This is a genomic window from Clostridium paraputrificum (assembly GCF_900447045.1).
Lineage (GTDB): Bacteria > Bacillota > Clostridia > Clostridiales > Clostridiaceae > Clostridium > Clostridium paraputrificum.
In genome coordinates this window covers 1-230686 of record NZ_UAWH01000015.1, presented here as the reverse complement: position 1 = coordinate 230686, position 230686 = coordinate 1, and the positions used below count along the sequence as shown (strand labels likewise).

The following is a 230686-nucleotide window of genomic DNA, read 5'->3' as shown; positions in this document are numbered from 1 at the left end:
GCATAGTTATAAAATAATGCTGAATTATTGTCAGGGTCATTCTTAAACTTAATTGTAAAGGCAACTCCAACTAATACTATTGCTATTCCAAGTCTCCAATCTAAGAAGAACGCACCTATACCTACTACAAAAAGATAAGTAGTCCATGTACCCTTTACCTTTTGTAATTTTAGCTTATATGTGTTACTTTCCAAAATTATATCCCCCAATCCCTTTTAAACTTACTATAAGTATACAGTAATATGAACTATTACTCAAATGCCGAAGAAAAAGTATTTCCTACTCTTTTAAATGCAATTTCTTTATAGGTTTTTTTATTATTAATATCTATAATAGTTTTATAAATATTTGGACATCCTTCCTCTCTCCAGCGCTTCATATATTTTGCATCAGCTTCAGTTCTATAATAATACTTTTCGTCATAATCATCAGAAAACTCCAAGAAAAAGTCTAATGAATCCTTATGTATTTCATACTCCTTAGAATCTAACTTATTTATAATTGGTAGAAAAAATCTTATTGGAACCTTATAGTTATACTCTCCCTTTAGAGATGTACCTTCCATTAAAGCTCTCTTAATAAATGACTTATCCTTTAAATCTTCTTCTGTAACCCTTAGTTTTAAAATTGGTTCATTTCTTTTATTCTTTTCTAATTTTATTTCTATCATTTGTGCCACCTTCTATTTAAAGTCATACTATGCATTTTACAAGAAAGTATATTATTTTACAAGATGAGTATCCTAAGATTATGAGGTGGGAATATGAATATTAGTACTGATTATAATAAAAATGTAAACTATTTAAAAGATGAAATAGGTTTTGGTAAGTCTTTTGATGTTTTATATAGAGAATTAAATCTTAAGGGAAGGCGTGTTAGCTTGTTCTTCTTAGATGGATTTGTTAAGGATGAATCACTTCAGTCCTTAATACAAAGCTTTTGTGTATATAAAGAAGATAATATAGCAAAAGCAAAAACTGCAGAAGAAATTATTACAACATGTATTAGTGCTATAGAAGTTTCAGAGGAAGAGGATTTTGGAAATATAATTAAAGCTCTCCTTTCTGGTCAAACTGCAATGTTTGTAGAAAATTTAGATAAGTGTATAATGATTGATCTTAGAACTTATCCTGCTAGAGGACCAGAAGAACCAGATAAGGAAAAGGTTTTACGGGGAGCTAGAGATGGTTTTGTTGAAACTATAGTATTTAATAGTGCACTAATAAGAAGAAGGATAAGAGATCCAAAACTAAGATTTGAGATGGTTTCTGTTGGAAGAGAATCTAAAACAGATGTAGCAATTGCCTTTATAGAAGATAGAACTAAACCAGAAGCATTAGAAACTGTAAAAAAACAATTAGCTGAAATTGAAGTTGATGCATTAACTTTAGGAGATCAGAGTTTAATAGAATGCATTAGTAAAAAGACTTGGTATAATCCACTTCCTAAAGTTAGGTATACAGAAAGACCTGATGTTACTGCAGCTCATATATTAGAAGGTAAGATTGCTCTTCTAGTTGATAACAATCCTTCAGCTATGCTTCTTCCTACTAGTGTATTTGATTTCTTAGAGGATGTTGATGATTATTATTCGCCTATATTAACAGGAAATTATTTAAGGTTTCTTAGAAATGCTATTTTACTTATGACTTTATTTATTACTCCAATATATTTATTAATTACAGAATATCCTGATACTTTACCAGAATATCATAGATTTTTACTTCCAACTGCCCCATACCATATACCGATATTTTGGCAATTCTTATTACTGGAATTTGCAATTGATGGGTTAAGGCTTGCATCATTAAACACTCCAAACTCTTTAGGCATGTCCTTATCTGTTGTTGGTGCGTTAATTTTAGGGGATTTTACAATAAAGACTGGATGGTTTTTACCTCAAACTATACTTTATATGGCAATAGTTGCTTTAGCTACATTTACTCAGCAATCTGTTGAACTAGGGTTTGCAATAAAGTTCTTTAGGATATTGCTATTAATATTAACTTCACTATTAGGATTAAAGGGACTTATTGGTGGATTTATACTTGGTATTATATTACTTGCCACAACTAGAACATTTACAGGTGAGCCATATCTTTATCCCCTTATACCTTTTAACGGAAGAGCGTTAATGCATTTATTGTTTAGAACTAGCATTAAAAGTAAGAAAAGAAAGATTTAAGATAATTAAGATAAAAGAGAGAAAAGAGATAAGAAGGATAATATTAACAAGGAAGAGTAGTTGCTTTTGAAATTTCTCTTCCTTGTTGGTTTATATGCCATAGGGGATTATATATTTTTTAAACTATAACTTCTCCTATTAATCTCATTAAGTTTAATAATTCTTCTGATTAATTGTTATTATAGGAAACACATACAATATCATTTAATCTTAGTTGGTTTGTAAAATTAAAAATAACTCAGCTCCCTGAGCTGAGTTATTACAAAATCTCTTTTAATCTATTAACTATTTTATATTAATTAATTTCTAATTCAACTGGACAGTGATCTGATCCAAAGATATCTGTATGAATCTTAGCACCGACTAATCTATCCTTTAATGATTCTGATGTTACAAAGTAGTCAATTCTCCATCCTGCATTCTTTTCTCTTGCCTTAAATCTATATGACCACCAAGAATATATTCCTTCTTGATTTGGATAGAAGAATCTAAATGTATCGATAAATCCTGAACTTAACAACTCAGTAAACTTATTTCTTTCTTCATCAGTAAATCCAGCATTTTTTCTATTAGTTTTAGGATTTTTTAAGTCGATTTCTTTATGCGCAACATTTAAGTCACCACAAACTATTACTGGTTTATTTTTTTCTAATGATTTTAAATATGCTCTAAATGCATCTTCCCAAGTCATTCTATACTCAAGTCTAGCTAATTCAGTTTGAGAATTAGGAGTATATACTGTAATTACATAATAATCAGGGAATTCTAGAGTTATAACTCTTCCTTCTTTATCATGCTCTTCTATGCCAATTCCATAAGCTACACTTAAAGGTTCTTCTTTAGTAAATATTGCAGTACCTGAATAACCTTTCTTTTCTGCATAGTTCCAATATTGATAATATCCATGTAAATCTAAATCTATTTGACCAGCTTGTAACTTAGTTTCTTGAAGACAGAATATATCTGCATCTAATTCATTAAATATATCTAGGAACCCTTTACCAACAACAGCTCTTAAACCGTTAACGTTCCATGAAATCATTTTTTTCATTTGTCTACCTCCATTAGTTTTATATTCTAAAAAGAGTATAACATAAAGATTGTTAATGGTTAATATTAAAAGTATTAATAGTCTTTTATAATATTTACTATTAAACTTAATTTCATCCTACAACCACAGATGATATTTTAAAATGAAATGCTTGTTCAGCTTTATAAAATATAAAACTCTAGCAGCTAACTCACAAATATTTTTTATAAATAAATATATAAAGATATAAAGATATAAAGATATAAAGATATAAAGATATATTTATGCTATTATATTTTCTCATATACATTAAGTGGATCCATTGTTCAATTTCCTAAAGCAAAACAAAAAAGAAACACCAGCAAAAAGCGGCGTTTCCTTGTTATTACTTTTAGTTTTTAAATGAATGTATTGGTGCAGGTATTCTTCCACCTCTTTTAATGAAGTCTTCTGAAGAATTAGAGTTTACCTTCATTACTGGAGCAGTGCCTAGAAGTCCTCCAAACTCAACCATATCTCCAACTTCACATCCTGGAGCAGGAATTATTCTAACAGCTGTTGTTTTATTATTAATAACACCAATGGCTGCTTCATCAGCTATCATAGCAGCTATTGTAGATGATGGAGTATCTCCTGGAACTGCAATCATATCTAATCCAACTGAACATACACATGTCATAGCTTCAAGCTTTTCTAGGTTTAGTGAACCATTAACAACTGCATCTATCATACCTGCATCTTCAGATACTGGTATGAAAGCACCGCTTAATCCACCAACATGACTACATGCCATAACTCCTCCCTTTTTAACTGCATCATTAAGCATTGCAAGGGCAGCTGTAGTACCATGAGTACCTACAGTTTCAAGTCCCATCTCTTCTAATATATGAGCAACAGAGTCACCAATAGCTGGAGTAGGTGCTAAAGAAAGATCAACTATTCCAAAAGGAACATTTAATCTCTTAGAAGCTTCCTGTGCTACTAGCTCTCCCATTCTTGTTATTTTAAATGCTGTTTTCTTAATTGTTTCTGCAAGTACATCAAAGGATTCTCCTCTAACCTTTTCAATTGCTCTTTGAACAACTCCAGGACCACTTACACCAACATTTATAACCTTATCTGCTTCTCCAATACCATGGAAAGCACCAGCCATAAATGGATTATCCTCAACTGCATTAGCAAATACAACTAATTTAGCACATCCAAATCCCTTAGTTTCCTTAGTAAGCTCTGCTGCTTCCTTTATTACATCTCCCATGTCCCTTACTGCATCCATATTGATACCACACTTTGATGAACCAACATTAACAGAAGAACACACCTTCTTTGTAAGGGCTAAAGCTTCTGGAATCGACTTAATTAAAATTCTATCACCTTTAGTATATCCCTTTTGAACAAGTGCAGAGAATCCACCTATAAAATCTATACCTAGAGTTTCTGCTGCTTTATCTAAAGTTTTTGCAAACTCAACATAGTTTTCCTCATCAGTAGCTCCTGCAATGATTGAAATAGGAGTAACTGAAACTCTTTTATTAACTATTGGAATGCCAAACTCTTCTTCTATTTGGTTTGCTACCTTTACTAAATCCTTGGCAGAAGAGACTATTTTGTTATATATCTTTTCCATAGCTTTATTCCCATCTGGATCAATACAGTCCAATAAAGATATACCCATAGTTATTGTTCTAATATCTAGTTTTTCCTCTTCTATCATCTTTATTGTTTCTAAAATATTTTGAGAATTAATATTTGTATTCATTATGTAGCCCCCTAATTATAGTGTATGCATTGAATTAAAGATCTCTTCTCTTTGTATCTTTACATCAACCTTTAGTTCTTCACCCTTTTTTAGAAGACTTTTTCTTACTTCATCAAAGGAAGCATTTGCATTAGATCCATCTAAAATCATTATCATTGTAAAATACCCATCCATTATTGTTTGAGTAACATTTAAAATATTCATATTACACTTTTGTAATTCACAGCTAATTCCTGCTATAATTCCTACCTGATCTTTACCTATTACTGTTAGTATTGATTTCATATAATCAGCTCCTAAATTCTATAATAATTCTTTTCTAAGTTCTGCAGGTGTCTTTGATGAAAGATATCCAAATGGGACATCAAATACTGTTAAAGCACCCTTCTTACCTTCTTTAGCCATCTTAGCTATGGCTCTAGCATATGCAACTAAAACACTTGAAGTAAATTCTGGATTACTTCCTAGGTCTAGTGAAAACTCAATTCTTTGCTTAGTTCCTTCTCCAGTTTCCCCTGTTCTTATAACAAATCCACCATGTGGCATACCTGAGTGTTCTCTTTTAAGCTCTTCTTCAGTTATAAAGTGAACAGTTGTATCATAATCAGAGAAGTAATTTGGCATATTCTTTATTTCTTCCTCAATTTTTGTTTTATCTGCTCCTTCTTCTGCAACAACAAAACATTCCCTTAAATGTTTTTCTCTAGTTGTAAGGTCTGGATTTTCGCCACTTCTTACCCTTTCTAGGGCAGCTTCTATTGGAATTGTATATTGTATTCCATTTTTAACGCCTTGGATTCTTCTAATTGCATCTGAATGGCCTTGACTTACACCTTTTCCCCAGAAGGTATAATCCTTACCATTAGGCAAAACAGCATTACCTAGAAGTCTATTTAATGAGAATAACCCTGGATCCCACCCTACAGATATTATGCTTAAATTCCCTGAAGCAGTACTAACTTCATTCATCTTCTCAAAATAAGATGGTATTTTAGCATGTGTATCAAAGCTATCTACAGTATTGAACATTTCGGCAACCATTGGTCCCTGTTCTACTAAATCTGTTGCAGAACCACCACAAAGTATCATTACATCAATCCTATCTTTAAAATCACCAATTTTAGAGATATGAACCATTAAATTATCATTTTCTGATACTTTACTAACTTCTCTTCTTGTAAAAATTGCTTCAAGTTCTATATCTTTATTCTGATTTATAGCCTTTCTAACACCCTTTCCTAGATTTCCATATCCAACTATTCCTACTCTTATTTTGTTCTCCATTTTAACAGCCCCTTTAAAAATTTGTTTATTTGTGCTTATTTTACCATAATTTAAGGTTATTATAAATCATTTGAAATATAAATTGTTGAATTTAATAAATATATAATTGTAAAGTTTTACAAACTAAAAAAGAGAAATTGAATGCTTTTCAACTTCTCTTTTATAAACATATACTTATTGGAACTACAATTATAGAAACGCCTTCACATTTTAATCTTGGCATTTTAGGCATTAATATACCATTGCTAGTTAATTGATCACAAAAAGGGCAACAGTTATTTAAAAAATGCTCATAATAATCATGTTGTGCAGTTTTTCTTAGAAGGCTTATGCATTTACCATTAGGCGCAACATTTATAACCTTACCATATACTGTACAAGGACAATCAACCTTATCATAAATATAGGAACTATTGTTCATAAAGAAATTATTATTAACATTAAGAACAACTGGAGTATCTCCACATTGTAATATTAAATCTTGAGTTGAATTTTTATTAAGAATTTCACTTAAATGACTAAGTAGATGATTCATATTTTTAAAATTCAGATTTCCATTAAGTCCCTTAGATATCATTTTATCAAGATTGTCACTGCCAAAACAATCAAAAATAGTTAATACAGAATCAAGATAAGAATTAATTGATTCCGAGGTTAAATTACCATGAATTTGTATGTAATCTCCTGGAAATACATCTCCTTCATTTATTGTTGTATCATAAAATGATTTTAATCTATTTGAAGATTTCAATTGAGTTATAAGCTCTCCATGAAGATTAAATGTGGTAAATACACGCTTTAACTCTTCTTCTCTTCTAACAAACTCTCTATTTTCAATTCCAGCATTATTAGTACGAGTGTTTTCGCAATGTTCTGCAGAAGTTATATTACTTCCTTTAAATCCTTCTCTTTCATCATTACTTGTTCTATCTTCATCAAAACAATGGTCTCTTAAATCAATTCCTGCTCTTCCTGATAGAGTTAAATCCTGAATAATTCTTGATGTTCTAATTTCTATATATCCGTTAAGTACGAATGAGGACATATTACGAACAAGGTCCTCATCTAAATACATTAAAAGTGCTAAGTCTAATAAATCATCCATTCATTCACGTCCTCAAAGGATTGTTTCATATTAGTCTATTAATATTAATATAATTTTATGCCATTCTTGTCCTTTTTAGAAACATATGGATTATCATTATAATAAAATCTATATAAGAAATCTTTTGCTTCTTCTGCATAATCTATTCCTATTCTCTTACTTTTTATTATATATCCCGTTTTTTCTTCTTCTACTTGAAATAGAGCTTTTAACTCATCATCAAGATCACAAATAAATAAATCCCCTTCAAATAATAATCTATTATTTAACCTTTTATCGATATTAAGAGCCATGCAAAGCTTTGAAGGTCCCGATGTTAAATTCAATTTTTGCTTTTTATCCAATTCACTAAAATTCTTTTTATATCTCATATTAGCTATGTAATCTAATCCTATTAAAGGCTCAATAGCACGTATTAATACACCTTGAGGTTCTCCTTCTCTCTCTGTTATTGCATTTAAGCAGTTATACATTCCATATATTCTGTAGACATAGGAAGTGCCTGCTCTTCCATACATAGGTAATACCCTTTCAGTCTTTCTACCACCATATACATGAGCTGCTTTATCATTAACTCCAGTATATGCTTCTGTTTCAACTATTTTTCCTCCTACTAATTGATCATTTATATTATGGATTAAATATTTTCCTAGTAAATCTACAGCGACATCTAAGGTTTTTCTTCCATAAAATTTTTCATTTAAAATAATCATAATGCCACCTCCACTAAGATATAGTATAACCTAAAGCATAAAAAGAAACTCAAGTTAAAACTCGAGTTTCTCTAATAATATCTATTTTTTTGTCATTCTTTTATACTTTCTTGCTTTCATCATTAAATCCATCATATCTTCTCCCATTTCCATAAGAAGATTTGCTTTTCTAGCAGCCTTTTTCATCATAGATTTCATATTTTTTTTAGCTTTCATAACTAAGACCTCCTACAAATTATTTTTGTAAATTTATTTACAATAATAGTTTGTACCAAAACCTTATATATAACCTATGATTTTAATGGATTTAAATTATAAAGTTAAATTAAAAAACAGAATATATCCATTTATAAAAAATAATATAATACTTGCAATTAAATAAATAAGCTTCTTAGATGCTTCTGTAGCTTCACTTTTTCGTAAAAAAGATAACAAAACCATTACTAATGGTATTATTAATACTCCTATATATTTACTAATAGAAGAATCTATTTCTCCTTGAGTGTTTATATGTATTCCCATTTCTTTAGGTAGAAAAAATAAAGCAACAATATTAATTAATAAAGTAAGACCTATTATTCCATAATTTATTTTCTTTTGTAGACTTTCATTTAATAAAAAGTTCATTATAAACACCTCCCTTATTTGATACTATTATTCTACTACAACTATAACAGAATGTAAATGATTTATATAGTTTTATAAAGTATTAATTACCTTATACAATTTGTTTTATAGGTTCGAAAAAGGTATAATAATATTATTACGTTTACGATAGGGTGAGAAAGATATGGTTAAAAGAGTACAAATGAGTAAAAAATTAGCTAAGGAGATTACTTCTTGGAAATATGAAGATGAATGTAGTATTTATAATCTTCCTAGTTGGGAACAGATGAAAATTAATAACTATGCATTATGTGATGATACTTTAAGAAAAGAGCTTTATAATGCATATCTAAATTCTAATGACGAATTGATTGGATTTACAAGAATAGATAATTTTCCTACAGATATTGTAATAGGAATTGGTGTTAAACCAAACAAATGTGGTAAAGGCATAGGAGAAGAAATACTCAAGATGACAATAGATATGTGTAAAATGAAATATGGAGATAAGCCTATTAAACTTCAAGTAGCTACTTGGAATCAAAGAGCTATAAATTGTTATAGAAACGTTGGATTTACTTCTATAAAGACATATATGGATGAAGATTTAGAACTTATTGAAATGGAATATCTTTAATAATATAAGTAAGAAAGAAATACTATTAATACTAGTATTTCTTTCTTATATATTATTTACAAATATCCACCCATTTTAAGGCATTAGATAGTTTAAATAACTCATCTAAAGTAAGCTCTATAGCAGAATTACTACTGCCACAAGCAGGGAAGACTGTTTGGAATCTCTCCATTGATTTATCACAATATATCTGAACTTTATCTAAATCTATAACAAAGGGACATACTCCGCCGACTCTATGTCCTGTAAATTCATATACCTCATCAGGACTTAGCATCTTTGCCTTAATTCCAAATTCATTTTTAAATTTTCTATTATCTACTTTCCTATCACCAGCAGTTACTACCATAATACACTTTTCATTATTTTTAAAAGTTAAAGACTTTGCAATTCTAGCAGGCTCAACATCTAAAGCTTCAGCAGCAAGTTCTACGGTAGCACTTGAGGTATCAAACTCTCTTATATATTTATCTTTTCCATAACCTTTAAGAAAATCTCTTACCTTTTCTATAGTCATATAAATCAACTCCTCTCTTATATGTAATAATATTAAATAATAACCCTAGGTCTATCTAATGTCAATAAATTCAAATCAAGTGAATATACATAAAATAAAGGAAACACTTTTAACAAAGTGTTCCCTTTTTACCTTTATAAACAATTTTTTCGAACTTATTTTTAACTATTTTTTTACAATTAACTTTACATAATATTTGTTGTGTTATTTTTAGAACATTCTAAAGCTCTTCCTGAAACTACAATAAATCCATCCCCTATCTTTACGCATAGTCGTGAATGATAGTCTAGGTACTCTTTATCTATTTTATATGCAACTACAAGAATTATTAAACTTTGATAAAATATAAGCTAAAGATGAGTTTTCTAAAATAAACTCCTCTTTAGCTTATATTTTACCACTTAATACTACTATCTAATTTTAATCACATTGGCTTTCCTTAAACCCTAAAAGATTAAGTATATCCTTTGCTACATTTCTTTCCTTTCCTTCATATGGATAAGAATGAATATGTATTGCAGGATTAAAGTTTAGTTCAATAATTCCATAATTAGATCTTTCATCGGTATAATCTTCTATTACCATATCTACACCACAAATTTTTGCTCCTATAGACTTTGCGGACTTTATTGCTATTTCCTTAAATCTATTTGGAATTACATCTGTGAAATCTATACTATCTCCACCAGTACTTATATTAGAATTTTCTCTTAAAAATACCTCTTCACCTTCTTTTAAAACAGTATATATATCTCTATTGTGGTTTTTAAGATATAGAAGTACAGAGGTATCAATTTCTATTTTTTCAAGTGGAGTTTTATATCCCTTTCCTCTTAAAGAGTCCTTATTTTTTATCTCTATAAGTTCCTCAATTGTATGTTTTCCATCACCCTTAACATTAGCTGGGACTCTATGAAGAATACCTGAAACCTTATCTCCAATTACTAAAAATCTAAATTCCTTTCCTTTAATAAATTCTTCTATAAGAACTGTATTGTCCTTTGAGAAGGCAAAATCTAAGGCTTTAGTTAACTCTTCCTTGCCTCCTCCATCAGGAAATATTGATATTCCAAGACCAAAGTTTGTTGATTTTGGTTTAATTACAACTGGAAGGTTTACATACTTCTCTATTCTTCTAATACTTTCATCAATGCTTGTAAATTCTTCTCCCTTTGGAACTCTTACATCTTTTTTATCTAGAATTTTCTTTGTCACAACCTTATTATTCATAGCTAGTACTGTTGCATAATTATCTACGGAGGTTTTAGTAGCTTGTTTTATGTATTCAAGCTTCCCATTCTTTTCCAAGGATATGAAATTATCTTCTCTATCTAATACTTCAAATTTAATACCTCTTTTAATTGCTTCCTTCATTAATATTTGAGTAGAAAGCTCCATATCTTCGAAGCCCTTTAAATTAAATCTTTTAGTATAAGCTTCTTTCTTATACTTTTTAGATAAATCTAAGTGAGAATCAATATATCCTTTTTCTTTAACTAATTCAATAAATCTATAGGTGTTTGTCTTTTTATAATCCTTTATTTTCTCAATTTGAGCATCAATTAACTCACCCTTACCTAAATTAAGAATATGATTAATATCTCTAATTTCATTTAATATCTCTAATCCCCATTCAACCTTAGAAATTTTTTCACCATCACGTATTAGTTCTATATCTAAGCCACCATTTCTAGCTATATTCTTTTGATTCTCAAGGCCATCTATTTGCCAATCCTTATAATTACTTTCTTCTTTAAATAAAAGATAAAGATTGAATAATTCTAAAAACTCTAAATCCTCTAAGGAAATACCACCCTTACTAAAAGGATTAATATCGATACTTCTGTATTCAAGATATTGTATACCTTCATCTAATAAAGACTCAAGTATTTTATTTGGATTCTTCCCCTTAGGTCTAACTGAACTGTAGAATTCTTTAGGGCTTTGAATTAAACCATCATTAATAAACCTCTTTAAACTATTTACATACTCTCTTGTTGAAGTATAATCTGCAAATAAAGTTACTCTATTACCATATCCACAATCACTATTTCTATAAGAAACTATACCTTCACAGGAATATGCACCTTGTGAAATATTATCTAATTTCTTTAAACATTCTCCCTTATAGCTAGAGTGAACTACTCCTGTGCTGCCTAAAAGATAAATAAGAAGCCACCTATATCTTAAGTAATTTCTTACTATTTTTAGATAAAGGTTATCTTTAAAAGTTTTAAAATCTTCCTTTTTAGATGAATTTTCATAAAGTTTATTTAACACATCATCATCTAATGAAAAATTATAGTGAATTCCTGAAATTAATTGAATTTTTCCACCATACTTTCTTAATAGTTCTTCCCTGTATGCTCTAGCCTCTTCACCCTGCTTACATTTACAAAAAGTTGCTATAGGAATCTCCCTATCATCTGGGATTATACAAGGCATAGATTCTGGCCAAATATATTCATCTCCTATTTCAAGGGCAACTATATCATAAAGAGCATTTAAAAAATCATATACCTCTTTTGACGTATTAAACACTGGGGTTATAAGCTCTAATTGACTTTCTGAAAAATCAGTTGTAATGTATGGATTCATAATTTTATTTCCAAACACCTTTGGGTGCTTATTTCTCGATAATTCTCCTTTTACACCAACTCTAAGACCTTCTCTTTCAACTCCAAAGTTTCCTCTTAAGATTTCATCTGAAGTGAAAAGAGCTTTAAATGTATTTAGCATTTGTATACTCCTTCCTAACTGTAACTATATATAATAAATAAGCTGTTATTCCTTTTAAAACACTTGATAGTGCAATACTTAACCATATACCATTAACACCAATAATTCTTATAAATATTAGTGCCATTGGTATCCTTAAAACTGTAAATATTATGCTTATTATAGCTGGTATCTTAGGCTTACCAACTCCTGTAAACAAACCATTTGACACCATTTCAATAGTGCTAAATAGCTGAGATAAGCCAACTATCTGTAGATAACCACATGCAATACTTGCAGTATTGTCCTCCTTAATAAATAAACTAACTAGAGAACCTGGGATAAATATAAAAATTAATGCCATAAACAAGGAATATATTAATCCTATTCTTAATGAACTATTATATCCATCTAAGATTCTTTTATATTTTTTTGCACCAAAATTCTGACCTGCAAAACTTGAAATGGCACCATTTAATCCGCCTATAACCATGAAGGTAATGGATTCTATTTGAAGTCCAATCTTCTGTGCTGCTATAGCATCTGAACCAAAGTTACTTATTATCTTCGCAAGAGAAATATTTACAAGAGTGAAAAGCACTCTTTGAAAGGACATAGGAAAACCAAGCTTTATTATCTCTATTATCTTTTGTAAACTATATTTTATTTTAAAATCATAATATAACATTTTATTTGATTTTATGTTATAAAGTACAAACATTAATACATTTGATATTAAGGTTGCAATAGCTGCTCCCTTTACACCAAAACCAAAAGTATATATTAAAATTGGATCTAAAATAATGTTTGTTAGAACTCCAACAGCGTTAATTTTAAGTGCAATTTTATTATTACCATAACTAGATAATATTCTAGTATACAGCAAATTGAAAAATGCAAAGAAAAGCATTGGTGCACTAAGTGCTAAATATATATATCCATCTCTTTCAACCCTTAGATTTCCTAAATCTAAAAAAGATATTAACTCCTTACCAAGCAAGACTAAAAGCAAGGAATATATTAATCCAATTATAAAATTTAGTATAAGTCCAGAATTAATATATCCTTTAGTTTTAATTTCATCGCTATTCCCTATTGAATGAGCAACTTTAATCCCTGTACCAATAACAACAATAGCATTTATAGAATATCCAAGACCTATAAAAAAGCTTGAAGATCCAACACTTGCCACTGCATCACTTCCTAGCCTTCCAACAAAAAGCATATCTACAAGATTATAAGTAAACTGTAGAAGAGAACTACCCATAATAGGTATTGCTGTAGCTAATAGGACTTTTGTTACCTTCCCCTTAGTTAAATCTATTTTTTGCATACACACTCCTTTTTATTTCTTTAAAGACCTAAAAAAACTTTCTAATTCAATGATTGTTTTCTCGTTTAATGAATAATGCATCCAAGAGCCATTCTTTGTGCAATTAATAAGGCCAACATCTTTTAATATTTTCATATGGTAAGAAAGAGTTGGTTGAGTTATGTTAAACTTTTTTAATATATGGCATGCACACAACTCCTTATCTTTAATCATTTCTAATATTTCAAGACGAGTTGAATCACTTAAGGCCTTAAAAATTAAAGCATATTCCCCATAAATATTATTCACTATATCCCTCCTATACTTAAAAAGAAAAACATATAGAAAATCATCTATATGTTTTATATTTTATTCTACATATAGATAAATGTCTATATGTTTATACTATTATTCATTATATTTTAAAATTCTGCCTTATTTCTCTTATCCTTATTATCTTTATTATCTTTTTCCCCCGTACCTACTTACCTTTCCTACTCTTCTTACCTCGTACCTACTTATATGCTTTCACAAGGGCTTTCTTTAGCACCTTAAGATTTCTCTTATATGGAGTAACTGGAATTATCTTTTTGTTCTTAACACCAAATAATTTATAAACAGCAATTCTTGCAGCTCTTACAGAATACTCCTCTGTAAAAACCATATCTTCAGGGATTTCTACAAATTGACTAATCATAGCAAAATTTGTTGAGCCTTTAGGTACAACCCTTGGTCTGTCACTCATCTTTCTTGGTTGGAATTGCGCATCTATATATGGCATCATACAAGGAATTACATTAACTACTGTTTCCATTATTTCATCTATTTTATTCTCAAAATGTAAATGATGAAGAAGCTCTGTTAATATTTCTTTTCCAGTACAATCTCTCATCTTTTTCTTTACATAGTCACCTTCTACATCAGTAAATAAGCCATATCCCCAGAAAATTGTGGTATCTAGTGGCTGATTTTTAAAATGAGGTTGAGCTGCAACAACTATGCTCATTAACCAGTTTGAATCTTTAAAAGTCATTAATGCACCACTACCAGGCACATTACCTGAAAATTGTTCTATCATTTTTAAAAGCTTATTGCCTCTCATAGTTACAGTAAAGCTCTCCCAGTTAGTTTCCTCTGGATAATCAAAAAATGGCGAAGGATTTCCAAGGCCTTTTTTCTTTTTAGCTATGTTTTTCCATAGTTCACCTGACATTGGATTATCAGGTTTATATAAAGCTGGAGTATTAAAGTCACCTAAGGTAGCATTATCTGTCATAGAACCATTTGTTACAATGCATACATCTCCTGGATTTAACTGAATTTTACTCTTTCCATTTTCAGTTTCTACGTACATTGCAGTAACAGTAATACCCTTGCCTTCTTTAAAATATAAATCATAGACTCTTGCATTAATTGAAAAATCCACTCCATTTTTAGCTAAATAGTCTTTTATAGGTACAATCAGAGACTCGTATTGATTATATGGTGTACGAGTTACCCCTTCTAGAGTTTCTATTCTTGAAAACTCAAATATCATTCTCTCCATATATCTCTTAAATTCAAATAAACTAGACCACTTTTGGAATGCAAAGGTAGTCTGCCACATATACCAAAAGTTTGTTGTAAAGAAATGAGGAGAGTCATTAAACCAATCCTCTATAGTTAAATCATCTAAGACATTTTCTGGTGTAATCATAAGCTTACCAAGTAATAATCTATCCTTCGTGCTAAATCCCATTGAAGTAACATCTATTATATTACCCTCTTTATCAACAAGTCTAGCTTGAGCATTAGTTGGATGAAGATGATCAAAATTAAGTACTTCCTCAGTTACACTTTTATCTGGAAATTCTAAGGATGGAATATTAGAAAATAGTTCCCAGAAGTTTTCATAAGTTTCTTCATTTAACATTCTACCACCACGTGCTATAAAGCCATTTCTTACATCTCCAGCTCCATCATTACTTCCACCTAAAATATGCATCCCTTCTAGTATATGAATATTTTTACCTGGCATGTTGCAGTCTCTTATTAAATAGGCAGCACCAGCTAAGGATGCTAGCCCTCCACCTACAAAATAAACTTCTTTTCCATAATGATTCTTGTAATCTTTTATACTACACATTGAAGATTTCTCTCCAAATTTCTTAGCTATATAATATGCGAAAACTGTGGCACCAGCTAAACTACCAAAAACAACTAAAGGATTTATATCATTATTCTTCTTTTTCATGGAAACTTTCTCACCCTTTCATAAGTATTTCCATAATATGTTGCCCAGTTTTTTCTATTAAATACATCACTTAAACTTAAATGAATCATATAATAATTTAAAATAATATAGGAGTTTTTCTTATGAAACATAGAGAATGGTTCTTATGTCTATGAGAGGCGAAAAAGAAAAAACATCATTTACTTTAGAAGAAGCAGAAAAAATTGCACAAAAACTTCATATTGATTTTTCAAAGGAAAAATTTACTTTAAATGACTTTTTTAAAGGGATAAATGTTGAGTTAGAACATGGAACAAGATTTCCTAATACAAATGTAACTAATAATGATCCAGTTTTAACAGGTAAAATTGCATTAGCTCATTTATATGAGTTTCCTGATTATTATGTAAGACTGCAAAAGTTAGAATATGAGGCAAAGGCTTATTGGAGTAAAAAATAAGCATAAAAAGGTTGTACCATTTTTTAATATTGGTACAACCTTTTTAATATTAACCTAAAGTTTCAACTATAGTTTTTATTGATTGGTTAAACTCTTCTGTAGAAGAGTTCTTGAATATTACTAAATCATCAATATCAGGTCTTGTAAAGTTACATCCTGCAATGTATTCATCCCAATTTGCAAGCTTCCAAGTATCTCTGCTTGAATTTCTTTCAATCATTCTTTGGTGACAAACTTCCTTGTCAGTTTCAACCCAAACTATTACTAGTTTAGCATCTTTTTTTGCAAGCATGTCTCTTAAATTTTGAATATATTCAGCATCTCTTACTTCTCTTGTAAAAGGTGCATTAATTAAAACTGTATCGTTATACTCTAATGCTTCTAATGCAAAGTCTATAGTAACTTCATATTCATAATTTCTGATATGTTCTTCAAAAAAGTCTGAACTTCTATTAATTTCTTCATTAGCTACTCTAAATATTTGCTTAGATAAAGGTATTACTGTATCCTTATCTAAATAAACAATGTTATGTAGTGCCTTTGCTATTTCTCTTGATACAAATGTTTTTCCACATGCTGGTGGAGATGTTACTAAGATTAATTTTTTCATTTGAATTTTCACCTCTAGTATATTTTAAATTGTATTAATTTTTGCGCTCACGTATTGAATTATAGCATTTTTTGTAGAATCCTACAATAATAGCTTACAAAATAACTTGTTAAATATTATTAAACTCTATTTAATATATATTTTTACAAATGGTTACCTTATATTAAAAGGAGGTATTGTTATGTCTAAAATGAAAAAAATAAAAGATTTAGCTAATGTTCAAATGGAATCTTCTACTAAATACGCAAAATCATCAAGAGAACCCAATGATGGCTATTTCATTGAAAAGGATCCTAGAGATACTTTTTCTTCAGAAGGAACTGTAAGATATGGTGAAGAAACTGATGTAGATGATATATAAAATTACCTAATATAATTTTATTTCTATAGAGAATACTAATAAGGTAAGTAGTTATTAAAGGAGGTTTTTTAATGAATAAACTTGAATTTGCTAAAGTAAATGAATTAGGTATTGTTAAAGATAATGAAGAATTTAAAGCTAGTTTAAATGGTCAATTTACTGGTGAGACTGCAGAGGTTGGGCTATATCTAGCAATGGCAAGAGTAGCACAAAGACAAGGATATGCTGAAGTTGCTGAAGTATTAAAAGTTATTGCATGGGAAGAAGCAGAACATGCTGCTCAATATGCTGAACTTATGGGGAAGGTTTCTGATTCCACTGAAAAGAACATATCTCAAATGATAAATGGTGAAGTTGGATCAAATAAATATAAGGCAGATTTAGCAGAAAAAGCAAAGAATGCAGGACTTGAAGAGTTATATACATTTATTGACCATGCTGCGAGAGATGAAGCAAGACATGCATCTATGTTAAATGGATTATTAAAAAGATTATAAAAAGTTAGAATGCCTAATTTAGGCATTCTAACTTTTTTAATATTAATAAATTCTCTTCTTTTACTTTTTCGTTCTTCTCTTCATATTCTAATGCTTCTTTATCAATTTGCTCCATTATTTCTTTAGATAATTGTCTTTCGGCAAATTTATAAATCACATTATCTTCTTTTGTCTTATGTCTTTCTAATAAATCTGAATATCCTATAGCATTTGCAATAACATCTAACTTAGCCTCTTCATCACCTGACTTTACCTTTACTAAAGCCTCTTCAAGAGAATTAACATATAACCTTCCTAAGTCATGCTCCACAAGCATTCCATTCTTAATAGTCTTTTCTCCTAAAGCTCCTAAATGTTCAACCATTCTATTAAAGAGTATTATTTCTTCCTTATTGTGATGATGTCCATCTGCATAATTTCTTATAAATCCTATAATCATATTAAAATGCTCATAATTTATATCATCACCCTTTAAAATACCCATGCACTCTTTTCTTATTACCTTTAGCATTCTACATATGTTTTCATGCTCTTCCATCATAATTTCTATTGCTGTCATTTTATCCTCTCCTTTTGATTTCCATAGTATCATCCTCATTATGAATATATTTAAAATTAGAGTTTATTTCACTCACAAAATTTTCGATCCATTTCTCTCTTAATGAATAAAACACGCCGACATCCAATCCAACTTTATCAAAAATATCCTTATGAACACACACTCTTCTTTTCCATACCACCTTATTTTCAGAGTTTTCTACAATTTCATTTACTCTATCACAAGGCATTCCATCAAGAATATAGTTATTCATTTCAGTGAAAATTTCTCTAGCATCATTTATAGAAGTATTAGCTTTCACTTCATTTCCAGCCTTTTTCCCTTGTGTTTCATATATTTTTTCAATTGAACTTAAATATCCTTTATTTACTAAATACTTTGTAATATAGGCATTTCTTCCTTCAGCTATTATAATTCTTTCCTGTAACCATCCATGAATATTACTTGTATCTATTATATCTTCTAAAGGTTTATCAGGAGTTCTTTCACCACAAATTTTGTCTAATTCTTCTACATTAAATGTAGAATCAAGTCTTAAAAGCTCATCGTCTATTCCCTCAAACCACTTAATCTTATTAAATAACCAATAATGTATTTTTCCTAAAAATAAACTCATATCCTTTTCTCCTCCGTTTTTGTTTTTATTATAAATAATACTACTATAAGTGTCTGTAACAAAAGTTACAATAATACATTCTTTTTTATTGTGATTGAATGTACAAGCTATTATAATAAAATTATAAACTAGAAGGTGAGGTAACTAAGGTGACAAATATTTTAAAAATTGCGGGATTGATTTTACTAGGGCTTATAGCACTTAAAATTATAGGTATTGTTTTAGGCGCACTTATAGGAACAGTGGCTACTGTAATAAAAATAGTTTTATACTTAGGCGTTGGTGCTTTCGTATTCTATGGAATTAAAAAGCTAGTTGATGAAAAATAAAAAACTTTGCTAAACTTGCAAAGTTTTTATTTTTTAATGACTTAACTATTTTTTGATACATCCACTATAACTCTTGATGTATGTTTATCTATATGTACCTTACACTTATCATTAGGTAAAAAATACTTAGGGTCCTTATCATATCTATCACTTTCAATTGTATATGTTTCACAAGTATATGGATTAGAATATTTAACTAATAGTATATAACTAACTGTAGCATCTACCACATTAAGCTGACTCTTAAACTCACCTAATATATCCTTTTTTACTATTCTACTCCCTATAATTTTCCCCTCTACATAAGGCATAGTAAGCATATACTTTCTCCAAGACCTCATCCTTCTTATATGAAGGTTGTTCTTAATTCCTATTATTAAACAAATAATTGCTGAAACAAAAGTAATAAGTATGAATGTAGCAGGTGAATCACCATCCAAATCTGATTTAGAAAATGTGCTAACTATAGTCATAAAAATAGACATTACTAATAGTAAAATCCCTCCTGTTATCATGCCTCCAAATGAATATTTGTAATCTAGTGGTGTAGTACTTTTTTTCATTGCCCCTCACCCCAATTTGTTATACTTTATATTTTCTTCTCCTCCACCAACTCTTCAATAAATCTTCTATGACTTTTAACCATATATTTAGGTAAATCATCAAGAGGAAAGAATTTTAATTCAGTTCCTTCTTCATTATCTACTTGTAACTCTCCTTCATAATCCCTTGTAACATAAACTGCATTAACAAGATAAAACTCATCTTCATTTGGAAGTTTCATATAAAAATCTTCTCCAGAATATACATTAACTAACTTTAAATTAGAAACCTTTAATCCTGTCTCTTCAAAAACTTCTCTTATTCCTGTTTCCTCTATAGTTTCTCCCATGTCCATTATTCCCCCTGGAAGCCCCCAATTCTTTTGGGGATATGTTCTTTTTTGTAGTAAAACCCTATTTTCTTCATCAAGAACTATTACAGAAGTACCGTTTAATATTACAGGCTTATGTCCAATATATTCTCTTAAGTATTTAACATAATTCATTACTTATCACATCCTAAGTTTTCGAAATTATAAATTAATAATGGTATTTCCATCTCATCTTTTGTAAGTCCACCATGGGATCCCTTTAAGGATATCTCGTACTTGCCCTTCTCAAACCACCATACTCCATATCCATCATAAGGGATAATAACAATATTCCCCATCCTACTTAAGAATGTTTCTGATGGATTTATAAATACTCCTTTATCTATTAAGTCCTTAACTAAATATATTTCCCCTTTATCTTTAAACTTTTCCTTTAACAACTCATATACATATATTTCAAATTCCTTCTTTATATAAAGGAACATATCTCTATTATACCCAACAGGAACAATACTTTTTCCTTTAGAATCCTTAAGCATATATTCGTCTATGTTAGGGATTAATTCATTTAAATAAATTCTATCTTTAATCTCCATTTGTCCATGATCAGCTGATAAAATAAAAATCCCTTCATTTACACCTTTATCTAAGACATTATTATAAAAATTATCTAAAGCTTTAATAAAATTATTTATCTCAAAATACGCCTTATAAGAACTCATGCCATACTCATGACCAATTGAATCTATTTGGGGATAATAAATATAATAAAAGTTTTTACCCTTATCCTTTTTAATCCCTTGAAGAAGTATATCAAACATCTCTTCTACTGAATCATAGCCTTTTACCTTTCCATCCTTAAAAAGCTCCCTAGAATAATAGCTATTATTAATATAATTTGGTGTAATAATTGTGCTACATACCCCATTTTCTTTAAGCTCTTTAAAAAGGTTATCCTTTGGCAAAATTTCTTCTTTACCCTCATAGTCAAATAGAAATGGTGTAAAAACCTCATTTATCTTAGAATCATATGTAAACCATTCAAAAAATCCATGCGTAGAAACATCCTTACCTGTAATTACTGATGTTACATGAGCAGTAGTAGTTGAAGGAAACTGGGATGTTATCTTTTCTTCTATTCCTCTTTTCCTTATTTCCTTAAAGAACTTAGAGTCCTCTCTTACACTCTTATAAAACTTCCATCCAAAGGCATCAACTAAAATAAAAACAACCTTTTCCTTATTTAAAAGTATTTTTTTTATCTTCTTATTTTCTAAAGTTATCCCATCATTAATACCAAAATTATGTTTAATTGAATTAATTATATTTATGAAGTTTTTCCCATTATACTCTGGGAAAATAAAGTCATTAGTCATACTTAAATACCTCCTTTCAACACTCTATAATCTACAGCTCTATAGTTGTTCCTGCAGATAGATAATTAATCTTATCTTTTAGTGTTTCTTTTAAGATTTTAAAAGCATTTGTTCCAGTACAATGGCATGTATAATACTTAGTTTTTCTCTTATTAAGTTCAAAACCTATTGAGGTTATTAATTCATTATCTTCATACTTTTTAGATACTGGATTAAAAAGGTGGAACCCTCCAATAACATAATCAAAAGATTCATTGCAGATATTTTCTCCAACACTAAGAATATTAGTTATACCCTTATGGGCACATCCTGCTACTAATATATTTTTACCATCATCATTTATAATTAAATTCTGCTCATGATTAAAAGTATCTTTTACATACTCCTTATTAATCTTCATAAACAAAGAATCATTAGATTTAGATATTAGATCTTTTTTAGGTACATCTGCAAATAATATTAGATTATCATTAATTTTATAATTATTACTACATAGAATTATTCTATCATTTGATTCAAATGACTTATCCAATCCAACATAATGTTTAAACCCTAAAACCTTTGTATAATAAGGCATAAAGGATGATTTATTTATATATACTTTCCCTTTTTTATTGTTTTCTAAAAAATATTTTATACCTCCACCATGATCCTTGTGCCCATGAGATATAACCACCATGTCTATATCTTCTATGTTTACACCTAACTTTTTAGCATTCTCTAAAAACAAATGGTTTGGTCCTAAATCAAAAAGTATCTTATTAGTTGTAGTTTCTATATACAAAGATAATCCATGTTTACTTTTATACTCATTAGATATACTCTTATTATCAATTAAAGATTTTATAATCATACTTCCCCCAAAATTTACATATTACTAATGTATTAAGTATATAATTTTTTTGATAATAAGTCAGTATTTTTATAATTAAAAAAGAGAAATTGCAAGCAATTTCTCCTCATAATCCCTAGTATCTATTTTACTTCTTTTAACACAGCTTCAGCTACATTCATAGCTACGCCTTCTTTAAATGGCTTTGGAATAATATTTTCTTCATTTAACTCATCATCAGAAATCTCATTTGCAATTGCGTAAGCTGCTGCAAGCTTCATTTCAGTAGTAATCTTCTTAGCTCCTGCGTCCAAAGCTCCTCTAAAAATTCCAGGGAAAGCAAGGACGTTATTAATTTGATTAGGATAATCACTTCTTCCTGTACCTACTATTCTTGCTCCAGCTTCTTTTGCATCATTTGGATTTATTTCAGGTTCAGGATTAGCCATTGCAAAAACTATAGCGTCCTTATTCATAGATTTAATCATATCCTTTGAAACAATATTTCCCACAGAAACTCCAATAAATACATCTGTCCCCTTAATTACATCACATAATTTACCCTGTTCTTTATTAGGATTAGTAATATGGGCTATTTCTTCTATTGAAGAGTTTTCATATTCCATGCCACTATAAATTGCTCCATTTATATTACACATAACAAGATTTTTTACACCAGAATGTAATAAAAGCTTTCCTATAGCAATTCCAGCTGACCCAGAACCATTAATTACAACCTTTAAATCTTCTAATTTCTTGTTAACTATTTTTAGAGAATTTATAAGTCCAGCTAAAACAACTATAGCTGTTCCATGTTGATCATCATGAAATACTGGAATATCTAACTCCTCAATTAATCTTTTTTCAACTTCAAAACATCTTGGTGCAGATATATCTTCTAGATTAATTCCACCAAAGGAAGGTGCTATTCTTTTAACTGTTTCTACTATTTCATTAGGATCCTTTGTATCCAGTACTATTGGTACTGCATCTACATCTCCAAACTCTTTAAATAGTACGCACTTACCTTCCATAACTGGTAAGCTTGCTAAAGGACCAATATCACCTAGTCCTAATACTGCTGTACCATCTGATATAACTGCAACTGTATTCCATTTTCTTGTATAGATATTGGCCTTAGTTGCATCCTTATGTATTTCTCTACAAGGCTCAGCTACCCCTGGAGTATACGCTAAGCTAAGATCCTTTTCGTTTTGAATCTTTACCCTTGAAGTTACTTCTAGCTTACCTCTCTTTTCTTCATGAAACTTTAAAGCTTCTTCATATATATTCAAAATACCACCTCAAAACTTATACTACTTTTGTGCCATGTATTTCTTTTGCACCTGTATATTCTAAGATATACTCTCTATTTTCTTTATTAACACCTTTACCTGGCATTATAATAATTCTATCATTTGCATATTCTACTAGCTTTTTAAGTAAATCCTTACCTGCTAATGCATTTTCACATCCACCTTTAGTTAGAATTCTATCTACACCTAATTCTACTAATTGGTCTATTGCCTTAAACTTATCTTCTATTTCATCAAAAGCCATATGGAAGGTTATGTTTAAAGGCTTAGCTCTTTCCACTAACTTTTTAGTAACATCCATATTAATTTCTTTTCCATTTAACGCTCCTATTACAACTCCATAAGCACCATTTTCTTTACATACCTGAATATCTTCAAGCATTATTTCTACCTCATCTTCTGAATACTCAAAGCTTCCTCCTCTAGGTCTTATAATTACCATAACAGGTATATTTACATGCTTTATTGTCTTTTTAATAGTTCCAACACTTGGAGTTGTTCCATCCTCCATTAAATTGTCACAAAGTTCAATTCTATTAGCACCTCTTTTAAAAGCACTAATTGCCTCATTATAATTTCCTACACAAGCTTCATACATACTTTTCTACCTCTTTTAATCAAATGTTATTGGTGACTTTATTCTCTTTAGATATGCATCTAACCACTCCTCACTTGCCACCTCATAAGTAGTTTTTCCATTAACATTTTTACATACGTAAACTGTTGGTTCCATATCATCTGTCATCACTGAGAATGAGAAGCCATCAATATTAGTTGCAACACCAAATTCCCCTTTGTTATTTAAACAAACAACAGATAAATCTCCAGCTTTACCTCTTCTTTTCTTTAATTCTGCATTTAAGTCTTCCACTGCCTTATCTGCTGCTTCTTGTGGATGATATCCTTCCTTCATTAATCTTACTATTTCATAAGATATGCATCCCTTCATTAAATCCTCTCCAAGGCCTGTAGCTGATGCTCCTCCAACTTCACTGTCAACATAGAAACCAGAACCTGAAAGTGGAGAATCTCCAACTCTTCCTCTTTTCTTCATAAATAAACCACTTGTAGATGTTCCAGCCACCATTTTCTTTTCACTATCTAAGGCTATCATACCTACAGTGTCATGTCCATCATAAGGGCTTAAACCTTTTTCTATTGTTTCTTTTCTTCTTTTTTGATAGTGCATCTTAGCTCTATCTGTTAACATATTAACTCTTTCAAAACCTTCTTTATGAGCATAAGCTTCTGCACCTGCACCAACTAAGAAGCAATTAAATCTCTCTTTGCTTAACTTTCTTGCAATTGAAATAGGATTTTTATAATCCTTTATACCAGCAACTGCACCAATATCTAAAGTATCTCCATCCATATATGCTGCATCTAATTCAACTTCACAATCTTCGTTAGGTAATCCTCCATAACCTACTGATTTATAAAAAGGATAATCTTCAACCATCTTTATTGCATTTTCAATAGCATCACCTGCTGTACCGCCCTTTTCTAGTACTTCCTTAGAGCTTGTTATTCCTTCTACTGCCATTCTCCATGTAGCTATCATTGCATATTTCATAAACCTCATCCTCCAAAATATTATTTTGATGTCTATTTTTATAGCAATTAACATGCCAACTATTATAACTCATATAAATACTAGTTAAATTCATATTTTCATTGATAATATGAATTAGTGTATTGTATAATTATGTTATAAATTATAGTGTGTTATTTTTTTAATACAGTTTGTATTGGTTTTCATATTTTATAATACATATCTATATATAAATTATACAAACACAAAAATATAGGGGGAAGAATTTATGAAGAGAATAGATTTAGTCTACAATTCTTTAAAAGATTTAGACAAAGGTGAAGGTATTTCTACTATAGAACTAAGTGAATACCTTAATTTAGAACGTTCTAACGTATCTAAAGATTTAAATAACCTAGTTAAAAACGGAATGGTATTTAAAAATAATTCAAGACCTGTAAGATATTTTTTCAATAATCCAAACACTAATGATCTTACTCACAAATCCTCTTTGGACAATTTATGCTATTTATCTCCTTCCCTTTCAGAGGCTGTAAAGCTAGCTAAAACAGCTATCCTTTATCCACCTAATGGAATGGATTCTCTTATAATAGGTGATACCGGTGTAGGTAAGTCAATGTTAGCTAAACTTATGCATGAGTATTTTAACTCCTTAGATAATACAAAGGATATTCCATTTGTGCATTTTAACTGTTCAGATTATTCTAATAACCCTCAACTTTTAAGCTCACAATTATTTGGTGTCAAAAAAGGTACATATACTGGAGCAACGGAGGATAGAAAAGGCGTAATTGAAGAAGCTGACGGAGGAATACTATTTTTAGACGAAATACATAACTTGCCAAAAGAAGGTCAAGAAATGCTTTTTGTATACATGGATACAGGGTATTTCAGAAGATTTGGAGAGGTTTCTAAGAAAATAAAGTCTTCTGCAAGAATTATATGTGCTACAAATAAGGATATAAATGCCTCACTTTTAGATACTTTTATCAGAAGAATTCCAGTTAAAATTTATCTACCAAGTCTAGAAGACAGATTCATTGAGGAAAGACTAACCTTAATTGAAAGGTTTATTAAAGATGAAAGTTTAAGGTTAAATAAGCCTATATTAGTATCCAAAAACTCTATGATAGCCTTATTATCATATAATTGTCCCTATAATGTTGGTCAATTAAAAAGCGATATTAAGCTTGCTGTGGCTAATGCTTATTCAGATTATTTTATACATCACAAAAAGCAAATAAAAATAAATAGTCCAGACTTGCAAAAGGATATTAAATCCTCCCTTCTTTCACCAAAAGAAGATGCTCTAAGACTTGTAGATTTAATGGCTGATACAGATGGTTATTTTATATATGATAAGAACTCACAAATTACAAGTCATTCATTCTTAAAACAAAAACAAACTATTTTACTTAGCTACAAAGAGTTTATGACTGCTATATCCATAAAGATAGCTAATAATAAGGAGCTTGATATTCATCAAATACGTGAAGATTTTACAAAATACTTTAAAGCAGTTATAGATAATGGTACAAGCTACAACTTCTACTTCCATCCATCTGCATATGAAGATTTAACTAATGGTATTTTTAAAGAGAATCCAGAACTAAAGTTTTCCTTTACAGATGATATTATAAAGAATTTCTTTAGTATTCACGTAGATATGATTTATGACAGAATTGATTTCATACAATACTCCCCTACTAATTCTATAAGTAAGCTAAAGATAAATTACCCTGAATATTATTCAATAGCCAATAATATAAAAGGACTAATTGAAAAATACTATAATGTTAATTTATCAGAAACAGAACTACTTTTCTTAATCATATTTATAATGTGTTGCTAAAGACAAAAAGAGCCGTCACAATAGAGAATAAATTTTTTCTATTGTGACAGCTCCTTTTTTTAATTAATTATTTATAGATATCTTAGCCATTTCTCTTGTGTTTAGTATCTTAGAAACCTCAGTTTCATTTATATCACACTCTTCAAGAACAATTTCCTTTACATACTTTCCTGTTTTCAAAGCTTTCTTTGCTATAGCAGCTGACTTTTCATAACCTAATATTGGTGCTAAAGCTGTAACTATTCCTATACTTCCATCAACTAAGTTGTTGCATCTCTTTTCATTAGCTTCAATGCCTTTAACACAGTTCTCTATAAATGTTTCTACTCCATTAGTTAAAATAACAAGAGATTCATATAGATTATGAATTACTATTGGATAGAAAGCATTTAATTCTAATTGACCACTTTGTGTAGCCATAGTAATTGTTAAATCATTACCCATGATCTGAAATGATATTTCTTTCATGACTTCTGGCATTACTGGATTAACCTTACCTGGCATTATTGATGAACCATTTTGCCTTGCAGGTAATCTTATTTCTCCAAAGCCAGCTCTTGGTCCTGATGACATTAAAATTAAATCTCCAGCAATCTTACTTATATTAACTGCACAAACTTTTAATTGTGATGATACCTCAGCATATTTATCTAAATTTTGTGTTCCATCAACAAGGTTTGATGATTGTATTATATGTTCATCAAATATATTGCTTAATTCCAAAACTACAGAAGCTATATACTTTTCATTTGCTGTAATTCCAGTACCAACAGCTGTACCACCTAAATTAACTTCTAGTAATGAATCCTTAACTCTTTCTAATCTTTTTACATCTCTTCCTATTGCCATTGAAAAAGCCTTAAATTCTGAACCTAAACTTATAGGCACTGCATCTTGCATTTCAGTTCTACCCATTTTTATAACATCTGTTAATTCTTCTGCTTTTATATTAAATTCATAGGATAGCTTAATTAATTTTTCAATACAGCCATTTAAAAGTTCATAAGTTGTAAGGCTTGCAGCAGTAGGGATTACGTCATTTGTAGACTGCCCCATATTTACATGGTCATTTGGATGTATTGGATAATACTCTCCTTTGTTAAATCCAAGAATCTCATTTGCCCTATTTGCAATAACTTCATTTATATTCATATTTAAAGATGTTCCAGCCCCACCTTGAATTGGATCTATAATAAATTCATTATCAAACTTACCACTATATACTTCTTCACATGCCTTAACTATAGCCTCTTTGTATTCTTCTTTAAGCTCTCCCACATTACAATTTGTAATAGCACAAGCTTTCTTAACAACTGAAAGATTTTTTATAAGTTGCTTATTGATTGTTTGACCACTAATTCTAAAGTTTTCATGCCCTCTTAAACTTTGTACTCCATAATAAGCCTTACTAGGTACTTGTTTTTCTCCAATAGAATCTCTCTCTCTTCTAAATTCCATAACTATTCCTCCTAAGAAAATAAAGATTTTTCTTTCTGAAGATTTAAATAGCAAAACCTGTGCCAAAACACTGTATATACCTGTTTATCTCATTTTCTAAGTACTTTTTGTAGTAATATAAAGAAGTGTGTCAAAAACTTCTATTTTAGCCTTTATAAAAACACACTAGTCATTAAAATAATACACTTTAATATAAAAAAGTGACCTCTCCACGCTTTAGTGAAAAAGTCACTTTTTCATCCATACCACAGGTTCCAAAACTTGTTTTTTATGTTCTGTGATGGCACTATAATTCTTAGTTTGCTAGTCCTATTATAGCTCTAACATATATCCTTGTAATATTTATAAGATCTTCAATTATCATATATTCATTAGAATTATGAGCAATTCCTTTTTGACCTGGGAAAGAAGGACCAAAAGCTACTATATTAGGCATTACCTTAGCATAAGTTCCACCTGTAGTAGTAACAGGGGTACCGTCTTCTCCTGTTACCTCTTCATAAGCATCCTTCATAACTTTTAGCATCTGAGCATTCTTATCAAAGAATACAGAATCCATTCTTCTATTTTCCATAATAGAATACTCTGATAATGCACTTATTATTTCCATTATACTTTTATAGCTATATGACATTGGATATCTAAACACAACTGATAACTTAAGCATGCCATCCTCAATTTTTAAAGAATAAGGGTTAGTTACTAGACTGCCTGATATTTCATCCTTACATTCTATACCTATCTTGCTTAAATCATGATTCTTGTGAAATACATTATATATGAAATTTAAAAACTCTCTTTCTTCTTTGCATAAAGATGTTTCATCTCTTAAATTTTTACATAAACTTGTAATAGCATTAACACCACTTTCAGGCGCATTTCCTGGAGCTGTTTTACCCCTATTAGTAATAGATTTACCATCTTTAAAATCAACTTGAATAAAATCTGGAACCACATTACTTCTAAATTCGCCATTAATTGATTTAATATTAGGATCACTTAGTTTTTTACTGCATATAGTTACGTCTAAAATTCCCCTTTCCCCATAAACAGCAGGGAACTTGCAATCAGGAGTAAAACCTGAAATTGGTGGTTCTTCATTATTAAGATAATATGGAATATCTTTAAAACCAGTCTCTTCATTTGAACCAAATATGATTCTAACTCTTTTAGAAAGCGGAATATTAAGATCTTTTACTACTTTTAATGCATATAGACAAGATATTATAGGACCTTTATTATCCAATACGCCTCTACCATAAAGCTTTCCTTCTCTTATATCCATTTTAAAAGGTGGTGTTATCCACCCTTCTTCATTAGCAGGTACAACATCTACATGTCCAATTATACCTACGTAATCTTCTCCATCTCCATACTCTGCATACCCTATAGCATTTTGGATATTTTTAGTCTTAAAGCCTATCTCCGTTGATATATCTAAGGCTTCAAGTAAAGCTTTTTTGCTAAATTCTCCAAAAGGAGCATCTATACAAGATGCTCCTTCAATGCTAGGAATATTTACAAGTCTCTCAATGGATTTTATCATATCATCCTTATATTGAATGACTTTTTCATCAATCTTGTTCATAAATATCCCCTCTATACTAGGTTTACTAGAAGCAAACCTTATTTTTTAATTCATCTACATTTTCATTGTTAGCTAACTTAATAGCCATTTTACATATATTTTCAATAGATTCATTTAAGCCGATTCCACCCTTTTTAGGAGTTTTAACAACTATTACTCTATCTTTATACTTTTCAGTTCCTGGATTTTCTACAGACATAGCTGCAAATGCAGGAATCCCACTATTATTATTAATTTCCTCAGCTAATCCTCCTGCCATTTCTCCAAAGTTTGGATAATGTAGAGCTGGTCCACATACAACTACATCAGGACTAAGCTTTTTAACCATTGCTACAAATTTCTTTTTAACTTCTTCTTCATTATCTTTATAGTATAAATCACCACAGTACAATGTTGCAATTATTTCCCCACCTAAATTAGTTAGGAATGGTTCCATCATTTTACCAGGGCCAATAGCTGTCTTTTTTCCTGCTGGTGGTATATGAGCGTTTTCATCGCTCCCCATACCTGCTTGTACATGATTTAAAATTAATAATACTTTTTTCATCAATAACATCTCCTAAGTTTATAAAGTTAGATCATCAAAATCTATATCATCATCTTCGTCATTTGCTGCATTTACTGCTTCTTCTTTTAAGTATTGCTTATCAAGCATCTTAATAAATGGAATATACATTAAAACACCTAAAACTATTAATATTAATTGTAATACTGAACCTTGCCATCCTGATACTAAGAAACCTGAAATTACTGGTGGAGTTGTCCATGGAATTTGTACTCCATTTGTAAGTGGAACTAAACCAGCTGTCATACAGAAATAAGTAATAATAATATTAATTGTTGGTATTAAAGCAAATGGAATTAACATTAACGGATTTAACATAATTGGAAGACCAAATATAATAGGTTCATTTATACCAAAGACACCTGGTAAAAATGATAATTTACCCATTTGTTTAATTCTTTGGCTTCTACAAACTATAAAAATAGCTATTATTAAAGATAACGTTGAACCTGCACCACCAAATGTTGCAAACATATCTTGGAATTGTCCTGTAATTATATTTGGTATTTCTTGGCCAGCTTTGAATGCATCAAGATTTTCTACAGATAATGCCTTTAAAATTGGATTGAATACTGCACCAACAACACTTGAACCATTTATACCAAAGAACCAGAATCCATGTAAGAATAGATATGCTATTACCATTGCAGGTAAAGTATTACCTAACTTTAATAATGGAACTTGTAAAATCTTAAATATGAAGTTGTGTAAATTACCATAGCTTGTTAATGTAAATACCCAGTTAATTAAGAAAAATACTGTCATAACTATTGCAGCTGGAATTAAAGCTTCAAAAGACTTAGCAACTGTTGGTGGAACTCCTGCTGGAAGTTTTATAACCCAACCCTTTTTAAGTATCTTAGCAAATATAGTTACCGCAACAAGTGCTACTATCATACCAAGGAATAATCCTTTTGAGCCTACCCAATCTAGTGGCACACAAGAAACATCATATGTTATATCGCTTCCCTTTGGCGTAAAGGTTCTTGAAAATGGAGTAACTATAAAGAATGCTACAAGACCTGTTACTGAAGCTTGTATAGCATCAATATCTAACTCTCTACCTAAACTATAACCAATACCAACAACTGCAAGTATAGTCATCAAATCAAAAGTTGCTGAAACAGGAACTGAAAGCTTCGCTGCCCAACCTTCACCTAAAAATCTTGCAATCATTTCATCCCATCCTGGTATTGGGAAGTTAGCAATAAGTAGGAATAGCGAACCTACTATTAATAAAGGTGTAGAAATTAAGAAACCATCTCTAATTGCTATTAGGTACTTATTCTTACCGATAACTTCTGCAAGTGGCATTAATACCTTTTCCATCTTTTTCATTATAGTATTCATTGATTTTCCCTCCAGTTCTTTAGACACTATTAAATTTTACTTTGAATTACCTTTGATTAATCTTATGGCTTGCTTTAACACCTTTTCTCCGTCCATTGCGCCATAAGATGCTGGTTCAATTGGAGCTATTGGAATATTTAATGGTATACAATCCTCTTCAATTTTATTGAATAAGAATCTAACTTGTGGTCCAAGTAAAACACAATCTGGTCTCTTTTCATTGATTAACACATGTGACTTTCCAGCTGGAAAAGCTTCAATATGAATATCAAGATTGTGCTTATTTGCAACTTCTTGCATTTTTGAAACCATTAAACTAGTTGACATTCCTGCTTCGCAGAATAAAAATATTTTTTTCATTTGTATAACCTCTCTTTCTTTTTACATTTAAATGTAATTCTTATGCCCTTTAATAAAGCAAGAATTATGCCAACATCCAATATTCAATTTTTAAGGTATTCTTTTAACTCACAAAACAATCTGTATCGTTTTTTTAATACATTTAATAGTTCTTTCATTTGTCAAATAACAATAGTGTATCGTTTTCTGAATTTAATAACACACTTTTTCATCTATAAAACACTCTTTTTTAGAGATAACCTTTACAAAAATATTATATAATTGTTTCTTAAATATATAAATAAAAAACACTGCTATGCAGTGCTTAAAATATGTAACTAAAAACTTATTCCTTCTTTGAATCTATCTAACATTTTTTCTGCAGCGCCTTTAACATCTTCTTTTCCTAATATGCAAGATATAACTGCAATCCCATCAATATTACTTTCCTTAAGTTTAGTAACATTCTTTTCATTAATACCTCCTATAGCTACAACAGGGATATTAACTGATGAAGTAATGCTAGATAAAGTTTCATAAGATACATCTCTTGTATCTTTTTTAGTTGATGTACTAAAAACAGCTCCAACACCTAAGTAATCTGCACCATCCTTCTCAGCTTTTAGAGATTCTTGTAAAGTGGCAGCAGATACTCCTAGTATTTTATCTTTACCTAGAATCTTTCTAGCTACCGAAGCAGGTAAATCCTTTTGACCTATATGAAGGCCATCAGCATCAATAGCTAGTGCAATATCTAATCTATCATTAATTATTAGAGGTATATTATACCTTGAAGTTACTTCTTTAACCTTAATAGCTATTTCATAGAATTCTCTAGAAGTAACATTCTTTTCTCTTAATTGAACTAAGGTTACTCCACCTAAAATGCTCTCCTCTATACATTTTATTAAATCTCTTCCTCTTAAAACATCTCTATCTGTTACAAGATAAAGTGTATAATCAACATTCTTCATTTATTTTACCTCTTTTCTCAATTACTTCCTTTGATAAATTATAAATATTATCCATAAGCTTAACCTTAAAAGTACCTGTTCCTTCACCTTCTTTTAGACTTTCATAAGCTAATTCTCCAGATATCCCCATAGAAACAACTCCACTTAAAGCTGCTAGAAGGTTGTCCTCATTAGTCCCTAAATATGCTCCAATAAGAGAAGAACACATACATCCTGTGCCTGTAATCTTAGACATAATTTTATGTCCATTTTCCACTGTATAAATCATCTTTCCATCTGTAACAATATCAACTGCTCCTGTTATAGCTATTATTGAACCTACCCTTTTAGAGAAATCCTTTGCTAAAAGTTTACCTTTCTCTAGCTCATCCTTTATAGAAGTATCATATAATGAATCTACTCCTTTAGTTTTTGTATTAATTCCATATAGAGTCTTTATCTCAGATAAATTTCCCCTTATTACAGCTAACTCAATATTATCCATTATAGTTTTTGCTACTTTTGTCCTGTATGGTGTAGCCCCTGCACCAACTGGGTCCAAAATGACAGGAATTCCAACTTCATTAGCCTTCTTTCCAGCCTTAATCATACATTCTACTGTTCTAGAATTTAATGTACCTATATTTATTACAAGAGAAGATGCTATAGAAGTCATAGCCTCAACCTCATTTATATCATCTGCCATAACAGGTGATGCACCAATGCTTAGAGTAATATTAGCACAGTCATTCACTGTTACATAGTTAGTAATATGATGTACTAAAGGTGCTCTCTCTCTCACATTTTCTAATAAATTACCTATATAGGTTTTTATATCCATTATTCTATCACACCACTTTTCTTATATAATTCATAAAAATGGTTTGTAGGTCCAACACCCTTACCTATATCTAAAGAATGCTTAATTGCAACTGTAATATATCTCTTTGCTTCACTTATTGCTTCTTCCATAGATAATCCTCGTGCAAGATTTGCAGTTATTGTTGATGATAAAGTACAACCTGTTCCATGTGTATTCTTTGTGTCAATTCTTTCAGAAGTAAAATAGTGAAATTCTTCTCCGTTAAAAAGCACATCTATAGCTTCACCATCTAGGTGTCCACCTTTTAATAGAACATTTTTACATCCCAATTTAATTAGTTCTTTACAAGCATCACACATGTCTTCTTTTGTTTTTATATTTATAATTGATGACCCTATTTCTTTAAGAATTTCTTCAGCTTCAGGAATATTGGGCGTTATTAAATCTGCTAAGGGCAATAGATTTTTAATTAAAGTCTTTTTAGACTCTGGTTTTAGTAAGGAAAACCCACTTTTAGAAATCATAACTGGATCTATTATCAAATTAGTTGGTTTATATTGTCTAAGTTCTTCTGCAATAGCATTTATAGTTTCTATCTTAGAAACCATTCCAATCTTTACTCCATCTACCCTAATATCAGTAAATATTGCGTCAATTTGATTCTTTATTATTTCATCATCAATATCTTGTACACTAAATACTCCTTGAGTATTTTGAGCAGTTACTGCAGTAATTACGCTCATTCCATAAACATAATTTGCACTAAAAGCTTTTAAATCCGCTTGAATTCCAGCTCCTCCACAGCTATCAGAGCCTGCAATTGTTAAACAATGTTTCATCATAAATTCCTCCTTAAAGTAAAAAAAGTACAAGCAGAAGATGCTTGTACCTTAAAATCAAATTACATTAACAACTTCCTACGCTGGTATTAACCAAACAGGTTCCTAGGGTTAGAAAGTATAAGGCTTTCACTCTCAGCTTACCAATTTAAGCACCCCTGTGTTTCTATTATCTAAAATAACTTTATCATAATATACCATTTTTCTCAAGTGTAGTCATATTTTTATAATTTATATATATTTATTAAAGTAATAGTACACAATCAATATAAATGCATATACTTTTATTAAGTTTATAACAGAAAAGGAGAAAATGAAATGAAACAATATGTTTGTTCCATTTGTGGCTATATTTATGACCCAGAAATAGGTGACGAAGATAATGGAGTTGAATCTGGAACACCATTTGAAGATTTGCCTTATGAATGGACATGCCCAATTTGTAATGCTACAAAAGAAAGCTTTGAAGAAGTAATTGAATAATTAAACTATTCTATAAAAGAAACTCCAATAGGGGTTTTCTTTTTTTTGAATAAATATTGTATTTTTACATATACTAATTTATAAATTTCCAGTAGGAGGGTATTATGCATAATAAATATAATGATTTATTTGATACATTAGTTAAATCTTATTATGAGGGTGATTTCGACACAACTTTAAACAGAATTATTACTTGTCATGAATCATCTCCACAGGAAACATTTGAAATTATAACTTCTCTTTGTGGAGTAAAAATAGAATTTGATAACAATTATTTATATAACTTAAAGAAAGCTATTACTCATTATACAGTTCAAAAAAAAGTTGTAGAAAAACTTCAATGTTGTAGTGACGATTCTTGCAAGGGTGATGATAACAAATATAACTGCCAAAGAGCCTGTCCTTTTGATGCAATATATTTTGATGAAGAAAAAGGAAGTACTGAAATAGATGGTGATAAGTGTTTAGGTTGTGGCATATGTATAGATTCATGTAAATCTGGAAGAATCTTAGATAAGGTTCAATATATCCCAATAATAGACTTAATAAAAAATAATAAAACTGTTATTGCAGCTGTTGCCCCTGCTATAAGTGGTCAATTTGGTGATGATGTAACTATGGATCAACTAAGAGCTGCTTTTATTCAAATGGGCTTTACCGATATGATTGAAGTTGCTTTTGCAGCAGATATTCTAAGTATAAAAGAAGCTGTTGAATTTAATAAACATGTAAAGGGTCCTAATGATTTAATGATTACATCCTGTTGTTGCCCTATGTGGGTTGGAATGCTTAAGAAAGTATATAATGAATTAATTGATGATCTTTCTCCTTCTGTTTCTCCAATGGTTACAGCAGGTAGAGTAATTAAGAAATTAAATCCTGATGCTAAGGTTGTTTTGTTGGTCCTTGTATTGCTAAAAAAGCTGAAGCTAAAGAAAAGGATGTGGCTGGTGCCATAGATTTTGTACTTACTTTCCAAGAGGTTGATGAAATTTTTAACGCTATGGATATAAGACCAAGAGATTTAGAAGGAGTACCAACTAAGGAATATGCCTCTAAGGGTGGTAGATTATATGCGAGAACTGGTGGTGTATCAGTAGCAGTACATGATGTATTGAATGAGCTATATCCTGACCAAATAAAGAACTTTAAAGCTGTTCAAGCAAATGGTGTGATTGAATGTAAGAAGATTTTAAATTCTGCCTTAAATGGGGAAATAAATGCTAGTTTCCTTGAAGGAATGGGATGTGTTGGCGGATGTGTTGGTGGACCTAAAGCTAATATTCCTACTGCTAGAGGAAAGGAAGCTGTAGATAATTTTGCTAAGGAATCTGCAATTCAGGTGCCTGTCCACTCTGATACCTTGGATGATGTGTTAGGCCGATTAGGAATAGAGTCTTTAAAAGACTTTGAAGATAAGGATAAAATCCAATTATTTGAAAGAGAATTTTAGAAGGAGTAAACACTGTTATCATCAGTGTTTACTCCTTTTATTCATCAACTCTAATTATTTTATAATTTTCATCATATTTTATTCCTAGTTCTTTAGATAACTTATCATTTATAAGGTTAAGCTTTTCGCTATACTCTCTATATTCCTTACTTAGCACCTTCATATTTGGAATAAACACTTCATAATATCCACTTTCCTTGTAGAAGTTCATGAGTTTTTTCTTGAAATTAAAAAATGGATTTAAATATGGTAAAAGCCGCCACTCTTTTTGTTTATCTACGTATCCTAATAGCTCTTTTTTATATTCTTCTAGTTCTTCTCCTTGGGCTTCTAATAATGCCTCCATCTTGCTTTTGGTAGCTTCGTATGTTCTCTTTCTAATTTCATCACTGGAGCTTGCTAGACCTATTTGTATGAACTTAGGTATTTTAAATTGTGGTATATTATCTAGAAACTCAACTATATTATGCCATGCTTTAATTTTTTCCATAGTATCTAATGGTTCATTTAAGTATGGGGAAAAGTGATATGCCATATATTCTCCAAATCCTTTTGGAAAAGCTCTTTTTAGTTCACGCTTTATAAATTCCCCACTCTTCTTTTCCTCTTGAATTATTTCATCATTTAACCTGGATATTTCATTAATAGACATATCCCCTTCTATTAATCTTTCTAGATGAATCTTATCTATTTTTAGTCTAATCTCTTTTTGTTCCTTCTCTATTACTATTCTATTTAATATTTCTCTTTTGTCTTTAGACTTTAATATAGTCATAATATCTTTTACAGAAATATCTAGCTTTCTATATAATGATATCTCTTGTAATATCTTTATGTCTTCATTACTATAATCTCTGTATCCATTACTAAGCTTCTTTGGGGATATAAAATTTTCTTTTTCATAATATAAAATAGCTTTTTTAGTTAAGCCAGTACTTTTACATACCTCATTAATTAACATATACTCACCTCTTAAGATACATAATAGAGTACTCCCTAAGGGCATAGTCAACTATATTATTTAATCTTTTTATATTAATATATAATTTAATAAATCTAATGGATTATCTAAAAGGTAATCCCCTTGAATTCCTTCAATTGATGTTGCTCCCCATTTAGCAAGGGCAAAATCCATATTTGCTGCTTTAGTTGCTTTATAATCTGATAATGTATCTCCCATATATATACATTCTTCTCCATTAATATCTAATGTATCACAAACCTTAAGCAGTGGATCTGGATAAGGTTTATGTCTTTCTGTATCTTCTGCAAGTACTGTACAAGAAATATATTTTTCAAGACCTGTTGGATAAAAATCTATTTCATACTGCTTTTTCATTTTTGAGCTTGCAATTGCACATTTAATTCCTAATTCATTTAATCTAGGAATAAGTTCATTAAAACCTTCATAAAGAGTTGCTCCTTCTTCAAAGCTATTTACATATTCTACCCATTTAGCATAGGATTTTTCAATATCCTTAAACCCTAGCTCTTCAATTGTCTTTTTTCCTGGATAAGCCATGTATTTAAGTAGATCATTATAAGGAATAAGAATATCTAACTCTTCTTTTACTAACCTTTGTAAAGGTAGCATATTCATTCGTTCTGTATTTAACACTGTACCATCTAAATCAAATATTACACATTTGTATCTCTTCATAAATTTCATCCTTCATCTTTAAATTTATTTTAAGGTGTTAACAAGTACTCTTCTAGCCTTTGGTAACATCTCTGTTTTTATTAAAAAGTTCCATACTGGCTCAAACTTCTTCCATGCTCCTGCATATGTAAAATGCTTTAGTTTCATTTTTAATTCTTCATGATTTTTTGAGTCCTTAAATATGTTACTCCATTTATAGAATTCTTCATAAGATTCCTTATATCCTTTTTCCATTTCCTCTTTTGTTATATTTGGATGATTAAAAGTTAAATGTCTTGTATCATACTTTCTCCAATCTTCTGTAACTATCCTATTAGTTTTTTTCATTTCTTCAAATATTGGAGTTCCTGGATATGGGGTTAAGATATGATTTGTTACTGTTGTTATTCCATTATCTATTGCCCATTCTGTTGTTCTACTAAAAACGTCTTTTTTATCATCATCAAGTCCAAATATAAAACTTCCGTTTATCATTATTCCTATTTCATCAAGTCTTTTTATAGCTTTTTGATAGTCTTGTCCTAAATTACTAAGCTTGTTAGCGCTTTTTAAGTTTATTTGATTAATGCTTTCAAAGCCAATAAATGCACTTCTAAAGCCTGCTTCATATGCTAGTTCTATAGTATCATCATTTAAAACTGAATCTACAGTTATTGCACCTTGAAACACTCTATTCATACCCTTCATTTCTTTAAAGAGCTGCCTAACCAAATTCTTATTTGCAAAAATATTATCATCTAAAAAATAAAGATGACGACCTTTCATACTATCTATCTCTTCTAAGATTCTATCTATTTTATAAGAATAATATGATTTACCGCCCTTATAAAAGGAGCTTACATAACAAAAAGAACACTTATTAGGGCATCCTCTTGAAAACACCATAGAATTAGGAACTAGATACTTATCATTTTTAAATAAGTCCCTTCTAGGTAAAGGAATACTATCAAAGCACACATCACCTTGATTATATATCTTTTTATTACGTCCTTCTTTTAATTCCTTTAAAAACTTTGGAAAACTGCTTTCCCCAAGTCCTAGTAAAATCACATCACAATGCTTTTTAGCTTCATACGGCACTGAAGTTGCATGTAATCCTCCTAATGCCACAGTTACCCCTTTCTTTCTATAATTGTCTGCTATTTCATATGCTCTATATGAGTTTGTAATATATGTCTCAATGCAAACTAGATCTGGAAAATCATCTAACTTTAGAGTTTCAATATGTTCATCAACTATTTCTATTTCATCTTCTTCACCGCAAAAAGAAGCGAGCGTAGCTAATCCAAGTGGAGGAAATAAAGAATACTTTATTGGCCTCCAGTATGGACTCTTAGCTTCTTCAAGTGCAGGTAAAATAAACTTAATTTTCAAATTTATTACCCCTTATACCAATTTACTTATTACTATTTTAGGATGCAAAAATTACTTTTTAATATTCTAATTCTTACTTATTCCTTAAGCTATGAATTCTCCCTCTAAAATAGACATTAAAATAACATCATGGTATTCATTTTTAAAGAATAATCCATCCCTTTGACGTCCTTCCTCTTTAAAACCAACCTTCTCGTAAGTCCTCTTAGCTCTTTTGTTATAATCAAATACTTCTAATTCAATTCTATGAAGCTTTAATTCTTCAAAGGCATATTTTATAGTTTCATATACTGCCCTATACCCTATCCCCATACCAAAATACTTTTTATTAAATAGAGCTATTCTAAAGGCACAGATTCTACTGTCAAAATCTATGTCCATTAATGAAGTTTCTCCAATAATTTTACCATCTTCTATAATTAAGAAATGTCTCCTTTCCTCATCATCAACAAGCTTATCTACAAATTTATCAATTATTTCAAAATTAACTTTTTCTGTAGTAGCTGTATAATGAAGCATTTCTTCATCTGGATTTTCGAAACCTGCCTTCCAATACTCTTCTTTATCATTTTTTTCTATAAGTCTCAGTTTTATATTCATAACCCTCTCCCTTTTATTATGATAACAATATGCTATCATATATTTCATACAATTGGCTATACTAAGTATAGGCATGATGAAAAAGAGTACCTTCATTTAAAGGTACTCTTTTTTGTAGAGAAAAGATTCGCGATGAAAAATTTTGTTTGTATGTATAAATTTATTATAGCTTCTATTTATGCTATTGGTGTAATCATAAATATTGTTGATTCATGTGTGTAATTAGTTTAACTATGAAGCTAATAAATAATTTATACTTTGTTGAGAATGATTTTCATTCTACAACTCTAATATATAATATATTTGGATATATGTCAACACCTCTTATAAAATTTTCCTATAAAAGATTAAAATCTCAGAGGATTCCCTCTGAGATTAAATTGATGACAAGAACTACAGCTCCTACCATAGTAAACAAAACTAATAGTTTGAAATTTTTGATAAACCTTCTGTAAAGTCCACTTTCCCCCATTGTAGTCTTATTAATTTTCCTATGAATTAAATATAATTTTATAAATTCCACTATTACAACTATAGCTATTAATATTGCTATAATCGTTAAAGCATCTTTCAATTTTAACACCCCGCAAATTTTATATATTACATATATATTTTACCATTAAAATTACAGGACATTACTTAATTTATTCTTAATTATTATTTTTATCATTCTACAATTTACCTTCTATTCTTTTCAAACATTTACTTTGATTATCAAAATAAATGTGCTATAATTTAATAAATTTAAACAAGGAGAAATGTAATGAATAAAATGAAAAAGATAATAATTAGTGTTGCAATAATAATTACAGTAACAATTGGACTAGTTCTTGGTCTTGGAGGAACTTACTTATATAACTTAGCCTTATATCCTACAACAGATAAATCAATAGTTTTGGGATCAGATGAGGAAAGTACAGAAACAATATCCCAAAATGAAACAAGTGGTGAAGTTAACATTGACGCTGAAGCTTGGTTACTTAATGACAGTGGTTATGAATCTCTTTATAGAACATCTAAGGATGGATTAAAACTACATAATTATTTAATAAAGAATAACTCAAAAAAATGGGTTATCACAGTGCATGGTTATACTTCTGAAGGAAAGCTTATGTCTAACTATGGAAAAAAGTTTTATGACATGGGATATAATGTTCTTATACCAGATTTAAGAGGACATGGAATGAGCGAAGGTGACTACATTGGAATGGGTTGGGATGAAAGGTTAGATATAATTGACCTAATTAATTATATAATAGATGTGGACAAGGATTCAGAAATAGTTTTATTTGGAGTATCTATGGGGGCTGCAACAGTAATGAATGTTTCTGGTGAAGATTTACCTTCTAATGTTAAAGCAATAATTGAAGATTGTGGATATACATCAGCTTGGGATCAATTCTCTTATCAATTAGATGAACTTTTTGGATTACCACCTTTTCCAATGATGCATACAGCTAGTTTAATTGGAAAGTTTAAGGCTGGTTATTGGCTTAAGGATGCTTCCCCATTAGAACAAGTAAAAAAATCTAAAACTCCTATACTATTTATTCATGGAGATAAGGATGACTTTGTACCTTTTTCAATGCTAGAGCAAGTGTATAATGCTTGTTCTTCACCAAAAGAGAAGCTAGTAATTGAGGGGGCTGGACATGCTAAATCTAGTAAAGTAAATCCTGAACTTTATTGGAATGCTATATATGAATTCTTAAATAAATACATTTAAAGATAATATTAATAAAAGGACTCAATATAATAATTGGGTCCTTTTTCAAAATAAAATTAAGGTATATTTTTACCTATACTATAAATTTAACAATGTTATATTCTCTATACCTATACATTTATTTATAAAGTCGTTATTAGTACATTTACAGAATATTTCTACTAAATAATTTTTATCTTCCTGAAAAATTAATACTTGTTTCTCATTTAGGGATATTGTCAAAGGCGTATCTTTAATAATATAACTATCAAAAATAATCTTTAATAAATCCTTGTCATTAGATGTTAATGCTCCTTTTACAATTACTTTATCTATTCCACTTATTCCATTTTCATAACTATTTGGTACCATATACTGTTTCATAAAATTACGAGCTTCATCATCCTTCATCTGTTGAAAACCAATTTGTAATGGAATACCTTCAAAAAATTTAATGTAGCTGTTTTGCCAAGGCATTGTTCTCGTTAATAAATTGAATAGCCATTTAAACTTTAAATACTCTGGATTTGTTATAGAAATGTTTTTACTCTTAAAGTTTTCATATACTTCATTTATATTATCAACATCTAGCATTATACAAATCAATCCTCTATGCCCTTCATTATATAAATCTACCCAATCTTTTTTCCATCCCCCACCATCTTCCTTTAGGAGATTAATCATTTCAAAATATTCATTACCAATCCATAAATTAGATGCTTTAAAACCTCTTGTTCCTTTTCCCCATGAAGGTTCATAAGGAAAACCTGATTTAATAACATTATTTATTACAGCTTTATCCTTTTGATATTTCCTATCTACATTAACTACAAAGTGATCAAATTTAAACATACCAATCTCCTATAATATAACTATATTTCTTTCTTATATTCCGCTAAATATATTTTATCGTTTACTTCCACTCCAATTCCCTCTTCTATTTCTATATCCTTAAGCTTGAATATTTTCCCTGGATTCTTATAAGGATTATCATTTTCCATATAAGATACAATTTCATGTACCTGAGCTATCGCACCAATCTCTTCTTGAACATCCTCATTTGATATGATTTCATCCGTAAGTAAATAAGTAGTTTCCTTTATTTGAACTTCTGCCGGTGTAATATTAGTAAATTCACCCTTTATTTTATTGGTTGTATTACATCCTAGAAACAAAGTGAAGCCTAGTATTAGAATTAAGGATAGTTTCTTTAACCTCATAAATATTCACCTCCTAACTTTAGATTATCTATCCATATGACTTATACTCTTTCTAATCTGCTTTATTAATTTCCCCTCTTAATCATATCTATTTGGCTTTTTTCTTCACTAGGTACAAAACCAATGCTTGTATACAAATGAATTCCAGAAACATTACATTCATCAGCAGCAAGGAAGGCTCTAGCAGCATTATACTTCTTACCATATGCAAGAGCTTTAAGTATAAGCTTTCTACCTATTCCCATATTTTGAAACTTAGGAATAACTGCAACCTCTCTAATCCAAAGTATTGATCCTTTTTTGCTTTCATGTCCATATGTAGCAACACATATAAGACCTATTATTTCATTACTAATATCTCTCTCAATTATTATTCCATTGTTTCTTGTTCCTGAATTACTCCCAGAGTCCTCAGTATTACTAATCCATTCCTTCATCCATTTAGATGTTTGACCAGTAAAACCCCTACTTTGATTTTTGCACATCATAGTTACTTTTGAAGCTTCTTCACACTCTTCTATGGTTAAAAATTCAAAATCATCTGAAGGCTCTATTTCATTAAGACTATAATTAAAGTAGTCATGCCAAGCATTTCTAATTATTAGCCCTCCCTCCTCTAGCTTTGAAACCCATTCATGAGGTATAAAAGTTACTAAAAACTCTTTCTTATGTTTTAAACGATCTATTAGATACTCTACTGAATTTGTTGCCCAGTGATATTCATTTACTTTACCTTCATAATTAAATCCATATATTAAAATTATATTGTCATTTTCCACCTTAACTTCATAATTACATATATCCTTATAATCTATATAATTCATAGAAGAAAATTTAAATTTACTAAATTTTGATTGTATTCTATTAAAGGTTTCCTCTTTCACTACAATCCCCCCTACACCTTATTAACATTTTTAATTCAAATTAATTTATGTTCATAGACTAGTAGCATATTTTCATATTTTATCACTTAACCTTTACTCATTAGCTTCTCTATAGGTTTTAGTTTTAAAATTTGTGTAGTGCTGTCTTAAGTTTTCATTAAATAAATTGTTAGTCGCCTCTGTCTCAGAATAAGGAACTCTAAAGGGTAGAATATAATGTTCATAATTAAATATATTTCCACCAAAACAAACATCTTCTTTTAAATCCAATTTATAAAAAACATATCCACGTTGTTTAGTTGAACCAAAAGGATAATTTACACTTCCAGTAATTGTCCAACTTTCAAGTAGGTTACCAAACCAATCATTTGATGTAAATAATTCATTTTTTAGTTTAGGTATTAAAGCTATTTTTTCTATCCCTTTTTCCTCATATAACAACCTTCCACTTATTAATTTTAATACTTCGCTACAGCTTATAGAAAAATTATCTCTCCAATAAGCTTTACCATCTTTCCAATTAAAATATTGAACAGAATACATGCTACTATCCTCTAATTCAATATAGATACTAGTAGCTTCTAAATTATAACCAAAATTCAATATCTCACTTGAAAAATCAACATATATCGGATTCTTTAGTAGTATAATTTCATCATCTGATATGTCCTTAATAATATCCTTTGGAAATCCCTTTTCAATAAGTACTTCCCTCATTCCTTGAGTAGTTAAAGTTTTTAATTCAGTTTCCTCAAGTTCAATGTGATAAAAGGTTGCACAACAAATAGAAATTATTAATACACAAACTAATCCATATCCAATGATTATCTTTTTACTAATTGTTTTTTCTGCTTCTTCCATTGGTTCAAATGGTAATTCCTCAAATTCCTCTGCCAATTTTCCTAAGGAATAGATTGTGTAAAAATAAAATATCATTAATGGAACAAAAACCCACAAAAGACTTCCAATCCCTATTAATACACTGATAATCATTAAAATTTTCCAAATTCCTAATGCTAAAAGAGGATCTCTTTTAAGTTTTATATTCCCTTTTTCCGCTAAAAGCTTCAAACCATGCCTAAATATAAAAATGAAGCATAATTCAAAAGTAGTTAAAACAGATAAAATTATATACATATTATCAAATTTTGTGTTTAGTGGTGTACATATATATATTAGGTTTGCTATATGAAGCAATACATTTATTATAGAAAAAATCCATCCAGCATTAAGCCATTCATTCTCCTTATGCAAAGATCTAAAACCAAGGTATAAAAGAGCCACACCAATAACAGGCAAAATATACTGCAGCCAAAAGAAATTAAATTTAATTACTGTAAAAGCAAAGCCTATAGATATACAGTTTATAGGTGTACGCCAATTATTATCATTATTCATTATCCCTACCCCTTAATTTATTAAAGTCCTAATAATTTAATTGTCACAAGAATTACAGTTGTTCCATTTCCAATTAAATTCACTAAAAAGTGTGCTGTCATTGGAATGTATACATTCTTTGTTTTTATATAAGATATAGTAAGTGGAACAGCAATAATTATAGTTTCTAAAATTCCTAGCCATGATAGTGAATGCTCTAAGGCATACAAAATCATTCCCACAGATGATGTGAAAATCAGAATTCCTTTTGTATCAAATTTTATAATTGCTTTTCTATAAAATACTTCCTCTGCTATAGGAGGAAATATAATTGTTGATATAGCAAAGAGTATTAACTGAAACAGATTGTTTCTTGTAAGCCCAATCATTCCATCATCAACATTAGGAAAAATCCCTTTTAATGAAGAACTAAGAGGAAAAGCTGCAACCATCCCCACTGCCGTTATTACTACTGAAAGCCAAAATGTTTTCCCCTTTTTAAGATTCTCCTTTAATTCACTGAAACTAAAATCACCAGACTTATAAAAATAAATTATTATACCTAAATAGAAAATAAAATTTGTATAAATAAAATATTTTTCAGAACAAACTAAGCAGCTTATTATAAATAATATCTGCCATAAAATTGGAAAACCAAGTTTTTTAAAATACATATTTCTCCTCACTTTAATTAACTATTTAGGTAAATTATAACACAAAGATGTTAACAATATTCTATATAATAATATATAATTCCTATTGATTATTAAAAGTTTTTTCATTATAATTGTTGTATATCAAACAGTTGTATATGCTACAATTTGGAAAGAAGGTTTTTTTGTGAAAGATAGCAAGATTGGAATTGAACTTAGGGGCTTAAACAACATGATTAAAAGGTATATAGATAAACATCTAAATAAAAAAGTTGTGGATCAAATAACAGGTACTAATGGTTGGATTATAACTTATTTATCTCACAATTTAGATAGAGATGTATTTCAAAAAGACCTAGAAGAAGAATTTGGTGTTACTCGTTCTACTGCTTCTAAGGTTATAAACTTAATGGTTCAAAAAGGACTTGTAGAAAGACATTCTGTTCCTTATGATGCTAGATTAAAAAAGTTGGTATTAACTCCTAAGGCTAGTAAAATATCAGAGCTTATCAATGAAGATAAGGAAACAATAGAAAAACTTTTAACTAAGGGATTTTCAGATGAAGAACTAGAAACTCTACAATCTTATATTGAAAGAATGAAAAACAACCTTCAATAAAAGTCGATAATTACGACTTTTTTATTTGTAGATAATGTTGGATATCAAACATTGTTTCCATTAGAAACTATATGCAACAACTAATTAATACAGGAGGTAATCATATGATAAAAAAGTTAGCACAAAGCATTAGAGAATTTAAAAAAGATTCTATTTTATCTGCAATTTTTATGTGCTTTGAAGTAACTATGGAAGTTGTAATCCCTATCCTTATGGCTAATCTAATTGATTATGGAATAGACAAAGGAAATATGCCATTTATTCTAAAGATGGGTATAGCATTACTTATTTCTGCAGCTATTTCATTATTTTTCGGGATAATGTCTGGTCAAAAGGCTGCCATTGCTTCAGCTGGATTTGCAAAGAACCTTAGAAAGGATATGTACTATAAAGTACAGGATTATTCCTTCTCAAATATCGATAAATTCTCTACTGCAAGCATTGTAACAAGACTTACAACAGATGTAACTAATGTCCAAAATTCATATCAAATGATAATACGTATGGCAGTTAGAGCACCAATAATGCTCATTTTTTCACTTTTCGCTGCATTTACTATCGATGTGAAGTTGTCACTAATATTCTTAGTAACTGTACCAGTTTTAGGTGTAGGATTATGGTTTGTTATGACAAGGGTTCATCCTATTTTTAAAAGGGTTTTTAAAACTTACGATAAGTTAAACAGTATTGTACAAGAAAATCTACATGGAATAAGAGTTGTCAAATCTTTTGTACGTGAAGATTTTGAAATCGATAAATTTAAAGATGTATCTAATGAAATTTATAAAGATTTCTCTAAGGCAGAAAAAACAGTATCTTATAATGCTCCACTTATGCAACTTTGTATGTATGCTACTACCATATTTATTTCATGGTTTGGAGCAAGAGCTATTGTAGCTTCAGGTGGTGATGCTAATTTAGGTTTAAGTACTGGTGAACTTATGAGCTTATTAAGCTATGCTGCTCAAATTCTTTCAAGCCTTATGATGCTTTCAATGGTTATAGTTATGATTACAATATCAAGGGCATCTGCAGAAAGAATTGTAGAAGTATTAGATGAAGAGATAGATTTAAAGAACCCAACTTCACCTGTTATGACAGTAAATAATGGTGATATAGAATTTAAAAACGTTAATTTCTCTTATTCAAAAAATGCAGACAAGCTTTGCTTAAATAATATAAACATTAAGATAAATTCTGGTGATACAGTTGGTATTTTAGGTGGGACAGGTTCCTCTAAATCTTCTCTAATTCAACTTATACCAAGACTTTATGATGTAACTGGGGGCTCAGTTAAGGTTGGTGGAATTGATGTTAGAGATTATGATATTGAAACACTTAGAAATGAAGTTGCAGTTGTACTTCAAAAAAATGTGTTGTTTTCTGGGACTATTAAAGAAAATCTACGTTGGGGTAATGAAAATGCTACAGATGAAGAGCTTATTCATGCTTGTAAATTAGCAGAAGCTCATTCATTTATTGAAACATTCCCTAAAGGATATGATACTTATATTGAACAAGGTGGTACTAATGTGTCTGGTGGGCAAAAACAACGTCTATGTATTGCACGTGCTCTGTTAAAGAAACCTCAAATATTAATTTTAGATGACTCTACTTCTGCTGTTGATACTAAGACAGATGCTTTAATTAGAAAAGCCTTTAAAGAAGAAATACCAAATACTACTAAGGTTATAATTGCTCAAAGAGTTTCTTCTATACAAGATGCAGATAAAATTATTGTAATGGATGATGGTAATGTTACTGCAATTGGTACACATGAGGAACTATTAAAAACAAGTGAAATTTACAAAGAAGTTTATGAATCACAAATGAAGGGAGGAAGTGACAATGAGTAAAAAAGGAAATCCTGTTGATATAGCTAAAAAAGCAGACTCAAAAACACTGAAAAGACTTCTCTCCTATATAAGTCAATATAGAATACAATTTATTTTTGTTTTAGTTAGTATATTACTAAGCGCTGTAGCAAGTGTTGTATCTACTTTATTCCTAAAGACACTTATAGATGACTATATCACTCCCCTTTTACTTGAAGCTATCCCTGACTTTTCTGGGCTAGCTAGATTAATTCTTATAATGGCTGGAATTTATTTAATAGGTGTTATTGCTACCCTATTTTATAACAGAGTTATGGTTGTTATTGCACAGGGAGTACTTAAAGAAATAAGGGATGAAATGTTTGAGAAAATGCAGAAACTTCCTATAAGGTATTTTGATACTCACTCTCATGGTGATATTATGAGTCACTACACAAATGATACTGACACCTTAAGACAAATGCTTACACAATCTATTCCTCAGCTATTCTCCTCTGTGGTAACTATTGTAGCTGTATTTGTTTCAATGCTTACTTTAAGCCTTTGGTTAACTATATTTGTTGTCCTATTTACCTTTATTATTCTTAAGGTTGTTGGAAATATTACTAGTAAATCTAGTAAATACTTTGTAAGCCAACAAAAATCCCTTGGTAATGTTAATGGTTATATTGAAGAAATGATAAATGGTCAAAAAGTTGTCAAGGTATTTTGCCATGAAGATAAAGCAAAAGAACTGTTTAACCAAAAGAATGAAGAGCTATGTAAAAATGCTACTGAAGCTAACAGATTTGCAAATATGCTTGGACCTTTAATGAATAATATGGGATATATTCTTTATGTTTCTATGGCTATTGTTGGAGGTGGGCTTGCTATTCTAGGTGTTACTAATGTAAGTCTAAGTGGAGTTGGAACTTTAACCTTAGGTATGATTGCTTCCTTCTTACAACTTTCAAGAAGCTTTATTATGCCTCTTAGCCAAGTTTCTCAGCAATTAAGTTCAATAGTAATGGCTATTGCAGGTGCTGGAAGAATATTCAACCTAATAGATGAAAAGCATGAAGAAGATAGAGGATACGTTACTTTAGTAAATGTAAATAAGATAAATGGTGAGATTATAGAAACTAAGGAGCATAGTCATCATTGGGCTTGGAAACATCCTCATAGTGATGGAACTATTACTTATACAGAGCTTAAAGGCGAAGTTAGATTCTTTGATGTAGACTTTGGGTATAATGAAGAAAAGATAGTTCTTCACAATATATCCCTATATGCAGAACCTGGGCAAAAAATAGCCTTTGTTGGTGCAACAGGTGCTGGTAAGACAACAATAACTAATCTAATTAATAGATTTTATGATATTGCTGACGGTAAGATTAGATATGATGGCATTAATATAAATAAGATTAAGAAGAATGACTTAAGAAGATCATTAGGTATCGTTCTTCAAGACGTTAACCTATTTACAGGAACAGTTATGGAAAATATTCGTTATGGTAGACTTGATGCTTCTGATGAGGAATGTATACAAGCTGCTAAATTAGCTAATGCAGATGGATTTATAAGAATGTTACCTAATGGATATAATACTATCATCTCTGGAGATGGAAGTGATTTATCTCAAGGCCAAAGACAACTTATTTCAATTGCGCGTGCTGCTGTTGCTGATCCACCTGTTATGATTCTAGATGAAGCTACTTCTTCTATTGATACTCATACAGAGTCTATAGTTCAAAGTGGAATGGATTCACTTATGGAAGGAAGAACTGTTTTTGTTATTGCTCACAGACTTTCAACTGTTAAGAATTCAGATGTTATTATGGTTCTTGAAAAAGGTAGAATTATTGAACGTGGTAGTCATGAATCTTTAATTAAAGAAAAAGGAAAATATTATCAACTTTATACTGGAGCTTTTGAATTAGAATAAAAACTGGCTTATGCCAGTTTTTCTGCTTAAAAATTATTAGAATCAGCTTAGTATAAGCTATTTACAAGTAATATTATTAATTTTATAATGAAAGAAAAACATATGGGGGATATTTATGAGAAAAGCTACTTTTTACCTATGGAAATTAGAGTATCTTAAGGGAGAAAAGCTGCCAAAGGATGCTGACTCTGAAACTTTAAAGGCTAATGATGTTTTATATGATGAATTATTTAATTCATATATTAAAATAGATGACACTAATTTAGATATAGAAGATATTAATTTATATTTAAAATCTAAGAATGCCTATAATATAAATATGATAAAGAATTGTTTTATTACTATAACAGTAATTCTTAGTATTCTATGCTTTATAATTCTAATGGGGCTTTACTAAACTTATTAAAAAAGGGATTTAGCAAAAAAAGTAAGCTAAATCCCTTTTAATAAATAACAGAACTATCCATCTTGTACCAATCCTAATGGTTATTGAATATGATTACATAATTTCTTATTTTATATATTTTTCAATCTTACATTGCTCTTGAACTTCTTTTCCTAAAATTGTAATTGCTTGCTTTGGACAATTACTAAAGCAACGGTAACACATTGTACACTTGTCTTTCCCCCTAGCTTTATCATTATCTATTTCAATATTGTTCATTGGACATACTGCAGCACATTTACCACAGCCAACACATCTTTCACTTTTTATTTTAAACTTATCTGTATAACTCCTAGTCTTATTATAAAACCATAATCTCTGACCAAATAATCCAACTATATGATATATAAAACCTAATCCTTCCCTTAAAGGCTCTCCAGTTTTAAATTTATTAGCACATTCTTTTATCTTTTCTTCAGTCTTTTTTACTATAGCTTTATTTTCTTCTAAGGACTTTTTCAATACCTTTTCATCACCAATACAATCAGGCATCCTTAAATGTATCCCACCTAGTATATTGGCTCCATATTTTTTTAATAAACGGGCTGAACATCCTGCTCCATCACCACTAAATAATCCCATGGTTGATATAATAAAAATATTTTTCCCATTAAACTCTTTCTGGTTTATTTCTATAAAATCTCTAACTATCTTGGGCAAATTACTAAAATATATTGGATACGCAAATGCAATATCTTTATTTTGTCTAATAATTTTTATTACATTCGGATCTTCAATAGAAAAACTCTTCTCTTCCCCCTGGTACTCACTTAAAAATTTTTCAAGACAGTATCTTGTATTTCCTGTTCCACTAAAATATACCCCTATCATTATTATTCACCTACCAATACATAAAAAAAGAAATAAACATATAAATATATAAATATGTACATGTATAATTATACCATATTTTTTTTCTTATACCTGCTTAAAAGTATTTTTATTGATTTAAATCCTAAATATTTTACTTTTATATCCTTAATATATTCTATATTTTAAAATTATTTTTGAAATATTAAAAAGCTATGGAAAGATTAAACTTTCCGTAGCTTTTATAATTCCTTTATGATTTTAGCTGGATTCCCACCAATTACGACATTGTCGCCAAAACTCTTAGTAACTACAGCACCAGCAGCAACTACAACATTATTTCCTAACGTAACTCCTGGAACTATCGTTGCGCTACCTCCTATCCAACAGTTGTCTCCTATTGTTACAGGCTTCCCAAACTCTTTTCCACCAATTCTTTCCTTAGCATTTAGAGGATGAGTTGCTGTATATATTCCAACCTGTGGAGCTACAAAGCAATTATCTCCAATTCTTATTTCACAAACATCTAAGAATACACAATTATAATTTGCATAAAAATTCTCTCCTACATGTATATTACATCCATAATCGCAATTAAAATTAGGTTCAATATAAATATTTTCACCTGTTGATCCAAATAATTTTTTTAATAGTTCATTTCTTTTTTCCTTGTCTCTAATAGAAGTTTTGTTATACTCCTCTGTTAGTATTCTTGCATTAAATCTTAAGTCTTTTAATTCTTCATCAGCAGGATTATAAATTTCCCCTTCAATCATTTTTTCTCTTTCTGTCATAGTTCTTATCTCCTTTTATCTAAAGTTTAATATTATATCAACCTAAAAAGATACTCTCTATATTATTTTCAAACCATCTACATAATTCTGTAGACCAATGAGCATAGTGAAATAGTGCATCTTTATTGTTATTATTAGAATTGAAATAATTCTTATAATAATCACTTACACCAAGTTGGTAAAAATAAAGATAAGGCATCATTTTTATATCATAGTCACTTAAATCACTTACCTCTAAGTATTCGTTAACATATTCTTTAAGATTCTTTATATCTATTTCTCCATTTATGCATTTAGGATCTGCATAAGAATATGACCTTATTAACTCATAACAAGCTGGATGAATACAAGCAGAAGTAAAATCTATTACTCCATTAATCTTATTATCCTTACATATGATTTGACTTATAAAATAATCACCGTGAGTATTTTTATAGGTAAACTTATCCATATCTAAATCTACATTTTTCAACTTATCCAAAAGCTTTATTCTATAAGATAAATCCTCAATTGCAACTACTTCATTTCTTTCCTTGGCTATTTTTAAAGATTTTTTATAGGATTCTAAAGCAGATTTAGGATTCACCACCATGAAAAATCCCTTAGAAATGCCTTTATCTAAAGAATGCAAATCCATTAATCCATTATGAATTTCACCAAGTATTTTAGCACTCTCCTTCATAAACCACTTTGGAGCAGTATTTACTTTTAATATATCTCCTTCTATAAAGCTTTGAAGATGAAAGGTATGTCCATTATATTTTCCTACATAAAACCCATCACAAGTTACATAAAACTTTGATACAGGTATTCCTATTAAGGACAATTCATTATTAACGAGGGGTTCTATGTCTGGATGATTCATAAAATCCATTTCTATATCTTTTAATATATATTCACCATTATTTGTTATGACATGAAAACACTCAGAAGAAGCACCTGATTTTAAAGGAATAATCTCTTCAATATCAAGTGATTTAATATTATAAAATATGTGTAAAATCCGCTTTACCTCATTTATATTCCATGGTTTCTTAACCATTTCCCCCACCTCTAAACCTTTTCTTTTATATTAATAAAATCTGTACTCTCCCTCTTTAGCTATAACAAAAGTATAATTCCTATAGTTATCTATTCTATCAATAGGAACATTTTCTTCATTTATCCAATATATGTTTCCATCTTTAATTTCCATGGTTGCCCCAAAAATTATAGAATCACAATCTTCTGATTCAGGAGTAAGATTTAATTTAACTAATTTATTAAACTTAATTTCTAAATTTCTTGGATTTTCTTGCCTTTGAAAAACTACCTTTAAAATTCTCTTATCATTAATTGAGTTCATACTTAAATCTTCATTAACATATGCCCCACTTTCATAACTTATCTCATTTATACAACTATCATGAAAATAATTATATTTCTCCATTAATTTTTCTATATCCTTATTGTTCTTTATTGAAAGATACTTCCTATTAATCATAATCTTCCTCTAAAACTAAATTATAATTTAATTTTACACCATAACTCATATTATAACAATTTAATATTATCCATTTTTATTATTACATGGTAAAATATAACTATATATAAAGGGTAAATTCATGAGAACTTTAGTATATGGTTTAATTGCTTTCTTTTTGTCTCTTTTCTTCTTAATTTCTTTTCCTTCATTTTATGAAGATATTTTGATAATAGTTGTAATATGTATTTGTACTACTATGGCTTGCTTGCACAGCTGCAATAGTAAATGCAATAAACAACTTAAAAGAGGACAATAATAACAAAAAAGATAATTAAAAATACTCTGCAATTATTTGCAGAGTATTTCTTTTATTATTTATTCATTGAAGAAAGATTGTTGCCTTCTTCTCCATCAGGCTTAGTTCTTAAATATTCTTCACCTTTTCTTGAATGAGCTATGATAACTCCTTCAATTTCTCCATTTTTAGCTCTTTCTACTCCTACTTCTTTTGAAATAGTTTCACCATTGCTTAAAACATAATCTGAAATTTCGCCGCTTTTTTTTACTGTTTCAACTATTCTATTTGCCATATATATCACCTCAAGAATAGCATTTGCAATTTCACAAAAAATATTTCTTAATTTTTAACTTATAAAGATTTATTTTCTACTTCCTCATTTATCCTTAAAATTAATTCATCTAAATTGACTATTCCCTCATCACCATTTTTTCTACTACGAAGGGATATCTTATTTAAGCTTTCTTCCTTTTCACCTATTATAATCATGTATGGTACTCTTTCATTTCTTGCTTCCCTTATTTTATAACCTATCTTTTCATCTCTACCATCCAACTCAACTCTTATTCCAGCTTCATTTAATGCATCCCTTACTTTATTTGAATATTCTTCAAACTTATTTGATATAGGTAATACTTTAACTTGAACTGGAGCAAGCCAAGTTGGGAACTTTCCTGCAAAATGCTCAATTAAAATTCCTATAAATCTTTCAATACTTCCAAAAATAACTCTATGAATTACAATAGGTCTATGCTTTTCTCCATCTTGACCTATATAATCTAAACTAAATCTTTGTGGAAGCTGGAAATCTAGCTGTATTGTTCCACATTGCCATGTTCTTCCTAGACTATCTTCTAAATGGAAGTCAATTTTAGGACCATAAAAAGCCCCATCACCTTCGTTTATTATATAGTCTAGATTTAGCTCTTCTAATGCTCCCTTTAATGAATTTTCTGCTAAATTCCATTCTTCATCACTACCCATAGAATCCTCTGGTCTTGTAGATAACTCAACCTTATAGCTAAAACCAAATTTAGAGTATACTTGGTCTATAAGCTTTACTACTCCCTTGATTTCAGACTTTATTTGATTAGGTAACATAAATATATGAGCATCATCCTGTGTAAATGCTCTTACTCTCATAAGACCATGTAATGCTCCTGAAAGTTCATGTCTGTGAACTCTTCCAAGCTCACCAACCCTAATTGGAAAATCTCTATAAGAATGTGCTTTAGATTTGTAAATTAACATTCCACCTGGACAATTCATTGGCTTAAGTGCAAATTCTTCTTCATCTATCATTGAAGTATACATATTTTCTTTGTAATGATACCAATGTCCTGAAGTTTCCCATAACTGCTTATTTAACATAATAGGTGTTTCAACTTCAACATATCCTGCCAATCTGTGAAGCTCTCTCCAAAACTCTATAAGAGTATTTTTTAAAACTACACCCTTTGGAAGGAAAAAAGGGAAGCCTGGTCCTTCTGGAACAAAAGTAAACAACTTCAATTCCTTACCTAGTTTTCTATGATCTCTTTTTTTAGCTTCTTCAATATTAGCTAAATGTTTATCTAATAATTCTTTATTTTTAAATGCTACTCCATAAATTCTTTGAAGCATTTTATTCTTTTCATTTCCCCTCCAATATGCACCATTAACACTTGTTAACTTATAAGCTTTTACATATTTAGTTGAAGGTATGTGTGGCCCTCTACAAAGGTCTACATATTCTCCTTGTCTATAAAGAGATATTTTTTCTCCTTGAGGTAAGTCATTAATAAGTTCTATTTTATAAGATTCATTGTTTGCCTCCATAATCTTAAGAGCTTCTTCTCTTGAAACCTCAAACCTTTCAAATTGTAAATTTTCATTAATTATATTATTCATTTCATTTTCTATCTTTTGTAAATCTTCAATAATTAAAGGCTCATCAATATCAAAATCATAGTAAAAACCATTTTCTATTGATGGACCTATTGCTAGTTTTGCATCCTTATACAACCTCTTTACTGCTTGTGCCATTATATGGGAGGTAGAATGTCTAATAACCTCAATTGATTTATCATTATCAGCTGTTAAAATATTTACCTCATCATTGTCTTTTAGCATATAATTTAAATCTACTAAGGTCTTATTTACTTCACCTACAATTGCCTTTTGGGCAAGATTCCTATTAATGCTTTTTGCTAGGTCTAAAATAGTTAAGTTTTCTTCTATTTCTCTTATAGACCCATCATTTAACTTTACTTTAATACTCATTTTTCTACCTCCTCTTAAATTTAATATAAAAAAAGCACTCATCCCTACTTGGGACGAATGCTAATTATCCGTGGTTCCACCCAAATTGAATTAAAAAATTCAATTCTTCTCTTACGTTTTATCGATCTTCACCGATGACATTTCGCTTTTAATAAGTTACTGAATCATAGCTCCTGGGTAGTTTTTCTTATAGTCATATTTAAAAATGCTTACAGCCAATGACATTTTCTCTCTTAAAATTGTATTCTATAATACTTTTCCCTATCATAGCCTATACTATTTTGTTTGCTTTGTATTATATTCCATTGATAATATTTTGTCAATACTGTCTAATTCATCTTGCTTAATAAAGAATTTAACTTTTCTATAGTTATATCTGATTCTATCCTATTTATAATAAATTTTACTCCCTTAGCTTCACTTTTTAATAAACTCTCGATGATAATATTAAAACTACTCATATCTAAATCTATAGAAATACCATTAGTATGTCCTAATTTCTTTGAATAAGTACTACTTTCATTCTTGTTTATAAAAAATCTTACAGAGCCTCCTTCTATTGCAGGAACAAATTTATTAAATATTATATCATTAAAAGTTGTTCCTTCCTTTGGTACTACCCACAACTTTGTATTACAATACTTAATGCTATTTAGTATATTCATAACAAGATACTCTTTTCTTTCTAGTATAGGATCTTGTCCATTTTTTATTAAACATTGATTTACCAAATCATACAAACTACATGCTAAATATTCTCTTCCTTCGTCTACAATAATCTTCCCAATCCCTGAAAACATAGCTCTATAAGACTCTAACGAAAGTTCTTCAAATGGTATTTTTTTAATTAAATATTCACCCTTAAGCTTTAAATTATAATAATCAGCATATTCCTTAGCTATCTTCTCTTCAGAAAAAAGCCACATTGTAGGTATATTTTCATGGATACCGTATCTTATATCACCTCTGCCGCTTTCTATGAACTCTTCACTAGAATCCTTACTAACTAAAGTATATATTTCATTAGAATCTATTAATAGTCTAATTATTTCATCACATTTATCAAGATATTCCTTCGGATTATTTCTTATATCATTTAAACTTCTTATTTTTTCTTGCACCTTCCCTATACTCATTAGTGCTCCCCCTGTTCATCTTTATTGCTTCTTCCTTAGTATACCTAATTTTTATAATATTTGTCTATAAATATAATATCTATAACTTTAAATACATATAAATACTGGTTTAAAGTAAAAAGACATCTACAAAAAAATAATATTGTATACTTTTTATTTTTTTATCACCATTTACCTATCATCTACATAAGATAAATTATACGAATGGATAGAAAATAAATAACAAAAAGATGAAAAGGTGGATTTACTATGTGTGAAAATAATAATAATTATTCTGAAATAGCAGAAGCTTACCGTAACTATAGAGATAATTTTTATAACAATACTTCTTTCTTAAGTAGCGAATGTGAATGTAATAGAGATCGTGATAGAGATTGTAATAGAGATCGTGATAGGGATAGAGATCGTGATGACAGACGTCTTTGCTGCGGAAGAAGATTTGATAATAGTCCAATGGATGAGAGAACAGAAAGAGCATTAAGAGCTTTTGAAAATCAATTAAGAAATACTAATAATGCTATTAACTGCTTAAATCAATGCTTTAATAATCTAGATGATGTTTTATTTGAAAGTCGTTGCTGCGTAAGTAATAGAATAAAGAATATCTTAAGATCTATTCAAAGCGATATTTGTGACTTACAAGACGATGTTAGAGATATAGCTGATGATACAAACTGTTTAGGTCAAAGTTTATAATCTAACAATATTATTTTTGTTCCACTAATTATCTACTGTAATTAGTGGAACAGTGATGATAACATCTTTTACATACCTCGTAATAAAAACCTAGTCAGAGTACGACTAGGTTTTTTAGAGTTATTTATATTTTAAATTACTACAAGATGATTTGCAGTTTTCACAACTACAACCACAGGAAGATTTACCAGACTTTTTTGATTTATGCCTATACACCATGGATAACACAACTAAAATTAATACACTGACAACAACAATAAAATCAATCACATTATATCCTCCTCTTCATCATTAACTCTCTTTATAACTATGGAGTCAATATCATTAATATTTAAACCCTCTGCCTCATAAAGACCTATTCTAATTATCCTTTTCCAATCTTCCTCAGAAAGTTTAAATGTTTTTTTATTCTTAAGAACTACAATACCTTCACCATTTAAAATATCAATTTCTTCACTTGATATTTTATAAAGATTCTTTCTATTTATAACTCCTATTTCTTCAAGACTTTTTATTATTCTATATACAGTTGCTATTCCTATGGATGAATCCTTCTTAGATGCCTCCCAATATATTTCTTTACAGCTTGTACATTCTTTATTGAAAATAGTATCAATTATAAGTTTTCTCTGATTAGTAATTCTAAAACCATTTTCTCTTAATTTTAAAAAGATAGCTTCCTTCTCTATGTTAACCTTTTTAACTAGTAAGTAATCACTCTCTTTTCTATTCATTCTCTAACCTACTAAGCTTCCAAATATATTTATTAATAATGCTACAATATAGGCTGTCACCATTTGAACACTAATAGCCATACCTGTTAACTTCCAAGACTTCAACTCTCTCTTCATGGCACCAACTGCTGCAAAGCATGGCATACATAATAGATTAAATGCCATATATGCATAAGCTGCTCCTTTAGATGAAATGTCTTCTTTCATAGATGAAAGTGCATTTTCATCTTCTCCTTCAAACAAAATTCCTTCAGAATATATACTTCTTGCTGCTTCAGAATCATATATACCATCTTCAAAGCCAAACTCCTCAAGTTCCACCTGTGTATACTTACTAAAAAACTCTTTTAAGTATTCATCAGTTACATCATCATCATACAATTGTGCAAATGTAACAACAACATTTTCTTTAGCAACCCATCCAGTAACTACACCTACTGCTGGTTTCCACTCTCCAAATCCTAAAGGTCTAAATACTGGAGCAATTATATTACCAGCAGATGCTAGAAAACTTTCTTCCATATCGCAAATTATACTTCCATTTTCATTATTTTCTTTATTCACACCATTAAATGAATTTATATTAAAGTTTGAAAGTCCCCAAATTAAAATAGTAGAAATAAAAATTACTGTACCTGCCTTTACTGCAAAACCCTTTACTTTCTCCCATCCGTGAATACCTATAGATTTAGCAGTAGGAATTCTATATTGAGGTAATTCCATTACAAAATTAGATACTTCTGATTTATAAACGAACTTATTTAATAATAAAGAAACAATAATTGCTATAGCAATACTTAACATATATATAGAATAGGTTACTAAAGTCTTATTTCCATCTTTAAAGAATATTGAAACAAACATTGCAAATATAGGTAATTTAGCACCACATGGCATAAAACCTGTTATAATAGTGGTAATTTTTCTGTCTTTTTCTGAATCTAAAGTTCTAGTTGCCATTATCGCTGGTACCCCACAACCAAATCCCATAAGTAAAGGAATAAATGAACGCCCGGACAAACCAAATCTACGAAAAATTCTATCCATAACAAAGGCTACTCTAGCCATATAACCACTATCTTCAAGAAATGAAATAAGTATATATAACACCAATACTAATGGTATAAATCCAATTACTGCACCAATACCATTTAAAATCCCATCCATAACTAACGAATGAACCCATGGAGATGAATTTACTATAAGTCCTTCAATTAAATTACTAAAGATTTCCCATACTTTTTCTACTAAGCCTGCTAACCATACACCTGGGCTTGGAAATCCTTTAATAAATAAAAAATTTTCACTGAAAGTACAAGCAAATAGCAAGTACATAACTACTGCAAATATGGGTAAGGCCAAAACTCTATTAGTAAGAACCCTATCTATTTTATCTGATTTAGTTTCTTTAACTTTTCTTTCTCCCTTCTTAACAGATACTCTAACTATCTTACCTATATATTGGTACCTTAGGTCTGCTATTTTAGCTTCAGTATCCCCATCAGCATTATTTTCCGCTACTTCTACAACTTTAAGTACTTTAGATTTTTCTTCTTCACTTAAAAGAGCTGTTACAATTTCATCCCCTTCAACTAATTTTAAAGCTCTCCATTCTTTTTCTAGTTCATTTTCACAAAATATTATATCTTTAATTTTATCTCTAGCTTCAAGTATATTATTATCAAAAATAGCTAAACTTTCCAAAACATTCTTCTCTTTTCCTACTTTAGTAGCTACATTCATTAATTCACTAATACCTTTTCCGCTTCTAGCTATTATTGGAACTACAGGCACCCCTAGATATTTTGATAGCTTATTAGTATCTATCTTATCCCCATTTGATTCAACTTCATCCATCATATTTATAGCTATAACAGTTGGAACTCTAGTTTCTAAAATTTGAAGTGAAAGATAAAGATTTCTTTCTATATTAGTACCATCTACTATATCTATTACCACATCTGGTTTATTAACAACAATATAATCTCTTGCTATTATCTCTTCAGCAGAATATGGTGATAAGGAATATGTTCCAGGTAAATCTACAATTTCTATAGTATTATCCTTTTTATACTTACCTTCTTTTTTATCAACTGTAACTCCTGGCCAGTTTCCTACATGTTGTTTTGAACCTGTTAACTCATTAAAAAGAGTAGTCTTACCACAGTTAGGATTACCTGCCAGTGCAATTCTTAATGACATTTAATCTCCCCCTTATTTGATTACTATAATTTGTTCAGCATCACTTTTTCTTAAACTAAGCGCATATCCCCTTATATTAACTTCTATAGGATCACCTAATGGTGCAATCTTAATTACTTTTATACTAACACCTGGAGTTACTCCCATATCCATAAGTCTTCTTCTCATAACTCCCTTTTCCCCAATTGACTTGACTGTACCAAATTCACCTGGTTTTAATTCTTTTAAAGTCATAATCAAAAACTCCTTTCAAAACTTAATTAACCACTATAAGTGAAGCAAGTCCACGATTCAAAGCAATTTTTACGCCTTTAACTAAAAGAATTAAACCACTTTGATTCTCTCCAACAACTTCAATTTTTTCTCCTTTTATAAAGCCAATATCTTGAAGATGACGCTTCATGCTATCTTTTCCTCTAAACTCAATAATTCTTCCACTTTCACCAACAGACATCATTGATAATGACATAACTAATCCCTCCCTTTCAGTTGAATATGATTCTCATTGTCTTTTCATTAATTAGTATATACTAGAAAAAATTTCTAATCAATAATATTATTGATAAAATTTATCAATAACATAAAAGGTAAGTATTTTTTGCTTAAAATAATAAGACACCTGTAATTTAACAGGTGTCTCTTTAACTATTTCCATGCTTAATTTATCAATCTTCTATACTATTTTATGTACCACAGTAGGTTTTATATCCTTTATCTATATTTTTAGGCAACTTTGTATATTCTTCATTAACACTTGAGTAATCATATGGATTTTTCAAAACTTCTATAAGGTTTTCCATTACACTATAGTCATTTCTATTTACTGCAGCTTCTAATGCCTCCTCTACTCTATGGTTTCTTGGTATTACAGTTGGATTATTTTTTTCCATAAGCTTTCTAGCTTCTTCTTTAGATTCTTCTTGTCTACTCAATCTTTCATTCCATAAAGTATACCACCTTTTAAACTCATCCATATAGAAAATATCCATGCTAGTAAACTTTTCAATAGTTAAGTTATAGAAGATATTTGTATAGTCTGCTTTATATTTTAGCATTATACTTAGAAGCCCCTCTATTAAATCCTTATCTACTTCTTCTTCATTAAATAAGCCAAGCTTTCTTCTCATACCTGAATACCAATTATTTAAATATAATTGATTATATCTATCTAAAGCTCCATTTGCTATCTCAATTGCTTTATCTTTATCATCATCTAATAATGGTAATATAGCTTCAGCAAATCTTGCTAGATTCCACCCACCAATTCCAGGCTGATTTTCATAGGCATATCTACCATTTAAATCTATTGAACTAAATACAGTACTTGGGTCATATATATCCATAAAAGCACAAGGACCATAATCAATAGTTTCACCAGCTATAGCCATATTATCTGTATTCATTACTCCATGAATAAAACCAACAAGTTGCCATTTAGATATTAATTCTGCTTGCCTTTTTACTACTTCATTTAGTAAATATTCATATGGATTCCCTTCATAACTACCATTAAAATGCCTATCTAAAGTATAATCTGCTAATTCTTTCAAGTGCTCTTTATTTCCAAGGCTTGAAACAAACTGAAATGTACCTACACGTATATGACTTTTTGCAATTCTTGTAAGTATTGCCCCTGGTAAGAAATCCTCTCTAAAAACATCTTCTCCTGTTGTTACTACGGCTAAGCTTCTAGTTGTTGGTATACCTAAAGCATACATTCCTTCACTTATAATATATTCCCTAAGCATTGGTCCTAGGGATGCCTTACCATCACCACCTCTAGAATAAGGTGTTCTACCTGATCCTTTAAGCTGGATATCTACTCTTTCTCCATCTTTAGTTAAGTATTCCCCAAGAAGTACTGCTCTTCCATCTCCTAAAATAGTGAAATATCCAAACTGATGTCCAGCGTAACCTTGTGAAATTGGTGTTGTACCATCTAAAATTTTATTACCACTTAAAAAACTTGCTCCTTCCTCACTTTCTAAGAATCTTACATCTATTCCTAGATTTTTAGCTAAGGTTTTGTTTAATGCAACGATCTTTGGTTCCTTTACCTTTTCAGGATATTGAGCTGTGAAAAGTCTACTTGGTAATTTAGCATAAGTATTTTCTAGCTTTATAGTCTTATCTTTTAAAATTCTATCCATCTTTTCTCCTTTGTTTATTTATAGTAGAATACTAAATAAATTGTTTTATTAAAATTATACATTATTAGTTTTTGCATGTTTAAATTTAATATGTCTATTAAAGTAAATAAGTAAAGATAAAATATAATTCCCTCATTTATCTCTATTATGTTTACTCCTTCTAACTGCAAGTATTTATTAGCACATCTAGTATATCGTTTCATAATCCAGCAATCTATCCACATATATTAAAAGCTGTTGAAAAAAATTTTTCAACAGCTCTAATTTTATATTTCTATGATTGTTATATTAACATCTCTTAATTTTATGCAACAGCTTGATGCATTAACTAAAGCAATTCCAAGGGCATCTTTATTGGCTTTAATAATAGAATTACCAGTGATAGTTACCCATTGATTTTCACTATATATACTTTGTGAACTCATTCCAGGATAGGGTCTTCCATTTAGTAAGAAAATTACATTTATTTCATTTGTACAACTTAAATCACATATAGAAACAGTAAGATTACAACTAATTAAATATGATTTTCCTGGAGATAAAATTATAATTGAGCGTCCTTCTCTATGAGTAATAGCTGTACCTTTTACTTGTATATTATTCATTAAAGGAATTAGCTCCTTACCTTCTATGCACTTACAATAAGGCGTGTTTAAAAATAAATAGTCATGAATACATTTTTCTCCTGGAATTCCTTGTGGGCCTCTTGGTCCAATTTCTCCCCGTGGCCCCATTGGTCCTTGTGGGCCTACAGGTCCAGCTTCACCCTGGGGCCCTTGAGGTCCTCTTTCACCTTGAGGTCCTGCTGGGCAAACTGGACAATTTGTATTTATTATTATTGTATGAACTGTATTACTAGTAGTAGTTATTGTTCTGTTACTTCCAGTTGAATCTCTAAAAGTATAGGTTATTCCAGCATTATTGCTTATTGTATAACCATTTCTAACATGGCTATTAACTCTTACATCAAATGATATAGTTATTGTTTCTCTAGCATTAATATCTCTTAAGGATATACCTGAATTTATATTACTTTCATCTAATTGTACATTGTTAATTATTAAAGTGTTTGGAATTATAGTTACTCCTTTAGGCACTATATCTCTAAAAATTACATTTGTTAATTGTTGAATGCTTGAATTTGTAAATGTTATTGTATACCTTATAGTATCACCAGTGCTAGCAATAATCCTATCTACACTCTTTTGAATATTTGTAACTGGAGCACCTTGGAGTTGTAATAACCTAATATCATCAATTAAATAATCATTTCCTCCTGCTGGACCACCTTCACTTATAAAACTAACTGTTAATATTGTATTGCTTCCACTATTAAAAGTTGCTCCTACTTGTCTCCAAGTTGGAATCCTAGTTACCCTAAGAGTACTACTTAATGGTTGATTAAAAAGAAACTCTGTATTACTTCTTACAATTACACGTAATTCTGGAAGTACTGAAGTGGGTTCTGAGTCTATATTCATAACCCATGTTGAAAATACATAATTTGTATTTGGTTCTACAGTAACTGTTGTAGTAAAAATAGATTGGTTTGGATTGCTTCCATTTACTATCATCATACGTCCACTTTCATCACCTGTTGTATGATCTGAAACATTAAACCATGTTCCAAAATTAGTATTAGTTATAGTATTACTAATAGAATACTCACCATCATTAGGCTTAAAATAGACGTAACGTACATATTTAAAAGTTGTTATAAAATCTGAGTACGGAACAGTTATAGGGCTTGTATCAACAGGAGTTCCATTTGGTAACATCCCAAAATCCCCATTATTTCCAGCTGTAATTAGATTATTACCTATAGTTACATAATTGTTTAATTCAAGATATATATCTTCAACTGGTGCATCTACAAATTTTACATTGGAAATATTAGAATTAGAAACATTAACGTATACTGTATTCGGTGATAAAGAATTTACACGATTAGCTTCCCTTGGTGGGGAAGTTATTAACCCTATATCTGGATCATTTGGGGTTACTGATATACTTTTACTATAGTTCCAGTTTCCACTATTTGAAATTTCACCTGTGTATCCAGCCGCCTCTACTATACGATAACTTCCTTTTGGAACGTCTCTAAAAGCAAAATTACCATCACTATTTGTTAAAACCACAATACCCTTACCTACAAATGTTCCTTCTATATTTGTATCTCCTCTAACTTGTATTGCTACTGGCACACCTTTTATTGGTTGATTTCCAGAAGCTTCATTAGGTTGACTATTTATATTAAAAATTACACTTCCTGTAATATTCATATTTCCTCCTATAACTTAAACATATTTTTTATCTTTCGTAAAAAAACTTACTACTATTAATATATGAAATGCTATAATTATGTTTCTTATTAAGTTAAGAAGAAAGCCGCTAGGTATAAAACCTAACGACTGTTTACAATTATAATTTTTTATAGACATCATAAATATATTTAATTATGAAATTTTTCCTGATTGTTTACTGGCATAGTGCGGATTAAAATAAGACATATAGACTAGTATCTGATTAACCATATTGTTTTCTAAAACTACAACCAAATATCTATCTTACATTGTCAACCTTATCACGCTTATTTATACAATAAACTGAAATAATAAAAAATACCATTCCAAATAAACTTAACACTAATAAATTCATTACAATTACACTTATATCTGCTCCTTGCTGTGCATTATTAATAGCTTCCATTGCCCATCTTATAGGCGTAAAATATGATATTTTATTTATTGTACCACTTAAGTAGGATAAAGGCACAAAACACCCACCTAGTGCTAAAAATGATATTGTAATAAAGTTACTTATTATACTTGATAAATCTCTATCATTAGTTATGGTCATACAAAATGTTCCTACAGATACTGAAACTATTCCTAATATTAATAATATTGTTATAAGCATAATATTACTAACTCCAATTTCTATGGTTGAAATAAGGTTTATTTCTATAACACTTATTGAAAATAAAATAGCTAATAAAATGGTTATACTAATAATATTGCTTAAATAATATTGCCATGGTTTTACACCAGTTGTAAGAATACGTGTATACATATTTTGTTCCTTATCTTCTCCAATTAAACCTGAGCCACTCATAGCCCTATAAAAAGCGAACATAATTATAAAACCTATTAACGTCTGACTTACACTATGATTCACTTCAACATCATTTAAATCTTTATATGAAACTTGAATCTTTTCTTTTTCTTTTCTTTCAACTGATGATTTATATTTTTCAAAGTCACCATTATTTATTTTTGCTAAGTTTATCATATTGGATAATTCAATAGATAGTCCTTTATCTAGGATTTCATAAAGATTTTCCCCTTCTATCCCATATAAAATTACACCTGAATTATCGCCCCTTAATACCTTTTCCTCCATATTTTTATCAATCATTATACCTAAATAAATATCTCTAGTATTAAATTTTTGTTTTAAATCATCTTCACTATTAACTTCAACCAGATTAATCATATCAATATCAGACAAATACTCATCTAATTTATTAGAAGAAAAAGATTTACTTTCATCATATATTCCCACATTTATTTCAGTAATAGATCCATCTATAATCTTTGGGGCAAATAGAAATATAATCATAGGAAAAACTACTGTTAATATTGTATAAGCAGGTTTCTTTAATATCATTATCTTTAAATTATTCTTTACTAAAGCATATACACTTCTCATACTTCTCTCTTCTCCCTTCTAATACATATATAAAGGCAACAAAATAAAATTATAGTTACTGTAATACTTATTACTAAGCTTACATTCAAGCAATAAAAGTTCCCTTCATATGCAGCTTTAAATATGCCCTTATTTAACCATCTTAAAGGGGAAATATTGGTTACTAAATTTAATATTCCATCCATTTCAAGTGGCAGTGATATATAAGATCCACCAAGAAAAGAAAAGACTGGAATAATAAGTCCTTGTATGAACAATGATGCTCTATCTCTTTGCTTTACTGCGTAACCAACAAAAGTTCCTAAGGTAACCATCATTAAAGCAGCTGCTAGTACATACATAAAAGTTATGAATGGATTGTCTCCCCAATTTGACTTTAATTTAAAGAGTGAAAATAGAAATCCTGGTGTAATTATAATTATGCTTAGAATTAAACTTGAAATAATTCTTCCAACAAAATATTTGAAATCAGATAATCCTGTTAAAATTATTCTATCCTTTATTCCAGATGATTTTTCTAATCCAAGTAATCCTATGGGAAATAATGTTACATAAAGCATCATCATAGTTAATTCAACTATTCCATAGTACTGATAAGAATTAGGAGCATCTTTTTCTTTAATAAACTTTACATCTATATTATCATTCAGAAATTCTTCACTACTAATAATTTCAGCTGCCTTATCTACATCCACCATATACAATTCATTTATACTTGCATAGGTATCACTAAAGGATTTTAAATAAGATAGGACAGTTGCACCTTCTGATACTCTTTTCTCCGAATAATAAGTTTCTATAGATTCCTCCTTAATCAAAAGAAATATTTCTCTTTCATTTTCAACCTTAGCCTTTCCTTCTTCAACAGATGATACTTCTTTTATACTAAAATCATCATAATTGAACACATTATCTTTTATTTCATTTATAATTTCATCTTTTCCTGATTCATTGTAATAACATATATTAATAACTTCATTTTCACTATTTATAGAGTTAGTATCAGATAACATTACTCCAAGGAGTACCATAAGAAAAATTGGAAATAATGCATTAAATATCACCCATTTTCTTTGTCTAAGATTAAACTTAAGTCCTTCCACAATAACATGAAACATAAAACCTCACCTACTCCCTCAAGCTTCTTCCAGTTAATGTCAGAAAAACTGTTTCTAAGGTAACTTCTCTATATCCAATATCACCAATACTAATTTCATTTCTTGTAAAATAGTTAATTATTTTATCTAGATTATTTACATTCTTAGAAGTATTTATAGTTACTAAATTATCATCCTGATATACTGATAAAACTCCCTTAATAGACTTAATCTCTTCAATATTAATTTCTTCATAGGAATTAAGGGTAAGAGATAGAGTTTTCTTATCATCTACTATACTTTTTAGTTCATCCTTTGTTCCCTCTACTATAACTTTACCATGGTCTATAATAGCTATTTTAGTACATATAGACTCTACCTCCTCCATATAATGTGAAGTATAAATTATTGTAGTACCTTCTTCATTTAATTTCTTAATGGAATCTAAAATATGATTTCTAGATTGAGCATCTATTCCTACAGTGGGTTCATCCATAATAATTATCTTGGGATTATGAACAATAGCACAAGCAATATTTAACCTTCTAAGCATTCCACCAGAATATTCTTTGGACTTTTTATTTTTAACTTCTTTAAGTCCTACAAACTCTAACGCTCTCTCTACTGCCTCTTTTAACTCTCTTCCCCTTAGTCCATATAGTTCACCAAAGAAGCTAATATTTTCTTTAGCAGTAAAGTCTTCATATATAGCTATTTTTTGTGGAACTAGTCCAATTTTTCTTTTAATATTAACATCATGTTTTTTAATGCTAGTTCCCATTATTTTTATATCACCTGAAGAAGGTCTTACTAAACCACATATAGTGCTAATAGTTGTACTTTTACCTGCTCCATTTGGACCAAGAAGTCCATATATCTCACCTTCATCTATGGATAATGAAATATTATCAATAGCAACAAAGTCATCAAATTTTTTAACTAACTTATCAATCTCTATTACTTTCATTATTATTCCCCCTTTACTTCCTAATTTTAGTATATAAAAAAAGACCTCCTACAAACTGTAGAAAAGGTCATATTCTCTATATGACAAAAGTCATATCCTCTCTCCTGTATAATAATAAACAGCTATTTGAGTTCTATGCTTTAAATCTGTTTTATTTAATATTGATGTAATGTAGTTTTTGACTGTTCCTTCTGATATAAATAGTTTTTTGCTTATTTCCTTATTACTTAACCCTTGGGAAATCCCTACAATCACCTCATATTCTCTATCTGTAAAAAGTGATTTATCTATTTTCCCCTTAGGAGTACTTTGTCCAATCTCCTTATATCTCTTTAATATATCTTCCTGAATTACTGATATACCATTATAAGCCATTTTTATAGTATCTATAATTTTATCTGGTGTAGTATTCTTTAATAAATATCCAATTGCTCCTTGATTTAATGATTTTTCTATATATTCATCCTCATCAAAGGTTGTTAATACAATGACCTTTGTCTTACAGTCCCTTCTTCTCATTTCTGCCAATGTCTCTACACCATTTAAAATTGGCATTCTTATATCCATAAGAACTACATCCAAGTAGCTTCCTTCTAAATATTTTAATAGTTCTTGTCCATTTTTAAATGTTCCCTTAATATCAATGTCCTCATTAGACCCAACAATTATTTTTAAACTCTCCCTAATTAAATCATCATCATCTACTATAGCAACTTTAATGCACATTACAATTCTCCCTCTTCTTTAAATATCATAATTGCTGTAAACCCTCTACTTCCATCTAAGATTAAATTTCCTTGTAAATTTAGCATTCTTTCTTCTAATGCTTGTAACCCCATTCCTTTTATAATTTTCTTAGAACCAATACCATCATCACTAACTTCCACTTTTATATATTTATTTAACACCTCTATATTAACCTTAATTTTATTACCTTTAGAATATTTTAGAGAATTAGTTGATAGTTCTCTTATTCCTTCAATAATTATTTCCCACTGCTTCCTAGATATTAAATCTAGATTTCCTTCACTTGTTAGTATGTATTTAAATGAAGTGTCCTTTAACTTATTTTGAAGTAACAGCTTAATTTTATTAATTCCAAGCTCTTCTATTGGAGGTTTTATACTTCTTAATGTTGCTCTTATATCATCCATTCCATTTCTAAGCAAATTGGTTACATTAGTTATGATACCTACCGCTTTTTCATTTCCGTCCTTTTTTAAAATAATTCCTAAGGCTTCAAGTTGAAGTAAGGCTCCTGCTAGTGTATGCCCTATCTTATCGTGCATAGCACCAGAAATTTCATTTCTTTCTTGTAATTTTACAGATATTTTTTCTTGCTCTATAAACTGCTCTCTAGATTCCATTCTTAAACTTAATTCAGAATTAATTCTTCTATTTTGATCCCACTCTTTTTCTAAGAATTCTACTCTTTCTTCTTGTTTTTTTCCATAAATCAATGCATATACTGAAAGTGTAATGATTGAGGTTAATTCTGCACATAAATTATTTTTATATGTAAACAGAAGGCTTGATGGAATAATAAATAGGCAATGATAATAAATCTTTTTTTCTATAGATAAGTACTCTGCTAATGTAAAGGCAAATAAAATTATAATAATTTTATTTATATATATTGTTGCTACTGCTGAAAAGACTATATTTATTAGGTATATACTCTTTCTAAATCTTTTAGGAAGTAAATAGCTTAACATTGATAAGATAATTATAGTTAAAATGATAGAAACATTTACCCACGGCTTATCCATGTTATTTAATGAATTCATTGAAACATAGCCAACTAAAATAGCTCTAATTACAATATTAAAATCTTTTGCTATAAAAATCACCCCAATTTTTCATTACCACTTCTAAGATTAGAGGATTAAATTGTAAATCATATTAGTAACACCCTATATTTAATTATAAATATAGGGATTTTTAAAGCAAACTTTCTTTTATATACTTTATTTAGTATTTATTAATTTTTATCCTTGTTATTTTTCAACCACATAATAGCACTATATGCATGTATAGCAGAACCTGTAGCTAATATTTCTTCATTAAATACTACTTTTTCATTATGCATTGGTTCACCATATAGTAAATTTTCTTGCTTTGTTCCAGCACCTAACATCATATATACACTTGGAACTTCATATGAATAGGAAGCAAAATCTTCCGATCCCATTCCTCCTCCTTCAAACAAATTAACTAAATTCTCACCAATCAAATCTTTTACATATGATGTAATTTCTTTAGCTAAATCAGTATTATTTGTTAATGGTGGTACAGATGATAATTCTATTAATTCTGCTTCGCCTCTAAACATTTTAGCCGTATTTACTGTTATATCATTTATTCTATTAAATATGAATTCTCCTATTTCTTTATCTAAACTTCTTATTGTTCCCTCCATAATTACTTCTCTAGGAATTATATTTGGAGCTTCTCCCCCTACAAACTTACCAATAGTTACAACTGCAGCTTTAGTAGCTGGTATTTCTCTAGCAATTAGTTCTTGTAAAGATAAATATATATGTGCTGCTATATTAATAGGATCTACTCCAAGCTCTGGCATAGCTCCATGACATCCAGTTCCTTTTACGACTATTCTAAATCTATTACATCCTGCTATACTAGTACCTAAACCACATAATACCATATTAGAAGGAGTTCCTGAATGAACATGCATAGCCATTGCAGCATCTACATGCGGATTTTCTAATACACCTGCTGCTAACATTTTTTTAGCTCCAGTAAAACCTTCTTCATCTGGTTGAAACACTAATTTAACAGTTCCTTCTATATCATCTTGATTTTCCCTAAGTAATTTTGCTGCACCTAATAGCATTGCAGTGTGCATATCATGTCCACATGCATGCATACTCCCATTAATTGACTTAAAATCACATTCAGTTGCCTCAACTACTGGTAATGCATCCATATCAGCTCTTAACAAAAACGTTTTGCCTGGATTTTACCACTAATTGTAGCAACTACACCACTTTCACATATTTCTTGTGGTTCATACCCAAATTCCTTTAACTTATCAATTACATAAGCTTTTGTTTAGGTAACTTTGAACCAACTTCAGGATTACTATGAATAGTCCTCCTAATAGTAATTAAATCATCATATATTAACTTTGCTTGACTCATAATTTTATTCATATGTATACCTCAATTTCTTTTATCTCATATTTATTTTAATTACTTTTTTATAATATATTCATTAAACTATTAAATCAAATAAGCTGTTATCTTTCTCACTGAATTTTACATAATATAACCTATTATGCTCACATTTTCTAACTTTTTCATATTAGATAATTATCCTTAGAACAACAACTCTCTTTAAGCTTCTTAAGCATTGTTATTGATTCATATAGTGTATAACTTCATTATTCTTTATCATATGGATTAGTTTACTATTTAATTACACCCTATATAAATAAAAGAGATTGCTTTTTTCTATAAACTGCAATCTTTTTTATAAAAATATAAATACTCAAAAACTACTCCAATTAAAATTCCAATTGTATAACATATTAAGTCACTAAATAAAAATCCATGTCCTAAAATTAATGCTCCTAAGGTTGTATTTCTTATTGAATTTATCCATTCCCCTTGGTAAAGTTGAGATATTTCTATCAAATAAGAAAATGTCATTGAAGCCAAAGCCAAATTTCTTATTTTAGCTTTATTAAATAGAAAACCAAATCCTAAATACACCATTAAAGCCCATAAGGTATCTCCTGCATATTTGCTTATTAAACTATGTAAGTAGCTTTCATAACTTCTTGAAGCAATTCCTAAATCATAACTATGATAATAAGCCCTATATATATAATTCTTTTTCTTTTCATCTTTCTACTCCTATAATATTAGTAATCACACACTTCAAAAGCTAAATAATCATAATGATAGTTATATCCTAATTTTTCAGCTAATGCTACAGAGGCTTTATTATGAGCATCCCAACTTGGATATAAACCTCTATTAAGACATTCTAAAATTAATTTTCCACCACAACAATATGCAAGACCTTTTCTTCTGTATTCCTTTTTAGTATCAATTTCTACTTCAATTCCATCTCTATACCGTGAATAAGCAGCTGCACCTGAAATAGGTTCATTATCTTTCATAACAACAACTCCTAATCCTAGATTCTTAAACATTTCATAATCAGAATATTGAGCAACAAAACTCTTACTCCAATCATTTAACCTACAGAAATTAAAAATCTCTTCATCTATCATTCTTAGTGTATACTCTTGAGGTAAAGAGTTTACAATAGCCATCAATTTATCCTTATGAAAAATATGCTCTTCTTTTTTAATAGCATATCTAGTAATTTTTTTTGCATTCTTTCCGTAACACTCTTTAATTAGTACTGACCACTCATTACTTTGAGGTACCATTATTATAAAATTCTCTTTATAGTAATCTGGTTTATATTGTACAAGCTCTTTCTTAGCTACTCCTCCCAAAAAACAAAAGTCTCCAAGTACAGCAATTGCTGATTTTGGATTTTCTTCGTCATCTACATAAATACTTCCCATTATGTTTTGAAGACATGACCATATAATTGTTTCTTCCCAATTACCAAATAAATCTTTAGCCTTTTCTGTATTCTTTAGCTTATAAATCATATAACTCTCCACTCTGTTCATTGCTATTCTTAATTATAATCTTAAATTTATTGTAACACTTTTATATGTGCTCATAATAATAAATATTTATATATTTATGTATTTATATGTTTAAAACAATATTTATTTTTTTGTTTTTGCATATATAACTTTTAGAAATAAATTTGGAGGTTTGTTATGGCAAGAAGAAAAAAAGAATTTGTGATGTCTAAGGATGATTTATGTTACGAAGAGCCAATGGATGAAATCTGTTTTACAGATTATGTACCACCATCAAAAGATGCTGTTGCTAGTTTTTGTTTTACCGATGAAGCTACAGAAGAAAAATTAAGTTTTGATAATAGAAAAGAAGAAGCTAAACCTTTTACAGAAACAAAGTTTACTCCCCAATCTCATAAAAATAAAAAAGGTAAAGTACACCCTAATGGTATAACTCCACCTGTAGACGGAGAAAAATTTGAATTTGTTAGGACCTATTGCTTTAGAAAGTCTACTTTAATAAAACTTAATAAACTTAAAGCTAATAATCCTGACTTTAATATCTATATTAGCACTATAATTGATGATGCTATATGTTCTTACTATGATGGTGTTATGAAATAAAGTTGAGAGCTTGCCCTCTCAACTTTCTATTAAATATTTAATTTATACTAAGGTTAGAAAATAAGTCCACAAAACTTTTTATCCCCGAAAGAACTACTACAACAATTAATATAAATACTATTAATGTAACAATAAATATAATATAAGATGACTTCTTCATATTTTTAATTTCTTTCTCTTCTAGATCGTGTTTATCCATTAATTTCTTCCTCCTTAAAATATATTTAGCACTCTATTCTTTCTATAGGGAATAGAGTAAATTACTTTTTATTTAAAAGAAAGAGTTACTATCTACGCAGAACTTTCTGATTGTTTTCTATAAGTTATTAAAATTTTTCAAAAAATCTATGATTATATTTTTCTATATACATATAGTGTAAAACATAATATTTGTAAATGAAAGAAGAGAAACCATAATTTATGATTTCTCTTCATAAGCTATTCATTTTTCAGTTTAATTTTAGACATCATTATAGGAATGGTTGTTGCTATTACTAAGGCTATTAAAAGTATTATTCCCATACCATTACTTGCTGCAAATCCAGCAGGAGTTTTTGGAGTTATTACTCCTGTAACCTGAAGTATTATTCCTAATAGCCCAATTATAGAGCCACCAGCTACAAGTCCTGAAGAAAGGCTTATTCCATTTGAAACTTTTATTTCCTTTTCCTGTTCATCTTTACTCATCTTTTCTACCAATACTCTTATTAAAGCACCTACTAATATTATAGAAGTTGTTGATATAGGTAAATAGAATCCTATAGCAATAGTCATTATAGGTAAATCTAATAAGAATAAGAACAATGCCATTACAATACCAACTATAATCATTGGCCATGGTAAATCACCAGACATTATACCTGATGTTAAAGTTGACATTAAGTTAGCTTGTGGAAGAGCAAATGGTGCTTCTGCTCCAGTAATTCTTAACTGGCTTGATAGAACTAAGATTGTTCCTGTTACCACTATAACACCAATAACACTTGATATAGCAAATGAATTTCTCATTTCACTTCTGCTTCCACCTATTATGTAACTTACCTTTTGAGATTGGCTGTAACCACCAGCTACTGCTATTGCAACTACCATAAAGGCTGCAAATAAAAGTAATGATTTATTATCAGCTGGAGAAGTCCATCCCATTATAACAAAAACTAAAGTTAATATTACTAAAGATGCAATTGTCATGCCTGATACTGGTAGGTTTGATGTACCTATTGTACCAGTTAAACGTCCTGCTACTATAACAAATAATAATGATAATATCATAGAAACTATTGCACCTATTATTGCCATCTTTATATTTTGAGAAATTATAAAGGCTGCAACAAAGGCTACTATAATTCCCCCAAATAGCATAAGAATGCCACCTGAATTCTTTTCATTGCTTCCATCATTGCTTGATTTTGCTTTAAATGTTTCTTTAAGAGAAATAACAATGGTTGGTATAAGCTTAACTGCGCCAATAATACCACCACAAAGCATCATTCCAGCTCCAATATACTTAACATAGCTTCCTGCTATTGCATTTACATCCATTTGATGAAGTAACATAGAAGCATCATTCCATGATTGGGCACCATGTTCTGCAAAATCAGTAAAGTAACCTATTAATGGAGTAATACCAAAGTTAGCTAAAACTGAACCTGCAAACATCATTAAAGACACTTCAAGACCAACTATAAATCCAATACCTAATAAAAGTGGATTTACTTCAGTTGAGAACTTCCATTTATAAAACTTACTTCCTACAAAAGTAATAGTATTGTTAATTAGATTCAAAAATGATCCTGTTAATACATTAATAATGCCACTTATTCCAAATCCAATACCCATGTATTTTATAGCATCTCCACCTGCTTCAGATGCAACTAAAGTTTCAGAGATAGCCATTGATTCTGGATACATAAGAGTTCCATGTTCCTCTACTATTAAGAACTTATAAACTAATGAAAGACATCCTATACCAAATAGTGTGCCTCCTACTCCAACAGTAATTCCCTCTATAAGAGTAATATCACTGCCTATAAGAATAATTGCAGGTAAAACATAAATCATACCACTTGCTATAGATTCTCCACCACTTGACATACCTTGAGTTATATTTTTCCCAAGGATACCTTTACTTTTAGCAAAAACTCCAATAAGCATTGAACCTATAATAGCACCAGGAATCCCTGCTGCAACAGTTAATCCAGATTTCATTCCAGAATAAGCTGTAGATGCTGCAAACACAGCAGCTAAAATTGAACCTATTATGATTACTGCAAGATTTGTTCCACTTTTAGACTTGTCAGTTATGTATGGAACATAATCTTTACCATGAACACCACCATAGGCCTCTTTAGGTAATTTCTTTTTCATCTTTTGTCCCCTTTTCTTTTGTTTATTTATAAATTTATATTTAGTATATCCATTTTTGCTAATATAATAATCATCTCATGTTTTATCACTTTAGTCAGATAAAACAAAAAAACATGATAAATATTATCATGTTTTTTTTGACAATACAAACCATAATTTGTCTTACCTTTAACTTCTAATTATAAAGTATTAATAATTTAACTTATGATTTGAAAAAATATAAATTTTATTATAATTATTTTTAAAAAGAATTATGAAATTACCTATATATAAATACTATTTTAATATTTTTATAGATTACTAGTATATTCAGCAATTCCACTTAATTTTCGCAGGGTTTTCTTCGTTAGAGATAGCAACCTTTTCAAGTGACACTAACATTTTTTCTAATTCTTTACTAGCTAATTCATCATATATTTTTGAACTTTCTGATAAACCACACTTATCATAAACAATTGCTGCTGCTCCATAAAAAGTAAAACCAAGAGCATTTGTTGGTGTATTAATTGTTCCACAAGCTGTTACTATAGCACGACAAGCTACCTGAGCAACAGGGTTTTCTTCTAGACTTCTTGCAACTACATTTCCTTCCTTTATAAGAGATTTAACCTCATTTAACTTTTTAGTTCCATTTAAATATTCCTTTGAAGCTGATACTATATTACGAAGTCTTAAATCATCACTATAGTTTTTTTCATATATATTAAGAAAATTGTCCTCTGCATATGTAATTGCCCAATTGGCTAATGTTGTTTTGCTTTGTGTTTCTATTAAACTCATTAATGATACTATATTGGGATCATCTAAGCTTCCTAACATCTTCCTTAGTTTTGCCATATCTATTCCTACTTTCTTTTAACTAATTATTATTTCTTTTAGTTCCTCTACATTATTTACTAGATAGTCTGCACCTTCTTTAAGTAACTCTTCTCCTCCTCTAAATCCCCATGAAACACCTATAGATTTAACTCCAGCATTTCTTGCAGTTCTTATATCAACATTTGAATCACCAATATATATGCATTCCTCTTTACTTATACCAAATTCATTAATTACTTCTAATAGTGATGTTGGATCAGGCTTAGCTTTATAGTTTTCTCTTAACCCTAAAACTAATTTAAATCTATCAGAAAAATATTTATGTATTATCTCCAATGTAAAATCATGTTTCTTATTAGATACAACAGCTAGTCCAATTTCTTCATCTATTAGTTGGTCTAAAAGATCAATTATTCCATTATAAGACCTAGTCATATCCATCATGTGATCATTATAGTATTTATTAAACACATCTAATACCATATTAACTGTTTCACTATCCCTATTTTCAAGAGGAAGAGCTCTTTCCACAAGCTTGTATAATCCATTTCCAATAAAAGCTTTATACTTTTCAGACTCATGAGTTGGAAATGAAAATTTACTAAGAGCATAATTACATGCATTTGATAAATCATCTATAGTATTTAACAATGTACCATCTAAATCAAAAATAGCTACTTTAAACATTACTCTCTCCTATTTAACCTAATTTCTCATTCGATTATATCATATTTACCTTTTACATTGATAACAAATATAGTAAGAACTATACTTATCTTAAAAGAGTTATTATATATTCTTAAAAATACTATTGGATAACAAAAAACATTAATTTTATAAAAATAGCATTGAAAATTAGTATTTCAATGCTATTTGCTTTATGGAATAACTTTACATATAATTAACTTATACTAATTATAATTAGAAAGGAGTATTAAACTTGAGCAATACATTTACCAAAGATTATACTATAAACATATATGATGTAGATTCTAATATGAATTGTAAATATTCATCTTTAATGAATTACTTATGGGATGTTGTAATATCTCAAACTGATTCTTTAGGCGAAACTAAACATGGACTTGTACATAATTGTGTGTGGGTTTTATTAAAATATGATTTAAAAATCCTAGAATATCCTAAGTTTAGAGATAGAATAACTGTTGAAACTGAAGCCATAGGTATTAAAAAGCTATATGGTTATAGACGTTGCACTATAAAAAATTCAGTTGGTAAAGTAATTCTTTCTGGGATTTCTACTGCAATGCTAATTGACATTGAAAAGAGACGCCCAGCAAAGATTTCTCCTGAACAATTAGAGATTTACGGAATTCAAAAAGAATTGCATGAAATCATACCATTAGATGATTTTATAAAACTTGAAGTTCCTAGCATTACAAGAGCTTATACTGTTAGACATAGCGATATTGATTCAAACAATCACGTTAATAATGTTAAGTATATTGAAATGGCAGTTGATACTTTACCTAATGAGCTTTTAGACCAATATAAAATATCCGATATAAAAGTTCTGTTTAAAAAGGAAGCTAGTGAGGGTTCAACTCTACACTTTAATACAGACATTATAAGAAATAATGAAGATGAATTAATTACAGTTCATAGGGTTTTTAAGGATGAAGTTCAAAAACCAATTACAAAATTAGAATTTAAATGGAAAAAGAATAGCTAAACACTATTCTTTTTTTGATAATATAATTATTTTAAATAATATCGTCTTCTATTCTTAGTTTTATTTTTATATTCAATAGCATATGTTGGGCATCCACAGATACATGCCATGCAATGAGTACAATTCTCTCCCCACTTTGGCTTCCCATCTACTAGTATAATATTATTTAAAGGACATAACCCTTCACATTTACCACAACTTATACACTTATCTGTTGTATGAAATCCCTTTGCACTTACATATATTTTATAAAACATTTTATTTATAGAATTACTTTTCATCCTATCAATAATAGTAGTTTTATTTTCCTCAAATTTTCTGCCACTAACTATATATTTTACTATTTTATTAACTTCTTCCTCTACATTTTTAATTCTTCTTTCATTCTCTTCATCACTTGGAGTACTATACATAACAATATAATTATCCGGCATAACCAAAGCTCTTAGCCCCATAAACTCAAGTCCTTTTTCCTTAGAAATATACTTTAAAAATGAAGTGGCATCTCCTGTATCAGCACCGCAGGTAAGAATAAAATACACCTTTCTATTTCCAGAAAGCTTTATATTCTTAATAAACTTTTCTACTACCATAGGAATTCTCCATGCATAAGTAGGAGCTATAAAGACAAAAGGTTTATCTGATTTTATTTCATTATTACTACCACTCTTTATAAGTTCATTAATTGACATAATTTCATCATCTATTTCTTTACTTATTAACCTTGCAATATGACGACTATTTCCTGTTCCAGTAAAATATAATATCATTTATTCTCCTCCAATTATAGAACTAATTTACTTTTAATTAGATAACTTGTCTGCTAAAGCATCAATATATTCCTTTGACTCTTTAAGACCAGCTCCTGTTGTCATTCTATATAGCTTAACTGCCTTTACTTTCTTCCCTTCTATTATTAATTTATTTAATTCATCATTTATCTTATTAAGCTCATCATCTTCTATTTCTAAATGATTTATTATCTTATTTAATTTGTTATTTAGGATTTTAATTTGATCTTTTTGATTACTAACATTCATCATTAACACTATACTTACACCACAAAGAAATCCTATTATAGCATAATCCACTATATCTCCCCCTTTATTATTCAATATCACAATTATACATTAAATTCTTATAGGTTAAAATATTACTACTATAATAGTAAAAGCAGTAAAACTAAATTTACTGCTTTTTTATAACCTCATTTATTTCTCTAACAACTTCCTTTAATTCTTTATTTGTTGTATCAACCTTAATTGTATTCATTTTCTCATATAATACTAACCTTTCAAGGCTCCTTCTTATATTATCTTCATCTCTTAAACCTTTACTAATATCTCCTTTAATTCTTGACACTAATGATTCCGCAGGACACATTAAAGTGATCTTATATATTTCTACATTAGAAGTATTAAGGCCTTTTAATATTTCCTCCATTATCTCATCTGTATGAATGACCCAGTTAAATATTATATATTTGCTACTAGAGTTTCTTATATAATTATTTAGAATATGAATTATATTATCTAAAACCATAGTCTTATTTTCTTCATTTACTGTAAAGGGGTTCATCCTCCAGCAATCATCTCCATCTAGCCAAAATGAATTATCTAATTCTTTATAAATCATTCTACAAACTGAAGTTTTTCCAACTCCCATAACTCCATTTACAATAATTAACTTCTTTTTCACTTCTATCACCTATTCAATTTCTAATTATCTAAGTCTCCCTGCTTTCTATAAATATATGTAACAAAGGATCCTCTCTCATCCATCGTCTCATTATACTTAACCAATTCTAAGCTTTCATTTAACCCATTAAAATCTGATGGCTGTATTAAGTCTTCTTCTCTTATCTTTGAATCTGGTACATGTTTCTGTCCAAAACCATTAATGAATAAAATACCTTCTATTCTAAGATGTTTATGTATACTACTTAATTGCTTCTTACTTAATCTATAATGATTTATAATTATATTATCAAATTTCTCTATGTTATCTAAAGCATCAGGTTTACTTAAATCTACTTTCTTAGTATTAACTTTATAATTATTCCTTGCTGCAAAGTTATGTAGTCTTTCAAGTGCTTTAATACTAAAATCTACTCCAGTAACATTAAATCCTTCCTGTAATAAAAACAAACTATTCCTACCATCTCCACAAGCTAAGTCAAGAACAGTTCCACTTTTAAGATACCTTATGTTCTTAACTAAAGCTTCTTCTGGTTTTAAAGGATTTCCTCCCCTATTTTCAAACTTTTTATCCCAATAACTTTCGTTTCCCATGTATTCCATATTTCTCTCCTATAAGTTTATTAAATAATTCTTACAATTTATAACTATAAACTACAATCAAGATTAAGCAATTATCTAAAAAAGTGAGTTTTAAAATTTGTACAATGCTGTCTTAGTCTATCATTGAACATTAAATTTTGTTGTTCTGTTTCAACATAAGGAATTCTAAATGGACCTTTATAGTGTATATAATTAACTATATTTGATCCATTAAACATACCTTCATCAATATCTAGTCTATAAAATACATATCCTCTTTGTTTATCAGATCCAAAAGGATAGTTTACAGCTCCACTAATTTTATCATAAGCAAATTCATCACCAAGCCAATCATTTTCTATAACATTTTTGTTCTTTAGTCTTGGTATTTCAGCAGAATAGTTTATACCCTTTTTTTCAAATAATAATCTGCCACTTATTAACTCAAATTTCTGAGTATTACTAATTGAAAATCCATCTTGCCAATATGATTTTCCATCTTTCCACTTAAAATATTCAATTACATACATTTCATTATTCTTTAATTCAGCGTAAATAGTCGTTGCCTCTAAATTATATTTACCTGGTATCTTATTATACGTACGAACTCCTAAATCATTTTCAATAGTTTCCTCTTCATAATCAAACATTAACACTTCATTAGATGATTTTATAACTATTGCATCCTTTAACAAAGCTATCTCCTCATCTGATATATCTTTAATAATATCCCTGGGAAATCCCTTATCTATAAGTATTTCTCTAGTTTCTGAAATTTGAGGAGTAACAAACTCTATAGAATTTAATTTAATATGGTTAGACAATAAACAACAAATAGACACTACAACTACACATCCAATATAATATATACAAAGAAATTTCCTATTACTTATCTTTTTATTCACTCCTGATGGCTTATAGTTTATTGTATTAAAATAATTACCTAATTTGTAAATAGAACAGAAATAATACAAATAACTTAAATTTAAAATAATAAATATCCACCAAAGGCTACCTAAACCAGATACTATGCAAATTACAATAATAACCCTCCAAATAATTACTCCTAAAATAGGATCTTTTCTTGGTTTAATATCTGCTTTCTCAAAAACTTGCTTTAAACCTTTACGAAATATTAAAAGAAAGCTTACTTGAAATATAGTTTCAAATAATACTTCAATTGTAATATTATTGAATCTTTCACCTAAGGGTGTATTGGTACATATTAAATTAAAAATATGAACTATAATATTTATTATAGAAAAAATCCATGCTACATTAAGAGCCTTATTTTCCTTATGTATATCGCGTAAACCAATATATAAAAGTCCTACACCTATTGTTGGTAATATATACTGTAATTTAAATATACTAAATGTAGCTAAAGTAAGAGCAAATCCCCATGCTATGTTTTTTTATTGCATTACTACATATATTAGTATCATATTTACTATATGAATCTGTAGGTTCATTAATAATACTTTCCTCATTAAGATTATCTAATTTAAAATCATTGCCACTCATTATCCCCTATCCCCTTTTTTTACTTTTCTTTCATAGTAAATTATATAGTTAAGTTTATATTTATTATTAAAATTACTTTTTTCATCATTTTTACACCCTGTTTGCCATTATATGTAATTATATCATATATTATAAATTCATTGCTATTTTCTCCACTACTATTTAAAGCATAGAATATGTTTTTTCTTAATTTAATATAACAAAAAAATATCGCATACTATCACTAGGAATACGATATTTAGATAAGGTCCACATGATTTAAAATTGCATTATTTTTAGAATATCCAACTAAAAATCATAATCAAAATGTTCTTTAATAAATTCTAACATAGAAGTTCTATTATCTTTTTTACTTATATAATCTAAATCAGAATCATAGAAATATAAATAAGCTATACTCTTTTTATCATCTGATGTCCCAACCATACCAAAAGACTTTGGATAATCAGCTATGTAACTCTCATTTCCTGAAGCTACTCTAAATGTATAACTATTTACCTTAAACTCATTTTCAGGAATAAGAAAACTATCTATATCATAATCATAGACAGGCTTATCTAAGTAAGTATACTGTTCCTTCAATTTTTCTTTTTCTTTTTCATAGGTTAAATTATCATAGCTTACAACTAAAGCTATTGAATCTGACTGAGAAATTATAATTGAATTATTAGTATATCTGTACTCAACACTTTTGCTTTCAGGCAATTTCTCAATGCTTGGCATAAAACTTTTTGCAAAGTTATCAATAACTTCACCACTATTTAGGTATTCATCAATATTTGAATTTGATTTACTGCAACCCATAAAACAAAAAGATAATATTATCAAAACTATACTAAAAACCTTTTTTCTCATTTTACCACTCTTCCTAGTAAACATTGCCCTCACTCCTCTGTTGGACTAACTTATCAACTATCTTTTCAAACCTATTTTTATTTAAAATTTCATGGGTTACAAAATCACCATTATAGAATAAAGCATATGTTGTAAATGGACATGGAGAGTTTTGAGCCTCTTCATATGTTTCAAACAATACACTTTTAAACTTGATTCCTTTACTGTTAGCTACCTCTTCAATTATAGGTACATACTTTGCAGTAAATGGGCATTGGTGAGAATAATAAAGTACAAATCCTTCATTTTCTACAGTAGATCTCTTTACATTATCATTAAAAGAAGGTTTAATTGAATCTTCATCAAAAGGTAGATACAAAAGTTCAAAATATGATTCTAAAGTATCTGCCAATTTAAAACCTTTATACCTTAAAAATTCCGGATCAGAAAGGTATGGTTTCTTTTTCTTTGAAGATAAAACTACAAGTCCTTTCTTACCTTTTTCCTTACTATCTTTAATACACTCTTCTAATAGTAGATTTGAATTTCCTTGCCCCTTATATCTTCCAGATACCCAAAAACAATTAATATACATATATCCTTCGGCCTTAATAGGACACCATGCCTTCTCAGCAGGAATATATTCTATAAAACACTTTCCTCTAACATCACCTTTTTTAAAAACAAGTCCATCATCAAACCTTTTTAAAAGCCAAGCTTTTTTTGAAGCCACTTGACAATCCTTATTGCTAGAGATAGCACAACAAATATGCTCTTCCTCTAAATTTTCTTTATTAACGGTAATAATCTCCATATAACTTCTCCTCATTAAAACTATTTATCTTTTAAAGTAAAATAACTAAGTAAAACCATAATTATGCTAAGAAAGATTACTACGGACTTAAACCTTACTTTAAATAACTTTACAAGTATTAAAAACACTAGTGTAAAGATAAGTAAAATCCATATATAATTTTTCAGATTTTCTTGTACAAACTCATATTTCACTATAAATTTTGCTGATATCATACTAAGGACGGTTGTAATAAAATAAATTATAATTATTTTATAGATTTCCTTTAAGGTTTGTATTCTTTCCATTTTTCCTCTCACTATCTTCTAAATCTTATTTAAATCAATATCAATATAAAAACATTTTTTATATGGAATATTATAACATATTACATCTTAACTCAAAAATACTGCATGTCTATATATGAACAATGCAGTATCTCTAATTTATTATTTCTCTTCTAAATTGTTTTACTTCTATAAAAATTTAATACATTTTCATTTCCATCAATTTTATCTTCATTATCTTATTTTCTTCTTGTAAACATAAGCTGAAATAACTGATGTAATTGGCACCGCTAATATTATTCCAATACTTCCTGATATACTCTGTGCAAACTCTATTGCAATAAAATCAGAACTCATTAATTGATTAAATTGAGTATTATAGGAATACAGAGCAAGCATAGTACTTAATGAAGTGCCTGCAAATGCAAGAATTAGAGTATTAGACATTGTCCCAATCATATCTCTTCCTATATTAATACCAGAATTAAAAATAGTTTTCATATCTAAATCGCTATTTAATTCATTTATTTCATAAATTGAAGATGCTATAGACATTGCTACATCCATTACAGCTCCTAATGATGAAATTAATATTCCAGAAAAAAGTATATCCCTAATTTTAAGTCCTGTATTTTGAGCTATAAGAATTAAAGATTCAGCCTCATCTAAATTAAACCCGGATATGTTTAAAAGATTTGATATAAGATAGAATATCACACCTGAAATTATTACCCCTACACAGGTTGCTAGTGTAGCTACTATAGTCTTTCTACTCCATCCATTTAATAAAAACAATGTTACAATTGTAGAAATTATTGATACTATTATTGATAAAATAATTGGGGAGTATCCTCTATATATAAAAGGAATCATAAAGAATATGATTGAATAGAAAGTAAATAATAGACCTATCATAGATCTAAATCCCTTACCCCTACCTATTAAAACCATAATTACAAAGAAAACAATAACTATAATATATATATGATTATTTCTACTGTAATTATATATACTAACCTTATAAAAATCTTCACTTGGTCTATCTACGCATACCATAATTTCTTTTCCTTCTTTAGCAACTACATTATGCTTTTGAGTTATATAATTTGTTACCTCTGCTTTTTCTCCTTTGAGTTCCCCTGTTAAAAGCTCTACTTCTAAATCTTGAATACCTGAATATCTCCTATTAGATATTTGCTCTTTCTCTAAATTTTCTTTTATAACACTTATTACCCTTGCCTTTTCATAACTTAAAGTACTATTATCATACTTCTTAAAATCATCTTTAAATGTATTATTTAATAATGTTGTACAAAGTATAAATGCACCTATTAACCACGTTATTACAATATCAGTTCTGCTTAACTTTTTTAACATATTTCTCTCCTAAATAGAAAGTTTAGCCCTGCATTTAAACAAAGCTAAACTAATACCTTATCTTCTAATTCTTACTTTCTTGTAAGTTCTTTTTCTTTAATACTAGATAAAGAATTGAACCTGAAGCTAGCACAATTAATGGTATATATACAAATGGATTTCCTACTGTATCACCAGTTTTCACTGGATTAGAACTTTCATTTTTATCTCCATCATTTTTATCCAACTCTGGTTTAGTAGTTTCATTATCTCCTGGATTTTGAGTTTCTCCATTGCCATCGTTATCTTCCTCAACATCTTTTACTATTGAGTATTCATCAATAACTTCCATATTATCAGTTCTATAGGTTACAACTTTAAATAAGTTGTCTGTCATTTCAATATTTGAAATTGTAGGAACCTTACTTTGGTCTTTTACCGCTGCATAAGTAAAATCTTCATTTTCTAAAATGTTATAATATTTACTACCACTTGCAGAGTTGGCTGTTAAATAAAGTGTTCCCTCTGGGTCTACTACATTACCTTCATTGTCTAAAGTTTGATTCTTTAATTCTTTAAAGCCTTCCATTTGATAAGATCTTGTATATACATGATCATGTCCCATTAAAACAACATCTATATCATTCTTATCAAAGATTGGCACCAAGGTTTCTCTTCTACTTAAAATTGAGTCCTCTAAAGAATGACTAGCAACACTATAAATAGAGTGATGGAAGGTTACTATTCTCCACTTTGCATCCTTATTTTTTTCAATTGTCTCTTGAATAAATTGTTCATGTTCAGCAGAACTTGTATTATTTGAGTTTAATGAGATAAATAATGCATTTCCATATCTAAAGGAATAATCTCCTCCAGCTGCATTACTTCCTAAAGTACTTAAATTCGGCACATTAAAATGTTGTGTATAGTTAATTCCAACATCATGATTACCTACATTAGTTGCAACTGGTAATGACTCTAATACTTCAGGACTTAAATATCCATCATATTCAGCTTCATTTCCTGCTTTGTTAACTTGATCTCCAGCACTAATAAGAAAACTTGCATCAGGGAACTTTGAGATAGCCTTGTTTAAGGTATCTGTCCATCCATTAATATCAGATTCTATGCTACCAGAGCCTATTTGTGGGTCACCTGCTAATAAGAAATTAAACTTATTCCTATCTTTAGTCGATAAATTATTAACTTCAGACCATACCCCTTCTTTTCCTATTCTATAAACATAATCTGTATTTTCTTCTAAGTTTATTGCAGATGCCTTATTACTTCTATTTATATCATCTATCTTAGTAATTTCTCCCTTATAGCTTTTAGCTTTTTCTACTGGGAAAATATCACCATTCATATCTGATTTTTTAGCTACTTGAAGCTCAGTTTCTTCATCAAAGTTTGTATACCAAGTAAAATTTACTTCTGACTCATCTGCTCCTACAGTTAGTGAAATATCACTTACTTTTGGTTCTTCCTTTTCAATCTCTTCTGAGCTTAAAATAAGTGAATTACATCCAAAATATATATCAGAGCTTGTCTCCCTATCTTGGTGAACCTCAACAGCTATAACATTTTTACCTTCCTTAAGCATTGATAAATCTGTTAGCTCAAATTCTTCTGTTATTGGACTTCCATTTCCATTTCCAGAATAAAACATATTATTTTCTTGCTTTTCTTCTGGCACTAAATACCTTTTAACTTCACTACCATTAATGTATACAACTATTGAATCATCAAAAGTAAAACTAGCTTTTATTTTCTTTACATCTTCTAAGTTGTCTACATTAAATTCAGTTCTAAAGAAATATGTTTCAATTGCTCTGTCCTTGCCAGAAGAAGTTTTTCCATTATAATGCTGTAATACTGTATTTGCTCCATCTATTCCTCCACCATTTTTTGCTCCGTAAGGCCCCTTTGCTATCTTCCATGAAGTATCATCAAATCCAACGTTTTGTCCTTCATATTCAATATTTTTAGGAAGGGTCCAGGCGGATTTAATTTTAAAATTATCGTATAAATACGTTCCTACTGCTGGATCTGTTCCATCATCTAAATATCTCCAACTTGTATCATTATTTATTACAGTCTTATCATTCTCAATTGTCTTAACCTGTGCAATAGAATTATCAACAGCTTCTCCATTTTCAGCTCTTGCAGTAATTCCTACTCCAACAACTAGTGCAGAAACCAATGTCATTGATATTATCTTTTTCAACTTCCTACTTTTCATCTTAAACTCTCCTCTTATAATTTAATTTAATTGGACAACTTAAGAATATAAAACTTTTATTATATGCATATTAAGTAAATGTAATAAAATGTAAAGATAAGATTAAAATTAATTTTACGTACTTTTGTCTATAAAACCTAATTATTTATAAAAGAAAAGAAACACTAGCCCTAGTAGTGTTTCTTCATTTTTATTATTACTTAATTATCCCCCATTACATATATCCCATATAAATCTTTCAAAATTATCTCTCTGACTATGTGTATTATTAGGATAAATCTCTAAAGAAGTTATTGCATCATTTAAGAACTTTGGTGTTAAAGACTCCATATCATCAAACTCCCACTCTTCATAAAGATCTCTTAATTTTTCTCCAATCCTTAAAAGACCTTTATAATGCTTTCCACTAGAAAAGCCTTTTATTCTTTTATTCTCTTTCTGCTGATTATAAAAGAATGGTGACTTTGCTAACCATCCTTTCTTAACTTTATCTACATTGGTAGTTTTAGTTAAAACATAATTAATTAACTCTGTAAACTCTTTAAATCTTCCTGACTCTATTTTTATACCTACTATAGGATACCATAGTCCATTAATCTTTCCACTATTTGTCCCTGATGACCTATAAAATGCCAATGTTACTCTCTCAATCCCACAATCATATTTTATATCTATATCTATAAGTCCAATCATTCTAAAATAATTAATTGAATAGATATTAATTCTAAAACTATCTTCATATACACCTAAAATTTCTATAGAATTATTCATAGCCTCACCTTCATTATAATTAAAACAGCCATGTGATATATGAATCACATGGCCTTTTTTATTACATACTTAAGCTTTTAATTTTATCAAGTTGCTCTCTAATTTCTCTAATATTACTATAGCACTTTTTAATACCCATAAGCCTTTTTAAGAATATACGCTCTTCGTTATTTAAATCAAGCTCTTTATACCATGGGAGTTCTTCTTCACTTTCAGGCTCATATGATGAATAGTAAAGATGAAGTAGAAAATCACCTAAATACCAATAGTCTAATTCTCTTTCATAGTTTCTATTGTCTATTATCCTAGCAAGACCGAAATCTATTAGAGCTAATTCATTGTTATCCTTTAATATTAAATTAGGAAGTCTAATATCTCGGTGAACTATATGATTCTTATGCAAAGTTTCCATAATATCTATAATCTTACTGCAATATTCATATATTTCTTCCTTTGAAAACCTATGGTTATCCTCAAGTAATAGATCTTCTATTACCTTTCCTTCAATATATTCAAGGATATAACCTTCTCTATATTCATCTTTAAAGTTAGATATAAACTTTGGAAACCTAGGATCATCTAACATCTTTAATGTTTTCTTTTCATAGATAAGTTTTCTTTTTGTTTTTTTAATCATATCCAACTTTAATTGTTTTATTACGACCTTTTCATGATTATCATTTTCTCCTAGATATACAATTCCATATCTACCTTCGCCTAATAGTTTAATTATAGAGTACCCATTTACTTTTTCTCCAAATTCATATAACTTATCCATAGCAATATACTTATTTAAAACTATTTACTTCTAATAGCTTCTTCTGCGTGGTCTTTTACATGACCATCTAGATCTGCAATTTGATTTTCTAAATGATCTACTAAATGATTTACTAAATGATCTACTTGCTGACCAACTAAAATATCTACTCTTAGACCTACTAAAAGATCTACTAAATGATCTACTTCTTGATTTACTAAATGATCTGCTTCTTGATTTACTAAATGACCTTCTTGATCTTTTACATTCTCTTTCTGATTTGGAAGATGATTTACTCCATCCTCTATAATAATTGTGACCCATGTAGGATCTTTCTCTAATGCATTTCATTATTAACACCCCTAAATTTATTTACTTATTGCACTTAATATATACTATTCAAAATACTAAAAAGAGTTACATAATCTTTTAATTGTAAAAAATTTGGAGCAGATATTTATTTTTCTCGTTCCGTCGCAAGTCCAAGTTACAAAAAAATAAAGAAGCTAAAAATTCAGCTTCTTTATCAATTAACAGTTTATATACCTATAATAGGTTGGGATAAATCTCTTTCATAAATACCATATGCAGCTAATAAAGCATATAATGTGCCTGATGTTCTAAGTATATTTGAAATATTAACATATATATCTGGTTCAAGAGAAAAGTCCACTTCTCCTTTCGCCTTTCTTTCTTTTAAATGGTCAAAACGAATAAATCCAAGTTGAGTATATATAAATCTTGAAATTACCAATAATTCAAGAGATTGAACAGCAGGTATATCTGGATTAGGAACATTTTCAGTTTCATTAGTATATCTACTATAAATTAAATTTATACTTTCAATAGTAGATAGATATGAGAGTAAATCTCCTATAATTGAAATAATATCTGCTATATGCTGATAACTTAACAAGTTTAATTCTTCAATATCACGTTCACTAAAAGAACTATATTCTGATTCATTTCCAAATATATTATTAAAATCCGAATAATTATTTTTCATATTACCTCTAAAAATATTGGTATATATTTATCTTATACTTTTCTAATGATAAAGGTTCACTACTATTTCTCAAAACCAAATGAGACTATCTAAAAACTATACATAATTACAATTTAACCCTACTTACAAAAATCATCTTTTTCTTTTGTAAGTACAAGCATCAATTGAATAACAGTTATTATAACAGAACTTCCTTTCTTGTATGCTATATATCTATCTTCCCATCTTGTAGCATATTTCTCCTTAAATTTTTTAAGTCCTTTAAATGAATATACAAAATTACCATATACAAATATTTGATAGGCTATCTTTTCTCTAAAAAAAGCATGCTTAGTTCTTCCTACATCTGCTAATGGCGCAAGTCCTAAATTAAAATATTTAAACCCATTTTCCTTTGCATACTCAAAAATATTTGCAAACATATAATCCATAATTCCATTAAGCTCAATTTTCTTAAATCTCATAAGATCAACAGATAGGGTTTCACCATCATACATTGGCATTATTGTAGCAAATCCTTTAAGTTCTCCTTCAGAATTCCTTACAATAGCAACTTTATCCATTTCTATATAATCTCTATCTAAAAAACCTACACAAAATCCTTTTTCCTTTTGTCCATTAAGCCATTCTTCTGAAACCTCTTTTATTTCACTAAATAGCTCATCATTATAAGGTGGACTAACAATTGAAAATTCATAGCCAGCCTTGGTTATTCTTCCTATAGCTTGTCTATTACTTTTATTCTTATTACCTACTAATGAAAACTTATCTAGTTCAACCCATGCATCTTGCCCAAGCTTCATAAACTCATAACCTAAATCGTGAAGTTCTCCCATTACTTCAACATCAACTCCACTAAACACTAGAGTATATCCATATAAATCAGCAAACTCTAAAAATTCCTGTATACCATCAAAAAAGTTTTCCTTATTACCTACTGGGTTACCTAAAACTATAATTTTATCTCCAGATATTTGATACTGAAAAAGTACATCTTCATTTTTATTTATGTATATATACTTATCTCCTAAAAATACATAGTGGATAAGTCTTGATCCACCATAATTTTCAATAATCTTTTTAACCTTTTCTTTATCTAATTCTTCTTTGGGAAACTTGTTTAATCTATTAAGCAATATTAAAAGCATAACTAATAATAAGGCTATTGTTGCTCCAATAAAAACAGAACTTACTAAATTATCTTTATAAAAGCTTTTTACTATTTCCTCTAAATTTAAAATAGGTATCTTTCTATGTATATAATGTACCACTTTTGAATAACTCGATATCAAATATACTGATAGGGTTAATAAAATAATTGCTATATCTTTAATTGCATTTTTCCATGTATAAATAAAACCTATTCTATAGAACATTTTTCTACTAAATAATATTAATATCCAAACAAGTCCTATAAATATACATTCATGAATATTATATTTGCTAAAGAATCCTCCCATAGTTATAACAGCAAATACGAAAACCATAAAATAATAAACTTCTTTAGTTTTTGTATGAAGTATAGTTGATAATACTATAAGAATAAATCCTATTATTATACTTAAAGATATAGATAACTCTACTATATCCATATTTAAGATTTCATTTCTATGAGGAAAATAACGTTTTAAGTATATATTATTACCAAATATCAACGATATTCCTGTAATGAATAACATAATTTTCAAAACACAATGAGCTAATTTAGAATTTAACCTTGATATAACTTCTCGTGCATCTTCATTTATCTTCATATACAAATCTGATAAATATAAAACTAGTCCTATTAACACAGGAATTATGTAATAGCTTAATCTATATAAGATTATAAGTAATAGAACTTGCTCTGAAGGTACGTTAAACTCTTTAAGTCCTACTAATAGTGTTAAATCAAAGGTACCAACACCACTAGGTACCATACTTATCATAGCTACTATTATAGCCATAACATATATAGGAAAGAATTGTGATAAAGTAACCTTTATTCCTAAAATTACAATCAATCCGTATATTAAAAGTATAGTTGTTGCCCATTCCAGAATTGAAGTAAACATTATTTTTAATGTAATATAGTAATTTTCTTTATTTCTATTTTTAAATACCTTATAGGTAGCCCCTATAAAAATAATAGGAATATATAAACCTATTAAAGCTGATATGAAAAATACATAATCAAAGCTTCTTCCATTTACTAAGCTCCATAAAGAATATATTAAGCATACTAAAGAAAATCCTGATAAGTTTAATCCAACAACCTTAGATGTTTCTTTTATAAGTTTTGATGAATCATCCACGTATTTCTTATAAAAATGATTTTTTAAGAATATAGCTGAACTTCCACCAAAGCCAACTAAGTTAGATATTGAACTTGCAATCCATGAATACTTGTACACTTCTCTTGTACTTAGGTTTATTTGTACCTTCTTTTTTATTATTAAATCGTAAAATGACAATGGTAAATATGATATTATCCCTAATACTATAATTATCATTATATTAGTAACTGTTAACTTGTCAGAATACATATTGAATAGATTAACATCTATATCAACAAAAATATTATATAATTCCCTTAATGCAAAAAATAATATTACTACTATAATTGGAATTTGAATCATTTGCACTATTTTCTTATTCAGTTTCTTCTTCATATTTATCCCCTTCGTTTATAAAGTATGGTTTATATATTAAAGAAATTATCTTAAAAGAACCTTAACTATTTCTTAATATCCTCTAAAAATAATTTGGATGTATATGATTCTTATCTATATATATCTGTATTTGACAACTATAGTTATCTGTATTAAATAAATCGTGATAAAGTTCAACTTCTATTAACTCATTTGTATTTATATTATTTTTCTCTATATACTTCATTAAATTTTCTCTACACTTTAGTTGATTTTCTTTATTATAAACTAAAGTTAAATAATCTCCTTCAGGTAATACTCTTATGTTTTGTTCTTCTTCAACCTCATCCTTCAATCCAACAAATGCAAATTGTGACTTAATCTCTCCCCTTGAACTAATATCATAGATTATTCCCCTCTCTAAGGTTATTTCCATATTATTTTCCTTAATTATTTTATCTAATTTTGAGTAATAAATAAGTTCCTCTAACTCCTTAGAACTTTTAAATGGAGCAAAAACTATACATCTCTTATTAAAATGCTTTATTACAATTTCATCATTATCTACTATTTCTTTTGATATTTTAATGCTTTCGCTTAATATATTAATATTGCTTATTATTTCATTCATTAATTTAATTTTTTCTTCTGCTTCCTTCTTTTTTATCTCTAGAAACTTTAAAAGTTTTTCTGTATTTGGATCTTTAAATATATCCTGTAGTTCTAAAATACTTGTTCCAAGAGTTCTACAGCCTTTAATTATATCTATATGAACAAATTGATCTATAGAATAATATCTATACCCTGTTTCTTCATCTATATATTTAGGTATCAAGATTCCCACTTTATGATAATATCTTAAAGCCTTTATTGTAACATCTTTTATTTTTGAGACTTCGCCTATTGAATAATACTCTTTCATTTAACCACATCCAACTTTCTAATATTTATTGACTCTCCTCTAAGAGGAGATATTAACATAATTATATACTAATTTTAAGATTTGAAAGGAAGAAATATTATGAACAATAAGGTTATGTACAGAGAATTACACAAAGGAGATTATGAAATAATAAAAAAGTTAATAGGTGATGCTTTTGGATTTAGTGAGTTTATAAAAGATCCCGACTTTTTAAACTTAATACTAAATTCTTATCTTCAAGAATGTATATTAGATAGTAGTTTTAGTAAAGTAGCTATTAAAAATGGTAAAGTTATTGGAATCATTTTAGGAAATGCTAATAAGGATAAAAATAAAATAAAAAGCTTTCATAATAGAATAAGTTTAATAAGCTCTTTAATTAAAATTATGTTTACAAAAAATGATAATAAAAAAGATTTAAAAGAATTCTCTAAAATTCAAAAGACTTATAAAGAAATTTTTAATGGAAATAAGAATAATTTTCAAGGATGCATACAACTTTTCATTGTATCAAAAGAATCTAGAGGTTTAGGTGTAGGAACATCTTTAATGAATTATCTTTTTGACTACATGAAATCTATGAAAGTAAAATCTCTATACCTATATACCGATACAAGATGTAACTATCAATTTTATGATAAAAATAATTTTAAAAGATTAAATGAAAAGAAAGTGCATTTTAATAGAGTAAATGAAAGTTTAAACATCTTTCTTTATGGATATAATTTTTAAAGAATCACCTTTTAGCCTAAATATTCTATTTTAAAAAGAGAATCTATTTTAAAGATTCTCTTTTTGAATATATAGAAAAATATAAAATTTTAATTATATATAAATCAAAGATGGTATTACAATTTCATTACCTTAAATAATAAGCGAATAGATATTTCTTTTTCTGTGCATTGTAGCTTTCGACTGAACAATCAAAATAAATATCAACCACACATTTTGGTTTACTTATTCTTGTGAACACTTCCTTCAAATAGTTTTCCCTTCTCTTTAGGAAGTTTATTTTTAACTAAAATATCATAAAATCCTGATATTATGTAGCTTATAGTCATAACTATCATAATAGCTACCATTTCTCCTCCACCAAAATATTCAAGGGCCATAGCTATTGATGTAATTGGAAGTGATGTTGCACTACAAAAAACTCCAATCATACCTAATGCTGTGGAAGATTCTAACGGAAGATTTATTAACCCTGAAACAGAACTGCCAAGTGTTGCTCCTACAAAGAATGTTGGATTTCCTCTTCCTCCCTGAAAAACTGACCCTAAAGCTACTGCTGTAAATAATATCTTCCATATACTATCCATTATACTTACCCTATTACTAAATGAATCATTTATGAAAGATTGACCTAATCCATTATAATTATTTCCAATAATTAAGAATAATACTATTGTTATTCCCCCTCCTAAAATTGCCTTTATATATGGATTTTTAGTAACTAAGTCATATAGCTTACTGCTATTATCTAATACTAAATTGAATATAAACCCAGCAATACCACATATTATTCCAAGTAAAATTAGCTTTAAAAGCAGTAAAATACTTAATTCTCCTAAGTTTAACTGAGGATAGACTACTTCATTATTACCTATAATATTAGCTATTTCGTTTGAAAATACAGTTGTTAAAAATGCAGGTATTAGGGCTTGATAATGAAACTTTCCTTTTAACACTAATTCCATTCCTAAAATTGCTCCTGCAAAAGGTACATCATATATAACACCAAAAGCACTACCTACTCCACAAATTACTAAGGTTCTTTGCTCATCATCAGATAAATTAAAGATTCTTGCCATAAAATCTCCTAATATGCCCCCCATTGCAACAGCTGATCCTTCTTTTCCAGCAGAACCTCCACATAAAGTTGTTAAAAATGAACCTATAAATACTACAATTGACATAAAAAAAGGAATATCTTTTGCAGCTGACTGAACTTCAGATTTTAGTAAATTTTCACCTGAATATGCATTTCTTCTTGTATGTAAATATAAAAAGGTTATAATCAATCCAGCGAAGGGTAGTAGATAAATCATATATTCATGATCTTTTCTAAAGTTATTTCCCCAGCTTAATAGGATATTAAATAAACCAACTATAACACCTATGGGCACAGCCATTGCTATACTTAGTGCAATCCATTTTAGTACATTAAAAATTAATGAACTATACTGATTTTCCGCATTAGTTTTTAACTTTTCCATAACCCTCTCCTTCTATCTTCATCATAAATATAATTTCCTAAAGAACAAAAAAAATACTAGGAAGTAAATTCCTAGCATTTTCACGCTAATCTCTTCTATAACTTCTTATGTTTTCCCTAAATATACACCAATATACAGAAAAAGAATTTTAGTTAATATAAATAAGTATATACAAACTAGTAAGGATAATATGGATAATAAGGATACGGTGGTACTATAAAGGGATATCTTAGTAAGGCTAAAGCAGCTATTGTGTTAATAGGAAATGGCCTTCGTCTAAATCTTCTATATCTATTTCTCATTGGTCCAAAGGGTTGTCTAGGTTGTCTTGCCATTTCATTAGCCATCTCATCAGTCATTACATCTTCGCCAACTAAAACAAAAACCATATTTCCATCTATCCCCTCTACAATTCCATCAAAGCTACTACCGTCTTTCATTTGGATAATTGTGTGGTAAGATATACACCTCTGACACTGTTCATAAATAGACATATCATTTCTTTCATAATCAAATATTTCTAATGACAATTTATATCAACTCCTTTCTCATATATGTTATTCATAAAAAGCAATTCTAGTGCCTCTATATCTTTCTTTATAAGACTATTTTTTGACAATGGATATAACTAAAGGTGGCTACACTAAATCTTATAAATTGAAACATCTCAGAGAGGAAATGTTTTAATTTATCTAATAGTTTGAAATTTACCAGTTATTTAGGAATATTTCCCAGTTCAATAATATATATCTCTTTATTTTCCTTAACGTTAATTTATCACCACCTTTATTATCATTAAACTTTTTTATTACACTTATTTTATGGAAGTATTATTTTACCTACTTTGCTTTATTTTATAATCTGTCCTACAATGACATAAAGGAGGATGATGCATATGAGGATCTTTGCTCTTAGGCCCTTATTTTAGTTAGTTAAGTGTCTATCTTAGTTAAAGATCTCTAACTTCTAAGGGCCTAATAAACTATTTAATATATTTAATTTATGAGGTGTTTATTATGTCTAATTTAACTTTTAATGTATGTAAGCGAGAGAATAATGAAAATAAAGTGAATTTAAGAAGAGTAGGTTTAACTCCAGGTATTATTTATGGTGAATTTCTAAAAAACCCAATTCCTATTAAAATTGATAGTTCTGATTTAAAAAGGTTATTAAAAACCAATAACAAGGGTTCTATAATACCTATTTGTTTAGGCAAAAAGAAGCTTAACTGTGTTGTTAAAGATCTTCAAAAGAATTATCGTAATGAAATAATACATGTGGATTTTCAATATACAAAACCTAACGAAAGAATTAAAATGAAAATTCCTATAAAATTTAGTGGACAGGAAAACTTAGAATCAAAAAGATTGGTATTAGAAACACATATTACATCTATTGAACTACAAGGGGATGTTGAAAAAATACCTGAGTCAATTGATATTGATGTTTCTAATATGAATTTTGATAATAGAATATTACTTGAAGACATATCCATTCCAAAAGATATTTCTGTTTTAAGTGACCCTAAAGCTTTAGTAGCTATTATTACAAATTAATGTTCCCACACAAAAAAGCACTGTACTTTTATACAGTGCTTTTTATTATATCTTATATTTTTCCAATTCTTCTTTAAACATATTAGCTATCTTTTCAAAGTTTGATATATTTTCAGTCAGATTATTAATCTCCTGTGTATATTGAGTAACGCTAGCACTTCCTTCCTCTGAATACGCTGAATTCTCTTCTGCAATTGATGCCAAATTCTTTATATTGTTAGATAATGATTCAATAGATTTTGATTGTTCATTTAAATCATTTATAATGTTTATCATAGATGATGCAATATAATTAATAGATTTATTAGCATCAAAACTTAAATTCTTTACATCTTCAAGGTTTAATGTTTCTTTTTCCAATATGAAATATTGATTTTCTATTTGTTTAACTAATGATTCAATATTACCTTTAAAATGTACTAAGTTTGTATTTATTTCTTTAACTGATTCCTTTGATTGTTCTGATAGCTTCTTTATAGATTCTGCAACAACAGAAAATCCTTTACCTTGTTCACCAGCTCTTGCAGCTTCAATTGATGCATTAAGTGCAAGTAAATTTGTTTGCTCTGCTATTCCTGCTACAATAGACACTATCTTTGTTATATCATTTGCTCTTTTTTCTAAATCTTCACTTTTTACCTTAACATCATTAAAGTTTTCTAATGTTACTCCTATGTTTCCACTTGATTTTTCTACACCAGAATTGCTTTTATTAATTTTCTTTAATACTTCCTCTAAATTATTCTTATAACTATTTTCTACTTGAACTATTTTACCTAAAGCATTTATATTCTCTTCTAAAGACATTACTACCTCATCAGTTTGTCCAGCCTGCTCAACTGCACTATTAGCAACTTGTCCAACCACTTCATCTATGCTTTCAGATGCTTGTTGCATTGATACACTTATCAAATCTATTTTTTTAATAAATGTGCTCATTTCATCTGTTAATCCCTTAAAGCTTACAAAATCTGATTGGATTATTTTTTTGTGTTCTTTAATTTTTTCATAAATATCCTCAAAAAAGTCATTAGTTTTAATGCTTTCATCTATGTTATATCTATTTTCCACTAGTCTATTAAGCTCTTCTTTAAGTTGTGATAAGGGTGATAACATTAAATTTGTTCCTAAGCATGTTAATCCACCTGCTATTATACTAGCTATAATGGACTTAATTATATTGCTAACTCCCATTAAAGGTATTAATATAATAAATAATGTAATTCCAGTAAATAATCCTGCCTTTACTCCAAAGTTTTTAATAAAACCTAATGACATAAGTATATTAAACTTATACTCTTTATTGTAATGAATATCCTCACTAAACATTAATTTTAATTCTAATGATGTATTTGTTTTAGATATTTCTTCAACTTGGATTTTTTCATTAAAGTAATTTCCTACCCCCTCAAGCATTCCAAGAAAATATTCAAACATTCCCCTGGAAGAGTTATAGGTAAATATAGCTTCTCTTCTAGAAATAGGTGTAATTGTTAATATAGGAGGTTTTGCCCCTATAAATTTCTTTGTCATAACTACATGTACATCATACATGGACTTTAAAAATGAGTATGCACTTTCATGCTTGAAAAATGCTGGATAATCCTTGCTGAAGGATATAATATTATCTTGTCCAATTTTTCTCCATAACTCTTTTGTAGTTATGTTCTTATTATCTGATATGTACTTTATATATTTATTGACCTTATCATCTTCCACATTTTCTATTGGTGAGAATATCTTATTTTCACCCCAACCAGCGTAAGACATTGCATTCTTAACTACATCTTCACCAAATAATTTTCTAGTTGTATTAAGCCAAGTTGCAACAACTGTTCCCTTCATTACCATTCCTCCTTTTTTATCTTTTGCACTATTTAGGCAATTTACATTAAATTATACTATAAATTTCATATTTTTCATGTTTATTCACCATATATTAATAACTTTTTATATTAAAATTTTATTTATATATAAACTTTGAAATAAAATTTAAATATTAGGGTTGACTTTTCTTTTTATCCATAGTATAGTGTACTCAATTACAAAACATGTGTTTTTTATATAAGGACACAATTAAAGGGGCTTAAACATATGAAAAAATTTTCACTAATAAGTAAAATTATAATAGCTTTGATACTAGGGGTTAGCGTAGGGCTTATATGTAAATCACTTTCTATAGTATTTCCTATGAGAATATTGACTACCTTTAGTAGTTTATTTGGAAACTTCTTATCCTTTATTATTCCACTAATAATTATAGGATTTATAGTTCCTGGAGTTGCTTCTCTAGGGAACAAATCTGGTAAAACTTTATTATTAACTATCGTACTAGCTTATACATCTACTTTAATTGCTGGATTTTTAGCATTTATTATTGGATTTAATCTACTGCCGAAGTTCATAAATGGGGGAATTTTACTTGAGCAAGGAACTGTAGACTTAACTCCTTATTTCACTATCGACATTCCACCAATGATAAACATAATGTCAGCTTTAGTATTTGCATTTATACTAGGAGTTGGATTATCTCGCATAAAAAATAGTACTTTATTAAAAATATTTGAAGAATTTAGTTCTATAGTAGAAATGGTAATAAAGAATGTATTAATACCTCTTGTTCCCTTTTATATATTTTCAATATTTGCAAAACTAAGCTTTAGTGGAGAGATATTTACTACCTTAAAAGCATTTGGTATTGTTTATATAATATTGTTTACCTTACAAGTTGGATATATTTTAATTCAATATTTAATTGCTGGTAGCTTTAAAAAACAAAATCCCCTAAAGCTTATTAAAAATATGATACCTGCATACTTTACAGCAGTTGGTACGCAATCTTCTGCTGCTACAATTCCTGTCACATTAGAATCTACAAAGAATAATAATGTAAGTGAAGAGATAGCAGATTTTGTTATACCTCTATGTGCAACAATCCATTTAGCAGGTGATACTATAGCATTAGTTTTAACATCTATGGGGGTAATGTATATGAATGGACAAACTCCTACCTTTAGTAGTTTTCTTCCATTCATATTAATGTTAGGTATTACAATGGTAGCTGCACCTGGAGTACCTGGTGGTGGTGTAATGGCTGCACTTGGTATTTTAGAAATGATGTTAGGTTTTGGTTCTGTAGAAAAGTCTATAATGATTGCATTACATGCAGCTCAAGATAGCTTTGGTACTGCCACTAATATCACCGGAGACGGCGCTTTAGCAATAATAATAGATAAAATAGTGGGCAAAAAGAAGAGCTAGTATAACAATGTACTAGCTCTTTTATCTTGCATTAATTTCCAATTATTTCCTGAGAAATATTTTATTATTTTCTCTCTGAAGGCCATATGCTACTATCTCTATAATAGTTGATGCCTAGGTTCTTTAGCCTTTCTCCTTGCTTTTCTAATCTTATTTTATATTCATTCCAATTTCTATCTTTCTTTGGTGTCCAACCAATTTCCCCATATCCTAATAGTCTAGGATATATCATAAAATCCATTTGCTGTTGATTTAAAATATTTTCTGTCCATAGTGGTGATTCTACCCCTAATACCAGATCTTTTGGTGCATAATCTGTTGGATCCCAATTATATGCTGTTTCTATCGGTATGTACCCTGCCCAATCTAAGCCATATGGTGTATCCTTATTATATTTCATATCTAAGTATGCTTTACTAGCAATTGAAATAATCATCTTCATTCCTTTTTTTCTAGCTGCTTCATTTGAATCCTTCCAATTTTGCAATATTACACTAGAGTTTATCTCTGGTGATGTATCAATTGGATCCCATCCTATTGGAGTTTTTCCTAAAGCCTCAACCATTTTAGCTACTCTTCCAACAAAGTAATCACAATTCTCCTTCTTAGTGCTAAGGGCCTCATCTCCTCCTATGTGAAAATATTTTGAAGGAGAAATGGCAGCTACCTCTTTGAATACATTATCTAAAAACTTATAAGTCTCTTCACTATGTGTCATAAAAGAGCTAAAACCGATCTCTGTTCCTGTATACAAAGGCTTCCTCTTACCATCTGGATTTAAAAAGCCATAAGAAGCTAAGGCTGCATTACTATGACCAGGCATATCAAATTCAGGAATTATCTCTACATATCTATCTCTTGCATATTTTACTATATCTTTAAATTGCTCTTGAGTATAATATCCTCCCTTGCCTCCTCCAACTTCTGTGCTACCACCTATTTTAGTTAAATCTGGATACTGTTTAATTTCTAAACGCCACCCCTGATCATCACTAAGATGTAAATGAACCCTATTTATTTTATATAAAGCTGCATGATCTATTTGGCGTTTAATTTCATCTACTGAAAAGAAATGCCTAGCTACATCAATCATTAATCCTCTATAACTATATTCTGGTTTATCCTTTATATTAGAAGCTGGCACACTCCATTCCACATTACTAACCAAACTATTTTTCTCTATATCTGGAGGTAATAACTGCCTTAAGCTTTGAACACCTCTAGAAATTCCCTCTGGCTTATAAGCTATAATCTCTATTTTTTCTTTTGTAGTTATTAAATTGTATCCTTCATTTCCTTCGGCTTCATTTCCTCCTAAAGTAGTTAAGTAAATATTTCCTGAGGGAGGATTATCCCCTTCAACTATTTTTAATTCATATCCTGTTGGACTTATTAACTTTTCTCTTAGAAACTCTGCTACTATTCGTATTTCCTCTGTTTCTTCTTTATTCTTTCCTTTTATATATATAGAAGATTCCTTACTTAAAATAAACTTTCCATTATTCTTTACATAACTTAAAGGTTTTGGAATAATATCATTACTTACCTCTTCTAAAAAAGTTGATTGCACATCTTCTCTTTTTTGAAAGTTTATAAATATTGAGGTAGATAAAATTACTAAAGATAATAATATTATTGAAATACGATTTAAACTCTTGTGATATAGATTATTCATTAGTTCACCGTCCTTAATTACATAATATCTATACTATTTTTTTATTAAAGTACACATTCTATACATTAAAAAGGTGGGGGATATTTATTCCCTTCGTACTAAAGATAATGAAAAAGGTGGAGTGGATATTTATTTTGTTTGTTCCGTCGCTACGCTCCAAGTCACATCAAAACAAATATCCACCCCACGCGTACTAAAGGTAAGGAAATTATAAAATTACTATCCTTGATTTTATATTTTTTTAATATGAAATTATAATAATACCTTTGAGTTATAGCCAATTGAAATTTTATACTTTCCTAGACATTGAAAAAAGAATGTATCTTTGACACATTCCCTCAGATTTCAAATATTACTTTGCACTTTGCTCTTTTAAGTATTTATCTACCTCTTCTTTACTTAATATCTTTACTTCTCCTACTAAAGTATTATTAGATAAATTAGATGCATATATTGACTTATTTCCAGTACAGCTTTTATCCTTATTCTTATCTAAATAAACTTTTAAATCCTCTTCGTTATTAAATATTTTATAACAAACTCTTTTCATCTTGATTAATACATATACACCTTCCACATGTAGAGCATATATATTGAATATGATTTTCTAAGCACTCCCTAGACTTTATTAATGGTGTAATTCTAAGATTATCACTATAACATTCTTTACACATCATCTTTTCTATTGATTAAAATTCCTTTCGTAAATTTCATTATTCTACTTATATTTTATCTTTATACTATTTCCTTCTACAGCAACTCCTTTTGACTTAGTTATAGGTAGCTTTTCTTTTTCTGAAAATCCTATTGTTTCTCCATCATTAAGTACTGCATTATACTCAAGGACATAGGATACTATATCATAAATAAATCCATATAACTCTGAAGGTGTAGTTTTTGAGTTAATAACCTCAATCTCATCTTTATCAAAATAGTCCATTCCACATGTATATGCGGAAAATCCTTTTTCACTTGGATAAATACCTATATATATCCAATTTAATACAGGAAGAACTTTTTCTTTTAAATCCTCAGCACATCTTATATAAAAATCAGAAGGTAAAACTGTTGGGTATTGATATATACCTATTGCATTTTTTAACTTCAATAGAGAAGAAACTACCATAGTAAATACAATACTATTTCCTATTGGATTTTCTCCTTTTGTAACTGACACAACTATATGAGCCTTATGCTTAGCAGTTTCCTCTTCCCCCTCTTTCCAAAGATAATTATTCATTGCATTTTCTTCTGCTTCTTTATTTGGAACAGGTGAATTAATTAATGCACATACAACCTTAATATCACTTACTTCAAATATTAAAATTTCACTTTGATCTTCTTCCTTAATCATAATTTCCCAATCTCTATATAAGTTTCTCTTAAACTCTTTTATATTAAAGCCTTCATCTGATAAAAGTACAAAACCAGTTCTTATCTTTTTATCTTTCATCTCATCCCCTTTTCCTTTCCATTTATTACAATTAAATTCTATCATACTTTTCCTATAATTAAACAGTAAAAAAGGTGTGGCGGATATTTATTTCCCTTGTTTCGTCGAAATCTCCAAGTCACATGAAAACAAATATCCACCCCACGCGTACTAAAGGTAAGGAAATTATAAAATTACTATCCTTTATTTTATATTTTTTAATATGAAAATGTAATAATACCTTTGATTTATAGCTAATTGAAATTTTATAATTTACTAGACAGTAAAAAAATCGTCAAAACGAGCTTGCCGAGTCGTCGATTTTTTTCAGCACATTCTGGCTTTTGGAAACGCATGTGAGCAAAAGACCCGGCACATATAATTTTATTTTTTATTCTTTAGGAGGAAATAAACTAATATATCGCTAAATTGTTGAGGTTATCCACAATTTAATAATAGATATAATTTCCTAAAGAATAAAAAACTGCTGATATACTCAGCAGTTTTTTATAGTATTACTAATCCTATTTTATTGAATTTTAATTCCATAAGGTTTTGGTTATATATTACCATGTTTGAAAGGGATTTTAAATAAAATGTGTATATATTTATATAAACATATATTTATATAAATATGTATTTATAACAATATTTAAATATTTATTTTCACCTATATATTTTATAGAAATTGAATTCAAAAATTAACATTACTAAAAGAAAATTTATAAATAGAATTGCAGCCTCATCCTTCTTATCCTACGCAAGTTTTCTCTGCTACATAGTAAGCCTTCCCATTAACCTTTCCAATAGTTCCACTTACTCCATAGACTTTCCTAATTAAATTCTCATTAATAATATCATTAGCTCTTCCCTCCATAATTAATGCTCCATCTTTCATAACGACTACATTATCACTATACTTAATAGCTTGGTTAATATCATGTAAAACCATAACTATTGTTGTTCCATGCTCTCTATTTAATCTTTCAACTAACTCTAAAATCTCTATTTGATGATATATATCTAAATAAGTTGTTGGTTCATCAAGGAAAAGAATCTTAGGTTTTTGAACTAATGCCATTGCAATGAAAACCCTTTGTCTTTCTCCTCCAGACATGCTCATTACAAGCTTTTCTTCCATTTCTTCAAGTCCAGTTTCTTTTAAGGCCCAATTAATTATTTCCTCATCATCACTATTAGTATGTTCAAATCTTTTTTTAAAAGGTAATCTACCATAGCCTACTAAATCTCTTACAGTAATATCATTAGGTACAGAATTCTGCTGATGAACAGTTGCTATAACCTTGGCAATATCCTTATACTTAAGCTTTGTTATATCCTTTCCTTCAATTAAAATCTTTCCAGACTTAGCTTTATTTAAGCCACATAATAATGAAAGCAAGGTTGATTTTCCACTTCCATTTGGACCAAGTATTGTTGTGATTTTTCCCTTTTTAAACTCAACCGATAAATCATTTATAAACTCTTCATCCTTATTATAAGAAAACTTTATTCCTTCAACTTTAAGCATTATTTTATGTCACTCCTTCTTAAGATATATAGAAAGAAAGGAGCTCCTATTATAGCCATTATAATTCCTACTGGAACTTCATAAGGTTTCATAATTACTCTTCCTAAAGTGTCTGCAAGTAGTAATAGATTTGCTCCAACAAGTCCACTAAAAGGTATCAAATATTTGTGGTCAGAACCTATTATCATTCTACAGATATGTGGAACCACAAGACCAACGAAGGATATTACACCTCCAATTGAGGTTGATATACTTGATAAAAATACAGCAACACCTGTAATTATAATCATTTGTACATCACCATTTATTCCAAGACTTTTTGCATTTTTATTCCCAAGCATAAGAATGTTACAGTTCCTGCTTAAAAGTAAAGCTATTACAACTCCTATAATTGAATAAATCAATATTATGCTTACATCACTCCACTTAACAGCAGCTAAGCTTCCTTGAAGCCATCTTTGAATATTTGATGCACCCATTCCAAGACTTGTTGTCATCATAGATGTGAATCCACCAAATAGTGCATTAATAGCTGCACCTACAAGTACTATTCTAATTGGAGAAAGCTCCTTCTTGTATGCAAATATATAAACTATTCCACAAGAAATTATACCTCCTAAGAACCCTAAAATAGGTCTCATCATCCCAATGCTAGGAATAAATATCATAACTCCTACTGTTACTAGTGATGCGCCTGAAGAAATACCTGCTACATATGGATCTGCTAATGGATTTCTTATTACAGCCTGCAAAAGCACTCCTGCTATTGAAAGATTCGCTCCAATAAGTACTGCAATAAGCACTCTTGGCATTCTTAAATCTCTAACTATTTCATAATTATTACTTATATCACTTCCAAAAATTCCATCAAAAAGCTCTTTCACAGTAATATCTATACTTCCTTGCGCAAGAGAAGCAAATAGTAGTATAGAAAGAGTTATTAGCGATATTATTATATATAATCTCTTTTTCATCATATCCTCTTTATTCAAATATCATTTTGCTAAGATCATCCAAAGCTTCCATAACATTTAAGTTTGCACTCATACCAAATTTAGAGCTATCAAGATAAACCACCTTACCTTCTTTAACTGCTCCAATGTTTCTCCAAGCTGTGTCTGTCTTAATCATTTCTGCAAATTCTTTTTGTGTTTGTTCTGGAAGTGCATGAGTCATAACTAAAACTATATCTGGACTCATTTGAGATAAAGTTTCCTTATTGTACGTAACAAAAGGTCCTGTTGTATCTGAAATAATATTTTTAGCTCCAACCATTTCTACTAGGTTGCCAACATAACTTTCTCCTGTAGCTAACATACTTACTCCACCAGGGGCTGCAAAGGCTACCATTACATTACTTTCCCCCTTTTCACTTGCAACTTCCTTAAGAGATTTTTCCTTTTCATCTAATTCAGCTAATATCTTTTCACCATTTTCAATCTTATTAAACTTCTCCGCTAATGTTTTAATTGTTTCTCTAAGACCATCTACGCTATCTAAATTAACAAAAATACTTGGTATATTATTTGATTTAAATAACTCTTCATAATCATCTCCTAAAGTATCTGTAGATATTACTAAATCTGGGCTTAAAGACTTTATTATTTCCATATCAGGGCTCATAGGATTACCTACTTTAGTAGCATCCTTCGTAGATTCAGGTAAATCATATGATGATGTAGGTACACCTGCTACCTTTACTCCAAGCTTATCTAATATCTGTACAACTGCTACTGAAGTTCCTACTACTACCTCTGTTTGCTCTTCTACCACTGAAGTTTATTTATTCTCTTTTGATGCGCCTGTATTTCCATCCGTTTTTGATCCACAAGACACTAAAGATACTCCTAATACTCCTACTACTGTTAATAAGACTAACTTCTTTAACTTCATTTTTATCCCTCCACTAAGTTACCTTTTATGATTAATCTATCTTTTCCTCCATTAGTACATGTTACTATGGTAATTTCTTTTCTTCCCACAAAGCTATTTAAAACTGTTGTATCCTCTGGTTTTACAACAAAACTTTCACTTACTTTATATTTAAATTCACCATTTAAAGCAGTTACTATCATTTTATCTCCAATATTAATTTTGTGTATATTATTAAAAACATTGTTATAAATAGTACTACTATGACCAGCAATGGCAAAGTTTCCTTCCTCTCCTGGCATTGAAGTTCCCTGAAAATGACCTATATTATACTTTATTTCTTCATCACCAGTTCCTTCAACTATAATTCCTTCAATATTTAAAGATGGAACAGTAATTTTTCCTATTTCATCCCCTACTTTTATATCCTCATAAACATTTTCTTTATTTTCTACTTCTTCTAATTTGTTAACTAAACTCTCTTCTGATTTCTCAATTTCATTTAAGTTTATATATTTACTTCCTAGCGCTACTAAGATAAATAAAATTCCTAAAACTATAAGAATATTAGAAATATACTTCTTCATAATTCTTACTCCTTTATTAAAAGGGGAAAGGGAGATAAATCCCCTCCCTAAAAAACTATTTTTTCTTTCTCTTTAATAATCCTGCTGCCCCTAACATTGCTGTACCCATACCTAATAAAACATCATTACTTAAAGCTCCACCTGTTTGAGGTAGCTTTTCTACAGTAAATTCTTTTACAAATGCCTTAGTATCTTTCAATAAAGTTACATCAAAGTCTACATTTCTTCCCATTGGTGCAACATATGTGCTTACCTTTATGGTTACATCTAACGATGGAATTTGGAATCTATATTTTGTAGTCTTATCATCTATTTTACTTGCCTTTGCAGACACCTCTTTTCCATTTATAATAAATTTATGATTACTCATATAGTCCATACCTGTAAAAGTTAGCGTTAAATAATATTTTCCATCTATCTCTTCTAATGAAGATGATTCATTTAAATATTGTCTAGCCATAGCTTGTCCAGTTGGGTTAGAATGAGTCACCTTATTTTTAATTGTATAAAGCTTACCCTCTATAATTACAACTTCATCTTCTACCTTAGTATCTGTAGTTGCACCTCCTGTAGTATTCCCAGAATTTCCTCCTGTTGTACCACCTGTAGAACCTCCAGTTGATGGACCTGTTACATCATCATTTCCTTCATCCTTTGATGAATCACTATCACTTTTATCTAATGTATCTTGTAAAAGTATCGTTTCAAAATCTGTATATCTATTCATCATTGTTACAAATACACTTACATCTATCTTGCTATCTAATGAGTTGATTTCAAAAGATACTTTGGCATTTTCTCTATCAATAACTGGATTAACCTCACTTCCATCTACCTGAATATTAATATCACCTATAAAACCAAAGGAACTTTCATTAAAGTTTAAAGTTAAATTATACTTTCCATCCTTTACTGTTATATCACTTACATCTTTTAAAGTTTTTCTTGCTGATGCATTCCCTGTCTCTGAATTCCCTGTTCCTGTATACTTAACATCATTTTTTATTGTATAATTTCCGTTTTCAACCTTTTCAGCTGTTTCATATCCTTTTATTAATTTTAAGCTATCTAAGTTATTGCTTAAGTTAAAACTTACCTGTCTTCCCATTACAACAATAAACATCTCCATTAAAACCTTTGAATCTAATGAAGGTATTTCATAAGTTATTGACATATCTTCTTTATCAACTTTTCCATTTAAGTCAGTACCATTTATACTAACCTTAAAGTTATTCATCATAGGGAAAAGATCTTCACTAAAATATGTTGTTACTGATATAACACCATCTTTTACTATAACTTTACTCTTCTCTTTTACAGCCTTTCTAGCCATTGATTGACCGGTAGTATTACCTTCTTCTAAATAATTTGTAACATTATTTACTTCATATTCACCATCTTTTAATCTTTGAGATGCAAGTTCTATAAAGCTTCCTTCCCCCGATATTACTGAAGCTTGTACAAGATTCCCTCCTATACTCATGGTTGCTGCTACTATTAAAGCGGCAGCTAAAAACTTTTTAACTTTATTTCTTACCATTATTTCTCCTCCTATATCTCTGTATATTGACAAAACTTATTTTTTAATCAATAATAAATGAGAATCAATTTCAACTACATTTATATTAACATAGATATAACTAAGAACTTTTCACTATATTTTCTATTTTTTTTAATATATTAAGTTTTATAGATCAGGAGAAATGTTATATGTTTTTATTTGAAGATATAGCTAAAGACTTTTATTACTGTACCTCCATTCCAATACTTGTACTTAATAAAAACTTTGAGCTTATATTTAACTACAACTATACAAAAGAGAATTTAAATACTTTTTCAAAGGAAGGAATTATTCATAAAATAAAAGAAACTAAAAATCATAACCCCATTAATATAAAAAGTGGGAATAACTTGATTTATTCAGCAATTACTCTATTTACCAGATGTCAAATACCACTTATTTTTATATTTGGTCCTGTTACAACTAATAAAGATTTAAATAAAGATGGCATTATTTATATAAAGAATGAATGTTGCATAAATTATCTTAGAGATTTATTAACATTAATAGCTAAAGATAAATTTATGAGTATGCACTGTGAATACGCCTATTCACCATTTGTTCTAAACGCAATAAAGCATATTCATGATAACTACGATGAAGAAATAGACATGGAAAGTTTATGCTCTAAATTTAATATAAATAAAAGTTATTTTTGTAATGTCTTTAAGAAAGAAACTGGACTTACCTTTACTAACTTTTTAAATACATTTAGAGTTGAAAAATCTAAAGAGATGCTTAAACACACGCAATATTCACTTTTAGATATTGCTCTTGCTACTGGATTTAAAAATCAAAGTTACTATAGTACAACATTCAAAAAAATTACAGGAATATCTCCAATTGATTATAGAAAAAAAGAGGCATAAATGCCTCTTTTCTCTATTAAATAATAAAAAGCTCATTACTCTTTCTAGAACTGCATACCTTCTCTAACTTTCGTATCAATAAATATAACTTTTCTTTATCTAGCATTCGTGCATTCTTAGGGCAAATAGATATACAACGCATACATGAAATACACTTTGATTCATCTAAAAATAGTGGATTATCTTTACATATGGCATTAGTAGGACATTTTTTAATACATAGGCCACATTTATTACATTCATTACTAACCATCGGGATAAATGGAACAACCTTAAATTCTTTATACGGATTATTACCGGGAACTTGTACAACTTTTTCTTCACAATTTTCATTAAGGACTGCTTTAATCTTTTTTACAAATCCCTTTAAATCTTTTTCATCTTCAATATCTGGCCTACCTTTTCCAAACTCATGCATAATTGAGTGCTCTGCATTAGCAGCAATAGCTGCAATACAATGAAAATTACATTGCTCTAATGTATCTTCAAGCTCTAATAAAGTATCTTCATATGCTCGATTCCCATAAACAGCTACCATTATAGTATTTACACTCCCACCAGACATTTTTTTAATTCTAGATAAAGCTACCTGAGGAGCACGTCCACCAAAGGAAGGAACTCCAACAATACAAATATCATCTCTTTTAAAACTATACTTAGAAAAATCATTTTCTGCTAAAGATAAATCAATTTCTCTCTTATCACAATTCCATTCTTCACTAATAATATCTAAAACCTTTTTTGTTCCTCCAGTAGGACTAAAATAAATAAGATTAAGTTTCATATTTTATACTCTCCCCCAACTTATTAATTACTTATTAAAAATCTAACTACTAATCTTAAATACCATAATTTTTATTATATGACTCTTATTTCTCTACTTCAACATTTATTAGTTTTAATATAAACTTTATAATTTCTCCCCCATATAAATGCTTATTTTAATTTTAAAAAATAGATGCTGAAAATTCAGCATCTACTAGATAATAATTATAATATCTCTCCGTTTGATTTAATAACGTCTTTATACCAATAGAAAGATTTCTTTTTTCTTCTTTCAAGAGTCCCGTTACCATCGTTATCTTTATCTACATAGATAAATCCGTAACGTTTTTTCATTTCTCCTGTACCAGCACTAATTAAGTCTATACATCCCCATGGAGTATAGCCAATCATTTCTACACCATCAATTGTAATAGCCTTCTTCATTTCAGAAATATGTTGTCTTAAGTATTCAATCCTATAATCATCATTAATAGAACCATCCTCTTCAACTTCATCAACTGCTCCAAGTCCATTTTCTACACAGAATAAAGGAATTTCATATCTATTATAAAGATTATTTAAGGCAATTCTAAATCCAACTGGATCTACTTGCCAGCCCCAATCTGAAGCTTTAAGATACGGATTTTTTATTCCTTTTGTCATATTTCCACCTGTTAAAGTCTTACCATCATTATTTCCACTAACAACAAGTGTCATATAGTAACTAAAACCTATAAAATCAACTGTACCTGATTTTAATATTTCTTCATCACTATCTTCAAACTTAATATTTAAGTTATTTCTCTCGAAGTATTTTTTCATATAGTTTGGATAATGACCTCTAACATGAACATCACTAAAGAAATAATGTCTATTCATAAATTCATTTGTTGTAAGGACATCCACTGGATTGCATGTTTCAGCATAAGCAAGTGGATAAACCATCATACATCCTACTTTAAAATCAGGATTAATTTCATGAGCTAATTTTACTGCTTTAGCACTTGCAATAAGCTGATGATGAGCTGCTTGATATATTACTTCTTCTTTATTCTCTTCTGGTTTTATTTTTATACCAGCTGGAATAAATGGGTGTAATGTTATAACATTTATTTCATTAAAAGTCATCCAATGTGTAACCTTATCCTTATATCTATTAAAAATAACATTACAGTAGTTTAAATAAAAATCAACTAACCTTCTATCTCTCCATGCACCATACTTTTCTACTAATGAATAAGGCATTTCATAGTGAGAAATTGTTACTACTGGCTTAATTCCATATTTTAAACATTCATCAAATAATTCATCGTAATACTTTAAGCCTGCTTCATTTGGATAATTTTCATCACCATTTGGAAAAATTCTAGTCCAAGCTATAGATGTTCTAAAGCACTTAAATCCCATTTCTCCAAATAACTTTATATCATCCTTATATCTATTATAAAAGTCAATTGCTTCATGTGATGGATAATATTTTCCTCCAATTATTCCATCAGTATATTCTCTCTTAACATTAAGTGCACCAGCTGTTGCTACATCTGCTGTACTTATTCCTTTTCCATCTACATTCCAAGCACCTTCACATTGATTGGCTGCAACTGCTCCCCCCCATAAAAAATCTTCTGGAAACTTATTAATATTCTTAATCATACTTACTCCTCCTTACTAAAGTATTGCTAATACTTCATCACCTTGATTAACGCTTGTTACATCCTTAGGTATAATGTCTAAATAATCTGATGAATTTGTAATTATTATAGGAGTAATTATGTCATATCCCTTATTCTTAATTGCTTCTCTATCAAATTCAACTAATTTGTCTCCAACCTTTACCTTATCCCCACTCTTTACAAAAGTAGTAAAATGTTCTCCATTTAATTTTACAGTATCTAACCCAATATGAATTAATACTTCAGCTCCATCTTCTGTCTTTAGTCCAATTGCATGCTTTGTGTTAAATACCAATGAGACAGTACCATTTATAGGTGAAAATATTTCATCTTCAGTTGGAATTATAGCTATACCTTTTCCCATTATTTCTTCTGCAAAAGTTGGATCATCTACTTGTGATAAAGGTACTGCTTCCCCCTTTACTGGGCTCTTTATAGAAATTTTATTCTTTAATGCCTTTACATCACTTATTTCTTCTACAGCTTCATCTTCATTAACTTCATCTTCAAAACCTATAAACCATGTAATAATAAATGTTGCTACAAAACCTATGCCACAAGCAATTAATATGTTAACTACATTTGACATTTCAGGCCCTATATATGCCGCAATACCTGGAAGACCACTTCCACTTGGAGTGTATCCTTTAACTGCTGTAAGTCCTGCATAAAGTCCTCCTAAAGCTCCTCCACAAAGTACTGCATATAATGGTTTTTTAAGTTTTAAATTTACACCATACATGGCAGGTTCAGTTATTCCAAGTAAAGCTGTAATACCTGTTGATGATGCTAGTTGCTTTAATTCTGAATTCTTACTTTTTATACTAACGCATAAAGCTGCTGCACCTTGACAGACATTAGATATTAACATACCCGGCATTAATGTTTGGTATCCTAAAGTTGCTAATTGAGTAAATAATGCTGGGTAAAGACTATAATGCATACCTGTCATAACAATCAGTGGAGTTAATCCTCCCATAATTAATGGTAATGTCCATGTAGCTTTACTATCTATAAACATTATTCCACTTGCTAAAACATCACCTATAACAGTTCCTAATGGTCCTATTACAATTAATCCTATTGGTGCTGTAACAGTAATTACTATAAGTGGAACAAATACTAATCTTAATACTTTTGGAATAAACTTATTTGCAAGTTTTTCAACATAAGACATTAACCAAACTATAAGAATTATTGGAATTACTGAAGAACTATAATTAACCAATCTAACAGGTAATCCTAAAAAACTTACAGGTTCCCCTGCACTTACTAATGCAGAAAAACTTGGATGTAATAAAACTCCACCAATTACCATAGCTAAAAATGGAGATGTTTTAAACTTTATCCCAGCTGTATATGCTAATAAAAGTGGCATAAAGAAAAATGCTGCATCACTAATAAAACTAAAGATATAATATGTTTGAGTTTCAGTTGAAATCAATCCTAAAGCAACAAATAATCCAAGAAAAGCCTTAAGCATACCACAACCAGCTATTGCAGGAATTATTGGTGTAAATATACCTGCTATAGTGTCAAAAACGCTTGTTATTATGCCTTTTTTTGCTCCCTTTTCCTCTTCCTGATTGTTTGAACTTTTAAAATTACCTAATTTAAGAAGTTCCTTATAAACATCAGATACATCATTTCCAATAATAACTTGGAACTGTCCTCCTTTATTGACTTGTCCCATTACACCTTTAATCTTCTTAATCTTATCAATATCCGCTTTGGAATCATCTTTAAGATTAAATCTTAGTCTTGTTACACAGTGAGTAACATGAGCTACATTATTAGCTCCACCTACATTTTCTAATACTTCTTTTGCTATTCTTTCAAAATTCATTTTATTTTCCTCCAATATTTTATAATTGAAGGTCTTGCCTGCCTTACCAGTAACAACCCTATAGATTTTTTATTGACCCTCTGCCAATAACCTATCACTTCCTTAAATATAGATTTTTATATTAATAATAATCCTACTGTTTGTTTACTAACTTTTCTATATGGATTATTAAATATAGCATTTCTTCTTTAGTTAAATCATAATTATAATCCTTCAATATATATTTTCTTATTTTGTTAACACACTTATAAGCCTCTTTATATTTCTCTTTTACTATTTCATACAATTCGTTATCATTATCTTCAACAATTATTTTGTTATTAAAAAGTCTTTGTGCAAAGAACTTTAGATGTGTTATAAACCTATAATAGCTTAATGATTCTTCATCAAATTCTATATTAAAATTATATTTCACTATATTAAGTATTTCTTGGATAATCTTTGTTATATCCATTAATATAGGTATTTCCTCATTTAAATTAGCATTAACTATATGTAAAGCTATAAAAGCGGCCTCATCTTCTGGAAGTCTAATATCAAATTGGTCACTTATCATTTCTAATGCCTTCAGCCCTATTTTATATTCTTCTTTATATAGCCTTTTAGTTTCCCATATTAATCCATTTGTTACTACAATTCCACTCTTTTGTCTTTGTATAGCATTATAAATATGGTCTGTCAGTGATATATAAATATTTTCATTTAATGTTTTATCTAATTCTTTCCTTGCATAGGAAATTATTTTTTCTGATAAAACTGTATATTCTAAAGGAATTTTACTTATTAACTCTATAAACTTCCTATTCATATTAGGATTAGACAATACAAATACTTTTTCTATCTTATCCTTTATAACTATGTCACCACATCTTTTATTAAAAGCAATTCCTTTTCCCATAATGATAACTTCTTCATCATTTTCATTTATAGATGTAATAACGTTATTATTAAGTATCTTATCGATTCTCATTTGTTAGTTAGACCTCCCTTTCTAATAAAATAAGGCAAGCGAAACCTACAGCTTATTCCAAATCAATAAACTATAGGTTTTGCCTGCCTTACCAGTAACAATCCTTCAATATTCATATCAGTATAGTTATATTATCACATGATTTTTAAATTGACAACTATATTTTCAAAAAAAATGTATATGTTTACTTAATTTATAACCACCATTTTATCCCTATTACCCATCTTATCTCTTTTATCTTAATTATCTTCTTACCTTCTTGCCTCAAAGTATGCTACTCATCATCAAATAGTCCTCTTCTCCATTACCTCCACTTAAAGGACTTATGCCAGAATTAATAAAAGTTGATCTAACAACCGATTTACTTCCAAACCTGCTTCTTAAAGAATCTAAAGTTTTATCTAGTGCCCTTTGTTTATCAATCCTTTCACCATCAAAAAGTGAGGTTTGAAAAAATTCATTTGAACATAAATCAGTAACCCTTACCCCTATCTGCCTAATAGGCTCATTACTCCAAGCTTCATCAAAAGCCTTAACTATTTCTCTATAAATATCTATTGTACAATCTGTATAATTCTCCATCTTCCTTTGATGACTATATTTTTCAAAGGCATTACTTTTAATAGAAATTACAACCACTCTACACAAACTATTACACTTTCTAAGCCTTAAACTCATCATTTCTACAAGAGAAAGAATAATCCTTAGAGCCTCCTCTCTCTTTGTAACATCCCATGGAATGGTAGTTGAATTACCTAAACCTTTCATATTTATATAGCTTGTGCTTCTTATCTCTGAAGAATCTATTCCATTTGCATAATTATGAAGAACTATTCCAAAGCTTTTAAATGTACTCTTTAAAATTTCAACATTATAAGTTGCAAGCTCACCTATAGTTTCTACATTTAACTTTTCAAGCTTTTTCTTTGTTGCCCTACCAACCATAAAAATCTCCTCTACGGGTAAATGCCACATCTTCTTTTTTATTTCATTTTCAAAAAGTGTATGAATAGAATTCTTAGGGTTAAAATCACTTGCCATTTTTGCAAGTAGCTTATTAGTACTTATACCTATGTTTACATTAAACCCAAGTTCATTCCTTATTCTACTTTGAATTTCTACTGCTTTTTCCATATAATTTTCTTTATAATGCGATACATCAATGAATACCTCATCTACAGAAAACCTTTGTATCTTAGGGGAATATTCACATAAAAGTTTATACATTGCATTAGAGCTTTGCATATATAGACCATAATCTGGAGGATATATTAATAGCTTAGGACACTTTCTTAAAGCTTCATAAGTAGATTCTCCTGTCTTAATTTTGAATTTTTTAGCAGGTATTGATTTTGCTAATACTATTCCATGCCTCTCTTCTGTTTTTCCTCCTATTATTGAAGGTACTTCTCTAATATCTATTGTACTTTTCCCAAGTTGAAGAAGGTTTACTGCTGTCCACGAAAGATAAGCTGAATTAACATCAATATGAAATATTATTCTACTACTCATATTAACTCACCTAAAACTTAAATAGAATCCACTTTTTAGTTAGCAACTCATATTTAATTTCAAAAATTCTTTCTACTCCATTAACTGAAGCTATACATACAAACTTCTCCATTACATTTCCTGCAAGCTTTTCTATTTCCCTATTTACTACCCTATTTATCTTAATTACTTTTTCTCCTTCATCTTCACTTATTCTAAACCTTAAAGGTTTTACTATACCACCTTTTTCAAAGCATGCTATAACATCAATTGATTTTGATACTACTTTCATAACTTCCACTCCAATACAAACATTTGTTCGTATTTATTATAACAGAACACCCGTTCTTATGTAAAGATATTCTTAACTAAAAAACCTCCGATTTCTCGGAGGTTTTTTATCCAACTACAGACTCCATATATTCAATTATTATCTTTGCGCTTTCATCACCTAACTTATAACACTTTTGTTCATTTGAATGTAATGTTATATAAACACTTTCATCTTTAACCCATAGCTTATATTTATATTGTGTTAAAATTTCTTCATTACTTTTTTCCTTATACATCATATCAATAGAATACCCTTTACTATTGCTTAATAGAACTTTATCATTTTTCCTACTTCTATCCTTTAAAGCATTTAATATTTTTGCTATATTACCTTTGTCTTTATCCTTAAAATTTTCTTCTATACTAAACATTGGAAAATGTTCTACCCCTTCAAACTTCATAACATCCATCTCTTCAATAGAATTTATACTTGGATCTAAATTTATTGCCTTATAAAGTGCATATCCACCTATAGATAAAATAATCACCACTAGTATTACAAATACCTTCTTCTTCATAATCTATTCCCTCTTAAAAATTAATTCTACAATCTTATTATACATTATTTTTTCTGTAAAAAAACGGATATTTGTTTCACTTCTTCCCTCTCATCAGTAAAACAAATATCCTCCTCTCTCATACTGAGATAAGAAAATTATAAAATTATATTACTTTCTATTTAAATTACTCTTTCTTTCTTCATATTCCTCAAAGCTTATTTCACCACTAGCATATCTTTCATTTAAAACATTAATAACTTTATTATTATTGTTTCCTCCATTAAATAATTTAAATAGTAGATATATAATTAATCCAACTACAGCTACTCTAAAACCTAAATATAAAAAACCAAATATTAATGAGCCACCGCCCATTGTTCCTACATTAGAAATACTGCATCCAAACATAAATTTTTCCACCTTTCTTAAATCTAATATAATTATAAAAAAGTCTTATGAAGAAATTATGAATTTAAAGGTAGTTCTATTATAAATTTACTTCCCTTTCCTAATTCACTTTTAACATAAACTGTACCATTATGGGCTTCAACTATTGCTAAAGTTATTGAAAGTCCTATACCCGCACCTCCTGTAACCCTTGCTCTTGACTCATCTGTTCTATAAAATCTTTCAAAAACATAAGGAATATCCTCTTTTGCTATGCCTATGCCAGTATCTTCTACTTCAATAAATAAGTGATCTTCTTTTACAAATGTTTTTATATTAATTGAACCACCATTTTCAGTATATCTTAAAGCATTCGATATTAGATTTATAATTGCTCCACTAATTTTATCCTTATCAACTTCTATTTCGCATTTACTTAAGTGGAGCTGTCCATCTATATTTTTATTATGAAGTTCTTTTTCAAAATTTATAAATATGTTCTCTATAAGCTCAGATATCTCCACTTTTTCCTTATGTAATGTCCCATTTTCTTCCTCAATCTTTGATAAACTATTTAAGGAATTTACTAACCTATCAATCCTTTGAATCTCTTCATAAATTCCATTAAGCCTTTCCTCTGTTGGCTCCCATATTCCATCCTTAATAGCTTCAAGTTGTCCTAAAATTATGGTAATAGGTGTCCTTAATTCATGAGCTATATCCTTAGTTAATCTCTTTCTCATAGCATCTTGAGAGTCCAGTCTTTTTGCCATAATATTTATTGACTCTATCATATCCTGAATTTCTACTATACTACTGCTATTATCTACCCTTTCCTTATATTTTCCTTTTCCCAATAGCTTAACTGTATCTATAACCTTATAAATAGGTTTATTAATAGATTTAGAAAGTATTAAACTTATAATTAAGGATAAAATAGTTGCCATAATAGTTATGATAATTAAAACTTTGTTTAAAGTATCATAATAGGTTGTATCAACATCCCTATAGTAAGCTCCATAATGGCTTATATGTACATTCCCAATCTTTTCTCCATTCTTAGTAATATTTAAACTACTCCTTATCATTCCATTATTTAATTTATTACTAAAGGCATTTTTCATCATAGATTCACATCGTCCCCTATGCTCCTCATGAGTACTCCAAATTAAATTGTTTTTATTATCATGAATACTTATAATAAGTCCATCATCTAAGGCTTTTAAAGCTACCTCCTCTATAAAGCTCTTATTCCAAGTATCATTAGAATAGGCATAGCTTAAGCTTCTTGCTATCTCATCCATTCTTTCAACATTGCAACTTTCTATATAAGAATTAAAACTTTTTTCTATAAAATATCTAAAAGTAAAGCTAATTGAAAATATAATGGCAAAGGAAATAATCATAAAAGATAGAAACATTCTTTTATTTAGTGTTCTCATTTTCCCCTCCAAATCTATATCCAACGCCATAAACTGTAACTATAAACTTTGGCTCTCTGCTATTCTCTTCTATCTTGGCCCTTAGGTTCTTTATGTGAGTATCTATGACTCTATCAAAAGCTGCTGATTCATCATTAAGTTTGCTTATTAATGCATTCCTAGTAAAAGTTATTTTAGGATTTGTAGCTAAAGTTTGTAATATTTTATATTCTGATTGAGTTAATGTAACAAGATTATCATTTTTAAAGACCTCTCCTACCTTTAAATTAATCTTTAATTCTCCATCATTAAAGATTAGCTCACTCATATTATCTATTCCTAAAGTTCTTTTTAATACCGAATTAACTCTTGCAACTAACTCCTTAGGCCTAAAAGGCTTTACCACATAATCATCACATCCTAAAGAAAATCCATTTAAAATATCCTCTTCAGCTGATTTTGCTGTAAGCATTATTACAGGAGTATTAGACTCCTTCTTTATTCTTTTGCATACTTCCTCCCCAGAAATATCCGGTAACATTAAATCTAAAATTACAATATCAGGAGAAAATATTTCAAACTTTTCTAAAGCTTCTTCACCATCTACTGCTCTTATTGTATTAAATCCATCATTTTTTAAATATGCTTCTATTACATCCAAAATTTTTTCTTCATCCTCAACGATTAGTACATCTAAATACATGTCTTCCTCCTAAATGTTCTTCTTAATATTATTTGTAAAGTTATCAAGAACTTATGTATTTTTTATGGGGAATCTTCATATTTGCTCCATAAGCTTTCTATAGAATACCACGAAAAGTCTATAAGAATGTAGCTAAATAAACTACTATTCCTATAGACTTTATTCTATACTATTAAGTATTTCTTTAATGATATTAGGCTTCCTACAACCCCTATAGTTATTCCCATGAAGAAAAGTAATGGTAATAAAATAATCATTATATTTCCTAAAGGTGTAATATAAAAACCTGGTATAAAACTAACTAATGTTTCAGACATATTAGTATTAACCAATGAATGAACTATGGATACCATTAAAACACTAATTCCTGCTCCTAAAGCTCCTATTACTGCCCCCTCTATTATGAAAGGTAATCTAATATAGTTATCAGTTGCTCCAATATACTTCATAATTCCAATTTCTCTTTTTCTAACAAAAACTGAAACCTTTATTACATTAGATATTAATATAGTTGATGAAATAACTAATATTAGAATTAGTACTATACCAAAAATTCTTACATATTTACTCATTGTCTTAAGAAAATCTGTGATTAAATTTCCATCAGAAACCTTGTAAATATTTTCTAATTCTAACACTTTATTCATTACCTCTTCATTAATATTTATATTTTCTGTTTCTATTTCTAAAGTATCAGGAATTGGATTATTTCCTTTATCTATTGCTTCCTCAACTATTCTCATCATATCATCGTCTTCTTCACTTACAATATCTCGCTTATAAGCTTCTAACCCTTCATCTGAAGGAACATATATAACACTTTCTACACCACTTATATCTTCAATATCTTCTTTTATATTTAATACTTCTGATTCTTCAACCTCATCCTCTAAGAAAGCTACAACTCTTACTTCCTCTTGAAGTTTTATAATATTGTCATTAGTAATATCTATTATTGAATAAAATATTCCAAGTAAGGTAAATGATATTACTGAAGTTAAGATAGCTGCAAAAGCCAATAACTTATTACTTTTTATACTTCTTAAACCATCTTTAGATAGTGCTTTTATTGTCCAAGACTTCATCATTTCCCCTCCCACTATAAGTAATTCATTGGATCTACAAAAGTTCCATTTTTCTTAACTTCAAAATGTAGGTGATTTCCTGTAGAATATCCTGTTGTTCCAACAGTTGAAATCTTCTGCCCCTTTGAAACCTTATCTCCAACCTTAACTAGTCTTTCTGTATTATGGGCATAGAAAGAAACAATTCCGCCACCATGATCAATTGCAACCATATTACCATAAGAATTATCATATCTAGATATTATTACTGTTCCAGAATTTGCAGCCACTACAGGAGTTCCAGCTGGTGCAGGAATATCAATCCCAGTATGTAACTTCTTTTCTCCTGAAATAGGATGTATTCTATATCCAAACTTTGACGAAAGAGTAGTATATCCTATTACTGGCCAAGCCATCTTACTTCCATTGTAACTTCCTCCACCTGAAGAAGAAACTATCTCATTATTTATTTCTTGTCCTCTAGACTCTAACTCTGATATTTCTTTCTCTGTAAGTTTAATCTGAGAAGATAACTCTCCCTGAAGCTTAATTAATTTTTTAACCTTAGCTTTATTTTCTTTATTTAATTTATCTAGTCTACCCTTTTCCTCTTCTACTATTATCTTATTTTTATTAATCTCATCCATTTGTTTAGTTAAAGTTTCTTTTTTGCTTTCTAACTCAACTTGAAGCTCTTTAATTTCTCTTATAGTTTCATCATTATTCTTTATTAAATTTGAAACTACCTCTAACCTTCTAAGGAAATTTCCAAAGTCCTTAGCCTCTAAAAGTATAGATAAATATCCCCCAACCTTTTGTTCATATTGAATTTTAATAATACTTCTTATTATCTCATAATTTTCCTCAAGAACTTTTTCCACCTCTAATATCTCTTCTTCTATATTCTTATTTTCTTTATTAAGGGTATTAATTTCCTCATTAAGCTTGTCCATTTTAGTCTTAACTAAATCTAGCTCCTCCTGAAGCTTTGCACTTTCCTTTTCTATAGCTTTTCTTTCATCGTTAGTAGCTTCTAGCTTATTTTCTATATCCTCTTTCTTATCCTTCTTTTCCTGAAGTGTATCAGCATGTACTCTAATAGGACCTTCAATATAATTGATTGTAATATTACAAATTAATAATATAGTCAAATATTTAATCATCTTCTTTTTCATCACTTAATCCTCCGCCTTGAATTAGCTTTAGATTATACACTAGACTTTTGAAGCAATTATGAAGATTAAAAAAGGTGTGGTAGATATTTATTTTGCTTGTTCCGTAGCAAGCTCCAAGTCACAGAATGTAATCCCCCCTTTGATTTATACATAATTAAAACTTTATACTTTCATATACATAAAAAAAAGACTATACTACTCCAATATAGTCTCTTTTACAATAATACCTATATAAGCTCTTTTGCTACTTTTCCAGTAACATGCTCAATCTTAATTTTAACTAAGCTTGTAGCTTTTAAGGCCTTTTCAATTTCTAATGCTCCTTCTTTTTCAAAGCCCTTAGAATACTTTTCTACTAAAGTCATAAGTATATCTTTGCATTCCTTCTCATCCTCAACTATTTTAGCTTTACCAAATACTATTACGCTTCTATAATGTGTAGTAAACTTCTCAGGAATAATTTCATCCTTATCTATTACACAAAAGCTAACCTTGTTATTTCTTTTAATAGAATCAAGCTTGTGCCCAATCTTTGCACAGTGAAAATATAGCTCATCTCCCTTAATAGAATAACTTAAAGGAACAGTATATGGGTAACTATCATCACCTTCTACAGCTAAAACTCCTGATGTGCATTTGTTAAGTACACTTATGCATTCCTCATATGATAGCTCTTGCTTTTTTCTTCTCATTTCTCTAAACATATATCCCCCTCTTAACCTTTCTACCTAATTAATTTTTATCATTTCATTTTATTATCACTAAATATTTACAAAGAAAGAAACCAAACATTAGTCTAGTTTCTTTGTTACTCTTTATAGAATTCCCTCTTTACCATAAGTTTCAATACACTTTGTTATGTAACTTAAGGTACAGAAATCTCTATCTAATCTATCAGACAGTATATTTAATCCTGAAATTAAATTCTTCTCACTGAATTTTTCTAATAATATCATGATACTTATAGGATTAATTCCTCCATCCTTAGTATCTAATACTCTTGAACTCTTTACCTTCTCATTTCCCATAGCTTTAAGTACTGCCTCTTCTAGCTCTTTACTTATATCTAATTCTGGAATCTCATCAAAAACTCTTACTTCACTTTCCTTATACTCTAAGCTCTTTGCAGATGATAGGTCGCATCCTACAAATATAACATTCTTAAATTCTGCATCTCTAAAATCTACATCACCTAAGTTAACACCTTCAAAAACAGCATTCTCAAATACAGCTCTTCTAAACTTGCTCTTTTTTAAATTAGTTCCTATAAACTCTGCTCCCCTAAAAGTACAACTAAAGAAATTACAGCCTTTAAAATGTGCTCCTCTAAAACTTGAGAAGTTAAAATTTGATCCTGTAAAATCTGTGCCATAACAATTGCTTCTTCTTAAATCACTATACATAAAGTTTTTATTTTGCTTTATTTCTTTATTATAATGGAATCCCTTACTTTTATTCTTATCCATTTTGCCTCCAAATACCTAACTTCATTTTTTATTACTAACTTTTACTAGTATATAGCAAATACTTATACCTTACAATATTTATTCTGTGTTATCTATCTAATTAAATTTATTAAAAAAGGTGGAATAGATATTTATTCACTTCCTACTTAAGGTAAGGAAACTATAAAATTATTATCCTTGATTTTATAGTTTTTAACATGAAATTGTAACAAACCCTTTGATTTATAGCTAATTAAAGTTTTATATTTTCCTTACATTAAAAAAGAGCTATAAATTAAATTTATAGCTCATAACAATCATAATTATTGTCTGTTTCTTTCTTTCTTAGCTCTTCTACAAGCTTGGCATCTAACTGGATCGTTTTCGAATCCTTTTTCTTTGTAGAATTCTTGTTCTCCTACTGTAAATGTGAATTCTTGACCACAGTCTTTACATGTAATTACTTTATCTTGCATTGATATTCCTCCTTAAATTATAAAGAGATTCAAATTTGACTAATATAACTCTCATAAAGGAGAAATATATATTCACTCATAATCTAAACTCTTTATTTTTACGCATCAATAATACCACAAACTTCCTTCAATATCAATATAGTTTTAAATTTTATCCATTTTTTAAAGTATTTATTTCCTTAATACTCAGATTTCTCCACTTTCCTTCTTCTATTCCGTCAATTAAAACATTCATAATTCTAATTCTCTTTAAAAATGTAACTTCATATCCTAAAGACTTACACATCTTTCTTATTTGCCTATTCATGCCTTCTGTTAATATAATAGAAAACTTCTTTTCACCTAAAGCTTTAACTTGGCATTTCCTAGTTATCCTATCCCCTATTTTAATTCCATTGGACATATTTAAAATAAATTCATCATCTATATCTTTATCTACTTCAACTATATACTCCTTCTCATGATAGTTTTCAGCGCTTAATATTTTATCAGCTAACTCTCCATCATTTGTTAACAAAATCAATCCCTGAGAAGGTTTATCTAACCTTCCAATTGGAAAAATATATTCAGGATAATCAATGTAATCTATAATATTATTTTCAGTTTCCTTTGCTGCTGTACAAACAATTCCTACTGGTTTATTAAAAGCAACATATACCTTATCCTTAGGTTTTACTCTTACATTATCTAAAAGTATAGTATCAGTTTCTTCAACCCATTGCCCCTCAATTGCTAGTTCTCCATTCACTATAACCCTTTTATCTTGAATAAGCTTATTAGCTTCCTTCCTAGAACAGTATCCATAATTGCTTAATAACTTATTAATTCTCATATAAATGTCCTCATTTGCAGTTTAAAATAATGAAATTTGAGTTTCCTCATAATTTTTTCTATATGCATTTATAATATCATTCATCTTATAAAGAATTCCACATCTTTCACATTCATTTTTAAATATATCCCATAACTTCCGATGTTCTAAAGAAGAACATTCATACTTTTCTCCATATATATTCATATACTTCTTTACTAAAAATTCATTAGGGAATAGTTTTGATAGTTTTTCATAATAGTATTCTCTTTGATTGCCTCTTAAGGTTAACCCCATTCCATAAGCAAATATAAATTTAGCGCCACACTCCTTAGCTTTTCTAACAATGGATCTAATATTTTCCTCATTATCATTTATAAAAGGAAGTACTGGCATTAGTAATATACCTGTAAAAATCCCTTCACTAGTTAACTTTCTAATTGCTTCAAATCTATTTGAAGAAGGAACTACATTAGGCTCAATCTTTCTACATAAACTATCATGGAAAGTAGTTATAGTTATCTTTATTAAAACCGGTGAATGATTACTAATTTTTTTAAGTATATCAATATCTCTAAGAATTAAGTCACTTTTAGTTGCAATACTTATTCCAAATCCATATCTATTAATTAGCTCTAAGGCTCCTCTAGTTAAGTTAAGTTTCCTTTCAAAAGGATTGTATGTATCACTCATAGCTCCAATACCTATAACCCCTTTTTTTCTCTTACTCTTTAATTCTTTATTTAAAATATCTAATGCATTTCTTTTAGCCCTAACTGAATCAAAATTCTTAACTCCATAACATTCACTCCTTGAATCACAATAAATGCATCCATGTGAACACCCCTTATAAAGATTCATATTATAATTTAATCCAAACCACCTATTGTTTTCTGCATACCCCGAAAGTATTTGCTTTGCATCTATATAATACATTTTAATCCTCCTCTTACAAGGATTTTAAACCTATAAATAAGACATCTTTATGTCCTATTACTTAAATCCAGATAAGAAACTTTTTAATATTATACCACATCACCTTCATATTTTGATTTATCCCTTTTTTTCTCTACTTAATTCCCTTCCTTTACCAACTTGATAATGCTATAATAAATTCGTTAAAAATAAGATATATAAAGGATTTGATAAAAATGTTTAAACTAATACCTTATTTAAAGGACTTTAAAAAGGAATGCTTTTTAGGTCCATTATTTAAGCTACTAGAAGCAATATTAGAACTTATTGTTCCTCTAGTAATGGCAAAAATAATCGATATTGGAGTTAAATCTTATGATACATCATACATAATTAAAATGGGTATATTGATTATAATTCTTGGTATAGTAGGATTAGGATCAGCCCTAGTTTGTCAGTACTTTGCTGCTAAAGCCTCTCAAGGTTTTGGAACAAAGCTTAGAAATGAGCTTTTCCGTCATATAAATAGTCTTTCTCACTCAGAAATTGATAATATAGGAACTCCATCATTAATAACAAGAATAATAAATGATGTAAACCAACTACAAGTTGCTGTAGCTATGGCTATAAGACTTGGGGTTAGAGCTCCATTTATAATTTTAGGTTCAGCAATAATGGCTATGTTTATAAATCTAAAACTCTCACTAATATTCTTCCTATCTATCCCTCTAATTGTACTTACTTTATATTTAGTAATGGGAAAATCTATTCCTCTATATAGGGTAATTCAGAAAAAGCTAGATAAAATTTCTTTAATTACTAGGGAAAACTTAGAGGGGGTAAGAGTTGTAAGAGCTTTTTCTAAACAAGAAGTTGAAAAAGATAGATTTAATATAGCAGCATTAGACCACAGTAATACAGCTATAAAGGTAGGTAAGCTATCTGCACTTTTAAATCCATTAACCTTCATGATTATGAACTTCTCCATAGCTTTTATAGTTTGGTTTGGAGGTATTGGCGTAAATAACGGTAATTTTACACAAGGTGAAATAATAGCTTTCGTAAACTATATGACTCAAATACTTCTAACTCTTATAGTAGTTGCAAACCTTGTTATTATATTTACAAAAGCATCTGCTTCTGCAACTAGAGTTAATGAGGTTCTTGATACAAAATCAAGTATTAAAGAAGCTTCTAGCTCAACTAAGGTACAAGCTACTAATAATTCATCTAAAATAATTGAATTTAAGAATGTTTCTTTTTCCTATAATAATTCAAAGCAATATTCTTTAGAGAATATCTCATTATCAATAAATAAAGGTGAAACCATAGGAATTATAGGGGGAACAGGAGCAGGAAAGTCTACTCTAGTAAACCTTATTCCAAGATTCTATGAAAGTACTGAAGGTGAAATTTTTATTAATGGAGAAAATATCAAAAATTACTCTATTAAAGACTTAAGAAATCTATTTGGCATAGTTCCACAAAAAGCTGTATTATTCACTGGAAGCTTAAGAGAAAATATGAAGTGGGCTAATAAGAATGCTAGTGATGAAGAAATTTTAATGGCACTAGATATTGCGCAATGTAGTGATTTTGTAAGTAATCTTAAGGACGGCCTTGATACCTCTGTTCTTCAAGGAGGTAAAAACTTCTCTGGAGGCCAAAAACAAAGACTTACTATAGCAAGAGCTTTAGTAGGTTCTCCTAAAATAATAATTTTGGATGATAGTTCAAGCGCCTTAGATTTTGCTACTGATTTAAAACTTAGACAAGCATTAAATATACATGCTAAAGAGATAACTACAATAATAGTTTCTCAACGTGCATCTTCAATTAAAAACTCAGATAAAATTGTAGTTTTAGATGATGGAAAGTTAGCTGGAATTGGAACTCATGAAGAACTTCTTGAAAACTCAGAAGTCTATAAAGAAATATGCTTATCCCAACTGACTAGAGAGGAGGCTTATAATTAATATGGATAAACAAGTTGTTAAAATGCTTTTAAAGTTTACAAAACCATATATAGGTTACTTAATCATGGCTTTAATTTGCGCTCTTTTTTCAGTTACATTTACATTACTAGGACCAGTTTTAATAGGTAAAGGAATAGATTTAATAATTGGACCAAACAATGTAGATTTTAATGGAATCTTAAAAATAATAGTTATTCTTATGGCAACAATTATTTTAGGTGCTTTATTTCAATGGTTAATGGGTTTATATACAAATATTGTTACCCAAAAAACAGTTAAGGATTTACGCATAGCTTCCTTTAGCAAAATAAATGAAGTTCCTTTAAGGTATATAGATAGTAATCCCCATGGTGATATTATAAACAGAGTTGTAAATGATATTGATTTAATATCTGATGGATTACTTCAAGGTTTTACTCAACTTTTTACAGGTATTGTAACAATTGTTGGAACATTACTATTTATGCTATCAATAAATGTTTCAATAGCCCTAGTTGTTGTACTTGTTACTCCACTTTCATTATTTGTAGCTTCCTTTATTGCTAAAAAATCACACAATAGCTTTAAGGTTCAATCTGCAACAAGAGGTGAATTAAGTGGTTACATTGAAGAAATGCTTGGTAATCAAAAGGTAGTAAAAGCTTTTTCTTATGAAGATGAAGCAGAGGAAAAATTTAAAGAAATAAATGCTAGGTTATATGAATCTGGAGTAAAATCTCAATTTTATTCATCACTTACTAATCCTTCTACTAGATTTGTAAATGGTATTGTATATGCTGCAGTTGGTATTATTGGGGCATTATTGGCTATAAAAGGGAAACTTACTATTGGAGATATATCTTGTTTCCTTTCCTACGCTAATCAATATACTAAACCATTTAATGAAATATCAGGAGTTGTTACTGAACTTCAAACAGCCTTTGCATCAGCCAAGAGGGTATTTAATCTTTTAGATGAGCTACCAGAAACTCCAGAAGATAAGGATGCAATATCCTTAGTTAAAGCAGATGGTTATCTAGAAATAAATAATGTTAATTTCTCTTATTCAGGAAATAAAAAACTTATAGAAAACCTTAATTTAAAGGTTAAACCAGGTAATAGAATTGCTATTGTTGGCCCTACTGGATGTGGTAAAACCACAATAATAAACCTTTTAATGAGGTTCTATGATGTTACATCAGGAGAAATTAAAGTTGATAATGCTAATATAACTCATTTAACTAGAGAAGGTTTAAGAAGAAACTTTGGAATGGTACTTCAAGACACATGGTTATACTCTGGTACTGTAAAGGAAAATATAGCTTATGGTAAGGTAGATGCTACAGATGAAGAAATTATTGAAGTTGCTAAAGCTACTCATGCTCACAACTTCATAATGAGATTACCAAATGGATATGATACTCTTATAAATGATGATGGAAGTAATATATCTCAAGGACAAAAGCAACTGTTATGTATTGCTCGTGTCATGCTTACAAAACCACCAATGCTAATTCTAGATGAAGCTACAAGCAGCATTGATACAAGGACAGAAATATATATTCAAAAGGCCTTTGATAAGATGATGGAAGGTAGAACAAGCTTCATTGTAGCCCATAGACTTTCAACAATAAAAGAAGCTGATCGTATTCTAGTTATGAATGCTGGTAAGATAATTGAACAAGGAAAACACGAACAACTATTAGCAGCTAATGGCTTCTACGCTAATCTTTATAACAGCCAGTTTGTTAAAGAATAAGAAAACTCCCTCTGCTTTACGCAGGGGGAGTTTAAATTTATCAGTGAAATACTAATTTTTAATTATATCAATTGAAGTTATTTCATCTCCATCCTTAGTTAAGACAGCTTTATCTATTGTCTTACCATTAGAATCTAAGAAATTATAGAATATAAATGGTATTGTTACAATGCCATTCTCACTTTCCTTATCAATAGCTAACAAAACTAAATTGTAACTCTGTCCATTTTTTGTAATAATGTTCAAACAATAATTTGATTCCTTATTAAAATTATCGCTAGAAAATTTTATTTCACCTACAAATCCATAATCCGTTTTTGATTAACGCCCCTCTCCTCACATCCCTTACATAGACTGTAGTTCATTCTTACCTAGACGTTAAACAAAAAAGAAACTCAAGCTCTAGCAGTGTTTCTTCACCATATTTTATTATCCCTTTTATCTTTTTACCTAGTACCTTATTCACCTTTTACAAGCTCTATTTCATTTTCTTTAAGAAAATCACTTACTTCATTGATATCATCATAAGCCTCTCTAAATACAATTCTTTTTATACCAAATAGAACTAACATTTTAGCACAATTAAAGCAAGGTGAATATGAAACATAAGCTGTAGCTCCATCTAAATTGAATCCGTTATTCTGAGATGCCTTTTTTATGGCATTCATTTCAGCATGAATTTCATTTAGTAGAGACCACTTTGAATGTTCCCCATTCTTAGCTTCTATCCATTCATTATCTATACACTTTTTAAACCACTTATTGCTACTCTTTTTAAATAATTCATTACAGTTTATCTTACCTTGCAATGTTCCATTAATACCTATAGAAAGAATGTTATTATCTTTAGTAAGTATACAAGCAACATTCTTAGCAGCGCACTTGGAATGTCTCTCATAAAGAGATAGGCTCTGAAGAAAGGTCTTGTCCCACTCACTTAAATCATTATTTTTAAAAGTTATACTCTCCATATCACCACTCCCTCAAAAATTATATCATATTTTCTCTTTACATAATCACATAATTGTAAATTATTCATAGTATATAGTATAACGCTGAACACACAGCAAGTAATCCTCCTTATAGCTCATAACTTAATCTTTTCTCAGTAGGTTTAAACCTACTGAGACTTTTTAGAACTCACTTCTTCTAAATAATTCTTTTTATTTACTATGTTTTCCTCAAAATTTTCAACTGCATTCTTAGTAAAGTTTCCTACTCTAGCCATATTCTCAAACTTCTCTGAATTGCTTTTGTGTGCCATAAAATCTTCTCCTTTTATTTATATTTGTAATTAATATTATTCCAAACTCACTCATATTTTATAATAAGAACTTTTCAAGGAGAATGTAAATGTTAAATAATGAGAATAATATATCTTACCATGTAGATCTTCCTTATCCAGAAATAAAAGTTGAAAAAGAAAACTCACGTTATGCTAATATATTATTACACAATTACTCAGGTATAGTATCTGAATTTACAGCAATAGACCAATATGTATACCATAAGTTTAAATTATTTAAAGATTGTCCTGCTGTTTCACAAGCAATTGGAGAAATTGCTATGGTTGAAATGCACCACTTAGAAATGCTAGGAGAACTCATTTTGCTATTAGGAGAAGACCCTCGCTATTGGATAAAGAAAAAAGATAAACGTTATTATTGGAATGGTAAATTTGTTGATTATGGAAATACTCTAAAAGAATACTTAGATTACGATATACAAGCTGAAGTTGTTGCCATAAGAGACTACAATAAAGCACTAAATGAAATTTCTGATCCTAACATAGTTAAAATAATAGAAAGAATAATTCTAGATGAAGAGCTTCATCTTAAAATATTTAAAGAGCTTTATGCTAAATATGTAAAAACCCCTGAATAAATCAGGGGTTTTAAGTATTTACAAACTATTTTTTCTTATTTCTCTTATAAAGCCAAACACCTATCCCTACAGCTGCAGCACCAATTACTGCTGCTCCTATTTGAGCTAATAAAAAGAAATCTTTATATTCATCATATACACTAACAGGGCATGATTCCTCTTTAGGTGTACCTGTTTCCTTTTCAAGTTTTCTAGCAACATAATATGACTTCATAAATCTTTCTTTAGAAAAGTTATTGTTTAAACCATCTTTAAGCTTTTGAAAATAACTTTCTGTCCAATCTTTAGGGTCTGATAATAATTTTTCCCTATCATGTGCTTCAAAAATCCCGTATGCATCAGCTAAATCTATAGCATCCCTGAATACTTCATGGGGATAATCAGTTGTAAGTAACTCACTCACCATCACCCTACGTGCCTTGTCGATATCCTTTTCACTAATAGCCACTTTTAATTGATCTATCATAATTATCCCTCCTTTTATACTTATACCTTAATTTTACCACCTTTTACATATACTTTATACATTTCTCCAAAGTTTTAAGATAAATTTAATTTTAAGAAGCTTCTCACCAATTTTTTATCTATTTTCTCTACGATTTTTTAGCATTGGCTGTATATATGGATATACTTCAACAAAAGTTGTCATTAAAGCTACAGTGATACAAATACCAATTTCAATTGAATTCATAATATCACCTCGTACTCTCTTTAATACATATTATGCTATAGCTTTTCATATGGGATAATTACACAAACTAAATTATTATTCTACATCATTATATAATTATATAGAAAAAGAGAAATTGCAAAGCAATCTCTCCTCCTTCTTTCTATTATTCTTTTTACCTTTATTAACTATTAACTATTTCCCCTCCATTAACATGAATAGTTTCTCCTGTTATGAAGGAAGCTCCTTGGCTAGCTAAAAACACATATGCTTCTGCAAGTTCAACTGGTTGCCCCGCCCTTTTTAAAGCTGTCTTAGAACCAAACTTAGAAATCTCTTTAGCTGTAAAAGTTGATGGAATTAAAGGAGTCCAGATAGGGCCTGGTGCAACAGCATTTACCCTTATTCCCTTTGGTGCAAACATAAGAGCAAGAGATCTTGTTAAGGAAGTTAATGCTCCTTTAGTTGCAGAATAATCAATTAGCCTTTCATGACCATTATAAGCTGTAATTGATGTGGTTAAGATAATACTTGCACCCTCCTTTAAATGTTGTTCTAAAGCCTTACACATAAATAGTGCTCCATAAATATTAGTTCTAAAAGTTCTATCTATTTGAGCATAAGTCAATTCTCCCAAATTATTAATTGGATGTTGTTCACCTGCATTACTAATAAAAATATCTATTTTATTGTATTTCTCAATTACTGTTTTTACAGCGTTATTACAGAAGGATTCATCCCCAATATCACCTTTTATTAAGAGACATTCACCTCCTATACCTTCTATAATTGATTTAGTTTCATTTGCATCCCCTTCTTCATTAAAATAAATTATACAAACTTTGGCTCCTTCCTTAGCATATGCTACAGAAATAGCTCTTCCAATTCCACTATCTCCACCTGTTATTATAGCGACTTTATTTTTGAGTCTATCCCCTTTTACGTCATATTCCTCATGTTGAAAAATAGGTCTAGGATTCATATTTTTCTCAACACCAGGTTGTTCCTTAATTGTATTAGTAGGAAAAGTTTTTGGAAACGTTTTTTCAATCATTATTTAAACCTCCTAAAAGAATTTACATTTAGTATCTCCTTTAGTTAAGTAAATAATAATAAATTAGGAGAAGTTGCAAAACAACTTCTCCTAACCTATAACTACTATTCTCATAGTACTTTAAAATATTAATCATCTGCTACATTCCTATTATTGTATGAATACACATTATATTCTTGCCATATATTTTCCAAGTTTGCAAATATATCTGCAATGTTTTCCTTTTCTCTCATTCCCACTGCTATTATAAGTGCATTTATAACAGAAAGTGGCGCTACTAATGAGTCAACAAAAGATGCCATATTACTTTGAGCTATTAATGTGCTATCAGCCTTTGCAGCCAATGGTGAAAGTAAGCTGTCTGTTATAGCAACTACCTTAGCTCCTCTAGCTTTAGAAAAATCTAGAACATCTATTGTCTTTGTAGCATATCTAGGGAACCCGATTCCAATAACTAAATCCCCTTCACCTATATTTATCATTTGCTCAAATATATCTGAAATTCCGTAACTAACTATTCTTACATTTTGAAGTATTATATTTAAATAAAACCCTAAAAATTCAGCAAGTGCTGTAGAACTTCTTAGACCTATAATGTAAATATTCTTAGCTTCAAATATAGAATTTAACACATCTTCAAAGGTGTAAGGATTAATTTTTTCTAAAGTAGCTCTTATATTCTCCATATCAGCCTTTAACACACCTTTTAGAGCTGCCCCATGAGATGCAAAGTCATTAGAAAGTTCAAGTCTCTGCACAGTAGTTAATTTATTCTTTATTAGCTCTTGTAATGCTTTTTGAAGCTTTGGATATCCTGAAAATCCTAATTCATTAGCAAACCTTACAACAGTAGATTCTGAAACTCCTACAGAAATTCCAAGTTTTGCAGCTGTCATAAAAGCAGCCTTATCATAATTTTTTAGTATATATTCAGCAATTAACTTCTGACCTTTACTTAACCTAGGAAATTTTACTTGAATCAATCTCATTAAGTCTTTGCCTTGTTCATTTAGCTCGTTATCCATCATGTACCATCCTATTCATAAAAACTTATATAATTTGCAATTTAATTTTATCATTATGTTAATAATTAATCAATAAATAATTGAAAGTCTTTTAACAAACTTCATTCATTTTTGACATATTACAATTACTTCTTTTCTATAACAATAAGCATTGGTGCAACTTCACTTCTGTTTAGAAAACTATGTTCCATAACTCCAAACTTATTTTTAGGAAGACTTACTACATAATCCAAAATGCAGGATTCCTCCTTTTTACCTTCATTATGCCCTCTATAAATACATATTGTCATAATGCCACCATTATTAAGAAGCTGAAGACCTTCCTTAATACTTTGAAGGGAGGTTTCATGCATAGTTGTTACGCTCTTATCTCCTCCTGGTAGAAACCCTAAATTATACATTATACAATCTACTCCCTCATCTATATATTCTTTAAATTTATGATGAGAGTCATTTATAACATTAACATTCTCTTTGTTTTTGTCCCTATAATTATCACAGGCTATCTTTTGCACATCAAAAGAATAAACCTTATTAAAATGTTCTGATAAAAAATCAGTATCATAACCATTGCCTAAAGTTCCATCAATGGCTACATTCCTATTCTCCAAAAAGTTATTTATTATATGATGAGAAATCTCACTTATATCTCCAACGTATTTAAACATAATTCCCTCTCTATAAACTATTTATATAATCCAATTCTTCCTTAGTTAAGTTTCTCCATTCTCCCCTTCTAAGGTATCCAAGTTTAATTTCGCCTACTGCAACTCTTTTTAAAGACAGTACATCATGACCTAAAGCAGAACACATTCTTCTAATTTGTCTGTTCTTACCTTCATGAATTCCAATTTCTACTGTACTCTTCCCATCTTCAACCTTAATAACTTTAATATTAGCATCTGCAGTAATATATCCTCCAATATCTATTCCTTTTCTAAACTTATCAAGCTCTCTAGGTGTAAACTCTCCCGTACACACTGCTATATATCTTTTAACTACTTTAACTCTTGGATGCATTATTTTATTATAAAGATCACCATCGTTAGTTAAAATAATTAAACCTGAACTATCATAATCTAATCTACCTACTGGATAAATTCTTTCCTTAACATTAACTAAATCAATAACAGTTTTCCTATCCTTCTCATCCTTAACTGATGTTATATAGCCTTCTGGCTTATTTAGTAATATGTAAACCTTGTTTTCTTCTGGCAAAATAATCTTTTCTTCAATTTCTACTTTATCTATATCTGGATTAACCTTAGTACCAAGTTCATTAATTATCTCTCCATTAACCTTTACTTTTCCACCTAAAATAATTTCTTCGCATTTTCTTCTAGATGCAACACCACATCTTGCCATGTACTTCTGTAATCTTTCTTCCATTATCTAAATCACTCCACTTTTATATTCAAATAGATTATAGCTTTATGTGAAATAAATTACAACATTTATGAAATACTATGAAGGATTGTATAAAAATTTGAAATTTGATATACTTTTATAAAAAGACTTAAGGAGAATTATTATTATGGAGAAACTTTTGTTTGGAATATCTGGTCTTCCTTTAGGCAATGAAGGAGATAAATTTACATATGCAACTGGAATTGAATATTTAAGTAATATGGGCTTAGATGCTATGGAGTTACCTTTTGTACGCTCTGTTAATGTAACTCCAAAAAATATGCATTCAATAATTGAAGCTAAGGAAAAACATAACTTTTACCTTTCTGCACATGGTTCATACTTTATAAATCTAAATGCAGTTGAAGATGAAAAAAAAGAAAAGTCCTTAGAACGAATAACACTTGGAGCTGAAGCCTTAAAATCTGTTGGGGGAAGAAGCTTAATCTTCCACCCTGGTTTCTACTTAAAAGCTACAAAAGAGGATGCTCTTGAAGAAGTTAAAAGGAACTTAATGAAGCTTCCATACTTTGGTGTAGATTATAGGTTGGAAACAACAGGTAAAGGTACTCAATTTGGAGATATTGATGAACTAATTCATATATGCAAAGAAATTGACACTTGTAAGTTATGTATAGACTTTGCTCATGTTCATGCAAGAGGAAATGGTGCTTTAAAAGAATATGATGATTTTGCTAGAATATTAGAAAAGGTTGGAGAAGGTTTAGGTAGAGAAGCTTTAGATGATTTACATATTCACCTTGCTGGTATTGCATATAGTGAAAAAGGAGAAAAGCATCACCTTCCTTTCTTAGAAAGTGATTTTAACTACCAAGCATGTATGAAGGCCTTTGTTGATTATGAGGTAAAAGGATGCGTTATTTGCGAAAGTCCAATACTTGAAAGAGATGCAAAACTATTAAAAGATACTTATGAATCACTTTAATTGATGATATAAAAGCGAAATTGGTAAACAATTTCGCTTTTTTTCTTATAATAAATTTAAAGGGCATCATAGTAGATGCCCTTTACCTTCTAAATCCTACCAGAAGCCGCCACAGCCAAAGCCGCCACCGAAGCCACCAAATCCAAATAATAATAAGATCCAAATTGGCCACCAAGCTCCGCCGCCAAAGCCGCCGCCGAATCCACCACAGCCGCCGCAGTTCCAGCCTGGGTTAACACGTCTTCCTCCACAACCATTATTGCAACAACCGCCGCAATTGTTGCATCTACAGCATCCTCTTGACATAGTAAATCAACTCCTATTCTTTAGTTTAATATATTGTATTCTTAAGAATAGAAATTTGTTCTACATCAAAAAACTTTTACATAATTAAATAAATTTTCATTCACATAAGGTAATTTAAGCTAAAGGAATTATTAGGAATACTAGTGATATTAAATATATTTGTTAACTTTCTTTAAGACTATTTTAGTTAAATATATAGAAATAACTATAATTAATCCTAATATGAAAGTAATACCTAATACATAAATAAAATTACTAATATATATTTCATTTCTTAATAAAAACAAATTAAGGTCCCCCAATACTACTATGTAATAAAGTACTCCTAAGAAAAGAGAAAACACACCAGTAAAAATTGTTATCTTTCCCGCTAAAGGAAAAACAAAAAACTTATTTATGTTATTTATAATAATCTTCTTATTAATAAATTTAGATAAATAATATACAAAAATCGATCCTATTAAATAAGCTATTATTATTAATAAAACATTCCTACTACCTCTATAAAATGTATAATCATAGCTTATAAAACTAATTATATCTCCTATATAATTAATAATACTATTTAATACATCATAAGTCCTTAATGCAGCTGTATTATAGATATCTACTCTATAAAAATATATCTGACCAATTACTAACGCATCAAAGAAAATTGCCATAGGAAAACCTACTAATGCTATCAATGTGAATATTAAATTTGAAAAAAACATATCCATAAATGACAAATAAACAATAAAAGCTAATCCTAAAGTAAAAATTTTAATTATAATAAATATAGAATATTCCCAAGGATTAAAAATATAAGGTAATAATTCTTTATTACTTATATAAACACATATAATTGCATAAGCTGCTACAAATACAAATAAACATAAAGTTAAAAATAAAAATAAAAACTCATTTTTCTTAACCTCTTCCTTGGTGTAAGGGCCACCTGTAATAAAAGTAATATTATTTCTCTTATTAAATCCTGTAATCATAACATATACTAATAAAATTAACAAAAACAGGCTAAGTACAAAAACTTCAGTATTTAAATAAATATAATTACTCTCTAGATTGCTAATAGAATACTTCACATTGCCTAGACTAATGCTAGTGTTATAATACACAAGTAAAAAAAATAGAATAACACCACCCAATATTCCCCATTTTACATTGTAGAAGGATTGATAAAAAAGTGCCTTATTATAATATTTCTTCATTAATATCCCCCTCATCTAACTTGTATATAAATATATCCTCTAAGTTCAAGTCTATTTCTTCTATAAATAGTGGTTTAAACCCATTAATTTCCTCTATAAACTCTTCTCCATAATTATCAACTAATATAGTAAATACTCTACCTACTTTGGACATTTTAAATATACCTTTAATATTTAAATCTTCTTCATAAACTGGACCATCAAAGGCAACTTGTATCTTTTTAATCTTCTTTTTCATCTCTTCTAGAGTATTTTTATATGAAACTTCCCCTCCATCTAAAATAACAACCTCATCACAAACTTTTTCTAGTTCATTTAAATGATGAGAACTAATTATAATAGTTGTCCCCCTAGTTGAAACCTCTTCAATTATCAATTTAAGTAATTTATTTTTTAATATTGGGTCTAATCCTGAGGTAGGTTCATCTAAAATTATGTATTTTGCTTCTTGTGCAAATCCAAGCATTAAAAATGTCCTCATCTTCATACCCTTAGATAATTGATGTAGCCTTTTATTTAAAGGTATTTTAAAAACTTTATTTATTTTGTGAAACTTCTCTTCATTAAAATTATCATAGGCTAATTTATAATACTTTATAACATCCCTAACTAAAAAAGAAGTAAAGAAATTATTTTCGTCAGCTACATATGCTATATTCTTTTTTACTTCAGCATTATCATATACATTGCTTCCATCATATAGTATTTCACCTGTAGTTATTTTGTAAACTCCAGTTAAGCATTTTATAAGAGATGTTTTACCAACTCCATTTGGTCCAATAAGTCCATATATCTTTCCCTCATCTATAGATAAATTAATATTTTTTAATATATCCTTATCCTCTAATTTAAGGGTTAAGTCCTTAATTTCTATCACTTACTTCCCCTCCAACTTGTTCAAGACTTGTTTTTCTAAATCAACTAATGCGTTAAATTTAATATTTAAATTTTTTGCTGATTCTAATACATCTTTAATTTTGTTCATTAACATTTCATAATTGTAAGCTAAAACCAATTCCTTAGCTCCAACTCTTACAAAAGTTCCCTTACCTTTTAAAGTCTCTATCATACCCTCATCTTCTAATTTATTATAGGCTTTACTAATTGTATTTGGATTTACTGTAAGCATTGATGCAAGTTCTCTAACAGAAGGTAATTTATCACCTTCTCTTAAAGCATTATTTATAATAAGCTCAATAAATTTTTCTCTAATTTGCTCATATATGGGTCTATTATTATTGATTATACAAAACATCTTCTCCCCCATTAGTTGAAATCCAAAAATAATCAATTACCCAACCTTCACCCTCATCTATAAATACAATATTAACATCTATATCTTCTAATTTAATATTTCCAACCTCTTTGTTTTCCATATATAAATTATCAGTAGGATGTCCCTTACCTGTTAATATTAAAGTTTCTAATTTACCAGGTACAGTATAACCTTCTAACCTACTAATTCTATTTTTATAATCATCTAGAATAACTTTTTTACTATCTTTAGTATTTTTCTCAGGGAGTATTTCCCCATCAATTTTATAATAATTAAAATTTGAATATGTTACTCTCTTCCTTTTAGATAAACATTCCTTAAAATCAGAAGTTGTAACAAACTCTCCATCCTTATTTAATGCTCCTAGCTGTTTATGGTTTATTATTTCAATAATTTCATTTGGTGAACTAAAGTGTTTCGTCTTTTCATATGCCTTATTAGGATTTGTACATAGCATTATGGTCGCTACAATAAAGAAACCACTTAAGGCAAGTATCATGGATTTTTTCAAGATTATAACCTCCTAAAAAATAAAGTGTACTACATGAAGTAGTACACTTTAATTCTATATACATCTATTATAAAGGTCAATTAATAAATCCTTAGAATTTCTTAATTATTTCTTAATCTCAGAATTCTCTCTTTCTTTAAGAAGATTTTCAACTAAACATAAATCATCTAATTTACTTAATAGATTTTTATAAGATTCTCTTATATATTCATTATTATAAAGTTCATTATAGGATATTTTATCTGCATCTACCTTCAGAATTTTATCTACGTTGTCACCATAAATCTTATATAATATACAATTAAATCCCTTCTTAACTCTTTCATAAGCATAATTATCTGATGTATTCCAACTATAAATATCTCTATTTACTTTCTCAATAATTCCATAAAGTTGATAAAGATAACTTAATTCTTTTAAAGAGTACTTATCACTTAAGCTTGCTACAGAAGCAGAATAATTTTTATTTATAGGTAACAAATATAGATATTTTTTCTCTTCCTCTGTATTTTGAATACTTCTTATACTTTGAAAAAGTGAAGTTGCTATATCTAACCTTATTACATTAGCATTGTTACAGACTTCCTTAACTCTATACTTTTCCTCATAAAATCTATTTTCTTTTAATATCTTTTGTTGATCTTCTATCTCCTTGTTGTGCATATTCTTATTAATAATCCAACTACAATACGCTCCAACTAAAGAACCTATAATAATAGAGATTGCAGAAATAATTGAAGTGACTATAGGTATAGGCACACTATCTACTCCTTTCCTCATTAGTACAATGTTAGTATGTACCGAAAAGGTTAGATAATACAGCCATTAATCAAAATATTCTTTTTCAATTTGTTCCAAATAACATTCTTTTGAACAATAAATTTGTTGTGTTATCTTATCATAAAAATAATTTTCTGTAATTATCTTTTTACAGCCTGTACAAATAAGAGGTTCCTTTTTTTCATCTTCTAGCTCCTCTTCTTCTTTAAATATCCTAAAATCTAGCATAAAAAATCCCCCTCATTAAGTGACTCCTTTATCTTAATTAACATACACTTATATCTTTCATTCCTAGAGTTATTAATTAACTCATCTATTCTTGCTTTATTAATTTTCTTATAATATGGTATGTTCCACTTATTAGCTACATTTAATGCTTTTAAAACTATTCCTTCGTCCTTACAATCAATAACTAAATCAATAATATCTTCATATGTTTTTGAATATTCACTACTATAGGACAGTAGCCTATTAATAATTATATATTCATCACTTCTTTTCTCTTTTGGTTCAAGTATTGGATACTTTATATTTACTATATCGGCCTTTTCAATGAATAGTTTTAACAGTTTCTCTAGCCCCTCACTATCCAAAGTAAACATAAGGAATATATAACACCTCCAGCTTAATGACTGGCTATCCTTTAACATTACAAATAATTCATCACTAATTTTAAAATCAGCTAAATTATTAACTTTAGCTAATTTAATTACTCGTCCCTCACTACAAGAACTTAATTCCTCTAAAATAATATTTCTCCATCTTTTATTCTTTAAAGCCCTTAATACAAAACCTCGTACTTTAGGAATGTCATCCATACTTAGTCCAGTGCTTGATAGATATTTACCATTACATTCGTCCTGTAGAAATAGTAAAATAGAGTACATATTATATAGGTATATTCCCTTTAACTTCTTATTAGATATAAGTCTATTAATTATATGCTTTGTATAATGGTTTATATATTCTCCTCCAGAAGAAAACTTATATATTAGACACTTTCCATTTAACAATTCATATAAATCCTTAGAGGCTAAAGTCAATGTTTTATCATTTACTTCAAACTTAATCATTTCTTTAGCTAGGTCTAAGCTTTCACAAAAACTATTCACTTTATCACTCCTCTAGCTAAAATTTAAATTTGCCACATTAGATTATATTAAAGCATATAAAAAAAAGTCCTCTATATTAATAGAGAACTAACTTTTTCTATTTTAAATTATCATGAACTATCTTAATTAAAAAATCTATATTAGCTTTATCATCTTCTGGATATAGCCTTGCAAGTAAAACTATATTACACAAAATAATGTGTGTAAGCTTTTGAGCTCTATACTGCATATTTATGTATTGATTTTCTATATTAATTGCATTAATTACATAACTATAAATCTTTTCTATAATACCATTTTCTATATTTTGATTTTCTGTTTTACTTATTGCCTCACTTTTTAAAAGATTACTACCAATTCCTCGCCTAACTTTTATATCCTCATATAATATTTTAATTATACTTTCTAGTGCTTTAGCACTGTTCTTATCTTCATTCATTACTTTTTCTATCTTTTCAAAGGTACTATTCCAGCTAGCCTCTAAAACTTTTAAAAATAACTCCCTTTTATTATTATAATAATTATATAAAGTGCCTACTGCTATATTGCATTCCTTTGCTATAGCTTTCATATCCACATTATCATATCCATCATTACTAAATAACTTCCATGCGGCTTGGAAAATTGTTTCATCTAGGTTTAATATCTTTTTAGGCAAACTACTCTCCCCTTTTTCTTCTATTAACTCTATTATAATGCTACCTTAACTTTCCTTCAAGTATAGAAATTTTCTAGTTATTTCAGTAATTTTTCAAATGTTTCAAACATATTTCTATATTAAACAAGTCATAGGAGGAATGTTTTTATGCTACGCTATAACTCACCTTATGATGGAATGAGATACATAGGAGATAGAGATACTAAACTCATTCATGACCTTGATAATGAATCATCTTTATGCTATATAGATAACATAAATGAGGAAAACATTATAATGTTAGAAAATGAAGATGATGTTCAAATCCTATGTGAAACTGAAAACTATCGTGGTTGCCATTGGTGTAATTTTCGTTTTGACGCTGACCTAACTATATGTTAAAAATATACTTATTATTAATGATATATTTAGAATATGCGTAAGCAAAACCAAAAAATATAATATAGTTATTCCGATTAATATATAGTTTGATATCCTTAATTGCTTTAAGGTTGCATCTTTCATCCTATATAAAATAAACCTTATAAGAATAAATACCAAAATCACTTTAACAAATATTGCTTTTATAGGATTATTTACTATTGTTACCATAACTTTATTTCTTTCTTCAAAGAGGTTTGTTTGCAATAAAACTAGGGTAAATATAATGTCAGCTACATTAAGAAGGTATAATATCTTAAATTTTTTCACTATACTTTCATAACTATAATTCTTAATAAATGTATTCATAAGTCACTCCAAATTTAATGTTATACATTTTAAGGATTGACTTATTTATAAAAAATAAACACCTAATTTCCAAAATGAGAAGGTGCATCAAAGTATTATTACTTAGATGCACCTTTTCTTATTTATTTAAAAATAACGTATTCTTTGTCCCCTCTAACATATCTTAATGACCCTAAAGTCATATCATATCCTGCTAGATATCCTATATCTTCATCAGAAAATTTTACACTTCCAGAAACATATGAATAGCTTTTCTCATTAATATCTCTTGGAGCTTCTGACATCTTAAAAGGATCTGACATTTCTATATAAACTTTCTCTTCTAAGGTATTATCATCAAGCTTATATACATACATATTTTCACTTGAGATAGGATGAAGATTTACTTCGCTTCCATCTTTATTAACTGTAACCACACATGTATTGTCACCTTGAGTAAAATTACAATTAATTGGTTTTAAATCAATGCTTTGAGTAATCTTTTCTGTATTTAAATCATATACAAAAAGTCCAAAGTATCCATGAAAAATAATTTTATCATCAGAGGCAAAATCAAGCATAACCATATCTGCCCCCACATCTTGCTGTGTTGTAACCTTTGGAATAGTAGGCTCAATTTTATTTTTTTTAGCACTACTCTCTTCTGTTTTAGCACAACCTATTAACAAGAATGATAAAACTGCTAAAGTAACCATTCTTACAGTATTTTTCTTCATCTTAACACCTCCAATAAATTATACACATTATACCACATAATAATTCTATGGATATTAAATAAAAATGAAGAAAAATCAGACTATTCTATATCTTCGCCATTAGAAGCTATAACCTTCTTATACCATTCAAAGCTCTTCTTCTTACTTCTTTTTAATGTTCCATTTCCATCGTTATCCTTATCTACATAAATAAAGCCATAACGTTTTTTCATTTCTCCTGTACCTGCACTTACAAGGTCAATACATCCCCATGTAGTGTAACCAAGTAAATCAACTCCATCAAGCTCTACAGCATCCTTCATTGTTTTTATATGTTGTCTTAAATAATCAATTCTATAATCATCTTCTACATAACCATTTTCGTCTGGTATATCCACTGCGCCTAATCCATTTTCAACGATAAATAAAGGCTTTTGATATCTATCATATAAATTATTCATTGTTATTCTTAATCCAAGTGGATCTATTTGCCATCCCCATTCACTAGCCTTTAAATGAGGATTTTTTACTGATGCAAAAATATTTCCAGCAGTCTTTGAATTGTCATCAGGATTTGCACAAGCACATCTTGATGAATAATAAGAGAATGAAATAAAGTCTACTGTATGATTCTTTAACAGCTCCTTATCTCCATCTTCCATCTCTATATTAATCCCCTTTCTTTCAAGCTCCTTTAAAGCATAAGCAGGATAAGCACCTCTTGATTGTACATCAATAAAGAAATAATTTTCTCTATCTTTATTTAAAGCCTCAAATACATCCTCTGGTTTACATGAGTATGGATAATACTGACCTGCAGCTAACATACACCCAACCATGTTATTTGGATCTATCTCGTGGGCAATTTTAGTAGCTAATGCACTTGCAACTAATTCATGATGTGCTGCTTGATACTTAACTTGTTCCTTATTTTCTCCTTCTTCAAAACATATACCTGCTCCCATAAATGGTGCATGAAGAATCATATTAATTTCATTAAATGTTAGCCAATATTTTACTAATCCTTTATAGCGATTAAAAATAGTTCTACATAGTTTTTCATAAAAGCCTATAAGCTTTCTATTTCTCCAAGCTCCATATTTTTCAACTAAATTCATAGGGCAATCAAAATGAGTAATTGTAACCAACGGTTCAATCCCATATTTATGACACTCTTTAAACAAATCCTCATAGAACTTAAGTCCTTCCTCATTTGGTTCAACATCATCCCCATTTGGAAAAATTCTACTCCATCCAATTGAACATCTATATGTTTTAAATCCCATTTCTCCAAATAGTTTTATATCTTCTTTATAATTATGATACATATCTATAGCTTCCTTAGCTGGATAAAAATGTTCATCATCAAAATTAAACATCTTCATCTCACCCGCTATAATAGGAAATCTATCCTTACCTATTGGAACCACATCAACATTAGCTAAACCTCTTCCACCTTCATTATAACCACCTTCACATTGGTTTGCAGCAGTAGCTCCACCCCATAAAAAATCTTTTCTAAATCCCATTTTAAAACCTTCTTTCCTAAATAAATATGTAAATATATAAATATAAAAATATATATTTATATAAATAAACAAATATAGACTTTAATAAAAAAGACCTATTTACATAAAGAAAACACCTTAAAAGATTTCCTTTATATGCAAATAGGTCTAGCTTGTCTTTAAACAATAACTATCCAAATAACTTAATTAAAGTATAAATGAAAACAGTTACTTAGTCAAATAAAAAAAGTGGCTTCACCATGCTTTAAGGAGAAGTCACTTTTCAAACCATACAACAGGTTCCAAAACTTGCTTTTGGTATTCTGTGGTGGCACTATAATTTTTATTTTAAATATCTTAGCATATTTTTACCACTCAATCTTTGTATCCATAAGGTTTTATTATTTAAAAATTTTTATAACTAGCTTGGACCTTTAAAAATTCTTTATCTTTGTTACATTTTTATATTTCTTTTTTCACAATTTCTATTTCGTTTCTTCTTGCTTCTTCCTTAAATACAATACTTTTTTTATTATCGCAATACCACTCGTAAGCATTTTTTAACCCTTTTTCAAAGTCTGTTTCAATACTATATATTTTCTTAATTCTATTTACTTTTAAAACATTATCATAATCGAAGAATGGAAAAAAATCTCTTTCACCTATATTCTTTGATTTATAGTCATATTCTATAAACTTTCCTTTTTTCCCAACTACTCTTTCATAATAATTTATCCATTCTTTTATTGTTACTCCTTCTTTATTTCCAACATTGAATATACATACTTCTTCAGTATTACTTTCAATTAATCTCACTATTATATTTGCTAAATCAGTTGAATATATGAACTGTAGCCTTGACTCTCCCTTATTAGGTATTATTATAGGTCTATTATTTTCTAAATGCTCAAAAATAAAGCTTTCTCTTTGAGCATAATTGTATTCTCCATAAACATATGGTGGTCTTAAAATAATTAAATCACAGTTAGTTTTTGAGAAAACTTTTTCATAAAACTCTTCAGCTTCTATTTTATTAGTCCCATAATCTCCCCAGTATTTATTTCTCCCCAAAGGAGTATCTTCACTAAAAGGAGTTTTATTATTTTCCACATCATAAACTGCACTAGAACTTAAAAATATAAACTTCTTAATCCATTTTAAATTAAGAGAATTATATAAAATTTCACTTTGACTTTTATTTAATCCAGATACATCAATAACAACATCAAAATAATATTTACTTAGTGCCTTCTTCATTTCTATATGATTATTTCGATCACATTTTAAACTAATTACTTCTTCACCAAAAACATTATTAGTACCACGATTTAAAGTATATACTTCATAATTATTTTCTACCAAAACTTCTACTACTCTTCTTCCAATAAAGTAGCTACCTCCCATAACTAAAACCCTCTTTTTTCATAAATCAACCTCTAACATAAATATTCTATCTCCTTTAATTATACACTACCCAAAAATTATTTTCACACCATTTCAAACTCAAAGTAAGAGCATATTCTAATAAATAAAACTCCCACTCCACCACACCGATTTAATTATTGTAGAAACTTTAGCGCTAGCAAAGTTTCCTCCTCCAACCTCATTATCTTTTTACCTCCTTACCTTCCTTATCCTAATTTATCCACTTTATCTAAATTATCTTGTACCTAATACTTCTTACTTTACATAAAGAAAGAAACACAGCCAAACTGCTGTGTTTCCACCTAATTTTAATTATCTCTATTATCTTATTTATCCTAATCTACTCTACTCTACAGATTTCAATGATTCAACCATAGGTATCTTCTTAAGCTTCTTATACATTACTAAATTTACTAAAATAGCAAATCCCATAGTAATTACAACAGCTATTAGATAACTTAAAATATTTATATTTCTTCCAAACATCATTGCATCAAACTCAACAGTTATCATTATAAATCTATGAAGTATAGTTCCCAGGGCAAGACCAACTATGGAACCAATAGCAGTAAGTACTAGATTTTCTCTATATACATAAGCTGAAACTTCATTATCATAGAACCCAAGAACTTTAATTGTAGCTATTTCTCTTAATCGCTCACTTACATTAACATTTGTTAAATTGTAAAGTACAACAAAGGCTAAAGCCCCTGCTGAAACAATTAGTACTATTACTACAATATTCAAACTGCTAATCATATTATCAAAATTATTAACTAATCCACTATAGAAAGAAACGGACTTAACTATATCATTATCCATAAGCTCTGTACCTAAAACTTCTTCTACCTTTGTTGATGTATCATTTAGTTTTAAAGCTAGTGCATTTATTTCATTAGTTACACCAAAAGTAGACTTATAATATTCAGGTGACATAAATACATAGTGATCAACATACATCTCACTAATAGCTGATACTTCTACTTCTTTTCTATCTCCATCTTCATTTTCTATAGTGATCTTATCACCTTTTTTAACACCAAGGGACTTGGAAAGTTTTTCAGTTATAACAACTCCACTATTATCAAGCTGTATTTCCTTTTGGCTACTTCTTTCTCTAAGAGATATAAAGTCCTTAAATTCACTTATATTCTTAGGTACAATTAATTTTACTGACTTATCTTCTCCATCATCTATTGCCTTACTATTAAAAGTGCTCATTTCGGAAATATCTTCAACTCTACTATCATTCTTATACTTATCAAACAAATCTTCTTTTTCAGTTAAAGTAGAGTCTTTATCAATTGATACTTGACTATCATATTTAATAATTTCTCCAAATTGCTTTGAAGCAATTGTGCTAATAGAATCCTTTATTCCAAAGCCAGCTAAAAGTAATGCAGTACACCCTGATATACCTATTACTGTCATGAAGAATCTCTTCTTATATCTAAATATATTTCTCGCTGTAACCTTCTCTGTAAAGTTCATCCTCTTCCATATAAAAGATATTCTTTCTAAGAAAATTCTCTTACCTTCCTTTGGAGCCTTAGGCCTCATTAGAAGTGATGGTGTTTCAATAAGCTCTTTATAGCACGCTAGTACAGCTGCTAAAGTTGTAACTGATACAGCTACCAAAATAGATATTATGCTTAAAGGTAGATCTAATAATAATTTTACCTTTGGAACTGTGTACATAATTCCCCATGCATAGAATATTACTGTTGGGAAAAGAACTACCCCAATAGCTAACCCTACCAGTGCTCCTAATGTACTTGCCACAGCTGCATAAACTATATATTTAGAAGAAATACTTAACTTACTATAACCAAGTGCTTTTAATGTACCAATATTTCCTCTTTGCTCATCTACCATTCTTGTCATAGTAGTTAAACAGACTAATGCTGCAACTAAAAAGAAGAATACTGGAAATACATTAGCAATATCTCCTATTTTATTAGCTGAAGCACCATAATCCATATAACTATAGTGACTATTTCTATCTAAAACATACCAATCTGGTGCTTTTGCATCTTGAAGGTCTTTTTCAGCCTTATCTAGCTTCTCTTTTGCAAGAGCAAGTTCTTCCTCACCAAGCTTTTTAGCTCTCTCTAGCTCTTCTTCACCTTGCTTTATGTCTTGTTTTCCTTCCTCAATCTTTTTTCTTCCTTCAACAAAAGCATTTTCCCCCTCACTCTCGGCTTTTTGGATATTTGCTTTTTCATTATTTAAAGTAGCCCATCCTGAGTCTAATGTAGCTCTTCCCTCTTTTAATTTCTGTTCTGCATTAGCTATTTGATTCTTCCCTTCAGACACTGCTGATAATGAAAAATCATATATTTGAATACTTTTTTCCTTACGGGTAATTTCTGATTTAATATAATCTTTTTCTTCGTCACTTAAGTTAGTATCTTTAAGCCTTTCCTTTAAAGCATCTACTTCTACTCTTAAATTATCAACTTCTGTCTTATGAGAATTTAAATATTCCTCAAAGTCCTTTATACTACTTTCTGTAGATTCTTTTAAATCATTAAAAGCTTTAAGATTTTTATTATACTCTTCTTCACCAGCCTGTAACTCTTTCTCTGCAGCTACTAATTTTTCCTTACCTTCTTTAATTTGATTCGGGAATTCCTTTTCTTGCTTATCTAATTCTTTTTCACTAATAATAAGCTCTATTTTTCCATCTTGAAGCTTTTCTTCATTTGACTTTATTTCATTTTCATACTTTATTTTATTCTCTACATATTCCTTTTTACCATTTTCTAATTCTTTTCTACTTTCCTCTAGAATCTCATTAAAACGAATTGGACTTCTTTCATGGCTTAAGTTTTCTAAAGGCTTAGTCACCTTATCAGTAACATCAAAATATTCATTAGCATAACTATTAAGCTCTTTAGCACCTTCTACAGTAAGAAGAACTTCTGTATATATATCCATATTAAAATCTTCTTCTGGAATCATGATGAAATTATTAATAGAACCATGTCCAATATTGGAACTTCCCATTTCAAAAGAAAGGTAGTTAGGTGTATTAGCTATACCTACAATTGTAAATTCACTGACTTTAAGATTTTCACTTATATCATCCTTTGTTCCAGATGTAAGCTTAATCTTATCCCCAACCTTTACCCCCATACCATTAAAATTACCTGCACCTACTATGCACTCTCCAGACTTTTCAGGAAGTCTACCTTCTTTAATTTCTGCCCTATTAATGTAGTTTTCAGTATCATTTTTAGCATCCTCTAAGGGTATTCCATGCACCTTTAGTACAAATTCAGATGAATTTATCTCCGTTAACACATCAATGCTATGAGTTGGAAAAATCCCCTTTATACCATCAAGTTTTTTAATTTCAGCTACATCATCATCAGTTAAGCCTATAGGCGATACAACTCTTATATCCATTAAGTTATATTCATCAAAGTATTTATCTGCCGATGATTTCATTACAGGCTCACCTTCTTTTACTCCTGCAAAAAAAGCTACCCCTATACCTACAATGGCAAATATAGAAAGAAATCTACCAAAAGATTTTTTTATCTCTCTTACTGTATCTTTTACCAGTGCATTTTTCATACTACCACTCAATCCTTTCTACAGGAACTGGATTTTCATTAACCTTGATTGAGTGAACTTTACCATTCTTAACTTGAATAACCTTGTCCCCCATTGGAGTTAATGCAAGATTATGAGTAATAACTACTACTGTCATTCCTTTTTCCCTACATGTGTCTTGTAATAGCTTTAATACAGCCTTACCAGTATTATAGTCTAATGCTCCAGTCGGTTCATCGCAAAGAAGTAGTTTAGGGTTTTTAGCTAATGCCCTAGCTATAGCAACCCTTTGTTGCTCTCCTCCTGATAATTGAGCCGGAAAGTTATCCTTTCTTTTTTCAAGCCCTACTGCTTTTACAGTTTCAGCTACATCTAATGGATTTTTGCAAATTTGAGTTGCAAGCTCAACATTTTCAGTAACAGTTAAATTTTGAACTAAATTGTAAAATTGAAATACAAAACCAATGTCGTATCTTCTATATGTAGTTAATTCTTTAGAACTGTACTTACTAACTTCAACTCCATCAACAATTATTTCACCACTTGTTGGAGAATCCATTCCCCCTAATATGTTTAATATTGTTGATTTTCCAGCTCCACTTGCCCCTGCAACAACAACAAATTCCCCTTTATTTATAGAAAAGTCAACGCCGCTTAGCGCTTCTATTTCAACTTCACCCATTTTATAAATCTTTTTTACATCTTTAAACTGAATATAATCCTTCAATAAAAAATCGCCTCCAAATAATCTACTAATCTCTAACATTATTCCCCTTATTTATTATGTTATTTAAAGTATACTAAAGCTTCATAATAATCTCAATGTTTGTATTGTACCATTTTTACCTATTATGTATAATAATAATTATTAAATGAAGCATTCTTCAAAAAATTTATTTAAAAGGAGATATTAATGTTTGGATATGTAACTCCTCTAAAGGGTGAATTAAAAGTTAAGGAATATGAACTTTTTAGAGCATATTACTGTGGTGTTTGTAACAGCATAAAAAGAGACTTTGGCAATATACCTAGAATGACTCTAAACTATGATATGACATTCTTAGCTATATTATTAGATAGTTTAAATAAAAATAAGATAAATATAGTTCATAAAAACTGTATAGCTCACCCACTACAAAAAAGAAATATAGTAATTGAAAATGAAGCAACCGCTTATGCTGCTGCAATGAATATATCACTATTCTATTTTAAAGTATTGGATGATGTGAAAGATGATAAGGATTTAAAAAGTAAATTTTTATCTCTTACTTTATTACCTTATAAAAGAAAATTTTCACACTCTATACAAAAAATTAATGCTATAATAAAAGAAAATTTATCAATTTTGTCTAACTATGAAGATAATAAAAACTTTTCTTCTATTGATGAGATTTGTCATCCTTTTAGTGTAATTGTTGGAGAAATTCTAAAGAACTACCCAAATGAAATATTAAATGATTCAGAAGAATCAAGAAATACTCTCTACGATTTAGGATATGGTCTTGGAAAATGGATTTATCTAGTTGACGCTTTAGATGACCTTAAAGAAGATATGGAAAAGAATAAATTTAATCCAATAAATTATTTATATAATACAAATAATCTTTCATATGAGGAATTAATTATTCAAATTAGGGATAGAATTGAATTTAATATTTTAAGTTGTGGTTGTAGATGTAAGGAGTCCTTAGATAAACTTAGTTTACATAAAAACAAAGAAATTTTAGAAAATATAATTAACTTTGGAATGATGGACAAATATCTTGCCATAATAAATAACTGCAAAAAGATGAAAGGAAGTGATTCTTAATGAATCCATATGAAGTTTTAGGTATAAAACCAGGTGCATCACAAGAGGAGATTAAAAGCGCTTATAGAAAATTAGTAAAGCAATATCATCCAGATCAATATAGAGATAACCCTCTTCAAGAATTAGCTCAACAAAAGCTAGCTGAAGTAAATGATGCTTATAACCAATTAACAAGCGGTAAATCTTCAGGAAATTATAGCTCAAATACATCAAGTTCTTATTCAAATAATAATTCATATAGTAACTCTGCTTCTGAATTATCACAAGCAAGAGCTTACCTTCAAAGAAGAAATACAGCAGCTGCAGAAGCTATATTAAATAGAGTTTCTGATAGAAATGCTGAATGGTACTTTTTAATGGGAGTTGTTCACTCTAATAAAGGTTGGTATGATTCTGCTCTTCAAAATATAACAACTGCTGCAAATATGGATCCAAATAACTTTGAATATAGACAAACATTACAGCAATTAAGTTCAAGAGCTAGAGGATATGGCCAACCGTACTACAGAACAACTGGTGGTAACTCAGCAGATTGTTGTGCCAACTTAATTTGCTTAGACTGTTGTTGTGAAGCAATGGGTGGAGATTTAATATCTTGTTGTTAGTAAAATAATGGAGGTTTATTATGAAAGCTAAGGATATTGCCCTTGGAGGAGTTTTAGTTGCATTAACTATTGTCACATTATATTTGACACTTCTTATTCCAACAAACACAATAGCAATTATGACACTTGCATCCTTATATATACCTATTTGTTTAATAAGAAGTAATATTAAAACTTCTATTTTTGTTTATGTTGCTTCAACTATAGTATCATTATTTATATTACCTATTAACTATTCCATAATGTATGCCTTATTTTTTGGGATATATGGATTAGTTAAGCATTTTATAGAGAGGTTAAATAAAATACCTGTTGAAATAGCTATTAAACTTGTATTCTTTAATGTAGTTTTGACTATTGGACTACTAACCTTAGAGCTATTTGGAATTAATATAGATATGAAATTCTCAGTTGGAATTATGTATCTTTTAGCTCAGCCAGTATTTTTAGTATACGATTATGCATTAAGTGCATTGATAACCATGTATTATAAAAAATTCCACAAAAAAAGCTCCCTTTAAAAGGGAGCTTTTCTAAGTTATAAACATTAATTTTACATAAGTGGTGCAAATACTCGAAGTATTGCCCTAAGGAATCTATTTGACCACTTAACCTTCTTAGTATCCTCTAAAGTTATATTTTGTGATACCTCTAATATATTTAAGAAATCTTCTTTAATTTGCATTACTGATTTGGTCTTATATAAGAAAACTCCACATTCAAAATGTAAATAAAGACTTCTATAATCCATATTAATTGTTCCTACTACACCTATCTCATCATCACAGACAAAAGTTTTTGAATGAATAAATCCTGGGGTATATTCATATATTTTTACTCCTGACTCAATAAGCTGAGCGTAATATGCCCTTGTTACAATATGTGCATACCATTTATCTTCAATGAATGGTGTAACAATTCTTACATCAACTCCACTTTTTGCAGCTAAAGTTAGAGCAGTTACTAACTCATTGTCTATTATTAAGTATGGAGTATTGATATAAATATAATCCTTAGCTTTATTAATTATATTTAAATATACATTTTCTCCTACTAGCTCATTATCATAAGGACTATCACCATATGGTTGTACATATCCATCAGTTACAAAATCATCTGGATGATACATTTTAGGTCTATATTTATTATAATCTTCTCTATTAAATCCAACGAAATTCCATACCTGAAGAAACATTACAGTTAAATTCCACACAGCTTCACCTTTTATCATAATAGAAGCATCCTTCCAATGACCAAACCTTACAATCTCATTAATATATTCATCTGCTAGATTAATACCACCTGTAAAAGCCGTATGTCCATCAATCACTGTAATTTTCCTATGATCTCTATTATTAACAATTACGGAAAGTATAGGAATAAACTTATTAAACACCTGACACTTTATACCTAGCTTCTCCATCTTTTCATGATACTTATTAGGTAATGTTGTTATACACCCCATATCATCATAAAGAAGTCTTACGTCTACTCCCTCTTTTACCTTCTCCACCAATATTTCTAAAATACTATCCCACATCTTACCTTCATGAATAATAAAGTATTCCATAAATATGTAATGTTCTGCTTTCTTAAGTTCTTCTAATAGCTTTTCATAAAATACTTCTCCTGGAGATAAAAATTCAGTGGTAGAGTTCTTATATATAGGGTAAGCTGCATAATCATTAATATATTTCACCTGATTATATACACTCTTATCTATGGCTTTTATTTCTTCAATAACGGCTTCATCTTGTTTTAGCAATTCTTTTGCTTCGTAATACTCAGCATCTATTTGCTTCTTTAAGGTTCTTCCAATTTTGTTACCACCAAATAAAAGATAGAATAGCCCCCCAAAAACAGGAACTAATAAAACAGGAATTGTCCAGGCTAATTTATAGGATGGATTATCTTTTCTACTAACTATATACACCACAACTACTAAACTTAATATTACAAATAACACATACATATATACAAAGGATTCGCTTAATTTCCATATTCCTAATATTAAAATTATTAATTGAATAAGTACTAATACTCCAACTATAAATATTCTATTAAAAATCAACTTTAATAATTTACGCATTTATCCTCCTTATTAACATAATTTTATCTTTATTCTATATCAATATTTCTAATAAATCAAACTTCTCTAATACAGGCAAAATATTATATCATTTCTTGACTACTTATATACATAATTGTAAAATATTACTTGTAATATAGGAGGTTTTGTTATGAATAACAAGTTTTTTAAAACTATATCAATCACATTAGTTTTAATACTTTTTTTAATACCTACGCAAAACGTATCTGCCTTAAAAACTGATAATAAAATTAATTCAATACTTATACTAACTCCATATAATAAAACAAGTTTTGATGAATCACTATTATCAACTTTGAAAAGCTATATATCTTCAAAATTACCTAACACAGTCTTTTTTGAGAATTCTATTTTATATCCTTCAAATGAAAGCGTTGATTTAACAGATTTCGACCTAATTATCTGTCTAGATAGCAACCGTCTTCAATATATTGAAAATAATTATTCTAATTTCCTTGATGACACACCAGTAATCATTGGTTTAACTGAAGAAAAAAAGTTTAATTTACCTGAAAACTTTGGTGGATACTATATGAATTATGACTTCTCAAAGTATATGGACTTCTTGCTAAATATACATCCTAACCTAAAGAAAGTTAATCTTTTAATCGGATCAAACTTTAAAAGCTCAAGCATATATAAAAGTATAAATTCTTATATATCTAAAAACTCTAAAGATATAAAATTTAATTTTATAACAACTGGAGAAGAAAATGAAATTACTCCTCTATTGTGTGAAAAAAATACTATAACAATAGTTTTTAATTCCCTTTTAAGTAATAATTGGGGAAAATACTTAACATCAGGCTCTTCTTATTCTACTATAAGAGCTATTAGTCGGAAGACAACTAATGAGGTTTATGGTGGTTATAGAGAATTTATAACTAGATTTAATATTGGAGGATATAATTATGATGCTACTGTTCTTGCCAAAGCAATTTCAGATACAGCAGTTTCAATTATAAATAATACTTTATCTATAAAAGATGTTGGTTACAGGGATGTTTCGCTTGATAATGATTTTGTAATAAATACTTACATGAATGATAAATATCATCTACCTACTGACCTACCTAATACGTCTTACATAAAAATTGGCTCAGGTGAAACCTTAATTGAAAGCTCAGATTCTAATAAAAGAAATATTATTTTCTCTGCAATAATTATATTTTCAATGTTTATTTTATTTATATATGTACATAACAAGATAAGATTAAGAGATAAAGAAAAATTGGATTTAATGAAAAATAATTTTATAGCTAATCTTTCACATGAGCTAAGAAATCCTTTAAATATTATAATAAGTACAATTCAACTTTTTGATTTATATTTAAAGCAAAATAAAATAGTTTTAAAGGATCCTACTATAAAAAACAAATTCGAATACCTAAAAAATAACAGTAATAGACTATTAAAACTAGTAAATAACGTAATTGATATAACTAAAATAGATGCAGGTTTTTTTAATATTTCTAAAGATAATTATGATATTGTAAGTGTGGTAGAAAACTTAACCTTAAGTACTGTTCCTTACGCAGAATATAAAGATATAACCCTTATTTTTGATACAGATATAGAAGAACTTTATTGTTTATTTGATAAAGATAATATTGAAAGAGTCATTTTAAATCTTCTTTCTAATGCTTTAAAATTTACTCCAGCTAATGGAAATATCTTTGTAACACTAACATATAACTCTAAATACTTAAGTATTAGTGTAAAAGATACCGGTATTGGTATTCCAAGAGAAAAGCAAAAATTTATATTTGATAGATTTAGCCAGCTAGATACAGATAAATATTCTAAGGGGAAAGGTAGTGGTATAGGATTAGCTTTAATCAAATCTGTTGTAGAACTACATAACGGCCATATAGAGGTTAATAGTTTGCCTGGGGTAGGTTCTGAATTTATTGTAATCTTACCAATATATAAAGTAAAAAACTTAACCGAACAAAATGGAAGTTCCTCTGATTCAATCCAAAAGACAAATCTTGAATACTCTGATATATTTTAAAAAGGAACTGTTGCAAATATTTGCATCAGTTCCTTTTAATTAATCTCTTTCATTTCCAATAAATATTACAGCTAATGCATCTGGACCAGCATGTGTACCAATAACAGGACCAATATTATTTAAAATTACATCCTTAAATTTATATCTTTCAGTTACCTTCTCCCTTAAAGCATTAGCATCTTCTTTACAGTCTGAATGAGCAATAAATACTATCTGCTCCTCTAAATTAACAGCTTTTTCTTCTATCTCATTTAATAAATAATTTATTGCTTTCTTTCTTCCCTTTAACTTAACTCCAGGCACAACCCTACCTTCTTTAGTAAGTTTTAGTGTAGGCTTTACCCCAAGTAATCCCCCAATTGCTGCAGTTGTTCCAGATATTCTTCCTCCCCTTTTTAAATGTTGAAGATCATCAAGAATAATAGCATATTGTACTTTTGTTCTATTATCTACTATCCACTTTACAATTTCATCTATATTTTTCCCACTCTTTTTTAGCTCATTTGCATAATAAACTAATAATCCTTGACCTAAAGTTACACCTTTAGAATCAATAACTTCAATTCTTCTATCTTTATATAAATCTAAAAGATTTTCCCTAGCTATTCTTGCACTATTATATGTACCACTAAGTTCGCTGGCTAAAGATATATAAATTATATCATTTCCCTTTTCTAGTTCTTTCCTAAAAGTTTCTTCAAAAGTAAATACATTAACCTGTGCAGTTGATGTTAATTCACCTTCCCTTAAAGATTTATAAAAGTCATCATACTTTATAGTTTGTCCTAAATCATCTTCTAAGAATTCGCCTTTAATATTTACTGTTAAACAAACTAAACCAATATCATTTTCCTTAACTATATTTAAAGGTAAATCACTTGCTGAATCTGTAAAAATTTTAATACTCACTATTAATTCCTCCATTTTTCATAGTGTTACAGATAGTATAAATGATACCTTAAAAAAAATCAATTAGTTTGATAATCAAATTATTTAAATTGCAAACTTATTCTCTCTAAATCATCTTATTTCTTTACTTTTCACTAATTTTAGAAAGAAAAAAGTAATAAAAGCCTTAAGCTTCTATTACTTCTTATCTTTATATTATATCGAATTTAACTTTTCTTTATGTTCTAGTTCTATAATTCTCTTTTTTAACCTCTTGTTTTCATTAAGCAATTCTTCATAATCATCAATAGATAAAGCTGCCTCTTCATCTTTAAAAATTGTCTGTCTTGCAGACTCCTTTAATATACTATTATAAAATCTAGTTTGATTATTGTCCTTATTCTCTATTGTTGCATCTAACAGTCCATCTCTTATCATGATTACTCTATTAGAGAAACTTGCTATATATGGGTCATGAGTAACCATTACTATTGTAATATTATCTTCTTCATTTAATTTTCTTAATATTGATAATAACTCATCAGAATTCTTTGTATCTAATGCACCAGTAGGTTCATCTGCTACTATAATTTTAGGATCAGTAATCAAAGCTCTACATGCTGCTACTCTTTGTTTTTGTCCTCCTGAACATTCTGAAGGATATTTATCTAGTATAGTATCAATTCCTAACCTTTTAGAAACAGATTCTACTCTTTTATCGCATTCTTTCTTTTCAGCTCCCATAATTATTAATGGAGATGTTATATTATCCCTTATGGTTAGGTTATCTAATAGATTACAATCCTGAAATATAAAAGAAATATACTCTCTTCTTAAAAGACTTAATTGCTTTTCTGTATAAGATCTAATATATTTACCATCAATATATATTTTCCCCCTAGTTGCTTGGTCAATTGTGGCTAATAAATTTAAAAGAGTTGTTTTACCAGAACCAGAAGGGCCCATTATAGCAAGAAACTCTCCTTCTTCAATATCAAGATTAATCCCCTTTAAGGCTTGGAATGGATTCTTAAAACTTCCATACTCCTTAATTACATTTTTTGCTTCAATTATTTTTCCCATTTATATCCCTCCATAAATTTCTTTTCCTATAAGACATGGGTATTTTGAAATCCCATTGTTACCCTCCCTAACTATATTTTATAAAAGAAAAATCACAATCTAATCTCAAATTCAAAGCAAAATATAACAATTTTGTTACAATAAAAAAGAGAAGTAGATATTTATTGGCTTGATCCGTCACAAGACTCCAAGTCATAGTAAAACAAATATCCACTCCCCTCATACTGAAGGTAAGAAAACTATGAAATTATTATCATTTATTTCATAGTCTTCATATCATCTATTAATTAAATTATCTCATACTTTTTATAACCAAATTTAAATATTAAGTATCCTATTATAATAACTATTGAGGCAGTTAAGAATGGTAACTTACTTCCATAAACAAATATAAATCCTGAGTATAATGAGCCAACTATCATTCCAATTGCTCTTGCTGAGTTTTGTATTCCAGCTATCTTTCCATTATCCTTATTTGATACCTTTGAAATAATATTTTGAAGCATAGGTTGATAAACAGCAGAACTTCCTACAAAAAGTAAAATAAATAGGAAGAATAACGGAACTAAATTAAATAATGTTGCTCCTCCTATACAAACAGCCATTGAAATTCCTGAAATTCTTAAAGCTTTTACCTCTCCAAACCTTTTTGCAAGCTTTCCAGTAAAGAATATATTAATTAAGAATCCAAATATTCCAGCTATGGCTAAGAATATACCATTAACTGTTGGCGGAAGTGATAATACTGACTCTATATAGTAGTTAATGCTTGAATTGTAACTAGTTACAGCAAAGAAAAATACTCCTACCTGACTCATTATAAAAACAACTTTTGGACTAAGTGCATTTATAGATTTAGTATATGTTTTTTCCCTTTCTACTTTATCTATATTTTTCTTAGTAACAGTTTCTTCTAAGAAAAAATAAAATAGTATGCATATAACTACACTTAAAACAAATTGTACAGAAAAAGTTATTTTATAATTATTATTTCCTATAACTCCACCTAGAAGAGACCCTATAGCTCCACCAAAAGTTGATGCAGCAGCATAATAGGTCATACCTTTTAATCTTCCCTCTTCATCTGTAATATCAGCAATATAAGCAAGAATTACTGTTAAAAAACTTATAACTGATGCTCCACCTATAAATCTCCAAAAAACAATAATTACTGGATTACTACTAAATCCAAAACCTACCTGCGATATCCCATATCCCAAAATACCTAAAATCATGAATTTAATTCTTCCACCTTTATCAGATAACTTTCCCCAAATTGGTGAAAAAATAAAATTTCCTATAGACATAGCTGCAAAAAAAACTCCAAATAAATATGAAGGTAATTTATTCTGAGTTATAAACATTGGCGTTACTGGATGAGCCATGTTTAATACTATATAAGTTAATACAGTTAGAACTGTAACTGTTTTTAATGATTTACTCCTCATTTTTTCTCCTCTCATCTTGTGTTGTACTCTATTAGTATACATAAGAGAAGATGTATTCTCAAGTTATAATCTATTTAGTTTCATTATATTTCCTATTATTATTATGCCTTTAAGTGAAAAAATACTCATAAGAGGTGAGATATAATGAAAAACATACTTATAACTGGATGTGGATCCGGCCTTGGAAGAAAGGCTGCAATTGCACTAGCAAATAGAGGACATTTTGTATATGCAACTACTCATACTCAAGAACAAGCTGACCACTTAAATAAATTAAATAAAAAGTGGTGTCTCCCTATGCATGCATTTAAATTAGATATTAGAAACCTGGATGATAGACATAAAGTAAGGAAGCTTAACTTAGATATCCTTATTAATAATGCTGCTATAGGTGATTCAGGCTCTGTTTGTGAAATTGATGTTAATAGATATAGAAATGTCTTCGAAACTAATGTTTTCTCTGCCATTGAATTAACTCAAGAGGTTTTAAAAGATATGATTTCTAAAGGATATGGAAGAATTATATTTTTATCATCCCTTGCTGGACGTTCTCCTATTCCATTTTTATCTCCTTATTGTGGTAGCAAATTTGCCCTAGAAGGTATAGTTCCTGCATTAAATATGGAGCTTAAAGAATTAAATAATGTTAATATCCCTGTGATTTTAATAGAACCAGGTGCCTATTCTACAGGCTTTAATGAAAAAAATATAAGTAAACAATTTGAATGGATGAAGGTAAACTCATATTTTAAAAATAAAATTAGAAAGTTAGAAAAGAAGCAATTTAGATACTTTAAAATAACTTCTTCTTCAAATTTTTCTTCTATAGTAGCCCAATATATTAGAGCAGTAGAAGATATAAAGCCAAAGGAAAGATATATTGCTCCTAGTTATCAAGGAGTATTTATAAAAGCAAAAAATTTTTTTACTAAGTAGCTAAAAATAGTGCTTTGCCATAACTATAATAATCATAATCCATATAAAAACTATAATGCCACCAGCTACATAATTTTTAGGCTTTCCCTCTTTAAATAAATTCTCAGATTCCTTTTTACATTCTTCAAATAAATCCTTTGGAATAAGCTTAAGGCATAAATAAATTCCAAGAGGTAATAAGATAAAATCATCTAGGTATCCTAATATAGGAATAAAATCAGGAATAAAATCTATAGGACTTAGTGCATATCCAACCACTATAATAGCCATTACTTTGGCTATTATAGGAACTTTCTTTTTCCTACAAACGAGATACAGAGCTTTTATATTACTTTTAAGATCTATCGCTTTTTCCTTTAAAAATTCCATACAATCACCCAAAATAATTATAGCTCTATATAAATAATAATTAAAAGAGAAATTGCATTTTATTTTGCAATTTCTCTTTCTTAATATTTATTCTACTGGATATATTTCTTTTATAATTTTATTCTTATTTCTAATTGTAGCTAGAATACCTATAATAGTTATAGGCCCAACAGCACTTATAATTAAAAATAATGAGAATAATGATGAAAAATAACCTGCTATTATATATACAATAAAATTTGATAAAAGTAGTATAACAGGTAGCATTAAACCTACTCCAAAGAAAAGTATATTTTCTTTATATATAATATTTATAATTTCCTCTTTACTATAACCAAGAATTTTTAATTGTCTATATTCCTTTATTTTTCTTTCCCACTCTACAATGGTTTTATAAAGTAGGGCTAATCCAACTAACATACTTGTTATAACATAACAATAAAGAGAACTTGATATAGCACCCTCTACTATACTATATCTTACAGTAATCATGCTGTAATAAAGAAGGGATAGCACTAAACCTAGTATGAAATATAATGAACCTCTTAAGGTACTTATAAAGTTTCCTATATAAATTTTTCTTAACCCCTTATAAGTAAAGCTCATTCTGCTAAGCTTTTTCCCTATGCTTGGGACAAAATACTTTATAATTCCATATAATCCAAATAGCCCACCGAAGGATAGGACATATACAGCATATTCAGCACCTTGAGTATTTCCCCCAAAAATTGCAAATATAATTGGAATTAAAAATAAAATCACAAAAACTATATTAGGAACCTTAACATGTCTTGAATCTATTTGAGACTTATTATTATTAAGATTTAATAATTCAACAGGTTCTCTTCTATAAACATCACCTAAGTTTAAAAGAGCTAATAATCCAAATTCGAATAAAAATACTAGTAAAGTATACTTAAACATATAAAAATTAATTGTCCAAATATCTCCCCAATGTCCTGAAATGCTATACATTAAAATGTTACTTAAAGGAACAAAGATAAATCCAAGTACTGTTCCTATAGCCCCTCCTATAAGAAAGAATATACTATTTTCAAACATTATATACTTTACTCTATCTCCAAGAGTTGCACCATTTAATGTAAAGAATGCAAACTCTTTACCTTTATTCTTTATAAAATATGAATTACAAAAATAAGTAAATATTAAAACTACTAAAAATAATATTAAAAAGTTTTGTCCATGAAGCAAGGTAGGTTCCTCTATAAAAAATTGCAACTTAGCATCAAGTTGAACTATTTCATTTTGGCTTTCATCAACAATTACAGTATCTACACCTTCAAAATAAGTAGCATTTGTAAAACAATTTAATACCATTAATACAGTAATAAATGAAATTACTATAGCAAATACATAAATAGAATTATTTTTTAAATCTTTCTTTATATTTAATAAAGCATATCTTAACATTCCCATTTTTTTCTCCCCCTTTAAAGTTTATATATCTGTGTCATAAAAAAAGTTTTTCTTAGATAAAAATAAATAAGATAAATACGGAACTGTAATATTTATTATTAAACCTAACGCTAATGAAAATATTAGAGGTATAAAAATATTCACAGCACTAATAACAACATTATAGGGAACTAACATAATAATATAACTTCCTATATATGGTCCAAATATAAGTATTGGTACAGAAGATATAACAAATGTATAGTATCCTTCCATTACAACTAGCTTTTTAACATCTCTCCTGTGCATACCTATTGCCATTAAGGTTTCAAACTCTACTCTTCTTGATATAAGGCTTGTTAAAGTACTATTAGTAATATTTAAAATAGCTATAATTTCTATGATTATAGATATTATTAATCCTATTTTAGCAACACCATTCTGAAATTTTATAATATCACTTCTAATATTTATACTAGAAAATCCATCTCCATTTTCATTAAAAAACATACTTAAACACTTCTCTACATCCAAAGATAAATAAGCATTAATTGCAAATATTATAATTATAGATGCAAAAATAATAGATCCTATAGTTAATGTGCTTCTATTTTTATTACTAAGTATATTAGAAATAGCAATATCTTTTAATCTAATTCTTCCATTTGTTAAAGAAATACTCCTACTTTTATCTAAAGTCTGAGAACTATCACTGTAGTCAGATTTTATATTTTCAACTGTATCAGATGGTTTACTGCTACTAAAATTAATTATCATAGCAATAACAACTAAAGTTAATACTATTAAAAAGTAGGGGTACCTTACTTCTCCTATTAATGTATACCCAGTAATATTAACTACATCTTTACATATAAAATTACTTATTAAGTATGCAATTGCTATACCTAAAGGAATTCCTATAATACTACACTTCATTCCCTGATAGAATAATAGTTTCCTTACATTCCTGCCCTTCATTCCAACAACTCTTAATAATTTATAAGTACTTCTTTCTGTAATTACATGAATATATAAAATAGTGTATATTATGAGATATGATGCAAAGGATATTAAGATTATTAGAAAGGTAATTACCATAGTACAATTTGTAAGCATTGTCATATTACCAGAATATATACTTAATTTATCATTACTATCTTTAATAATACCTACAACATTGAATTCATTACTCTGTAGAACACTTCCTTTTTCGTCAATCATAACACCAACATTAATCTTACTTCCTACTTTTACACCTTTTAAGATGTTATACGCCTCATAACTTAGCAATAGGTCATTTGAGTTTTTGGGAAAGTCTCCTACCAAAAGATTTATTCCTTCCTTTTTAAAAAACTCTGGTGATGAAGTTTTCTTTAGGACTATTCCATCCTTTTCATATATTAAAGTTTGGTTGTTTAAACCATTATATATATCTTGGGCAGTAAAGATTATGTTCTTAACCTTTGAAACTTCATAAGGTATACTACCTCCATTTATGAATTCATTTACATCTCCATCAACATCTCCTTGTATATACTCTTGGCTTTCATAAAACTTAATAGTTTCTTTAGCATTGTAACCAATAATAAAAGTAACCATTATAAGAGAAGTAGAAAACATAATTGCTAAGGTTAAAAATATATTTCTCATCTTACAATTACTAGATATTTCATTACATAACTTAAATAAAATCCTTCTATTCTTGCTATCAATCATATTTTAATCCTCTACTATTTTCCCATCTTCTATTCTTATGGTTCTATGAGCTAACTGAGATATATCTTCATTATGAGTTATCATTACAATAGTTTGATTATATTTCTGAGCTGAATACCTTAACAAGCCAACTACTTCTTGGCTCATCTTAGAATCTAAATTACCTGTTGGTTCATCAGCTAAAATTAAAGCTGGTTTTGAAGCTAAGGCCCTTGCTATTGCAACCCTTTGCTGCTGTCCTCCAGAAAGCTGTGAAGGTAAAAAGTTGATTCTATTTTCAAGTCCTAAAGTCTTTATAATTTCACTAATATACTCCCTATTTACTTTAAGTCCATCAAGTTCTATTGGCAAAACTATGTTGTCATAGACCTTTAGCACATTAATTAAACTATAATTTTGAAATATAAAACCTATTTGTCTTCTCCTAAAAACTGTTAGTCTATCTTCATCTAAAGAATAAATATCCTCACCATCAATTACTACCCTGCCCTCATCTGGCCTGGTTAAACCACCTAAAATATGAAGTAACGTAGTTTTACCACTGCCAGAAGAACCTATAATTGCTACGAACTCTCCCTTCTTTATTTCTAAGCTAATGTTATCCGCTGCTTTTACTAATTTTTCTCCACTACCAAAATACTTTTTTAAACCAATTGCCTCTATCATAACTTTTCCCCTCATTTATATTTTATAAAATGAAAATAACATTCTAATCTCAAAATAAAATTAAATATCACACTTTTGTTACTTTTACAAAAAAGGTGTGGCGGATATTTATTTCCCTTATTCCGTCGCAAGCTCCAAGTGACATGGAAACAAATATTCACCTCACGCGTACTAAAGGTAAGGAAATTATAAAGTTACTATCCTTTATTTTATATTTTTTAATATGAAAATGTAATAATACCTTTGATTTATAGCTAATTGAAATTTTATAATTTACTAGACAGTAAAATAAGAGGTGATAAACACCTCTTTAAACTGACTATTTCTTTAATAAAAATACTGAAAAAGTAGATCCAACTCCTTTTTGTGATGATACCTTAATATATCCACCCTCCTTGTATATTATCTCCCTAGCTAAATATAAGCCAACACCAAGTCCCTTAACCTCCTTAACATCATCACTTCTATAAAATCTTTTAAATATGTTGTTTATCTCACTCTTATGTACTCCAATTCCTTCATCAATTATATCAATTCTAACAAACATATCTAAGGGAATTACCTTAACTTTAATATTACTTCCTTTATTAGAATATTTAATTGCATTTTCAATTAAATTAAGTAAAGCTTCAGATGTCCATTTTAAATCAAATATTCCTTTAATAGTTCTATCGCATACCACCTCTATGCAAATATTCTTCTTCTCTCCTTCAGAAAAAGCTCCGCTTAAGGCTAATGCTAAAACCTCTTCAATAAAATACTCACCTTCACTTAATGAAATCAGCTCACTTTCAAGTCTAGATATTTTTATAAGTCCATCAATAAGCCACTTTAACTTATTAATTTGACCATCCATTAATAATAAAAACTCCCTACTTTGATTAGCGTCTAAGTTCTTTTCTATTAAAGTAGAATTATACATAGAAATATTGGTTAAAGGTGTTTTTACTTGATGTGACAAATCAGTAATAAAGGATTGAATTCTACTCTTTTCTTCCTCATACTTATTCTTTTCAGATTGAAGTATGGATATCAATTCCTTTAGTTTATTATCTTCCCTTGAGGATATTGTATCCTCTGTAATATTAAATTTAGCATCCATCTTCTTATCCATTACTTCTTCTAAGAAATCACACCTTTTATCTGATAATTTAACTATGCTTATCTTTATGGACATAAAAGTAATTAAAACTGTTATAAGTGAAATGAAAACATTTATGGCAAACACAAGCATTAAGTATTCATTTTCTTTATCCAACATAAAACAATATCCTATAAGTAACATGAAGGCAGAAATGGATATATAAATGTAAAGTAGCTTTTTGGAAAATAGTTTCATTTTATGCATCCTCTCCAATCCACATATAACCTATACCATATATTGTCTTTATATACTTCACTCCATCATCCTTACTTTCAATTTTGCTTCTCAATCTATTTATATTTACTGTTAGGGCATGTTCATCAATAAAGTTCTGATCTTTATCCCACAGCTCCTCTAAAAGATTATTTCTTGTAAGAACTTTTCCTTTTGAATTAACAAAAACCTTTAAAAGCTTAAACTCTGTTGGAGTAATATCAACTCTCTCTCCATTTTTATTAAGTATAAATTTATCAAAATCAATCTCTAAATTATTAATCTTATAAATATAAGTTTTTTTATTGCCTTCATACCTTCTTAGTACAGCTTGTACCCTTTCTTTCATAATACTTAAGCTAAATGGCTTAGTTATATAATCATCTGCTCCAAGTTTAAAACCATTAACTATATCAAACTCCATATCACAAGCACTTAAAAATATAATTGCAGTATTTTTGTTCTTTAATCTGATCTCACTACATAAATCAAAGCCACTTCCATCTGGAAGATTAACATCTAAAATTATTAAGTCATAGTCCTTTTCTATTTCTAATCTTCCTTCAAAAAGTGAATATACTCCCTTTACATCAAAACCTTCTTCTTTTAAATTAAAAGTAATTCCTTTATTTAATGCTCTGTCGTCTTCTATTATTAGTATCTTTTTCATTTTATCCCCCACATAATTACCCGCAATGCTTTTTATACATTAAGAGAAACACCATCAACAGTGGTGTTTCCTCATTATCTTTCTTATCCTATTTATCTTGATTATTATCTTCTCTTATCTTTAAAATATCTTACCTTATCTTCTTCATTTATTTCTCTAAGAACTCTACAAGGATTACCCACAGCAACAACTCCCGATGGAATGTCTTTTGTAACTACACTTCCTGAACCAATTACAGTATTCTTTCCAATTGTTACCCCAGGATTAATTATTACTCCTGCTCCTATCCATACATTATCCTCTATATTTATAGGAAAAGCATACATATCTCCTTCATTTCTCCAATTAGGATCAACAGGGTGACCAACTGTAATTAAGGTAACTCTTGGCCCAAATAAAACATGATTTCCAATATTTATTGGAGCTGTGTCTAAAAAAATACAATCAAAATTTACAAAGCACGTATGACCAAAGGAAATATTTTTACCATATTCACAATTAAAAGGTGGTAATATATGTACATCCCCACTCTCTTTAAATAACTCCTTTAACATAGGTTCGTTTCTTCCAACATTTAAAGCATTTCGTGCATTAAACTCATAAAGTATATTACGTGCATTGCACATATCTTTGTGCATTTCTGGATCTCCAGGTCTAAATAGTTCCCCATCTCTTATACGATCTTTTACACTTTTATCCATATTAATCACCTCTAAATATTAATAACCCTAATTACATTAAAACACTTTTTTGTATACCTTTCCACTATTATCTATACAAATAAAGAAAAACATTATTAAATTCGTAATACCTCCTATATATTACAATACTTTTCTATATTAATTACATCAATACTACAAATATTATATAAAAAAAAATAGCTAATGCACATACTATTAGGTTGCATTAGCTACTCTTTTATTAATTAAAAATCACTTTGCTTCTTTCTAATGTATTAGTAAGAAATGAAAGTAAAACCCCATAATTAGTAATATATACTTTTCTTTCTTTACATACGTTAATTCTATTTAAAATAGTTTTCCTATTAATCATACACCCGCCACAGTGTATTATTAACTTATAATTTCCTATATCCTCTGCAAAATCATATCCTATTTTAAATTCAAAATCTAATTTACCACCTACATACTTTTCTAATAGTGTTGGGATTTTTACTCTTCCTATGTCTTCATGGGAGACATTATGGCTACAACTTTCTGAAATAAGTACTTTATCACCTGGCTTAAGATTTCTTACCCCCCATACTCCATTGATAAATTCATTTATATCTCCTTTTTGTCTTGCAAAAAGCATAGAAAAGCTTGTAAGCATTATATCTTTAGGAACAATTTCATCTACAAACTTAAAAGCTTGAGAATCTGTTATTACTAAATTAACATCTTTTACCTCTTCTAATGCCTCTTTTAATTCTGTATCTCTTACAACATAACTCTTTATGCCATGATCTAAGCAATCTCTTATGCATTGAACTTGTGGAAGTATTAGCCTTCCCTTAGGTGCTTCTGAATCTATAGGAACAACTAAAATCACCTTTGAACCATATGGCAGTAGGTCTCCTATCAACGGTAATTCTTCCTCTTCTTTTTCTATTAGTTCAATAAGCTTTTCTTTAACTTCTTCTATATCACTATCCTCTTTAGTAGATATAAATATTCCATTTCCATAAGCTTTCTTCAGCTCTTTTGTCTCACCATTTTCTAAGGTATCTACTTTATTTATTACAAGTAAGTAAGGGATATTATATTTCTTAAACTCTTTTTTCATTTTATTAAATGAGGATAAATCTTTATCTTTCCCATCAATAATGTAAAGAGCAATATCTGTCCTTTTTAGTAAATTTAAGGTTTTATTTACTCTTACCCCTCCAAGGACGGTATTATCTTCAAGACCAGCTGTATCAATATATAAAACTGGTCCTACTGGAATAAACTCTACCCCTTTACTAACTGGATCTGTTGTGGTTCCTTCTATTTCAGACACTATTGAAATATTAGAGTTACAAAGCTTATTAAAAAGAGATGATTTTCCAGAATTAGTTTTTCCATATAGAACTACGTGCTTTCTATTTCCTCTAGGCGTATTATTCATAATTCCTCCTAAATATACAGATCTCTTTCACCATTTTTTAATCTATCTATATTTCTTATTACAAAATCTCTAGTCTCTTTTTTATTTATTTTTTCTGCTTCTCCTCTAACTAAAGCTTCTGCTTTTTTCTTAAACTCATCATCACCATAATCTAATGCATATTCCATTAAAGTAGATAATGCATTAGGTTCACAGCAATATTGAATTTCTCCAGACTTTGCAAGTTCCATAAACCTATCACCAGTTCTTCCTCTTCTATAGCAAGCTGTACAATAACTTGGAATATAACCATCATCTATTAATTCCTTTAATATTTCTAAAGGACTTCTTTCATCTGAAAGCTTAAATTGTGTAATTTCCTTTTCTTCTTCTCTTTCCTTGTAGCCACCAACTCCTGTACTTGAACCTGCACTCATTTGTGATATACCATGCTTTAATAAATCTCTTCTCATTTCAGCATCTTCTCTTGTAGATATAATCATTCCTGTAAAAGGTACTGCAATTCTAATTATTGCAACTATCTTCTTAAAGGTTTCATCATCCACTAAATGAGGAAAATTTTCTAATGATACACCTTCTGCTGGCCTAAGTCTAGGAACTGAAATTGTATGGAATCCTACACCATACTTTTCTTCTAAGTGTTCATTATGAATCATAAGTCCAAGAACCTCAAATTTAGGGTCAGATAATCCAAATAAAACTCCTGCCCCTACATCATCTATTCCACCTTCCATTGCTCTATCAAAAGCTGTCAAATGATATTCATAATTACTTTTTAAGCAATTTGGATGTACTTTTTCATAAGTAGGTTCATGATAAGTTTCTTGGAACAGAATATACGTTCCAATACCTGCTTCCTTAAGCATTTTATACTCCTCAACTGTAGTAGCTGCTATATTAACATTCACTCTTCTGATTTCCCCATTATCCCTTTGTGTACTATAAATAGTTTTTAAAGTTTCTAAAACATATTCAATAGGTGCATTTACTGGATCTTCTCCAAGCTCTAGCGCTAATCTCTTATGCCCCATCTTTTCAAGAATTCTCACTTCTTGTGCAACCTCTTCTTGAGTTAACTTTCTCCTTTTAAAGCTATTACATCTATGGTATCCGCAATAAACACAGTTATTTACACAATAATCGCTTACATAAAGTGGAGCAAACATAACTATTCTTTTACCGTATATATCTTTTTTAATTTTTCCAGCTATTTCATACATTTCTTTAATTTGTTCTTTATCTTCTATTTGAAGTAATATTGCTATATCTCTATGCTTTAAACCATCTTTTCTTTTAGCCTTTTCTAGTACCTCTTGTATTTGTTCTTTAGTAGCTTTTTTTGATTCCTCTAGAAGTCTTTCAATGTAGTCCTTATTTATAAACATAATTTTTCCTCCTTAACCCATTGAATATTATCTCCTCGACCAACCTCAACCTGAAATCCTGCTCTATTAATTCTACCTTCAATGCACCTTCTACATTCTGCTGCTTCATCTCCAGTACAAATCTTACCATCATAAAGAGAATACTTGTCCCTAACATCTGTTGGGGAAAGATTAGGCATTACTACATTTGCTCCTGCCTTAATTCCAAGTTCTCTTCCTATTGGATTTATACTTCCTAACGCAGTTGTTGCTGGTAATAAAACATTTGGTAAAAGTAATCTAACTATGGCCAAAATAGTTATTGTATCTTCTAAAGTACCACCCTTTTCATCCTTTAAACTTGTGTCTTTATGAGGTATAAAAGGACCTATCCCACACATTTCTGGTGTTAACTCTTTTACATAAAGTAAGTCATTTACTAAATCTTCTGTAGTTTGGTTAGGTAGTCCTACCATAAATCCTGCTCCTATTTGGTATCCTATCTTCCTAAGATTTAATAAACACCCTCTTCTATTTTCAAAACTAGCTCCTGGATGTAATTTTTTATATAGTTCTTTAGTTGCAGTTTCATGTCTTAAAAGATATCTATCTGCACCTGCTTTAAACATTCTTTCATAAGATTCATAACTTCTTTCACCTAAAGAAAGAGTTATTGCATTCTTGGGGAATCTTTCTTTAATCTTAGTTATTATTTCAACCATTATATCATCTGTAAAATAATCATCTTCTCCACCTTGAAGAACATAGGTTTTATAACCAAGCTTGTCTCCTATTTCTGCACATAATAATATTTCCTCTACAGAAAGCCTATATCTATCAGCTTCTTTATTTCCTCTTCTAATGCCGCAATACTCACAATTTCTTTTGCAGTAATTAGTAAACTCAATAAGGCCTCTCATATAAACCTTATCTCCGTATGTTTTCATTCTAGTATCATGAGCCTTATCTATTAGATAAGATCTAGACTCTTCATCTAGATTATCTAATAGATAAATAAGCTCTTCCCTAGAGGCATTGTTTTCATTGTATAACTTGTCAATAATGTCTCTAATATTCACCTTAAATCTCCTTTTTAGCAATTGCTGTTTTTACAGTAACTCCTGAAATATTACCAAGCTTTCCTGTTAAAGTATTTATATCATCAACCTCTCCAACAACTGTCAAAGATATTACTGATATTTCACCTTCAAATGGAATGCCCATTCTACCTTTCATACTTCCTCTAAATGATGCTACAACATCATTAAATTCACTTTGACATTCTCTTGGGTCCTCTAAAATACATCCGATTACAGCTATTCTTGCCATTTTTATACCTCCTATAATGCAAAAAGAGGTCTCTTTAATAGAGACCTCTAAGATTTACGCAAAATAAACCTAGCAAAGCTAAGTAAGTCTTATAATAATTTTGGCCTCTTTCAGATTAGATTGCTCTTTTCTGTTAGATATTATTCAAAACTTCAACTCACCTAAAAGATTTCTCTCTTAACTAAGTTGTTAATATTATAACATACTTAATTTTACTTATAAATATGAATTAGATTTTTATCTATAGGAAAATATAATCTTGCAAGGAGTGATTAATTTGGATAAAAATAATTCTAGTATAAATTCAGTTAAAAATGAACTTAGCTCTATTAAAGCTTCTTTAACAGAAGCCCATTCAAAAACTAATGACCAAGGTAAAGAAAAAATAGAAGCCGTAATGAAATGTGTTGTAAAAGCATCTGAGGAACTTTCAGATTTATAAAAGTTGAGTGGATATTTTATTTTGCTTGTTCCGTCACAAAACTTCAAGTAATCACAAAATAAATATCCACTCCATTCATGTTAAATGTAAGGAAAAAAGAGAGAAATTGCAATTGCAATTTCTCTCCTAATCCTTGTTATCTATATTGTCTTAATTACCCATCTTTTCTTAATGACTTCAAAGCATTTGTAAGTTTTACTGGATTACCATATCTTAATGTTCCCATTCTGTAAATCTTAGCACCTAAAACTCCAACAAATCCTGTTGAAACAGCTAATATTACTAACGAAATTACTACTTCTATAGTTTTAACACTTCCCATTGCAACTCTTACAAACATAGCCATACAAGAACTAAATGGTACATATGATAATATGTTCATAAGCATTGACTCTGGATTGTTTAATCCAAACATTACGGCCATAAAAACAACTACAAATATCATTGTAACAGGAGATGCACTTTTACCAATATCCTCTGTCTTAGAAACTAAAGCACCTAAAGCACCAAATATAAATGCATAGAATAGGTATCCAAGTAATCCAAATATAGCAAATGTAGCTAGGGTTTCACCTGAAATATTGAATATAAAGTCAAGCTTTCCTCCCCATGCTGCACTATTAACTTTGTAAGTAACTAAAGCAGAAGCTAATATTACACCTACTTGTGCTAAACTTGCAATTGTAGCAGCTATTACCTTACCAAAAATTAATGCATTACTACTTGTACTAGTCACTAGTATCTCCATAGCTCTATTACTCTTTTCAGTTGTAACAGATACTGCTATTAATTGACCGTAGTAAATAATCATAAAATATAAAACAAAGATTAATCCATAAGTATAAGCAAAGTTACTTACTGTATCTTTACCTAACAATTCAACCTCTGAATTTATTTGGGTATTATATAAAGCATCTATTTCATTAACATCTATACCTTTATTGTTCAAATAACTTTCTCTATTTAATCTAGATAAATATGAATCAAACATTTGTTGATTTCCATCACTAAAGCTGCTATTTTGAACTATATATTTATAGCTTGTTGGTGAATTTAATATAAATCCTGCCTCAACTTCCTCATTATTTACAGCATTCTTTACCTCTTGCTCATTTGTAGCAACCTTCCAACTTGAACTAATAAATACATTCTCTAGACCTTTAACATCTTTAATTATATTTTCTTTATCGAAGATTATAAAGTTTTTCTTTTCTTCATCACTAACAGATTCACTTGATTCAGTCTTTTTGTCATCACCACCAAATAAACCTGACATATCAAAAAATGATGGTAAGCTTAATCCAACTATTAAAACTGCTGCAATTATTCCTGTTGTTATAAGATATCCTTTATTCTTAAAATAATTAGTTAATTCAAATCTTAGTACAGATAAAAATCCCTTCATTATTCGTCACCTGCCTTAAGTACAAATATATCATTTAAGGATGGTTCATATTCCCCAAACTTTTCTACATCAATATCACTCTTGATAATCTCAGACAATAAATCATTTTTACTTCTAGATTCTTTAAGCTCTAAAATTACGAATTCTTTCATAACTTCATCTACTCTTATTATATCTCCAAAATATTCTTCACACTTTTCTTTTAGTTCTATAGGAGAATAGTTATTCGCACTTAACATAAGCTTATTTTTACCAAAGTCCTTTTTAATATCTTTAAGATTTCCACTTAATACAACGTCACCTTTATTTATTATAGCTATGTCTTCGCAGAACTCTTCAACATAATTCATTTGGTGACTTGAGAAGATTACAAGCTTGCCATCTTGAATAAGATCTGTTACTACATCCTTAAGAATTTGTGCATTAACTGGATCTAAACCACTAAAAGGTTCGTCTAAGATTACAATTTCAGGATTACAAACTAAAGTTTGTGCTAATTGAACCTTTTGTTGATTACCCTTTGAAAGAGTTTCTAATAATCTATTTTCATATTCTTCAATTCCTAATCTCTTAAGCCAAAACTTCCCGTTTGTTTTCGCTTCCTTTAACGATATCCCTCTTAAGTTTCCTAAATACATTAACTGATCAATTACTTTTTTCTTAGGATATAACCCTCTTTCTTCTGGTAAGTAACCTATTTGAAAATCTTTAGGATTAAACTTCTTACCATCAATTATTATTTCCCCTTCATTAGCTTTAAAAACATCCATTAGAATTCTAATTGTTGTTGTCTTGCCTGCTCCATTTCTACCAAGTAACCCTAAAGCTTTTCCACTTGATATAGAAAATGAAATTCCATGAAGCACTTCTGTTTCACCAAAAGTCTTCTTTATGTTTTTCACTTCTAGCTTCATTCTTTTCCCCTCCAAATTAGTAAATATTACTATAGTAACTTTAAAACCATTATACATTTTATTAATAACCTTGTAAAGAGTTATTAATTACTTTTTATAAAAAAAGATTTTATTGCTACTTCATTAATTATATTCTACTTTTATTATGAGGGTATGGAAATAACTGAAAGTCACTTTTAACAATTACTTAAGTCACTTTTAAGATAAATGAAAGGATTTCTAAATTATAACCCTTTAATAACATCTAAAAAGTCAGTAATATGGTTAATATTCTTTTCATTTTTAATAACATCACTAACTACATAACTAAAACTATCAAGAACCTTTTGTCTATCCCTATATAATATAGTGGTACTTATTTCCAGATCATTCATAGCAGCTTCAAAATTAACAATACATTCTTTTAGATCTTCACCAAAAACACTTTTGTATGATGTAGAATCATAAACTTCTAGTGCAGCAAATAAGTTTTTTACTACAGAATTATTGATAATAAGTAGCTCTTCATCATTAATATTCTGTTCATTATATACTAAGCTCTTAGATGCATTATCTAAGTACTCACAAAATTCCCCATCAGCTATCTTTGTAGCATTTTCAATAGACTTCAAATTATAGAAAGACAGTACTAAGACTAAAAAAATAGAAATAATACTTATCCATTTATACCTTTTATTCATTTTTACACTCCTCTCTGCATCCTTATTATACAAAATAACCTATATATTTACTATAAGATTTATAAATGGTAGAATTATATTTATTTAAATAGGAGGTTATTACTATGCATCATAAGGTTTTAGTTGGGGAAAAAGTTTATCTTTCTCCAAGAAATAGCGAAGACTATAAACAATATACAGAATGGATTAATAACTTAGAAATATCTACTCTTAGTGGTTCTGCTCATATTATAAAAACAGAAATTAAAGAAAAAGAATATTTGGAGTCTAAAACTAATGATTATAACTTTGGAATTATTGAAACAAAGACAGATAAACTATTAGGATCAATAAGCTTAGCTCATATTGATCATATAAATAGAACAGCTGAATTTGGTATTTTCATTGGAGATACGAATTATCACGGTAATGGTTATGGAAGTGAAGCTATAACTTTACTTTTAGACTATGGTTTTAATATACTAAACTTAAATAATATTAGACTAACCACCTTCTCCTATAACAAAAGAGCTATTAGATGCTATGAGAAAGTTGGTTTTAAAATGGTAGGTAAAATTAGAGAAGGAAAAATTATTGCTGGAAAGAAGTATGATTTAATTCTTATGGACATGCTTGCCTCTGAATTTAAGTCTTCTAAAATAAATAATTATTTAATAAAATAGCAATATATTTTATTAAATTAAAAGAAACTGCAAGCGCAGTTTCTTTATCTATGGCTAAATTATATTCTTTCACTAACAAGCTCAGGGACCTCTATAGTTTCTTCTTCTTCTTCCTTTACTCTTGTTAATATAAATCCTCCTATAATAAATAATACTATTAAGCTTATAATACCTTTATTGGACTGACCAGTTATTTGTGTAACTATTCCAACTAAGAATGGTCCCATAATAGCTGCAAACTTTCCAAATATATTATAGAATCCAAAGAATTCATTTGACTTCTCTTTCGGTACAAGCTTTGCAAAATAACTTCTTGATATTGCTTGAATTCCTCCCTGCGCTGATCCTACAGCCATTGCAAGTATCCAAAAATCTATAGTAGTCTTTAAGAAATATCCATATATAGAGATGATAATATAAGTTATAATTCCAACATACAGCATTTTCTTTCCACCAAACTTTTCTGCTAGTCTCCCATAAAGAATTGTAAACGGAAAAGCAACAAACTGTGTTAGCAAAAGAATAACTAATAATGAAGTCATTGATATTCCAATGTCTGTCCCATACGATGTTGCCATTCCTATAATGGTATCAACACCATCTATATAAAAGAAGTAAGCAATTAAAAACGTAAATATTTTTCTATGGTATCTAATGTCTTTAAAGGTTTTTCCAAGTCTCACAAAAGAATTCTTAACTGGATTAGGTTCTTTTTCTATGTAGTATTTTTGATTTACATTCCTTAATAATGGAATAGTAAAACTTCCCCACCATAAAGCTGTAATTAAAAAAGCAATCTTACATGCTAAAGATATAGGGATACCAAGTATACCATTTTGTGTAAGCATAACTATAGCTATGGATATTATAAAAGGAATCGTACTTCCTATATATCCAAGGGCAAATCCAGCAGAAGATACCTTGTCCATACGTTCAGTTGATGTTACATCAACAAGGAATGAATCATAAAAAATATTAGCACCTGAAAATCCCAAAACAGTAAAGCCATAATTTAATAGCAATAATATTGGCATATCAGCTGGTACTAATGCTAACATAATTGTTGCAATAATGCCTAATCCACAGAAGAACTTAAAAAACTTTTTCTTATTCCCCTTATAATCTGCTATTGTACCTAGAACTGGTGCCATAAGAGATACAAATAAAGTAGAAATTGAAATTGTGTACCCCCAAAAAGCAGTAGAATTTGAAGAACTCATCCCGCCATTTTCTGCAACCATCTTAAAGTAAATTGGCAATATAGTTGAAGTAATAGTCATTGAATATGCAGAGTTGCCCCAGTCATACAGTGCCCAGCTTAACTCTTCTTTTTTTAATCCCTTCATAAAACACCCCTTCTAAATATTAAGGATTTCTTCAACTGCCTCTCCATCGATGTCATTAAATTTTAGACCTAAAACCTTTGCTAATGTAGGTCCATGATTTATAAGGTTTCCCTTATCTATAACTACTCCATTTTTAAATCCTCTTCCTGAACCAATAAAAAATGTAGTATAATTTTCTTTCTTTGGTGAGTATCCATGAGTTGCCTTATGTCTATGGGCTTTTACTCCAACCTCTTCATCCTTTATTTCATCAATGATTTCACCATCGATGTCATCAACAAAATAATAGTCTAAATTGGCCTCTATCATAAGACTTGCCTCCATATCTCCACCTGATTTTCCTATTTCTTCACCTTCTAAAATAAAATCTACAGGTAAACTCTTAAGCAATGCTTTAATCTTTTCTATTGTTTTATTATCATTTTTATCTTTTAAGTAAATATAACATGATCCATCTAAACTTTTACAAATACCCTTATAATCCAAAACCTTGCCTTTTTCATTTATTTTAATTAAACCTTCTTTTCTAAATAATGCATTAAGTTTAATAACCTTTGATGCATCTAGATGACTATGGTCCCCTAGGGCTACTATAGTACATTCATCATAAATTCCTCTTTCCTTTAGAGCACCTATAATTTCTCCTAACCTACTGTCATGTCTTAATAGTGCATCATCGATAACCTTATTACTATATCCATAATGATGTCTATTTGTATCAACGTCAGTAAAATGTATTAACATTAAGTTTGGAGCATATTTCTTTATTGTATATTTTGCAGCTTCTATAACAAAGTTATCTAAGTAAGGTTGCTCTATTCCCTTTCTAAGATTACCAAACCTCTTATTTATATCCAATTGGAAACCTAATGATCCTGCACCAGCGGACATAAATAATTGATGTTGGTAAGGTTTCACTGCAAATATTTCCGGCATATTATATGTTATTTTTGCTTTACCTGTTACTGGCCATAAAAGAGAGCAGGTAGTTAATCCTTTATCTCTTGCCAAATCATATAGGGTATCCCCCTTTATTTTATTTCTATACCAATACCAGTTTGGTAAGAAATCTCCAACTTTAAATACAGTATTATCAATGATTCCATGATTACTAGGATATTTTCCAGTAACTATTGTTGTATGAGCTGGATAAGTAAGAGTTGGATAAATAGAATCAACCCTTTTAATCCATGAACCATTCTCTATTAGCTTTTTAAAGTTAGGTAAATTCTTTAGAACTTCTACATCTTCTGACGATACAGCATCAAAAGATATTACAACCATATATTTTGACTCCATTACTAGCCTCCTTAATGTAATTTTACCTTGTGTATATTAAATACTCTCTATCACTATATTAAACCTTTGTTAAAATACTTTTCCTACATCCTTTGCACTATGTGCATCTGACCCTTTAACCATCTTAATATTATTTTTAATTGCCTTATCTAAAAATACTCCTGAAGGATAGGTTTCCTTACAATATTGTTTTCTAAGACCTGCTGTATTAAAATCTATTTCATATCCATTTTCTTTTATCGTTTTTATAACCTTATCAATCAAAGCTTCGTTTTTATAATCCATAGGATACTTTTCATTAAAAATTCTTACTAAAGTTGGATGTCCTATTCTCTTAGGCTTATACCTTCCAAGGTCTGCATTTATAGACTTAATTAAAGTTTCAAAATACTTATCATAAACCTTTTCTACTCCACCTAAGATTTTTGCTATAATTCCAAACTCATCAACACTCATATCTAAGCAATGATATACATCATCTAACCTTAAAAAATGAACAGACAGAATTCCTTCGTCTAAATATTCTCCATAATTGTCTAACATCTTCTTAATCTTTTCTTCATATCCTTCTACATAATCAACTTCAAGACCCACATTTATTTTAATTTTATCTTTATATTCTTCTTTTATTTTAGTAGCTTCTTTTAAATATAATAATATTTCTTCTTCATTTGGAGAACATTCTTTAAGTAACTTTTCATCCATAAAGATTCCTGGAAGTGGCATATGCTCAGTAAATGTAATTTCATCAAGGCCAACATCTAGAGCTCTTTCAATATACATTTGAAAAGAGTCTTTAGTTCCATGAGGACAATAGTGTGAATGCATATGTCCATCTTTTAAGCATTTCATTAAATCATCTCCTTTATTTCATTGTATCATAGTATTATTTACAGGAAAATAAACTAATTTATTTCCAATATTGGAATTATATATAAATTTGTATATAATAGAATATGTTCGTTTTTAACAAGAGGGGGATTGACATATGGACATGAAAGTTCGAAAAAAACTCATTTTGAATGGTAATATTTATAAGGTTTTAATAACCTTGGCCGTACCAATAATGCTAAACAACTTGATACAAACCTTTTATAACCTTGCAGATGGATTTTGGGTTAGTATGATTGGTTCGGTTCAGTTTGCAGCCACATCTTTTATATGGCCAGTTGAATTCTTATTTATTTCTATTGGATCTGGTATTTCAATTGCTGGTACCTCTCTACTTTCACAACTAATTGGGGCAGGAAATTCTAAAGATTGTAGTAAGTACTCAACTCAACTTTTTGTAATTTCAATTATAGTGTCTATAGCTTTTGCCCTCGTGGGAGTATTAATAACTCCAATTGTTATTACACTTATGGGAGCTACAGGGGATTTAGCATATTATAGTAACATTTATTTAAAAATAGTATTTTTAAATATGCCTTTTACATTTTACTTCTTTATTTTTAATTCTATTATGGTTGCACAAGGTAACACAGCCTTACCTACTGTTTTAAGTGGAATTAGTGCAGTGTTAAATATACTCTTAGATCCTATTTTTATATTTCCATTGAACTTAGGTATTGCTGGTGCAGCTTATGCAACACTTTTATCAAAAATAATATTATCTCTCTTTGCTTATTTAATTCTAAATAAAAGTAAATCACCTTTAAAACCTGACTTCAAGAATTTTAAATTTGATAGAGATATATTAAACAAAGTAATAAAGGTTGCCCTGCCTTCTTCTATAGGCCAGTCTGGCTCAGCACTTGGATTTATAGTTTTAAATGGATTTATAGCTTCTTATGGTACTTCAACAATGGCTGCCTTTGGAATGGTTAATAAAATTACATCTGTAATATCACAACCTGCTATGGGCATTGGTTCCGCATTAGTTGCAATTACAGGACAAAACTTAGGAAATAATAATCCTAAAAGAGTTACTGAAGCATTTAATAAAGGGTCAATTATTACAATTTTACTTACTACCGTTGGTTCATTAATTATATTTTTTAATAATGAATTGGTTATTAACTTCTTTATGCAATCTAAGGATGACTTAACTGTAATAGATCAGGGAATTACATACTTAAACTATATCCTGTATTCAATGCCACTAATGGGTATGTTTAGCGTATTCCAAGGTATTTTTCAAGGCTCTGGTCATACTAAATATTCCATGAATATGGAGATAGGTAGACTTTGGTTTGTAAGACTTCCAATGATTTTATTATTTAAAAACTTTACGCAAGTAGGCTCAGTTGGGATATGGTTTTCCATGAGTTTTAGTAATCTTGTAATATGTATTTATGGATATATTATTTATAAGTCAAATAAATGGCAAAAACAAGATATTCTATCAGATAACTTATTAGTTAAAGATGAAAAATGTATTAATAAATAATGGTGTTTATAACTCCTACATATAAATTCAAGGAAACACCAGCCATAGCAGTGTTTCCTTCCTATAATTTTTATTTAAATTAATCCAAATTTTCTGTTTTATTAGTATTATCTTCTTTGTTATTCTCAGTTGTACTTTCTTCTTTATTACTCTCTAACATTCCTTTATTTTCATTTACATCCTCTATTAACGCCTCAGCTTGGCTTATCTTTCCTATTAAATCATGAATAAAGTTTGATCCTCTACTTAATAGAATAGCCGTTAACACCATGCCTATTAGTGGAACTTTAATAGGTATATTGAAACAATTTAATATATCAAATCCTGTTGAAAAAGTTATTATAATTGAAACTACTAATGCTCCAATTCTATCAATACATAGCTTTCCTTTTTGCCAAGTCATTTTTAAAGTTTCCCATACACTTTCAGCTAATATTGCTAAAACAAATAAAGTTAACAAATCCATAGTAATCGCCCCTTTACGATATTTTATTATCTAAAGGGAAAAAAGGTGCAATATTTAAGTAGCATTTACCAATCTTGATAAATATAATGTAGTGACCCCCCATATTATATGAAGGGAGAACAAGTATGAGCAAAGAAAGAAACATTAGAGAAACATTAGAAATGGATAATAGAAACTACTTGGGTAGAAATGAGGATTGTAGATGTAATGAGAATCAAAATAATAATTCTTCAAGATATCTTACAGTAGCTAATGAAGAGGTTTTACCTCAAACTTTTGAAAGAAATGAATGTAACAGAAATACCTGCTGTTGCAAAAGAGCTTTAAGAAGATCATTAGATATTCTATTAAATCCTTTAATAAGGAGTTTAATAGACTTATCAAGCTTTACATTAGTAGGTAATAACTTTAATACTGAGGATGGTGCAACAACCCTTAAAACTGTATCTAATTGCAGTGATGGACTAGTCACTTATTCTGATAGCAACCCATTATTTAACTCAACTACAATTTGTGATTTAGTTTTAGTTGCATTTTCTCTTCAACCTGACGATGGAAACAATTGCTTTCAAGGATTTAATAGAGATAGATTTATTCGTGCTATAACAAGATGTATTCCTCCTATAAATCCTAGATCATTATGCTGTGTTGAGGACGGTTCTTGCTGTTGTAATTCAAGTAAAGCATTATTCTTAGCTGACTCAATAGGACCTGTTAACCTAAAAATATCTTCATCAGCATTTGAAGAACCACTTATTGGATTTACTGTCATTACTGTAACTAATAATATTGCCTGGTTAATTAATGATGATAATAGAGTTATAATTGTGTGCCTAGATAAAATCGAACAATTTGGCTAAAATCAATATAACAAACCCTCCTGTATTAATGCAGGAGGGATTTTCTTTTACTTTCCAGAATCACTTAACTCTATTAAACCTTCAGGAAATGGATTAAAAAAACTCTGCTTTAATAGATTTTCTTTTTCAAATCTTATAGCATATCCTTTAATTAAATTTAGAGGAACACTTAACGGAACTTTATTGCTTCTATACTTTTCTATAGTATCTATTATAAATTCTTTCTCATTGTGACTTATGTAATTACTAAAGTAACCCATACTTTTAATTAATACATTAATATTACTTGTATATCTAGGAACCTTAGAAAAAATATTATTTAAAATTATAGAGTATTCGTTAAATACATCTCTTTTTTCTCTTCCATCTATATTACCTAATATCTGTCCAAGAGCTTTAAGCTGTCTTTGGTTATAACTCATAAATAGCAATTTATTTTCTTTATGAAACTTTAAAAGTTCACTTATTTCATTGCTTTCTTTACATTTTTTGAACCTATTTAATGTAAATAACTTAGTTAAAAAATGCTCTCTTATTTTTAAGTTTTTAAGTCTTCCATCATCTTCAATAGTAATATTGGGATAAGCCTCTCTAATAATTGAACTAAATCTCCCCTCTCCTCTTTTAGAAATTCCTCCTTTTTCAATTGAGGGATATATCTTAACATCTCTAATTCCACAAGAAGGGGATTTACTTTTTAATATAAATCCATCTACTTCGTCTAAACTTGATAAAAAATCCTTAGCAAATTCATTCATATTTTCTGTTAAATCTCTTTTAGTCTTAGATTGTAATAATCTATTTTCTCCATTTATCTCTACAACTCTAATAGCTTCTCTTGGTGTACCTAGCCCCATACCTATCTCTGGACATACTGTGATGAAATCCACATAATCCTTTAATCTAGTTACAAATTCATTATTTTCAGTTCCACCATTATACCTACAATTGGAAAATCCAAGGCATTTACTTATAACTACTTTAGGTTTACTCAAATATATCATCTTCTTTCTAAATATAAAGATAATTAAATACAATTCCTCCACAAATTAAACCTAATATTATCCCCCCAATAACATCTGATGGATAATGCACTTTCAAATATAGTCTTGAAAATGCAATAGCAAGAGCTATTAATACTATAATTGTGCTAATACTACTATTACTTTTCAAAAAAACCACAGCTACTGCGAAAGAAGATGCTGTATGACCTGATGGAAAAGAAAATGAGGATGGTTCTTTTATTAATAATTCTTTATTTTTCTTGCCTATGAATGGTCTTTTTCTTTTGACAATATGCTTTACTATTCCTTCCCCCATAATTGTTGTAAAAGCTAATGTTACCAATACTATAATGCCAACTCTTCTATAATCTACTTTCCTAATCATTAATATAGCAAGAATAATCCATAACATCCCTAAGTTCCCTAGAGATGTTACAAATGGCATAACCTTATCTAAAAATCTATTTCTGCAATATTTGTTTATTAAATATAAAATATCTTCATCCCATTTTTTAATCATATCTGACATCATCTTTTGTACACTCCTTAAGCTACCTAAAATAAGTATTTGTAAATAGTACTTAATTTATTTATCATTTTATATTTTACTATGGCATAAAAAAATAGTATATCAAAAATCATATTGATATACTATCTTAAACACTACTCTAAATTTAATTTATTTTTCATAATATAGCTAGATATAACAAAATATATTGCAGAAGTAATAATTAAATTAGCTGCTACTTTTAATAGAATCCATTGAAACTCCATAAATTAGAAACCATAATTGTAACTTATCAATGATGTATTAAATACTGATGTAACAAAGCTTGTTATCATACTTATTCCTATAAATGCTCCAAATGAACAAAGTATTTTTCTCTTGTTTGCTAAATGTCCAATTGACATAGATGAATAAAGTAATAAAGTTGAAGAGGCACAAGACAAAATACCTAATACTATAATTTCAAATATTACTAAAGGAATTCTAAATCCAAACTCACTTATTCCAACTCTCCATACTTCTCCCATAAACTCAAAAGCATTACCAATCATACCTGGGTAATAGGCTAAAATTACTATCGATATAACTGCAACAATAACGCTTAAAATATTCCATACTATACCAACAATTAATTTGCTACATATATTTTTAGATACAGGAACTGGAAGAGTATTCATTAAATAACCTTCATCTCCTAAAAGATTTTTATAATATCTTTGTAGCACTATAAAAAATGTCACTATAAATACTGCTGCCATTATGCATCCATATACAAACATAGTTATAAGAGATGCTATATTTCCGATAGTTCCTGATGCTCTACCAAAGCCTATTTCTGTTTCAAGGAAAATCTTATTTATTAGAGCAAATACTAATAATGCTCCATATAAAGGAAGTACTAATCTTCCAGTTGCTTTAAATTCATACTTTAATAACTTTCCTAACATCTAAACACCTCCCTAAATAAGGCATCTACACTCTTACCTTCTTCTTCCCTTATCTCATCAACACTCTTAGATAAATATATCTTTCCATATGAAATAAAAATTACATCATCTAAAATCTGTTCAATATCAGATATTAAGTGAGTTGATATAACTACTGTTGCATTTTCATTATAATTTGAAATAATAGTATTTAATATATAATCTCTAGCAGCTGGGTCAACCCCTGCTATTGGTTCGTCTAAAAAGTAAAGTTCTGCTTCTCTGCTCATAACTAGTATTAGCTGAACCTTTTCCTTAGTCCCTTTTGACATTGTCTTTAACTTATCATTAGCATTAATATTCAACTTAGATAGCATATCATAAGCTTTCTCAACATTAAAATCTTCATAAAAATCTTTAAAAAAGTTAATTATATCAGATACCTTCATCCAATCAGCAAGATAAGTTCTCTCAGGTAAATAAGAAACTATCTTCTTTGTCTCTATCCCAGGTTTATTACCATTTATAAGAAGCTCTCCACTAGTTGGTGTTAACAATCCATTTGCTAACTTAATTAAAGTACTTTTTCCACTTCCATTAGGGCCAAGTAGTCCTACTATTCTACCCCTCTTCATAGATAAGTCAATTCCTTCTAAGGCAAGTTTATTACCATAGGATTTAACAAGATTTCTACACTCTAGAATATTTTCCCCCAATTATTTCATCTCCTCTGCAATTTCTTTTATTGTTTCTATAGCTTCCTCTTTAGTAAAACCTATTTGTTCCATTTTCTTTAAAAAAGCTTGTATTTCTTCTTTAGCAAGATTACACTTCATTTCTTCAATCATCTTTGAATCCTCCGTAATAAATCTTCCACTTGTTCTTACTGAAAACAATAACCCCAACCTTTCTAACTCTGTTAAGGCTTTTTGCATTGTATTGGGATTTACTGATGCTTCACTAGCTAATTCTCTTACAGATGGCATCTTTGCACCTGGTTTGTATTTTCCTGATACAATACTTATTTTGATATATTCCATAAGCTGACTATAAATTGGTCTGTCACTTTTTAATTCCCAAGCCATTTTTTCACTCCCTTTGTACTATTGTATTAATAGCTTAATACAATAGTACATCTTTTTTTATCTTTTGTCAAACATTAAAAATCAAATATTTTCCCAGAAATCAAAAAAGAGAAATTATTTCTAATTCCTCTTAAAAATATTCTATTAAGTTTTTAATTATTCTACTCTTTATTTAAATATAATTTCTAATTTCAACTACCTTACCATCTTTAACATATACCCTAGGTACTCTTCCTTTAATCATACATATTATTTCATAATTTATTGTTCCAACAGCATTTGCCATATCATCAGCATTATATTTAATATCATCAAATTCTCCTAAGAGTATAACCTCGTCATCAACCTTAACATTATTAATATGAGTTACATCAATCATAAGTTGATCCATACAAACTCTTCCTATTACAGGTGCAAGTTTACCATTTACTATAACCTTTCCCTTATTGCTTAAAGCTCTTAAATAGCCATCTGCATATCCTATAGGAATAGTAGCAACCCTGGTAGATTCACTAACCTCATAGGTTCTGCCATAGCTTACAAAAGCTCCTTTTTCTAAAGTCTTAATGTGAGCAATTTTAGCCTTAATTGTCATGGCAGGCTTAATTTTTAATCTACCTTTATTAACTTCATTTGAAGGATAATAACCATACATTACAATGCCAGCTCTTACTCCATCTAAGTACATATTAGGTAAATCCATTATAGTAGCACTGTTGGCCGCATGTTTAAATGGAATATTAACTCCTCTATTATTTAGCTCTTCATAAAAGTTTTCTAATACTTTATACTGTTTTTTTGTATATTCTTTATCTTCTTCATCTGCTGTTGAAAAATGAGTAAATAAACCTACTATATCTACTCCTTTTAATTTATCTATTTTAACTATATCCTCTATACTTTCTTCATTAGGAAGGAACCCTATTCTTCCCATTCCTGTATCAATGGCAATATGAACCTTAACTTTTCCCTTTATATCTTCTGCTATAGAGGAAAACCTTTCAGCATCTTCTAAGGTATAAACAGTTTGTTCTATATCATATTTAATTAAATCTTCACCAAATTCTGTTGGAGTATAACCTAAAATAATTATTGGTGCAGTTATATTTTCTCTTCTTAACTCCATTGCCTCTGTAAGTGTTGCCACTGCTAATCTAGAAACACCATTTTTCAATAAAACTGGAGCAATATCAATTGCACCATGTCCATAAGCATCTGCTTTAATAACTCCTATGACTTCTTTATCCTTAGCTAACTCTTTTATATTTCTTATATTAAACTCAATCTTATCTAAATCTATTTCTGCCCATACTGGTCTGTATATCTTTTCCATGTAAAGATCCCCTCTTTTTCCCTTGTGCTTATACTATTATTCTAATTATTTTAAAGTTAAAATCAAAGTACCACTAATATAGATTTTTTATTACTAAGTGGCTTAACTAGCTATAAGGTAATACTATTATCCTTTTATCAAATATTTATATTTAAACTCTTGTAAATCTTCTAATCCTTGATATATTTCTCTTCTAGGAAAATTTTTCTCTTCAAGTAACTTATCATCTTGATTTAATAAATAATTATAGAACCATTGTCCTAACTCATAAAACTCTTGAGTCTTATTTTTATAAAGCTCCTTATAGAATAAATCTTCTCCCTTATTAAATTCTCCTTCTTTAAGTAGTTTCTTTAAAACTATATAAAGTATGTCTTTATCTGATAGATTATCAAACTGTATTGGATCTACATCTTCTTTAACATCAAATAATGTTTTAGCTAATGCTTTACTAAAGCCTTCAAATTTATCTAAAAGGAAATCGTGCTTCATTTTACTCCTCCAAAATTTTTTTATAGTATAAATTATACTATAATTTCTTCATATATTAATTTTATTTCCATAAAATAATTGATATTTCTCCATTATGTATATAGAATAATCTTGTGTATAACATAAGATTAAAGGAGATGAACATATGCTAAGTGAAAAGTTATTAAATGAACTTAATGAACAAGTAAATTTTGAATTCTATTCCTCTTATACTTATCTTGCAATGGCAGGATACTGTGAATCTATTGATCTAAGTGGATTTGCTAACTTCTTTAGAGTTCAAGCTCAAGAAGAATTAGCTCATGCAATGAAGCTTTATGATTATATTTTCCAAAAGAATGGTGTTGTAGAATTAAAACAAATTCCTATGCCAACAGCTAAATATGATGGTGTTATTGATGTATTCCAAAAGGGCTACGAGCATGAACAACTCGTAACTAAGAAAATATATAACCTAGCTGATATTGCTCATGATGAAAAAGAACATGCTACTATGAGCTTACTAAAATGGTTTATAGATGAGCAAGTTGAAGAAGAAAATAGCTTTAATGCTTTACTTAAGAAAGTAAGAAGATCTGAAGGAAATCCTGCTGCATTATACTTAATGGATGATGAACTAGCTAGCAGGGTTTATACTCCACCAACTAATGCATAAAATTTTATTTTTTTATGTTTAGAAATTTAATAATGAGTCAATAATTTTAATGAAACATTTTAATACATATTAAAATTACCTCATTACCCTATTTTTTAAGGCATAGATTTTATCTATGCCTATTTTGTTTATATAAAAGGCAGCATTATAAACCACCTTTATATTATTGGTTATAATAATTTTTTATAGCATCTCTTAAGAATTCTGCTGCACCTTCCCCAACATTATCATCATAATACTTTTTAAATCTATCATCATAGACATACATTTCACCTAGCCCAATATGAGCTTCCTTGGAATAATTTCCATAATGATCAAGCCATGCTTTATGAAGCTTAACTGCTTCTCTTGCTTCTTCACTATTAGAATTTCCTAATATCATTGCTTTTTTTATGCTTTCATTAACCTTCTTGGAAAGACTCTCTAAGTCATTCCATTCACTTTCACTTAACTTTGATATTCTTCTATTGCTTTCATCTACAGCTTCATTACCATACTTTTCTCTAACTTCTTTACCATATTGTTTTTCATTTTTTTCTATAAGATTTCTTTTAAATCCTTCAAACTTTTCTTTATTAGACATTACTAAATCCCCTTCCATTGACTTTATCGTTTTTTCTACATTTCTTAATAAGGTTTCTATTCTAAGCTGCTCCTCTTTAAGTTTATTTCTATGAGCTATAAGAGCATTCTTTTGATTAAAATCCTTATTTAAAATGATTTCCTTAATCTTTTCTAGAGGCAACCCCATTTCTTTATAGAACATAATTTGCTGAAGAGTATCTACCTCCTCTTCACCATAAATTCTATAACCTGAAGAATTAACCCTGCAGGGTTTTAATAAATTAATTTCATCATAGTACCTTAAAGTTCTGCTACTAATGTCGGCTAACTTCGCTAAACTTTTTACGGTATACTCCATAAAATCACCTCCTAAAAATAGAATAAGCTATGACGTAACGTTAAAGTCAATAGTCAAAAAATTATTTTTAAAATTTATTTAGTAAAGTTAATATATCTATAATTTTCTCCTGTTAGAAATCTAATAATATCCTCTTGAATAAGATTATTGTATTTACCTTTTCTCATATTATCTATAATATCTTGAACTTTTTCCTTCTCAGTACTTAACAGAATTTCTTTAACCCCAATAGGAAACTCAATGTATTTTCTAACTGTATTGCCTTTTTCATTAAGTATTAAAAATGTTGGTACCTTTCTTTCCCCTGAAAGTTCTTCTAATAGTTCCTCATTTCCTTCCCTTCTTAAGAATTTAACTTCTATATTTTTGTTTAGTTCACTTAATTTAAGTAAAAAAGGTATTTCTGTTGCAACATCTTTACAGCGTGGCTCTCCAAAAACTAGTATATTAAGTTTATTTTCTATATTTCTTACCTTATGTAAATCTTTATTAATTAATTGGCCTTGTTCATTAAACCTATCAATTATTCCCACTTGCTCCTCATCTGCTAAGCTCAAATATTCATTATATGTAATTCCTAAATCAAAGTTTTTCATATTCTCATCTCCTGTTCAATAATGCTGTATATTCTTTTTAATAACTTCTCTCTATGAATGTAATAAAGAATAAAAAACAGTACAATGTACTGCTTTTTATATTTTATTTTTCATCATATTTTTAGAACCTATATAGGTAGCCAAATAATATCCACCATATATTATTATAAATACTATAGCAGTTATTATAACATAAATCCTATTCTTAGTTGATCCAAATAACTTTATTACTTCTTCAGAGAATGTAATTCCAACTATGGAATGAATTATTGCTAAAAATAATGGTAACATAAAGTATATTCCTGTCTGCTTTAAAATTGTTTTATTTATCTCTTCTTCATCAACTCCAATCTTTTTAAGTAATCTATATCTCTCTATGTTATCAGAGGAATCTGATAGTTGTTGAAGTGCAAGTACTGCAGCGGAAGTTATTATAAATATTATTCCTAAATAAATACCAAGGTAAGCTACCATTGTTCCAAGCATTTGAGAATTAGCTTCTATCATCTCTCTTGGAACGAAAAAGAACTTATCTTTTTCTATAAGTGGATTACTATTAACCTCATCCATTAATATTTTTAAATCCTCAGGATTTTCAAAATCTAAATTTATATAGGAATTATACATCTTAAGTCCATTTAAATATTTATCATTTACTATTATTGTCCCTATATTTCCTTGCATCATAGTATTATTAAAATTAACATAAACAACCTTACTCTTATCAAACTCTAATTGATTATTGTTTAAATTAATTTTTCTTCCATCTTCTAAATATATACTTATATATTTATAGCAAATCTCATCATTAAGAAACAAGCCAAAACTTTTATCATTTAATATAATAGGTTCTTTACCAATTAATTTCATTTCTTCATTAAAATCACTAAGTCCTACAACTTTAACATCAACATTTGCTGTAACTGGATATAAATTTTTTAATTCATTAACTAGTTCTTCATTAAATAGTTCCTTATAACCAATGCCACTATTGTATTGTTTATATGCTGAAAATTCACTTGTAAATTTATTTAAATTAATATTGGCATCCATAAATACTTTTTCAAGATCAGTTTTATTTATCTCATCCTGAACTGTAGCATCATGTGGTGTTAATTCTTTTCCTTGAGAACTAACAGCAAAATTTATTCCAAGTCCTCCAGACAAAGTACAAATAGCTAAAAATAACATAAGACAAATAAAAAACATAGAAATAAAGTTTGTATTAATCTTGCTATTAATTTGTCTTAACAAAAACATATTAAGCTTTTTAAAGTAATATCTTTTACTACTTTGTACTAACTTAAGTAAAAAGCCTGTAAGTGACATAAAGAATAAAAATGTACCTACTATACCTAATATTACACATATAAACATAGTTACTGTAATAGCTGCAGCACCACCTTTAATTAAAATAACATAGGCTGAAAGGTTTGTTATAACACTTAATATGAATAATACTACTGAAATCTTTAATCCTATTACTTTTGTTTCTTCATTTTTTCTAGAAGCATAAATTAAATCTATTAACTTAACATTATTTATTGATCTTGAATTAAATAAAAGAATTATTATATAGATTAATCCAAAGCAAATTATTGTTTTTATGAAAGCTGACTCTGAAAAAATAAACTTAAATGATAATAGTTTTACTGAAAACATCTTTGCAGTAACTATCGATAAACATTGTGATAATAAAACGCCAAGAAATAATCCTATTCCAAGTGATATAAAACCTATTAGTAGGGTTTCTGCAAACAAAATTCTTGATATTGACTTTCTCTCCATTCCTAGAGTCATATATACTCCAAGTTCTTTCTTTCGTCTCTTTATTAAAAAATTATTTGCATAAATAATTAAAAATCCTAAAATAAATGAAATGAAGACTGATACTACAGTTATTGCCATACTAATTGCTGTGAATGTTGAACCTTGATATTCACTTAAGTCTAAAAGTAACTTTTGAGACTCTATAGAATTAAAAGTGTAAAATATACAAACTGCAAAAATTAATGTTAAAAAGTATATAGTATAATCCTTAAGACTTCTTCTAATATTTCTTAAAGATAGCTTAAAATACATCTCTTTGGTCACCCCCAAGAAGAGAAACAACCTCAATTATTTGACTAAAAAACTCTTTTCTAGAATCATTTCCTCTAATTAATTCATTAAATATCTTACCATCTTTAATGAAAAGAATTCTCTTAGCATAACTTGCAGTAAAAGCATCATGAGTTACCATCATAATTGTTGCATTCATAGCTTTATTTAATGTTTCTAAACTTTCTAAAAGCATCTTTGCTGACTTTGAATCAAGTGCTCCTGTAGGTTCATCTGCTAATATTAGCTTTGGATGTGTTACTATTGCTCTTGCCGCTGCTACCCTTTGTTTTTGTCCACCTGACATTTGATATGGAAATTTATTAAGCACGGTTGTTATATTAAGTCTGCTTGCAATTTCCCTTATTAAATCATCTATCTCTTTTCCTTTAACATCATTAATTGTAAGTGCTAAAGCAATATTTTCATATGCAGTTAATGTATCTAATAAATTGAAGTCTTGAAATATAAACCCTAGTTCCTCACGCCTAAATTTAGCAAGCTTTTTTTCTTTAATCTTCGTTATGTCTTCTCCTCCTATATAAATATGTCCACTAGTAACATTATCTATAGTTGAAATACAATTAAGAAGTGTAGTTTTTCCACTTCCTGAAGCCCCCATTATTGCAACATATTCACCTCTCTCTACAGTAAAGCTTATTCCGTTTAAAGCTTTAGTCACATTTCCTTTAGTTCCATAAAATTTATGAATATTCTCAACCTGTAAAATTTTATTCATATTTTATCCCTCCCTTTCCTTATACCTAAATGTTACATTTATTAAAAAAGTTTCTCCATTGATATAACTAACATTAATCTTACATTTTTGTTAGTTTTCTAAAAGTAACATTTTATTTTTAGGAAAAAGAATAGAAACTTTAGTACCCTCCCCTTCCTTTGAGGACAGTTTTATTGAAAGACCTAATTTATCACATAGGTTTTTACAAAGATAAAGTCCAATACCCGTAGATTCTTTAAATTTTCTACCATTTTCACCGGTATAACCTTTTTCAAATGCTTTAATTAGAGTTTTTTCATTCATACCAATACCATTGTCACTAATATTTAAAATCACTTCCCCATTTATTTCTTCAGCTGAAAATTCCAATATATTCTCTTTCTTATGATAATACTTAATAGAATTGCTAATTATCTGATTTAAGATGAACTGAAGCCACTTGGTATCTGAAAATACTTCTTTTCTTAGTTTAGACTTTACTATTTTAACTTTTCTTTGAATTAAATATCTGGAATTCTTTCTTATAGCAGCATTAACTTCCTCTTCAAGATTTAATATTTTAATTATATAATCCTTCTCTACACTATTAAGCCTAGTGTAAAATAAAGTTTGCTCTATATAATCATCAACCTTATTTATCTCACCTAGTATAATCTCAGTAACAGGGGATGGATTATTTTCTATTATTAGCTTAGTTGATGCTATTGGAGTCTTTACCTCATGCACCCAAAGTTCAATATACTCCCTATATTCTTTATTTTTTAATTCAATTTCAGAAATTCTATCATTCATTGACTTATTACATTCTTTTAAAATTTTATAAAATTCATTACTCTCCTTTGAGTTAGGTGCATCTATCATTTCACTTAATAAATATTTTTCTTCAAGTAAATCTATTTGATCTCTTAAGTTATCTATATACCTATAAGTATTTTTATACTCAATAAAAAGGTAAAGGAAATTGCATAATATATATAGTGTAGCTATTAAAAATATTGCATAATAACTTACATCTAAAGCCAAAAATAGTCCAATATGTAATAACACAATTAAAAGTGTAAATATAATAAATAAAAATCTATCTTTTAAATATATTAAGAATCTCATTGTAGAATATAACCTTGTCCTCTCTTAGTTTGTAGCATGTCAATAGCTCCTATTGACTCCATCTTTTTTCTAAGCCTATTTATATTAACTGTTAACGTATTATCATCTACAAATTCATCAGACTGCCATAATTCATCCATAAGTTTATTTCTTGAGACTATCTTTTCTTTATTTTTAATAAGAGAATAAAGTATTTTAGATTCATTTTTTGTTAAATCAATCTTTTCACCATTAAACTCTATAAGGCTTTGAGATATGTTAAATTTTAGCCCTTTAAACTCTAAAAAATCCATATCTATATTCTGATACATCCTTCTTAAAACAGATGAAATCCTAGCTAATAAAATCTGAGTATTATAGGGTTTTGTGATAAAATCATCTGCTCCTAGATTCATACTCATAAGTTCATCTATTTCACTTTGTCTACTAGTAACTACTATAATAGGCACATTAGAACACTTTCTTATTTCTCTGCATATATAATACCCATCATAGTAAGGTAAATTAATATCAAGTAAAATAAGATTTGATTTACTTTCTAATGCATGCTCTACTATATTTTCAAAATCTGTGGATGAAGTACAACTATAGCCATATCTGCTTAAAAATATAGTTAGTTCTTCTCTTATTGTCTTATCATCTTCAATAATAAAAATATTTCCCATACTACCTACTCCTAGTCTATATAAACATAATCTTTTCTACAAACATAAATTCTATATCTTATATACTAATGTGTCTACTTTTTATACTCCAAATAAAAATAGAAGGAGTTAATTATCTCCTTCTTTTATCCTAGTTTTTATTTTCTTTTATAATATCCTCAAGAATGCATAATCTTGTTTTTATTTCTTCAAAATATGCCCTTTGCTTAAACTCAATTTTCTTTAGTTTATTTGGTATATAACTAATAACATAATATAAAACTGCAATATTTAGTGCAACCCCCAATATAATCACCAACAAAAAAATACCAGAATCCATATTATCCCCTCCAAAATATTTATTTACCCAAATAAATTATACCATTTACACAAAACAATATACAATTAATGTAATTAGTCTTTTATTTCTTTTCTTCTTTTTCAATATACTTAAATTTTACCTCACCCTTTGAATTTGTATTAACATCATAGCCACCCTTTACTATGTTATTGTAAAGTTCTTTCCTACTTTTAGAAAATTCATCTCTTTTAACTAAAATTGAATATTCAACATCATTTATATAGGTACTTATTGATATTTCACTAAGACCTCTATATCCATTGCTCTCTGCATACTTAATAATTTCAGAAGCCAGATCTACAAACCTATCTCTATAATCTCCATCCATTTCATCATATAAATTTAATTGTATCAAGAACTTATCATCTAACTCCTTAGAATATTGGATATCTCTATCCTTGTATTTTCCTTGAATTATATTGAAATATACAAATAAATAATCATTCTTATTTCCATCTTTATTAAAAGAAACTTTATCCTTAAGACCTTCTTTAAAATCCTCTTCAACCTTTTTATTAAACCTATTAATAAGTTCAACATCCTCTATAAATCCATTTTCTTTGTATAAGTCTATAATATCTCCATTTTTACTTAAGGTTATATTGTAATCTAATCCTTCCTCTTGTGATATAACCCTTCCGTAATACTCACTAAATTTAAAGTTATATCTTACATCTTTTATTATAAAATCCCTTTCACTATAATTCTCTTCTATATATTTATTTAGCTTATTTTTAGCAATTCTCTTACTTACAGGATTACTATTAAAAGCATTATATATAGAAAGTAGTAAAGCTAATATTCCAACTAAAATAACAAAATAAATTATCTTTTTAAGATTAAATTTCACTTTCATTTTACCTCCTATTTATCTAAAAAAATTTTTTCTATTAATATTCCTATAACAACACCTATAAAGGTGAATCCCATAAAAAATAGTGCAAATATAGCATTGCCATAGGTATAACTTATATAATCCCAAAGAGTAACCCCTATATTCTCATCTTGAATGCTTAAATCAATCACCATCTCAATTGATAGGTTTAGAAATTGAATAATATATATTGAAATTGGTGCTATAAGTTTATTCTTAAACTTTAAATATATAACTGCTCCAAATAGAGGTAACAAGAAAAATCCATTAAATATTAAACTTCCAGAGGTTAATAAGGTTGCTAATACTCCTCCAACTATAGAATAAATTAATAGCTTACTAGTATTGCTCCTCTTAATATCCTGTACTATTTTCTGTTCTACCTTATCGTCAACCTCATAATTATCAACTACATTTTTATCTAAAAAACACTCATCTGATAAACTATTTAAATAATCATTACATTCACTGCATTTTTTTATGTGATGTTCTATTATTTCATTACTCTCTTCAGAAGATAATCCATCTATATATAAAGTCATTAAATCCCTAATAACTTTGCAGTCAACCATACTCATACTATATCTCCCCTTTATTCTCAATTAAAGCTTTAAGTTTTACTTTTCCTCTATGAAAAACAACCCTAACCCAAGATTCTTTTCTTTTCATTATTTCACTTATCTCCTTATAAGATAACTTGTTTACTGACCTCATTAAAATTACTTCTCTATATGGTTCTTCTATCCTGTCTATAAGCTTAAATAAATCTCTAAGATCTTCCTCCTGTATAATTCTTTCATCACTTTTATCCTGCTGTACTAATTTATTATTAAAATCATAATCATGTATATGATTTCTCTTATTTTTATCCCTAAGCCATGAAAGGTAAACATTTTTGCTAATAGAGTATATCCAAGTAGATACCATAGATTCTCCTCTAAACTTTTCTATATTTTTAATAGCAAGATAGAAGGTTTCCTGTAACAACTCCTCTGCTACAAGTGAATCCTTACATAAATAGAGAAGATAACTATAAATTTTTTTATTGTAAAGTTTATAAAGCTTATTAAAATCCTCCATCTTATCCCCCTCTCATATTATTAGTGTATATTAATCCAATTTTGTTTCAAATAAATAATAGAAAATTTCATTTTTTTTATTTATAATTAGTTTATATATAACAAAAGATAGGAGAAAACTATGGATAGAAAAATAATATTTTTTGATATTGATGGAACAATTTTAGATGAGGAAACAAATAAAATACCAGGGAGTGCACTAGAAGCAATAGGAAAACTTAAAGAAAATGGTCATTTAGCTATTATTAATACTGGGAGAACCAAAGTTATACTACCTGAATTAATTAAGAACTCAGGCTTTAATGGGTATATTTGTGGTTGCGGAACTTATATAGAATGCGATGGACAAGTTTTATTAGACAACGAACTTGGACATGCCCTTTCAAAAGAAATTGCATTAGACTTTAAAGAGTTTAAATTAGATGCAATAGGTGAAGGAAGGGACTTTATATACTTTCCAGAAAAATCTACTATAAAACATAAAGAAGTTTTAAAACTTACTGTTGATTTAGCTGAAGAAGGTTTTTCTTTCAAATCACTTTCTCAATTAGATGAACTTTATTTTGATAAATTTGTGATTTTCTTAAACCAAGACAGTAATTTTGAAGGCTTCTATAATAAACATAAAGATAAGCTTGACTTTATAAAAAGAAGTGATGATTTCTACGAAGTTGTACCTAAAGGTTTTTCTAAAGCAACAGGAATTGAGTTTTTAATTAATCATTTAAATATTCCTCATAAAAACACTTTTGCTATTGGCGATAGTACCAATGATTTATCAATGCTAGAATACGCACATACTAGTATTGCAATGGGGAATAGTAATGAAGCACTACTTCCATTAGTATCTTATGTTACAACTCATATTAATAATGATGGAATCTTTAATGCACTTAAGCATTACAAATTAATTTAAAATAAAAAAGTGACCTTGAACGCTTTAGCCAAGAGGTCACTTTTTTCAGCCATACCACATTTTTGTGTTCTGTGATGACACTATAATTTTTATTTTTTTGTATTACTTCCTACTTCCATCCCTATTAAATATTTTTCTTAAATACATTTCATCAAATATTAACATTAATATAGATCCTATTAATAATATAATAACTAAAAATTCATCAAATAAATTTTCTAAAAATAATTCCAATACCAAAGTGATAATTAGAAATATAATACCAAAAACTATCATACTAAATCCACCAATTTTCTGTGATACCTTCCATGTATCTTGGTTCTTCATTGATAACCTTGTACGATACCCATATACCCAATTAGAATTTTTTGAAGGAAAAAGATACATGATAACTCCACCTATAATTAATATAGCTGATACAATAAATCCCACCATAATATCATCTCCACTTTATATTATACTAATATTTTATTCAATAAAACATTTGTTAATCCTTATATAATTGAAAGAAGAGAAATATAATTTTTATTTCTCTTCTAAACTGCTAGTTATTTAATTTATATACCTAAAAGTTGATCTACAACTCCTATAAGTTCTTCTATCTCTGGCTTACTTAATTGAGCATCAGCTCCAACAGATTCTCCTTTGTGCCTTAAATCATCAGTAATTAATGATGAGAATATAATTACTGGTAATCTCTTTAACACTTCATCTTCTTTAACCTTTCTAGTTAAAGTTAATCCATCCATTTGTGGCATCTCAATATCTGTAATAAGAAGTTGAACTTCTTTAACAAAGGATTTTCCTAAGTCTTTCTTTAATCCTTCAAGATAGTCTAAAGCTTGTTCTCCATCATCAAATATCTTCATATTTGTAAATCCTGCTTTAGTTAAAGTTTCCTTTAACAGCTTCCTAATTAATGGGGAATCGTCAGCTAAAACTAACTTAAGGTCAGATCTATCCTTATATTCTACAGAAACAAGTCTATCTTCACTAATACCAGACTTAGGACTAATATCTGTTACTATCTTTTCAAAATCTAACATAACTATAATTTTTCCATTTAAAACAATATTCCCAACTGCTAATGACTCATCAAACATATTATTTGGCTTTCTTATCTCGCTCCACTTAATACGATGAACTCCTATAATATCATCAATATTAAATGCTACCTTAACCTTATTAAATTCACATACTATTAATCTTTGTCCTAATTCGCTAGACTTTTCTCTATTTAAAATATATTTCAAATCAATTACTGGAAGTATTTCATCTCTACATAAAATTAATCCAGCTATTTCTTTTTTGCTTTCAGGCATTTTAGTTACACCACTTGCTGGCATATCAATAATTTCCTTAACCTTTATTACATTTATTGCATAATTAACGTCGTTAGCTCTAAATTCGATTACTTCTACTTCTCCAGTACCTGATTCTAATAAAATATCACTAGTCATATTACCTCTCCTCACTTGTAAGTATAATATATTCTCGTTAAGAAACAGCATAAACTTTACAGTAATATTTCTTCATCTTCACAGAAATATGGTTCTCCAGTTCCATCTATTTTCCAAGGAGAATTACTACTCTCTCTTATTAAAATAAATCCTTTTTCGTCAATACCACTATCAATTGGCATAATAGAGTCATCTACATACTTTTTATCATATTTCACCCTAAAAATTATCACATTGTTTATATCAATATTCCTCATATTTCCTCTACCATCATTTAAATAATTATGGTAGTTTCTCTTATCTTTTAATAAAGCAACCTCTTTAATTTCTGCACTATTAATATTGGTTAACATAAAATTTGTATCTTTATAAACTTCTGTGTAACATTTTTTAAACTCTTCTTCATTTCTATCATTCTCATATTTAAATGAATTTTTAATAACATCTAACCCCTCATTGATTTCATTATCACTAAAACCAACTTCTTCCTTTGTTATATTACATGCTATAATTCCCATATTCATAATCACAATAAATATCATTAAGATAACTCTTCTTAGATTTCCTCTCATACTAACACCTCTTATATTTATTATAGCCAAGTTATTACATACTTTTATACTTAAAAAAGAAATAAAAGCCAATAATCAATAGATCATTGGCTTTTTTAACTACGCTAAGGTCAACTCTAGCTAATATTTATAATTTTAATTATCTTACCTATAAATACTTCTTCTGTTATTACTTCAGCACTATTTATATTTTTTATTATAAGTTAGTGTATCCCATAAGATTAAAGTCCACTTCTCTTGCAACTTCTCTACCTTCTCTAATAGCCCATACAACTAAAGACTGTCCTCTATGCATATCACCAGCTGCAAATACATTTTTTAATGTTGTCTTATAAGAATCCTTAGCCGTTAAAACATTAGTACGTTCATTTAATTCAACACCAAATGCTTTAGTTACCTTTTCTTCACAACCTAAGAATCCTGCTGCAATTAAAACCATATCAGCTTCAACTTCATATTCTGATGAAGGAATCTCCACCATACTTAATCTACCAGACTTTTCATCCTTCTTAGCTTCTAGTTTAACAACCTTTAATCTACAAAGCTCACCTTTTTCATTTTTTATAAATTCTTTAATTGTTGTTTGATAAACTCTTGGATCTTCTCCAAAGACAGCTATGGCTTCTTCTTGTCCATAATCAGTCTTTAAAATTCTAGGCCACTCTGGCCATGGATTATCCTCTGTTCTCTCATCTGGAAGTTTCGGCATCATCTCCAACTGAAGTATTGATACTGCTCCATGTCTTATAGATGTTCCTACACAATCATTTCCTGTATCTCCACCACCTATAACTACAACCTTTTTTCCCTTTGCTGAAATGTAATTTCCATCCTGTAAGTTTGAGTTTAAAAGGCTCTTAGTTGTAGACTTTAAAAAATCTACTGCAAAATATATACCCTTAGCTTCTCTACCAGGAACTTTAATATCTCTAGGGTTTGATGCACCACAAGCTAAAACCACACTATCATATTCTTTTAAAATCTTAGAAGCCTTAGCTTTAGTATCAATATTAGTATTAGTTATAAATATTACTCCCTCTTCTTCCATAACCTTAACTTTTCTATCAATTACACTCTTATCAAGCTTCATGTTAGGTATTCCATACGTTAAAAGTCCACCAATTCTATCTTCTCTTTCAAAAACAGTTACACTATGCCCTCTTCTATTTAATTGATCTGCTGCTGCAAGACCAGAAGGACCAGAACCTATTATAGCAATCTTCTTACCTGTTCTTATAGTTGGTGGTTTGGAATTTGCTAATCCACTTAAATAAGCATTCTCAATTATACACCTTTCGTTTTCCTTAATAGATATAGACTCTCCATTAAGTCCACATGTACAACCTACTTCACAGGGTGCTGGGCATACTCTTGATGTGAATTCGGGAAAGTTATTAGTTTTTAATAATCTTTCATAGGCCTTATCAAAGTTTCCACTAAAAATCAAGTCATTCCACTCTGGAATAAGATTATGAAGTGGGCAGCCAGTAACTGCCCCCTTCATTAAAATACCAGATTGACAAAAGGGAACTCCACATTCCATACATCTAGCACCTTGAAGTTGTTGTTTTTCATTAGAAAGTGAGATATGAAATTCATTAAAGTTTTTGATTCTCTCTAAAGTTGAAATTTCCTCACTTGTTTCACGATTATATTCTAAAAAACCTGTTGGCTTACCCATAGACAATACCTCCCTATTTACCTTTATTCTCATAGAAAGCTTCTATTTGTGCTTCCTCATAGCTTAAGCCTTTCGCTTGGAATGAGGCTATAGATTTTAGCATTCTATCATAATCTTTAGGTAAAATCTTCTTAAACTTTGGTAAGTATTCTTCAAAGCTTTCTAAAATTTCCTTACCCTTAGGTGAGTTAGTAGCATTAACATGCTCTTCTATCATAGTTTTTAGCTCTTGAGCATCAGACTTAGAAGTAATCTCTTCAGATACAATAAGCTCCTTGTTAAGCTTCATATATAAATCTCTATCTTCATCTAATACATAGGCTATTCCGCCACTCATACCAGCTGCAAAATTCTTACCTGTCTTTCCAAGTATAGCAACACGTCCACCTGTCATATATTCACAGCCATGCTCTCCTACGCCTTCAACTACAGCAATTGCTCCTGAATTTCTTACACAGAACCTTTCCCCTGCAACACCATTAATGAATGCCTTACCACTAGTTGCACCATATAAAGCAACATTTCCTATTATAATATTATCTTCACTCTTAAATTTAGCTTCTCTTGGAGGATAAATAATAAGCTTACCACCTGATAACCCTTTACCAAAGTAATCATTACTATCCCCTTCAATCTCTAATGTTAATCCTTTAGGTATAAATGCACCAAAACTTTGCCCACCGCTTCCATTACATTTAACCTTTAATGAATCTTCTTCTAGTCCATCTTCATTATTTCTTGTAATTTCAGAACCTAAAATTGTACCTAATGTTCTGTCTATATTAGTTATATTTAGAGTTACTGTTTTCTTTCTCCCGCTCTTTATAGCATCCTTAAATTCCTTTAATAAAATACTTTCATCTACTGTTTTCTCTAATCCAAAGTCATAAACACTCTTTTTACAATATTCAATCTTCTCCGATGTATAAGGATTGTTTAATACTCTAGTTAAATCTATATTTTTACCCTTTTCTTCTAATATTACTGATTTTTCCTTTAATAAATCTGTTCTTCCAACTAATTCATCTACTGTTCTAACCCCAAGTTTAGCCATATATTCTCTTAACTCTTTTGCTATAAACTCCATAAAGTTAATAACGTACTCTGGTTTACCTCTAAATCTCTTTCTTAGTTCAGGATTTTGAGTTGCAATACCTACAGGACAAGTATCTAAATTACATACTCTCATCATTACACATCCCATAGTTACAAGTGGTGCTGTTGCAAACCCAAATTCTTCTGCCCCAAGAAGTGCTGCAACAAGAACATCTTTACCACTCATTAACTTACCATCTGTTTCAAGTATTACTTTGTCTCTTAATCCATTCATTATAAGAGTTTGATGAGTTTCAGCTAGTCCAAGTTCCCATGGAAGTCCAGCATTATAAATTGAGCTTCTAGGTGCTGCTCCTGTCCCTCCATCATAACCTGATACAAGTATTACCTGTGCCCCTGCTTTTGCTACACCGGCAGCTATAGTACCCACCCCAGCTTCTGATACTAATTTAACTGATATTCTAGCATCTCTATTAGAATTCTTACAGTCATATATTAATTGCGCTAAGTCTTCAATTGAATAAATATCATGATGTGGTGGTGGTGAAATCAGTCCAACTCCTGTTGTAGAGTGTCTTGTTTTAGCAATCCATGGATATACCTTTCCACCAGGAAGATGACCACCTTCACCTGGTTTTGCCCCTTGTGCCATCTTAATTTGAATTTCTTTAGCGCTCACTAAATATCTAGATGTAACACCAAATCTTCCAGATGCAACTTGCTTTATAGCAGAACATCTATTTAATCCATCTTCACAAATATTAAGTCTATATAAATCTTCTCCACCTTCACCTGAATTAGACTTACCTCCAAGCTTGTTCATAGCAATAGCTAAAGTTTCATGTGCCTCTCTTGAAATTGATCCATAAGACATAGCTCCTGTCTTAAATCTCTTAACAATTGAGCTTACACTTTCTACTTCTTCTATAGGAATCCCATTAGATGGATATTTAAAGTCAAATAGCCCTCTTAAATTTACTTCACTCATTTCATTATCTATTAAATGAGTATATTCTTTAAATAAACTATAGTCACCTTTTCTAGTAGCTTCTTGTAAAAGATGTATTGTTTTAGGATTATATAAATGTTCTTCTTTATCACTTCTAAATTTATGACTTCCAAAACTATCTAATGTTAAATCTACTTTAAGCCCTAATGGATCAAAAGCTTTAGAATGTAATGCATCAATATCTTCTTCTATATCTTTTAAAGATATTCCACCAATTCTACTTACAGTACCTGTAAAGTACTTTTCTATAACATCTTCATTTATACCAATAGCTTCAAAAATCTGTGACCCTTGATATGACTGAATAGTTGAAATACCCATTTTAGATGCTATTTTTACTATTCCCTTTAAAATTCCCTCATTATAATCATTAACTGCTGCATAAAAGTCTTTATCTAGAAGCTTGTCTTCTATAAGTTCCTTAATACTATCTTGAGCTAAATAAGGATTAATAGCACTTGCACCATAACCTAATAATGTTGCAAAATGATGAACCTCTCTTGGCTCTGCGCTTTCAAGAATCATAGCTAAAGATGTTCTCTTTTTTGTTTTTACTAAGTGTTGCTGAAGTGAAGAAACTGCTAATAATGAAGGTATTGCAACATGATTTTCATCCACCCCTCTATCTGAAAGTATTAGTATATTAGCTCCTTCACTATAAGCCCTATCTGCCATTATAAATAAATGTTCTATAGCTTTTTTAAGGGATGTATTTTTATAATAAATTAATGGTACTACCTTCACCTTAAATCCAGGAGCATTTATATTTTTAATCTTTAATAAATCTGTAGAAGTTAATATTGGATTGTGGATTTTTAATACTCTACAGTTTTCTCCTTTTTCTTCTAGGAGATTTCCATCTTCCCCTAAATAAACTGATGTTGAAGTTACAATTTCTTCTCTAATTGCATCTATAGGTGGATTGGTAACTTGAGCAAAGAGTTGCTTAAAATAGTTAAATAGTGGTTGATGTTTTTTAGAAAGAACAGCTAATGGACTATCTATTCCCATAGCAGCTGTAGGTTCACTACCATTTTTAGCCATAGGTAATATAGATGTCTTTATATCTTCATAACTATAACCAAAAGCTTTTTGAAGCCTTGCTATTTCATCCTTTGAATATTCCAAAACACCTTTATTAGGTATTTGTAACTTTTTAAGACTTACAAGATTTTTATCTATCCATTCACCATAAGGCTTTCTTGATGCGTAATATTCCTTTAATGTATCATCATCTATAAGTTTACCTTCTTTTGTATTCACCAAAAGCATTTTTCCTGGTCTTAATCTATCCTTTAAAACTATCTTGGATTGATCTAAGTCTAATACTCCAACCTCTGATGAAAGAATTAAGTAATCATCTTCTGTTATATAGTAACGAGAAGGTCTAAGTCCATTTCTATCAAGAACTGCTCCCATTATATCCCCATCACTAAATAATATTGATGCAGGACCATCCCAAGGCTCCATCATTGTTGCATAATACTGATAAAAATCTCTCTTGGATTTGCTTATTGTATTATTTTTTTCCCAGGGTTCTGGAATTGCTATCATAACTGCTAAAGGTAATGGCATGCCACTCATTACTAAAAATTCTAATGTATTATCTAGCATTGCAGAATCAGAACCACCTCTATTTACTACAGGCAGTATCTTGTCCATCACATCCTTTAAGTATGTAGATTCCATGTTTTCCTCTCTAGCAAGCATTTTATCCACATTACCTCTAATCGTATTTATCTCCCCATTATGAACCATAAATCTATTTGGATGAGCTCTATCCCAACTTGGATTTGTATTTGTACTAAACCTAGAATGGACTAAAGCTATTGCAGACTTATATAAAGGATTTTGTAAATCTAAAAAGAATGAGCGTAATTGCCCAACTAAAAACATTCCTTTATAAACAATAGTTCTACTTGATAAAGAAACAACATAAGTGTCATCATTACTTTGCTCAAATACCCTTCTTACAATATAAAGTTTTCTATCAAAATCTAATCCTTCATTAATATCTTTAGGTTTCTGTATAAATCCTTGTATAATGCAAGGCATACACTCTCTTGCCTTATTTCCTAAAACATCTGGTACTGTAGGAACTTCTCTCCAACCTAAAAATTCTAACCCCTCCTTTTCTACAATAACCTCAAACATCTTCTTTGCACGATTTTTCTTAAGCTCATCTTGAGGGAAGAAGAACATACCTATTCCATAACTTCTCTCAGAACGCAAAAAGATGCCGAAAGGTTTAACTGCTTCTTTAAAGAAATCATGTGATATTTGAAGTAATATTCCTACTCCATCACCAGTCTTACCTTCGGCATCTTTGCCAGCTCTATGCTCTAAATTCTCAACTATCTTCAAGGCTTTTTCAACAGTATCATGTGTTTTTAAGCCCTTGATATTTACTATAGCACCAATCCCACAATTATCGTGCTCAAACTCAGGACGGTACATTCCATTATAAGCTCCATTGCTTATTCTATCTTGCCTACCCATATACTCTATCCTTTCTTTATTCTTTTTCCTATAATATACTCTGTTATAAGAAAAAAGTAAATATATTCTTAGGCATTTCTATGTATTTTTATCAATCTTTAAGTTTAAACGTTATTTTTTTGATACTTTATTATAGAACATAATTTAATACTTATTATTCCTAATAAAACACCTATTAATAATCCTATAACTACATCTGATGGATAATGCACATATAAATATAATCTAGAAAATCCAATTATAGTAGCTAAAATTAATGAAATTGCTCCAATTTTTTTATCCATATAAATTAAAACTGTAGCAGCTGCAAATGAAGACATTGTATGTCCTGATGGAAAAGAAAAATCTAAAGGCTTCTTAATTAAAATATCTATGGCTGTATTAATATCAAAAGGCCTTACTCTAGCAACTACTGGTTTCAAAAATAAGTTACCTATTAATAAACATAGAATCAATGCACATCCCATCATAACTCCATATTTTCTAGTTTTTTCATAAATAAGAAGTAATACACAAATAATTATCCAAACTATACCTGCATTCCCTAAAGAAGTTACAATAGGCATAAACCAATCTAAAAAAGTACACTTAAAAACACTTTGAATCCAATCTAAAATAGTAATATCCATGTTATATATATAATCCATTTCTAACCTCACATATTTTTTATTAATTATATCAAAATTTATTATATATTAAAAGGAGTTTAACATTAAAGCTAAACTCCTTTTAATATTAGATTTCTACAATTACAGGCACAACCATAGGTCTTCTTTTTATCTTTTCATAAACATAACTATTTATATCAGTTCTTATATTTTTCTTTATTTCTGCCCATTCTGTAATATCATTATCAAGACATTTCTCTACTGAATCTGTTGCAATATTCCTAAGTTCCTTCATTAGTTCCTCAGAATCTCTTACGTAAACAAATCCTCTTGTAATTATGTCAGGTCCAGATGTAATGCTTTTACTTTCTTTATTTATAGCAACTACAACTGTAATAATTCCATCTTGAGAAAGAGATTTTCTATCTCTTAAAACTATGTTACCTACATCTCCAACACCACTACCATCAATTAATATTCTTCCTGATGGTACTTTTCCTACAACTTTACCCCATCTTCTAGTTAATTCAAACACATCACCATTTTCTAGAATAGCTATATTGTTTGGTCTAACTCCCATTATTTCTGAAAGTTGAGCATGTTTCTTTAAATGCTTATACTCACCATGGACTGGTAAGAAAAATTTAGGTTTAACTAAAGCATGGATTAGCTTTAATTCATCTTCACAAGCATGCCCTGAAACGTGTATAGCTTCCATCGAACTATAAATTACATCTGCTCCCCTTTTACTTAATTCATTAATTATATTGGAAACAGACTTTTCATTTCCAGGTATTGGTGTAGCTGATATTATTACCATATCACCTTTTTCAACTTGAATACTTCTATGATTTCCAGCAGCTATTCTTGTTAAGGCAGACATAGGTTCTCCTTGGCTACCAGTAGTTACAATAGTAATCCTATCATTTGCATAATTTTTAACTTCATCTAAACCAACTAACATACCTTCTGGTATATTTAAATATCCAAGCTTTATAGCAACTTCAGATATTTTCTCCATACTACGCCCACTAAATGCAATCTTTCTCTTTGTAAGTTCACAAGCATTAATTATTTGTTGTAACCTATGAATATTTGACGCAAAGGTTGCAATTATTATTCTTCCTGATGCCTTAGTAAAGTACCTGTTTAAGGTTTCACCTAAAGAACTTTCTGACATAGTATGACCTGGATGAGTTACATTTGTACTATCTGCCATTAAAAGTAAAACTCCCTTTTTACCTAATTCAGCAAATCTACCTAAATCGATAACCTTTCCATCTATAGGTGTATAATCAACCTTTATATCACCAGTGTGAATAATTACTCCTATTGGAGTATGTAAAGCTAAAGCACAACTATCAGCTATACTATGATTTGTTCTTATGAATTCTATTTTAAAGTTGTTTAGTTTTACAGTTTCTCCTTGTTCAACAACATTTAAAGTACAATCATTTAACATTTTGTGCTCTGTCAGCTTAGTTTCAATTAATCCTAAAGTTAATCTAGTTCCGTACACTGGTACATTTAATTCCTTTAATATATAAGGTAAGGCTCCTATATGATCTTCATGTCCATGTGTTATAAATATACCTTTAACCTTGTCCTTATTTCTTTTAAGGAATGTTATATCTGGAATAACCAAATCTATTCCATATAAATCTTCATCTGGGAAAGCTAACCCGCAATCAACAACTATAATTTCATCATCATATTGAAATGCAGTTATATTCTTTCCTATTTCTCCAAGTCCCCCTAAAGGGATAATTTTTATGCTCTTATACTTTTGCAAATTTATTCTCCTATCCTTTTCTATAATTTATTGCTTTATTTTAATATTATTTAAAATCGTTTATAATCTCTTACTTTATAATATAATTAATCTCATTCCTTTGCAAGATATTAAATTATACTATTGTTTACTTATATTTTGTGTAAAGAATATATTTTTATACAATTAACAAAGAAAGTCATGAAGAATTTTATATCCTTCATGACTTAAATTTAATTATTTATTTTTTCTTATGCATTAACAACATAGCTATTAAGGAAAGTAGTGACATTAAGCCTAAGCCTCCAATATTACCACTTTCGTCACCAGTCTTTACAGGTTCTTTTTCATTATCTTCCTTTGAAGGTACTTCTGGTTCTTTAGGGTCTTCTGGTAATAATTCTTCTTTTATATTTTCTACCTTCAATAATATCTCAAGATTTTCATTATTTATAGTAACATTTTCAGAAAAATCACTTAAAACATATCCTTCTGGTGCCTTTGTTTCTATAACAATATAGCTACCATAAGGTAGTTGTATAGAATTAGCTACTCCTTCTTCATTTGTAATAATAGTATCTAAAGTATTACCTTCTAAATCTCTTATTTCAAATTCTGCTCCTGATAGCTTAATACTTTCATCAATACTATCTACCTTTAGAATATTTATCTTACCTAGAATCTTTGTATTTTCAAATGTTAGCTCTATTGTTTCTCCATTTGAATCTATTGTTACATTCTTAGATTCTTCTGATAATTCATATCCTGATGGTGCACTTACTTCTGCTACTGTGTAGCTTCCGTATGGAAGTTCTTTTGACGTTCCTACTCCGTTTTCATCAGTAGTTATTGTATCTACTACAGTTCCTTGGGAATCCTTAACTTCAAACACTGCTCCTGGTAACTTAATATTTTCATCAGCACTATCTACCTTTAGAATATTTATCTTTCCTAAGATCTTTGTATTAGTTATTGTTTTATAAACTACTGCCTTAGAGTTTACCTCAACCACTACTAAATCTAAGGATAATTCATATCCATCTGGAGCTTTAGTTTCAATTACAGTATATTCTCCATATGGTAAACTTCCTAAACTTCCTTTTCCATCTTCTCCCGTTACTATATTTCCTACTTCTTCTCCGTCAGAATTTAACACCTTAAATTCTGCTCCCTTTAACTTAATTTCACTGTCTTCACTATCTACTTTTTCTATTGCTATTGAACCAAGAAGTTTAGAATTTTTAAATGTTAACTCTATTATTTGTCCATTTGAATCTATTGTTACATTCTTAGATTCTCCTGATAACTCATATCCTGAAGGTGCACTTACTTCTGCTACTGTGTAGCTTCCGTATGGAAGTTCCTTTGAAGTTCCTACTCCGTTTTCGTCAGTAGTTATTGTATCTACTACAGTTCCTTGGGAATCCTTAACTTCAAACACTGCTCCTGGTAACTTAATATTTTCATCAGCACTATCTACCTTTAGAATATTTATCTTTCCTAAGATCTTTGTATTAGTTATTGTTTTATAAACTACTGCCTTAGAGTTTACCTCAACCACTACTAAATCTAAGGATAATTCATATCCATCTGGAGCTTTAGTTTCAATTACAGTATATTCTCCATATGGTAAACTTCCTAAACTTCCTTTTCCATCTTCTCCCGTTACTATATTTCCTACTTCTTCTCCGTCAGAATTTAACACCTTAAATTCTGCTCCCTTTAACTTAATTTCACTGTCTTCACTATCTACTTTTTCTATTGCTATTGAACCAAGAAGTTTAGAATTTTTAAATGTTAACTCTATTATTTGTCCATTTGAATCTATTTTTACATCCTTAGATTCTCCTGATAACTCATATCCTGAAGGTGCACTTACTTCTGCTACTGTGTAGCTTCCGTATGGAAGTTCTTTTGACGTTCCTACTCCGTTTTCATCAGTAGTTATTGTATCTACTACAGTTCCTTGGGAATCCTTAACTTCAAACACTGCTCCTGGTAACTTAATATTTTCATCAGCACTATCTACCTTTAGAATATTTATCTTTCCTAAGATCTTTGTATTAGTTATTGTTTTATAAACTACTGCCTTAGAGTTTACCTCAACCACTACTAAATCTAAGGATAATTCATATCCATCTGGAGCTTTAGTTTCAATTACAGTATATTCTCCATATGGTAAACTTCCTAAACTTCCTTTTCCATCTTCTCCCGTTACTATATTTCCTACTTCTTCTCCGTCAGAATTTAACACCTTAAATTCTGCTCCCTTTAACTTAATTTCACTGTCTTCACTATCTACTTTTTCTATTGCTATTGAACCAAGAAGTTTAGAATTTTTAAATGTTAACTCTATTATTTGTCCATTTGAATCTATTGTTACATTCTTAGATTCTCCTGATAACTCATATCCTGAAGGTGCACTTACTTCTGCTACTGTGTAGCTTCCGTATGGAAGTTCCTTTGAAGTTCCTACTCCGTTTTCGTCAGTAGTTATTGTATCTACTACAGTTCCTTGGAAATCCTTAACCTCAAATACTGCTCCTGGTAACTTAACACCTTCATCAGCACCATCTACTTTTAGGATATTTATCTTACCTAAAATCTTTGTATTTTCAAATGTTAGCTCTATTGTTTCTCCATTTGAATCTATTGTTACATTCTTAGATTCTCCTGATAACTCATATCCTGATGGTGCACTTACTTCTGCTACTGTGTAGCTTCCGTATGGAAGTTCCTTTGAAGTTCCTACTCCGTTTTCGTCAGTAGTTATTGTATCTACTACAGTTCCTTCGGAATCCTTAACCCCAAATACTGCTCCTGGTAACTTAATATTTTCATCAGCACTATCTACCTTTAGAATATTTATCTTTCCTAAGATCTTTGTATTAGTTATTGTTTTATAAGTTATTCCTTCTGAATTTACATTAACAGTAATTCTATCAGAAGATAATACATATCCTAATGGTGCTATTTTCTCTACTAAAGTATATTCTCCATATTCTAGATTTCCAAGGCTACATTTTCCTTGAGAATTAGTTTTTATGGTTCCCTTTAGGTTCTCTTCTGAATCATATACTTCAAATACCGCTCCAGCTAACTTAATACTACTATTTTTACTATCTACTTTTTCTATTTCTATTGACCCTTTTGAATCTAACTCCCAATTCCATCTACTGGTAAAATTATGAAGTTCAAATCCTCCTTCTTGATGTAATGAAGATGCAAATAATTGGCCATTTATTGATGAGCCATTACCATGAACTTTGGCCTTTGGTGCAACAACGCTACCTATAACGGCATAATTATTTATCTCTACTGTCTCAGCATTAGGGAATACCCAAATAAAGTTTGATGCAATTTTAAATAATGGAGAATCCTTTGGCAAACTGCTTCCCCATACATCCGCACCATTATATCTAACACAACCGCCACTAAACTTAATATCTTTAGCATTACTGTAAATAACATATTGTTTGTCTAAATCTACACTTTCTTTTAAGTCTAGGGAAGGAATTATGCCTGAATCCAGCTTAACTTTCACAATATTTTTTCCATTATTGGTAATAATATTTTTACCATATGAATTATCTTCAAAGCTTCCGTTAGTTTCTAAACTTTCTATATATCCAATAGTATTTGAAACTTTCCCTTTGAATTTAGAAATAGAATTTTTTATATTCTGTTGACCTGAATAGTTTACATCTGCTCCCATTACAGCAAACCCTTGATTGTATTCTTGCGCAAGCAAGATTTTGCTTCCATATACAGTTATATTACTACCAATAATCTTATCCCATTTGCCACTTGTCATTACCGTTGGCATTCCGTTATCTTCATACTTGCTACCTATTCCTGTGTAACCTGATGCAGCACTTGCTCCAAAATCCATACTATTATCTAAATATGGAGTATGCATATCTCCGCCTACAGCAACTGCACCTTCATTATCACCACCTTTAGAAATATACGCATAATTTTTATTATCATATGAAACTAATTTATCATCGCCAAATAGAATACCATTATAGTGTTCTATAGTACCGTACTTCTTATTTTCTTCCTCTTCTGTTGTTGCATTAATAGTTCTAGCCGGAATTATTTGTGTAATAACAAATAATATCCCCACCCACGTTGCTAGTTTCCTTTTAAACCCCTTCTTCATCCTTTCTTTACCCTCACCTTCCCTCACAAAAATTTGTTTTACAGTATATAGGTATTATTCTTTATTCACTTATATTTCTAAATTTACATATAAATTCAATAAAAAAAATCACCCAAAGTTATTATTTACCATTTTTTTACAGTTGTTAATATAGAAAATTAATTATTATTTAATTAAAATAACAATTAAAAAAAGTAGCAATTTCGCAATGTGGTAATATAAGGTATAATGTTATATATAGTAGAATTGAGGAGAGGATTAAAATATGAATAATTTAAAAGATACTTATACACTTTGTAATGGTGTAAATATTCCTTGTGTAGGTTTTGGTACATGGCAAACTCCAAATGGGGAAACTGCTATAAATTCAGTTTTGGAAGCTATGAAATGTGGATATCGTCACATTGATACTGCAGCTTGCTATGGCAACGAAGAAAGTGTTGGTAAAGCCATTAAACTTTCTAGAATTAATAGGGAAGAGTTGTTTGTAACAAGTAAGCTTTGGAATACTGATCAAGGATATGAAAGTACTTTAAAAGCTTTTGATAAAACTATAAAAGACTTAGGCTTAGACTACTTAGATTTATATCTAATTCATTGGCCTGTAGTGAAAGAACATAAAGAAGATTGGAAAGAAGCTATTTGTGAAACTTGGAAAGCTTTTGAAAAACTTTATAGCGAAGGTAAAATCAGGGCTATTGGGGTAAGTAATTTTAAACCTCATCATTTAAAAGTGATATTTGAAAATTGTAATATTAAACCAATGGTTAACCAGATTGAACTACATCCAAGCCATAATCAAGATGAAACAGTTAAATTCTGTAGGAATAATAATATATTAGTTGAAGCTTGGGGACCTCTTTCCACTGGTAGAATATTTAAAGTTAAAGAAATGCAAGATATAGCAAATAAATATAATAAATCAATTGCTCAAATAACTTTGCGTTGGCATATTCAAAATGAAATTCTTCCACTTCCTAAGTCAGTTACTCCAAGTAGAATAAAAGAAAATTCTATGATATTTGACTTTGAATTATTAAAAGAAGATATGGAACTAATCCAAAACTTAAAAGGTTGTGAAGGCTCTGGAGTAAATCCTGATAATATTAATTTTTAAACATAAAAGAAGCTTAATATATTTTTAAGCTTCTTTTATATTTGTCGAATACTTTTGTTTGATATTCATAAAATATATTATTATACTATAATCGAACGATATGTTTCATACTTATCTAACTATAATAAAAGGGGGCTATATTTTATGAATAATTCTATAACCTATAAAGATATTTTTAAACAGAAAGAGGCATTGAAGCTTTTTATTGCTAATATTGTTAGTAGATTTGGGGATTCTATAGATTCAATTGCTTTTACATGGCTAGTTTATGAAATTACAAATAATCCATCTTGGTCTGCCATTATATTTGGAGTAAACATGCTTCCATCTATTATATTTCAACCATTTGCTGGTGTATGGGTAGAACGAATGGATAAGAAAAAAATTATGATTATAACAGATGTCATAAGGGGGGTATGCGTTTCTCTAATATCACTACTATTTATTTTAGGTATCTTAAATCCATTTATATTACTGTTTATAACTTTTATCAACTCATCTGTAGAAGCATTTAGACTTCCTGCAAGTTCTTCTATTCTGCCTAAACTACTACCTAAAGATTATTACGAATACGCTATATCTTTTAGTAATACAGCATGTAAAATTTCAGAATTAGTAGGGCTTGCAGTTGCTGGTGGCATCATTGCAACATTTGGTATGCAAACAGCTATTTTATTAGATGCAATTACATTTATTATGTCAGCTATTATAATAAGCTTCATAAAGTTAAATACTCATGTTAGTAAATCTTTTTCTTCTTTTAGTGAGAAAAGCACTTACTTCACTGACTTAAAAGACGGATTTAAGTATATAAAAACAAAAAAAATTATATTAACATTATGTATTATATGTGCACTTTTAAATACAGGGCTTGTACCACTAAATTCGCTTCAAGCCCCTCTTGTAAAGACTGTTTTTAATGGTAATGTAGGACTACTTACTATTTTAAGTGTTACTCTTAGCTTAGGTATGATTATTGGTTCTCTTATTTATCCTACAATAAATAAGCGTATTAAAAACACAATCCTTATGTCTATATCTGGCTTATTTTTAGGGATTTATTATATATTAATAATCTTTATATCCACTTTAAATTTATCTTATTTTATGGCAAATATTCTATTAGGAATAATCTCTGCTATACTTGGACTATTTGTATCATTGCTCTCTGCTTCCTTACAAGTTTTATTTATTAAATCTGTAGAAGAAAATTATTTATCAAGGTGTAGTGCAATTTTTAATGCTTCTTCATGCTCTACAGTACCAGCTATGTCTTTCATTATTTCTATTGCATCATCTTCTATGTCCGTTAATAGTATATTCATAATCAACGGTTTTTTACTCAGCTTTATATTTTCCCTATATTTATTTAAATTTATAAATAAAGGAGAGTTATAACTACTGATTAAGTTCTTTTAAAAGTTAACAATAATTGTTATCATATACTTGAGGTGTTTATTTTGAAAACAATTTTAAAAAAAGATATAAATTATTATTCTGAATCACTAGATCTTCTAAAATTAATGACTAATGACTTTAGCTTTGAAGATTTAAAAAATAGATTAAAAAGAAATTATCCATTATGTAATGAATATACAAGCACCGTAATAGATATAATATCAAGAATTGCTGCAAAAGTATTTTCAAATTTGGATTTTTCAAAAGAAAGATTAGACTTCTTTTTTAAAGATTTAAACTTAAATGATTTGAGCATTGCAGATATATTACTTTTAAATCAAAACAGATTTTTAGATATTTCATTAGAAGAACAACTCACTTTAATTAAAAATATGAGTTATAAAGAAAAGATTTATAACTTTGCCCAACTTCTTTCTTCCAATGATATTGCAGGTACAGAGCTTAAAAATACTGAAATTGCTTCTTTTGAGGAACTTGTATCTCTTATATCATCATTAGATACAAGTATAAAAAACAAGTGGAATATTCAACTTGCTTTTTTAAATATAAACTCATTGATAGAAGAACTTTCATCAATGCTAAATACTTGCGTGCTTGAACTAAAAAAATATGACAAAGAACTCTCTAAATTAACTAAAGATTTTACGGATTATTGGGAACCATTTATTGAACAAAATGATATATTGCATTTTCTTACCTCTTCTCTAAACTATGATTTAGGTTCTGGATATGAAGAAATAATTGTATGTCACTCAATATTAAATCCTTCAAACATTTCATTTTCTTTAGATAATGATAATATATATAAAAATGTTATAAAAATCGGTGTTTTATTTAATGATAAATTTACTATTGAAACTAGAGTTAATTCAAATCATTTGGAAGTATATCAAAATCTAAAACTTCTGGGTGATAAAAGTAAATTTGATATATTAGTGTCTATTAAAGATACTTCAGCTTATGGCCAAGAACTATCTGAAAAATTCAACCTTTCTACTTCAACAATATCACACCATATGACTGCACTAATAAATGCTAGATTTGTTAAAGTTGAAAAGAAAAATAATAGAATTTACTACAGTATGAATAAAGATATTCTTGAAAATTTTCTTAATGAAGTTAATAACCTATTACTAAAATAAGAAGAGCCTTAAACTCTTCTTTTATTTTTTATAAAAAAATTTATTTTTCTTTGTATATATTTTCTTAATTTGTCCATAATATTAATGTAATCATAATAACCTACTATATATGGTAGCAATACCATATATAATCCCCCTATGTCAAAGGACAGTCCCTAACCAAGACTGTCCTATTTTTATACATAGATTTTTATTTCATTAAATAATTCTAAGAATTCCTTTTCAACTTCGCTCATAAGAACAAACTCTAATGAATAATTACCTACTAAATCCTCTCCTATAATTTCATGAAAATTCATAAGGTACTTCATCTCATATTTTAGCATTGAATCATCAACACTTTTAATTAGATTAAGCTCCTCCTTTGTTAAGTCTCCAATACCATACTTCTTATAAATTGCATTTTGTAATTTATCTTCTATAATAAGGTATTCTTTAAGTTCCTTTTTAACAGGTCTTGTAATATCTGAAAGATAGGCTTCCGACCCATCATGTAACAAGCAGGCAAGCTGAACTCTATTTGAGTATCCTCTTACTTTTGCTTCTTTAGCACAATTTATTGAATGTTGTGCTACACTGTAGAAATGATTAGTATGTCCATTTCCTCTACATATTAAAGACAATGCATGTCCAATATCTTCTATTAATATTTCCTCTTCTCTTGGATCTAAAGGATAAAACTCAACCTCTTTTCCTGTATATATAAAGTCACCTTTTCTCATGTTATCTCCTTTCAAAATAAAAACCACACTATAAGTGTAGAACTATCCATAAAATAAAAATTACTTATGGAACTTCCATGTATTATCCTCTCATCTATACATCCATAATCACTATGGACCACTCAAATATTAACACAGAATCGCGTAAAAATAAATATAGCCATGAATGAATTAAGTGACGAAACTGCAACCAAAACTAAATATGATAATCACTGTGAGAATGTATAGAAAAAGGTTTGTACAAATTATTTTGGTAGCTTTAATTCTAGCAAAAAGAAATATTTATATATTGTTTTAAATATATGAAGAAATAAATATATATTTATATATTTAAAATGCAGGTTAGGATAAGTTTATATGATATAAATTCAAAAAAATATTTTTATTATAATATTGAAATGGAAATCATGTATTTCTATCAACAATAATAATCACTTGTCTTATACTAAAATACTTTTTATATTTATAAAAGCAACTTGTTCCTACTTACTAATATATTTTCAAAAAAATAAATCCTGCAAAAAAATGCAGGATCTATTTTTATTTAATACTACTCAGCAACACCCAAGTCCTTCCATATAACATCCATAGTTCCTGGGGTAATTCCTTGTACAGAATACCATATACATTCATATTTATGTCCGTTATATATTACTACATCTCCCATAACATAATTTTTAGTAGCACTATAGTCATCCTTAGGAGGTGTTGTATTACTTACAACTGTTACTACAGCTTTTACACTTCTTTCTGCATCACTACTATCTTTAATGGAATACATTAACTCATATTTTCCAGTTTTAGTTGTATCCACAGTTCCTGTAACAACTATTTTACTGGTTATATCTCCATCTTCTTTATCTAAAGCTTTAATTCCAACTAAAGGATCAAAATCATCTCCAATTAGTATATTTGAGTCTTTTACTCCCCATAAAGTAGGAAGATAATTACCATTTGGTTGTTGTATTTCTTGTGTAGGATCTGGTTCGATAACTATTTCGGCTGAGCCTAAGTCTTTCCATATGGCAGCCATAGTTCCAGGTATTATTCCTGACGCAGAATACCATACGCATTCATACCTACGTCCAGCATAAACTACTATATCACCTTTTGAATAAGACTTCTTTGAATCATAGTTATCAGCTTCAATTATTGTCTTTTTACCAACAGTAATTACAGCCTTAAGAACTCTTTCCCCTCCATTGTTGTCTTTAACAGAATATATCAACTCATATTTACCTTCTTTACTTACATCTACAACACCTGTAACAACTATTTTACTAGTTATATCACCATCTTCCTTATCTAACGCTGTTATTCCTTCTAATGGATTAAACTTATCTCCTATTACTATTTTCTTGTTTCTAACTCCAGCAATGTTAGGTAGAGTATTCCCATCAGGAGTTACAGTTTCCTCATCCGAAGAATATCCATATAAGGTTTGTCCTCCATAAGCTTGTGAAGATTTATAAACTCTTTGGTTCATAGTAAGACTAATTATACCTTCTAAATTATCAACAGATTCCTTTGTGTCTAATGTATACGTCTTACTTTCACCAGGTTTTATAAATTTACCATCGTAAGTATCACTTAATTTTATAACATACTTACCATTCTCTTCTACTACATTTGAGCTTTCTAATGGATATTGTACCCCAGATATAGTAAGACCATAGGTCTCTAGATATAATGTTGGATTCATTAAGGTTTTTGCAGGTAATTCTACTGCACTTAATACCTCATCCGATTCAGATAGTTTTTCATTATTTGTAATTGTTATTTTTAATTCACTATTTCCACTACTTCCCATTATTGCCTTTGTAGGTTCTATTTTTGCAGTAACATTTACTTTATAACTTGAAACATCATATTTAGGCAAACTTACTGATCCAAATAAAGACTCTTTAGTTGCTTTGGTTAATTCATCACGTTTTGTAGATGTAGTTGTTTTATCCATTGATGCCATCCAAGCAATCATTCCACCAAGGTTATTCTCCTTTACATATTTACATTTCTCTTGTATTGATTTTACATTATCATAGCTAAAAAAAGCACCTGTTGTTGGATTATATAAATATGGAGCCTTAGCTTCATCATCCCAATACTCTTTTAATCCAGAATATTTTGATTTTAATGCATCTAAAGCATTGTAAGACCATACTCCTGTCATACGACCACCCTCACCATTCTTCAATGGTGCCTCAGGCCAAGCACCTGTTGTTGGTGTTCCATCTGCATCTGTTGTAACTAAGGCTGCATCTCCAAACAAGCCAGGTGTTGCTGTAGCTGTCCCCTCACTACTAACTTTTTCCCAACCACGAGTATAATAAGCTGCACCAATTACTATTTTTTCAGATGGTGCTCCTTGGGATAGATAATACTTAACACTTTCATCTATAGATAATCCCTTATCCTTAAATGGATCTTTAGAGTTAGTGTATAATCCTGTTTGGTGTCCACTAATATTATCCCATGCTCCTCTCATATCATAGGTCATGATATTAGCAAAGTCTACTAAACTAAATAATTTTGGTACATCTATTCCTGCAGATACTTTCTCTATTGGAGCTGGTAGGGCTACTGAAAGTTCATAAGTCTTATTAAGCTCCTTACCTTGAGCATCTAGAGCGTTTCTTAAATCTTGCAACAAATCAATAAAGTTTTCTTTATCAGCTGAAGTGCTATATTTTGTTCCTTCATCTCTTGAGTTATCACAAAGGTCAGGCTCTCTTACAAAGGTTGGGTACTCCCAATCCACATCAACAAAGTCCATGTTAGTATACTTAATAAATGCCATTACATTCTGCACAAACTTAGTACGACTCTCTTTATTAGCACAAACTTTTGAAAAATCCCCTGATTTTGACCATCCACCTAATGAAACTCCAATTTTCAAATTAGGATTTTCACTCTTTAGTACCTTAAATCCATTTAAAATACCAGCATTAGGTTCACCAGCTAACACGTCACTATTTCCTACTGCATGAGTCATTGCAGCATCTTTATCGGTAAATTGTAGGTTGCCGTGCTCATCAAAGTCTAAAAATGCAAAGTTAAGATGTGTCAATTGATCTGCAGGTATATCCTTTGGATTAAACTGCTTCTGCCCACCCCATATAGACCAATCACCATAATACATAACATTGCGGTACTTTTTTAATCCTTGTGCTTCAACAGTCATAACTGATCCATTCTTCTTTTGATCAGCAGCTATTACAGGAACTGTATTTGTCATAAGTATAGAAGCAATTATAGCTATGGCTAACATTGCTTTAGCATTTTTATAAAATGCCTTCTTTAACATGACTTAACTCTCCTTCATTGATATATAATTTATTTTCCATTGGAAACAATATCAATCATTTTAAAGCAAAACCAAGAAGCAATTCTATATTTAACTATATTCTATAAAAGTCACAATAATACATATATTTACAAAAGTAAATTTATTTAATAAAAACCACACTAAAAGTGTGGTCTTATTAATTAAACACGTATTCTTTATGGAGCTTCCATGTATTATCCTGCCACTTATATATTGTTACATTATCAAAGCTACAGTTAAATTTACAAGGATATTCATTTACATACTCCCAAAGATCATTGTATATATTTCTTATTTTTTTTGAAGATATTGTTACATGAATTATTTTATTTTTTCCATCTTTTTTATCGAAATTTATATAGGATACCTTTGACAATTCATCAATAAGTCTATCATGGACTTCTTTCCCTTCCTTAGACATTTTTACATCCATATATATAACCCTATCATCAAAATGGTTATATCCTTCTATCTTATATGGAGCTTTGCTATGCTTTTTAGTAAAGTCTTCAAGAATATCTTCTATTTCTTTTATTTCGCCCTCTACCTCAAAGGGTGCTTTTATTGTAAAGTGTGCAGGAAGTTTAGAGGATCGTGCTTTGAACTTTTCAAATACTTCTCTTCTTAAATTATTATTAAACTCCCCTCCTGCTCCATGTACAATTGAAACTATAACATACCTCATTATTCTCTCCTATCTATAAGATGTGTCGAAGCAAAATCTGGACCATTATGATTATTCTTTGTCCTATCTACTACTTCATCCCCTCTATCTGATACATCTAATGAATCCATAATCTTATTCTTTGAATTATATGTTTCCAATGGCATTTGTAATTTTATTTGTTGTCCATTCGAAAAATCTTCTCCTACATTCATTGTTGTTAATTCACTACTCATTTGGGTTACCATTTCAACATCATCATTTGTATTACTTATCTCATTAATATTGGTTTTAGAATTTTCTACTATCTCTTCAAACTTATTTCTATATTTTTCCATATTAAGTCCTCCTAAAAATAAAAACTAGAGTATTTCAACTCTAGTTTTTACTTAATTATCTTAATATATTTATAAATAACGTTATTACTGCTGAGTTAACAAAATCAATAAATAAGCATCCTACAATTGGAACCACTAAGTAAGGAGTTGGTGCATATCCAAACTTTGCTGTTAATGCATCCATATTAGCAACTGCATTTGGAGTTGCCCCCATACCGAAACCACAATTGGCTGAGGCAAAAACAGCTGCATCATAGTCTTTCCCCATAATTCTAAAGGTTATAAAATATGCAAATACCCCCATTAATAAAGCTTGTGCAATTAACATAACTAACATAGGAAGTGCTAAATCAAACAACTCCCATAATTTTAGTCCCATCAATGCCATAGCCAAAAAGAATGAAAGACTTATTCCACCTATAGTTTCAATCTCTTTATCCTCAAGTTCTACTTTTCTAAAATCACAGATATTTCTTATAACTGCAGCTGCTACCATAGCACCAATATATGACGGAAAAGTTAATCCTAAATCTTGAATAAATTTTGAAATAATTGACCCTATTCCCATGGCTAAAAATATCCATGCAACAGCATTCATCAATCTTTTATGACAAAGTATAGCTTGATTGTCCTCATGAAAATCGCTAAGTGGTAATGAATGGTCTTCTGAATGCTTTGGTGTATCTATATTTTTTCTTTCAATTAAATTTTTAGCTACAAAACCTCCAATAAAGCTTCCCATAACTAATCCAAATGTAGCTGAAGCAAAGGAAACTGTAGTTGCACCAGCCACACCCATCTCTTCTAATAACGGTCCAAAAGAACCTGCTGTTCCATGTCCACCTACCATAGGTATAGATCCAGTACATAAACCTAATAATGGATTAAGATTGAATACGGTAGCCAAAGAGGCACCTAAAGCATCTTGTAATACCACTAAAAGCATAGCTAAAGCTAGAAATATTCCTACCTTAATTCCACCCTTTTTTAATATTTTTAAACTTGCCGTATATCCTATACTTGTAAAAAATGCAGTCATAAAAATATTTTGAAGCGTTATATCTAAATTTATTGTAGCTATATTAGTTATTCTTAAAATCAGTACTAGTACAGCAAATAATAATCCTCCTATTACTGGAGCTGGTATACAATATTTTGAAAGTAATTTTACTTTCTTTCTTAAATACAGACCTATATAAAACACTATTGTTGCAAGTGCCATAGTCTCAAATATATCTAAATTAATTGTCATAAACTTGTTCCTCCAAAACTCTTCTAATGTAAATTAAAAATTTATCTTTAGCTGTGATATTTTTCTATCTATTAGATATTATTCAGCTTTTCTAAGATTTTATTATATTCTTTTTCTAGCTTTTCCTTAATAATATCATTTTTTTCTATTGATAACCTTGATAAAACCTCTGAAAGTTTCGTCCTTAAAAGCATTTTCTCATCCTCTTTGTTATTTCTTACTTTTTTATGGTCCTGAGAATAATCATAATAATTTCCTCTAAAAGTTATAAGCTTACAGTTTTTAATTTCAAAAATTTTATTACATATATAAGATATTAATTTTCTATCATGACTTATTATAATAAACTCTTTATCAGTTCCACTAAGAGCTTCCTCTAAAGCAGTTATAGAGTTTATGTCTAAATAGTTAGTAGGCTCATCTAATATTAAAAGATTATTGTCATCTAATAATACTTTACATAAACTCACCTTAACTTTCTCGCCACCACTTAGTATTCCCACATTTTTATGAACATCATCTCTTTTAAATCCAAATCCACTAAGACATATCCTTATAAAACTCTCTTCAAATCTAGAGTTATATTTTATATTTTCTAAAATAGTTAAATTGTCATTTAATATTTTTTGTTCTTGGTCAAAATAGCCAATCTTTACTCTTTGATTAACTTTTATATTATCAACATTATTTATAATTTCTTTAATTAATGAGGTTTTACCCGAACCGTTATCTCCTATTAAGGCAACTTTATCCCCCTTATTAATTACAAAATTGCTATCTTTTATAAGAGTTTTATTACCACGCTTTATGCATATATTTTTACCCTCAGCAACTATTTTAGAGTATATTTCTAGTCCATCTTGAACTTTTATCTTTATATTCTTAACTTTCTTAGGCTTTTCTTTTATCTCTAGATGTTCAATTCTACTTTTTAATGCTTTTACATTGCCATCAAGCTTCTTCTTTCCCTTTTGTCCACCCATCTTATGAAGCCTAGCTTCAGAGTTTCCCATTCTTTTAGGTGTTCTCTTTATAGAATTCTTAATTTCTTCTTTTCTAATTATAGCTCTTTCAAGATGTTCTTTTTCATTAATATATTTAATATATTCTCTTTCTTCACTTAAATTTTCTAATTCTTTAACTTCTAAATATTTAGAATAATTTCCATTATACTTTTTAACTTTACCGTCCTTTAGCTCTATGATTATGTTGCAAACATTATCTAAGAACTCCCTATCATGAGATACTAGCAGAAGGCCACCATCATATTCTAATAATAGTTTTTCTAGAGAATCTATTGCACTTCTATCTAAATTAGAAGTTATCTCATCTCCAATTATAAGTTTGGATTTCTTCTTTAATGAATTTACTATCTTAAACTTTACTTTTTCCCCTCCAGACAAATACTTGTCAAAAAGGTTTGGTGCTTTAATACTAGTAGAATTCCACTCATAATCAAAGTCACATTCTTCAACAAAATCTACACCTTGGCTTATATAGGAATAACTATTACATATAGTCACTTCACCACTATCCCTTTCCTCTTCACCAATAAGTATCTTAATCAAGGTTGATTTTCCCGAACCATTCTCCCCAACTAATCCAATTCTATCACCTTGGAATATTTTTAATTCATCTATATCTAGAATCATTCTATCCCCATAACTTTTTTTAACATTAAATAAGCTTCCTAACAACAAAAAAATCCCTCCAATCTTAAACGGAGAGAGCAGAAAAATAACGTAATGTAAAACTAATCTACCCTCAAACTTGCACAACAAAAAAACCTTATTATAAGGTGACTTTTTTCTTATTGCACTAAAATTTAACAATAGATTATATTCTCATTTCTTAAATACCTATGCCTTTCTTTAATTTTGAAAAACTTACGTTCATATTATATCACACTTATGTATTTTATCAATAATTATGTAAATGTCACAAGTTTTATCCAATTTGAATAACTTATAATAGAAAGCAATCACCTGAATAGGCCAAAGGAGGATACTATGACTATAAACTCAAAATCTTTTGATACCTTCGAGGAGTTGTCTCAAGAATTGGATCTTATAGGCTTTATGTCTGCTTATACTAACATACCATTATCTAAGATAAATACTTATATTAAGTTTGATAATATTGAGTTTGGTGGCGCTAATGATATCACTTATAATAAGGATGAAAGTTCTTTTTCTATAACTGAAAACCACACCTATATTCTTCTTTCTAGATATATTGGAAAAAATGTTGCTAATAGCACTAATTCTTTCATTATTTATGCTAATAATATTCCAATAAGTTCTTTAACTCAAGAAACTTCAACTAATGGTGACCTTAATTGTAACAACTATATTTTTTATACCTCTACCACACCTACTGATATAAAAATACTTAATACTGGTGAAAATAATATACAAGACTTTAAGTGTAAATTTCTCATATTAGAAATGGATTAAATAAGTAGGATAGATGTTTATTTTTCACATTCCGTCCCAAGCTCCAAATCACAGAAAAATAAATATCTATTCACTTCCTACTTAAGATATGGAAACTATAAAATTATTTTCCTTTATTTTATAGTTTTTAATATTAAATTGTAATATCCCGCTTAATTTATACCTAACTAAAATTTTATATTTTACTTTACATAAAAAAAGAAGGAGTTTCTCTCCTTCTTTTAAATATTTAAAGATAATATCCTATCTTCAAATTCTTTTCGCTGTTTCTTATTTATATCACCTAAGTTAATTTGAAACTTCTTATTTTCTTTAGTAACTACTATAACTTCATTCTTGGTTTTATCACTCTCTACATTTTCAATATTATCAATGACTATTTCCTTTTTGGTAATCATCCCTAAAATTTCAATCTTATTATCAGAAAATTTTAAAGTAGTTAAATAACTTTTTGCAAACCCTAATGCAATTAATACACAAGCTATTATGTATGCAATAATTATGAAATCTGACTGATTTTTATATAATCCACTTACTTTTATTGATATAAGCAAAAAAGCTGCAATTACATAAATTAATGAATATATAATATTTAATGCAGTTCCTCTATAATTCTTTATCATTTTATCCTCCAAAAAACAACTTCTTTCTCTCAATTATATAATATTTTTTAAAAAGAATAAATAGATCAATAATACCCATTAAATAAATCCAATAGATTTTTTTCTGATACATATCCTAAATCTTTTAAAGCTTTTCCTATCAAATTTAATGCATATGATATTTCCTCTAATCTAGCATTCTCTCCCATATGTCCAATTCTAATAATTTCATTATCATAAGGTTTAAGTGATGTTGAAATTATTGCGTTGTATTTATCATTTATGTAATTTTTTAATTTAACTGCCCCAATATATTCTGGAACTTTAAAGGCTGTTACAGTATTACAAAATCCATTTTCTAAAAACAATTCTAACCCAAAGCCTTGGAGTGCCTTTCTTGTAGCATCAGCAACTTTACTGTGCCTAAGTATCACATTCTCTATTCCTTCGTCAAGTATGTTATCTAAAGCTAGATCTAGTGCCATAATATCACTAATAGGCATGGTGTAAGGAAACCATTTTTCTATATAATAATTCTTCCATATATTTAAATTACAATAAAATCCAACAACAGAAGTTTTCCTACTTTCCATAACTTCCTTAGCTCTATTACTTAAAGTTACTGTAGTCAATCCAGGAGGGGCTGAAAAAGCCTTTTGAGAACCTCCTAAAAGTACATCTATTTTCCAATCATCACCTTTAACTTCTTCTCCCCCCATTCCTGCAACAGAATCTACTACAGACAAAATTCCATACTCATTTAATAACCTACATATTTTAGAAATATCATTCTTAACTCCAGTAGGCGTATCACAATGTACTAAAGTTGCATATTTAAAATCATGATCTCTTTGCAAAAACTCATTTAATTTGTCAGTATCAATTTCTTTTCTATAATCTGATGAATAGTACACACCATCTCCACCATATATTTTAACAAAATCCATAAACCCTTTTCCAAAAATGCCATTATTAATAACTAAAACCCTATCTCCTGGCTCTGTTAATGTTGCGCAGGCAGCTTCTAAACCTAATATCCCTTCACCACATAATATATATGTTTCATTTTTAGTATTAAGAATTTTACTAACCTTATCACATGTGCCCTTATAAAATTCAACAAAATCAGTGTCTATATCTGGATTAGTAGTTACTTTAGACCTTTCTAATCTAACATTGTCTCTTACATTTGTTGGCCCAGGTGTATAAACAAATTTATTATTCATCCCCAATCTTCCTTTCCCTATGAATATGGATAAATACTAACACATCCCTAATTCTTATTCAATTGTATTGATACAATGCCTCAAGCAATTAATATATATAAAAAAGGTTATTGTATGTTTCATACAATAACCTCTCAATATAACAAATTCATATTATTTCTTATTTATTTTATTATTCCACTTGTGCCCACAACATGCACATACTAAATCTAAATTTTTAGATGATACACTTCCCAAAACATTTCCATCAAAATCTGTAAGCATAGCTTCACCACCAGTATTTAGAATCTTGTATTTTTTCTTTGTGGTTTTTAAGTTTGTAGCTAAACATTTTGGACAATATAAAATACCTTCTTCAGTATATTTTTCTATTTTTAGCTTATCATCTTTTTCCTTCATTTTCAAAAATTTTTCTGCTTCTTTAGCTTGTACTAACATTAAGCTTTCCTTTTGAGACCTCTTTAATAATTCTAAAAAACCCATCCTTATTCCTCCCCTTGTAAGCTTAATTATATATTACATCATTTTTTTATTAGAAACAAAGTATAAATTTCTAATTATCTTTTTATATTTTCTTAAATGCTCGTAAAGCCTTATTCTATGTGCTTTCGAGTATTTTTACTGTAGGAAGATACTTCACGTTTCTTTGCATATTTCCTCATGTCTTAGCTGTCAGAAGTGGTAAATAAGTAGTAAATTCATTTGTACTACTAAGCAACAAGACGCTCCTGTTGCTTCTCTTTATTCAAGCGTTTCATTTCTGCCATTGCAGAATCGAATGTTGCATGTGCGTAATAGTTCAGCGTCATGGCTATATTAGCATGTCCCATAATGTACTGTAATGCCTTTGGATTCATTCCTGCATTTGCATAGTTGGTACAGAATGTATGTCGCAAACTATGTGGAGTGATGTGTGGCAATTTATCCTCGTTATACTTATTGTATTTCTTAACAAGACCTTTCATCATGCCGTTGTAATCACTTGCCACTTTTGGATAGTTCTTTCTATTAAGAAAGAGGAAATCACTATATCCATCAATCTCAACACGCTTATCATTCTTTCGATTCGCTAACACTCGCTTAAATGCTTGATAGGCTTCTTCAACCATAGGAACTTGACGTTCGCCACTTTTGGTCTTTGGTGTTTCAATGTAGTACCCAATTTCAGTATCTCTCAATAGCTGATGGTCTATATTGACAAGACGATTCTCAAAATCTAAATCTGGAAGTGTCAAACCACCAAACTCTGAAATACGAAGACCTGTTTTTAAGAGTATCAGAATTTCATCATAATTTTTGCTGTAGGTTTTATCAGCTTTTGCAAAGGCTAACAGTTTTTCTTCCTGTTCTTCTGTTAGTACGGTCTTAGGGACAGTATCATCATCAAGAACTGCTTTCAGTTGAAAGTCAAATGGATTCTTCCGAACACAATCATCTTGTATAGCAATATAGAATGAAGCCTTTAAAGAACGTTTGTAGTTATTGATGGTTTGATAAGCATAACCATTTTCACTCATTCTAATAGCCCATTCTTTAGCGTCTGATGGCTTAATACTGTCAATACTTCTTACACCTAACTTGTCTTTCTT

Annotated in this window: 230 protein-coding genes, 2 pseudogenes, 1 riboswitch and 1 other annotated feature (1 of these 234 cut by a window edge); of the genes and pseudogenes, 41 read left to right on the top strand and 191 right to left on the bottom strand. The window is 29.1% G+C overall.

The genetic code is table 11. The features are described from left to right. Nucleotides 1-194, bottom strand: partial view of a tetratricopeptide repeat protein gene (locus DR024_RS12645; RefSeq protein WP_027098482.1) — the beginning only. 547 nt of this gene lie to the left of the window's left edge; only the first 194 of its 741 coding nucleotides appear in the window; its start codon is at nucleotides 192-194; its stop codon lies beyond the left edge, outside the window. Nucleotides 195-250: 56 nt separating this feature from the next. Further along, nucleotides 251-670, bottom strand: a complete 420-nt coding sequence (locus DR024_RS12640) for a hypothetical protein (RefSeq protein ID WP_027098481.1) — start codon at nucleotides 668-670, stop codon at nucleotides 251-253. A 93-nt stretch (nucleotides 671-763) separates the two neighbouring features. Between DR024_RS12640 and DR024_RS12635 the strand changes: the two genes are divergently transcribed. Further along, complete coding sequence (locus DR024_RS12635; RefSeq protein WP_111918936.1) at nucleotides 764-2185, top strand: spore germination protein; 1422 nt, start codon at nucleotides 764-766, stop codon at nucleotides 2183-2185. 295 nt (nucleotides 2186-2480) lie between these two features. Here the strand turns inward: DR024_RS12635 and DR024_RS12630 are convergent, their stop codons facing one another. The 8 genes from DR024_RS12630 to DR024_RS12600 form a co-directional block, all read right to left on the bottom strand. Further along, nucleotides 2481-3236, bottom strand: coding sequence for an exodeoxyribonuclease III (locus DR024_RS12630; RefSeq protein ID WP_027098479.1), 756 nt, complete (start codon nucleotides 3234-3236; stop codon nucleotides 2481-2483). A gap of 370 nt (nucleotides 3237-3606) precedes the next feature. Continuing rightward, nucleotides 3607-4962, bottom strand: a complete 1356-nt coding sequence (locus DR024_RS12625) for a PFL family protein (protein ID WP_111919012.1) — start codon at nucleotides 4960-4962, stop codon at nucleotides 3607-3609. A 27-nt stretch (nucleotides 4963-4989) separates the two neighbouring features. Beyond that, nucleotides 4990-5259: an ACT domain-containing protein gene (locus DR024_RS12620; RefSeq protein WP_049177026.1), complete on the bottom strand. Its 270-nt coding sequence runs from the start codon at nucleotides 5257-5259 to the stop codon at nucleotides 4990-4992. An 18-nt stretch (nucleotides 5260-5277) separates the two neighbouring features. After that, entirely contained in the window at nucleotides 5278-6258 is a 981-nt protein-coding gene (locus DR024_RS12615) for a diaminopimelate dehydrogenase (protein ID WP_027098476.1), read from the bottom strand. Nucleotides 6259-6418: 160 nt separating this feature from the next. Beyond that, nucleotides 6419-7363, bottom strand: coding sequence for a DUF6414 family protein (locus tag DR024_RS12610; protein ID WP_027098475.1), 945 nt, complete (start codon nucleotides 7361-7363; stop codon nucleotides 6419-6421). 44 nt (nucleotides 7364-7407) lie between these two features. Then, entirely contained in the window at nucleotides 7408-8076 is a 669-nt protein-coding gene (locus DR024_RS12605) for a DNA-3-methyladenine glycosylase (RefSeq protein ID WP_027098474.1), read from the bottom strand. Between the two features lie 81 nt (nucleotides 8077-8157). Further along, the gene (locus DR024_RS18160; RefSeq protein WP_271815725.1) at nucleotides 8158-8292 is read right to left on the bottom strand and encodes a hypothetical protein; all 135 of its coding nucleotides are present in this window, start codon (nucleotides 8290-8292) and stop codon (nucleotides 8158-8160) included. Between the two features lie 96 nt (nucleotides 8293-8388). Then, nucleotides 8389-8703: a DUF1648 domain-containing protein gene (locus DR024_RS12600; RefSeq protein WP_027098473.1), complete on the bottom strand. Its 315-nt coding sequence runs from the start codon at nucleotides 8701-8703 to the stop codon at nucleotides 8389-8391. Nucleotides 8704-8884: 181 nt separating this feature from the next. Between DR024_RS12600 and DR024_RS12595 the strand changes: the two genes are divergently transcribed. Further along, nucleotides 8885-9319, top strand: a complete 435-nt coding sequence (locus tag DR024_RS12595; protein ID WP_172458950.1) for a GNAT family N-acetyltransferase — start codon at nucleotides 8885-8887, stop codon at nucleotides 9317-9319. Nucleotides 9320-9371: 52 nt separating this feature from the next. Here the strand turns inward: DR024_RS12595 and DR024_RS12590 are convergent, their stop codons facing one another. The 5 genes from DR024_RS12590 to DR024_RS12570 form a co-directional block, all read right to left on the bottom strand. Next, complete coding sequence (locus tag DR024_RS12590; RefSeq protein ID WP_027098471.1) at nucleotides 9372-9836, bottom strand: YbaK/EbsC family protein; 465 nt, start codon at nucleotides 9834-9836, stop codon at nucleotides 9372-9374. Between the two features lie 420 nt (nucleotides 9837-10256). Next, the gene (gshAB, locus tag DR024_RS12585; RefSeq protein ID WP_111918932.1) at nucleotides 10257-12575 is read right to left on the bottom strand and encodes a bifunctional glutamate--cysteine ligase GshA/glutathione synthetase GshB; all 2319 of its coding nucleotides are present in this window, start codon (nucleotides 12573-12575) and stop codon (nucleotides 10257-10259) included. Then, on the bottom strand, nucleotides 12559-13887 hold the full coding sequence (locus tag DR024_RS12580; RefSeq protein ID WP_027098469.1) for an MATE family efflux transporter: 1329 nt from the start codon (nucleotides 13885-13887) through the stop codon (nucleotides 12559-12561). The genes gshAB and DR024_RS12580 overlap by 17 nt, the downstream gene beginning before the upstream one ends. A 12-nt stretch (nucleotides 13888-13899) precedes the next feature. Beyond that, entirely contained in the window at nucleotides 13900-14175 is a 276-nt protein-coding gene (locus DR024_RS12575; RefSeq protein WP_034866372.1) for an ArsR/SmtB family transcription factor, read from the bottom strand. Between the two features lie 205 nt (nucleotides 14176-14380). Beyond that, on the bottom strand, nucleotides 14381-16099 hold the full coding sequence (locus DR024_RS12570; RefSeq protein WP_111918930.1) for an oleate hydratase: 1719 nt from the start codon (nucleotides 16097-16099) through the stop codon (nucleotides 14381-14383). A gap of 145 nt (nucleotides 16100-16244) precedes the next feature. On the opposite strand from DR024_RS12570, the gene DR024_RS12565 reads away from it, so the two are divergent. Further along, the gene (locus DR024_RS12565) at nucleotides 16245-16538 is read left to right on the top strand and encodes a DUF5661 family protein (protein ID WP_242983108.1); all 294 of its coding nucleotides are present in this window, start codon (nucleotides 16245-16247) and stop codon (nucleotides 16536-16538) included. Nucleotides 16539-16587: 49 nt separating this feature from the next. Here DR024_RS12565 and DR024_RS12560 read toward each other — a convergent pair whose 3' ends face one another. Beyond that, entirely contained in the window at nucleotides 16588-17148 is a 561-nt protein-coding gene (locus DR024_RS12560) for a P-loop nucleotide/nucleoside kinase family protein (protein ID WP_027098466.1), read from the bottom strand. A 181-nt stretch (nucleotides 17149-17329) separates the two neighbouring features. Between DR024_RS12560 and DR024_RS12555 the strand changes: the two genes are divergently transcribed. Both DR024_RS12555 and DR024_RS12550 read left to right on the top strand, forming a co-directional pair. After that, nucleotides 17330-17509 (top strand): hypothetical protein, encoded by a 180-nt coding sequence (locus DR024_RS12555; RefSeq protein ID WP_027098465.1) that lies wholly within the window; start codon nucleotides 17330-17332, stop codon nucleotides 17507-17509. 71 nt (nucleotides 17510-17580) lie between these two features. Further along, nucleotides 17581-18006 carry a ferritin-like domain-containing protein gene (locus tag DR024_RS12550; protein WP_111918926.1) on the top strand — a complete coding sequence of 142 codons (426 nt, stop codon included), beginning with the start codon at nucleotides 17581-17583 and terminating at the stop codon, nucleotides 18004-18006. A 13-nt stretch (nucleotides 18007-18019) separates the two neighbouring features. On the opposite strand, the gene DR024_RS12545 is transcribed toward DR024_RS12550, so the two are convergent. Both DR024_RS12545 and DR024_RS12540 read right to left on the bottom strand, forming a co-directional pair. After that, the gene (locus tag DR024_RS12545; RefSeq protein ID WP_027098463.1) at nucleotides 18020-18565 is read right to left on the bottom strand and encodes a hemerythrin domain-containing protein; all 546 of its coding nucleotides are present in this window, start codon (nucleotides 18563-18565) and stop codon (nucleotides 18020-18022) included. A 1-nt stretch (nucleotide 18566) separates the two neighbouring features. Next, the gene (locus DR024_RS12540; RefSeq protein WP_111918924.1) at nucleotides 18567-19181 is read right to left on the bottom strand and encodes a hypothetical protein; all 615 of its coding nucleotides are present in this window, start codon (nucleotides 19179-19181) and stop codon (nucleotides 18567-18569) included. Between the two features lie 149 nt (nucleotides 19182-19330). Here DR024_RS12540 and DR024_RS12535 point away from each other — a divergent pair, with 149 nt between their 5' ends. Beyond that, nucleotides 19331-19510 carry a hypothetical protein gene (locus DR024_RS12535; RefSeq protein ID WP_027098461.1) on the top strand — a complete coding sequence of 60 codons (180 nt, stop codon included), beginning with the start codon at nucleotides 19331-19333 and terminating at the stop codon, nucleotides 19508-19510. Between the two features lie 41 nt (nucleotides 19511-19551). Here DR024_RS12535 and DR024_RS12530 read toward each other — a convergent pair whose 3' ends face one another. The 7 genes from DR024_RS12530 to DR024_RS12500 form a co-directional block, all read right to left on the bottom strand. Continuing rightward, a complete protein-coding gene (locus tag DR024_RS12530) occupies nucleotides 19552-20073 on the bottom strand; it encodes a hypothetical protein (RefSeq protein ID WP_055184173.1) in 522 nt (173 codons plus the stop codon). 26 nt (nucleotides 20074-20099) lie between these two features. Next, entirely contained in the window at nucleotides 20100-20558 is a 459-nt protein-coding gene (locus DR024_RS12525) for an NUDIX hydrolase (RefSeq protein ID WP_027098459.1), read from the bottom strand. Next, entirely contained in the window at nucleotides 20558-21760 is a 1203-nt protein-coding gene (locus DR024_RS12520; protein WP_027098458.1) for an alkaline phosphatase family protein, read from the bottom strand. The genes DR024_RS12525 and DR024_RS12520 overlap by 1 nt, the downstream gene beginning before the upstream one ends. Before the next feature lie 31 nt (nucleotides 21761-21791). Further along, complete coding sequence (locus tag DR024_RS12515; RefSeq protein ID WP_027098457.1) at nucleotides 21792-22613, bottom strand: MBL fold metallo-hydrolase; 822 nt, start codon at nucleotides 22611-22613, stop codon at nucleotides 21792-21794. Between the two features lie 122 nt (nucleotides 22614-22735). Beyond that, nucleotides 22736-23887, bottom strand: a complete 1152-nt coding sequence (locus tag DR024_RS12510) for an NAD(P)-dependent malic enzyme (RefSeq protein ID WP_027098456.1) — start codon at nucleotides 23885-23887, stop codon at nucleotides 22736-22738. Nucleotides 23888-23903: 16 nt separating this feature from the next. Continuing rightward, the gene (locus DR024_RS12505) at nucleotides 23904-24506 is read right to left on the bottom strand and encodes a copper homeostasis protein CutC (protein ID WP_027098455.1); all 603 of its coding nucleotides are present in this window, start codon (nucleotides 24504-24506) and stop codon (nucleotides 23904-23906) included. Nucleotides 24507-24521: 15 nt separating this feature from the next. Further along, nucleotides 24522-25481 carry a glycosylasparaginase gene (locus tag DR024_RS12500; protein ID WP_111918922.1) on the bottom strand — a complete coding sequence of 320 codons (960 nt, stop codon included), beginning with the start codon at nucleotides 25479-25481 and terminating at the stop codon, nucleotides 24522-24524. 247 nt (nucleotides 25482-25728) lie between these two features. Between DR024_RS12500 and DR024_RS12495 the strand changes: the two genes are divergently transcribed. After that, entirely contained in the window at nucleotides 25729-27312 is a 1584-nt protein-coding gene (locus tag DR024_RS12495; RefSeq protein ID WP_034866368.1) for a sigma 54-interacting transcriptional regulator, read from the top strand. Nucleotides 27313-27375: 63 nt separating this feature from the next. Here the strand turns inward: DR024_RS12495 and DR024_RS12490 are convergent, their stop codons facing one another. From DR024_RS12490 to thiD, 8 genes are all read right to left on the bottom strand, one after another. Then, on the bottom strand, nucleotides 27376-28770 hold the full coding sequence (locus DR024_RS12490) for an aspartate ammonia-lyase (protein WP_111918920.1): 1395 nt from the start codon (nucleotides 28768-28770) through the stop codon (nucleotides 27376-27378). A 295-nt stretch (nucleotides 28771-29065) separates the two neighbouring features. Further along, nucleotides 29066-30358, bottom strand: coding sequence for a Sapep family Mn(2+)-dependent dipeptidase (locus DR024_RS12485; protein ID WP_111918918.1), 1293 nt, complete (start codon nucleotides 30356-30358; stop codon nucleotides 29066-29068). Between the two features lie 25 nt (nucleotides 30359-30383). Beyond that, nucleotides 30384-30905 (bottom strand): GrdB-related putative oxidoreductase, encoded by a 522-nt coding sequence (locus tag DR024_RS12480; protein WP_027098451.1) that lies wholly within the window; start codon nucleotides 30903-30905, stop codon nucleotides 30384-30386. Between the two features lie 18 nt (nucleotides 30906-30923). Next, nucleotides 30924-32273 (bottom strand): PTS cellobiose transporter subunit IIC, encoded by a 1350-nt coding sequence (celB, locus tag DR024_RS12475; RefSeq protein WP_034866365.1) that lies wholly within the window; start codon nucleotides 32271-32273, stop codon nucleotides 30924-30926. Between the two features lie 36 nt (nucleotides 32274-32309). Then, nucleotides 32310-32633 (bottom strand): PTS sugar transporter subunit IIB, encoded by a 324-nt coding sequence (locus DR024_RS12470; RefSeq protein WP_027098449.1) that lies wholly within the window; start codon nucleotides 32631-32633, stop codon nucleotides 32310-32312. 317 nt (nucleotides 32634-32950) lie between these two features. Continuing rightward, nucleotides 32951-33586 (bottom strand): thiamine phosphate synthase, encoded by a 636-nt coding sequence (gene thiE / locus DR024_RS12465; RefSeq protein ID WP_027098448.1) that lies wholly within the window; start codon nucleotides 33584-33586, stop codon nucleotides 32951-32953. Next, nucleotides 33573-34406: a hydroxyethylthiazole kinase gene (thiM, locus tag DR024_RS12460; RefSeq protein WP_111918916.1), complete on the bottom strand. Its 834-nt coding sequence runs from the start codon at nucleotides 34404-34406 to the stop codon at nucleotides 33573-33575. The genes thiE and thiM overlap by 14 nt, the downstream gene beginning before the upstream one ends. Then, nucleotides 34406-35227: a bifunctional hydroxymethylpyrimidine kinase/phosphomethylpyrimidine kinase gene (thiD, locus tag DR024_RS12455; RefSeq protein ID WP_027098446.1), complete on the bottom strand. Its 822-nt coding sequence runs from the start codon at nucleotides 35225-35227 to the stop codon at nucleotides 34406-34408. Before thiD ends, thiM begins: the two co-directional genes overlap by 1 nt. Nucleotides 35228-35284: 57 nt before the next feature. Beyond that, nucleotides 35285-35397, bottom strand: a riboswitch (TPP riboswitch). 148 nt (nucleotides 35398-35545) lie between these two features. Here thiD and DR024_RS12450 point away from each other — a divergent pair. Beyond that, on the top strand, nucleotides 35546-35710 hold the full coding sequence (locus DR024_RS12450; protein WP_070101687.1) for a rubredoxin: 165 nt from the start codon (nucleotides 35546-35548) through the stop codon (nucleotides 35708-35710). Between the two features lie 104 nt (nucleotides 35711-35814). Continuing rightward, a pseudogene (locus DR024_RS12445) lies at nucleotides 35815-37163 on the top strand ([Fe-Fe] hydrogenase large subunit C-terminal domain-containing protein). A 37-nt stretch (nucleotides 37164-37200) separates the two neighbouring features. Here the strand turns inward: DR024_RS12445 and DR024_RS12440 are convergent. The 4 genes from DR024_RS12440 to DR024_RS12425 all read right to left on the bottom strand — a co-directional run bounded on the left by DR024_RS12440 (nucleotide 37201) and on the right by DR024_RS12425 (nucleotide 40797). Next, nucleotides 37201-38124 (bottom strand): MerR family transcriptional regulator, encoded by a 924-nt coding sequence (locus DR024_RS12440; protein WP_027098444.1) that lies wholly within the window; start codon nucleotides 38122-38124, stop codon nucleotides 37201-37203. Nucleotides 38125-38193: 69 nt separating this feature from the next. Then, nucleotides 38194-38823 (bottom strand): HAD-IA family hydrolase, encoded by a 630-nt coding sequence (locus DR024_RS12435; protein ID WP_027098443.1) that lies wholly within the window; start codon nucleotides 38821-38823, stop codon nucleotides 38194-38196. A 24-nt stretch (nucleotides 38824-38847) separates the two neighbouring features. Further along, complete coding sequence (locus tag DR024_RS12430) at nucleotides 38848-40197, bottom strand: B12-binding domain-containing radical SAM protein (RefSeq protein ID WP_027098442.1); 1350 nt, start codon at nucleotides 40195-40197, stop codon at nucleotides 38848-38850. An 84-nt stretch (nucleotides 40198-40281) separates the two neighbouring features. Beyond that, nucleotides 40282-40797, bottom strand: a complete 516-nt coding sequence (locus tag DR024_RS12425; protein WP_172458949.1) for a GNAT family N-acetyltransferase — start codon at nucleotides 40795-40797, stop codon at nucleotides 40282-40284. A gap of 763 nt (nucleotides 40798-41560) precedes the next feature. Between DR024_RS12425 and DR024_RS12415 the strand changes: the two genes are divergently transcribed. Next, complete coding sequence (locus tag DR024_RS12415) at nucleotides 41561-42523, top strand: alpha/beta hydrolase (RefSeq protein WP_111918912.1); 963 nt, start codon at nucleotides 41561-41563, stop codon at nucleotides 42521-42523. Nucleotides 42524-42601: 78 nt separating this feature from the next. Here the strand turns inward: DR024_RS12415 and DR024_RS12410 are convergent, their stop codons facing one another. The 5 genes from DR024_RS12410 to DR024_RS12390 all read right to left on the bottom strand — a co-directional run bounded on the left by DR024_RS12410 (nucleotide 42602) and on the right by DR024_RS12390 (nucleotide 46657). After that, on the bottom strand, nucleotides 42602-43354 hold the full coding sequence (locus tag DR024_RS12410) for a hypothetical protein (RefSeq protein WP_027098438.1): 753 nt from the start codon (nucleotides 43352-43354) through the stop codon (nucleotides 42602-42604). 20 nt (nucleotides 43355-43374) lie between these two features. Beyond that, nucleotides 43375-43722, bottom strand: coding sequence for a hypothetical protein (locus DR024_RS12405; RefSeq protein ID WP_027098437.1), 348 nt, complete (start codon nucleotides 43720-43722; stop codon nucleotides 43375-43377). 65 nt (nucleotides 43723-43787) lie between these two features. After that, the gene (locus DR024_RS12400; protein ID WP_027098436.1) at nucleotides 43788-44606 is read right to left on the bottom strand and encodes a GNAT family N-acetyltransferase; all 819 of its coding nucleotides are present in this window, start codon (nucleotides 44604-44606) and stop codon (nucleotides 43788-43790) included. Nucleotides 44607-44699: 93 nt separating this feature from the next. Further along, nucleotides 44700-46004, bottom strand: coding sequence for a TgpA N-terminal domain-containing protein (locus DR024_RS18050; RefSeq protein ID WP_242829716.1), 1305 nt, complete (start codon nucleotides 46002-46004; stop codon nucleotides 44700-44702). A 20-nt stretch (nucleotides 46005-46024) separates the two neighbouring features. Beyond that, nucleotides 46025-46657, bottom strand: coding sequence for a CPBP family intramembrane glutamic endopeptidase (locus DR024_RS12390; RefSeq protein WP_111918910.1), 633 nt, complete (start codon nucleotides 46655-46657; stop codon nucleotides 46025-46027). 166 nt (nucleotides 46658-46823) lie between these two features. On the opposite strand from DR024_RS12390, the gene DR024_RS12385 reads away from it, so the two are divergent. The 4 genes from DR024_RS12385 (at nucleotide 46824) to DR024_RS12370 (ending at nucleotide 51411) form a co-directional block, all read left to right on the top strand. Continuing rightward, nucleotides 46824-47255 carry a MarR family winged helix-turn-helix transcriptional regulator gene (locus DR024_RS12385; protein ID WP_027098433.1) on the top strand — a complete coding sequence of 144 codons (432 nt, stop codon included), beginning with the start codon at nucleotides 46824-46826 and terminating at the stop codon, nucleotides 47253-47255. A gap of 104 nt (nucleotides 47256-47359) precedes the next feature. Next, nucleotides 47360-49111 (top strand): ABC transporter ATP-binding protein, encoded by a 1752-nt coding sequence (locus tag DR024_RS12380; protein ID WP_027098432.1) that lies wholly within the window; start codon nucleotides 47360-47362, stop codon nucleotides 49109-49111. Then, nucleotides 49104-51014: an ABC transporter ATP-binding protein gene (locus DR024_RS12375; protein ID WP_027098431.1), complete on the top strand. Its 1911-nt coding sequence runs from the start codon at nucleotides 49104-49106 to the stop codon at nucleotides 51012-51014. The genes DR024_RS12380 and DR024_RS12375 overlap by 8 nt, the downstream gene beginning before the upstream one ends. Nucleotides 51015-51129: 115 nt before the next feature. After that, entirely contained in the window at nucleotides 51130-51411 is a 282-nt protein-coding gene (locus tag DR024_RS12370; protein ID WP_027098430.1) for a hypothetical protein, read from the top strand. A gap of 114 nt (nucleotides 51412-51525) precedes the next feature. Here DR024_RS12370 and DR024_RS12365 read toward each other — a convergent pair whose 3' ends face one another. From DR024_RS12365 to DR024_RS12335, 7 genes are all read right to left on the bottom strand, one after another. Continuing rightward, entirely contained in the window at nucleotides 51526-52290 is a 765-nt protein-coding gene (locus DR024_RS12365) for an EFR1 family ferrodoxin (protein WP_027098429.1), read from the bottom strand. A 221-nt stretch (nucleotides 52291-52511) separates the two neighbouring features. Next, complete coding sequence (locus DR024_RS12360; protein WP_027098428.1) at nucleotides 52512-53063, bottom strand: sugar O-acetyltransferase; 552 nt, start codon at nucleotides 53061-53063, stop codon at nucleotides 52512-52514. A 37-nt stretch (nucleotides 53064-53100) separates the two neighbouring features. After that, nucleotides 53101-54105 carry a phosphotransferase gene (locus tag DR024_RS12355; RefSeq protein WP_027098427.1) on the bottom strand — a complete coding sequence of 335 codons (1005 nt, stop codon included), beginning with the start codon at nucleotides 54103-54105 and terminating at the stop codon, nucleotides 53101-53103. Nucleotides 54106-54135: 30 nt separating this feature from the next. After that, entirely contained in the window at nucleotides 54136-54546 is a 411-nt protein-coding gene (locus DR024_RS12350; RefSeq protein WP_099313369.1) for a hypothetical protein, read from the bottom strand. 353 nt (nucleotides 54547-54899) lie between these two features. Further along, nucleotides 54900-55118, bottom strand: a complete 219-nt coding sequence (locus tag DR024_RS12345; protein ID WP_027098425.1) for a DUF3892 domain-containing protein — start codon at nucleotides 55116-55118, stop codon at nucleotides 54900-54902. Nucleotides 55119-55177: 59 nt separating this feature from the next. Further along, nucleotides 55178-57088 (bottom strand): threonine--tRNA ligase, encoded by a 1911-nt coding sequence (gene thrS, locus DR024_RS12340; RefSeq protein ID WP_111918908.1) that lies wholly within the window; start codon nucleotides 57086-57088, stop codon nucleotides 55178-55180. Nucleotides 57089-57134: 46 nt separating this feature from the next. Then, nucleotides 57135-57365: a binding site (T-box leader), on the bottom strand. 52 nt (nucleotides 57366-57417) lie between these two features. Beyond that, complete coding sequence (locus DR024_RS12335) at nucleotides 57418-58224, bottom strand: hypothetical protein (protein ID WP_051195972.1); 807 nt, start codon at nucleotides 58222-58224, stop codon at nucleotides 57418-57420. Between the two features lie 249 nt (nucleotides 58225-58473). Here DR024_RS12335 and DR024_RS12330 point away from each other — a divergent pair, with 249 nt between their 5' ends. Continuing rightward, complete coding sequence (locus tag DR024_RS12330) at nucleotides 58474-58920, top strand: hypothetical protein (protein ID WP_027098422.1); 447 nt, start codon at nucleotides 58474-58476, stop codon at nucleotides 58918-58920. Between the two features lie 120 nt (nucleotides 58921-59040). Here DR024_RS12330 and DR024_RS18290 read toward each other — a convergent pair whose 3' ends face one another. The 15 genes and pseudogenes from DR024_RS18290 to DR024_RS12255 form a co-directional block, all read right to left on the bottom strand. Further along, nucleotides 59041-59190: a FeoB-associated Cys-rich membrane protein gene (locus DR024_RS18290; protein ID WP_081663654.1), complete on the bottom strand. Its 150-nt coding sequence runs from the start codon at nucleotides 59188-59190 to the stop codon at nucleotides 59041-59043. Beyond that, nucleotides 59187-59654, bottom strand: a complete 468-nt coding sequence (locus DR024_RS12320; protein WP_034866357.1) for a transcriptional repressor — start codon at nucleotides 59652-59654, stop codon at nucleotides 59187-59189. Before DR024_RS12320 ends, DR024_RS18290 begins: the two co-directional genes overlap by 4 nt. Nucleotides 59655-59657: 3 nt before the next feature. Next, nucleotides 59658-61856 (bottom strand): ferrous iron transport protein B, encoded by a 2199-nt coding sequence (gene feoB, locus DR024_RS12315; RefSeq protein WP_027098421.1) that lies wholly within the window; start codon nucleotides 61854-61856, stop codon nucleotides 59658-59660. Between the two features lie 12 nt (nucleotides 61857-61868). Continuing rightward, nucleotides 61869-62090: a FeoA family protein gene (locus DR024_RS12310; protein ID WP_099313366.1), complete on the bottom strand. Its 222-nt coding sequence runs from the start codon at nucleotides 62088-62090 to the stop codon at nucleotides 61869-61871. Between the two features lie 22 nt (nucleotides 62091-62112). Next, nucleotides 62113-62325, bottom strand: coding sequence for a FeoA family protein (locus DR024_RS12305; protein WP_055184193.1), 213 nt, complete (start codon nucleotides 62323-62325; stop codon nucleotides 62113-62115). 214 nt (nucleotides 62326-62539) lie between these two features. Next, nucleotides 62540-64006: a protein adenylyltransferase SelO gene (locus tag DR024_RS12300; RefSeq protein WP_099328228.1), complete on the bottom strand. Its 1467-nt coding sequence runs from the start codon at nucleotides 64004-64006 to the stop codon at nucleotides 62540-62542. Between the two features lie 266 nt (nucleotides 64007-64272). After that, nucleotides 64273-66288 carry a DUF11 domain-containing protein gene (locus tag DR024_RS18155; RefSeq protein ID WP_111918906.1) on the bottom strand — a complete coding sequence of 672 codons (2016 nt, stop codon included), beginning with the start codon at nucleotides 66286-66288 and terminating at the stop codon, nucleotides 64273-64275. Nucleotides 66289-66568: 280 nt separating this feature from the next. Then, nucleotides 66569-67717, bottom strand: a complete 1149-nt coding sequence (locus DR024_RS12290; RefSeq protein ID WP_111918904.1) for an ABC transporter permease — start codon at nucleotides 67715-67717, stop codon at nucleotides 66569-66571. Continuing rightward, nucleotides 67714-68835 (bottom strand): ABC transporter permease, encoded by a 1122-nt coding sequence (locus DR024_RS12285; RefSeq protein WP_099313362.1) that lies wholly within the window; start codon nucleotides 68833-68835, stop codon nucleotides 67714-67716. The genes DR024_RS12290 and DR024_RS12285 overlap by 4 nt, the downstream gene beginning before the upstream one ends. 10 nt (nucleotides 68836-68845) lie before the next feature. Then, entirely contained in the window at nucleotides 68846-69781 is a 936-nt protein-coding gene (locus DR024_RS12280) for an ABC transporter ATP-binding protein (RefSeq protein ID WP_099313361.1), read from the bottom strand. 90 nt (nucleotides 69782-69871) lie between these two features. Then, nucleotides 69872-70507, bottom strand: a complete 636-nt coding sequence (locus tag DR024_RS12275; RefSeq protein WP_099313360.1) for a response regulator transcription factor — start codon at nucleotides 70505-70507, stop codon at nucleotides 69872-69874. Next, nucleotides 70507-71631, bottom strand: a complete 1125-nt coding sequence (locus DR024_RS12270) for a sensor histidine kinase (protein ID WP_099313359.1) — start codon at nucleotides 71629-71631, stop codon at nucleotides 70507-70509. Before DR024_RS12270 ends, DR024_RS12275 begins: the two co-directional genes overlap by 1 nt. Nucleotides 71632-71762: 131 nt before the next feature. Further along, nucleotides 71763-72954 (bottom strand): annotated as a pseudogene (locus DR024_RS12265) (M20 metallopeptidase family protein). Between the two features lie 300 nt (nucleotides 72955-73254). Further along, nucleotides 73255-73518, bottom strand: a complete 264-nt coding sequence (locus DR024_RS12260) for a ribosomal maturation YjgA family protein (RefSeq protein WP_111918902.1) — start codon at nucleotides 73516-73518, stop codon at nucleotides 73255-73257. Nucleotides 73519-73667: 149 nt separating this feature from the next. Then, nucleotides 73668-74435, bottom strand: a complete 768-nt coding sequence (locus tag DR024_RS12255; RefSeq protein WP_111918900.1) for a GNAT family N-acetyltransferase — start codon at nucleotides 74433-74435, stop codon at nucleotides 73668-73670. A gap of 177 nt (nucleotides 74436-74612) precedes the next feature. Between DR024_RS12255 and DR024_RS12250 the strand changes: the two genes are divergently transcribed. Continuing rightward, nucleotides 74613-75038, top strand: a complete 426-nt coding sequence (locus DR024_RS12250) for a hypothetical protein (protein ID WP_099328236.1) — start codon at nucleotides 74613-74615, stop codon at nucleotides 75036-75038. Nucleotides 75039-75075: 37 nt separating this feature from the next. Here the strand turns inward: DR024_RS12250 and DR024_RS17770 are convergent, their stop codons facing one another. The 4 genes from DR024_RS17770 to DR024_RS12235 all read right to left on the bottom strand — a co-directional run bounded on the left by DR024_RS17770 (nucleotide 75076) and on the right by DR024_RS12235 (nucleotide 78908). After that, entirely contained in the window at nucleotides 75076-75237 is a 162-nt protein-coding gene (locus DR024_RS17770) for a hypothetical protein (protein ID WP_172458948.1), read from the bottom strand. Nucleotides 75238-75476: 239 nt separating this feature from the next. Continuing rightward, nucleotides 75477-77402: an OPT family oligopeptide transporter gene (locus tag DR024_RS12245; RefSeq protein WP_099313354.1), complete on the bottom strand. Its 1926-nt coding sequence runs from the start codon at nucleotides 77400-77402 to the stop codon at nucleotides 75477-75479. A gap of 309 nt (nucleotides 77403-77711) precedes the next feature. Next, nucleotides 77712-78239, bottom strand: coding sequence for a putative immunity protein (locus tag DR024_RS12240; RefSeq protein WP_027098406.1), 528 nt, complete (start codon nucleotides 78237-78239; stop codon nucleotides 77712-77714). Nucleotides 78240-78257: 18 nt separating this feature from the next. Further along, the gene (locus tag DR024_RS12235) at nucleotides 78258-78908 is read right to left on the bottom strand and encodes an HAD family hydrolase (RefSeq protein ID WP_027098405.1); all 651 of its coding nucleotides are present in this window, start codon (nucleotides 78906-78908) and stop codon (nucleotides 78258-78260) included. Between the two features lie 253 nt (nucleotides 78909-79161). Between DR024_RS12235 and DR024_RS12230 the strand changes: the two genes are divergently transcribed. Then, complete coding sequence (locus DR024_RS12230) at nucleotides 79162-79914, top strand: acyl-[acyl-carrier-protein] thioesterase (RefSeq protein WP_027098404.1); 753 nt, start codon at nucleotides 79162-79164, stop codon at nucleotides 79912-79914. Between the two features lie 26 nt (nucleotides 79915-79940). Here DR024_RS12230 and DR024_RS12225 read toward each other — a convergent pair whose 3' ends face one another. The 16 genes from DR024_RS12225 to DR024_RS12150 form a co-directional block, all read right to left on the bottom strand. After that, nucleotides 79941-80684: an EFR1 family ferrodoxin gene (locus DR024_RS12225; RefSeq protein ID WP_027098403.1), complete on the bottom strand. Its 744-nt coding sequence runs from the start codon at nucleotides 80682-80684 to the stop codon at nucleotides 79941-79943. Between the two features lie 33 nt (nucleotides 80685-80717). Then, on the bottom strand, nucleotides 80718-81005 hold the full coding sequence (locus DR024_RS12220; RefSeq protein ID WP_027098402.1) for a hypothetical protein: 288 nt from the start codon (nucleotides 81003-81005) through the stop codon (nucleotides 80718-80720). Nucleotides 81006-81102: 97 nt separating this feature from the next. Beyond that, a complete protein-coding gene (locus tag DR024_RS12215; protein WP_027098401.1) occupies nucleotides 81103-81612 on the bottom strand; it encodes an AAA family ATPase in 510 nt (169 codons plus the stop codon). Nucleotides 81613-81632: 20 nt separating this feature from the next. Continuing rightward, complete coding sequence (locus tag DR024_RS12210) at nucleotides 81633-82214, bottom strand: class I SAM-dependent methyltransferase (RefSeq protein WP_027098400.1); 582 nt, start codon at nucleotides 82212-82214, stop codon at nucleotides 81633-81635. A 71-nt stretch (nucleotides 82215-82285) separates the two neighbouring features. Beyond that, nucleotides 82286-83098: a hypothetical protein gene (locus DR024_RS18035; protein ID WP_242983107.1), complete on the bottom strand. Its 813-nt coding sequence runs from the start codon at nucleotides 83096-83098 to the stop codon at nucleotides 82286-82288. Nucleotides 83099-83564: 466 nt separating this feature from the next. Further along, nucleotides 83565-83717, bottom strand: coding sequence for a hypothetical protein (locus DR024_RS17765; RefSeq protein ID WP_155849303.1), 153 nt, complete (start codon nucleotides 83715-83717; stop codon nucleotides 83565-83567). Between the two features lie 288 nt (nucleotides 83718-84005). Further along, nucleotides 84006-84596 (bottom strand): hypothetical protein, encoded by a 591-nt coding sequence (locus DR024_RS12200; protein WP_242829714.1) that lies wholly within the window; start codon nucleotides 84594-84596, stop codon nucleotides 84006-84008. Next, nucleotides 84586-85365 carry a YoaP domain-containing protein gene (locus tag DR024_RS12195; RefSeq protein ID WP_034866351.1) on the bottom strand — a complete coding sequence of 260 codons (780 nt, stop codon included), beginning with the start codon at nucleotides 85363-85365 and terminating at the stop codon, nucleotides 84586-84588. Before DR024_RS12195 ends, DR024_RS12200 begins: the two co-directional genes overlap by 11 nt. A 500-nt stretch (nucleotides 85366-85865) precedes the next feature. Further along, the gene (locus DR024_RS12185) at nucleotides 85866-87008 is read right to left on the bottom strand and encodes a YibE/F family protein (protein ID WP_027098397.1); all 1143 of its coding nucleotides are present in this window, start codon (nucleotides 87006-87008) and stop codon (nucleotides 85866-85868) included. A gap of 64 nt (nucleotides 87009-87072) precedes the next feature. Next, entirely contained in the window at nucleotides 87073-89229 is a 2157-nt protein-coding gene (locus DR024_RS12180) for a purple acid phosphatase family protein (RefSeq protein ID WP_055254981.1), read from the bottom strand. A gap of 204 nt (nucleotides 89230-89433) precedes the next feature. Further along, on the bottom strand, nucleotides 89434-90000 hold the full coding sequence (locus DR024_RS12175) for a hypothetical protein (RefSeq protein WP_111918898.1): 567 nt from the start codon (nucleotides 89998-90000) through the stop codon (nucleotides 89434-89436). Nucleotides 90001-90061: 61 nt separating this feature from the next. Further along, the gene (locus DR024_RS12170; protein ID WP_111918896.1) at nucleotides 90062-90778 is read right to left on the bottom strand and encodes a protein kinase family protein; all 717 of its coding nucleotides are present in this window, start codon (nucleotides 90776-90778) and stop codon (nucleotides 90062-90064) included. 30 nt (nucleotides 90779-90808) lie between these two features. Continuing rightward, nucleotides 90809-91108 (bottom strand): hypothetical protein, encoded by a 300-nt coding sequence (locus DR024_RS12165; protein WP_111918894.1) that lies wholly within the window; start codon nucleotides 91106-91108, stop codon nucleotides 90809-90811. Nucleotides 91109-91295: 187 nt separating this feature from the next. Further along, the gene (locus tag DR024_RS12160) at nucleotides 91296-91763 is read right to left on the bottom strand and encodes a hypothetical protein (RefSeq protein WP_051195969.1); all 468 of its coding nucleotides are present in this window, start codon (nucleotides 91761-91763) and stop codon (nucleotides 91296-91298) included. Nucleotides 91764-91882: 119 nt separating this feature from the next. Beyond that, nucleotides 91883-94414, bottom strand: coding sequence for a bifunctional lysylphosphatidylglycerol flippase/synthetase MprF (gene mprF / locus DR024_RS12155; RefSeq protein WP_051195968.1), 2532 nt, complete (start codon nucleotides 94412-94414; stop codon nucleotides 91883-91885). An 82-nt stretch (nucleotides 94415-94496) separates the two neighbouring features. Then, entirely contained in the window at nucleotides 94497-95315 is an 819-nt protein-coding gene (locus DR024_RS12150) for a MerR family DNA-binding transcriptional regulator (RefSeq protein WP_055254977.1), read from the bottom strand. Nucleotides 95316-95414: 99 nt separating this feature from the next. Here DR024_RS12150 and DR024_RS12145 point away from each other — a divergent pair, with 99 nt between their 5' ends. Continuing rightward, nucleotides 95415-96047: a GNAT family N-acetyltransferase gene (locus DR024_RS12145; RefSeq protein WP_027098391.1), complete on the top strand. Its 633-nt coding sequence runs from the start codon at nucleotides 95415-95417 to the stop codon at nucleotides 96045-96047. A 221-nt stretch (nucleotides 96048-96268) separates the two neighbouring features. Here the strand turns inward: DR024_RS12145 and DR024_RS12140 are convergent, their stop codons facing one another. Further along, on the bottom strand, nucleotides 96269-97531 hold the full coding sequence (locus tag DR024_RS12140; protein ID WP_055184438.1) for a chloride channel protein: 1263 nt from the start codon (nucleotides 97529-97531) through the stop codon (nucleotides 96269-96271). A 176-nt stretch (nucleotides 97532-97707) separates the two neighbouring features. Then, complete coding sequence (locus tag DR024_RS12135; protein ID WP_027098389.1) at nucleotides 97708-98061, bottom strand: hypothetical protein; 354 nt, start codon at nucleotides 98059-98061, stop codon at nucleotides 97708-97710. 486 nt (nucleotides 98062-98547) lie between these two features. On the opposite strand from DR024_RS12135, the gene DR024_RS12130 reads away from it, so the two are divergent. Then, nucleotides 98548-99087: a 50S ribosomal protein L25 gene (locus DR024_RS12130; RefSeq protein ID WP_027098388.1), complete on the top strand. Its 540-nt coding sequence runs from the start codon at nucleotides 98548-98550 to the stop codon at nucleotides 99085-99087. A 45-nt stretch (nucleotides 99088-99132) separates the two neighbouring features. Here DR024_RS12130 and DR024_RS12125 read toward each other — a convergent pair whose 3' ends face one another. Beyond that, on the bottom strand, nucleotides 99133-100932 hold the full coding sequence (locus DR024_RS12125; protein ID WP_027098387.1) for a heme NO-binding domain-containing protein: 1800 nt from the start codon (nucleotides 100930-100932) through the stop codon (nucleotides 99133-99135). Between the two features lie 249 nt (nucleotides 100933-101181). On the opposite strand from DR024_RS12125, the gene DR024_RS12120 reads away from it, so the two are divergent. Beyond that, nucleotides 101182-102348: a dicarboxylate/amino acid:cation symporter gene (locus DR024_RS12120; RefSeq protein WP_027098386.1), complete on the top strand. Its 1167-nt coding sequence runs from the start codon at nucleotides 101182-101184 to the stop codon at nucleotides 102346-102348. Between the two features lie 64 nt (nucleotides 102349-102412). On the opposite strand, the gene DR024_RS12115 is transcribed toward DR024_RS12120, so the two are convergent. From DR024_RS12115 to DR024_RS12080, 8 genes are all read right to left on the bottom strand, one after another. Continuing rightward, nucleotides 102413-104023: a family 20 glycosylhydrolase gene (locus DR024_RS12115; protein ID WP_065254838.1), complete on the bottom strand. Its 1611-nt coding sequence runs from the start codon at nucleotides 104021-104023 to the stop codon at nucleotides 102413-102415. A gap of 352 nt (nucleotides 104024-104375) precedes the next feature. Beyond that, nucleotides 104376-104573 carry a hypothetical protein gene (locus DR024_RS18240; RefSeq protein ID WP_027098384.1) on the bottom strand — a complete coding sequence of 66 codons (198 nt, stop codon included), beginning with the start codon at nucleotides 104571-104573 and terminating at the stop codon, nucleotides 104376-104378. A gap of 168 nt (nucleotides 104574-104741) precedes the next feature. Further along, nucleotides 104742-105476 carry a DUF4261 domain-containing protein gene (locus tag DR024_RS12105; RefSeq protein WP_027098383.1) on the bottom strand — a complete coding sequence of 245 codons (735 nt, stop codon included), beginning with the start codon at nucleotides 105474-105476 and terminating at the stop codon, nucleotides 104742-104744. A 730-nt stretch (nucleotides 105477-106206) separates the two neighbouring features. Further along, nucleotides 106207-106986 (bottom strand): ABC transporter ATP-binding protein, encoded by a 780-nt coding sequence (locus DR024_RS12100; RefSeq protein WP_027098382.1) that lies wholly within the window; start codon nucleotides 106984-106986, stop codon nucleotides 106207-106209. Next, nucleotides 106986-107960 (bottom strand): FecCD family ABC transporter permease, encoded by a 975-nt coding sequence (locus DR024_RS12095; RefSeq protein WP_242829713.1) that lies wholly within the window; start codon nucleotides 107958-107960, stop codon nucleotides 106986-106988. Before DR024_RS12095 ends, DR024_RS12100 begins: the two co-directional genes overlap by 1 nt. Before the next feature lie 10 nt (nucleotides 107961-107970). Further along, nucleotides 107971-108759 carry a heme ABC transporter substrate-binding protein IsdE gene (isdE, locus tag DR024_RS12090; RefSeq protein WP_242983106.1) on the bottom strand — a complete coding sequence of 263 codons (789 nt, stop codon included), beginning with the start codon at nucleotides 108757-108759 and terminating at the stop codon, nucleotides 107971-107973. Nucleotides 108760-108881: 122 nt separating this feature from the next. Then, on the bottom strand, nucleotides 108882-109445 hold the full coding sequence (locus tag DR024_RS12085) for a class D sortase (protein ID WP_111918892.1): 564 nt from the start codon (nucleotides 109443-109445) through the stop codon (nucleotides 108882-108884). A 55-nt stretch (nucleotides 109446-109500) separates the two neighbouring features. Continuing rightward, complete coding sequence (locus tag DR024_RS12080; RefSeq protein ID WP_111918890.1) at nucleotides 109501-110985, bottom strand: NEAT domain-containing protein; 1485 nt, start codon at nucleotides 110983-110985, stop codon at nucleotides 109501-109503. A 170-nt stretch (nucleotides 110986-111155) separates the two neighbouring features. On the opposite strand from DR024_RS12080, the gene DR024_RS12075 reads away from it, so the two are divergent. Continuing rightward, nucleotides 111156-111875, top strand: coding sequence for a helix-turn-helix domain-containing protein (locus DR024_RS12075; protein WP_027098377.1), 720 nt, complete (start codon nucleotides 111156-111158; stop codon nucleotides 111873-111875). Between the two features lie 16 nt (nucleotides 111876-111891). Here DR024_RS12075 and DR024_RS12070 read toward each other — a convergent pair whose 3' ends face one another. The 17 genes from DR024_RS12070 to DR024_RS11990 all read right to left on the bottom strand — a co-directional run bounded on the left by DR024_RS12070 (nucleotide 111892) and on the right by DR024_RS11990 (nucleotide 127871). Continuing rightward, nucleotides 111892-112659, bottom strand: a complete 768-nt coding sequence (locus DR024_RS12070; protein WP_027098376.1) for a 4Fe-4S binding protein — start codon at nucleotides 112657-112659, stop codon at nucleotides 111892-111894. Between the two features lie 206 nt (nucleotides 112660-112865). Continuing rightward, nucleotides 112866-114293 carry a 6-phospho-beta-glucosidase gene (locus DR024_RS12065; protein ID WP_027098375.1) on the bottom strand — a complete coding sequence of 476 codons (1428 nt, stop codon included), beginning with the start codon at nucleotides 114291-114293 and terminating at the stop codon, nucleotides 112866-112868. A gap of 15 nt (nucleotides 114294-114308) precedes the next feature. Further along, nucleotides 114309-116159, bottom strand: coding sequence for a beta-glucoside-specific PTS transporter subunit IIABC (locus DR024_RS12060; protein ID WP_027098374.1), 1851 nt, complete (start codon nucleotides 116157-116159; stop codon nucleotides 114309-114311). A gap of 133 nt (nucleotides 116160-116292) precedes the next feature. Further along, entirely contained in the window at nucleotides 116293-117129 is an 837-nt protein-coding gene (gene licT, locus DR024_RS12055) for a BglG family transcription antiterminator LicT (RefSeq protein WP_027098373.1), read from the bottom strand. A gap of 264 nt (nucleotides 117130-117393) precedes the next feature. Beyond that, the gene (locus DR024_RS12050; RefSeq protein WP_055184426.1) at nucleotides 117394-118641 is read right to left on the bottom strand and encodes a Y-family DNA polymerase; all 1248 of its coding nucleotides are present in this window, start codon (nucleotides 118639-118641) and stop codon (nucleotides 117394-117396) included. Between the two features lie 10 nt (nucleotides 118642-118651). Continuing rightward, a complete protein-coding gene (locus DR024_RS12045; protein WP_055184424.1) occupies nucleotides 118652-118912 on the bottom strand; it encodes a hypothetical protein in 261 nt (86 codons plus the stop codon). Nucleotides 118913-119018: 106 nt separating this feature from the next. Continuing rightward, nucleotides 119019-119471 (bottom strand): hypothetical protein, encoded by a 453-nt coding sequence (locus DR024_RS12040; RefSeq protein ID WP_027098370.1) that lies wholly within the window; start codon nucleotides 119469-119471, stop codon nucleotides 119019-119021. A 150-nt stretch (nucleotides 119472-119621) separates the two neighbouring features. After that, nucleotides 119622-119861: an SHOCT domain-containing protein gene (locus DR024_RS12035; protein ID WP_055184421.1), complete on the bottom strand. Its 240-nt coding sequence runs from the start codon at nucleotides 119859-119861 to the stop codon at nucleotides 119622-119624. Nucleotides 119862-119917: 56 nt separating this feature from the next. Beyond that, nucleotides 119918-121282 carry a sensor histidine kinase gene (locus tag DR024_RS12030; protein ID WP_172458947.1) on the bottom strand — a complete coding sequence of 455 codons (1365 nt, stop codon included), beginning with the start codon at nucleotides 121280-121282 and terminating at the stop codon, nucleotides 119918-119920. Further along, complete coding sequence (locus DR024_RS12025; RefSeq protein ID WP_049177663.1) at nucleotides 121266-121964, bottom strand: response regulator transcription factor; 699 nt, start codon at nucleotides 121962-121964, stop codon at nucleotides 121266-121268. Before DR024_RS12025 ends, DR024_RS12030 begins: the two co-directional genes overlap by 17 nt. Before the next feature lie 164 nt (nucleotides 121965-122128). Further along, nucleotides 122129-123049, bottom strand: coding sequence for a permease-like cell division protein FtsX (gene ftsX / locus DR024_RS12020; RefSeq protein WP_172458946.1), 921 nt, complete (start codon nucleotides 123047-123049; stop codon nucleotides 122129-122131). A gap of 14 nt (nucleotides 123050-123063) precedes the next feature. Further along, nucleotides 123064-124203: a murein hydrolase activator EnvC family protein gene (locus tag DR024_RS12015; RefSeq protein ID WP_111918886.1), complete on the bottom strand. Its 1140-nt coding sequence runs from the start codon at nucleotides 124201-124203 to the stop codon at nucleotides 123064-123066. 227 nt (nucleotides 124204-124430) lie between these two features. Beyond that, nucleotides 124431-124907, bottom strand: coding sequence for a pyridoxamine 5'-phosphate oxidase family protein (locus DR024_RS12010; RefSeq protein WP_111918884.1), 477 nt, complete (start codon nucleotides 124905-124907; stop codon nucleotides 124431-124433). Nucleotides 124908-125018: 111 nt separating this feature from the next. After that, complete coding sequence (locus DR024_RS12005) at nucleotides 125019-125669, bottom strand: pentapeptide repeat-containing protein (RefSeq protein WP_027098364.1); 651 nt, start codon at nucleotides 125667-125669, stop codon at nucleotides 125019-125021. 302 nt (nucleotides 125670-125971) lie between these two features. Then, nucleotides 125972-126124, bottom strand: coding sequence for a zinc-ribbon domain-containing protein (locus DR024_RS12000; protein WP_027098363.1), 153 nt, complete (start codon nucleotides 126122-126124; stop codon nucleotides 125972-125974). Nucleotides 126125-126275: 151 nt separating this feature from the next. Continuing rightward, nucleotides 126276-126956, bottom strand: coding sequence for a pseudouridine synthase (locus DR024_RS11995; RefSeq protein ID WP_055184412.1), 681 nt, complete (start codon nucleotides 126954-126956; stop codon nucleotides 126276-126278). 21 nt (nucleotides 126957-126977) lie between these two features. Beyond that, nucleotides 126978-127871 (bottom strand): SPL family radical SAM protein, encoded by an 894-nt coding sequence (locus tag DR024_RS11990; RefSeq protein ID WP_049177891.1) that lies wholly within the window; start codon nucleotides 127869-127871, stop codon nucleotides 126978-126980. Between the two features lie 215 nt (nucleotides 127872-128086). Between DR024_RS11990 and DR024_RS11985 the strand changes: the two genes are divergently transcribed. Next, nucleotides 128087-129826 carry an ABC transporter ATP-binding protein gene (locus DR024_RS11985; RefSeq protein WP_055184410.1) on the top strand — a complete coding sequence of 580 codons (1740 nt, stop codon included), beginning with the start codon at nucleotides 128087-128089 and terminating at the stop codon, nucleotides 129824-129826. Nucleotide 129827: 1 nt separating this feature from the next. Further along, nucleotides 129828-131564, top strand: coding sequence for an ABC transporter ATP-binding protein (locus tag DR024_RS11980; RefSeq protein WP_111918882.1), 1737 nt, complete (start codon nucleotides 129828-129830; stop codon nucleotides 131562-131564). Nucleotides 131565-131615: 51 nt separating this feature from the next. Here DR024_RS11980 and DR024_RS11975 read toward each other — a convergent pair whose 3' ends face one another. From DR024_RS11975 to DR024_RS17760, 3 genes are all read right to left on the bottom strand, one after another. Further along, complete coding sequence (locus tag DR024_RS11975) at nucleotides 131616-131810, bottom strand: hypothetical protein (protein ID WP_027098358.1); 195 nt, start codon at nucleotides 131808-131810, stop codon at nucleotides 131616-131618. A gap of 212 nt (nucleotides 131811-132022) precedes the next feature. Then, nucleotides 132023-132535 carry a deoxycytidylate deaminase gene (locus tag DR024_RS11970; protein WP_051195967.1) on the bottom strand — a complete coding sequence of 171 codons (513 nt, stop codon included), beginning with the start codon at nucleotides 132533-132535 and terminating at the stop codon, nucleotides 132023-132025. 149 nt (nucleotides 132536-132684) lie between these two features. After that, the gene (locus tag DR024_RS17760) at nucleotides 132685-132828 is read right to left on the bottom strand and encodes a hypothetical protein (protein WP_167539559.1); all 144 of its coding nucleotides are present in this window, start codon (nucleotides 132826-132828) and stop codon (nucleotides 132685-132687) included. A gap of 89 nt (nucleotides 132829-132917) precedes the next feature. Here DR024_RS17760 and DR024_RS11965 point away from each other — a divergent pair, with 89 nt between their 5' ends. Beyond that, entirely contained in the window at nucleotides 132918-133448 is a 531-nt protein-coding gene (locus DR024_RS11965) for a ferritin-like domain-containing protein (protein ID WP_051195966.1), read from the top strand. 25 nt (nucleotides 133449-133473) lie between these two features. Here the strand turns inward: DR024_RS11965 and DR024_RS11960 are convergent, their stop codons facing one another. From DR024_RS11960 to DR024_RS11940, 5 genes are all read right to left on the bottom strand, one after another. Then, on the bottom strand, nucleotides 133474-133914 hold the full coding sequence (locus DR024_RS11960) for a hypothetical protein (RefSeq protein ID WP_027098356.1): 441 nt from the start codon (nucleotides 133912-133914) through the stop codon (nucleotides 133474-133476). A 388-nt stretch (nucleotides 133915-134302) separates the two neighbouring features. Continuing rightward, on the bottom strand, nucleotides 134303-135172 hold the full coding sequence (locus tag DR024_RS11955; RefSeq protein WP_027098355.1) for an SDR family oxidoreductase: 870 nt from the start codon (nucleotides 135170-135172) through the stop codon (nucleotides 134303-134305). 128 nt (nucleotides 135173-135300) lie between these two features. Further along, the gene (locus DR024_RS11950) at nucleotides 135301-136197 is read right to left on the bottom strand and encodes a MurR/RpiR family transcriptional regulator (RefSeq protein ID WP_027098354.1); all 897 of its coding nucleotides are present in this window, start codon (nucleotides 136195-136197) and stop codon (nucleotides 135301-135303) included. Nucleotides 136198-136322: 125 nt separating this feature from the next. Then, entirely contained in the window at nucleotides 136323-136865 is a 543-nt protein-coding gene (gene mnmM / locus DR024_RS11945; RefSeq protein WP_027098353.1) for a tRNA 5-(aminomethyl)-2-thiouridylate-methyltransferase MnmM, read from the bottom strand. A 10-nt stretch (nucleotides 136866-136875) separates the two neighbouring features. Then, nucleotides 136876-137586, bottom strand: a complete 711-nt coding sequence (locus tag DR024_RS11940; protein WP_027098352.1) for a pseudouridine synthase — start codon at nucleotides 137584-137586, stop codon at nucleotides 136876-136878. A 145-nt stretch (nucleotides 137587-137731) separates the two neighbouring features. On the opposite strand from DR024_RS11940, the gene DR024_RS11935 reads away from it, so the two are divergent. After that, nucleotides 137732-138550, top strand: coding sequence for a TIM barrel protein (locus DR024_RS11935; protein ID WP_027098351.1), 819 nt, complete (start codon nucleotides 137732-137734; stop codon nucleotides 138548-138550). Between the two features lie 455 nt (nucleotides 138551-139005). Here DR024_RS11935 and DR024_RS11925 read toward each other — a convergent pair whose 3' ends face one another. From DR024_RS11925 to DR024_RS11890, 8 genes are all read right to left on the bottom strand, one after another. Further along, a complete protein-coding gene (locus DR024_RS11925) occupies nucleotides 139006-140064 on the bottom strand; it encodes a hypothetical protein (protein ID WP_027098350.1) in 1059 nt (352 codons plus the stop codon). Beyond that, nucleotides 140048-140941, bottom strand: coding sequence for an ABC transporter ATP-binding protein (locus DR024_RS11920; RefSeq protein ID WP_027098349.1), 894 nt, complete (start codon nucleotides 140939-140941; stop codon nucleotides 140048-140050). Before DR024_RS11920 ends, DR024_RS11925 begins: the two co-directional genes overlap by 17 nt. Beyond that, nucleotides 140942-141319, bottom strand: a complete 378-nt coding sequence (locus tag DR024_RS11915; RefSeq protein ID WP_027098348.1) for a GntR family transcriptional regulator — start codon at nucleotides 141317-141319, stop codon at nucleotides 140942-140944. Beyond that, entirely contained in the window at nucleotides 141300-141851 is a 552-nt protein-coding gene (locus DR024_RS11910) for a hypothetical protein (protein ID WP_051195965.1), read from the bottom strand. Before DR024_RS11910 ends, DR024_RS11915 begins: the two co-directional genes overlap by 20 nt. Before the next feature lie 105 nt (nucleotides 141852-141956). After that, the gene (locus tag DR024_RS11905) at nucleotides 141957-142610 is read right to left on the bottom strand and encodes a hypothetical protein (RefSeq protein ID WP_027098347.1); all 654 of its coding nucleotides are present in this window, start codon (nucleotides 142608-142610) and stop codon (nucleotides 141957-141959) included. Nucleotides 142611-142676: 66 nt separating this feature from the next. Then, nucleotides 142677-142859, bottom strand: coding sequence for a hypothetical protein (locus tag DR024_RS11900; RefSeq protein ID WP_027098346.1), 183 nt, complete (start codon nucleotides 142857-142859; stop codon nucleotides 142677-142679). Continuing rightward, nucleotides 142853-143743: a hypothetical protein gene (locus DR024_RS11895; RefSeq protein ID WP_027098345.1), complete on the bottom strand. Its 891-nt coding sequence runs from the start codon at nucleotides 143741-143743 to the stop codon at nucleotides 142853-142855. The genes DR024_RS11900 and DR024_RS11895 overlap by 7 nt, the downstream gene beginning before the upstream one ends. A gap of 97 nt (nucleotides 143744-143840) precedes the next feature. After that, nucleotides 143841-144401 (bottom strand): TetR/AcrR family transcriptional regulator, encoded by a 561-nt coding sequence (locus tag DR024_RS11890; RefSeq protein WP_051195964.1) that lies wholly within the window; start codon nucleotides 144399-144401, stop codon nucleotides 143841-143843. A 147-nt stretch (nucleotides 144402-144548) separates the two neighbouring features. Here DR024_RS11890 and DR024_RS11885 point away from each other — a divergent pair, with 147 nt between their 5' ends. Further along, nucleotides 144549-144782, top strand: coding sequence for a hypothetical protein (locus DR024_RS11885; protein WP_034866330.1), 234 nt, complete (start codon nucleotides 144549-144551; stop codon nucleotides 144780-144782). On the opposite strand, the gene DR024_RS11880 is transcribed toward DR024_RS11885, so the two are convergent. The 6 genes from DR024_RS11880 to DR024_RS11855 form a co-directional block, all read right to left on the bottom strand. After that, complete coding sequence (locus DR024_RS11880) at nucleotides 144768-145130, bottom strand: DUF5658 family protein (protein WP_027098344.1); 363 nt, start codon at nucleotides 145128-145130, stop codon at nucleotides 144768-144770. The genes DR024_RS11885 and DR024_RS11880 overlap by 15 nt on opposite strands. 122 nt (nucleotides 145131-145252) lie before the next feature. Beyond that, nucleotides 145253-145846: a hypothetical protein gene (locus tag DR024_RS11875; RefSeq protein WP_111918880.1), complete on the bottom strand. Its 594-nt coding sequence runs from the start codon at nucleotides 145844-145846 to the stop codon at nucleotides 145253-145255. An 80-nt stretch (nucleotides 145847-145926) separates the two neighbouring features. Continuing rightward, nucleotides 145927-147354 carry a 6-phospho-beta-glucosidase gene (locus DR024_RS11870; protein WP_027098342.1) on the bottom strand — a complete coding sequence of 476 codons (1428 nt, stop codon included), beginning with the start codon at nucleotides 147352-147354 and terminating at the stop codon, nucleotides 145927-145929. Between the two features lie 441 nt (nucleotides 147355-147795). Next, complete coding sequence (locus DR024_RS11865) at nucleotides 147796-148737, bottom strand: NAD-dependent epimerase/dehydratase family protein (RefSeq protein WP_111918878.1); 942 nt, start codon at nucleotides 148735-148737, stop codon at nucleotides 147796-147798. A gap of 366 nt (nucleotides 148738-149103) precedes the next feature. Next, nucleotides 149104-152340 carry an FtsX-like permease family protein gene (locus tag DR024_RS11860; RefSeq protein ID WP_099313330.1) on the bottom strand — a complete coding sequence of 1079 codons (3237 nt, stop codon included), beginning with the start codon at nucleotides 152338-152340 and terminating at the stop codon, nucleotides 149104-149106. Between the two features lies 1 nt (nucleotide 152341). Next, a complete protein-coding gene (locus DR024_RS11855) occupies nucleotides 152342-153046 on the bottom strand; it encodes an ABC transporter ATP-binding protein (protein WP_027098339.1) in 705 nt (234 codons plus the stop codon). Nucleotides 153047-153232: 186 nt separating this feature from the next. Here DR024_RS11855 and DR024_RS11850 point away from each other — a divergent pair, with 186 nt between their 5' ends. Genes DR024_RS11850 through DR024_RS11840 form a run of 3 tightly spaced genes read left to right on the top strand, consistent with a single transcriptional unit; the run spans nucleotide 153233 to nucleotide 155255 of the window. Further along, the gene (locus tag DR024_RS11850; RefSeq protein ID WP_027098338.1) at nucleotides 153233-154129 is read left to right on the top strand and encodes a DUF5685 family protein; all 897 of its coding nucleotides are present in this window, start codon (nucleotides 153233-153235) and stop codon (nucleotides 154127-154129) included. Further along, on the top strand, nucleotides 154129-154734 hold the full coding sequence (locus tag DR024_RS11845) for a J domain-containing protein (protein ID WP_027098337.1): 606 nt from the start codon (nucleotides 154129-154131) through the stop codon (nucleotides 154732-154734). The genes DR024_RS11850 and DR024_RS11845 overlap by 1 nt, the downstream gene beginning before the upstream one ends. A gap of 20 nt (nucleotides 154735-154754) precedes the next feature. Then, on the top strand, nucleotides 154755-155255 hold the full coding sequence (locus tag DR024_RS11840) for a hypothetical protein (RefSeq protein WP_055184393.1): 501 nt from the start codon (nucleotides 154755-154757) through the stop codon (nucleotides 155253-155255). Between the two features lie 32 nt (nucleotides 155256-155287). On the opposite strand, the gene cls is transcribed toward DR024_RS11840, so the two are convergent. Further along, nucleotides 155288-156823 carry a cardiolipin synthase gene (gene cls, locus DR024_RS11835; RefSeq protein WP_027098335.1) on the bottom strand — a complete coding sequence of 512 codons (1536 nt, stop codon included), beginning with the start codon at nucleotides 156821-156823 and terminating at the stop codon, nucleotides 155288-155290. Between the two features lie 151 nt (nucleotides 156824-156974). Here cls and DR024_RS11830 point away from each other — a divergent pair, with 151 nt between their 5' ends. Next, nucleotides 156975-158858 carry a sensor histidine kinase gene (locus tag DR024_RS11830; RefSeq protein WP_111918876.1) on the top strand — a complete coding sequence of 628 codons (1884 nt, stop codon included), beginning with the start codon at nucleotides 156975-156977 and terminating at the stop codon, nucleotides 158856-158858. A gap of 39 nt (nucleotides 158859-158897) precedes the next feature. On the opposite strand, the gene DR024_RS11825 is transcribed toward DR024_RS11830, so the two are convergent. From DR024_RS11825 to DR024_RS11815, 3 genes are all read right to left on the bottom strand, one after another. Continuing rightward, nucleotides 158898-159767 (bottom strand): DegV family protein, encoded by an 870-nt coding sequence (locus tag DR024_RS11825; RefSeq protein WP_051195961.1) that lies wholly within the window; start codon nucleotides 159765-159767, stop codon nucleotides 158898-158900. A 195-nt stretch (nucleotides 159768-159962) separates the two neighbouring features. Continuing rightward, the gene (locus DR024_RS11820) at nucleotides 159963-160829 is read right to left on the bottom strand and encodes an ABC transporter ATP-binding protein (RefSeq protein ID WP_070098177.1); all 867 of its coding nucleotides are present in this window, start codon (nucleotides 160827-160829) and stop codon (nucleotides 159963-159965) included. Between the two features lie 287 nt (nucleotides 160830-161116). After that, nucleotides 161117-162277 (bottom strand): MFS transporter, encoded by a 1161-nt coding sequence (locus DR024_RS11815; RefSeq protein WP_055184391.1) that lies wholly within the window; start codon nucleotides 162275-162277, stop codon nucleotides 161117-161119. 144 nt (nucleotides 162278-162421) lie between these two features. Between DR024_RS11815 and DR024_RS11810 the strand changes: the two genes are divergently transcribed. Further along, nucleotides 162422-163213: an SDR family NAD(P)-dependent oxidoreductase gene (locus DR024_RS11810; RefSeq protein WP_111918874.1), complete on the top strand. Its 792-nt coding sequence runs from the start codon at nucleotides 162422-162424 to the stop codon at nucleotides 163211-163213. Here DR024_RS11810 and DR024_RS11805 read toward each other — a convergent pair whose 3' ends face one another. The 11 genes from DR024_RS11805 to DR024_RS11755 form a co-directional block, all read right to left on the bottom strand. Further along, nucleotides 163214-163582: a YkvA family protein gene (locus tag DR024_RS11805; protein WP_034866321.1), complete on the bottom strand. Its 369-nt coding sequence runs from the start codon at nucleotides 163580-163582 to the stop codon at nucleotides 163214-163216. Nucleotides 163583-163669: 87 nt separating this feature from the next. Further along, nucleotides 163670-165019, bottom strand: coding sequence for an FtsX-like permease family protein (locus DR024_RS11800; RefSeq protein ID WP_065254821.1), 1350 nt, complete (start codon nucleotides 165017-165019; stop codon nucleotides 163670-163672). 21 nt (nucleotides 165020-165040) lie between these two features. Then, nucleotides 165041-166714: an ABC transporter permease gene (locus DR024_RS11795; protein WP_027098329.1), complete on the bottom strand. Its 1674-nt coding sequence runs from the start codon at nucleotides 166712-166714 to the stop codon at nucleotides 165041-165043. 3 nt (nucleotides 166715-166717) lie between these two features. Then, nucleotides 166718-167380 carry an ABC transporter ATP-binding protein gene (locus DR024_RS11790; RefSeq protein ID WP_034866319.1) on the bottom strand — a complete coding sequence of 221 codons (663 nt, stop codon included), beginning with the start codon at nucleotides 167378-167380 and terminating at the stop codon, nucleotides 166718-166720. 319 nt (nucleotides 167381-167699) lie between these two features. Then, the gene (locus DR024_RS11785; RefSeq protein WP_051195960.1) at nucleotides 167700-168641 is read right to left on the bottom strand and encodes a sensor histidine kinase; all 942 of its coding nucleotides are present in this window, start codon (nucleotides 168639-168641) and stop codon (nucleotides 167700-167702) included. Nucleotides 168642-168720: 79 nt separating this feature from the next. Then, entirely contained in the window at nucleotides 168721-169407 is a 687-nt protein-coding gene (locus tag DR024_RS11780) for a response regulator transcription factor (protein WP_027098326.1), read from the bottom strand. Between the two features lie 104 nt (nucleotides 169408-169511). Beyond that, nucleotides 169512-170108, bottom strand: a complete 597-nt coding sequence (locus tag DR024_RS11775; protein WP_034866312.1) for a sugar O-acetyltransferase — start codon at nucleotides 170106-170108, stop codon at nucleotides 169512-169514. A gap of 220 nt (nucleotides 170109-170328) precedes the next feature. Then, complete coding sequence (hydF, locus tag DR024_RS11770) at nucleotides 170329-171516, bottom strand: [FeFe] hydrogenase H-cluster maturation GTPase HydF (protein WP_111918872.1); 1188 nt, start codon at nucleotides 171514-171516, stop codon at nucleotides 170329-170331. 8 nt (nucleotides 171517-171524) lie between these two features. Continuing rightward, the gene (gene hydG, locus DR024_RS11765) at nucleotides 171525-172901 is read right to left on the bottom strand and encodes a [FeFe] hydrogenase H-cluster radical SAM maturase HydG (RefSeq protein ID WP_111918870.1); all 1377 of its coding nucleotides are present in this window, start codon (nucleotides 172899-172901) and stop codon (nucleotides 171525-171527) included. Beyond that, the gene (hydE, locus tag DR024_RS11760) at nucleotides 172892-173953 is read right to left on the bottom strand and encodes a [FeFe] hydrogenase H-cluster radical SAM maturase HydE (protein ID WP_027098322.1); all 1062 of its coding nucleotides are present in this window, start codon (nucleotides 173951-173953) and stop codon (nucleotides 172892-172894) included. The genes hydG and hydE overlap by 10 nt, the downstream gene beginning before the upstream one ends. A 7-nt stretch (nucleotides 173954-173960) precedes the next feature. Continuing rightward, nucleotides 173961-174209, bottom strand: a complete 249-nt coding sequence (locus DR024_RS11755) for a TM1266 family iron-only hydrogenase system putative regulator (protein ID WP_027098321.1) — start codon at nucleotides 174207-174209, stop codon at nucleotides 173961-173963. Between the two features lie 277 nt (nucleotides 174210-174486). On the opposite strand from DR024_RS11755, the gene DR024_RS17755 reads away from it, so the two are divergent. Further along, complete coding sequence (locus tag DR024_RS17755; protein WP_156332165.1) at nucleotides 174487-174651, top strand: hypothetical protein; 165 nt, start codon at nucleotides 174487-174489, stop codon at nucleotides 174649-174651. A 154-nt stretch (nucleotides 174652-174805) separates the two neighbouring features. Here DR024_RS17755 and DR024_RS11750 read toward each other — a convergent pair whose 3' ends face one another. The 3 genes from DR024_RS11750 to DR024_RS11740 form a co-directional block, all read right to left on the bottom strand. Further along, nucleotides 174806-176056 (bottom strand): ABC transporter permease, encoded by a 1251-nt coding sequence (locus DR024_RS11750; RefSeq protein ID WP_055184381.1) that lies wholly within the window; start codon nucleotides 176054-176056, stop codon nucleotides 174806-174808. Continuing rightward, entirely contained in the window at nucleotides 176056-176970 is a 915-nt protein-coding gene (locus DR024_RS11745; protein WP_027098319.1) for an ABC transporter ATP-binding protein, read from the bottom strand. Before DR024_RS11745 ends, DR024_RS11750 begins: the two co-directional genes overlap by 1 nt. A 224-nt stretch (nucleotides 176971-177194) precedes the next feature. After that, on the bottom strand, nucleotides 177195-177650 hold the full coding sequence (locus tag DR024_RS11740) for a hypothetical protein (RefSeq protein WP_027098318.1): 456 nt from the start codon (nucleotides 177648-177650) through the stop codon (nucleotides 177195-177197). A gap of 104 nt (nucleotides 177651-177754) precedes the next feature. On the opposite strand from DR024_RS11740, the gene DR024_RS11735 reads away from it, so the two are divergent. Next, entirely contained in the window at nucleotides 177755-178312 is a 558-nt protein-coding gene (locus tag DR024_RS11735) for a GNAT family N-acetyltransferase (protein ID WP_111918868.1), read from the top strand. Nucleotides 178313-178371: 59 nt separating this feature from the next. Here the strand turns inward: DR024_RS11735 and DR024_RS11730 are convergent, their stop codons facing one another. From DR024_RS11730 to hisJ, 3 genes are all read right to left on the bottom strand, one after another. Next, complete coding sequence (locus DR024_RS11730; RefSeq protein ID WP_111918866.1) at nucleotides 178372-179658, bottom strand: MFS transporter; 1287 nt, start codon at nucleotides 179656-179658, stop codon at nucleotides 178372-178374. 12 nt (nucleotides 179659-179670) lie between these two features. Next, on the bottom strand, nucleotides 179671-180957 hold the full coding sequence (locus DR024_RS11725) for an alkaline phosphatase family protein (protein ID WP_027098315.1): 1287 nt from the start codon (nucleotides 180955-180957) through the stop codon (nucleotides 179671-179673). 69 nt (nucleotides 180958-181026) lie between these two features. Continuing rightward, entirely contained in the window at nucleotides 181027-181809 is a 783-nt protein-coding gene (hisJ, locus tag DR024_RS11720; RefSeq protein WP_027098314.1) for a histidinol-phosphatase HisJ, read from the bottom strand. A 136-nt stretch (nucleotides 181810-181945) separates the two neighbouring features. On the opposite strand from hisJ, the gene DR024_RS11715 reads away from it, so the two are divergent. Then, nucleotides 181946-183346 (top strand): MATE family efflux transporter, encoded by a 1401-nt coding sequence (locus tag DR024_RS11715; RefSeq protein WP_099313327.1) that lies wholly within the window; start codon nucleotides 181946-181948, stop codon nucleotides 183344-183346. A 79-nt stretch (nucleotides 183347-183425) separates the two neighbouring features. Here DR024_RS11715 and DR024_RS18030 read toward each other — a convergent pair whose 3' ends face one another. Beyond that, entirely contained in the window at nucleotides 183426-183812 is a 387-nt protein-coding gene (locus DR024_RS18030; protein WP_027098312.1) for a hypothetical protein, read from the bottom strand. A 125-nt stretch (nucleotides 183813-183937) separates the two neighbouring features. On the opposite strand from DR024_RS18030, the gene DR024_RS11705 reads away from it, so the two are divergent. Then, entirely contained in the window at nucleotides 183938-184672 is a 735-nt protein-coding gene (locus DR024_RS11705) for a hypothetical protein (protein ID WP_027098311.1), read from the top strand. Between the two features lie 47 nt (nucleotides 184673-184719). Here DR024_RS11705 and DR024_RS11700 read toward each other — a convergent pair whose 3' ends face one another. The 7 genes from DR024_RS11700 to DR024_RS11670 all read right to left on the bottom strand — a co-directional run bounded on the left by DR024_RS11700 (nucleotide 184720) and on the right by DR024_RS11670 (nucleotide 190020). Beyond that, entirely contained in the window at nucleotides 184720-185667 is a 948-nt protein-coding gene (locus tag DR024_RS11700) for a YbgA family protein (protein WP_207636989.1), read from the bottom strand. Between the two features lie 16 nt (nucleotides 185668-185683). Next, the gene (locus DR024_RS11695; RefSeq protein WP_034866308.1) at nucleotides 185684-186208 is read right to left on the bottom strand and encodes a phosphatase PAP2 family protein; all 525 of its coding nucleotides are present in this window, start codon (nucleotides 186206-186208) and stop codon (nucleotides 185684-185686) included. A 245-nt stretch (nucleotides 186209-186453) separates the two neighbouring features. After that, complete coding sequence (locus tag DR024_RS11690) at nucleotides 186454-187131, bottom strand: ABC transporter permease (protein ID WP_111918864.1); 678 nt, start codon at nucleotides 187129-187131, stop codon at nucleotides 186454-186456. Further along, complete coding sequence (locus DR024_RS11685) at nucleotides 187125-187826, bottom strand: ABC transporter ATP-binding protein (protein ID WP_027098307.1); 702 nt, start codon at nucleotides 187824-187826, stop codon at nucleotides 187125-187127. Before DR024_RS11685 ends, DR024_RS11690 begins: the two co-directional genes overlap by 7 nt. After that, the gene (locus DR024_RS11680; protein ID WP_027098306.1) at nucleotides 187827-188195 is read right to left on the bottom strand and encodes a GntR family transcriptional regulator; all 369 of its coding nucleotides are present in this window, start codon (nucleotides 188193-188195) and stop codon (nucleotides 187827-187829) included. Between the two features lie 172 nt (nucleotides 188196-188367). Continuing rightward, entirely contained in the window at nucleotides 188368-189528 is a 1161-nt protein-coding gene (gene alr, locus DR024_RS11675) for an alanine racemase (RefSeq protein ID WP_027098305.1), read from the bottom strand. Between the two features lie 126 nt (nucleotides 189529-189654). Beyond that, nucleotides 189655-190020 carry a DUF6483 family protein gene (locus DR024_RS11670; protein ID WP_034866307.1) on the bottom strand — a complete coding sequence of 122 codons (366 nt, stop codon included), beginning with the start codon at nucleotides 190018-190020 and terminating at the stop codon, nucleotides 189655-189657. A 145-nt stretch (nucleotides 190021-190165) separates the two neighbouring features. Here DR024_RS11670 and DR024_RS11665 point away from each other — a divergent pair, with 145 nt between their 5' ends. Next, nucleotides 190166-190675: a ferritin gene (locus tag DR024_RS11665; protein WP_027098303.1), complete on the top strand. Its 510-nt coding sequence runs from the start codon at nucleotides 190166-190168 to the stop codon at nucleotides 190673-190675. A gap of 163 nt (nucleotides 190676-190838) precedes the next feature. Here the strand turns inward: DR024_RS11665 and DR024_RS11660 are convergent, their stop codons facing one another. From DR024_RS11660 to DR024_RS11615, 10 genes are all read right to left on the bottom strand, one after another. Next, nucleotides 190839-191597 (bottom strand): MerR family transcriptional regulator, encoded by a 759-nt coding sequence (locus DR024_RS11660; protein WP_111918862.1) that lies wholly within the window; start codon nucleotides 191595-191597, stop codon nucleotides 190839-190841. A 74-nt stretch (nucleotides 191598-191671) separates the two neighbouring features. After that, nucleotides 191672-192193: a thioredoxin family protein gene (locus DR024_RS11655; RefSeq protein ID WP_111918860.1), complete on the bottom strand. Its 522-nt coding sequence runs from the start codon at nucleotides 192191-192193 to the stop codon at nucleotides 191672-191674. A gap of 96 nt (nucleotides 192194-192289) precedes the next feature. Next, the gene (locus DR024_RS11650; RefSeq protein WP_111918858.1) at nucleotides 192290-194275 is read right to left on the bottom strand and encodes an ABC transporter permease; all 1986 of its coding nucleotides are present in this window, start codon (nucleotides 194273-194275) and stop codon (nucleotides 192290-192292) included. Further along, complete coding sequence (locus DR024_RS11645) at nucleotides 194265-195032, bottom strand: ABC transporter ATP-binding protein (RefSeq protein WP_111918856.1); 768 nt, start codon at nucleotides 195030-195032, stop codon at nucleotides 194265-194267. The genes DR024_RS11650 and DR024_RS11645 overlap by 11 nt, the downstream gene beginning before the upstream one ends. Nucleotides 195033-195122: 90 nt before the next feature. Continuing rightward, complete coding sequence (locus DR024_RS11640) at nucleotides 195123-196139, bottom strand: sensor histidine kinase (protein WP_099328273.1); 1017 nt, start codon at nucleotides 196137-196139, stop codon at nucleotides 195123-195125. Further along, a complete protein-coding gene (locus DR024_RS11635; protein WP_049178684.1) occupies nucleotides 196136-196804 on the bottom strand; it encodes a response regulator transcription factor in 669 nt (222 codons plus the stop codon). Before DR024_RS11635 ends, DR024_RS11640 begins: the two co-directional genes overlap by 4 nt. A gap of 130 nt (nucleotides 196805-196934) precedes the next feature. Beyond that, nucleotides 196935-197123 carry a hypothetical protein gene (locus tag DR024_RS11630; RefSeq protein WP_055184358.1) on the bottom strand — a complete coding sequence of 63 codons (189 nt, stop codon included), beginning with the start codon at nucleotides 197121-197123 and terminating at the stop codon, nucleotides 196935-196937. 82 nt (nucleotides 197124-197205) lie between these two features. After that, entirely contained in the window at nucleotides 197206-198000 is a 795-nt protein-coding gene (locus tag DR024_RS11625) for a YfjL-like protein (protein WP_055184356.1), read from the bottom strand. Between the two features lie 8 nt (nucleotides 198001-198008). Further along, nucleotides 198009-198596, bottom strand: coding sequence for a zf-HC2 domain-containing protein (locus tag DR024_RS11620; RefSeq protein ID WP_027098299.1), 588 nt, complete (start codon nucleotides 198594-198596; stop codon nucleotides 198009-198011). Between the two features lies 1 nt (nucleotide 198597). After that, nucleotides 198598-199098: an RNA polymerase sigma factor gene (locus tag DR024_RS11615; RefSeq protein ID WP_027098298.1), complete on the bottom strand. Its 501-nt coding sequence runs from the start codon at nucleotides 199096-199098 to the stop codon at nucleotides 198598-198600. Nucleotides 199099-199218: 120 nt separating this feature from the next. Between DR024_RS11615 and DR024_RS11610 the strand changes: the two genes are divergently transcribed. Further along, nucleotides 199219-200013: a Cof-type HAD-IIB family hydrolase gene (locus DR024_RS11610; RefSeq protein WP_027098297.1), complete on the top strand. Its 795-nt coding sequence runs from the start codon at nucleotides 199219-199221 to the stop codon at nucleotides 200011-200013. A 102-nt stretch (nucleotides 200014-200115) separates the two neighbouring features. Here DR024_RS11610 and DR024_RS11605 read toward each other — a convergent pair whose 3' ends face one another. From DR024_RS11605 to DR024_RS11570, 8 genes are all read right to left on the bottom strand, one after another. Continuing rightward, the gene (locus tag DR024_RS11605; protein ID WP_034866305.1) at nucleotides 200116-200448 is read right to left on the bottom strand and encodes an SdpI family protein; all 333 of its coding nucleotides are present in this window, start codon (nucleotides 200446-200448) and stop codon (nucleotides 200116-200118) included. A gap of 122 nt (nucleotides 200449-200570) precedes the next feature. Continuing rightward, nucleotides 200571-201473 (bottom strand): chemotaxis protein, encoded by a 903-nt coding sequence (locus DR024_RS11600; protein WP_055184352.1) that lies wholly within the window; start codon nucleotides 201471-201473, stop codon nucleotides 200571-200573. 56 nt (nucleotides 201474-201529) lie between these two features. After that, nucleotides 201530-202045: a DUF4829 domain-containing protein gene (locus DR024_RS11595; protein WP_051195959.1), complete on the bottom strand. Its 516-nt coding sequence runs from the start codon at nucleotides 202043-202045 to the stop codon at nucleotides 201530-201532. A gap of 196 nt (nucleotides 202046-202241) precedes the next feature. Further along, on the bottom strand, nucleotides 202242-203726 hold the full coding sequence (locus DR024_RS11590) for a glutamate synthase subunit beta (protein WP_111918854.1): 1485 nt from the start codon (nucleotides 203724-203726) through the stop codon (nucleotides 202242-202244). A 13-nt stretch (nucleotides 203727-203739) separates the two neighbouring features. Further along, the gene (gene gltB / locus DR024_RS11585) at nucleotides 203740-208290 is read right to left on the bottom strand and encodes a glutamate synthase large subunit (RefSeq protein WP_111918852.1); all 4551 of its coding nucleotides are present in this window, start codon (nucleotides 208288-208290) and stop codon (nucleotides 203740-203742) included. 104 nt (nucleotides 208291-208394) lie between these two features. Beyond that, complete coding sequence (locus DR024_RS11580; protein ID WP_065254792.1) at nucleotides 208395-208937, bottom strand: phosphatase PAP2 family protein; 543 nt, start codon at nucleotides 208935-208937, stop codon at nucleotides 208395-208397. A gap of 88 nt (nucleotides 208938-209025) precedes the next feature. Next, nucleotides 209026-210690, bottom strand: a complete 1665-nt coding sequence (locus tag DR024_RS11575; RefSeq protein WP_207734591.1) for a ribonuclease J — start codon at nucleotides 210688-210690, stop codon at nucleotides 209026-209028. Between the two features lie 220 nt (nucleotides 210691-210910). Beyond that, nucleotides 210911-214834, bottom strand: coding sequence for a SpaA isopeptide-forming pilin-related protein (locus DR024_RS11570; RefSeq protein WP_111918850.1), 3924 nt, complete (start codon nucleotides 214832-214834; stop codon nucleotides 210911-210913). A gap of 265 nt (nucleotides 214835-215099) precedes the next feature. Between DR024_RS11570 and DR024_RS11565 the strand changes: the two genes are divergently transcribed. From DR024_RS11565 to DR024_RS11555, 3 genes are all read left to right on the top strand, one after another. After that, a complete protein-coding gene (locus tag DR024_RS11565; protein WP_099328473.1) occupies nucleotides 215100-215951 on the top strand; it encodes an aldo/keto reductase in 852 nt (283 codons plus the stop codon). 144 nt (nucleotides 215952-216095) lie between these two features. Then, a complete protein-coding gene (locus tag DR024_RS11560; RefSeq protein ID WP_099328474.1) occupies nucleotides 216096-217349 on the top strand; it encodes an MFS transporter in 1254 nt (417 codons plus the stop codon). A 62-nt stretch (nucleotides 217350-217411) separates the two neighbouring features. Next, nucleotides 217412-218512 (top strand): ArsR/SmtB family transcription factor, encoded by a 1101-nt coding sequence (locus DR024_RS11555; RefSeq protein WP_111918848.1) that lies wholly within the window; start codon nucleotides 217412-217414, stop codon nucleotides 218510-218512. A gap of 176 nt (nucleotides 218513-218688) precedes the next feature. Here DR024_RS11555 and DR024_RS11550 read toward each other — a convergent pair whose 3' ends face one another. The 6 genes from DR024_RS11550 to abc-f all read right to left on the bottom strand — a co-directional run bounded on the left by DR024_RS11550 (nucleotide 218689) and on the right by abc-f (nucleotide 226513). Then, nucleotides 218689-219234: an HD domain-containing protein gene (locus DR024_RS11550; protein ID WP_049176988.1), complete on the bottom strand. Its 546-nt coding sequence runs from the start codon at nucleotides 219232-219234 to the stop codon at nucleotides 218689-218691. 550 nt (nucleotides 219235-219784) lie between these two features. Next, nucleotides 219785-222538 carry a glycosyl hydrolase family 18 protein gene (locus tag DR024_RS11545; protein WP_111918846.1) on the bottom strand — a complete coding sequence of 918 codons (2754 nt, stop codon included), beginning with the start codon at nucleotides 222536-222538 and terminating at the stop codon, nucleotides 219785-219787. A gap of 178 nt (nucleotides 222539-222716) precedes the next feature. Then, complete coding sequence (locus tag DR024_RS11540) at nucleotides 222717-223244, bottom strand: 2'-5' RNA ligase family protein (RefSeq protein WP_055184340.1); 528 nt, start codon at nucleotides 223242-223244, stop codon at nucleotides 222717-222719. Further along, on the bottom strand, nucleotides 223244-223561 hold the full coding sequence (locus DR024_RS11535; RefSeq protein WP_027097588.1) for a hypothetical protein: 318 nt from the start codon (nucleotides 223559-223561) through the stop codon (nucleotides 223244-223246). The genes DR024_RS11540 and DR024_RS11535 overlap by 1 nt, the downstream gene beginning before the upstream one ends. A gap of 55 nt (nucleotides 223562-223616) precedes the next feature. Continuing rightward, entirely contained in the window at nucleotides 223617-224813 is a 1197-nt protein-coding gene (gene gltS / locus DR024_RS11530) for a sodium/glutamate symporter (protein ID WP_027097587.1), read from the bottom strand. 71 nt (nucleotides 224814-224884) lie between these two features. After that, nucleotides 224885-226513, bottom strand: coding sequence for a ribosomal protection-like ABC-F family protein (gene abc-f / locus DR024_RS11525; RefSeq protein WP_342355869.1), 1629 nt, complete (start codon nucleotides 226511-226513; stop codon nucleotides 224885-224887). 309 nt (nucleotides 226514-226822) lie between these two features. Between abc-f and DR024_RS11520 the strand changes: the two genes are divergently transcribed. After that, nucleotides 226823-227269, top strand: a complete 447-nt coding sequence (locus tag DR024_RS11520) for a hypothetical protein (protein ID WP_111918844.1) — start codon at nucleotides 226823-226825, stop codon at nucleotides 227267-227269. Between the two features lie 221 nt (nucleotides 227270-227490). Here DR024_RS11520 and DR024_RS11515 read toward each other — a convergent pair whose 3' ends face one another. The 4 genes from DR024_RS11515 to DR024_RS11500 all read right to left on the bottom strand — a co-directional run. Further along, complete coding sequence (locus tag DR024_RS11515) at nucleotides 227491-227892, bottom strand: hypothetical protein (RefSeq protein WP_027097584.1); 402 nt, start codon at nucleotides 227890-227892, stop codon at nucleotides 227491-227493. Nucleotides 227893-227957: 65 nt separating this feature from the next. Then, complete coding sequence (locus DR024_RS11510) at nucleotides 227958-229097, bottom strand: pyridoxal-phosphate-dependent aminotransferase family protein (protein WP_027097583.1); 1140 nt, start codon at nucleotides 229095-229097, stop codon at nucleotides 227958-227960. Between the two features lie 153 nt (nucleotides 229098-229250). After that, entirely contained in the window at nucleotides 229251-229580 is a 330-nt protein-coding gene (locus DR024_RS11505) for a hypothetical protein (RefSeq protein ID WP_027097582.1), read from the bottom strand. Nucleotides 229581-229807: 227 nt separating this feature from the next. Beyond that, nucleotides 229808-230686, bottom strand: an 879-nt coding sequence (locus DR024_RS11500; RefSeq protein WP_111918842.1) for a site-specific integrase, incomplete at its 5' end; no start/stop codon positions are given.

What these genes read in the sequence shown, in the direction of transcription:
- DR024_RS12275 (WP_099313360.1), bottom strand. Translation starts at nt 70,507, where the DNA reads ATGTGCATTAAAGTTGCTATAGTAGATGATGATGATTTAATTAGGGAG.
- DR024_RS12595 (WP_172458950.1), top strand. Translation starts at nt 8,885, where the DNA reads ATGAGTAAAAAATTAGCTAAGGAGATTACTTCTTGGAAATATGAAGAT.
- DR024_RS12335 (WP_051195972.1), bottom strand. Translation starts at nt 58,224, where the DNA reads ATGAGTATAGGGAAGGTGCAAGAAAAAATAAGAAGTTTAAATGATATA.
- DR024_RS12590 (WP_027098471.1), bottom strand. Translation starts at nt 9,836, where the DNA reads ATGACTATAGAAAAGGTAAGAGATTTTCTTAAAGGTTATGGAAAAGAT.
- DR024_RS11755 (WP_027098321.1), bottom strand. Translation starts at nt 174,209, where the DNA reads ATGGCAAGAATAGCTGTAATCGGATGTATTTTAGAGGACCCAAGAGAA.
- DR024_RS11960 (WP_027098356.1), bottom strand. Translation starts at nt 133,914, where the DNA reads ATGATAGATCAATTAAAAGTGGCTATTAGTGAAAAGGATATCGACAAG.
- DR024_RS12165 (WP_111918894.1), bottom strand. Translation starts at nt 91,108, where the DNA reads ATGAAATGCATTAGAGAAAGATCCTACATGGGTCACAATTATTATAGA.
- DR024_RS11650 (WP_111918858.1), bottom strand. Translation starts at nt 194,275, where the DNA reads ATGTATTTTAAGCTATCTTTAAGAAATATTAGAAGAAGTCTTAAGGAT.
- DR024_RS12605 (WP_027098474.1), bottom strand. Translation starts at nt 8,076, where the DNA reads ATGATTATTTTAAATGAAAAATTTTATGGAAGAAAAACCTTAGATGTC.
- DR024_RS11680 (WP_027098306.1), bottom strand. Translation starts at nt 188,195, where the DNA reads ATGGCTTGGGAATTAAAAAGTGACAGACCAATTTATAGTCAGCTTATG.
- DR024_RS12100 (WP_027098382.1), bottom strand. Translation starts at nt 106,986, where the DNA reads ATGCTTAAAGTTGAAGGAATAAAGTTTTCTTATAATAAGGATGAAGAG.
- DR024_RS12525 (WP_027098459.1), bottom strand. Translation starts at nt 20,558, where the DNA reads ATGAATTATGTTAAATACTTAAGAGAATATATTGGACATAAGCCTGTA.
- DR024_RS11740 (WP_027098318.1), bottom strand. Translation starts at nt 177,650, where the DNA reads ATGAATAAAAGGTATAAATGGATAAGTATTATTTCTATTTTTTTAGTC.
- DR024_RS17760 (WP_167539559.1), bottom strand. Translation starts at nt 132,828, where the DNA reads ATGGCACACAAAAGCAATTCAGAGAAGTTTGAGAATATGGCTAGAGTA.
- DR024_RS12105 (WP_027098383.1), bottom strand. Translation starts at nt 105,476, where the DNA reads ATGAAAGATAAAAAGATAAGAACTGGTTTTGTACTTTTATCAGATGAA.
- DR024_RS12610 (WP_027098475.1), bottom strand. Translation starts at nt 7,363, where the DNA reads ATGGATGATTTATTAGACTTAGCACTTTTAATGTATTTAGATGAGGAC.
- DR024_RS11885 (WP_034866330.1), top strand. Translation starts at nt 144,549, where the DNA reads ATGCTACGCTATAACTCACCTTATGATGGAATGAGATACATAGGAGAT.
- DR024_RS12615 (WP_027098476.1), bottom strand. Translation starts at nt 6,258, where the DNA reads ATGGAGAACAAAATAAGAGTAGGAATAGTTGGATATGGAAATCTAGGA.
- DR024_RS12640 (WP_027098481.1), bottom strand. Translation starts at nt 670, where the DNA reads ATGATAGAAATAAAATTAGAAAAGAATAAAAGAAATGAACCAATTTTA.
- DR024_RS12345 (WP_027098425.1), bottom strand. Translation starts at nt 55,118, where the DNA reads ATGGCAAATAGAATAGTTGAAACAGTAAAAAAAAGCGGCGAAATTTCA.
- DR024_RS11745 (WP_027098319.1), bottom strand. Translation starts at nt 176,970, where the DNA reads ATGAAGCTAGAAGTGAAAAACATAAAGAAGACTTTTGGTGAAACAGAA.
- DR024_RS11965 (WP_051195966.1), top strand. Translation starts at nt 132,918, where the DNA reads ATGTTAAATAATGAGAATAATATATCTTACCATGTAGATCTTCCTTAT.
- DR024_RS12050 (WP_055184426.1), bottom strand. Translation starts at nt 118,641, where the DNA reads ATGAGTAGTAGAATAATATTTCATATTGATGTTAATTCAGCTTATCTT.
- DR024_RS12300 (WP_099328228.1), bottom strand. Translation starts at nt 64,006, where the DNA reads ATGGATAGAATTTTAAAAGATAAGACTATAAAGCTAGAAAATACTTAT.
- DR024_RS11810 (WP_111918874.1), top strand. Translation starts at nt 162,422, where the DNA reads ATGAAAAACATACTTATAACTGGATGTGGATCCGGCCTTGGAAGAAAG.
- DR024_RS11620 (WP_027098299.1), bottom strand. Translation starts at nt 198,596, where the DNA reads ATGAGTATGGTTGACTGCAAAGTTATTAGGGATTTAATGACTTTATAT.
- DR024_RS11670 (WP_034866307.1), bottom strand. Translation starts at nt 190,020, where the DNA reads ATGAAGCACGATTTCCTTTTAGATAAATTTGAAGGCTTTAGTAAAGCA.
- gltB (WP_111918852.1), bottom strand. Translation starts at nt 208,290, where the DNA reads ATGGGTAGGCAAGATAGAATAAGCAATGGAGCTTATAATGGAATGTAC.
- DR024_RS11600 (WP_055184352.1), bottom strand. Translation starts at nt 201,473, where the DNA reads ATGACTAGTGATATTTTATTAGAATCAGGTACTGGAGAAGTAGAAGTA.
- DR024_RS12635 (WP_111918936.1), top strand. Translation starts at nt 764, where the DNA reads ATGAATATTAGTACTGATTATAATAAAAATGTAAACTATTTAAAAGAT.
- DR024_RS11840 (WP_055184393.1), top strand. Translation starts at nt 154,755, where the DNA reads ATGAAAGCTAAGGATATTGCCCTTGGAGGAGTTTTAGTTGCATTAACT.
- DR024_RS11545 (WP_111918846.1), bottom strand. Translation starts at nt 222,538, where the DNA reads ATGTTAAAGAAGGCATTTTATAAAAATGCTAAAGCAATGTTAGCCATA.
- DR024_RS12125 (WP_027098387.1), bottom strand. Translation starts at nt 100,932, where the DNA reads ATGAAGGGAACAGTTGTTGCAACTTGGCTTAATACAACTAGAAAATTA.
- DR024_RS11870 (WP_027098342.1), bottom strand. Translation starts at nt 147,354, where the DNA reads ATGGGATTTAGAAAAGATTTTTTATGGGGTGGAGCTACTGCTGCAAAC.
- DR024_RS12210 (WP_027098400.1), bottom strand. Translation starts at nt 82,214, where the DNA reads ATGGAATACATGGGAAACGAAAGTTATTGGGATAAAAAGTTTGAAAAT.
- DR024_RS18240 (WP_027098384.1), bottom strand. Translation starts at nt 104,573, where the DNA reads ATGAAAAGAGTTTGTTATAAAATATTTAATAACGAAGAGGATTTAAAA.
- DR024_RS11635 (WP_049178684.1), bottom strand. Translation starts at nt 196,804, where the DNA reads ATGGGAAATATTTTTATTATTGAAGATGATAAGACAATAAGAGAAGAA.
- DR024_RS12235 (WP_027098405.1), bottom strand. Translation starts at nt 78,908, where the DNA reads ATGTTTAAAGTAGCTATTTTTGATTTAGATGGTACATTGTTAAATACT.
- DR024_RS12140 (WP_055184438.1), bottom strand. Translation starts at nt 97,531, where the DNA reads ATGGAAAAGTTAAAAACTAATGCGGAAAATCAGTATAGTTCATTAATT.
- DR024_RS12435 (WP_027098443.1), bottom strand. Translation starts at nt 38,823, where the DNA reads ATGAAGAGATACAAATGTGTAATATTTGATTTAGATGGTACAGTGTTA.
- DR024_RS12600 (WP_027098473.1), bottom strand. Translation starts at nt 8,703, where the DNA reads ATGAACTTTTTATTAAATGAAAGTCTACAAAAGAAAATAAATTATGGA.
- DR024_RS12320 (WP_034866357.1), bottom strand. Translation starts at nt 59,654, where the DNA reads ATGAATAGAAAAGAGAGTGATTACTTACTAGTTAAAAAGGTTAACATA.
- DR024_RS12555 (WP_027098465.1), top strand. Translation starts at nt 17,330, where the DNA reads ATGTCTAAAATGAAAAAAATAAAAGATTTAGCTAATGTTCAAATGGAA.
- DR024_RS11535 (WP_027097588.1), bottom strand. Translation starts at nt 223,561, where the DNA reads ATGGAAAAATATAGAAATAAGTTTGAAGAGATAGTAGAAAATTCTAAA.
- DR024_RS12130 (WP_027098388.1), top strand. Translation starts at nt 98,548, where the DNA reads ATGTCTAATTTAACTTTTAATGTATGTAAGCGAGAGAATAATGAAAAT.
- DR024_RS12355 (WP_027098427.1), bottom strand. Translation starts at nt 54,105, where the DNA reads ATGGTTAAGAAACCATGGAATATAAATGAGGTAAAGCGGATTTTACAC.
- DR024_RS12425 (WP_172458949.1), bottom strand. Translation starts at nt 40,797, where the DNA reads ATGAATATAAAACTGAGACTTATAGAAAAAAATGATAAAGAAGAGTAT.
- DR024_RS12485 (WP_111918918.1), bottom strand. Translation starts at nt 30,358, where the DNA reads ATGAACAAGATTGATGAAAAAGTCATTCAATATAAGGATGATATGATA.
- DR024_RS12375 (WP_027098431.1), top strand. Translation starts at nt 49,104, where the DNA reads ATGAGTAAAAAAGGAAATCCTGTTGATATAGCTAAAAAAGCAGACTCA.
- DR024_RS11795 (WP_027098329.1), bottom strand. Translation starts at nt 166,714, where the DNA reads ATGATTGATAGCAAGAATAGAAGGATTTTATTTAAGTTATGTAATGAA.
- DR024_RS11850 (WP_027098338.1), top strand. Translation starts at nt 153,233, where the DNA reads ATGTTTGGATATGTAACTCCTCTAAAGGGTGAATTAAAAGTTAAGGAA.
- DR024_RS12095 (WP_242829713.1), bottom strand. Translation starts at nt 107,960, where the DNA reads ATGAAAAAGAGATTATATATAATAATATCGCTAATAACTCTTTCTATA.
- DR024_RS11645 (WP_111918856.1), bottom strand. Translation starts at nt 195,032, where the DNA reads ATGAATAAAATTTTACAGGTTGAGAATATTCATAAATTTTATGGAACT.
- DR024_RS12305 (WP_055184193.1), bottom strand. Translation starts at nt 62,325, where the DNA reads ATGTCATTATCAATGATGTCTGTTGGTGAAAGTGGAAGAATTATTGAG.
- DR024_RS12040 (WP_027098370.1), bottom strand. Translation starts at nt 119,471, where the DNA reads ATGAAGAAGAAGGTATTTGTAATACTAGTGGTGATTATTTTATCTATA.
- DR024_RS18155 (WP_111918906.1), bottom strand. Translation starts at nt 66,288, where the DNA reads ATGAATATTACAGGAAGTGTAATTTTTAATATAAATAGTCAACCTAAT.
- DR024_RS11655 (WP_111918860.1), bottom strand. Translation starts at nt 192,193, where the DNA reads ATGAAAAACTTTGATTTAGGAATTACATATAATGAATATTTGAGCTTA.
- DR024_RS11845 (WP_027098337.1), top strand. Translation starts at nt 154,129, where the DNA reads ATGAATCCATATGAAGTTTTAGGTATAAAACCAGGTGCATCACAAGAG.
- DR024_RS12280 (WP_099313361.1), bottom strand. Translation starts at nt 69,781, where the DNA reads ATGAAAGTAATAGAGATTGATAAGTTAGTTAAAAAATTTGATGACTTT.
- DR024_RS11520 (WP_111918844.1), top strand. Translation starts at nt 226,823, where the DNA reads ATGACTATAAACTCAAAATCTTTTGATACCTTCGAGGAGTTGTCTCAA.
- DR024_RS11815 (WP_055184391.1), bottom strand. Translation starts at nt 162,277, where the DNA reads ATGAGGAGTAAATCATTAAAAACAGTTACAGTTCTAACTGTATTAACT.
- DR024_RS12260 (WP_111918902.1), bottom strand. Translation starts at nt 73,518, where the DNA reads ATGGTGTATTTAGGATTTGGTTTTCTATTTAATAAAGCTAAAATAAGA.
- DR024_RS11985 (WP_055184410.1), top strand. Translation starts at nt 128,087, where the DNA reads ATGTTTAAACTAATACCTTATTTAAAGGACTTTAAAAAGGAATGCTTT.
- DR024_RS12390 (WP_111918910.1), bottom strand. Translation starts at nt 46,657, where the DNA reads ATGTATTTTAAAAAACTTGGTTTTCCAATTTTATGGCAGATATTATTT.
- DR024_RS18160 (WP_271815725.1), bottom strand. Translation starts at nt 8,292, where the DNA reads ATGAAAGCTAAAAAAAATATGAAATCTATGATGAAAAAGGCTGCTAGA.
- DR024_RS12630 (WP_027098479.1), bottom strand. Translation starts at nt 3,236, where the DNA reads ATGAAAAAAATGATTTCATGGAACGTTAACGGTTTAAGAGCTGTTGTT.
- DR024_RS11950 (WP_027098354.1), bottom strand. Translation starts at nt 136,197, where the DNA reads ATGGATAACGAGCTAAATGAACAAGGCAAAGACTTAATGAGATTGATT.
- DR024_RS17770 (WP_172458948.1), bottom strand. Translation starts at nt 75,237, where the DNA reads ATGGATAAACACGATCTAGAAGAGAAAGAAATTAAAAATATGAAGAAG.
- DR024_RS12250 (WP_099328236.1), top strand. Translation starts at nt 74,613, where the DNA reads ATGGCAAGAAGAAAAAAAGAATTTGTGATGTCTAAGGATGATTTATGT.
- DR024_RS11800 (WP_065254821.1), bottom strand. Translation starts at nt 165,019, where the DNA reads ATGGGAATGTTAAGATATGCTTTATTAAATATAAAGAAAGATTTAAAA.
- DR024_RS12015 (WP_111918886.1), bottom strand. Translation starts at nt 124,203, where the DNA reads ATGAAAAAGAAGATGATTAAATATTTGACTATATTATTAATTTGTAAT.
- DR024_RS12045 (WP_055184424.1), bottom strand. Translation starts at nt 118,912, where the DNA reads ATGAAAGTAGTATCAAAATCAATTGATGTTATAGCATGCTTTGAAAAA.
- DR024_RS11830 (WP_111918876.1), top strand. Translation starts at nt 156,975, where the DNA reads ATGAATAACAAGTTTTTTAAAACTATATCAATCACATTAGTTTTAATA.
- DR024_RS12115 (WP_065254838.1), bottom strand. Translation starts at nt 104,023, where the DNA reads ATGAATAATCTATATCACAAGAGTTTAAATCGTATTTCAATAATATTA.
- DR024_RS11570 (WP_111918850.1), bottom strand. Translation starts at nt 214,834, where the DNA reads ATGAAGAAGGGGTTTAAAAGGAAACTAGCAACGTGGGTGGGGATATTA.
- DR024_RS11595 (WP_051195959.1), bottom strand. Translation starts at nt 202,045, where the DNA reads ATGAGAGGAAATCTAAGAAGAGTTATCTTAATGATATTTATTGTGATT.
- DR024_RS11915 (WP_027098348.1), bottom strand. Translation starts at nt 141,319, where the DNA reads ATGTTTTGTATAATCAATAATAATAGACCCATATATGAGCAAATTAGA.
- feoB (WP_027098421.1), bottom strand. Translation starts at nt 61,856, where the DNA reads ATGTCATTAAGAATTGCACTGGCAGGTAATCCTAACTGTGGTAAGACT.
- DR024_RS11665 (WP_027098303.1), top strand. Translation starts at nt 190,166, where the DNA reads ATGCTAAGTGAAAAGTTATTAAATGAACTTAATGAACAAGTAAATTTT.
- DR024_RS11695 (WP_034866308.1), bottom strand. Translation starts at nt 186,208, where the DNA reads ATGATGTCAGATATGATTAAAAAATGGGATGAAGATATTTTATATTTA.
- DR024_RS12245 (WP_099313354.1), bottom strand. Translation starts at nt 77,402, where the DNA reads ATGAAAAAGAAATTACCTAAAGAGGCCTATGGTGGTGTTCATGGTAAA.
- ftsX (WP_172458946.1), bottom strand. Translation starts at nt 123,049, where the DNA reads ATGAAGTCTTGGACAATAAAAGCACTATCTAAAGATGGTTTAAGAAGT.
- DR024_RS12145 (WP_027098391.1), top strand. Translation starts at nt 95,415, where the DNA reads ATGAACAATAAGGTTATGTACAGAGAATTACACAAAGGAGATTATGAA.
- DR024_RS12185 (WP_027098397.1), bottom strand. Translation starts at nt 87,008, where the DNA reads ATGTTAAAAAAGTTAAGCAGAACTGATATTGTAATAACGTGGTTAATA.
- DR024_RS12405 (WP_027098437.1), bottom strand. Translation starts at nt 43,722, where the DNA reads ATGAGGTTAAAGAAACTATCCTTAATTCTAATACTAGGCTTCACTTTG.
- DR024_RS12380 (WP_027098432.1), top strand. Translation starts at nt 47,360, where the DNA reads ATGATAAAAAAGTTAGCACAAAGCATTAGAGAATTTAAAAAAGATTCT.
- DR024_RS11640 (WP_099328273.1), bottom strand. Translation starts at nt 196,139, where the DNA reads ATGAGATTCTTAATATATTTAAAAGATAGATTTTTATTTATTATATTT.
- DR024_RS11860 (WP_099313330.1), bottom strand. Translation starts at nt 152,340, where the DNA reads ATGAAAAATGCACTGGTAAAAGATACAGTAAGAGAGATAAAAAAATCT.
- DR024_RS11625 (WP_055184356.1), bottom strand. Translation starts at nt 198,000, where the DNA reads ATGAAAGTGAAATTTAATCTTAAAAAGATAATTTATTTTGTTATTTTA.
- DR024_RS11660 (WP_111918862.1), bottom strand. Translation starts at nt 191,597, where the DNA reads ATGGAGTATACCGTAAAAAGTTTAGCGAAGTTAGCCGACATTAGTAGC.
- DR024_RS11730 (WP_111918866.1), bottom strand. Translation starts at nt 179,658, where the DNA reads ATGAAGGGATTAAAAAAAGAAGAGTTAAGCTGGGCACTGTATGACTGG.
- DR024_RS12010 (WP_111918884.1), bottom strand. Translation starts at nt 124,907, where the DNA reads ATGTTTAGAGAAATGAGAAGAAAAAAGCAAGAGCTATCATATGAGGAA.
- DR024_RS17765 (WP_155849303.1), bottom strand. Translation starts at nt 83,717, where the DNA reads ATGAGTGGCAATGATTTTAAATTAGATAATCTTAATGAGGAAAGTATT.
- DR024_RS12030 (WP_172458947.1), bottom strand. Translation starts at nt 121,282, where the DNA reads ATGAGAACACTAAATAAAAGAATGTTTCTATCTTTTATGATTATTTCC.
- DR024_RS11805 (WP_034866321.1), bottom strand. Translation starts at nt 163,582, where the DNA reads ATGGAATTTTTAAAGGAAAAAGCGATAGATCTTAAAAGTAATATAAAA.
- DR024_RS12490 (WP_111918920.1), bottom strand. Translation starts at nt 28,770, where the DNA reads ATGGAATTTAGAAGAGAGAGAGATTCTATTGGAGAAAAACAAGTACCT.
- DR024_RS12505 (WP_027098455.1), bottom strand. Translation starts at nt 24,506, where the DNA reads ATGTATGAAGCTTGTGTAGGAAATTATAATGAGGCAATTAGTGCTTTT.
- DR024_RS12285 (WP_099313362.1), bottom strand. Translation starts at nt 68,835, where the DNA reads ATGTTTCATGTTATTGTGGAAGGACTTAAGTTTAATCTTAGACAAAGA.
- DR024_RS11630 (WP_055184358.1), bottom strand. Translation starts at nt 197,123, where the DNA reads ATGGATTCTGGTATTTTTTTGTTGGTGATTATATTGGGGGTTGCACTA.
- DR024_RS12255 (WP_111918900.1), bottom strand. Translation starts at nt 74,435, where the DNA reads ATGATTTATAAGCTAAAGAATACAGAAAAGGCTAAAGATTTATTTGGT.
- DR024_RS12350 (WP_099313369.1), bottom strand. Translation starts at nt 54,546, where the DNA reads ATGATTAATAGGAAGTATCTTTCAATAAAGAACAATAAGGATATAGAA.
- DR024_RS11970 (WP_051195967.1), bottom strand. Translation starts at nt 132,535, where the DNA reads ATGGAGAGTATAACTTTTAAAAATAATGATTTAAGTGAGTGGGACAAG.
- DR024_RS12415 (WP_111918912.1), top strand. Translation starts at nt 41,561, where the DNA reads ATGAATAAAATGAAAAAGATAATAATTAGTGTTGCAATAATAATTACA.
- DR024_RS12060 (WP_027098374.1), bottom strand. Translation starts at nt 116,159, where the DNA reads ATGAATTTTGAAAGAATAGCAAAAGAAGTATTAGAAAATGTAGGTGGA.
- DR024_RS12515 (WP_027098457.1), bottom strand. Translation starts at nt 22,613, where the DNA reads ATGATTATAAAATCTTTAATTGATAATAAGAGTATATCTAATGAGTAT.
- mprF (WP_051195968.1), bottom strand. Translation starts at nt 94,414, where the DNA reads ATGAAGAAGAAACTGAATAAGAAAATAGTGCAAATGATTCAAATTCCA.
- DR024_RS11980 (WP_111918882.1), top strand. Translation starts at nt 129,828, where the DNA reads ATGGATAAACAAGTTGTTAAAATGCTTTTAAAGTTTACAAAACCATAT.
- thiD (WP_027098446.1), bottom strand. Translation starts at nt 35,227, where the DNA reads ATGAAACATTGTTTAACAATTGCAGGCTCTGATAGCTGTGGAGGAGCT.
- DR024_RS11590 (WP_111918854.1), bottom strand. Translation starts at nt 203,726, where the DNA reads ATGGGTAAGCCAACAGGTTTTTTAGAATATAATCGTGAAACAAGTGAG.
- DR024_RS11990 (WP_049177891.1), bottom strand. Translation starts at nt 127,871, where the DNA reads ATGTATTATATAGATGCAAAGCAAATACTTTCGGGGTATGCAGAAAAC.
- gltS (WP_027097587.1), bottom strand. Translation starts at nt 224,813, where the DNA reads ATGACAATTAATTTAGATATATTTGAGACTATGGCACTTGCAACAATA.
- DR024_RS11780 (WP_027098326.1), bottom strand. Translation starts at nt 169,407, where the DNA reads ATGAAAAAGATACTAATAATAGAAGACGACAGAGCATTAAATAAAGGA.
- thiE (WP_027098448.1), bottom strand. Translation starts at nt 33,586, where the DNA reads ATGAAGAATGTTGATTATACACTTTATCTTGTAACAGATAGAGATGTT.
- DR024_RS11865 (WP_111918878.1), bottom strand. Translation starts at nt 148,737, where the DNA reads ATGGGAGGTAGCTACTTTATTGGAAGAAGAGTAGTAGAAGTTTTGGTA.
- DR024_RS12175 (WP_111918898.1), bottom strand. Translation starts at nt 90,000, where the DNA reads ATGAATAATTCTATAGAAATTTTAGGTGTATATGAAGATAGTTTTAGA.
- DR024_RS12085 (WP_111918892.1), bottom strand. Translation starts at nt 109,445, where the DNA reads ATGAAGAAGTATATTTCTAATATTCTTATAGTTTTAGGAATTTTATTT.
- DR024_RS11505 (WP_027097582.1), bottom strand. Translation starts at nt 229,580, where the DNA reads ATGGGTTTTTTAGAATTATTAAAGAGGTCTCAAAAGGAAAGCTTAATG.
- DR024_RS18050 (WP_242829716.1), bottom strand. Translation starts at nt 46,004, where the DNA reads ATGAATAATGATAATAATTGGCGTACACCTATAAACTGTATATCTATA.
- alr (WP_027098305.1), bottom strand. Translation starts at nt 189,528, where the DNA reads ATGGAAAAGATATACAGACCAGTATGGGCAGAAATAGATTTAGATAAG.
- hydG (WP_111918870.1), bottom strand. Translation starts at nt 172,901, where the DNA reads ATGTTTATAAATAAGGACTACATTGAAAGACTTCTAGAGGAATCAAAA.
- celB (WP_034866365.1), bottom strand. Translation starts at nt 32,273, where the DNA reads ATGAATACTATAATGAAAAAGATGGAAAAGGTATTAATGCCACTTGCA.
- DR024_RS11565 (WP_099328473.1), top strand. Translation starts at nt 215,100, where the DNA reads ATGAATAATTTAAAAGATACTTATACACTTTGTAATGGTGTAAATATT.
- DR024_RS11925 (WP_027098350.1), bottom strand. Translation starts at nt 140,064, where the DNA reads ATGAAGAAATATTATAATAAGGCACTTTTTTATCAATCCTTCTACAAT.
- DR024_RS11610 (WP_027098297.1), top strand. Translation starts at nt 199,219, where the DNA reads ATGGATAGAAAAATAATATTTTTTGATATTGATGGAACAATTTTAGAT.
- DR024_RS12195 (WP_034866351.1), bottom strand. Translation starts at nt 85,365, where the DNA reads ATGGAGATTATTACCGTTAATAAAGAAAATTTAGAGGAAGAGCATATT.
- DR024_RS12225 (WP_027098403.1), bottom strand. Translation starts at nt 80,684, where the DNA reads ATGATATTATATTTTACTGGAACAGGAAATAGTCGTCATATTGCAAGG.
- DR024_RS11580 (WP_065254792.1), bottom strand. Translation starts at nt 208,937, where the DNA reads ATGGATTATATATATAACATGGATATTACTATTTTAGATTGGATTCAA.
- DR024_RS11690 (WP_111918864.1), bottom strand. Translation starts at nt 187,131, where the DNA reads ATGTTAGGAAAGTTATTAAAGTATGAATTTAAAGCAACTGGAAGATTA.
- DR024_RS11820 (WP_070098177.1), bottom strand. Translation starts at nt 160,829, where the DNA reads ATGGGAAAAATAATTGAAGCAAAAAATGTAATTAAGGAGTATGGAAGT.
- DR024_RS11510 (WP_027097583.1), bottom strand. Translation starts at nt 229,097, where the DNA reads ATGAATAATAAATTTGTTTATACACCTGGGCCAACAAATGTAAGAGAC.
- DR024_RS12065 (WP_027098375.1), bottom strand. Translation starts at nt 114,293, where the DNA reads ATGATTAAGAATATTAATAAGTTTCCAGAAGATTTTTTATGGGGGGGA.
- DR024_RS11880 (WP_027098344.1), bottom strand. Translation starts at nt 145,130, where the DNA reads ATGAATACATTTATTAAGAATTATAGTTATGAAAGTATAGTGAAAAAA.
- DR024_RS11605 (WP_034866305.1), bottom strand. Translation starts at nt 200,448, where the DNA reads ATGGTGGGATTTATTGTATCAGCTATATTAATTATAGGTGGAGTTATC.
- DR024_RS12000 (WP_027098363.1), bottom strand. Translation starts at nt 126,124, where the DNA reads ATGCAAGATAAAGTAATTACATGTAAAGACTGTGGTCAAGAATTCACA.
- cls (WP_027098335.1), bottom strand. Translation starts at nt 156,823, where the DNA reads ATGCGTAAATTATTAAAGTTGATTTTTAATAGAATATTTATAGTTGGA.
- DR024_RS12240 (WP_027098406.1), bottom strand. Translation starts at nt 78,239, where the DNA reads ATGGCAAAACTAAGGAAGATGTTAGGAAGCTTAGATGATCCCAATATA.
- DR024_RS11995 (WP_055184412.1), bottom strand. Translation starts at nt 126,956, where the DNA reads ATGAGAATTAATAAGTTATTAAGCAATTATGGATACTGTTCTAGGAAG.
- DR024_RS12440 (WP_027098444.1), bottom strand. Translation starts at nt 38,124, where the DNA reads ATGTTAATTAATGAGGTATGTAAAAGTACTGGCTTAACTAAAAAAGCT.
- thiM (WP_111918916.1), bottom strand. Translation starts at nt 34,406, where the DNA reads ATGGATATAAAAACCTATATAGGTAATTTATTAGAAAATGTGAGAGAG.
- DR024_RS11735 (WP_111918868.1), top strand. Translation starts at nt 177,755, where the DNA reads ATGCATCATAAGGTTTTAGTTGGGGAAAAAGTTTATCTTTCTCCAAGA.
- DR024_RS12200 (WP_242829714.1), bottom strand. Translation starts at nt 84,596, where the DNA reads ATGTTTACTAGGAAGAGTGGTAAAATGAGAAAAAAGGTTTTTAGTATA.
- hisJ (WP_027098314.1), bottom strand. Translation starts at nt 181,809, where the DNA reads ATGAAATGCTTAAAAGATGGACATATGCATTCACACTATTGTCCTCAT.
- DR024_RS12550 (WP_111918926.1), top strand. Translation starts at nt 17,581, where the DNA reads ATGAATAAACTTGAATTTGCTAAAGTAAATGAATTAGGTATTGTTAAA.
- licT (WP_027098373.1), bottom strand. Translation starts at nt 117,129, where the DNA reads ATGAGAATCGATAAGATACTTAATAATAACGTTATTACATCTATAAAT.
- DR024_RS12565 (WP_242983108.1), top strand. Translation starts at nt 16,245, where the DNA reads ATGTCTATGAGAGGCGAAAAAGAAAAAACATCATTTACTTTAGAAGAA.
- DR024_RS12495 (WP_034866368.1), top strand. Translation starts at nt 25,729, where the DNA reads ATGAAGAGAATAGATTTAGTCTACAATTCTTTAAAAGATTTAGACAAA.
- DR024_RS11940 (WP_027098352.1), bottom strand. Translation starts at nt 137,586, where the DNA reads ATGGAAGAAAGATTACAGAAGTACATGGCAAGATGTGGTGTTGCATCT.
- DR024_RS12120 (WP_027098386.1), top strand. Translation starts at nt 101,182, where the DNA reads ATGAAAAAATTTTCACTAATAAGTAAAATTATAATAGCTTTGATACTA.
- DR024_RS12480 (WP_027098451.1), bottom strand. Translation starts at nt 30,905, where the DNA reads ATGAAAAAAGTATTATTAATTTTAAATCATGTACAAGCAGGTATGGGG.
- DR024_RS12070 (WP_027098376.1), bottom strand. Translation starts at nt 112,659, where the DNA reads ATGAAACTTAATCTTATTTATTTTAGTCCTACTGGAGGAACAAAAAAG.
- DR024_RS11900 (WP_027098346.1), bottom strand. Translation starts at nt 142,859, where the DNA reads ATGCTAGATTTTAGGATATTTAAAGAAGAAGAGGAGCTAGAAGATGAA.
- DR024_RS12560 (WP_027098466.1), bottom strand. Translation starts at nt 17,148, where the DNA reads ATGAAAAAATTAATCTTAGTAACATCTCCACCAGCATGTGGAAAAACA.
- gshAB (WP_111918932.1), bottom strand. Translation starts at nt 12,575, where the DNA reads ATGCTAAATACATTTAAAGCTCTTTTCACTTCAGATGAAATCTTAAGA.
- DR024_RS12370 (WP_027098430.1), top strand. Translation starts at nt 51,130, where the DNA reads ATGAGAAAAGCTACTTTTTACCTATGGAAATTAGAGTATCTTAAGGGA.
- DR024_RS12180 (WP_055254981.1), bottom strand. Translation starts at nt 89,229, where the DNA reads ATGAAAAGTAGGAAGTTGAAAAAGATAATATCAATGACATTGGTTTCT.
- DR024_RS12545 (WP_027098463.1), bottom strand. Translation starts at nt 18,565, where the DNA reads ATGACAGCAATAGAAATTATGATGGAAGAGCATGAAAACATATGTAGA.
- mnmM (WP_027098353.1), bottom strand. Translation starts at nt 136,865, where the DNA reads ATGTTTAAATACGTTGGAGATATAAGTGAGATTTCTCATCATATAATA.
- DR024_RS12075 (WP_027098377.1), top strand. Translation starts at nt 111,156, where the DNA reads ATGTTTTTATTTGAAGATATAGCTAAAGACTTTTATTACTGTACCTCC.
- hydF (WP_111918872.1), bottom strand. Translation starts at nt 171,516, where the DNA reads ATGAATAATACGCCTAGAGGAAATAGAAAGCACGTAGTTCTATATGGA.
- DR024_RS12365 (WP_027098429.1), bottom strand. Translation starts at nt 52,290, where the DNA reads ATGATAGGGGTATATTTTAGTGGAACAGGAAATACAAGATACTGTCTT.
- DR024_RS11560 (WP_099328474.1), top strand. Translation starts at nt 216,096, where the DNA reads ATGAATAATTCTATAACCTATAAAGATATTTTTAAACAGAAAGAGGCA.
- DR024_RS12410 (WP_027098438.1), bottom strand. Translation starts at nt 43,354, where the DNA reads ATGTTTAAATTTGATCACTTTGTAGTTAATGTAGATAGGAAATATCAA.
- DR024_RS11775 (WP_034866312.1), bottom strand. Translation starts at nt 170,108, where the DNA reads ATGGATAAAAGTGTAAAAGATCGTATAAGAGATGGGGAACTATTTAGA.
- DR024_RS12360 (WP_027098428.1), bottom strand. Translation starts at nt 53,063, where the DNA reads ATGACAGAAAGAGAAAAAATGATTGAAGGGGAAATTTATAATCCTGCT.
- DR024_RS11750 (WP_055184381.1), bottom strand. Translation starts at nt 176,056, where the DNA reads ATGAAGGGATTTTTATCTGTACTAAGATTTGAATTAACTAATTATTTT.
- DR024_RS11515 (WP_027097584.1), bottom strand. Translation starts at nt 227,892, where the DNA reads ATGATAAAGAATTATAGAGGAACTGCATTAAATATTATATATTCATTA.
- DR024_RS12005 (WP_027098364.1), bottom strand. Translation starts at nt 125,669, where the DNA reads ATGGATAAGAATAAAAGTAAGGGATTCCATTATAATAAAGAAATAAAG.
- DR024_RS11550 (WP_049176988.1), bottom strand. Translation starts at nt 219,234, where the DNA reads ATGAGAAAAGGTGACTTTATATATACAGGAAAAGAGGTTGAGTTTTAT.
- DR024_RS11615 (WP_027098298.1), bottom strand. Translation starts at nt 199,098, where the DNA reads ATGGAGGATTTTAATAAGCTTTATAAACTTTACAATAAAAAAATTTAT.
- DR024_RS12530 (WP_055184173.1), bottom strand. Translation starts at nt 20,073, where the DNA reads ATGAAAAAAAGTACTACACCACTAGATTACAAATATTCATTTGGAGGC.
- DR024_RS11785 (WP_051195960.1), bottom strand. Translation starts at nt 168,641, where the DNA reads ATGTTGGATAAAGAAAATGAATACTTAATGCTTGTGTTTGCCATAAAT.
- DR024_RS11725 (WP_027098315.1), bottom strand. Translation starts at nt 180,957, where the DNA reads ATGGAGTCAAAATATATGGTTGTAATATCTTTTGATGCTGTATCGTCA.
- DR024_RS11935 (WP_027098351.1), top strand. Translation starts at nt 137,732, where the DNA reads ATGGAGAAACTTTTGTTTGGAATATCTGGTCTTCCTTTAGGCAATGAA.
- DR024_RS12080 (WP_111918890.1), bottom strand. Translation starts at nt 110,985, where the DNA reads ATGGTAAGAAATAAAGTTAAAAAGTTTTTAGCTGCCGCTTTAATAGTA.
- DR024_RS11715 (WP_099313327.1), top strand. Translation starts at nt 181,946, where the DNA reads ATGGACATGAAAGTTCGAAAAAAACTCATTTTGAATGGTAATATTTAT.
- DR024_RS12540 (WP_111918924.1), bottom strand. Translation starts at nt 19,181, where the DNA reads ATGAGTTTATTTTTAGGAAAAATACATTATTGGTTATTTAATAAGATT.
- DR024_RS12290 (WP_111918904.1), bottom strand. Translation starts at nt 67,717, where the DNA reads ATGAGAAGTGTATATGCTTTAGTAAAGAATAATTTAAAGATAATGATA.
- DR024_RS12580 (WP_027098469.1), bottom strand. Translation starts at nt 13,887, where the DNA reads ATGCAAAAAATAGATTTAACTAAGGGGAAGGTAACAAAAGTCCTATTA.
- DR024_RS11875 (WP_111918880.1), bottom strand. Translation starts at nt 145,846, where the DNA reads ATGAAGAAAAATACTGTAAGAATGGTTACTTTAGCAGTTTTATCATTC.
- DR024_RS12035 (WP_055184421.1), bottom strand. Translation starts at nt 119,861, where the DNA reads ATGTTTGGATGCAGTATTTCTAATGTAGGAACAATGGGCGGTGGCTCA.
- DR024_RS12025 (WP_049177663.1), bottom strand. Translation starts at nt 121,964, where the DNA reads ATGTATTTAGATGTACTAATCGTTGAGGATGAAGAAAAAATTTTGGAT.
- DR024_RS11790 (WP_034866319.1), bottom strand. Translation starts at nt 167,380, where the DNA reads ATGATAGAGGCAATTGGTTTAAAAAAGTATTTTGGTAGTGGAGAAAAA.
- DR024_RS12170 (WP_111918896.1), bottom strand. Translation starts at nt 90,778, where the DNA reads ATGGATAAGTTATATGAATTTGGAGAAAAAGTAAATGGGTACTCTATA.
- DR024_RS11705 (WP_027098311.1), top strand. Translation starts at nt 183,938, where the DNA reads ATGAGCAAAGAAAGAAACATTAGAGAAACATTAGAAATGGATAATAGA.
- DR024_RS12470 (WP_027098449.1), bottom strand. Translation starts at nt 32,633, where the DNA reads ATGAAAAAAATATTTTTATTCTGCGAAGCAGGAATGTCAACTAGTTTA.
- DR024_RS12150 (WP_055254977.1), bottom strand. Translation starts at nt 95,315, where the DNA reads ATGAAAGAGTATTATTCAATAGGCGAAGTCTCAAAAATAAAAGATGTT.
- DR024_RS12570 (WP_111918930.1), bottom strand. Translation starts at nt 16,099, where the DNA reads ATGAAAAAGAAGAATAATGATATAAATCCTTTAGTTGTTTTTGGTAGT.
- DR024_RS12620 (WP_049177026.1), bottom strand. Translation starts at nt 5,259, where the DNA reads ATGAAATCAATACTAACAGTAATAGGTAAAGATCAGGTAGGAATTATA.
- DR024_RS12520 (WP_027098458.1), bottom strand. Translation starts at nt 21,760, where the DNA reads ATGACTAATGACTTTATTTTCCCAGAGTATAATGGGAAAAACTTCATA.
- DR024_RS11955 (WP_027098355.1), bottom strand. Translation starts at nt 135,172, where the DNA reads ATGATTGAAAAAACGTTTCCAAAAACTTTTCCTACTAATACAATTAAG.
- DR024_RS18030 (WP_027098312.1), bottom strand. Translation starts at nt 183,812, where the DNA reads ATGGATTTGTTAACTTTATTTGTTTTAGCAATATTAGCTGAAAGTGTA.
- DR024_RS12310 (WP_099313366.1), bottom strand. Translation starts at nt 62,090, where the DNA reads ATGACTTTAAAAGAATTAAAACCAGGTGAATTTGGTACAGTCAAGTCA.
- thrS (WP_111918908.1), bottom strand. Translation starts at nt 57,088, where the DNA reads ATGAGTATTAAAGTAAAGTTAAATGATGGGTCTATAAGAGAAATAGAA.
- DR024_RS12450 (WP_070101687.1), top strand. Translation starts at nt 35,546, where the DNA reads ATGAAACAATATGTTTGTTCCATTTGTGGCTATATTTATGACCCAGAA.
- DR024_RS12160 (WP_051195969.1), bottom strand. Translation starts at nt 91,763, where the DNA reads ATGAAAAATAATTATTCGGATTTTAATAATATATTTGGAAATGAATCA.
- DR024_RS12330 (WP_027098422.1), top strand. Translation starts at nt 58,474, where the DNA reads ATGTGTGAAAATAATAATAATTATTCTGAAATAGCAGAAGCTTACCGT.
- DR024_RS11540 (WP_055184340.1), bottom strand. Translation starts at nt 223,244, where the DNA reads ATGAGGTATGTTATAGTTTCAATTGTACATGGAGCAGGAGGGGAGTTT.
- DR024_RS12500 (WP_111918922.1), bottom strand. Translation starts at nt 25,481, where the DNA reads ATGAAATATGCAATGATAGCTACATGGAGAATGGCAGTAGAAGGAATA.